The sequence below is a fragment of the Hwangdonia sp. genome, from assembly GCF_048381975.1.
GTDB lineage: Bacteria > Bacteroidota > Bacteroidia > Flavobacteriales > Flavobacteriaceae > Hwangdonia > Hwangdonia seohaensis.
In genome coordinates this window covers 57,672-288,357 of sequence record NZ_JBLWYT010000002.1, presented here as the reverse complement: position 1 = coordinate 288,357, position 230,686 = coordinate 57,672, and the positions used below count along the sequence as shown (strand labels likewise).

General features: G+C 36.1%; 233 protein-coding genes, 2 tRNA genes and 1 riboswitch (2 of these 236 only partly in view). Of the genes, 112 read left to right on the top strand and 123 right to left on the bottom strand.

Annotated elements, in window-relative coordinates:
* The 4 genes from ACN5J7_RS05160 to ACN5J7_RS05145 form a co-directional block, all read right to left on the bottom strand.
* Positions 1–581: the beginning of an alanine/glycine:cation symporter family protein gene (locus tag ACN5J7_RS05160; RefSeq protein ID WP_418603090.1), read on the bottom strand. It extends 1,066 nt beyond the left edge of the window; 581 of the gene's 1,647 nt are visible here — the first part of the coding sequence; it begins with the start codon at positions 579–581; the stop codon falls past the left edge of the window.
* Positions 582–688: 107 nt separating this feature from the next.
* A complete protein-coding gene (locus ACN5J7_RS05155) occupies positions 689–1,702 on the bottom strand; it encodes a potassium channel protein (RefSeq protein WP_311941538.1) in 1,014 nt (337 codons plus the stop codon).
* Entirely contained in the window at positions 1,699–1,926 is a 228-nt protein-coding gene (locus ACN5J7_RS05150) for a PspC domain-containing protein (protein WP_311941535.1), read from the bottom strand. Before ACN5J7_RS05150 ends, ACN5J7_RS05155 begins: the two co-directional genes overlap by 4 nt.
* Positions 1,927–1,970: 44 nt before the next feature.
* Positions 1,971–3,242: a DUF2851 family protein gene (locus ACN5J7_RS05145; RefSeq protein WP_418603089.1), complete on the bottom strand. Its 1,272-nt coding sequence runs from the start codon at positions 3,240–3,242 to the stop codon at positions 1,971–1,973.
* Between the two features lie 303 nt (positions 3,243–3,545).
* On the opposite strand from ACN5J7_RS05145, the gene ACN5J7_RS05140 reads away from it, so the two are divergent.
* Positions 3,546–4,130: a Crp/Fnr family transcriptional regulator gene (locus ACN5J7_RS05140; protein ID WP_418603088.1), complete on the top strand. Its 585-nt coding sequence runs from the start codon at positions 3,546–3,548 to the stop codon at positions 4,128–4,130.
* 199 nt (positions 4,131–4,329) lie between these two features.
* On the opposite strand, the gene guaB is transcribed toward ACN5J7_RS05140, so the two are convergent.
* From guaB to ACN5J7_RS05110, 6 genes are all read right to left on the bottom strand, one after another.
* Entirely contained in the window at positions 4,330–5,802 is a 1,473-nt protein-coding gene (gene guaB, locus ACN5J7_RS05135) for an IMP dehydrogenase (RefSeq protein WP_418603087.1), read from the bottom strand.
* 59 nt (positions 5,803–5,861) lie between these two features.
* Positions 5,862–6,632, bottom strand: a complete 771-nt coding sequence (locus tag ACN5J7_RS05130; RefSeq protein ID WP_418603086.1) for an Insecticidal toxin complex protein — start codon at positions 6,630–6,632, stop codon at positions 5,862–5,864.
* A gap of 249 nt (positions 6,633–6,881) precedes the next feature.
* The gene (locus ACN5J7_RS05125) at positions 6,882–7,370 is read right to left on the bottom strand and encodes a hypothetical protein (RefSeq protein ID WP_418603085.1); all 489 of its coding nucleotides are present in this window, start codon (positions 7,368–7,370) and stop codon (positions 6,882–6,884) included.
* The gene (locus tag ACN5J7_RS05120) at positions 7,371–7,898 is read right to left on the bottom strand and encodes an FMN-binding protein (RefSeq protein WP_418603084.1); all 528 of its coding nucleotides are present in this window, start codon (positions 7,896–7,898) and stop codon (positions 7,371–7,373) included.
* Between the two features lie 255 nt (positions 7,899–8,153).
* Complete coding sequence (locus tag ACN5J7_RS05115; RefSeq protein ID WP_418603083.1) at positions 8,154–9,317, bottom strand: hypothetical protein; 1,164 nt, start codon at positions 9,315–9,317, stop codon at positions 8,154–8,156.
* 168 nt (positions 9,318–9,485) lie between these two features.
* A complete protein-coding gene (locus ACN5J7_RS05110) occupies positions 9,486–10,349 on the bottom strand; it encodes a hydroxymethylglutaryl-CoA lyase (protein ID WP_418603082.1) in 864 nt (287 codons plus the stop codon).
* Between the two features lie 100 nt (positions 10,350–10,449).
* Between ACN5J7_RS05110 and ACN5J7_RS05105 the strand changes: the two genes are divergently transcribed.
* On the top strand, positions 10,450–11,409 hold the full coding sequence (locus tag ACN5J7_RS05105; RefSeq protein WP_418603081.1) for a spondin domain-containing protein: 960 nt from the start codon (positions 10,450–10,452) through the stop codon (positions 11,407–11,409).
* 104 nt (positions 11,410–11,513) lie between these two features.
* Positions 11,514–13,439, top strand: coding sequence for a T9SS type A sorting domain-containing protein (locus ACN5J7_RS05100; protein ID WP_418603080.1), 1,926 nt, complete (start codon positions 11,514–11,516; stop codon positions 13,437–13,439).
* Between the two features lie 82 nt (positions 13,440–13,521).
* Here the strand turns inward: ACN5J7_RS05100 and ACN5J7_RS05095 are convergent, their stop codons facing one another.
* On the bottom strand, positions 13,522–14,556 hold the full coding sequence (locus tag ACN5J7_RS05095) for a quinone-dependent dihydroorotate dehydrogenase (protein ID WP_418603079.1): 1,035 nt from the start codon (positions 14,554–14,556) through the stop codon (positions 13,522–13,524).
* Positions 14,557–14,679: 123 nt separating this feature from the next.
* Here ACN5J7_RS05095 and pepT point away from each other — a divergent pair, with 123 nt between their 5' ends.
* Positions 14,680–15,918 carry a peptidase T gene (gene pepT, locus ACN5J7_RS05090; protein WP_418603078.1) on the top strand — a complete coding sequence of 413 codons (1,239 nt, stop codon included), beginning with the start codon at positions 14,680–14,682 and terminating at the stop codon, positions 15,916–15,918.
* Between the two features lie 61 nt (positions 15,919–15,979).
* On the opposite strand, the gene ACN5J7_RS05085 is transcribed toward pepT, so the two are convergent.
* The 5 genes from ACN5J7_RS05085 to ACN5J7_RS05065 all read right to left on the bottom strand — a co-directional run bounded on the left by ACN5J7_RS05085 (position 15,980) and on the right by ACN5J7_RS05065 (position 19,675).
* On the bottom strand, positions 15,980–16,735 hold the full coding sequence (locus ACN5J7_RS05085; RefSeq protein ID WP_418603077.1) for a LytR/AlgR family response regulator transcription factor: 756 nt from the start codon (positions 16,733–16,735) through the stop codon (positions 15,980–15,982).
* A gap of 295 nt (positions 16,736–17,030) precedes the next feature.
* On the bottom strand, positions 17,031–17,360 hold the full coding sequence (locus tag ACN5J7_RS05080; protein WP_311941490.1) for a 2TM domain-containing protein: 330 nt from the start codon (positions 17,358–17,360) through the stop codon (positions 17,031–17,033).
* Positions 17,361–17,372: 12 nt separating this feature from the next.
* Positions 17,373–17,675 carry a 2TM domain-containing protein gene (locus ACN5J7_RS05075; RefSeq protein WP_311941487.1) on the bottom strand — a complete coding sequence of 101 codons (303 nt, stop codon included), beginning with the start codon at positions 17,673–17,675 and terminating at the stop codon, positions 17,373–17,375.
* Between the two features lie 14 nt (positions 17,676–17,689).
* Complete coding sequence (locus ACN5J7_RS05070) at positions 17,690–19,030, bottom strand: histidine kinase (protein WP_418603076.1); 1,341 nt, start codon at positions 19,028–19,030, stop codon at positions 17,690–17,692.
* A gap of 21 nt (positions 19,031–19,051) precedes the next feature.
* Positions 19,052–19,675, bottom strand: a complete 624-nt coding sequence (locus ACN5J7_RS05065) for a tetratricopeptide repeat protein (RefSeq protein WP_418603075.1) — start codon at positions 19,673–19,675, stop codon at positions 19,052–19,054.
* Positions 19,676–19,841: 166 nt separating this feature from the next.
* Here ACN5J7_RS05065 and ACN5J7_RS05060 point away from each other — a divergent pair, with 166 nt between their 5' ends.
* The gene (locus ACN5J7_RS05060) at positions 19,842–20,243 is read left to right on the top strand and encodes a hypothetical protein (RefSeq protein ID WP_418603074.1); all 402 of its coding nucleotides are present in this window, start codon (positions 19,842–19,844) and stop codon (positions 20,241–20,243) included.
* Between the two features lie 74 nt (positions 20,244–20,317).
* On the opposite strand, the gene ACN5J7_RS05055 is transcribed toward ACN5J7_RS05060, so the two are convergent.
* A complete protein-coding gene (locus ACN5J7_RS05055) occupies positions 20,318–21,049 on the bottom strand; it encodes an energy transducer TonB (RefSeq protein WP_418603073.1) in 732 nt (243 codons plus the stop codon).
* Positions 21,050–21,255: 206 nt separating this feature from the next.
* Here ACN5J7_RS05055 and ACN5J7_RS05050 point away from each other — a divergent pair, with 206 nt between their 5' ends.
* Positions 21,256–21,912: a DUF2441 domain-containing protein gene (locus ACN5J7_RS05050; protein ID WP_311941472.1), complete on the top strand. Its 657-nt coding sequence runs from the start codon at positions 21,256–21,258 to the stop codon at positions 21,910–21,912.
* Between the two features lie 153 nt (positions 21,913–22,065).
* Here ACN5J7_RS05050 and ACN5J7_RS05045 read toward each other — a convergent pair whose 3' ends face one another.
* The gene (locus ACN5J7_RS05045) at positions 22,066–24,219 is read right to left on the bottom strand and encodes a TonB-dependent receptor (RefSeq protein WP_418603072.1); all 2,154 of its coding nucleotides are present in this window, start codon (positions 24,217–24,219) and stop codon (positions 22,066–22,068) included.
* 132 nt (positions 24,220–24,351) lie between these two features.
* Between ACN5J7_RS05045 and ACN5J7_RS05040 the strand changes: the two genes are divergently transcribed.
* The 3 genes from ACN5J7_RS05040 to ACN5J7_RS05030 all read left to right on the top strand — a co-directional run bounded on the left by ACN5J7_RS05040 (position 24,352) and on the right by ACN5J7_RS05030 (position 26,555).
* Positions 24,352–25,050: a lysoplasmalogenase gene (locus ACN5J7_RS05040; RefSeq protein ID WP_418603071.1), complete on the top strand. Its 699-nt coding sequence runs from the start codon at positions 24,352–24,354 to the stop codon at positions 25,048–25,050.
* A gap of 364 nt (positions 25,051–25,414) precedes the next feature.
* Positions 25,415–25,909 (top strand): RNA polymerase sigma factor, encoded by a 495-nt coding sequence (locus ACN5J7_RS05035; protein WP_418603070.1) that lies wholly within the window; start codon positions 25,415–25,417, stop codon positions 25,907–25,909.
* A gap of 4 nt (positions 25,910–25,913) precedes the next feature.
* Positions 25,914–26,555: a hypothetical protein gene (locus ACN5J7_RS05030; protein ID WP_311941458.1), complete on the top strand. Its 642-nt coding sequence runs from the start codon at positions 25,914–25,916 to the stop codon at positions 26,553–26,555.
* A 142-nt stretch (positions 26,556–26,697) separates the two neighbouring features.
* Here the strand turns inward: ACN5J7_RS05030 and ACN5J7_RS05025 are convergent, their stop codons facing one another.
* The 7 genes from ACN5J7_RS05025 to ACN5J7_RS04995 form a co-directional block, all read right to left on the bottom strand.
* Positions 26,698–27,288 (bottom strand): pseudouridine synthase, encoded by a 591-nt coding sequence (locus ACN5J7_RS05025; RefSeq protein ID WP_418603069.1) that lies wholly within the window; start codon positions 27,286–27,288, stop codon positions 26,698–26,700.
* A gap of 186 nt (positions 27,289–27,474) precedes the next feature.
* Positions 27,475–29,766: a DNA topoisomerase 3 gene (locus tag ACN5J7_RS05020; protein ID WP_418603068.1), complete on the bottom strand. Its 2,292-nt coding sequence runs from the start codon at positions 29,764–29,766 to the stop codon at positions 27,475–27,477.
* 203 nt (positions 29,767–29,969) lie between these two features.
* The gene (locus ACN5J7_RS05015; RefSeq protein WP_418603067.1) at positions 29,970–31,484 is read right to left on the bottom strand and encodes a TlpA family protein disulfide reductase; all 1,515 of its coding nucleotides are present in this window, start codon (positions 31,482–31,484) and stop codon (positions 29,970–29,972) included.
* A 393-nt stretch (positions 31,485–31,877) separates the two neighbouring features.
* Complete coding sequence (locus ACN5J7_RS05010) at positions 31,878–32,516, bottom strand: hypothetical protein (protein ID WP_418603066.1); 639 nt, start codon at positions 32,514–32,516, stop codon at positions 31,878–31,880.
* Positions 32,517–32,525: 9 nt separating this feature from the next.
* On the bottom strand, positions 32,526–33,395 hold the full coding sequence (locus ACN5J7_RS05005; protein WP_418603065.1) for a 3-keto-5-aminohexanoate cleavage protein: 870 nt from the start codon (positions 33,393–33,395) through the stop codon (positions 32,526–32,528).
* Between the two features lie 112 nt (positions 33,396–33,507).
* A complete protein-coding gene (locus tag ACN5J7_RS05000) occupies positions 33,508–34,311 on the bottom strand; it encodes a lysophospholipid acyltransferase family protein (RefSeq protein WP_311941442.1) in 804 nt (267 codons plus the stop codon).
* Positions 34,312–34,371: 60 nt separating this feature from the next.
* Complete coding sequence (locus ACN5J7_RS04995) at positions 34,372–35,013, bottom strand: NUDIX hydrolase (protein WP_311941438.1); 642 nt, start codon at positions 35,011–35,013, stop codon at positions 34,372–34,374.
* A gap of 5 nt (positions 35,014–35,018) precedes the next feature.
* Between ACN5J7_RS04995 and ACN5J7_RS04990 the strand changes: the two genes are divergently transcribed.
* Positions 35,019–35,726, top strand: coding sequence for a peptidylprolyl isomerase (locus tag ACN5J7_RS04990; protein WP_311941432.1), 708 nt, complete (start codon positions 35,019–35,021; stop codon positions 35,724–35,726).
* Between the two features lie 184 nt (positions 35,727–35,910).
* Positions 35,911–38,064, top strand: a complete 2,154-nt coding sequence (locus ACN5J7_RS04985) for a M3 family metallopeptidase (RefSeq protein ID WP_418603064.1) — start codon at positions 35,911–35,913, stop codon at positions 38,062–38,064.
* Positions 38,065–38,359: 295 nt separating this feature from the next.
* Here the strand turns inward: ACN5J7_RS04985 and ACN5J7_RS04980 are convergent, their stop codons facing one another.
* Both ACN5J7_RS04980 and ACN5J7_RS04975 read right to left on the bottom strand, forming a co-directional pair.
* Complete coding sequence (locus tag ACN5J7_RS04980; RefSeq protein WP_311941425.1) at positions 38,360–38,962, bottom strand: trimeric intracellular cation channel family protein; 603 nt, start codon at positions 38,960–38,962, stop codon at positions 38,360–38,362.
* Positions 38,963–39,271: 309 nt separating this feature from the next.
* Positions 39,272–39,991, bottom strand: coding sequence for an RDD family protein (locus tag ACN5J7_RS04975; RefSeq protein WP_311941421.1), 720 nt, complete (start codon positions 39,989–39,991; stop codon positions 39,272–39,274).
* A 24-nt stretch (positions 39,992–40,015) separates the two neighbouring features.
* Here ACN5J7_RS04975 and ACN5J7_RS04970 point away from each other — a divergent pair, with 24 nt between their 5' ends.
* From ACN5J7_RS04970 to ACN5J7_RS04940, 7 genes are all read left to right on the top strand, one after another.
* Positions 40,016–41,005: a stage II sporulation protein M gene (locus tag ACN5J7_RS04970; protein WP_311941418.1), complete on the top strand. Its 990-nt coding sequence runs from the start codon at positions 40,016–40,018 to the stop codon at positions 41,003–41,005.
* Positions 41,002–41,727, top strand: coding sequence for a hypothetical protein (locus ACN5J7_RS04965; RefSeq protein WP_418603063.1), 726 nt, complete (start codon positions 41,002–41,004; stop codon positions 41,725–41,727). Before ACN5J7_RS04970 ends, ACN5J7_RS04965 begins: the two co-directional genes overlap by 4 nt.
* 91 nt (positions 41,728–41,818) lie before the next feature.
* On the top strand, positions 41,819–43,024 hold the full coding sequence (locus ACN5J7_RS04960) for a DUF4350 domain-containing protein (RefSeq protein ID WP_418603062.1): 1,206 nt from the start codon (positions 41,819–41,821) through the stop codon (positions 43,022–43,024).
* 41 nt (positions 43,025–43,065) lie between these two features.
* A complete protein-coding gene (locus ACN5J7_RS04955; protein WP_418603235.1) occupies positions 43,066–44,097 on the top strand; it encodes an AAA family ATPase in 1,032 nt (343 codons plus the stop codon).
* Positions 44,098–44,164: 67 nt separating this feature from the next.
* Entirely contained in the window at positions 44,165–45,496 is a 1,332-nt protein-coding gene (locus ACN5J7_RS04950) for a DUF58 domain-containing protein (RefSeq protein WP_418603061.1), read from the top strand.
* A 301-nt stretch (positions 45,497–45,797) separates the two neighbouring features.
* Positions 45,798–46,220 carry a DUF2141 domain-containing protein gene (locus tag ACN5J7_RS04945; protein ID WP_418603060.1) on the top strand — a complete coding sequence of 141 codons (423 nt, stop codon included), beginning with the start codon at positions 45,798–45,800 and terminating at the stop codon, positions 46,218–46,220.
* A gap of 297 nt (positions 46,221–46,517) precedes the next feature.
* Positions 46,518–47,462 (top strand): LysR substrate-binding domain-containing protein, encoded by a 945-nt coding sequence (locus ACN5J7_RS04940; protein WP_418603058.1) that lies wholly within the window; start codon positions 46,518–46,520, stop codon positions 47,460–47,462.
* A 32-nt stretch (positions 47,463–47,494) separates the two neighbouring features.
* On the opposite strand, the gene ACN5J7_RS04935 is transcribed toward ACN5J7_RS04940, so the two are convergent.
* The 3 genes from ACN5J7_RS04935 to ACN5J7_RS04925 form a co-directional block, all read right to left on the bottom strand.
* Entirely contained in the window at positions 47,495–47,692 is a 198-nt protein-coding gene (locus ACN5J7_RS04935; protein ID WP_311941398.1) for a hypothetical protein, read from the bottom strand.
* Positions 47,693–47,817: 125 nt separating this feature from the next.
* A complete protein-coding gene (locus tag ACN5J7_RS04930; RefSeq protein ID WP_418603056.1) occupies positions 47,818–48,618 on the bottom strand; it encodes a TIGR00266 family protein in 801 nt (266 codons plus the stop codon).
* 201 nt (positions 48,619–48,819) lie between these two features.
* Positions 48,820–49,275 (bottom strand): DUF4442 domain-containing protein, encoded by a 456-nt coding sequence (locus ACN5J7_RS04925; RefSeq protein ID WP_418603234.1) that lies wholly within the window; start codon positions 49,273–49,275, stop codon positions 48,820–48,822.
* Positions 49,276–49,418: 143 nt separating this feature from the next.
* Between ACN5J7_RS04925 and ACN5J7_RS04920 the strand changes: the two genes are divergently transcribed.
* From ACN5J7_RS04920 to ACN5J7_RS04905, 4 genes are all read left to right on the top strand, one after another.
* The gene (locus ACN5J7_RS04920; protein ID WP_418603055.1) at positions 49,419–49,865 is read left to right on the top strand and encodes a DUF4870 domain-containing protein; all 447 of its coding nucleotides are present in this window, start codon (positions 49,419–49,421) and stop codon (positions 49,863–49,865) included.
* A gap of 280 nt (positions 49,866–50,145) precedes the next feature.
* Complete coding sequence (locus tag ACN5J7_RS04915) at positions 50,146–50,487, top strand: PadR family transcriptional regulator (RefSeq protein WP_311941389.1); 342 nt, start codon at positions 50,146–50,148, stop codon at positions 50,485–50,487.
* Entirely contained in the window at positions 50,484–52,325 is a 1,842-nt protein-coding gene (locus ACN5J7_RS04910) for a PspC domain-containing protein (protein ID WP_418603054.1), read from the top strand. Before ACN5J7_RS04915 ends, ACN5J7_RS04910 begins: the two co-directional genes overlap by 4 nt.
* Positions 52,326–52,434: 109 nt before the next feature.
* Positions 52,435–53,163 carry a head GIN domain-containing protein gene (locus ACN5J7_RS04905; RefSeq protein ID WP_418603053.1) on the top strand — a complete coding sequence of 243 codons (729 nt, stop codon included), beginning with the start codon at positions 52,435–52,437 and terminating at the stop codon, positions 53,161–53,163.
* Positions 53,164–53,239: 76 nt separating this feature from the next.
* Here the strand turns inward: ACN5J7_RS04905 and ACN5J7_RS04900 are convergent, their stop codons facing one another.
* The 3 genes from ACN5J7_RS04900 to ACN5J7_RS04890 all read right to left on the bottom strand — a co-directional run bounded on the left by ACN5J7_RS04900 (position 53,240) and on the right by ACN5J7_RS04890 (position 55,804).
* A complete protein-coding gene (locus tag ACN5J7_RS04900) occupies positions 53,240–53,821 on the bottom strand; it encodes a YceI family protein (RefSeq protein ID WP_418603052.1) in 582 nt (193 codons plus the stop codon).
* A 103-nt stretch (positions 53,822–53,924) separates the two neighbouring features.
* On the bottom strand, positions 53,925–55,190 hold the full coding sequence (locus ACN5J7_RS04895; protein WP_311941377.1) for a hypothetical protein: 1,266 nt from the start codon (positions 55,188–55,190) through the stop codon (positions 53,925–53,927).
* Between the two features lie 32 nt (positions 55,191–55,222).
* Complete coding sequence (locus ACN5J7_RS04890; RefSeq protein ID WP_418603050.1) at positions 55,223–55,804, bottom strand: YceI family protein; 582 nt, start codon at positions 55,802–55,804, stop codon at positions 55,223–55,225.
* Positions 55,805–56,105: 301 nt separating this feature from the next.
* Between ACN5J7_RS04890 and ACN5J7_RS04885 the strand changes: the two genes are divergently transcribed.
* On the top strand, positions 56,106–56,942 hold the full coding sequence (locus ACN5J7_RS04885; RefSeq protein WP_418603049.1) for a GIN domain-containing protein: 837 nt from the start codon (positions 56,106–56,108) through the stop codon (positions 56,940–56,942).
* Between the two features lie 86 nt (positions 56,943–57,028).
* Here the strand turns inward: ACN5J7_RS04885 and ACN5J7_RS04880 are convergent, their stop codons facing one another.
* The 6 genes from ACN5J7_RS04880 to ACN5J7_RS04855 all read right to left on the bottom strand — a co-directional run bounded on the left by ACN5J7_RS04880 (position 57,029) and on the right by ACN5J7_RS04855 (position 60,654).
* Complete coding sequence (locus tag ACN5J7_RS04880) at positions 57,029–57,340, bottom strand: hypothetical protein (RefSeq protein WP_311941368.1); 312 nt, start codon at positions 57,338–57,340, stop codon at positions 57,029–57,031.
* 209 nt (positions 57,341–57,549) lie between these two features.
* Complete coding sequence (locus tag ACN5J7_RS04875) at positions 57,550–58,320, bottom strand: hypothetical protein (protein WP_311941365.1); 771 nt, start codon at positions 58,318–58,320, stop codon at positions 57,550–57,552.
* A 318-nt stretch (positions 58,321–58,638) separates the two neighbouring features.
* The gene (locus tag ACN5J7_RS04870; protein WP_418603047.1) at positions 58,639–59,025 is read right to left on the bottom strand and encodes a rhodanese-like domain-containing protein; all 387 of its coding nucleotides are present in this window, start codon (positions 59,023–59,025) and stop codon (positions 58,639–58,641) included.
* 10 nt (positions 59,026–59,035) lie between these two features.
* A complete protein-coding gene (locus tag ACN5J7_RS04865) occupies positions 59,036–59,353 on the bottom strand; it encodes a rhodanese-like domain-containing protein (protein WP_418603046.1) in 318 nt (105 codons plus the stop codon).
* 128 nt (positions 59,354–59,481) lie between these two features.
* Positions 59,482–60,102 (bottom strand): thioredoxin family protein, encoded by a 621-nt coding sequence (locus tag ACN5J7_RS04860; RefSeq protein ID WP_418603045.1) that lies wholly within the window; start codon positions 60,100–60,102, stop codon positions 59,482–59,484.
* 6 nt (positions 60,103–60,108) lie between these two features.
* Positions 60,109–60,654 carry a TlpA family protein disulfide reductase gene (locus tag ACN5J7_RS04855; RefSeq protein ID WP_418603044.1) on the bottom strand — a complete coding sequence of 182 codons (546 nt, stop codon included), beginning with the start codon at positions 60,652–60,654 and terminating at the stop codon, positions 60,109–60,111.
* A 280-nt stretch (positions 60,655–60,934) separates the two neighbouring features.
* Here ACN5J7_RS04855 and ACN5J7_RS04850 point away from each other — a divergent pair, with 280 nt between their 5' ends.
* The 9 genes from ACN5J7_RS04850 (at position 60,935) to ACN5J7_RS04810 (ending at position 68,809) form a co-directional block, all read left to right on the top strand.
* A complete protein-coding gene (locus ACN5J7_RS04850; protein ID WP_418603043.1) occupies positions 60,935–62,332 on the top strand; it encodes an anthranilate synthase component I family protein in 1,398 nt (465 codons plus the stop codon).
* Between the two features lie 185 nt (positions 62,333–62,517).
* Positions 62,518–63,081: an anthranilate synthase component II gene (locus ACN5J7_RS04845; protein ID WP_418603042.1), complete on the top strand. Its 564-nt coding sequence runs from the start codon at positions 62,518–62,520 to the stop codon at positions 63,079–63,081.
* A gap of 3 nt (positions 63,082–63,084) precedes the next feature.
* Positions 63,085–64,077, top strand: coding sequence for an anthranilate phosphoribosyltransferase (trpD, locus tag ACN5J7_RS04840; RefSeq protein WP_418603040.1), 993 nt, complete (start codon positions 63,085–63,087; stop codon positions 64,075–64,077).
* A 65-nt stretch (positions 64,078–64,142) separates the two neighbouring features.
* A complete protein-coding gene (gene trpC, locus ACN5J7_RS04835; protein WP_418603039.1) occupies positions 64,143–64,925 on the top strand; it encodes an indole-3-glycerol phosphate synthase TrpC in 783 nt (260 codons plus the stop codon).
* 111 nt (positions 64,926–65,036) lie between these two features.
* On the top strand, positions 65,037–65,726 hold the full coding sequence (locus tag ACN5J7_RS04830) for a phosphoribosylanthranilate isomerase (protein WP_418603038.1): 690 nt from the start codon (positions 65,037–65,039) through the stop codon (positions 65,724–65,726).
* Between the two features lie 68 nt (positions 65,727–65,794).
* Entirely contained in the window at positions 65,795–66,979 is a 1,185-nt protein-coding gene (gene trpB / locus ACN5J7_RS04825; protein ID WP_418603036.1) for a tryptophan synthase subunit beta, read from the top strand.
* A gap of 45 nt (positions 66,980–67,024) precedes the next feature.
* Entirely contained in the window at positions 67,025–67,228 is a 204-nt protein-coding gene (locus ACN5J7_RS04820) for a GIY-YIG nuclease family protein (RefSeq protein WP_418603034.1), read from the top strand.
* Between the two features lie 142 nt (positions 67,229–67,370).
* Positions 67,371–68,135 carry a tryptophan synthase subunit alpha gene (trpA, locus tag ACN5J7_RS04815; protein WP_418603033.1) on the top strand — a complete coding sequence of 255 codons (765 nt, stop codon included), beginning with the start codon at positions 67,371–67,373 and terminating at the stop codon, positions 68,133–68,135.
* Positions 68,136–68,356: 221 nt separating this feature from the next.
* Positions 68,357–68,809 (top strand): tRNA (cytidine(34)-2'-O)-methyltransferase, encoded by a 453-nt coding sequence (locus ACN5J7_RS04810; RefSeq protein ID WP_311941325.1) that lies wholly within the window; start codon positions 68,357–68,359, stop codon positions 68,807–68,809.
* Positions 68,810–68,876: 67 nt separating this feature from the next.
* Here the strand turns inward: ACN5J7_RS04810 and ACN5J7_RS04805 are convergent, their stop codons facing one another.
* Positions 68,877–69,782: a TIGR01777 family oxidoreductase gene (locus tag ACN5J7_RS04805; protein ID WP_418603031.1), complete on the bottom strand. Its 906-nt coding sequence runs from the start codon at positions 69,780–69,782 to the stop codon at positions 68,877–68,879.
* 344 nt (positions 69,783–70,126) lie between these two features.
* Between ACN5J7_RS04805 and ACN5J7_RS04800 the strand changes: the two genes are divergently transcribed.
* From ACN5J7_RS04800 to ACN5J7_RS04780, 5 genes are all read left to right on the top strand, one after another.
* A complete protein-coding gene (locus ACN5J7_RS04800; protein WP_418603030.1) occupies positions 70,127–70,681 on the top strand; it encodes a YeeE/YedE family protein in 555 nt (184 codons plus the stop codon).
* Between the two features lie 2 nt (positions 70,682–70,683).
* Positions 70,684–71,097: a DUF6691 family protein gene (locus ACN5J7_RS04795; protein WP_311941315.1), complete on the top strand. Its 414-nt coding sequence runs from the start codon at positions 70,684–70,686 to the stop codon at positions 71,095–71,097.
* A complete protein-coding gene (locus ACN5J7_RS04790) occupies positions 71,098–71,892 on the top strand; it encodes a sulfite exporter TauE/SafE family protein (RefSeq protein WP_311941311.1) in 795 nt (264 codons plus the stop codon).
* A 126-nt stretch (positions 71,893–72,018) separates the two neighbouring features.
* On the top strand, positions 72,019–73,431 hold the full coding sequence (locus tag ACN5J7_RS04785) for an MBL fold metallo-hydrolase (protein ID WP_311941307.1): 1,413 nt from the start codon (positions 72,019–72,021) through the stop codon (positions 73,429–73,431).
* Between the two features lie 3 nt (positions 73,432–73,434).
* The gene (locus tag ACN5J7_RS04780; RefSeq protein ID WP_311941304.1) at positions 73,435–73,704 is read left to right on the top strand and encodes a heavy metal-associated domain-containing protein; all 270 of its coding nucleotides are present in this window, start codon (positions 73,435–73,437) and stop codon (positions 73,702–73,704) included.
* A gap of 141 nt (positions 73,705–73,845) precedes the next feature.
* Here ACN5J7_RS04780 and ACN5J7_RS04775 read toward each other — a convergent pair whose 3' ends face one another.
* From ACN5J7_RS04775 to ACN5J7_RS04750, 6 genes are all read right to left on the bottom strand, one after another.
* Positions 73,846–74,121, bottom strand: coding sequence for an ATP-dependent Clp protease adaptor ClpS (locus ACN5J7_RS04775; protein WP_311941300.1), 276 nt, complete (start codon positions 74,119–74,121; stop codon positions 73,846–73,848).
* A 68-nt stretch (positions 74,122–74,189) separates the two neighbouring features.
* Positions 74,190–75,026: a 50S ribosomal protein L11 methyltransferase gene (gene prmA, locus ACN5J7_RS04770; RefSeq protein ID WP_418603029.1), complete on the bottom strand. Its 837-nt coding sequence runs from the start codon at positions 75,024–75,026 to the stop codon at positions 74,190–74,192.
* A 133-nt stretch (positions 75,027–75,159) separates the two neighbouring features.
* Positions 75,160–75,909 carry a triose-phosphate isomerase gene (gene tpiA, locus ACN5J7_RS04765; RefSeq protein WP_418603028.1) on the bottom strand — a complete coding sequence of 250 codons (750 nt, stop codon included), beginning with the start codon at positions 75,907–75,909 and terminating at the stop codon, positions 75,160–75,162.
* An 82-nt stretch (positions 75,910–75,991) separates the two neighbouring features.
* Positions 75,992–76,483 carry a TlpA family protein disulfide reductase gene (locus ACN5J7_RS04760; protein WP_418603027.1) on the bottom strand — a complete coding sequence of 164 codons (492 nt, stop codon included), beginning with the start codon at positions 76,481–76,483 and terminating at the stop codon, positions 75,992–75,994.
* A 93-nt stretch (positions 76,484–76,576) separates the two neighbouring features.
* Positions 76,577–77,899 carry a BT_3928 family protein gene (locus tag ACN5J7_RS04755; RefSeq protein WP_418603026.1) on the bottom strand — a complete coding sequence of 441 codons (1,323 nt, stop codon included), beginning with the start codon at positions 77,897–77,899 and terminating at the stop codon, positions 76,577–76,579.
* An 88-nt stretch (positions 77,900–77,987) separates the two neighbouring features.
* On the bottom strand, positions 77,988–78,527 hold the full coding sequence (locus ACN5J7_RS04750; RefSeq protein ID WP_311941277.1) for a DUF1599 domain-containing protein: 540 nt from the start codon (positions 78,525–78,527) through the stop codon (positions 77,988–77,990).
* A 206-nt stretch (positions 78,528–78,733) separates the two neighbouring features.
* Here ACN5J7_RS04750 and folP point away from each other — a divergent pair, with 206 nt between their 5' ends.
* The 4 genes from folP (at position 78,734) to ACN5J7_RS04730 (ending at position 81,892) form a co-directional block, all read left to right on the top strand.
* Positions 78,734–79,564, top strand: coding sequence for a dihydropteroate synthase (gene folP / locus ACN5J7_RS04745; RefSeq protein ID WP_311941274.1), 831 nt, complete (start codon positions 78,734–78,736; stop codon positions 79,562–79,564).
* 33 nt (positions 79,565–79,597) lie between these two features.
* Positions 79,598–80,278, top strand: coding sequence for a hypothetical protein (locus tag ACN5J7_RS04740; protein ID WP_418603024.1), 681 nt, complete (start codon positions 79,598–79,600; stop codon positions 80,276–80,278).
* 36 nt (positions 80,279–80,314) lie between these two features.
* Positions 80,315–81,100, top strand: a complete 786-nt coding sequence (locus tag ACN5J7_RS04735) for a diadenylate cyclase (protein WP_311941268.1) — start codon at positions 80,315–80,317, stop codon at positions 81,098–81,100.
* Between the two features lie 147 nt (positions 81,101–81,247).
* On the top strand, positions 81,248–81,892 hold the full coding sequence (locus ACN5J7_RS04730) for a DUF3667 domain-containing protein (protein ID WP_418603022.1): 645 nt from the start codon (positions 81,248–81,250) through the stop codon (positions 81,890–81,892).
* Here the strand turns inward: ACN5J7_RS04730 and ACN5J7_RS04725 are convergent.
* From ACN5J7_RS04725 to ACN5J7_RS04710, 4 genes are all read right to left on the bottom strand, one after another.
* A complete protein-coding gene (locus ACN5J7_RS04725) occupies positions 81,889–83,655 on the bottom strand; it encodes an ABC transporter ATP-binding protein (protein WP_418603021.1) in 1,767 nt (588 codons plus the stop codon). The genes ACN5J7_RS04730 and ACN5J7_RS04725 overlap by 4 nt on opposite strands.
* Positions 83,656–84,399, bottom strand: a complete 744-nt coding sequence (gene truA, locus ACN5J7_RS04720) for a tRNA pseudouridine(38-40) synthase TruA (RefSeq protein WP_418603020.1) — start codon at positions 84,397–84,399, stop codon at positions 83,656–83,658.
* A gap of 318 nt (positions 84,400–84,717) precedes the next feature.
* Positions 84,718–85,242, bottom strand: coding sequence for a sigma-70 family RNA polymerase sigma factor (locus ACN5J7_RS04715; protein WP_418603019.1), 525 nt, complete (start codon positions 85,240–85,242; stop codon positions 84,718–84,720).
* A gap of 363 nt (positions 85,243–85,605) precedes the next feature.
* Complete coding sequence (locus ACN5J7_RS04710; protein ID WP_418603018.1) at positions 85,606–86,367, bottom strand: YoaK family protein; 762 nt, start codon at positions 86,365–86,367, stop codon at positions 85,606–85,608.
* A gap of 185 nt (positions 86,368–86,552) precedes the next feature.
* On the opposite strand from ACN5J7_RS04710, the gene ACN5J7_RS04705 reads away from it, so the two are divergent.
* Together ACN5J7_RS04705 and ACN5J7_RS04700 are read left to right on the top strand one after the other, a co-directional pair.
* Positions 86,553–87,044, top strand: coding sequence for a metallophosphoesterase family protein (locus ACN5J7_RS04705; RefSeq protein WP_311941247.1), 492 nt, complete (start codon positions 86,553–86,555; stop codon positions 87,042–87,044).
* Between the two features lie 152 nt (positions 87,045–87,196).
* Positions 87,197–87,625: an FKBP-type peptidyl-prolyl cis-trans isomerase gene (locus ACN5J7_RS04700; protein WP_418603016.1), complete on the top strand. Its 429-nt coding sequence runs from the start codon at positions 87,197–87,199 to the stop codon at positions 87,623–87,625.
* Between the two features lie 256 nt (positions 87,626–87,881).
* Here ACN5J7_RS04700 and ACN5J7_RS04695 read toward each other — a convergent pair whose 3' ends face one another.
* Positions 87,882–88,292, bottom strand: a complete 411-nt coding sequence (locus tag ACN5J7_RS04695; protein WP_418603015.1) for a DUF4293 domain-containing protein — start codon at positions 88,290–88,292, stop codon at positions 87,882–87,884.
* A gap of 196 nt (positions 88,293–88,488) precedes the next feature.
* Between ACN5J7_RS04695 and rho the strand changes: the two genes are divergently transcribed.
* Both rho and ACN5J7_RS04685 read left to right on the top strand, forming a co-directional pair.
* Positions 88,489–90,129 (top strand): transcription termination factor Rho, encoded by a 1,641-nt coding sequence (gene rho, locus ACN5J7_RS04690; protein WP_418603014.1) that lies wholly within the window; start codon positions 88,489–88,491, stop codon positions 90,127–90,129.
* Positions 90,130–90,433: 304 nt separating this feature from the next.
* On the top strand, positions 90,434–90,862 hold the full coding sequence (locus ACN5J7_RS04685) for a hypothetical protein (protein WP_311941234.1): 429 nt from the start codon (positions 90,434–90,436) through the stop codon (positions 90,860–90,862).
* Between the two features lie 20 nt (positions 90,863–90,882).
* On the opposite strand, the gene ACN5J7_RS04680 is transcribed toward ACN5J7_RS04685, so the two are convergent.
* The 4 genes from ACN5J7_RS04680 to proS form a co-directional block, all read right to left on the bottom strand.
* Positions 90,883–91,242 (bottom strand): hypothetical protein, encoded by a 360-nt coding sequence (locus tag ACN5J7_RS04680; protein WP_311941231.1) that lies wholly within the window; start codon positions 91,240–91,242, stop codon positions 90,883–90,885.
* A gap of 141 nt (positions 91,243–91,383) precedes the next feature.
* Positions 91,384–91,635: a 30S ribosomal protein S20 gene (rpsT, locus tag ACN5J7_RS04675; RefSeq protein WP_311941227.1), complete on the bottom strand. Its 252-nt coding sequence runs from the start codon at positions 91,633–91,635 to the stop codon at positions 91,384–91,386.
* 28 nt (positions 91,636–91,663) lie between these two features.
* Positions 91,664–91,735: transfer RNA gene (locus ACN5J7_RS04670), tRNA-Glu, on the bottom strand.
* A gap of 149 nt (positions 91,736–91,884) precedes the next feature.
* A complete protein-coding gene (gene proS, locus ACN5J7_RS04665) occupies positions 91,885–93,363 on the bottom strand; it encodes a proline--tRNA ligase (RefSeq protein WP_418603013.1) in 1,479 nt (492 codons plus the stop codon).
* 100 nt (positions 93,364–93,463) lie between these two features.
* Here proS and ACN5J7_RS04660 point away from each other — a divergent pair, with 100 nt between their 5' ends.
* From ACN5J7_RS04660 to ACN5J7_RS04630, 7 genes are all read left to right on the top strand, one after another.
* On the top strand, positions 93,464–94,480 hold the full coding sequence (locus ACN5J7_RS04660; protein ID WP_418603012.1) for a hypothetical protein: 1,017 nt from the start codon (positions 93,464–93,466) through the stop codon (positions 94,478–94,480).
* Between the two features lie 28 nt (positions 94,481–94,508).
* Positions 94,509–96,026, top strand: coding sequence for an OmpP1/FadL family transporter (locus ACN5J7_RS04655; protein WP_418603011.1), 1,518 nt, complete (start codon positions 94,509–94,511; stop codon positions 96,024–96,026).
* Positions 96,027–96,273: 247 nt separating this feature from the next.
* The gene (gene folE, locus ACN5J7_RS04650; RefSeq protein WP_418603009.1) at positions 96,274–96,951 is read left to right on the top strand and encodes a GTP cyclohydrolase I FolE; all 678 of its coding nucleotides are present in this window, start codon (positions 96,274–96,276) and stop codon (positions 96,949–96,951) included.
* Positions 96,952–96,981: 30 nt separating this feature from the next.
* Complete coding sequence (gene cysS, locus ACN5J7_RS04645; RefSeq protein ID WP_418603008.1) at positions 96,982–98,463, top strand: cysteine--tRNA ligase; 1,482 nt, start codon at positions 96,982–96,984, stop codon at positions 98,461–98,463.
* 207 nt (positions 98,464–98,670) lie between these two features.
* Complete coding sequence (gene yidD, locus ACN5J7_RS04640) at positions 98,671–98,895, top strand: membrane protein insertion efficiency factor YidD (protein ID WP_418603006.1); 225 nt, start codon at positions 98,671–98,673, stop codon at positions 98,893–98,895.
* A 177-nt stretch (positions 98,896–99,072) separates the two neighbouring features.
* Entirely contained in the window at positions 99,073–99,513 is a 441-nt protein-coding gene (locus tag ACN5J7_RS04635; RefSeq protein WP_418603005.1) for a hypothetical protein, read from the top strand.
* Positions 99,514–99,671: 158 nt separating this feature from the next.
* Positions 99,672–100,181 carry a hypothetical protein gene (locus tag ACN5J7_RS04630; protein ID WP_418603004.1) on the top strand — a complete coding sequence of 170 codons (510 nt, stop codon included), beginning with the start codon at positions 99,672–99,674 and terminating at the stop codon, positions 100,179–100,181.
* A 135-nt stretch (positions 100,182–100,316) separates the two neighbouring features.
* Here ACN5J7_RS04630 and ACN5J7_RS04625 read toward each other — a convergent pair whose 3' ends face one another.
* Positions 100,317–101,777 (bottom strand): aminoacyl-histidine dipeptidase, encoded by a 1,461-nt coding sequence (locus ACN5J7_RS04625; RefSeq protein WP_418603003.1) that lies wholly within the window; start codon positions 101,775–101,777, stop codon positions 100,317–100,319.
* 408 nt (positions 101,778–102,185) lie between these two features.
* On the opposite strand from ACN5J7_RS04625, the gene ACN5J7_RS04620 reads away from it, so the two are divergent.
* The 3 genes from ACN5J7_RS04620 to ACN5J7_RS04610 all read left to right on the top strand — a co-directional run bounded on the left by ACN5J7_RS04620 (position 102,186) and on the right by ACN5J7_RS04610 (position 107,647).
* Complete coding sequence (locus tag ACN5J7_RS04620; protein ID WP_418603001.1) at positions 102,186–103,253, top strand: DUF3810 domain-containing protein; 1,068 nt, start codon at positions 102,186–102,188, stop codon at positions 103,251–103,253.
* 83 nt (positions 103,254–103,336) lie between these two features.
* Positions 103,337–106,321 carry an amidohydrolase family protein gene (locus tag ACN5J7_RS04615; RefSeq protein WP_418603000.1) on the top strand — a complete coding sequence of 995 codons (2,985 nt, stop codon included), beginning with the start codon at positions 103,337–103,339 and terminating at the stop codon, positions 106,319–106,321.
* Between the two features lie 12 nt (positions 106,322–106,333).
* Complete coding sequence (locus tag ACN5J7_RS04610; protein ID WP_418602999.1) at positions 106,334–107,647, top strand: amidohydrolase family protein; 1,314 nt, start codon at positions 106,334–106,336, stop codon at positions 107,645–107,647.
* 50 nt (positions 107,648–107,697) lie between these two features.
* On the opposite strand, the gene ACN5J7_RS04605 is transcribed toward ACN5J7_RS04610, so the two are convergent.
* The gene (locus tag ACN5J7_RS04605) at positions 107,698–108,462 is read right to left on the bottom strand and encodes a DUF6503 family protein (RefSeq protein WP_418602998.1); all 765 of its coding nucleotides are present in this window, start codon (positions 108,460–108,462) and stop codon (positions 107,698–107,700) included.
* Between the two features lie 110 nt (positions 108,463–108,572).
* Between ACN5J7_RS04605 and ACN5J7_RS04600 the strand changes: the two genes are divergently transcribed.
* From ACN5J7_RS04600 to ACN5J7_RS04575, 6 genes are all read left to right on the top strand, one after another.
* The gene (locus ACN5J7_RS04600) at positions 108,573–109,394 is read left to right on the top strand and encodes a TrmH family RNA methyltransferase (RefSeq protein WP_418602997.1); all 822 of its coding nucleotides are present in this window, start codon (positions 108,573–108,575) and stop codon (positions 109,392–109,394) included.
* Between the two features lie 114 nt (positions 109,395–109,508).
* Positions 109,509–110,741 carry a M48 family metallopeptidase gene (locus ACN5J7_RS04595; RefSeq protein WP_311941179.1) on the top strand — a complete coding sequence of 411 codons (1,233 nt, stop codon included), beginning with the start codon at positions 109,509–109,511 and terminating at the stop codon, positions 110,739–110,741.
* A gap of 96 nt (positions 110,742–110,837) precedes the next feature.
* A complete protein-coding gene (locus ACN5J7_RS04590; RefSeq protein ID WP_418602996.1) occupies positions 110,838–111,785 on the top strand; it encodes an amidohydrolase family protein in 948 nt (315 codons plus the stop codon).
* A gap of 755 nt (positions 111,786–112,540) precedes the next feature.
* Entirely contained in the window at positions 112,541–113,143 is a 603-nt protein-coding gene (locus ACN5J7_RS04585) for a helix-turn-helix domain-containing protein (protein ID WP_418602995.1), read from the top strand.
* A gap of 535 nt (positions 113,144–113,678) precedes the next feature.
* The gene (locus ACN5J7_RS04580) at positions 113,679–115,508 is read left to right on the top strand and encodes a DEAD/DEAH box helicase (RefSeq protein WP_418602994.1); all 1,830 of its coding nucleotides are present in this window, start codon (positions 113,679–113,681) and stop codon (positions 115,506–115,508) included.
* 211 nt (positions 115,509–115,719) lie between these two features.
* A complete protein-coding gene (locus tag ACN5J7_RS04575; protein ID WP_418602993.1) occupies positions 115,720–116,496 on the top strand; it encodes a carboxypeptidase-like regulatory domain-containing protein in 777 nt (258 codons plus the stop codon).
* Between the two features lie 53 nt (positions 116,497–116,549).
* Here ACN5J7_RS04575 and ACN5J7_RS04570 read toward each other — a convergent pair whose 3' ends face one another.
* The 3 genes from ACN5J7_RS04570 to ACN5J7_RS04560 form a co-directional block, all read right to left on the bottom strand.
* Positions 116,550–116,924 (bottom strand): VOC family protein, encoded by a 375-nt coding sequence (locus tag ACN5J7_RS04570; RefSeq protein WP_311941165.1) that lies wholly within the window; start codon positions 116,922–116,924, stop codon positions 116,550–116,552.
* A gap of 69 nt (positions 116,925–116,993) precedes the next feature.
* A complete protein-coding gene (locus ACN5J7_RS04565; protein ID WP_311941162.1) occupies positions 116,994–117,521 on the bottom strand; it encodes an SRPBCC family protein in 528 nt (175 codons plus the stop codon).
* Between the two features lie 42 nt (positions 117,522–117,563).
* A complete protein-coding gene (locus tag ACN5J7_RS04560; RefSeq protein ID WP_311941159.1) occupies positions 117,564–118,220 on the bottom strand; it encodes an RNA methyltransferase in 657 nt (218 codons plus the stop codon).
* A gap of 220 nt (positions 118,221–118,440) precedes the next feature.
* On the opposite strand from ACN5J7_RS04560, the gene ACN5J7_RS04555 reads away from it, so the two are divergent.
* The gene (locus ACN5J7_RS04555; RefSeq protein ID WP_418602992.1) at positions 118,441–119,124 is read left to right on the top strand and encodes an SIR2 family NAD-dependent protein deacylase; all 684 of its coding nucleotides are present in this window, start codon (positions 118,441–118,443) and stop codon (positions 119,122–119,124) included.
* Positions 119,125–119,126: 2 nt separating this feature from the next.
* Here ACN5J7_RS04555 and ACN5J7_RS04550 read toward each other — a convergent pair whose 3' ends face one another.
* The 5 genes from ACN5J7_RS04550 to ACN5J7_RS04530 form a co-directional block, all read right to left on the bottom strand.
* On the bottom strand, positions 119,127–121,628 hold the full coding sequence (locus ACN5J7_RS04550; protein WP_418602990.1) for a T9SS type B sorting domain-containing protein: 2,502 nt from the start codon (positions 121,626–121,628) through the stop codon (positions 119,127–119,129).
* 146 nt (positions 121,629–121,774) lie between these two features.
* A complete protein-coding gene (locus tag ACN5J7_RS04545; RefSeq protein WP_418602988.1) occupies positions 121,775–121,975 on the bottom strand; it encodes a helix-turn-helix transcriptional regulator in 201 nt (66 codons plus the stop codon).
* The gene (locus ACN5J7_RS04540) at positions 121,975–122,346 is read right to left on the bottom strand and encodes a hypothetical protein (protein ID WP_418602987.1); all 372 of its coding nucleotides are present in this window, start codon (positions 122,344–122,346) and stop codon (positions 121,975–121,977) included. Before ACN5J7_RS04540 ends, ACN5J7_RS04545 begins: the two co-directional genes overlap by 1 nt.
* Positions 122,347–122,521: 175 nt before the next feature.
* The gene (locus ACN5J7_RS04535; RefSeq protein ID WP_418602985.1) at positions 122,522–123,760 is read right to left on the bottom strand and encodes a glycosyltransferase family 4 protein; all 1,239 of its coding nucleotides are present in this window, start codon (positions 123,758–123,760) and stop codon (positions 122,522–122,524) included.
* An 80-nt stretch (positions 123,761–123,840) separates the two neighbouring features.
* Positions 123,841–124,314: a heme-binding domain-containing protein gene (locus ACN5J7_RS04530; RefSeq protein WP_418602984.1), complete on the bottom strand. Its 474-nt coding sequence runs from the start codon at positions 124,312–124,314 to the stop codon at positions 123,841–123,843.
* Between the two features lie 39 nt (positions 124,315–124,353).
* Between ACN5J7_RS04530 and ACN5J7_RS04525 the strand changes: the two genes are divergently transcribed.
* Entirely contained in the window at positions 124,354–124,917 is a 564-nt protein-coding gene (locus ACN5J7_RS04525) for an adenylosuccinate lyase (protein ID WP_311941136.1), read from the top strand.
* Positions 124,918–124,999: 82 nt separating this feature from the next.
* The gene (purB, locus tag ACN5J7_RS04520; protein ID WP_418602983.1) at positions 125,000–126,343 is read left to right on the top strand and encodes an adenylosuccinate lyase; all 1,344 of its coding nucleotides are present in this window, start codon (positions 125,000–125,002) and stop codon (positions 126,341–126,343) included.
* Positions 126,344–126,619: 276 nt separating this feature from the next.
* On the opposite strand, the gene ACN5J7_RS04515 is transcribed toward purB, so the two are convergent.
* The 4 genes from ACN5J7_RS04515 to ACN5J7_RS04500 are packed head-to-tail and all read right to left on the bottom strand — an operon-like array spanning position 126,620 to position 128,750.
* Positions 126,620–127,162 (bottom strand): DUF4252 domain-containing protein, encoded by a 543-nt coding sequence (locus ACN5J7_RS04515; RefSeq protein WP_418602982.1) that lies wholly within the window; start codon positions 127,160–127,162, stop codon positions 126,620–126,622.
* 19 nt (positions 127,163–127,181) lie between these two features.
* Positions 127,182–127,742, bottom strand: coding sequence for a DUF4252 domain-containing protein (locus tag ACN5J7_RS04510; RefSeq protein ID WP_418602981.1), 561 nt, complete (start codon positions 127,740–127,742; stop codon positions 127,182–127,184).
* A gap of 35 nt (positions 127,743–127,777) precedes the next feature.
* Complete coding sequence (locus ACN5J7_RS04505) at positions 127,778–128,254, bottom strand: hypothetical protein (RefSeq protein WP_418602979.1); 477 nt, start codon at positions 128,252–128,254, stop codon at positions 127,778–127,780.
* Positions 128,241–128,750 (bottom strand): RNA polymerase sigma factor, encoded by a 510-nt coding sequence (locus ACN5J7_RS04500; protein ID WP_311941117.1) that lies wholly within the window; start codon positions 128,748–128,750, stop codon positions 128,241–128,243. The genes ACN5J7_RS04505 and ACN5J7_RS04500 overlap by 14 nt, the downstream gene beginning before the upstream one ends.
* A 367-nt stretch (positions 128,751–129,117) precedes the next feature.
* Here ACN5J7_RS04500 and ACN5J7_RS04495 point away from each other — a divergent pair, with 367 nt between their 5' ends.
* Positions 129,118–130,617, top strand: coding sequence for a S41 family peptidase (locus ACN5J7_RS04495; RefSeq protein ID WP_418602978.1), 1,500 nt, complete (start codon positions 129,118–129,120; stop codon positions 130,615–130,617).
* On the top strand, positions 130,610–131,323 hold the full coding sequence (locus tag ACN5J7_RS04490; protein ID WP_418602977.1) for a diphthine--ammonia ligase: 714 nt from the start codon (positions 130,610–130,612) through the stop codon (positions 131,321–131,323). The genes ACN5J7_RS04495 and ACN5J7_RS04490 overlap by 8 nt, the downstream gene beginning before the upstream one ends.
* A gap of 125 nt (positions 131,324–131,448) precedes the next feature.
* On the opposite strand, the gene ACN5J7_RS04485 is transcribed toward ACN5J7_RS04490, so the two are convergent.
* The gene (locus tag ACN5J7_RS04485) at positions 131,449–133,320 is read right to left on the bottom strand and encodes a TonB-dependent receptor plug domain-containing protein (protein WP_418602976.1); all 1,872 of its coding nucleotides are present in this window, start codon (positions 133,318–133,320) and stop codon (positions 131,449–131,451) included.
* Between the two features lie 67 nt (positions 133,321–133,387).
* Positions 133,388–133,640: riboswitch (cobalamin riboswitch) on the bottom strand.
* A gap of 70 nt (positions 133,641–133,710) precedes the next feature.
* On the opposite strand from ACN5J7_RS04485, the gene ACN5J7_RS04480 reads away from it, so the two are divergent.
* The 6 genes from ACN5J7_RS04480 (at position 133,711) to ACN5J7_RS04455 (ending at position 140,599) form a co-directional block, all read left to right on the top strand.
* Positions 133,711–134,853 (top strand): ABC transporter substrate-binding protein, encoded by a 1,143-nt coding sequence (locus ACN5J7_RS04480; RefSeq protein WP_418603233.1) that lies wholly within the window; start codon positions 133,711–133,713, stop codon positions 134,851–134,853.
* Positions 134,854–135,885, top strand: a complete 1,032-nt coding sequence (locus ACN5J7_RS04475) for a FecCD family ABC transporter permease (RefSeq protein ID WP_418602974.1) — start codon at positions 134,854–134,856, stop codon at positions 135,883–135,885. It abuts the gene before it with no gap.
* Between the two features lie 114 nt (positions 135,886–135,999).
* Positions 136,000–136,794 (top strand): ABC transporter ATP-binding protein, encoded by a 795-nt coding sequence (locus ACN5J7_RS04470; protein WP_418602973.1) that lies wholly within the window; start codon positions 136,000–136,002, stop codon positions 136,792–136,794.
* A 124-nt stretch (positions 136,795–136,918) separates the two neighbouring features.
* On the top strand, positions 136,919–138,646 hold the full coding sequence (locus tag ACN5J7_RS04465) for a hypothetical protein (RefSeq protein WP_418602972.1): 1,728 nt from the start codon (positions 136,919–136,921) through the stop codon (positions 138,644–138,646).
* A 79-nt stretch (positions 138,647–138,725) separates the two neighbouring features.
* Positions 138,726–140,048, top strand: a complete 1,323-nt coding sequence (gene rmuC / locus ACN5J7_RS04460) for a DNA recombination protein RmuC (protein ID WP_311941091.1) — start codon at positions 138,726–138,728, stop codon at positions 140,046–140,048.
* An 11-nt stretch (positions 140,049–140,059) separates the two neighbouring features.
* Positions 140,060–140,599, top strand: coding sequence for an acyl-CoA thioesterase (locus ACN5J7_RS04455; protein ID WP_311941088.1), 540 nt, complete (start codon positions 140,060–140,062; stop codon positions 140,597–140,599).
* Positions 140,600–140,662: 63 nt separating this feature from the next.
* On the opposite strand, the gene ACN5J7_RS04450 is transcribed toward ACN5J7_RS04455, so the two are convergent.
* On the bottom strand, positions 140,663–141,007 hold the full coding sequence (locus ACN5J7_RS04450) for a hypothetical protein (RefSeq protein WP_311941085.1): 345 nt from the start codon (positions 141,005–141,007) through the stop codon (positions 140,663–140,665).
* Between the two features lie 107 nt (positions 141,008–141,114).
* Between ACN5J7_RS04450 and ACN5J7_RS04445 the strand changes: the two genes are divergently transcribed.
* The 6 genes from ACN5J7_RS04445 to ACN5J7_RS04420 are packed head-to-tail and all read left to right on the top strand — an operon-like array spanning position 141,115 to position 144,623.
* Positions 141,115–141,774, top strand: a complete 660-nt coding sequence (locus ACN5J7_RS04445; RefSeq protein WP_311941082.1) for an RNA polymerase sigma factor — start codon at positions 141,115–141,117, stop codon at positions 141,772–141,774.
* Between the two features lie 34 nt (positions 141,775–141,808).
* Positions 141,809–142,207 (top strand): OB-fold protein, encoded by a 399-nt coding sequence (locus tag ACN5J7_RS04440; RefSeq protein WP_376717826.1) that lies wholly within the window; start codon positions 141,809–141,811, stop codon positions 142,205–142,207.
* Between the two features lie 14 nt (positions 142,208–142,221).
* Entirely contained in the window at positions 142,222–142,794 is a 573-nt protein-coding gene (locus ACN5J7_RS04435; protein ID WP_418602970.1) for a T9SS type A sorting domain-containing protein, read from the top strand.
* Positions 142,795–142,800: 6 nt separating this feature from the next.
* A complete protein-coding gene (locus ACN5J7_RS04430) occupies positions 142,801–143,673 on the top strand; it encodes a DUF5777 family beta-barrel protein (protein WP_418602969.1) in 873 nt (290 codons plus the stop codon).
* A gap of 9 nt (positions 143,674–143,682) precedes the next feature.
* On the top strand, positions 143,683–144,042 hold the full coding sequence (locus ACN5J7_RS04425) for a hypothetical protein (protein ID WP_418602968.1): 360 nt from the start codon (positions 143,683–143,685) through the stop codon (positions 144,040–144,042).
* 35 nt (positions 144,043–144,077) lie between these two features.
* Complete coding sequence (locus ACN5J7_RS04420; RefSeq protein ID WP_418602966.1) at positions 144,078–144,623, top strand: YceI family protein; 546 nt, start codon at positions 144,078–144,080, stop codon at positions 144,621–144,623.
* Between the two features lie 148 nt (positions 144,624–144,771).
* Here ACN5J7_RS04420 and carB read toward each other — a convergent pair whose 3' ends face one another.
* Positions 144,772–147,624, bottom strand: coding sequence for a carbamoyl-phosphate synthase large subunit (carB, locus tag ACN5J7_RS04415; protein WP_418602965.1), 2,853 nt, complete (start codon positions 147,622–147,624; stop codon positions 144,772–144,774).
* 111 nt (positions 147,625–147,735) lie between these two features.
* Positions 147,736–147,897 carry a 50S ribosomal protein L34 gene (rpmH, locus tag ACN5J7_RS04410; protein WP_311941059.1) on the bottom strand — a complete coding sequence of 54 codons (162 nt, stop codon included), beginning with the start codon at positions 147,895–147,897 and terminating at the stop codon, positions 147,736–147,738.
* 298 nt (positions 147,898–148,195) lie between these two features.
* On the opposite strand from rpmH, the gene ACN5J7_RS04405 reads away from it, so the two are divergent.
* Positions 148,196–148,771 carry a DUF2892 domain-containing protein gene (locus ACN5J7_RS04405; protein ID WP_311941056.1) on the top strand — a complete coding sequence of 192 codons (576 nt, stop codon included), beginning with the start codon at positions 148,196–148,198 and terminating at the stop codon, positions 148,769–148,771.
* Here ACN5J7_RS04405 and cls read toward each other — a convergent pair.
* Genes cls through ACN5J7_RS04390 form a run of 3 tightly spaced genes read right to left on the bottom strand, consistent with a single transcriptional unit; the run spans position 148,768 to position 151,855 of the window.
* Positions 148,768–150,225 carry a cardiolipin synthase gene (gene cls / locus ACN5J7_RS04400; protein ID WP_418602963.1) on the bottom strand — a complete coding sequence of 486 codons (1,458 nt, stop codon included), beginning with the start codon at positions 150,223–150,225 and terminating at the stop codon, positions 148,768–148,770. The genes ACN5J7_RS04405 and cls overlap by 4 nt on opposite strands.
* The gene (locus ACN5J7_RS04395; protein WP_311941050.1) at positions 150,226–151,155 is read right to left on the bottom strand and encodes a lytic transglycosylase domain-containing protein; all 930 of its coding nucleotides are present in this window, start codon (positions 151,153–151,155) and stop codon (positions 150,226–150,228) included.
* Between the two features lie 34 nt (positions 151,156–151,189).
* A complete protein-coding gene (locus tag ACN5J7_RS04390; protein WP_418602962.1) occupies positions 151,190–151,855 on the bottom strand; it encodes an alpha/beta hydrolase in 666 nt (221 codons plus the stop codon).
* Positions 151,856–151,969: 114 nt separating this feature from the next.
* On the opposite strand from ACN5J7_RS04390, the gene ACN5J7_RS04385 reads away from it, so the two are divergent.
* Positions 151,970–152,266 carry an N-acetyltransferase gene (locus ACN5J7_RS04385; protein ID WP_311941044.1) on the top strand — a complete coding sequence of 99 codons (297 nt, stop codon included), beginning with the start codon at positions 151,970–151,972 and terminating at the stop codon, positions 152,264–152,266.
* Positions 152,267–152,382: 116 nt separating this feature from the next.
* Here ACN5J7_RS04385 and mtaB read toward each other — a convergent pair whose 3' ends face one another.
* The 5 genes from mtaB to ACN5J7_RS04360 form a co-directional block, all read right to left on the bottom strand.
* Positions 152,383–153,708, bottom strand: a complete 1,326-nt coding sequence (gene mtaB / locus ACN5J7_RS04380; protein WP_418602960.1) for a tRNA (N(6)-L-threonylcarbamoyladenosine(37)-C(2))-methylthiotransferase MtaB — start codon at positions 153,706–153,708, stop codon at positions 152,383–152,385.
* A gap of 144 nt (positions 153,709–153,852) precedes the next feature.
* The gene (locus ACN5J7_RS04375; protein ID WP_418602958.1) at positions 153,853–154,581 is read right to left on the bottom strand and encodes a lysoplasmalogenase family protein; all 729 of its coding nucleotides are present in this window, start codon (positions 154,579–154,581) and stop codon (positions 153,853–153,855) included.
* 53 nt (positions 154,582–154,634) lie between these two features.
* Positions 154,635–155,546: a TolB family protein gene (locus ACN5J7_RS04370; RefSeq protein WP_418602957.1), complete on the bottom strand. Its 912-nt coding sequence runs from the start codon at positions 155,544–155,546 to the stop codon at positions 154,635–154,637.
* 82 nt (positions 155,547–155,628) lie between these two features.
* Positions 155,629–156,804: a GlmU family protein gene (locus ACN5J7_RS04365; protein ID WP_418602956.1), complete on the bottom strand. Its 1,176-nt coding sequence runs from the start codon at positions 156,802–156,804 to the stop codon at positions 155,629–155,631.
* A gap of 165 nt (positions 156,805–156,969) precedes the next feature.
* Complete coding sequence (locus ACN5J7_RS04360) at positions 156,970–157,221, bottom strand: type B 50S ribosomal protein L31 (protein WP_311941027.1); 252 nt, start codon at positions 157,219–157,221, stop codon at positions 156,970–156,972.
* Positions 157,222–157,379: 158 nt separating this feature from the next.
* Here ACN5J7_RS04360 and ACN5J7_RS04355 point away from each other — a divergent pair, with 158 nt between their 5' ends.
* The 7 genes from ACN5J7_RS04355 to ACN5J7_RS04325 all read left to right on the top strand — a co-directional run bounded on the left by ACN5J7_RS04355 (position 157,380) and on the right by ACN5J7_RS04325 (position 164,456).
* Positions 157,380–157,910, top strand: a complete 531-nt coding sequence (locus ACN5J7_RS04355) for a DUF4199 domain-containing protein (RefSeq protein WP_311941024.1) — start codon at positions 157,380–157,382, stop codon at positions 157,908–157,910.
* A 41-nt stretch (positions 157,911–157,951) separates the two neighbouring features.
* Positions 157,952–158,902, top strand: coding sequence for a glycosyltransferase family 2 protein (locus ACN5J7_RS04350; protein ID WP_311941020.1), 951 nt, complete (start codon positions 157,952–157,954; stop codon positions 158,900–158,902).
* Between the two features lie 113 nt (positions 158,903–159,015).
* Complete coding sequence (locus tag ACN5J7_RS04345) at positions 159,016–160,746, top strand: phospho-sugar mutase (RefSeq protein ID WP_311941017.1); 1,731 nt, start codon at positions 159,016–159,018, stop codon at positions 160,744–160,746.
* Positions 160,746–162,602: an ABC transporter ATP-binding protein gene (locus ACN5J7_RS04340; RefSeq protein ID WP_311941014.1), complete on the top strand. Its 1,857-nt coding sequence runs from the start codon at positions 160,746–160,748 to the stop codon at positions 162,600–162,602. The genes ACN5J7_RS04345 and ACN5J7_RS04340 overlap by 1 nt, the downstream gene beginning before the upstream one ends.
* Before the next feature lie 297 nt (positions 162,603–162,899).
* A complete protein-coding gene (locus ACN5J7_RS04335; RefSeq protein WP_311941011.1) occupies positions 162,900–163,442 on the top strand; it encodes an RNA polymerase sigma factor in 543 nt (180 codons plus the stop codon).
* 33 nt (positions 163,443–163,475) lie between these two features.
* Positions 163,476–163,985 carry a hypothetical protein gene (locus tag ACN5J7_RS04330; protein WP_311941007.1) on the top strand — a complete coding sequence of 170 codons (510 nt, stop codon included), beginning with the start codon at positions 163,476–163,478 and terminating at the stop codon, positions 163,983–163,985.
* A gap of 15 nt (positions 163,986–164,000) precedes the next feature.
* A complete protein-coding gene (locus ACN5J7_RS04325) occupies positions 164,001–164,456 on the top strand; it encodes a sensor of ECF-type sigma factor (protein ID WP_418602955.1) in 456 nt (151 codons plus the stop codon).
* A gap of 134 nt (positions 164,457–164,590) precedes the next feature.
* Here the strand turns inward: ACN5J7_RS04325 and ACN5J7_RS04320 are convergent, their stop codons facing one another.
* The 12 genes from ACN5J7_RS04320 to xrtF form a co-directional block, all read right to left on the bottom strand.
* Complete coding sequence (locus tag ACN5J7_RS04320) at positions 164,591–165,715, bottom strand: WD40/YVTN/BNR-like repeat-containing protein (RefSeq protein ID WP_418602954.1); 1,125 nt, start codon at positions 165,713–165,715, stop codon at positions 164,591–164,593.
* A 109-nt stretch (positions 165,716–165,824) separates the two neighbouring features.
* Positions 165,825–167,027: an ATP-grasp domain-containing protein gene (locus ACN5J7_RS04315; protein ID WP_418602953.1), complete on the bottom strand. Its 1,203-nt coding sequence runs from the start codon at positions 167,025–167,027 to the stop codon at positions 165,825–165,827.
* A gap of 5 nt (positions 167,028–167,032) precedes the next feature.
* The gene (locus ACN5J7_RS04310; protein ID WP_418602952.1) at positions 167,033–168,439 is read right to left on the bottom strand and encodes a leucyl aminopeptidase family protein; all 1,407 of its coding nucleotides are present in this window, start codon (positions 168,437–168,439) and stop codon (positions 167,033–167,035) included.
* The gene (locus ACN5J7_RS04305; RefSeq protein WP_418602950.1) at positions 168,436–169,221 is read right to left on the bottom strand and encodes an alpha/beta hydrolase; all 786 of its coding nucleotides are present in this window, start codon (positions 169,219–169,221) and stop codon (positions 168,436–168,438) included. The genes ACN5J7_RS04310 and ACN5J7_RS04305 overlap by 4 nt, the downstream gene beginning before the upstream one ends.
* A gap of 95 nt (positions 169,222–169,316) precedes the next feature.
* Positions 169,317–170,327 carry a transglutaminase domain-containing protein gene (locus ACN5J7_RS04300; RefSeq protein WP_418602948.1) on the bottom strand — a complete coding sequence of 337 codons (1,011 nt, stop codon included), beginning with the start codon at positions 170,325–170,327 and terminating at the stop codon, positions 169,317–169,319.
* Positions 170,328–170,360: 33 nt separating this feature from the next.
* Positions 170,361–170,795 (bottom strand): carboxypeptidase-like regulatory domain-containing protein, encoded by a 435-nt coding sequence (locus ACN5J7_RS04295; RefSeq protein WP_418602947.1) that lies wholly within the window; start codon positions 170,793–170,795, stop codon positions 170,361–170,363.
* Between the two features lie 289 nt (positions 170,796–171,084).
* Positions 171,085–171,513: a hypothetical protein gene (locus tag ACN5J7_RS04290; protein WP_418602946.1), complete on the bottom strand. Its 429-nt coding sequence runs from the start codon at positions 171,511–171,513 to the stop codon at positions 171,085–171,087.
* A 581-nt stretch (positions 171,514–172,094) separates the two neighbouring features.
* Positions 172,095–172,472 carry a heavy-metal-associated domain-containing protein gene (locus ACN5J7_RS04285; protein ID WP_418602945.1) on the bottom strand — a complete coding sequence of 126 codons (378 nt, stop codon included), beginning with the start codon at positions 172,470–172,472 and terminating at the stop codon, positions 172,095–172,097.
* A gap of 147 nt (positions 172,473–172,619) precedes the next feature.
* Positions 172,620–174,857, bottom strand: a complete 2,238-nt coding sequence (locus tag ACN5J7_RS04280) for a TonB-dependent receptor (RefSeq protein WP_418602944.1) — start codon at positions 174,855–174,857, stop codon at positions 172,620–172,622.
* Between the two features lie 114 nt (positions 174,858–174,971).
* A complete protein-coding gene (locus ACN5J7_RS04275) occupies positions 174,972–175,373 on the bottom strand; it encodes an HYC_CC_PP family protein (protein ID WP_418602942.1) in 402 nt (133 codons plus the stop codon).
* A 57-nt stretch (positions 175,374–175,430) separates the two neighbouring features.
* On the bottom strand, positions 175,431–175,859 hold the full coding sequence (locus tag ACN5J7_RS04270) for an exosortase F system-associated membrane protein (RefSeq protein WP_418602940.1): 429 nt from the start codon (positions 175,857–175,859) through the stop codon (positions 175,431–175,433).
* The gene (gene xrtF / locus ACN5J7_RS04265; RefSeq protein WP_418602939.1) at positions 175,852–176,403 is read right to left on the bottom strand and encodes an exosortase family protein XrtF; all 552 of its coding nucleotides are present in this window, start codon (positions 176,401–176,403) and stop codon (positions 175,852–175,854) included. The genes ACN5J7_RS04270 and xrtF overlap by 8 nt, the downstream gene beginning before the upstream one ends.
* Positions 176,404–176,498: 95 nt before the next feature.
* Between xrtF and ACN5J7_RS04260 the strand changes: the two genes are divergently transcribed.
* The 9 genes from ACN5J7_RS04260 (at position 176,499) to rodA (ending at position 185,669) form a co-directional block, all read left to right on the top strand.
* On the top strand, positions 176,499–176,954 hold the full coding sequence (locus tag ACN5J7_RS04260) for a GAF domain-containing protein (RefSeq protein WP_418602937.1): 456 nt from the start codon (positions 176,499–176,501) through the stop codon (positions 176,952–176,954).
* Between the two features lie 258 nt (positions 176,955–177,212).
* Complete coding sequence (gene purH / locus ACN5J7_RS04255; protein WP_418602935.1) at positions 177,213–178,745, top strand: bifunctional phosphoribosylaminoimidazolecarboxamide formyltransferase/IMP cyclohydrolase; 1,533 nt, start codon at positions 177,213–177,215, stop codon at positions 178,743–178,745.
* A gap of 276 nt (positions 178,746–179,021) precedes the next feature.
* Positions 179,022–179,627, top strand: a complete 606-nt coding sequence (locus ACN5J7_RS04250; protein WP_418602933.1) for a hypothetical protein — start codon at positions 179,022–179,024, stop codon at positions 179,625–179,627.
* A gap of 116 nt (positions 179,628–179,743) precedes the next feature.
* Positions 179,744–179,947, top strand: a complete 204-nt coding sequence (locus ACN5J7_RS04245) for a hypothetical protein (RefSeq protein WP_418602932.1) — start codon at positions 179,744–179,746, stop codon at positions 179,945–179,947.
* 136 nt (positions 179,948–180,083) lie between these two features.
* The gene (locus ACN5J7_RS04240; RefSeq protein WP_311940951.1) at positions 180,084–181,112 is read left to right on the top strand and encodes a rod shape-determining protein; all 1,029 of its coding nucleotides are present in this window, start codon (positions 180,084–180,086) and stop codon (positions 181,110–181,112) included.
* A gap of 23 nt (positions 181,113–181,135) precedes the next feature.
* Positions 181,136–181,951 (top strand): rod shape-determining protein MreC, encoded by an 816-nt coding sequence (gene mreC, locus ACN5J7_RS04235; RefSeq protein WP_418602930.1) that lies wholly within the window; start codon positions 181,136–181,138, stop codon positions 181,949–181,951.
* On the top strand, positions 181,952–182,458 hold the full coding sequence (locus ACN5J7_RS04230; RefSeq protein WP_311940944.1) for a rod shape-determining protein MreD: 507 nt from the start codon (positions 181,952–181,954) through the stop codon (positions 182,456–182,458).
* Positions 182,455–184,392, top strand: coding sequence for a penicillin-binding protein 2 (gene mrdA, locus ACN5J7_RS04225; protein WP_311940941.1), 1,938 nt, complete (start codon positions 182,455–182,457; stop codon positions 184,390–184,392). The genes ACN5J7_RS04230 and mrdA overlap by 4 nt, the downstream gene beginning before the upstream one ends.
* Entirely contained in the window at positions 184,392–185,669 is a 1,278-nt protein-coding gene (gene rodA / locus ACN5J7_RS04220) for a rod shape-determining protein RodA (protein WP_311940939.1), read from the top strand. Before mrdA ends, rodA begins: the two co-directional genes overlap by 1 nt.
* Positions 185,670–185,888: 219 nt before the next feature.
* Here rodA and gldC read toward each other — a convergent pair whose 3' ends face one another.
* Together gldC and gldB are read right to left on the bottom strand one after the other, a co-directional pair.
* Positions 185,889–186,224, bottom strand: coding sequence for a gliding motility protein GldC (gene gldC, locus ACN5J7_RS04215; protein WP_311940935.1), 336 nt, complete (start codon positions 186,222–186,224; stop codon positions 185,889–185,891).
* Complete coding sequence (gene gldB / locus ACN5J7_RS04210) at positions 186,224–187,186, bottom strand: gliding motility lipoprotein GldB (RefSeq protein ID WP_418602929.1); 963 nt, start codon at positions 187,184–187,186, stop codon at positions 186,224–186,226. The genes gldC and gldB overlap by 1 nt, the downstream gene beginning before the upstream one ends.
* Before the next feature lie 186 nt (positions 187,187–187,372).
* Between gldB and nadE the strand changes: the two genes are divergently transcribed.
* The gene (gene nadE, locus ACN5J7_RS04205; protein WP_418602928.1) at positions 187,373–188,161 is read left to right on the top strand and encodes an NAD(+) synthase; all 789 of its coding nucleotides are present in this window, start codon (positions 187,373–187,375) and stop codon (positions 188,159–188,161) included.
* Between the two features lie 101 nt (positions 188,162–188,262).
* Complete coding sequence (locus ACN5J7_RS04200; RefSeq protein WP_311940925.1) at positions 188,263–188,892, top strand: response regulator transcription factor; 630 nt, start codon at positions 188,263–188,265, stop codon at positions 188,890–188,892.
* Here ACN5J7_RS04200 and dnaG read toward each other — a convergent pair.
* The 5 genes from dnaG to ACN5J7_RS04175 form a co-directional block, all read right to left on the bottom strand.
* Positions 188,887–190,845 (bottom strand): DNA primase, encoded by a 1,959-nt coding sequence (dnaG, locus tag ACN5J7_RS04195; RefSeq protein WP_418602926.1) that lies wholly within the window; start codon positions 190,843–190,845, stop codon positions 188,887–188,889. The two genes, ACN5J7_RS04200 and dnaG, sit on opposite strands and share 6 nt — an antisense overlap.
* 101 nt (positions 190,846–190,946) lie before the next feature.
* Entirely contained in the window at positions 190,947–192,041 is a 1,095-nt protein-coding gene (locus ACN5J7_RS04190; protein ID WP_418602924.1) for a hypothetical protein, read from the bottom strand.
* A 60-nt stretch (positions 192,042–192,101) separates the two neighbouring features.
* Positions 192,102–192,887 carry a hypothetical protein gene (locus tag ACN5J7_RS04185; RefSeq protein ID WP_418602922.1) on the bottom strand — a complete coding sequence of 262 codons (786 nt, stop codon included), beginning with the start codon at positions 192,885–192,887 and terminating at the stop codon, positions 192,102–192,104.
* Complete coding sequence (locus tag ACN5J7_RS04180) at positions 192,874–193,440, bottom strand: RNA polymerase sigma factor (RefSeq protein WP_418602921.1); 567 nt, start codon at positions 193,438–193,440, stop codon at positions 192,874–192,876. Before ACN5J7_RS04180 ends, ACN5J7_RS04185 begins: the two co-directional genes overlap by 14 nt.
* A gap of 435 nt (positions 193,441–193,875) precedes the next feature.
* On the bottom strand, positions 193,876–196,062 hold the full coding sequence (locus ACN5J7_RS04175; protein ID WP_418602920.1) for a glutamine synthetase III: 2,187 nt from the start codon (positions 196,060–196,062) through the stop codon (positions 193,876–193,878).
* Positions 196,063–196,333: 271 nt separating this feature from the next.
* Here ACN5J7_RS04175 and ACN5J7_RS04170 point away from each other — a divergent pair, with 271 nt between their 5' ends.
* Positions 196,334–197,344 (top strand): glutamine synthetase beta-grasp domain-containing protein, encoded by a 1,011-nt coding sequence (locus tag ACN5J7_RS04170; protein WP_418602918.1) that lies wholly within the window; start codon positions 196,334–196,336, stop codon positions 197,342–197,344.
* 527 nt (positions 197,345–197,871) lie between these two features.
* On the opposite strand, the gene ACN5J7_RS04165 is transcribed toward ACN5J7_RS04170, so the two are convergent.
* Together ACN5J7_RS04165 and ACN5J7_RS04160 are read right to left on the bottom strand one after the other, a co-directional pair.
* The gene (locus tag ACN5J7_RS04165; RefSeq protein WP_418602916.1) at positions 197,872–198,612 is read right to left on the bottom strand and encodes a hypothetical protein; all 741 of its coding nucleotides are present in this window, start codon (positions 198,610–198,612) and stop codon (positions 197,872–197,874) included.
* Positions 198,613–198,785: 173 nt separating this feature from the next.
* Positions 198,786–199,736, bottom strand: coding sequence for a calcium/sodium antiporter (locus ACN5J7_RS04160; protein WP_418602914.1), 951 nt, complete (start codon positions 199,734–199,736; stop codon positions 198,786–198,788).
* A 346-nt stretch (positions 199,737–200,082) separates the two neighbouring features.
* Here ACN5J7_RS04160 and ACN5J7_RS04155 point away from each other — a divergent pair, with 346 nt between their 5' ends.
* The 3 genes from ACN5J7_RS04155 to ACN5J7_RS04145 all read left to right on the top strand — a co-directional run bounded on the left by ACN5J7_RS04155 (position 200,083) and on the right by ACN5J7_RS04145 (position 203,226).
* Positions 200,083–200,442, top strand: a complete 360-nt coding sequence (locus ACN5J7_RS04155) for a BlaI/MecI/CopY family transcriptional regulator (protein ID WP_311940898.1) — start codon at positions 200,083–200,085, stop codon at positions 200,440–200,442.
* 2 nt (positions 200,443–200,444) lie between these two features.
* On the top strand, positions 200,445–202,568 hold the full coding sequence (locus ACN5J7_RS04150) for a M56 family metallopeptidase (protein WP_418602913.1): 2,124 nt from the start codon (positions 200,445–200,447) through the stop codon (positions 202,566–202,568).
* A 505-nt stretch (positions 202,569–203,073) separates the two neighbouring features.
* Complete coding sequence (locus ACN5J7_RS04145; protein ID WP_418602912.1) at positions 203,074–203,226, top strand: SsrA-binding protein; 153 nt, start codon at positions 203,074–203,076, stop codon at positions 203,224–203,226.
* Between the two features lie 18 nt (positions 203,227–203,244).
* On the opposite strand, the gene manA is transcribed toward ACN5J7_RS04145, so the two are convergent.
* Both manA and ACN5J7_RS04135 read right to left on the bottom strand, forming a co-directional pair.
* On the bottom strand, positions 203,245–204,447 hold the full coding sequence (gene manA, locus ACN5J7_RS04140) for a mannose-6-phosphate isomerase, class I (protein ID WP_418602910.1): 1,203 nt from the start codon (positions 204,445–204,447) through the stop codon (positions 203,245–203,247).
* A 239-nt stretch (positions 204,448–204,686) separates the two neighbouring features.
* Positions 204,687–204,760 (bottom strand) — tRNA-Arg (locus ACN5J7_RS04135).
* Positions 204,761–204,842: 82 nt separating this feature from the next.
* Between ACN5J7_RS04135 and ACN5J7_RS04130 the strand changes: the two genes are divergently transcribed.
* Complete coding sequence (locus ACN5J7_RS04130) at positions 204,843–205,472, top strand: Crp/Fnr family transcriptional regulator (protein ID WP_418602909.1); 630 nt, start codon at positions 204,843–204,845, stop codon at positions 205,470–205,472.
* A gap of 135 nt (positions 205,473–205,607) precedes the next feature.
* Here ACN5J7_RS04130 and mnmD read toward each other — a convergent pair whose 3' ends face one another.
* Both mnmD and ACN5J7_RS04120 read right to left on the bottom strand, forming a co-directional pair.
* On the bottom strand, positions 205,608–206,336 hold the full coding sequence (mnmD, locus tag ACN5J7_RS04125; protein ID WP_311940879.1) for a tRNA (5-methylaminomethyl-2-thiouridine)(34)-methyltransferase MnmD: 729 nt from the start codon (positions 206,334–206,336) through the stop codon (positions 205,608–205,610).
* Between the two features lies 1 nt (position 206,337).
* Positions 206,338–206,841 (bottom strand): DUF4920 domain-containing protein, encoded by a 504-nt coding sequence (locus tag ACN5J7_RS04120; protein WP_418602908.1) that lies wholly within the window; start codon positions 206,839–206,841, stop codon positions 206,338–206,340.
* A 93-nt stretch (positions 206,842–206,934) separates the two neighbouring features.
* Here ACN5J7_RS04120 and ACN5J7_RS04115 point away from each other — a divergent pair, with 93 nt between their 5' ends.
* On the top strand, positions 206,935–208,002 hold the full coding sequence (locus tag ACN5J7_RS04115) for a branched-chain amino acid aminotransferase (protein WP_418602907.1): 1,068 nt from the start codon (positions 206,935–206,937) through the stop codon (positions 208,000–208,002).
* An 81-nt stretch (positions 208,003–208,083) separates the two neighbouring features.
* Here ACN5J7_RS04115 and ACN5J7_RS04110 read toward each other — a convergent pair whose 3' ends face one another.
* Together ACN5J7_RS04110 and ACN5J7_RS04105 are read right to left on the bottom strand one after the other, a co-directional pair.
* Positions 208,084–208,470: a hypothetical protein gene (locus tag ACN5J7_RS04110; RefSeq protein WP_418602905.1), complete on the bottom strand. Its 387-nt coding sequence runs from the start codon at positions 208,468–208,470 to the stop codon at positions 208,084–208,086.
* 419 nt (positions 208,471–208,889) lie between these two features.
* A complete protein-coding gene (locus ACN5J7_RS04105) occupies positions 208,890–209,285 on the bottom strand; it encodes a hypothetical protein (RefSeq protein WP_418602904.1) in 396 nt (131 codons plus the stop codon).
* A 123-nt stretch (positions 209,286–209,408) separates the two neighbouring features.
* Between ACN5J7_RS04105 and ACN5J7_RS04100 the strand changes: the two genes are divergently transcribed.
* On the top strand, positions 209,409–209,852 hold the full coding sequence (locus ACN5J7_RS04100; RefSeq protein ID WP_418602903.1) for an Lrp/AsnC family transcriptional regulator: 444 nt from the start codon (positions 209,409–209,411) through the stop codon (positions 209,850–209,852).
* 4 nt (positions 209,853–209,856) lie between these two features.
* Here ACN5J7_RS04100 and ACN5J7_RS04095 read toward each other — a convergent pair whose 3' ends face one another.
* Both ACN5J7_RS04095 and ACN5J7_RS04090 read right to left on the bottom strand, forming a co-directional pair.
* Positions 209,857–210,363 (bottom strand): hypothetical protein, encoded by a 507-nt coding sequence (locus ACN5J7_RS04095; RefSeq protein ID WP_418602902.1) that lies wholly within the window; start codon positions 210,361–210,363, stop codon positions 209,857–209,859.
* A gap of 44 nt (positions 210,364–210,407) precedes the next feature.
* Positions 210,408–211,619 (bottom strand): MDR family MFS transporter, encoded by a 1,212-nt coding sequence (locus ACN5J7_RS04090; RefSeq protein ID WP_418602901.1) that lies wholly within the window; start codon positions 211,617–211,619, stop codon positions 210,408–210,410.
* A gap of 277 nt (positions 211,620–211,896) precedes the next feature.
* On the opposite strand from ACN5J7_RS04090, the gene ACN5J7_RS04085 reads away from it, so the two are divergent.
* A complete protein-coding gene (locus ACN5J7_RS04085; RefSeq protein WP_418602899.1) occupies positions 211,897–212,499 on the top strand; it encodes a DUF1684 domain-containing protein in 603 nt (200 codons plus the stop codon).
* 67 nt (positions 212,500–212,566) lie between these two features.
* On the opposite strand, the gene ACN5J7_RS04080 is transcribed toward ACN5J7_RS04085, so the two are convergent.
* The 3 genes from ACN5J7_RS04080 to ACN5J7_RS04070 all read right to left on the bottom strand — a co-directional run bounded on the left by ACN5J7_RS04080 (position 212,567) and on the right by ACN5J7_RS04070 (position 214,570).
* Positions 212,567–213,088: a hypothetical protein gene (locus ACN5J7_RS04080; protein WP_418602897.1), complete on the bottom strand. Its 522-nt coding sequence runs from the start codon at positions 213,086–213,088 to the stop codon at positions 212,567–212,569.
* Between the two features lie 85 nt (positions 213,089–213,173).
* Positions 213,174–213,539 (bottom strand): fluoride efflux transporter CrcB, encoded by a 366-nt coding sequence (gene crcB / locus ACN5J7_RS04075; protein WP_418602896.1) that lies wholly within the window; start codon positions 213,537–213,539, stop codon positions 213,174–213,176.
* A gap of 8 nt (positions 213,540–213,547) precedes the next feature.
* Positions 213,548–214,570, bottom strand: coding sequence for an SRPBCC family protein (locus ACN5J7_RS04070; RefSeq protein ID WP_418602894.1), 1,023 nt, complete (start codon positions 214,568–214,570; stop codon positions 213,548–213,550).
* A gap of 185 nt (positions 214,571–214,755) precedes the next feature.
* Between ACN5J7_RS04070 and ACN5J7_RS04065 the strand changes: the two genes are divergently transcribed.
* Complete coding sequence (locus ACN5J7_RS04065; protein WP_418602893.1) at positions 214,756–216,795, top strand: dipeptidyl-peptidase 3 family protein; 2,040 nt, start codon at positions 214,756–214,758, stop codon at positions 216,793–216,795.
* A gap of 371 nt (positions 216,796–217,166) precedes the next feature.
* On the opposite strand, the gene ACN5J7_RS04060 is transcribed toward ACN5J7_RS04065, so the two are convergent.
* Together ACN5J7_RS04060 and rpsO are read right to left on the bottom strand one after the other, a co-directional pair.
* Positions 217,167–219,419: a polyribonucleotide nucleotidyltransferase gene (locus ACN5J7_RS04060; protein WP_418602891.1), complete on the bottom strand. Its 2,253-nt coding sequence runs from the start codon at positions 219,417–219,419 to the stop codon at positions 217,167–217,169.
* A gap of 278 nt (positions 219,420–219,697) precedes the next feature.
* Positions 219,698–219,967, bottom strand: a complete 270-nt coding sequence (rpsO, locus tag ACN5J7_RS04055; RefSeq protein ID WP_311940826.1) for a 30S ribosomal protein S15 — start codon at positions 219,965–219,967, stop codon at positions 219,698–219,700.
* A gap of 188 nt (positions 219,968–220,155) precedes the next feature.
* On the opposite strand from rpsO, the gene ACN5J7_RS04050 reads away from it, so the two are divergent.
* On the top strand, positions 220,156–221,271 hold the full coding sequence (locus ACN5J7_RS04050) for a PAS domain S-box protein (protein ID WP_311940823.1): 1,116 nt from the start codon (positions 220,156–220,158) through the stop codon (positions 221,269–221,271).
* 55 nt (positions 221,272–221,326) lie between these two features.
* Here ACN5J7_RS04050 and ACN5J7_RS04045 read toward each other — a convergent pair whose 3' ends face one another.
* From ACN5J7_RS04045 to ACN5J7_RS04020, 6 genes are all read right to left on the bottom strand, one after another.
* The gene (locus tag ACN5J7_RS04045) at positions 221,327–222,097 is read right to left on the bottom strand and encodes an SDR family NAD(P)-dependent oxidoreductase (protein ID WP_418602889.1); all 771 of its coding nucleotides are present in this window, start codon (positions 222,095–222,097) and stop codon (positions 221,327–221,329) included.
* Complete coding sequence (locus ACN5J7_RS04040; protein ID WP_418602888.1) at positions 222,097–223,080, bottom strand: NAD-dependent epimerase/dehydratase family protein; 984 nt, start codon at positions 223,078–223,080, stop codon at positions 222,097–222,099. Before ACN5J7_RS04040 ends, ACN5J7_RS04045 begins: the two co-directional genes overlap by 1 nt.
* On the bottom strand, positions 223,077–223,685 hold the full coding sequence (locus ACN5J7_RS04035; protein ID WP_311940814.1) for a CPBP family intramembrane glutamic endopeptidase: 609 nt from the start codon (positions 223,683–223,685) through the stop codon (positions 223,077–223,079). Before ACN5J7_RS04035 ends, ACN5J7_RS04040 begins: the two co-directional genes overlap by 4 nt.
* A gap of 61 nt (positions 223,686–223,746) precedes the next feature.
* Positions 223,747–224,442: a DUF6134 family protein gene (locus ACN5J7_RS04030; protein ID WP_418602887.1), complete on the bottom strand. Its 696-nt coding sequence runs from the start codon at positions 224,440–224,442 to the stop codon at positions 223,747–223,749.
* 120 nt (positions 224,443–224,562) lie between these two features.
* On the bottom strand, positions 224,563–225,702 hold the full coding sequence (locus ACN5J7_RS04025; RefSeq protein WP_418602885.1) for a helix-turn-helix domain-containing protein: 1,140 nt from the start codon (positions 225,700–225,702) through the stop codon (positions 224,563–224,565).
* A gap of 374 nt (positions 225,703–226,076) precedes the next feature.
* Complete coding sequence (locus ACN5J7_RS04020; protein WP_418602884.1) at positions 226,077–226,343, bottom strand: hypothetical protein; 267 nt, start codon at positions 226,341–226,343, stop codon at positions 226,077–226,079.
* A 139-nt stretch (positions 226,344–226,482) separates the two neighbouring features.
* On the opposite strand from ACN5J7_RS04020, the gene ACN5J7_RS04015 reads away from it, so the two are divergent.
* The 4 genes from ACN5J7_RS04015 (at position 226,483) to rpe (ending at position 229,814) form a co-directional block, all read left to right on the top strand.
* The gene (locus tag ACN5J7_RS04015) at positions 226,483–227,484 is read left to right on the top strand and encodes a hypothetical protein (RefSeq protein ID WP_418602883.1); all 1,002 of its coding nucleotides are present in this window, start codon (positions 226,483–226,485) and stop codon (positions 227,482–227,484) included.
* Between the two features lie 71 nt (positions 227,485–227,555).
* Complete coding sequence (locus tag ACN5J7_RS04010) at positions 227,556–227,930, top strand: hypothetical protein (protein ID WP_311940800.1); 375 nt, start codon at positions 227,556–227,558, stop codon at positions 227,928–227,930.
* A 219-nt stretch (positions 227,931–228,149) separates the two neighbouring features.
* Positions 228,150–229,013, top strand: coding sequence for a sigma-70 family RNA polymerase sigma factor (locus ACN5J7_RS04005; protein WP_242085608.1), 864 nt, complete (start codon positions 228,150–228,152; stop codon positions 229,011–229,013).
* Between the two features lie 138 nt (positions 229,014–229,151).
* The gene (rpe, locus tag ACN5J7_RS04000) at positions 229,152–229,814 is read left to right on the top strand and encodes a ribulose-phosphate 3-epimerase (protein ID WP_418602881.1); all 663 of its coding nucleotides are present in this window, start codon (positions 229,152–229,154) and stop codon (positions 229,812–229,814) included.
* On the opposite strand, the gene ACN5J7_RS03995 is transcribed toward rpe, so the two are convergent.
* Both ACN5J7_RS03995 and ACN5J7_RS03990 read right to left on the bottom strand, forming a co-directional pair.
* Positions 229,811–230,227: an HPP family protein gene (locus ACN5J7_RS03995; protein WP_311940787.1), complete on the bottom strand. Its 417-nt coding sequence runs from the start codon at positions 230,225–230,227 to the stop codon at positions 229,811–229,813. The two genes, rpe and ACN5J7_RS03995, sit on opposite strands and share 4 nt — an antisense overlap.
* Positions 230,228–230,317: 90 nt before the next feature.
* Positions 230,318–230,686, bottom strand: the 3' portion of a protein-coding gene (locus ACN5J7_RS03990) for a zinc-dependent peptidase (protein ID WP_311940785.1). Its footprint extends 483 nt past the window's final position; only the last 369 of its 852 coding nucleotides appear in the window; the start codon falls outside the window, past its right edge; it ends in the stop codon at positions 230,318–230,320.

The following is a 230,686-nucleotide window of genomic DNA, read 5'->3' as shown; positions in this document are numbered from 1 at the left end:
CCGTCTTCTCCTACATCTCTATATTTTACACCCAGTGTACATTCAACAAATTTCGTGGACATCCCAATTAAACCACAAACGATCATCCAAAAAGTGGCACCCGGTCCACCAATGGCAATAGCTACGGCAACCCCAGCGATATTACCTAAACCTACAGTACCCGAAACGGCCGTTGCCAAAGCTTGAAAATGGCTTACTTCCCCTTCTTTACTTTCATCTCTAATCGTGTCCGGCAAGTCGCCATCAACAATATTAACGGCAACTTTATTTTCGGCGTGGTGACCACCTTCAACATCATCATATTTTCCTCGAACCGTATTTATGGCCAAAGGGAATCTTCGGATATTGGGAAATCCAAAATAAACGGTAAAAAAAGTAGCGCCCAAAACCAATAAAATAACCACAAAAGGCACGTTGTATTCGCCCAAACTTACAGACGTTAAAACGAAGCCTTCCCACCAATCGGCAATAGGCTGGAAAGCCCTATCGATGCGTTGGCCAAAGCTTAGTTCTTCTATTTCTTGTGCGTATGTTAAAATGGGTAATAATAAGGTGAAAATTGAAAGAAGACACTTCTTCATAATTGTCTATTGTTAGTTAGTTTTATTAAGGAATAAATATTTAAAGCTAGCAAGATGCTAAAAATAATTGATTTTTTAAAACAATTGGTTGTTAAATAGCGAATACGTTAATTAATATTATACACAGAATTAAGCAGTTCAATTTGTTCGGGTCGGCCTAAAACAATAATTTTTGAATGAGGGGCAAGATCTAAATCCGCCTCTGGGTTTACGATGTATTCTCCGTTTTCATTTTTATAGCCAATCACCGAGCAACCTGTTTTTTTTCTGAGGTCTAAATCCTTAATGGTTTTAATTTCCTTGGTTAATTTTTCAACGGCAATCTCTTCAATATTTATATTTGATTTCCCAACGATTGAAAGGTTATCTACAAACTCCATTAACCCCGGAACCACAACCAAGGACGCCATGTGATCGCCACCAATTTTATCTGGCAAAATAACATTATTGGCACCTGCAAGTTTTAATTTTTTATATGAGGTTTCTTGAGAGGCGCGACTTATAATATTTATATCCTTGTTTATTTGTCTGGCAGAAAGGACGATAAACAAATTATCGGCATCGTTTGGCAAAGCCGTTATTAAGCACGATGCCCTATCAATGCCTGCCTGTATTAAAGTTTCGTCTTCACTAGCATTACCCAAAACAAACGGGGTTTCTTCGTTTCCAACTTTATCGACCAATTCTTTGTCTTTTTCAACAATAACAAATGGTTTATTGTAGGCTAATAATTTTCTTGCAGCTTGTCTCCCATTTCTTCCGTAACCACAAATTATAATGTGATTTTTTAAGTTATCAATCTTTTTCTGCATCTTTTTTTGTTTTAATTCTTCAAAATTATTCTTGCTTAAAATATATTCGGTGATTACGGATAAGGCATACCCCAAAATAAAAACACTGGTTAAAATTAAAAATATGGTGAATATTTTTGTGGCGTCGTCTAGTGGGTGCACTTCTTTAAAACCAACGGTTGTAATGGTTATAACGGTCATGTAAAGTGCATCGATCCAGGTGTAATAGGACATCGATTTAAAGCCAACAACACCAATGCCCACCAATAGAATCAACAGAAAAATTGCCGTATAGATTTTTGTTCTAAAAATTTTTATTAGTGGATTCATAAATCAAAAACCGATGAGCGTTTTGTATAAACCAAATCTTTAACATGCATCCAAAAGGCCAAAAATAAGTACAGCGCAAAACCAAAACCAACCGTTACAAAAGTAAGATACATAAACGTGGTGCGCACCACTTTAGCCCTAATACCAAACCTGTCGGCTATACGCTGACAAACATAATATCCGTGCTTCTGAAAAAACAATAATGGTTTGTAAAAAATGTTCATGTTGCAATTTAACACTAACTTTTTTAGTTTAAAAGTTTATACGTTTATTTGTTTAAAAGTGTATTTCCTATAGCACATTGCAAGCACTTATTTTTAGTGCAATATTCGTTTTTTAGCTGAAGCAGAGCTTGTGATTGCAAAGCTGAAGTCGATACTTTTTTAAGCGCATTGAATTTTTCTATAACACTGTTTTTTTCTGAAGAAATGTGCCGCATTAGTTTTACGATATCCGCTTCAACCTGTTTGCCTCGATACTTGGCGTATGCGAATTTTATGGGAATAATGGTATTGATCATCAATAAATCGATAAACGCTTTTGTGAGTTGTTTTTTTGATGTTTTTGAAACTTTGTCGAAGGTATAGTGCGATTCCCAAAACGCAGATGTTTGTACCGAAAATAGCATATAAAAATCTTCAATATTGTTTATGTTATTGAGTTTTGAAAACAGGTTTTGCTCTTTGTGGTACAGACTTGCCAATTGCGATAAACGAACGGTTGGGAAGTTTGGTGGCCGTAACCTGAAAAACTGAACGGGCGTTATATTTTGATTGTTTAACGTAAATTTCTGTTTTAAAAATTGATACTCTTTGGCTAAATTTTGAAAATAGGCATCTTCAACATCGCCAATTAATAAATCGGCCTGCCCAAAAAACAAAGCTTCCAAACTGGTTTGGTTGTTTTGCAGTTTTCTAATCATGGAAAAATCCACGGTATTTGCCATACTTAAAAAAGCATCGGCGTTAACTTTAAGTCCGAAATTTTTAGCAAGCATTTTAAACAAAATCGCTTCCCAATCGTTTTTTGATGTTTTTAAAAGCTGGTTTATATCTTCAGATTTCCGCTCTAAACGCTCAAAATATAAGCGCTCCAACCAGTTTTGGATTATAAAATCATCAACACTTTTAAAATCGTTTTCGCAATTAATCCACTTATTGGTTTTCGAAAATAATTGTCGGTAGTTTTTTAATGCCGATTTAAAGGTATACGCTTTCAGCTCCAAAGTGGGAATTGCCGTGTTATTCTTTCTGTAAATATTGGTATCGTGTTCCCAAACCACGTGTAGAATTACATTATCATAAGCCTTGTCTTGCTCGTGATTGTGCAAAAACCAATCGGAAGATTTAATATGAATTTCTACATTTCCCGCCCAAAGCTGGTCGTCAATTTTTAGTTGGGCGTTAAAAAAATCAGGTCCTGAATTCCTATTGTGTTGTCCAACTGAAACAATGGAAACCGGTTCTGCATCGGTGGTTTTTAAATTAGATGCATCAAATTTTTTGTGTTGCCAGACGTAATGTAGAAAATCCTCTTGCATACAACTAAAATAGAAAAAGAATTGAAAACTTATTATTTATGAAGCATAATTAAGACGGCTCCTGTTATAGTTTTAACGTACTTAAGCAGGTAATTAAAACCTTTAATTGTTAATTTACAAAATCTCAACAGACTTATTTTCAACACAGTAAAGTATTAGATGATATTAAAAGGAAGGAATCTCATCATAAAAGCAATGTGTTTTTTTGCATTAAAGTAGATTGACTAGTTTATCATATAATACAACGACTTTAATATGTGTATAAAGCGATTTTTCGTACTTTAAAGGTTTAATTTACTCAGGGTGGATACTCAAAATTCCATAGCAAAAAAAATATTTAAAAATCTTACTTTCTCAAATCAAGAAATAAAGATTATTGATGCTTTGTTCCATAAAGAAACTCACAAAAAAGGCGCAATACTTTTAAAGGCCGGCGACGTGGTTGACGCCCAATATTATATTGAAGATGGCTGTTTGCGTTCGTTTCATATAAATTCCAAAGGAAAGGAATACACGGTACAGTTTGGTTTTACTGATTGGTGGATTAGCGATTTCACGGCATTTTTTTCAAAATCAAAAGCCATATTAACTATAGAGGTCTTGCAAGACGCTACGTTGTACCGCATATCGAAAGAAGACAAAGAGTTTTTATATGCGAAAATACCCAAAGTAGAAACCTTTTTTAGAATAAAATTGGAACGCGCTTTTGCATCTTTCCAAAAACGAATTCTGGCAGGTTTATCGCAATCTGCAACCGAGCGCTACATTAATTTTGTTAAGACGTTTCACAATATCCAACAATGTTTAAAAAACTACCACATTGCGTCTTATTTGGGTATTACCACAGAAAGTTTAAGCCGAATTAGAAAAGAATTATCGAGTAACTGAATTTATTATCATACATCAATTTTTTTAACGATTTATCATCATACATTTGCTACATCGTTGAGATTGACAACATACTTATTGTAAATCCCTATGATTAATAGCAAAAGTAAAAGCGCATTTATTCTATGCGCTTTTTTTATATCTTCTTATAAAATAAATGAAAACCCGTTAATAAATAAGCTCAAAAAGCCTATTAAAACTACCTTGAATAATTAGGAGATTCTTTGGTAATGGTAACGTCGTGCGGATGGCTTTCGTTAATGCCACTTGCCGTGATTTTTACAAACCGCCCGGTTTCTTTTAGCGTCGCGATGTCTTTGGCACCACAATATCCCATTCCTGCGCGTAAACCGCCAATAAACTGGTGAATGCTTTCATATAAATCGCCTTTATAAGGTACACGCCCCACAATACCTTCGGGTACTAATTTTTTAATATCGTCTTCAACATCTTGAAAGTAACGGTCTTTGCTACCTTGTTTCATCGCTTCCACAGAACCCATACCTCGATACGATTTAAACTTTCGGCCTTCGTAAATAATGGTTTCACCGGGAGATTCTTTGGTACCCGCTAATAGAGAACCAAGCATCACTGTATCTGCTCCCGCAGCAATCGCTTTGGGTATATCGCCAGTATAACGGATGCCGCCATCTGCAATTACCGGAACACCACTTCCTTTTATAGCTTCAGCGACTTCAATAACTGCCGAAAATTGCGGAAAACCAACCCCTGCAATTACTCGCGTGGTACAAATTGAACCTGGGCCTATGCCCACTTTTACAGCATCGGCACCGGCATCAACCAAATATCTTGCTGCTTCGGCCGTTGCAATATTGCCCACAATAACATCAAGCTCTGGGAATTTGGATTTTATTTCTTTTAACACCAACACTACGCCTTTTGTGTGCCCATGCGCCGTATCGATAACTACGGCATCAACACCGGCGTTTACTAAAGCTTCTGCCCTTTCAACCGCATCACCGGTAACGCCAATGGCCGCAGCCACACGTAAACGACCGTATTGGTCTTTATTGGCATTTGGTTTTTGGGTAACTTTTGTAATATCCCTAAAGGTAATTAAACCAGATAGTTTAAAGTTATCATCAACAATAAGTAACTTTTCAATTTTATGTTTTTGGAGAATCTTTTCAGCATCTTGCAACGAGGTGCCTATAGCCGATGTTACTAGATTTTCACTCGTCATAACCTCGCTAATTAGCCGCGTGTTATCGTGTTCGAAACGCAAATCGCGATTGGTAACAATACCTTTTAATGTACGGTCTTCGCTAACAATAGGAATACCTCCAATACCATATTCGGCCATATATTGTTTAGCATCGCCAACCTTTGCATTGAGTGGTAAAGTAACCGGATCAATAATCATACCGCTTTCCGCACGCTTTACCCTTCTAACTTTTAAGGCCTGCTCTTCAATTGTCATGTTTTTGTGCAGTACACCAATGCCGCCTTCTTGCGCCATAGCAATGGCCATTTTACTTTCGGTAACGGTATCCATGGCCGCCGAAATAATGGGCACGTTAATGGTAATGTTGCGTGTGAATTTGGTTTGAATATTAACCTCGCGAGGAAGTACTTCTGAGAATGCTGGGACCAAAAGAACGTCGTCGTATGTTAAACCTTCTCCTAATATTTTATTTTGTTGTGAAGTCATTTTGCAATTAACGTTAAATTGCGTGCAAATATACAATATAAATATCAAGTAATTGTTAATTATTTGTATCTGTTTTTGCAATACGTTCTCAATGTATTGAAGGCGTATTTATATCGCGCCTCGGCATTTGAAAGGTTGCCTTTAAACCGAATGGCCTTTGGCACCACCCACGCATATAAAAATGTTCCTTTAGCAATACGCTGAAACTTTTTCAGGCTTCGTTCGTCCATGGTTTTGTAAATAGGTGCAATCCAAAAATACTGCTCTTGGTACAGCATATCCTTATCCCATTGTACAGCGTTAGGGCCCGTATAGATTTTATGAGATTGGTATATTGAATTCAAAGGCACAAAAGCATCGTTAAAAACCAATTTGCTACCCCTGTTGGCGTACCCTAAAATTCTTTTGCTGGTAAATATGTCAAAGGGAAAAGATTCCATTTTATGCAATTTGGTGGAAATGAAATGCGCCATTTTAACCCAAACCACCTCGTGTCCTTTTTTATCGAGTTCGTTATACAACCACATGTAAAAAGCTTTGCGCTCTTTAATATTGACGTATTCTTTTGGTAAATTATGGGTTAAGTTATAGTGGTTGGCGCGTTGCCAAACCAGGGTGTTTTTTAGTCGGTCTGATTTTAACCAATCGGATGGTGAAAGATTTTGCTTTTCAGTGGTTTTCTGGTAGGTTTTTAGGTTTCTCCATTCTTTAGCTGAAACTGAGTTGCTGAAAATTATTATTATAAAAAAGGTAATCCATCGCATAATTGAATAAAAATACGGAAAAAACATTGCGTGTTCTGTAGTTAATACTTTTTTTGATACGTTCATTTTGTCTGGATACAAAACGAACCAAAAAATCAAAACGATTTATCAGGAAATTGCTGTGCACCATTCGCTTTAGTGCATTACTATTTAGGATATTTATTTGGCTTTTATTTTATAATCCTTATTTGGAATTCCAACATTATTTTTACAGCTCATTATTTCTGAAAATCGCTGCTTACGACGCTATCGGAATTTCAAGTAAGTATAATGTTTTTGAGTTGGTGTTCAGCATTCAGGAAAACAGCATGCTAATTATCTTTTTTGAAATAATTGTTTAAATACAATTAATACGGATAACGAATAAGTAAGGGTCATTAAAATACCGGAAAACATAACAATATACTTCATCCAGAGCATGCCTTTCCACAAGAGGTAAAGTCCGCCAAAAGTGAGCACGACCGAAACAAATGGCTCCACAATTAAGAATATTTTAAGCTTGTTATTTAATTTGGTTATGGCAACCAAAAGCCCAACCAAAAAGAAAATAATAGCCATGGATAAAATGTGGTTGTGCACCAAGGTTAGCATTTCTTGATCGCTTTTTTTAAAGCGCATCACGGTGGCGTTTTCATCGTCTTCGTTTCCTAAATATTGCTCTTCAATGCCATTTGGATTTGTTGAAGATGTTTCGCCAACAAACAATAATCCCGTAAAAAACCCAATACTTAATACAATAATAAAAGCACCGATTAATAATTTAATCTCTTTGGGAAGCGTAAATATTAATCCGTTTAGTTGCATTTACAATATGTTTTTTGAATGAAGGATTTTTAAAGATTTTAATAAGTTGTTCATGGCATTTGTCATGGAGCGTACCGAAATGGTTGCGCCCGAAATAGCGACTATATTATCGCCATAATTTAAGCTATCGGTTTGGGTTTTACCTGTAAATTGTTTTAACCAGCGTTTGCTGCCAATTTCGGCGCCATAATCTTCGCGATATATGAGTACTTTGGCTTTTAAAACCACCAAGTTTTTATCGAGTAATACCAAATAATCAAACTCATCGGTTTTACTTGGTGCTTTTGCAACGTAAGCGTATCCTAAAAGTTCGCTGTCCGTTTCTATTTTAAATAAATTATTTTCTTCGAATTTTGAAGGTAGGTTTTTTGCGATTTCGGGCGGGATTATTTTGGCATTAAACGAAAAGGTTTCGATATTAAAAGTACTTTTAATTTCTTTATCTACTTTTTTTTGAATGTTTTTTGGAAGTCCGAAAGCCATTAAAAAAAGCACCGTTATCGATATTGAAAGGTATTTAATATTCATGCTACAAAAGTATTCTTTTTTATTTTATTACAAACCAAATACAATGACGGCGCTCAATTTTAATAATTCCCATTTTGAAGGGAAAACAATTTTAGCAGAAACCTCGGAGGGTGACTCCGAGGAAACTTTATTTAATTTGCCATTGTGCTGGCCCGCGTTAGGGATTGAGGCGTTTGTTGAAGCTCCCCGACGTAGGAGGGAGCGACTGCCGAAAGCCCGACCCTTTTGGGTAACGCCCAAATTATTATTACATTTTTAGAACCAAACTCCAATTCCGAAGTTTAACTGCCCCATTGATTTGTTGCCAATGGCAGCGTTATCTAAAATTTGGTAATCTGCTTTTACCACCGCGCCGTTTGCTACGTGGTAGCTTAAACCTGTGGTCCACTCGTTTCTGTTGTAACCTAGGTTTCTGGCAATGCCTGCATCTTGTGTTGCGGCATGGGTATCGTACTGCTCGTAACGTACAAACGCATCCAGTTTTTGTTGGTTTGTAAGTGGCAATAAGTTGTATGCAGCTTCGGCATACCATCCTTTAAGCTCGCTACCCAAATTGGCACTGTTTAAATTGTTGTAAGCTGTTGCATCGCTAATTAATGCGTGGATGTATTGCCCTCTTGCCGAGAAACGCTTGTTGATGTAACGGGCATCTAAACCAAACATAGAGATACCTACGTCTGCGCCGTCAATCATGTCTACATCGTCCTCAGCTTGTGTGCGACCAAAGTATCCTGAAAGGCCCAAACGCAATCCTTGGATGCCGTAGTAATCTACTTTTGCCGAAAGGTTTGGCGTGTTTATTGTAGATTCCGCTCCTTTTTGACGGCCGTTACGCAAACCGTTGCTTCCGCCCAAAGTTTTGGTACCGTTTAAGGATGTGAATCCGTTAAAAATATAGGCTTGGTAACGTAAATTGGCGTTGTTAAATCTGCCGGTTACACCTACTCCAATTTCTCTCCATGTTGATGGCACAATGCTTTTATCAACATTTGGTCGTTCTACACCATTATAAGTTGTTGGCTCGTGATATTCGTTTACAATACCCATTGGCACCAACATTAAACCACCACGAATATTAAGGTTATCGTTTAAGCTGTAGTTTAAAAATGCTTGCTCGATGTACACTTCCTTAACGTGTTCGTATTCAATTTCGGTAACAAATTGCACCTTGTCGTTAAACTTGTAACCTAAAAGCATAACCATACGGTGCACGTCCATTTTACCGTTTGCACCTTCTGGCTGGTTGTAGTCAATTTGTGCGTATCCGCCAACGGTTATCCCATTAGAAGCGGTACCGTTTATTATGTTTTGTGCAGCGTTTTGCTGTTGGTTTTTTGTTGAAGTCGTATCTTGACTTACCGTTTGTGCAAAAGCAAATGCACTGATAAAAATTGCTGAAATTGTAATGACTCTTTTCATTGGTTAAATTTATTGTCTTTATTTAGACTAATTATAAATAGATTATGATTTTCGATTGCAAAAGTAAAAATGAAAATGACTTTAGCAAAGTTTATTTAGAATTATTTTAAATAAAATTTAACTTAAAAAGTTAATGAAGTGAAAATGAAACAAGTCATTTAAAAAAAATCAATGATAGTTATTAAATATTTTTGAAGCCTCGTTGTATGCGCTCTCAAAACTAAGGGCGTTTAAACTATTGTTTTTTTGCGACGTGAAGTAGGATAATAGTTTTTCGGTTGGCATATTGCCCGTTAACTCATCTTTTGCCATGGGGCATCCACCAAAACCTTGTATGGCGCCATCAAAACGCATGCAACCTGCTTTATAAGCGGCATCTACCTTTTCGAACCAAGTAGATGGGGTGGTGTGTAAATGCGCACCAAACTCAATATGCGGGTATTGTGGTATTAAATGTGAAAATAAATAGCTGATGCTTTCGGGGTTTGAAGTGCCCACGGTATCGCTTAACGATAAAATTTTAACACCCATTTTATTTAAGCGTTCGGTCCACTCGCCTACTATATTCACGTCCCACGGATCGCCGTAAGGATTCCCAAACCCCATGGAAATATAAACCACGACTTCCTTATTGCTTTGGTCGGCGATATTTAAAATGCCTTCTAAAATCGAAACCGATTGCGCTATCGTTTTATGTGTATTACGCATTTGAAAGTTTTCTGATATTGAAAACGGATAGCCTAAATAATCGATTTCTTTGTGGATTGATGCATTTTCAGCACCTCTTTGGTTGGCTACAATGGCCAATAATTTACTGGTGGTTTTGCTTAAATCCAATTGCGCTAAAACTTCGGCCGTATCCACCATTTGCGGGATGGCTTTTGGCGATACGAAACTTCCAAAATCTATGGTGTCAAATCCAACACGTAATAACGATTGGATATATTGCACTTTGTTAGCTGTTGGAATAAATGCCTTAATACCTTGCATGGCATCGCGTGGGCATTCAATTATCTTTACTTTTTTAGGCATTTAACACTTAAATATTCGACCATAAAAATACTATTATTTTGTAAGGGATTGCAATTTAATCAGACTTAAATATTTATTAAACCACTAAGCTATTAAACTCATGAAAAACTATACTTCGTTTACAGTCTTACTATTTTGTGTGTTTATTTCCATTAATAGCTTTGCGCAAAGTGTTGCAAATTACAGCATTGTTTTTGAGAGTTTTTGGGAGACCCCAACTGAAGATCCCGTAAACGGCATTAGCACTATTCCTCTACCAAGTAATCCGCATTGGTCGCCTCTAGCTATTGCTACGCATCAAACTGCAAACTCCATTTTGGAAATGGGAGCCACTGCTTCCGCTGGAATAGAATCGATAGCGGAAACAGGCGACACAACTGCTTTTCAAAACGAAGTAACTGCCAATGCCGATGCCGATAAATTTGTAATCGGTTCCGGATTAAACGCGGCTCAAGGCACTATTACAAAAAACATTCAGATAAGTTCAGATTACCCTTTTGTAAGTCTCGCTTCAATGATTGCCCCTAGCCCCGATTGGTTTATTGCCATTAATAGTGAAAATTTAAGATCTGGAAACAATGCTGTAAATAACGGGTGGAAAGCTTCTTTTACGTTAGATGTGTTTCCATACGATGCCGGTACAGAAGACGGCAATGGCTATTCTGGAAGTAATCCCGCATCCAATCCTTTAGGTGTTATTACAAGTTTGTTAAACCAGCCGCCTTTTGATGGTGTAAACTCTAATATGAGCCATAGAATTGGCACGGTAACCTTTAATTATATCGATTCTACTTTAAGTAATGATGATATTGACGTTTTAGAACATGTTTCCATCTATCCAAACCCGTCAAAAGGCAAAATTACGCTTTCAAACCTTAAAAACAGTGATTTAAAGTCAGTTCAAGTTTATAATATATTAGGACGATTGGTTAAAAACATACCCATTGGAAAAGGTCTGTCTAAATTAGAAATTGATTTATCGCATTTAAACACGGGTGTTTACCTTTTAAATTTAAAGTCCACGAAAAAGAGCACGACCAAAAAACTAGTAATCCATTGATTTTAAGTTGATAATTATAGATAAGCGATAAAATATAACGCTTAAACGTTTTTATTATTCATAATTTGCGATAAAATATACATTTGAGCAAATGTTTGCCCCGAATGAATATTTTTACTTCAAGAATTACTATTCTTTTTTGTTTAGTTGGTTTTACCACCATGGGTTTGCTGTATGGTCAAAACACGGCAACTGATTGTGGCACAACAACTTCGGAAGCTTCCATAAAATACATTCAAAGTATAAAGCCTCAACTTCAAACTTTCGAGCAAGCGTTTTTAAATGCTAAGTACAGTAAGGGTGATACTCCTAAAAAAACTATTAACGCCATTCCGATAAAAGCACATATTATAAGACATTCCAATGGAACGGGTGGTCTTAGCGTTTCGGAGCTTGACGATGCGATTTCTAATTTAAATGCCATTTATAAAGATGCGTTCATGGAATTTTTCCTATGCGATGGCCTTAATTATATCGATGATGATAAATTGTGCTTTTTTGATAAAAAAGATGAAACCACACTAACCGAAAAATACAATGTTGCTGGTTTAATCAATATTTATTTTACCGATTACATCAAGAATGATTCTAATGAAATTATTTGTGGTTTCAGCAATAATGTGGCGAGAAAGGATGTTATTGTATTAAAAAACGATTGTGTTACCAACGATTCTACGCTAGAGCACGAAATGGGCCATTTTTTTTCATTGATACATACCCACGGGCCAAAAAACGATACTTTAACCAAAGAGTTGGTTGATGGTAGTAATTGCGATACTACGGGCGATGGCATCTGTGATACACCAGCCGACCCTAAACTTACAGACAAAAACGTAAACAATTTTTGCGAATATATTGGTACGGAAACCGATGCAAACGGAGCTGCCTTCAAACCCGATACTCAAAATATAATGTCGTATTCCAAAAAAGGGTGCAGAACGCATTTTACAGAGCAACAATTGGCACGTATGTACGCTTTTTTTATGACGACTAAAAACTATTTGTCCTGCCCGTCATTTAATGCCGATTTTGTTACGGATGTTAGCCAAACCTGCGAAGAAGATTTAACGGTTCAGTTTAAAAGTAGCTGTGAAAATATAACGCAATGGGAATGGGACATTGATTCTGACGGTGTTATAGATTACACCACTAAAAACCCAATACATATTTACTCTGCTGGGATTTACGATGTGACGCTAAAGGTTTCAAACAAATCAAAGTCCATTAGTAAAACCTATTCAAAATATATTAAAGTCGGGACACAACCCGATATGCTAAATGAAGATTTTGACGATTTTGAAGTGGCGGGAGATAAGGGTTGGACAGTCAACGATGTGTCTGAAAACGGTTATAACTGGTATGTTAATTTTGGCGAAACCTCAACAGAAAACACAGGCCCAAATAGTGATAATTCGAACACAGAAATTTTAGGAAAATATATTTACGCCGAAGCCTCTGGTTCCAACCCAGGTGATATTGCCGAATTTATTTCACCTTGTTTCACTGTTGACAAAGAAAACTCTGAACTTGAATTTTCATACCACATGTTTGGAAAAGGCATTGGTGAATTGCATGTGGATGTAAAAACCAAAGATGGTTACATTAACGATGTTATCCCCGCCATTAGTGGGAATCAACAAAAGAGTCAAAACGATGCGTTTTTAACCATGTCTGTAAATTTGTCGTCATTTACCAATCAAACCATAAAAGTTAGATTTAGAGCGGTTAGAGGTTCAAGTTGGGAAGGCGATATTGCCATCGATGATGTGTTTATCAAAACGATTTATGTACCTATATCGGACGAGAGTTTTATAGTATACCCAAATCCTGTTAAAGAAGACTTGCTATACATAAAAACCAACGATTCTGAATTGGTTTCAAATTTCGAAATTTCTAGTTTGGTGGGACAAACATTTTTATCTGGCGCCGTTTCAAACCAACCCATAGATGTGAGCAACTTATCTTCAGGGACTTATTTGCTTATTTTAAACGATGGTAAATCAAGGGTTCTGAAAAAATTCATTAAATAAAGATTGAAATTCCAAAAAAAGGAAATTCCAAATCCCATAAAAAGGAAACAAGCCTCAGCATAATAAACCAGAAATCAACGAATTAACTTTCTTTTAAAATCGCTTGGTTTATCGCTTTAATTAAACGCGGCCCTTCGTATATAAAACCTGTGTAAACTTGTATTAAATCGGCGCCAGCATTAATTTTTTCCAGAGCATCTTGGGCTGAATGCACACCGCCAACACCAATAATGGGAAAGGCCTTATTACTGTTTTCGGAAAGATATTTAATAACTTTTGTGCTTTTTTCTTTAATCGGTTGGCCACTTAAACCACCGTTACCAATAGCTTTTAATTGTTGCTCTGTGGCTTTTAGTTCGCTTCTGTCCATCGAGGTATTGCTGGCAATTACACCATCCAATTTGGTGTCGGCCACCAATTGAATAATTTCATCCAACTGTATCGTATTTAAATCCGGTGCAATTTTTAAAAGAATCGGTTTCTGTTTCCCAAAAGTTTTATTGGCATTTTGTACCGCGCCAATTAATTCTTCCAAATAATCTTTGTCATTTAATTTGGCATGGCTACCCACATTCGGGCAACTTACATTAAGCACAAAATAGTCAACATAGGGATGCAAGGCGTTGAAGCACTCCAAATAATCTTTGGTATAATCTTCAGGTTTTGTTTGGGTGTTTTTGCCAATATTTCCACCAATAATCAGTTGGCCTTTATTCTTTTTTAATTGGTTAATTGCGGCATCCAATCCTTCATTGTTAAAACCCATGCGGTTAATAATACCTTGGTCATTTTTTAACCGAAACAATCTTTTTTTGGGGTTTCCGGCTTGTGCCTTTGGGGTTACCGTACCAATTTCGATAAAACCAAATCCGAAGTTTGCCAACTCATTATACAATACCGCGTTTTTATCGAAACCTGCCGCTAAACCTACCGGGTTTTTAAAGGTTAACCCGAATACTTTTCGTTCTAAGCGTTTGTCATTCACAATATGCAAACCCTTAAATATAGACGTAAATCCAGGGATTTTAGACGTGAATTTTATTAATGAAAACGTAAAATGATGAATCTTTTCGGGGTCGAATAAAAAGAATAGCGGACGAAGTAATAATTTATACATCAGTATTATTTATGCAAAAATACTTCTAATTAAAAAAATGAGCAATTCAAAAGCTAAAAAACTTATAAGTCGTAACTTTAACCCCTAAATGAGCAATTAATTTTCTCACCAAAATATTATAGAATGATTTCAAAAGAAGGCCTTATAAAACGATTTATAAGTTACGTGACTATTGACACTGAATCGGACCCCAATTCCAACACCACACCAAGTACCCAAAAACAATGGGACTTGGCCAATAAGCTGGCCGAAGAACTTAAATCCATTGGCATGCACGAGGTTACCATTGACGATAACGCCTACATCATGGCAACGCTACCAAGTAATGTAGAACACGATGTGCCAACTATTGGGTTTATTTCTCATTTTGATACCTCGCCAGATTTTACGGGTGCCAATGTAAAACCTCAAATTTTTGAGAATTACCACGGTGGCGATATCTTATTGAATAAGGAAGAAAACATAGTTCTATCTCCAGATTATTTTGAGGATTTGCGTCAATACATCGGGCAAACCCTAATTACTACCGATGGCACAACGCTTTTGGGCGCCGATGATAAAGCGGGTGTTTGCGAAATTGTTTCGGCCATGGAATACTTAATTAACAACCCAGACATTAAACACGGTAAAATACGTGTCGGGTTTACGCCGGATGAAGAAATTGGCCGTGGTGCGCACAAGTTTGACGTAGAAAAATTTGGCGCAGATTGGGCTTACACTATGGACGGTAGCCAAATTGGGGAATTGGAATACGAGAATTTTAATGCGGCCAGTGCCAAAGTTAAAGTGAAAGGGAAAATTGTACACCCAGGATATGCGAAAGGGAAATTGATAAACTCCATGTACATCGCAACCGAATTCATCAACTCGTTGCCGCGAATGGAAACCCCGGAACACACTGAGGGTTACCAAGGGTTTTTCCATTTGAGCAATATGACCGGAAAAGTGGAGGAAACCGTTTTAGAATATATTATTCGCGACCACGATATGAAAAAGTTTGAAGCCAGAAAAGCGTTGTTTGAAAAGCTGGCGAATGAGCTAAACTCGCAATACGAAACAGAAGCCATTGTTGTTGAAATAAAAGACCAGTATTACAACATGAAAGAAAAAATTGAACCTGTTATGCATATTGTTGATATTGCTGAAGAAGCCATGAAACAATTAAACATAGAGCCCTTAATAAAAGCCATTCGTGGTGGTACCGATGGCTCGCAGTTAAGTTATATGGGATTACCTTGTCCTAATATTTTTGCTGGCGGACATAACTTTCATGGGCGTTATGAGTATGTGCCTGTTGAAAGCATGATAAAAGCCACCGAGGTCATTTGCAAAATTGCGGAATTAACGGCATTGAAAAAATAAGCTGTTTTAATTTTTTTAAATTTAAGATTATCTGAAAAGAGGAATGGTTATTTGTGAAAAATCACTCCAACCAAGCCTTAAAATCCTTAACGCGCTCACGGGCTACAATAACGTCCTGTTCTTTATAGGAATGGAGTTTAATTTGCAAGCGCGAGTTGGAATAGCTCACCATATCTTTTATGGCATTGATATTTACAAAAAACTTACGATTGATACGGTAAAAGGTTTGTGGCTCCAACTCGTTTTCCAACAACTCCAAAGTGGTATCCAAAAGATAGTTTCGCCCTTCGTTGGTGTACAAATACGTGCCTTTGTTTTCACTATAAAAACACTCGATATCATCGATATTGATGAGTTTTAAGTGCTGCCCTACTTTTACCGAAAACCGTTTTTTGTATTCTCTATCAATCGGGTTTATAAGGAGTTTTTTTATATCGTTAAAATCTAGGGTAACGGCTTGTTTTTGGGGTGCGCGATCTTGGTATTTTTTTACGGCCGTTGCCAAATCGTCTTCGTCAATGGGTTTTAACAAGTAGTCGATGCTGTTTAATTTAAAGGCCTGAAGCGCATACTCATCGTAAGCTGTGGTGAAAACAACGGCACTTTTAATGTTGACAGCTTCAAAAATTTCGAAGGATAGGCCATCGCTTAATTGGATGTCTAAAAATATTAAATCCGGATGTGGGTTGTTTTGAAACCAGTTGATGGATTCCTCAACGGAATGCAACATGGTTTTGGCTTCTAAATTTAATTTTTGCAGCATGCGCTGTAAACGTCGTGCTGATGGTTTTTCGTCTTCTATAATTATTACGTTCATTTTATAATTGTTCTTTTTTATCATTTCCTTGAAGAAGGAAATCTATTTGTTTTGCCACGAATTCACGAATGTTTTATCAACTTGTTTCTTTAAATATGCTGTACCGACTGCGACTGCTTACTGCCGATTGCGGACTAACCCCGCGTTAGGGATTGAAACGGCATCCTTTTTAAAACTTGATAAAACGAAAATAGCATTAAACTAAAATTAAGCAGATTGCCAAAGTTGTTCCTTCTTCGCAATGGCGTTTTAAAAAGATAAAGTGGAAAGCCCGACCCGCAGGGTAACGCCCAAATTACTTCCATTGTTTTTTATCTTTATCCATATACTCCCTGATTTTCCGCTCTTCCCAAGATTTACTGAAAACGAGGTTTTTTCCGAACACCCCAAGCGCGTGAAAGCCCAGGCCAATGCCCCAAAAAATAGCGGTTGAAAAGGTGCCGAAATGCCATAGATTGCCATTATTGGACACGACCATGGCTATAATGAAAATGTTAACCACAACGTACCAAAAGGCGTGCCAATAGAAGCCTTTAAGCTCTTTTACACGTTTTTTTGCACGGACGTATGCTTGTTCTTTTTCAAAATTTTTATTTTGGTAAGGTTCTAATTTATAATCTTCCATAATCTTAATGTTTTAATCCCACCGGTTTTCTTCTTTACGCATTATTTCTTTTATTTTGCGCTCTTCCCACTGGCTTCCAAAAAATCCTTTTTGAACAAAAACCACAAAGGCGTGAATGGCCAAACCAATACCCCAGCCTATAACCGAAAACCAAAACCATTTATAGTCCCAGTAGGTTTTGTAGTTAATAAAAATGGTGAACGGCGTAAATAAACAATATGCTAAAAGGTGTTGGTAAAAGCCTTTTATGGCTTCAACACGCTTGCGGGCTCTTATCGCTTTTTTGTTGGTTTCTATATCTGGTAATCTTTCCATGATTGTTATATTATTTAGTCCCAATTGTTTTTTTCGTTTTTCATAAACTCTTCCATTTTACGTTTTTCCCAATTTCTGCCCAATGCGCCATCGTTTACAAAAACCTTAAAGGCTTGAATGACCAAACCAATGCCCCAACCAAACATGGGGAACCAAAACCACTGGAATCCCCATGAGGTTTTGTAATTGATAAATATTAAAAATGGTATAACCAAAAAGTACGATATTAGGCTATAGTAAAAGGCTTTAAGCTCGTCAACATGGTTTAGTGCACGCATGTAGCTGTCGTCTAATGTTGATGATGTTTGTTCTGTTCTCATAATTGATATTTGTTTTGTAAGCATAGGTATGGCTACCGCAAACCTATTGGCTTGTTTGTTTACATTTATTTTTCGGTTGGTCAATAAATCATAGCGTTGCATAATATTGCTTAAGCCCACTCCACTGCTCTTTTTTACTATTTGTTTGGGCTGCAAATTGTTTTCGACTACCAGATTGTCTCGGTCTTCGTAAATTTTAATGTGCAAGGGTTTGGTTGATGTTACCATATTGTGCTTTACGGCGTTTTCCAAAAGCAATTGCAACGATAGCGGTACCACTTTGCTTTCTGGGTTTGATGCTTTTTCGGGCATACTGAAAACGATACTGTCCTCGAACCGCATTTTTAGCAACGACATGTAGGTTTTTGCAAATTGCAACTCCTCGTCAACCGTTACCAATTCCTTGTTTTTTTGCTCCAAAACATAGCGGTATACTTTGGATAGCGATGTGGTAAATTTTTGGGCGTTATCCGGATTTTCTTCAATTAAGCTGGTTAATACATTTAAGCTGTTGAACAGAAAATGCGGATCCAACTGATTTTTTAAAGCATCGAACTTAGCGCTTGCCGTACCTGCAATAACCTTTTGCTCTTTTATTTTGTTTTGCTGGTATCTGTTATAAAAATAAATAACATGAAAAATGGCAACAATGGTTAAGGTTACCCACAACCCAAACTGGTAATATTTAAGTTTTTCGTTGGCCAAAAAAGCTTCAAATGTATTGCCCACATAAAATACCGATGTGGAAGCTCGAAGAAAAAACAAGCCTATTAAAGTGATTACCGTGGATCCAAAAACACCAAAAACAATCCGCTTTACGGTCTCGTTTTTTTTCCATTGGCGGCCATCCATATAACCAAAAAAATACATATTGGAATACCCAAGCACAAAAGAATACAGCTGATAAAATGAAAAATCTATTAGAAAATCACTTACGCTATCAAACTCAAAGCCATCAGAAATAAAGTTGGCTACTACAAATACAGCGCACCCAATAACAAATGTTATAATGATATTTTTAACAGAATTTTTCATGTGTTTTTTTTAGTGTATAATTTACTTTTCACAAGATTTTAGTACTTGCTCCGCGCGCTCTTTTCCCCAATTAGGATGAAACGGTGTTTCTGGCTTAAAGTTAGCAAAAAGTTCTATAGAGCGTTCTATATCTTTACAAAATGGCGTGGTATCTTGCCCAAAATAACGTGCACCTCCCATGTCCCACTCTGCTTTGCTAAACACCACACGCGGGTTTTTGGGTGCTATTTGTGCTGCTTTTGTGTATAATTCCACTACTTTTCCCGAAAGCGTCATGCCGTAAGTGGCGCCATCGTAAGCTACCCAAGCGGTGTGCAATAAGGCTTGCAGCACCAAAATTTCCGGGTTGTCTTTTGAAATGGCCGTGGCATCGTTAATTAAATTTTGCGCCTTTTTAAGTTGTGCCGACAGTTTTTCTTCATCCTTTTCGCCAAAACTCTTTACAATATTAATTTGTGCGGCGTAATACAATGGCAACCAGTTGTCCGGTTCAGCTTTTGCGATACGCTCAAATAAATTGGCTGCTTCGGTGGGTTGGTTGCTTCCCCAGAGCTGAAAGGCCTTTTGCATACCTTTTTCGTAATTGGTTTGAGCATGCATTAGTCCTGATACTAAAAGTGCTGCGATAATAATTAAATGTTTCATAAGTTTGGTTTTTATACTGTTAATGATGAAACAAATATCAAGCAGAAAACCAATCTTTAAAAAAGCAACTTACCGAATTGTTATTTTTTGTAGACGAAATGTTAAACTTTAAATATTGGCTCGCAAAAATTATTACATTGAAGAAAATTCGAAACACAAACTAACTATGAAAAAAACAATTCTCATTGCGGTTTTGCTCACATTTTATATGGGAATAAGCCAATCATCCGCTCATGTTTCCATGATAGATTATGTACAGGTTTTAAATAAAAACAAAGCCGAAGCTCTTTTTTACTATCAAAACAATTGGCAACAGCTACGCATTAAAGCTATTGAAAAAGGCTTTATTACCTCTTACCAATTGTTGGAAACCCAACCAACGGCCAAAACGCCCTATACTTTTATGCTTATTACAACCTATAAAAACAAAGCGCAATACGAGGCCAGCGAGAAAAATTTTCAGGAATTGATTGATGCCGGCGATGGCTTAAAACTATTAAACGAGAAAGCGCCAAATGCCTTCAGAAAGGTAATTTTACACCATGATGCCGTAAAACACTGGCATTAAAAGAGGTTGCCTAAAAAGTCTACTTTAAACAACCTCTTTCTCACATTGATAAAACCATTTAAAAAAACCCTATTTTAACCTTCATGAAGTTTAAAAAATATAGGTACAGCATAACTTACTTTAACAGATTTACCACGCTGTTTTCCTGGAATCATTTTTGGTAACAAGCCAATAATACGTTCGGCTTCTTTTTCTAAAATTCTATCTGGACCTCTGGATCTTACATTGGTTGTATGTCCTTTAGAATCGATAACAAAGATTACCGACACACGTCCTTGAATATTCATTTCCAGAGCCGTTTGCGGATATCTAAAATTCTTTCTAACATGCTCTTGTACTTTTTGCTGGAAACAATCCTTCGTTTCATTTTTCGACAATCCTTCGCAGCCTGGAAAAACAGGCACGTCCTCAATGACTGCAAACGATACTTCTACGTCTTCTTCAACCTCTTCAACATCAACTTCACTAACATCTATAATACGCTCTTCAACAGCCTCGTTTTGATTGGCTTCAGAACTTTCAATTATAGTTTCTTCCACATCTTCAACATCTTCAACAATAGTAATGGTTTCAACAACTACTGGCGGCGGTGGCGGTGGCGGCGGTGGCGTATTGAGGTTTACAATAGGGATATCTTCCTCTAACTCTTCATCAACATCCAATATATCGATGGTTGCAAGATCTTTATCGTAAGTTTTGTACTCTAAAGCTTGCCAGGACATAAGCAGCATCACATTTAAACCTATGGCAAAGTACAGGCTACTGTTTCGTCCTATCTCTAATTCTGGGTTTTTTTTGGGTTTCATGACTAATCCGTTTTATACCATTAAAATTATTATAAAACCCAACTAAATACTATGATATTTATCATGTGTGGGTGGTTTTTGAATGTGAATTTTAAGTTTGATTTTGTGCGAAAAAATTGATATGTTTGTTTAGTGGTTGATATAAAACATTAAAACGACGTATATCCACGAGCCATTAGGTGCAAGTTGACTTACGAACAGAATTTATGAGATATTTTCATATTCAGATTTTAAATGGTATTCGAAAAGAATGGAGAAAAGGAGATTCTGAAAAAACAGGCTTTAATAATTTTTACAGAGATATTCTCAATGGCATCGAAAATATTTCAAAATTTAATTTCCAAGGCAAAAGATTAATTAAAAGAGCTGGAGAAACTATAGAAATTGAATGGATGGATAATCTAGACTACGAATCTAAAAACTATGAAGACCTTTTCTATAAAGTTCAAGATTTACTAATTGACTACGAAGGTTTATCAAACGAACTGTATAAATCACATTTTCAACATTTAAAATTAATAAGAGAAGATACGTTTGAGCAAGTTAGACTTGAAGTAAACCCTTTACTTCCATCAAGAAAAAAGTGCATTTGGTTATGCACAACTGACACACTTGAAAGTTGGTGGGATACTTTTAAAAAACACCCAAAAAAGAGAATAATAGAACTTGAATTATCTCCTAAAGGTAAAAGACACATTGCAGACGCGGAATACATAAAGACGGAATTACACAGTATTAAGGAATGGAAAACTTTAGCAACTGATTATTGGAAAGGAACAAAAACTTCTAATCCAGATTTGGAAGTACTTTATGAGGGACAGTTCAAGATAATTAATGAATACAAAAAAATAGAATTAATATAAAAACCAGTACCTAAAATTGTACAAAAATAATACATAAGTTTATTCCTAAATCTAAAGATTAGTGATTATTTGCTTGCATCCGATTTTCCTTCAGAAAATCCTTTAACTCAAACTACGCAGTATTCTAATATGAGACTGGTAAACAAATCTCCTCTACAAATTATCCAACTGGTTACTCTTTTTATCCTCGCTAATGGTCCAAAAGAAACCAACAAAAAAGAATTGGTCGGCCGCAGGTTGCAACGCACGTCTTTCAAAATGGCCATTCGCATTTGGTGTATTTGCATATTGGTAGCCATTAATATTTTTAAATCCCAACACATTATTTACCGAGGCGTACAAGATTTTTTGCGGACTTATTAAATAGGCCCAATTAATGCTTAAACTGTTATAAGCTTTGGTTTTGTTGTTTAAAAACCCAGGCTGGTTTAGGTTGGTGTAGGTTCTGCCCGAAGCAAACCCGTAACTAAAACCAACTTGACTGCGCCAATCGTTAATCCAATATTTACCAACTACCGAAAGATTATGTGTATTTGCAAAATTTGGCTGTGCTTTTTCGGCATAATTCCTGTAATCACGCTTGGTATCCAAAAACGAATAGCTTAACCAATAATCAAAATTTTTAATGCTTTTACTGTCTCTCCAAAAGAAATCGATGCCTTTTGCAAAACCGCTGCCATTGCTATTATAATTGCTGTTGAAATCTGGAAACTCGTCATTAAACTTCACCAAATCATCATATCTTTTATAATACGCTTCGGCCCGAAACAATTGCCTATCGGCATTGTACTGATAGTTAAAAATATAATGCGATGTCTTTTGGGGTTTTAAATTTTGATTGAACTTTAAAATATAACTCGACGGATTTTGGTAAAAATTACCATAAGCCAAAGACAACTGGCTTTTCCCTGAGGTTTTATAGGCCAACGACAGCCTAGGAGCCACAGTAAAATCTTTGAAAATTTCGGTGTATTCTGCACGTAAACCCGTTTTAAACGCTAATTTTTTCGATATAAAAATATCGGCTTCGGCAAAGGCTGCCGCAATGTTATCGTTATAACCGTAGCTTACCCGACTAACCGTATCATCGGCATAGGTTTCATCAAAATCCGTTGCAAAATACTCTGCGCCAAAATACAGTTTGAAACGGTTGCTTATTCGGTTTTTAAATTTCAGTTTGATGTGTATCGCGTTTTCAAAATCCTCAATATCACGATCCATAATATCGATTTTGTTGTTCCCGTGGGTATAACTTACCCCTCCGAATAACGACCAATTAGCGTTTAATGCCCCTTGATACGAGCCATTAACATATAGGTTTTTGTTTTTCAATTTAAAATCCAATCCTTCACTGTAATTGATATCTTCTTGGGTGAGTTCAAAATTTGTGGTATCAAAAGCCCCGTACAATTTAATTAAACCCGCATCTGTTTTTTTACGGAATACCGCTTCGCCCGAAAGGGTTTCAAAAGGTTTTTTCCAATCGTTTCTATCTGGAAACAAAGCGATATAAGGCGCTAAATTGATGTAGGACGCATTAACGCTAATTGAACTTTTATTCCATTTTTGGGTGTTGCCCAATGTTGCGCCAACACTCATTATGCCAATATCCGTTTTTTCTTGGTCGGGTTCGTCAATGGTATTTAATAGCAATACACTGGATAAGGATTGCCCAAATTCCGCTGAATAGCCACCCGTTGAAAAGGTGATGCCATCAAACAAAAAAGGCGAATACCGCCCGCGCGTTGGTGTGTTATTGGTAGTTGGCGAATACGGCGTAAACACACGGATACCGTCAATAAAAATCTGGGTTTCCTCGGCTTCACCACCACGCACAAACAACCGGCCGTCTTCGGCAACCGTTGTGGTTCCAGGTAAGGTTTGCAAGGCGCCAACAAAATCACCAATCGCACTGGCAGTGGTTACTACATCCAAAGGTTTTAGCACGTTAACCTTACTGTTATCGCCCGCCGCAAAGGTCCCGGCAGATAGCACAACGGCATCTAAAGTGTTTACATCTTCGCGAAGTTTAATGCTTAAATCTTTCATGTATGATACGTCGCCAACCATAGTAAAGGTTTCAAAAGACAAAAAAGATACGATTAGGGTTTGCGTACCGGTTTCTTCGGTTTTAAAGGAAAACAGACCGTTTTCATCGGTGGTACTGCCATCGTAAGTAGCATCCAAATAAACGTTTGCCCCAACAATGGGCAGCCCCTTGGTATCGGTAACTTTTCCGTTGATAATGGTTTGTGCCGTAATTTGAGTTGTAATAAATACACTTAAAATCAATAATAGCTTTTTCATTTTTTAGGTTGATTAGTGGTTTGTTCGTTTTTGTTGATGTGGTACTGAAATAAATTCAACACGAGCAAATTTGAAACATAACCACGCTTGAAAAAACTAATACTAACCGAACTGTAAAATTTTAATGATGAATTGAATATATTTGAAAAAATAGATATGGACATGCTAACCAAAACCGAAAAATCATTTTCATTAGTTTTCTCAATTGTTGTTATTGCAGAATTGATTGCCGGCTCCGTTGAAAGTTTAAACACGTACCATTACTTTACCAAGCCTTTAATTTTAATTTCGCTCATTTTTTTCTTTTGGAAACACGCGCAACATCTTGATGCCAAAACAAAATGGCTTACGCTTTTAGCCTTGGTATTTTCGCTAACGGGCGATGTGCTTTTAATGTTTGTAAATGCATCTGCCAATTATTTTATAAACGGTTTGCTTGCTTTTTTATTGGCGCATGTTATGTATGTTTTGGTTTTTTTAAGGAAAAGAAAGCATTCAAAAAAAGTATATCCGTTTACTATAATATTACTGCTTTATGCGGCTACCGTATTTTACTTTTTAAAGGATGGGTTGCGCGATTTACTGTTGCCCGTAATGGTTTATATGGGTGTTATTTTATTAATGGTCGTTACCGCTTTTTTACGACAGGGATCTGTTCCAAAAAACAGTTACATTTTAGTTTTTTTAGGTGCACTTTTTTTTATAACTTCGGATAGTTTATTGGCTTTAAATAAGTTTTACGAACCATTGCCTTTTTCAAATATCGGCATCATGCTTACCTATTCAATCGCTCAACTTTTTATTGTTTTTGGACTCATAAAGCAATCATAGACAAAATCTATATCATATATTCAAAATACTGAATATCAGATAAATAAAACAAAAAATACAAAGCATTCATTTAACCATCATAAACAAACTTCCAAAAAAGTTAAAAATCGCAAAATAAACGGTGGTTATCTTTCAATTTTTTAACCATCACATTTATTTCACTTTTCATTTCAGACTAAATCCGTAGCAAACATCTGCTTTTGATGTTTCAAATTTCAGTTTATTTTCTATCAAAAGAAATTGCTAAAATCAGCAATTATCAAACAACCCATTTCATCTTTTTTTTCTTAATTAAAAATATTGTTATAAGTTGCTGTAACATTTTAAATAATTAAGCTACTTACCTTATAACTAAACCAACGAATTGAATAAAGAACTTGAACATAGTTTTGTTGAATTGCTAGAAAAGCACCAGAATATTATTCATAAAGTATGCCGGTTGTATACGAATAATTATGATGCCCATAACGATTTATTTCAGGAGATAACCATACAACTTTGGAAAGCCTACCCAAAATTTCGAGGCGATGCAAAATTTAGTACTTGGATGTATCGCGTGGGCTTAAACACGGCTATTACGCTTTACCGAAAATCTAAACGAAGGATAATCACGCAGGATTTTGGAGGTGTTGAATTCAAGATAAAAGCTGAAGATTATGACGACACCGAAGAACAGCAATTAAAAACACTTTACAAAGCCGTACACCAATTAAACGATATTGAAAAAGCACTTGTTTTCTTGTATTTAGAAGACAAAGATTACAGAGAAATTAGTGAAACCTTAGGTATAAGCGAAGTGAATGCGCGCGTGAAAATGAACAGGATTAAAACAAAACTTAAAACCATATTAAATCCGTAACATTATGGATGAATTAGAATTATTAAAAAAAGATTGGAAAAAAAGCGACGACGCGTTTCCAAAATTAACCTATAACGAAATTTACAAGATGATATTAAAAAAATCGTCTTCCATCGTTAAGTGGATATTTATCATCAGCTTACTGGAGTTTGGGTTCTGGACCTTTATATCCTTTTTCTTAAAAGACTCCGAAAGCATGAAGCGCTTTAACCAATACGATGCCGATGCCATTTTCATCCCATTAATGGTAATTGGCTACATTATTTTAGCCTATTTTTTCTACCTCTTCTACAAAAACTACAAAACCATTTCGGCCACCGATAATGCCAAGGTTTTAATGGAAAACATCCTTAAAACCCGAAAAACGGTAAAACAATATGTTGCCTTTAATTTAATCTATCTCGTAGTATCCACCATCGTGGTTCTGTTTCTTGAGTTCGACAGAGACCAGCAAGTTATCGATCAGGTCAATAAGGCCGCAGCAAATGGCGAAGCTTTTAAATTTTATGCCGGCATAATAATAGCAACCATCTTAATATTGGTGGTCGCTATCGGGATTCTACTTCTGTTTTACTGGTTGGTTTACGGCATTCTTTTAAAACGATTAAACCGAAATTACAAAGAGCTTAAAAAGTTGGAAGTGTAATTCGTCATTACGAAAGAGGTACGACTGTGGTAATCTTTTTAATTGAATGCTAAAGTTAATGTTTGCTTTATAAAAGAAAGGTTAACTAATAAGAAACAGATTGCCACGTCACGAAAAGCTCCTCGCAATGACCAATCGGTTTTTATAATTCAAATCCATCAACGGCAACCACATCGCCAACTTGCATGCTACCAAGCGCAATACCGCCAACCCGAATACGCACCAATCGCAACGTAGGAAAACCAACGGCCGAAGTCATTTTTCTTACCTGCCTAAATTTGCCCTCGTTTAAGGTAATCGATACCCACGATGTTGGCCCGTGTCTATCGTCCCTTATTTTTTTTGAGCGTTTTGGCAAGTTTGGAGTTTCATTCAACTTAAATGCTTTACAAGGTTTGGTTTTATACTTTTTACCGTTAAAACCTATTTCTACGCCCAACCCTAAACTCTTAACAGCTTCCGCTGAAATATCGCCATCAACCTGCGCGTAATATTCCTTTTCTACTTTTTGGCTATTTACAAAATCACTCATTTTACCATTGGTAGTAACCAATAACAAGCCTTCCGATTTTTCATCCAATCTGCCAATGGCCATGGCGTTTTCCGGGAAATCGAAAAGGCTTCCCAAAAACTTTTTAGATTGCTGTTTGGAGTCGTGGCTTTTAAACTGACTTAAATACCCATAAGGTTTATAGATTATAAAATGACGGTGTTTTGTTTTATTTATGGCCATATTTTTTATCAGCAAAATTTCCACTTTTAGTCGCAAGCAAAACGAGGCGGTCTAAAAAGTCTCATGCCATGTCGTATTGAGTACTTCGACTGCGCACAGCACAGGCTTTGTCGAAATGTTTTAACTTATAGATAATCGAGATCGGTTTCGACAAGCTCAACCTGACCAATTAAATCAAAAAACGTTTTAAACGCTTCCATTTAAAATACTATAAACCAATTCCTTGGTTGGTGTTTGCCCGTTAATTTTCGCTCGTACTTCATCAAAAGTCATTTTAAAATCACATCCCAATTTATAGTCGCTGCACCCGTAAGCCGTTTTTCCTTTTATAACCGTTCCTTTTTTACACTTCGGGCAAGCCAATTCGTTTGGTTTCGCTTTCGCGGAAGTTTTTTTAGGTTCTAATTTTAATTTGAAATTTTCATCAAATCGCAACAAACCTCCAACAGTTCCGGCTTCGGTTTTAAAACCTTTCAAATTAACCGTACTTCCTTTTTGAAGCAGTCTTATAATCTGCTTTTCAGATATTTTTTTCTCCGCAAAACTAAAGGGCAATACAAAATTGCATCCCGCTTTATAAGCGCTGCAACCATAAGCAGTTTTCCCTTTTAAAAGCTGGCCTTTTTTACATTTGGGACAACCCTCGGCCGTAATTCCCGCCTGCTTTTTAACCGTTGCTTTTGCGGCTCTGTTTTTAATAACGGTAGCCTGCGAAATGTTGGCGCGTTTGGTTTCACTGCGCACTTCGTACACCAAAGCATCGACCATCCGTTTCATGTTTTTTATAAAAGCGCCAGCGCTAAACTCGCCTTTTTCGATATCCTTTAATTGTTTTTCCCACGAGCCCGTTAACTCAGCCGATTTTAATAGTTCATTTTGAATCGTATCGATCAACTGAATACCCGTAACCGTTGGCAATACCTGTTTTTTATTGCGTTTTATGTATTTTCTTTTAAAAAGGGTTTCAATAATATTGGCTCGCGTTGAGGGGCGGCCGATGCCATTTTCTTTCATTAAATCGCGCAATTCCTCATCGTCCACCTGTTTACCGGCAGTTTCCATGGCACGCAATAACGAGGCTTCGGTAAACTGCTTTGGCGGTTTGGTTTCCTTTTCTAAAAACGAGGGTTCGTGCGGGCCTTTTTCGCCTTTTTCGAAAGTGGGTAAAATTCCCGATTCTTTTTCTTTTGCATTTGGGTTTTCGAATACGATGCGCCAGCCTTTTTCCAAAATTTCCTTTCCGGTGGTTTTAAAAACAACTTTTGCCGCACTACCCAAAACGGTGGTGTTCGATACGGTACAATCATCATAAAATACCGCTATAAAGCGCTTTACAATAATATCGTAAACCTGTTGCTGATTGTATTGTAAATTGATTTGAATCCCCGTTGGAATGATCGCGTGGTGATCGGTGACTTTTTTATCGTTAAAAACGCGACTTGTTTTTTTTATTTTCTTTCCTAAAAGCGGCTGCGTTAGTTTTGAATAATTGGTTAGCTTTTGAAGAATTCCCGCAACTTTTGGATACACGTCGTTTGGTAAAAAGGTGGTATCCACTCTCGGATAAGTCACTACTTTTTGTTCGTACAGTTTTTGGACAATCTTTAAGGTTTCATCTGCCGAAAAACCAAACTTGGTATTGCAATACACTTGCAATCCCGTTAAATCGAACAGTTTTGGGGCGTATTCCTTTCCTTTCTTTTTAGTAATGGATTTAATTTCAAAATCGCTTTCCTTTACTTTATGGGCTAGAGTTTCGCCATCTTCTTTTTTAAGGAAGCGCCCGTCTTCGTAACTAAAAAGTGTATCGCGATACAGGGTTTGCAACTCCCAATACGGTTGTGGTTTAAAATTTTCAATCTCCTTAAACCGATTTACAACCATGGCCAAGGTTGGTGTTTGCACACGACCAACGGACAATACCTGTTTGTAACCACCGTGTTTTACGGTGTACAATCGGGTGGCGTTCATGCCCAACAACCAATCGCCAATGGCCCTGGAAAATCCGGCGTAGTATAAATTATCGTAATCGGAAGCCGGTTTTAAGTTTTCAAAACCTTCTTTTATGGCTTCGGTGGTTAACGACGAAATCCAAAGGCGCAACACGTTGCCTTTGTAATTGGCTTCATTCATTACCCAACGTTGGATAAGTTCTCCTTCTTGCCCTGCATCGCCGCAGTTTATAACCACTTCGGCTTTATCAAAAAGGCTTTTTACTATGTTGAATTGCTTTTGGATGCCCGAATTTGCAACTACTTTGGTTTCAAATTTTTCGGGCAACATGGGCAGATTGTTTAAATCCCAGCTTTTCCAATAGGGTTTATAATCGTTGGGTTCTTTAAGCGTACATAAATGCCCAAAGGTGTACGTTACCGCATAGCCATTGCCTTCGTAATAGCCATCACGTTTGGAGTTGGCTCCTAAAACAGAGGCAATTTCTCTAGCAACACTTGGTTTTTCGGCGATACAAACCTTCACTTATTTAGCTTTAAATTAAAGACGCAAAATAGGAATTTTGATGTGGTTTTTAAAAGGGATTTGTTAGGAGTTATTAACTAAAGAATTGTGTTGAGAAATGAAGTAATAGAAAATAAAAAGCCATAAAAAGAGCTTAAAGAAGTTCTTTACGAACTTTTATGGAGGTTGCGCAACGGTTACCGATGTTAGCCACCGTTATTTTTTTAAATTTGATGTTTTTTAATTAATTCATTTATTACATCAAAATTATTCGGATAAGTTCCAAAAGTCACTTTTTCTCCAATAGTTCCGTCTGATTTTATTATTTGATGATGAGGAAAACTGCTCACTCCAAAATATTTTTCAAAAAAGGCTAATTGATTTTTAGTTAGTAAATAGTGTTTTCCATTGAGGTCTAAATTATTAATTGTCTTTTTCCACTCGTCTTTTTTCATATGCACTCCATAAAAAACAAAGTCAACATTTTTCCCTTTGGTTGTTGCAATTAATTTATTGTAGTTTGGTAATTCTTTCATACAAGGTGCGCACCAAGTAGCCCAGAAATCGTGATAAATCACTTTACCTTTGGTGTCTTTATATAAATCTAATAGTTCGTTTTTCTCCTTTTCGTTTAAGTCATATTCTTTTATTAAATCCTCAATTGGTTTGCTTTCTACTTCTTGTTTTTTTAATAGTTGGGAGATGTAATCAGGTTTAGTATAAAGGTTTAAAGAGTCAAAATAGGTTTTAGGTATTTCTTTTCCTGTGTATTTTGAAAGCCCAATTTCGTTTTTAAATAGATGCGCCATCATTATTTCCCTATCTTTTCCTTGAGGAAGTTTTTTAAGTATTTCAAGCTTTAAAAAATATGGTGTAGGCCAAAGCTTTTTTAAATTTTCCCTTTTTAGTTTATATTTATTACACCAATTACCTATTAGATTATAGCTTCCTGTTAACGATTCTAAATAATCTAAATATACTTTGAATATTATTTCATTGCTGGAATTAAACCCTACATCATTTATAAAACTGAAATATTCATTTTCATCATCTAAATCTCGGTTACTTTTATTCATAAAAAGGTATAAGCTTAAGTCATAACCTGTTTTATATTTGATTTGTGATTTGCCCCAATCGATGAAAATTTTATCTTTAATTTTTTTGTCAGACACATATTTATTGAAAACCTTTAACTGATTTGTCATTTCAGATAGTCGTTTGTTTTTATAGCGAATATTGTTTAATGTACTATCTTTAACAAAAGCATTTGTTGATTGTTTAATTAAGCTATCAATAAACGATGCATTAGCTAAAATTAAATTGTTAGTGGTTTTATTTGTTCCGCTTATTTTAGGATTTTTGAATTTAGACCAATTCAATAATTCCTTAATATTTAGGTCCACTAATACTTCTTCATTTGGGCTCACAATCAATGAAAATGTCCTACTGTCATAATCAAAAATTATTTCTTTTTTATTTTGGTTTAAAAACACATAATTTACAGTTCCGTCATCAGAAATTTTTAATTGCTCTCTTATCGGTTTTAAAGAAGTAATAATTTGTATATCAATATATTTTTTATGTTCACTTGGGTTATAGCCTTTTATACTTAAAATAATCTTTGTTGGACTAGAAGTAACTTGTGTAGATTTTGCGCTTTTTGTATAATCGTTTGTCTTCTTTTCATTACAAGAAGTTAGAAATGTTAATGTAAGTAAAAAGTAAAATATTTTTCTCATTATTTGTTTTTAATGGTGTCTAATGGCTTTTAAGTAATCAATCCGTTTTAATACCGAAATAAATTCAGGGCAAATGATTTATATTCAACGCCAAACGAATGTATCATTTTTTTCGTACAAATTCAAATAATAATTTGAAGACACTATACATTTATTTAATAAACCAAAAACATGATGTATCCGCGTTAGGGATTGTAATGGAAATCCTTTTTGCGAGGCATTGATTTGTTCTTACCTTTATATATAAAATATACAGAGTTAAAGTGATGAGATCCTGAAACAAGTTCAGGACTGCTTCGCAGAAAGATTGTATTGGAAAGCCCGACCCCGCTTCGGGAGCCTCAGCGTCCAAGCGGGGTAACGCCCAAATTATAATCGGTTTTACAGTTATGTTCAATACTTTTTTAAAGTAAAATTCCACTTATATTTTTTAAACAAGACAACACTTAAATAAAGAAAGTGATGTTTAGAATTTAGTTTGTTTTTAAATTTTATAGAAGACTTATTGAAATACTGCGTTATGCTATATTTTGTAGTTACGCCACGCTCTTCCAATAGCCTATAGGTTTGGTAACGCAGATATGGTGCTAGGTTTTTTCCGCGATATTCACTGAACGTCCACATGTTTAAAAGATAGGCTTCGTGAGGTTTTAATTTAAAAACCCGCCCTTTAAATTCAAAATCCTTTAAATCTACAAAGGTGTAGCATGCAATTTCGCCATGGTGTTCGAGCCCGACACAGAGTTGCCCTTTTTCCAATCCTTTTAGTATGTCATTGTAATAGGTGCCGTAATGCCGTGTAATGGATTTAATTTGGTCGTGGGTGAGGTATTTTAAAGTGTATTGTGAAGCATCGTCTTTTATTTTTGGAACTTCACACTTTTTGTATTCTTCTTCAACCCAATAATACGGATTGATATCGATGCCAATGTTGGCCAATCTGTTTCTCAATCCGAAAAGAAACAGGCCATTTTTAACGACGTTGTAATATTTTTTTAAAGTGGGTGTGTTTTGACTTTCCTTTGTTTTCATAAAGACTCTTTATTTAAAACTCCGCCCATATTTACCGAAACCGGACTCCAAATGCATTTTAACCCGAAAATCTTTAGAAGACATCACACTACGCCCATTTGCATTGGCTATTAAATGGACGCGCTTTAACAAATCGGCATTGGTTGCTAATTTGGTTCTGGCGGCATCATACCAAATATTATCCTCGATGCCCACGCGAACGCCACCGCCAACGGCAATGGAGAGCGAATTCATTTTAAGTTGGGCATTCCCTATTCCCGCCAAACTCCAAAGTGAATCTTTAGGAAGATCGTTAACCATAACTCCAGAGTGTAACAGGTTTGCCTGGGAACAGGCAATGTTGCCAAACAGTAAATTAAAGTAATAGGGCGCTTGAATGATTTGTTTGCGCTCTAAATATTTGGCGTAGTTAATCATGCCAATATCAAACGCCTCAAGCTCAGGAACTATGCCTTTTTCTTTCATTATAGTGGCTAAACTTACAACGGTGTCTGGGGCATTTACACTGGCCGTTTTATTGAAATTTAAAGAACTTAAAGTTAAGCTGCCCATATCTGGTTTTAAATGCCCTTCAAGCATTAATGGTTCGCAGCGTTTATCTATCTCGCTAAAATCCCTACCGCTTAATGATAAACAAATAACCAATTCCGGTGCATACTTGCGAATGCCCTCGACTATTTTGGCATACACCTCTTTTTTATACGTGGGCGCTCCGGTATAGGCATCGCGTGCGTGTAAATGCGCCATGGTAATGCCAATTTCTGAGGCTTGATGTACATCTTCAACAATTTCTGCAACACTTAATGGTACGTGCGGTGTCATGTCCTTGGTAGGAATCATGCCCGTTGGAGTAAAATTTATAATTAAATCATGGGTCATAAACTATTGTTTTCCTAAAAATCCTGTAGAAGATATTTACAAGTCTGCTTTAAAAAAATAAAACTAGATTAAAAACAATATGTTTAGACTATTGGAAGAATTTAAAATTATATTAGGTTTTCCACTTGCGCTTTTTGTTCAACTCTTCTTGAACTTCTAATTCCTTTTGTGGAATGACTTTTAAAAACGATGGATGCTGCTCTATGGCATATTCAATCTTCTTTACAATATCCTCGGTCGTTTCGTTATCGTAATCAATATCCAACGGTTCTTTTATCTCAAAGGTTTGAAGGATGTTTTTCTTTTTTATGCGCAGTCCTTTTTTGTCAAAAGAGCGTCTAAACCCGTCAATAACAATAGGAACAACAACCGGTTTGTAGCGTTTAATGATGTGCGCCGTACCTTTACGAATGGGTTTAAACGGCGTGGTTGTGCCCTGCGGAAATGTAATAACCCAACCATCGTCGAGCGCTTTACCAATATTGGAAATATCACTCATTTTCACCTGTCTATTCACTTCTTTTCCTTCCGCTCTCCAAGTGCGCTCAATACTAATGGAACCAACGTAGGCCAATATTTTGGGCAACAAACCCGCTTTCATGGTTTCCTTGGCTGCCACATAATAGATGTTTAGCTTAGGGTTCCAAAGATAGCCTACATTTTTTATGGAGTCTACCCTACCGCTTAAACTGGCATTAAACACATGGAACATGGCCACCACATCGGCAAAATAGGTTTGGTGGTTTGAAATGAACAGGACGTTGGTATCGGGTAAGGTTTTGATAATTTCGGAGCCATCTATTTGCAATTCGTTAAACCCACGAAAGCGTCTGTGGGTAAGAGCTCCAAGAATTCTGATGAGCCATTTTTTTACAAAAAGTATATGTCCGAACGGATTTCGTTTAAATAATCCCATAAATCGCGCGTCAAAAAAAATTGGTTAGTTAAAGTACGCAAATGTACTAAATCTTGCAAACTAGAGCATTTGTTTTAACAGGTCTTTAATTTCACTAAGCATCATGGCCGTTGCGCCCCATACCACATAATTGTTTAATTTAAAGGCAGGCACCTCAACTTCAGCACTATACGATGCTGAAACAGTTTTGGTTACAACTTGCTTGTCATCTAAAAAATGTTGCAACTCAACTTCTATAATCGCTTCAACCTCATCATCTTGTTTAATAAAATTTGGTGTGTTTCTAGAAATCCCTATAAACGGGTACACATAAAAATTACTGGGCGGAATATAAACCTGCGTTAAACTTTTTACAACCTTAATATCCCTCATGGGCACGCCAATTTCCTCAAAGGTTTCCCTAACGGCCGCATCTTTTAACGATTTATCCTCGTCTTCCAATTTGCCTCCCGGAAAGCCCACTTGTGCCGAATGTACGCCGCTATACGTCTTTCTTAAAATTAAAACCAATGTCGTTTCTTTATTTTCGTTTGGAAAAAACAAAGCCATTACACCTGCTTTTTTGGCGCTTTTAATGGCTTTTTCCTGTTGCCTTAATAATTCCTGCCGAAACCCCGGCACCATTTTAAGTTGAGAAGCTTCGGCTGGAAGCGGTATATTTTCTATTTTTGATATTGATTTTAAAAAATCATCAAAATTCATTTTAAATGCGCTTTAAATTACTCTTTTTACTTTTTTTATTTTTTTTGAATTGTGAAGATAAACAATCTAAACAGAAAACCATTTCAAAACAACCCACAACAATTACGCCTAAAAAGGAAAGCAAACCTACGGTTACCACTTTAGAAGACAAACGAAAGTACCCTAAACTCGATGATAAAAACGCCATGTTTTTTTTCCAGGAATACGACAAAAACCACAAAGAAAACAAAGTGCGCATTACCACCGATTTTGGAACTATTGATATTTTATTGTTTGAAGAGACAAAATACCACCGCTCGAACTTTATTTTTTTAACAAAGCAAAAGTATTTTAACGGCACGCAATTTTATCGGGTTATCGATAATTTTATAGTGCAAGCCGGAAATAGTGATGATAAAAAAACAGCAAGAAAACGTTTTAAAATTGGCAAATACCTATTGCCAACCGATACCAAACGCGGATTTAAACACGACCGTGGTGTTATTTCGATGCCCAGTAGCGAAATTGATAACCCGCATAAATTAGCATCGCCCTTTGAGTTTTTTATTGTGAGCCAAAAAGGAGGCGCCCACTTTTTAAATGGCGATTACACGGTTTTTGGAAGGGTGACAAAAGGAATGGATGTGGTTGATAAAATTGCCGCTGTTGAGACCGATGAAGCCGATTGGCCTTTAAAAAACATCTATATCCGGAAGGTTGAAATTATTGACTAATTGGAAACAAAATCCTCATAGCGACTATCACATATTTTAAAAGCGCTTTATAACAGATTTTGATTCCTTCTTTTGAAAAACGAAGCCTTCAAACCTGTTTTTTACCCCATTTCTTTTAACTTAATATTATAAAAAAGCTCCGGCTAATTTGATATCTTTCAGAACCTAAAAAACTAGAACTAAAATGAATACAAAAACACTTATTAAACCATTAATTTTTTGTGCGTTACTTGCAGCAGTTGGCTGTAAAGACGACACCCAAAAAGACACAAAAAGAGACATTGCCACCATGAGTGATAACACATTACTTCAAGAATGGACAGGACCTTACCAAGGTGTTCCTGCCTTTGACAAAATGAAGGTTGAAGACATTAAGGAAGCTGTTGAAATTGGCATGGATTTGAGCTTAAAGGATATCGATGCTATTGCAAACCATACCGAAGCACCAACTTTTGAAAACACGATTGTTGCCATGGAACGCTCTGGCGAGGAACTGGACCGCGTTTTTACATATTACGGCATTTTGAGCAGCAATATGAGTTCTCCCGAATTTAGAGAGGTACAAGGCGAATTGGCACCAAAACTATCTGAATACCGATCAAAAATTTCCCAAAACGAAAAATTATTTAATCGTATAAAAACGGTTTACGAAGCGTCGCAAAACACACCTTTGGAGGCAGACCAGCAACGTGTGGTAGATTTGGTTTACAAACGGTTTGAAATGAATGGCGCCAATCTTGATGCCGAAAAAAAGAAACGCTACGCCGAAATAAACAAAGAGCTATCAAGCCTTTACAACGATTTTTCCAACAACGTGCTTCACGATGAGGAAAATTACGTTACTTATTTAAACAAAGACCAATTGGGTGGTTTGAGTGACGGGTATATAAAATCTGCCGCCAAAATCGCAACCGATAAAGGACAAGATGGCAAATATGCCATTACCAATACACGCTCTTCGATGGATCCGTTTTTAACGTATTCCACCGAGCGTGAGTTACGTAAAAAGATATGGACCAACTACTATTCGCGTGGTGACAATAACGACGAATACGATAATAAAAACATTATTGCCGAAATTTTAAAGCTACGCAAAGAACGTGTTGGATTATTGGGTTACGATAATTATGCCGATTGGAGGTTACAAGATCGTATGGCCAAAAACCCGGAAAACGCCATGGCGTTAATGGATGCCGTTTGGCCCGCTGCTATTGGACGCGTTAAAGAAGAAGTTGCCGATATGCAAGCCGTTGCCAATAGCGACAACATTACAATTGAGCCTTGGGATTACCGATATTATGCTGAAAAAGTACGTAAAAAGAAATACGATTTAGATAGTGATGAAGTTAAGCAGTACCTGCAATTGGACAAATTAACCGAAGCCTTATTTTACACTGCCGGACGTTTGTTTAATTATAAATTTACACCGGTAAAGGAAGGTAGCGTACCCGTATTCCATCCCGATGTTAATGTTTGGGAAGTTACCGATAAAGACTCTGGGGAACACATTGGTCTGTGGTATTTAGATCCGTTTGCCCGCCAAGGAAAACGTTCTGGTGCATGGGCAACAACCTATAGAAGCCACACTACCTTTGATGGCAAAAAAAATGTACTGGCTTCAAACAATTCCAATTTTGTAAAGGCGGCTCCGGGTGAAGCGGTTTTAATATCTTGGGATGATGCCACGACATTCTTCCATGAATTCGGACATGCATTGCACTTCTTTTCATCCAACGTAAAATACCCCACTTTAAATGGCGGCGTTAGGGATTATACCGAGTTTCAAAGTCAGTTATTGGAGCGTTGGTTATCTACCGACGAAGTAATTAACCAATTTTTGGTACATTATAAAACTGGTGAGCCGATTCCGGAAGATTTAGTTGAAAAAATTAAAAAGGCATCTACCTTTAATCAAGGATTTGCAACTACCGAGTATTTAGCATCTGCCATTATGGATATGAAATTGCACTTGGCAGACCCCACAAATATTGATATTGCAAAATTTGAGCGTGAGACTTTAGCCGAATTGAACATGCCTAAAGAATTACCAATGCGCCACAGAACACCGCATTTTGGACACGTATTTTCCGGCGAAGGCTATGCCACTGCCTATTACGGTTACATGTGGGCCGATGTTTTAACCAGTGATGCATCGGAAGCTTTTAAAGAAGCTCCGGGTGGTTTTTACGATAAAGAGGTTGCGGACAAATTGGTAAAGTATCTGTTTGCGCCAAGAAACTCGATGGATCCTGCTGAAGCTTTTAGAAAATTCAGGGGACGTGATGCCAAAATTGAAGCGCTATTGAGAGATAGAGGTTTTCCTGTACCTAATAATTAGAAATAGAAAACCTTAATATTTTGAGCAAAAGCCATACATCATAGTATGGCTTTTGCTTTGCAGTACGTTTGCGTTAGGGATTGTAATGGAAATCCTTTTTAAAACAGTATAAGCCATACATTATGTTTTAAACTAAACGTGTACAGGTTGCCACGACGCCTGTGTTTTTGAATGTTGTTTTTAAAAAGATTGTATTGGAAAGCCCGACCGAAGCGATCCTGCAAGGTTTTGTCCGCACTGAGCTTGCCGAAGTGGAAACCTTGTAGGTATGAGCGTAGGGAACGCCCAAAATTAATTAATCTTTATAAATTGTTGGTAAAGCGATTTTGAACTTAACGGCCAATAATCTGGTAATAATCACAACGGAACCGGCAATGATAAAAACAACATTATTATCAATGGGCAATTTTCGGATTAAAAAATAAGACAACCCGCCCAATATACAGGCTGTGGCATAAATTTCCTTTCTGAAAATGACCGGTATTTCGTTACACAGAATATCGCGTATTACGCCTCCAAAGCAGGCCGAAATGGTACCCAACGCAATACAAATAATGGGGTTTAAACCTGCTGAAATCCCTTTTTCTACACCAACTACGGTGTATAAACCAATACCAATGGTATCGAATAAAAGCAGCGAGGTGCGCAGGTAGTCGATTTTGCTTTTAATAAGAATGGTAACAACGGTTGTAATTAATATAACGTAAGTATAGGTCATGTCTCGCATCCAACTTACGGGTGTGTTTCCTATAAGTAAATCGCGTAATGTACCGCCGCCAATTGCCGTTACGAAGGCAATAATTAATATACCGAATAAGTCCATTTTTTTACTAATGGCAACGAGAACGCCGGAAATGGCAAAGGCAATGGTTCCTATAATATCTAAAGTATGAAACATGGTTTTACTAAATTAATTAGGTTTATCGATTGGTTAAAATTAGATTAGTTTCTTTTAAAAAACCCCTTCGACTCGCTCAGGGCAGGCGATTCGCGCACTTTTTCAGAAAAGGAAAAAGTGGCTCTCTGAACCATACTCTTCCTTTTAAAAAGACCCTTCGACTCGCTCAGGGTAAGCGATTCGCACACTTTTTCCGAAAAGGAAAAAGTGGCTCTCTGAACCATACTCTTCCTTTTAAAAAGACCCTTCGACTCGCTCAGGGTAAGCGATTCGCACACTTTTTCCGAAAAGGAAAAAGTGGCTCTCTGCTTACATATCTTGTGTGTAATAATTATAATCTTTTAAAATAACATCAATAAACTCGATATCTGTTTTTTGCTTTACGGTTTTAATCCCAACCACTTCAACTAATTTATTCCTCAACTTTATTAAGGTTTGATAATCTTTTGAGGTCCTCGCCACGGTAAAGGTATCCTTTATAATACGGGCATCGTTGTCGGATAGTTTAATAACATTGGGATAGGTTGGTTTGTAATCTGCTTTTAAGTTTTCTAGAATGGTATGGCTGATGTTTACTTTATCCTTTAAAGCGATAACGGCCGTTCCTGCTGCCATATCGCCCAATCGCTGTTGTTTTTTGCTAAACATGATTACGAAAAAACCGAGGCCGAAAATATAGACATCTACAATTCTGAAAAACCATCGTACCACATAATCGGCTAAGGACGCTTGGTATCCATCAATTTTTACAACCTTTATTTTTAAGGCGCGTTTGCCAATAGTTTGCCCTTCTAAAAGCGATTCTAAAGCCAAGGTGTAAAACATAACCGGAAAACTCAACACCGTATTAATGGCAATTTGAGACCATTCATCCATGTTTTCAAAAGCACCGAAGGTCCAATTTAAAACCAACAAATACCCAACTTTTATGGCGGTATCTATGATAAATGCTAATAAACGTTCGCCTGCACCTGCGGCAGTGAATTTTATTTTTACATTTTGGGTCGTGTTAATTTGTAACTCTGACATTTTATATTTTAATTTATCAAATATATGAGGGAAGTTTCATTCATCAAACAAAATAAGGAAAAATGGTTGAGTTTCGAGCAGGCTATTTTTAATAATGACTTTAAAGACCCCGACGAACTCGCCTCGCAATACATCCATTTAATTAACGATTTGGCTTATGCACAAACCTATTACCCTAAAAGTAAGGTGATTGTGTATTTAAACCAGTTGGCAGCCAAGGCATTCCAAAAAATTTACAAAACCAAACGCGAAAACACCAACAGATTTGTCGAGTTTTGGAAAACCGAAGTGCCATTAATTTGTTATCAATATCGAAAATTTATTTATATCGCTTTTATCATTTTTTTCACCTTTACGTTTATTGGTGTGATTTCGGCCGCCAACGATGGCGAATTTGTCCGTTCCATATTAGGCGATAATTATGTAAACATGTCGTTGGAAAATATTGAAGCTGGCGACCCTGTTGCGGTTTATAAAAGCGGCAGCAATTGGGGTAGTTTTATTGGCATTACCATTAACAATCTGCGGGTGGGCATTATTGCTTTTATCTTAGGGGTTTTTGGTGGCGTTGGCACACTTTATATTATGTTTAAAAACTGTATTATGCTGGGTTCTTTCCAGTATTTCTTTTATGAAAAGGGCGTGTTTTGGGAAAGCGTTCGTGGGATTTGGATTCATGGTTCTATGGAAATTTTTGCCATTGTTATCGAGTGTGCCGCAGGATTGATTCTCGGTGCCAGTATTTTATTTCCGGGTACGCATTCCAGATATACCTCGTTTAAACACGGTGCAAAAATTGGCGTGAAAATTTTAATAAGCACCTTTCCGTTTACCTTTTTTGCCGGTTTTTTAGAAGGATTTGTAACGCGCTATTCCAATATTATGCCGCATTGGTTATCGGTTGGCATTATTATAATTACCCTCGGCATCATCAGTTTTTACTACTTAATTTACCCGTTTAAGGTGCAAAGGGAAATCACGCGTGTACCACTTTTAAAACCTTCGTTTGCTTGAAAATAAATCGATTATATATTATCATTTTCTTGCTTTTGAGTGTTACAAGTTCTCAAAGTGTTTTTGGGGTTTCCACGGTTCAAGAACCGGAGTACATTCGAAAATTCGACGACGATTTCAAAGCACGCTATTCCAGCAGAAAATACAATTACGAAGGCAGGGAAATTGTAAACCAAACACCAAGTGGTTCGGGTAAATATGAAGATTATAAAAACGGCAAACCAACACAAAAAGATGAGAATAACGCCGATGGTTTCAGCATCAACCTTGGCCCTTTTGCTTGGTTGTTTTATTTGGCATTAGCTGTTGCCGTAATCTATTTGGTTTATGTTTTGCTTAACGAAGGTGGCACCGGTTTGTTTTCTACAAAACAAAACAGAAAACTTACCCATTACGAAGATATTACTGCCGAAAATATTGAAAACGCAGATATTGACACCCTCATCTTAAATGCTGAAAAAGACCATGATTTTAGGCTGGCCATCAGGTATTATTATTTGCTCGTTTTAAAAACATTGAGCATAAAAAACCATATAAAATTTGAAGACGACAAAACCAATGCTGAGTATTTGAATGAAATAAGCGAAAAACCATTCAGTAAAAAATTTGCTTACGCCTCGTATTTGTACAATTATATTTGGTATGGCGAATTCCCTTTGAAAACCGATGAATACAACAAAGCAAAGCATAATTTTACAACGCTTTTAAATCAGGTTAAATAATGAAGTATCAATATCTTAAAGTTAATTCTTAAAAATAAATGACCCCATTAATATTACATCAGTCCAATAAAAAAACAGCAGAAACTATCTGATGAAAAAAACCTTTCCCATACTTTTCATTATCGCCGCTTTAATAATTACGGCTGCTATTGCTTTTGGTATCAAATCGACCAAAACGGTGGATTGGGAAGAATCATTTAACGAAAAAAGCAACAAACCCTACGGTGTTAGCATATTTTACAAAGAATTACCTAAACTTTTTAAAAACCATAAAGTTAGAACGGTTTACCACCAACCGGCGAGTTATTTGCAAGCACATTCCGAAGATAGCTTTGGCGATCATATCGCCGAAGGCAGCTTTATTATCATCGGGAATTCGGATTATATAGAAGACGATTCTATTGATGAATTATTGCATTTTGTCGATTCGGGCAACACCCTTTTTATATCGGATTATTACTTTGCCCAAAAAATTCACGACACCTTAAATATTGATATCGATTATATTGAAAATACGAAAGACAGCATATCGTATCAATCTTTAAAGTATTTTAATTTGAACGATATTGCTATCGACAGAAATGAAGGCGACAATTATTTTTCAAAAATCGACACTGGAAATCACACCGTTTTAGGGCATTCTAAAATTGATTACAAACACGTAAACTTTATCCGTGCGCCTTTTGGAAAAGGCAACATATACCTGCATTTAGAACCCAAAGCGTTCACCAATTACAATCTTTTAAAAGAAGACCGATACAAATATGCCGAAGGCGTTATTTCCTATTTACCGGAAAACGATGTGTATTTTGACTCGTACACCAAAATACAAACGGGATATGATGGCAATGTGGAAAAAGAATCAAATCTCAGTTGGTTTTTAGAGCAATTATCCTTTAAATGGGCGTGGTACACCGCTTTAATCTTTGGGCTTTTGTTTATGGTTTTTAACGCCAAACGCAGACAGCGCATCATAAAAATTATAAAACCCTTGCAGAATACCACCGTGGCTTTTGTTAAAACGATTTCTAATTTATACTTTGAAACCCAAGATCATAAAAACCTAATTGACAAAAAAATAACGTATTTTTTGGAGCGCATCCGTACCGATTTTAATATGGACACTGCTGTTTTAAACGAAGATTTTATAGTAAAATTAGCTTCGAAAACAGGAAAGAAAAAAGAAGACGTTAAAAAACTAATCGATTATATCAATTGGTTGCGCACAAAAAACGAGTTTTTTGAAGACAACTTAATACAACTCAACAAGCTTATTGAAGCTTTTTATTTAAAATAATTATGGACGAAAACAAAGACCAAAAAGACCATCAGAACCTAATGCCCAAACCTGAAAGCACAGTATCATCAATAGACGATAGTGTTTTGGAAGACAGTAACGATTTACAATTTAAAAACCGATTGGATTTAACCGCGCTTCAAAGCAGTGTTGAAAAAATAAGGCAAGAAGTTGGTAAAGTCATCGTTGGGCAAAAAGATATGGTAGATATGTTAATCGCCTCGCTTTTGGCCAAAGGGCATTCGCTTATCGAAGGTGTTCCCGGTGTTGCCAAAACCATTACTGCAAAACTGTTGGCTAAATCGTTTAGTGTCGGTTTTAGTCGCATTCAATTCACACCCGATTTAATGCCAAGTGATATTTTAGGTACCTCGGTTTTCAATTTAAAAGATTCCGAATTCGAATTTAAAAAAGGACCTATTTTTTCAAATATGATTTTAATTGACGAAATTAACAGAGCACCGGCCAAAACCCAAGCGGCCTTGTTTGAAGTGATGGAAGAACAGCAAATAACCATTGACGGTAACAAGTATAAATTAGATGCGCCATTTATGGTTCTGGCAACACAAAACCCCATAGAACAAGAAGGCACATACCGATTGCCCGAAGCGCAATTAGACCGTTTTTTGTTTAAAATTGATGTGGATTACCCAAATTTAGATGAAGAAATTGAAATCCTTTCGAGAGAACACCAATTAAGAGACACCGAGAAAACCGATACCATTTCCTCCTTTTTAACAACCAAACAAATTACTGAGTATCAACATGTAGTTACCCAAATTTTGGTTGAAGAACATTTGCTAAAATACATCGCGGAACTTATTGTCGCCACACGTAACAATCGGTTTTTATATTTGGGCGCATCGCCACGGGCATCCATTGCCATACTAAAATCCAGTAAAGCATTTGCCGCCATGAGCGGTCGCGATTTTGTGACACCGGAAGATATTAAACGTGCCGCAATTCCTGTGTTGCACCACCGGGTTATTGTAACACCCGAACGCGAAATGGAAGGCGTGTCGAGCAAACAAATCATCAAACAAATTATTGAAACTGTTGAGATACCGCGGTAATTAGTTGGCAGTACACAGTCAACAGTTTTCAGCCATAGTTCGCACCAACTTCTAACTTCTAACAAAATTGAAACTCTTTAAACCATTCTATATACAACCCCGATTCTTTTACGCAGGCATTGGCATTGTGGTATTGTTTGGTTTAAGTTATTTTGTGCCGTTGTTATTTAACATTGCACAGCTCTCCATTTTAGTGCTTGCTTTACTTTTTGTTTTAGATTTTATCATTGTTTTTATTGGAAAAAATAAAATCGAAGCCCGCAGGATTTTACCCGATAAATTTTCAAACGGCGATAAAAACATTATCGATTTAAGCATCAACAACAACTATCCGTTTTCCATTTATTTGGAAATTATTGACGAAATCCCCGAGCAATTTCAAGTGCGGGATTTTAAAATAAAAGACACGATTGCCCCGAGAAAAACAAAATCAATTCAATATCATTTAAAACCAACGGAGCGAGGCGAATATCATTTTGGTGATTTAAACGTTTATGCCTCTTCTGCTTTAAAATTGGTAGCAAAACGCTTTACTTTTAACCACGGTGCCATGGTGCCAACATATCCGAGTTTTAAACAATTAAAAAAGTTTGAACTTTTAAATATCAATCAAAATGCACTCGAATACGGCCTTAAAAAAGTCCGCCGACTGGGACACACCATGGAATTCGAACAAATAAAGGATTACGTTTTGGGCGACGATCTGCGCACTATAAATTGGAAAGCCACGGCAAAACGCAACCAATTGATGGTCAATCAATTTCAAGACGAAAAATCGCAACCCATCTATTCCATCATCGATAAAGGCCGTGTTATGAAAATGCCTTTTAACGGCTTAAACCTTTTAGATTACGCCATTAACGCCACCTTGGTTATCAGCAATGTGGTTCTAAAAAAACACGATAAAGCCGGCATGCTGTCGTTCTCCAAAAAGATTGAAAACATCGTAGTTGCCCAAAGAAGAAGCTCTCAAATGCAGCTTATTTTAGAATCGCTTTACAACGTAAAAACAGATTTTCACGAAAGCGATTTTAGCAGACTTTACGGCAATATCAAAAGGCACATTACCCAACGAAGCCTCATTTTAATGTACACCAATTTTGAAACCCTCGACGGATTAAACCGCCAACTGCCCTACTTAAAAGCCATTGCCAAAAGCCATTTATTGGTGGTTATTTTCTTTAAAAACACCGAGTTAAACAGTTTAATTACCCAAAAAGCCGAAACCGTACAGCAAATTTACGATAAGGTGATTGCCGAGAAATTCGATTTCGAAAAACGTTTAATCGTCAACGAACTCAAAAAATACGGCATCTATTCCATACTAACCACACCCGAAAACCTCACCATCGACACCATTAACAAATATCTGGAAATTAAGGCAAGAGGACTGCTGTAAATTCGGGCGTTACCCCGTCGGTCGCTGAGGCTTCCGAAGCGGGGTCGGGCTTTCCATTACAATCTTTTTTTCGTGTCTCAAAAAAGGATTACCATTTCAATCCCTAACGCACCTGTTTGCCAAAGCTGTTGCAAACTCACAACTTCAACCCCTTACCGTTCGCCAGACTCCTGTCTTCTGTCTTCTGTCTTCAAGCAAAAAACAATTCATCATAAAAAATCTACAGTTGGGTAACAACAATTGTTAAAACCTGCTTTACAATTGGATATTTGAAGTGTTAAACCATTAAAACCATGAAATCATGAAGGCATTATCACTCATCATTACTTTACTGTTAACCGTTACATTAACACAAGCCCAAGACAATCAAGAAGGAAAAGACATTACCGTAACCATTGAAAATATTAAAAACAACAAAGGCAATGTGCTGCTATCGCTTCACACAGAAAACACGTTTATGAAAGGAAAAGGCATTAAAAGCGAACAAAGCAAAATTGTAGACGGAAAAATAACCGTGACTTTTAAAAATGTAGAACCTGGCCCTTATGCTGTTATGGCATTGCACGACGAGAACGAAAACAATCAAATGGATTTTGAAGATAACGGTATGCCTAAAGAATCGTACGGCATGTCAAACAACCCAGCAAGTTATGGTCCGCCACAGTTTGCATCGGCAAAGTTTGAATTAAAAACGGAAGATTTAGGTATAAATATTATGTTTTAATAGCCACAAAAACAAAGCGACTTACCTAGGCTACAACCCCTAAGTAAGTCGATTAAAAACTAACTAAACTAAACTATATCGTTAAACCGAGCTTATATAATTCTAACTGCTTTTCTCGCTCGGTTAAAAAATCAAATCAATAATTCAATAACTTGTATGTTAACCAATTAAACCAAATCCACTGTTTGGTATTTGCATATTGATCTTTTATTTACCACAAAAATAACTCATAATTATCAGGCTATTTAATAAATATTATTGATAGTTTTTATATTTTTATAGTCTAAATTGATACTTATGACGATTACTCAATTATACTACGTTTTGGCAGTAGCCGAAAATCAAAATTTTACAAAAGCCGCCGAAAAATGTTTTGTTACCCAACCCACTTTGAGCATGCAAATTCAAAAGCTCGAAGAACAGCTTGATGTGCAAATATTCGACCGCAGCAAAAAGCCAATTGAGCTTACCGAAATCGGCAAAAAAATTGTGAAACAAGCTAGAAATATCGTGAACGAATCGTATAGAATACAAGATATCGTAGATCAGCAAAAAGGCTTTATTGGCGGCGAGTTTAAGCTGGGAATCATTCCAACCATAATGCCAACGTTGTTACCCATGTTTTTAAAAGCTTTTATAAAAAAACATCCCAAAGTAAAGCTTAAAATAGAAGAATTAACGACCGAAGAAATTATAGAGCGCATCACCGATGGGCATTTGGATGCCGCCATTGCCGCTACACCCCTTGAAAACGAAACCATTAAAGAACGCGTACTTTATTTTGAACCTTTTGTAAGCTACATTCCCAAAAGCCATCGTTTGCATTCCAATAAAAAAATCAAGGTATCCGATTTGGATATAAGCGATATGCTGCTCCTTGAAGATGGACATTGTTTTAGAGATGGCGTAATTAACCTTTGTAAGGCATTTAAAAACCAAACCAACGACCAGTTTCAATTGGAAAGCGGTAGTATTGAAACGCTAATAAAACTATCGAACGAAGGTTTGGGCATGACGCTTCTACCCTATTTACACACGCTGGATATAAGGGAAAACGAAAAAGAAAACCTGCACCATTTTACCGAGCCTACACCTGCGCGGGAAGTGAGTTTAATATACCATAAAAACGAATTGAAAATACAGATTGTTGAAGCCTTACAAGATACCATTTCGGGAATTATTCGTGGGGCAATTGCTTTTCAGGATGTAGAGATAATTAGTCCGCTCGCTTCAAATCAATAAAACTAAAAAAGCGACCAAAAGGCCGCTTTTTTTTATGCTTTTAAATAGATTAAACATTGATTTAATTCTGGGTTCTGCTGCACAAGGGATTGAATAAAAATTTTAAGCTCTTCAATCTCATAGGGTAACAATCTGTTAACTGCCTTTTGTACTTCTCTGCAAAACAACGTTGTATCAAAACTAACTTTATTAAGTACAGTTTTAGTATACTCTAGCATTGCTCTTGCCATAATTACTATTAGGATTATTGGTTTAAATTATAAGTAGATTTGTGTATAGGCTTTCTATATTTTATTAAACACCTAAAGTTAATAAAAAATTGCATTGTTTCTTTAAATTAAACAAAGTTTAACACTTAAAATCTATTATCACCATCCAATAAATCGCCTAACCCACCAAGTATACTGCCTTCGCCTTTATCTTTGCCGCCACCTTTTGCAGCGGATGCCAAAACACGACCTGCCAATCGGCTAAATGGTAAAGATTGCACATAAACGGTTCCGGGACCTTGAAGCCTTGCAAAAAACAAACCTTCGCCGCCAAATATGGTGTTTTTAATGCCACCTACAAACTCAACATCGTAATCCACAGTTTGGTCGAAACCTATAATACAGCCGGTATCAACACGTAATGTTTCGCCAGCTGCCAACTCTTTCATGGCCATGGTGCCGCCAGCGTGCACAAACGCCATACCATCACCTTCTAATTTTTGCATAATAAAACCTTCGCCACCAAACAAACCGCGACCCAGTTTTTTTGAAAACTCAATACCTACACTTACCCCTTTTGCTGCACATAAAAAGGCGTCTTTTTGGCATATAAACTTGCCATTGAATCGGGTTAAATCTATTGGGATTATTTTTCCCGGATAGGGCGATGCAAAAGAGACATTTCGTTTGCCTACCAAATCGTTATAAAAAACCGTCATAAATAAGCTTTCGCCAGTTAATATACGTTTTCCCGCGCCTAGAATTTTACCTAAAAAACCAGAATCTTTTTCTGAGCCATCACCAAAAATGGTTTCCATTTTAATGCCATCGTCCATCATCATAAAGCTTCCTGCTTCGGCCACAACGCCTTCTTGTGGGTCGAGTTCTATTTCTACGTATTGCATTTCTTCGCCGTAGATGCGGTAGTCAATTTCATGTGCTGTCATAATATTGTATGTTGTTAAGTTGTTTGCTATTTAGTATTTTATATGTTGATTTGTTTTGCGTTTTGTTACAATGTTTCAAAAAAATTACAATTTCCAACGGGTGTTAAATTTATTTCACAGAGTTTCACGGAGTTTACACAGAGACAAAGCTCAACGTGGCTCACTGCCAACTGCGACTGCGACTAAAATTGCGACTAAAAACTAACTTTTCACTTTTACACTCCACTCGAAATTAAAGGTTGACACCACGACGCCATCTGCATTGGTGCCCACAGATTTCATCCAAATGGTTTGCCCTTCACCGGTTTCAATGGTTCTTTGCAAGGCTTTATCTATTAACTCGCCATCGTTACAAACAAAGGTTATCCGGCCTGTTGCCTTTTTGGTGAATGTGGCGTTATTGGTGGTTACCAACATGGAAATCTTTTTACCGCTTTCTGCAATTTTTGCCATAACAATTGCGCCGGTTGTAAGTTCGGCAGCCATACCTTGCACCGCCCAAAACAGTGATTTGAATGGGTTTTGATTAATCCATTTATGTTTAACTGTTACCGTACAGGCTTCGTTGTTTATAGATTTTACGCGAACACCCATTAAGAAAACCGCAGGCAGTTTAAATATATTGAATGTGTTTATTTTACTAGGTGTTAACTTCATTTTAAATTGAATTTCATCAAAATTATTGAAAATAATTGACATTTCAATTCGTTAAATTTTTGTTAAATTCTAGTACTATGCGTAACAAAGTACCTTCTTTTAGACATATATTTGCATAAGAAACTATTATACGTTTTAGAATCATGATAGACAATCATCAAAAAAACATCGCCACTTTTATTCACTTATCGACCTTTAGCCGGTTTATTATTCCGTTTGGAAACTTTATTGGCCCCATTGTATTATGGAGCGTAAACAAAGATAAATCGGAGTTTATAGATGCCCATGGCAAGCAAGCTATAAATTTTCAGATGAGTATTTTACTGTACGCCATTATTTTAGGAACCTTGACCATTCCGTTTTTTATTTTCAAGATTTTTAGCGGTTTGGATTTTATAGATTTTAACGGGTTCCATAATTTTCATATAAACATTGGCAAGCCATCGCCCCTGCTTTATATAGGCGGCGCATTGGGCGCTTTGGCCGTAGTGGGTTTTATTTTAGAGCTGGTTTTTATTGTAATTGCCAGTTTAAAGGCACGCGATGGCGAACTGTATCAATATCCGTTAACCATTAACTTTTTAAAATAGCATTATGGCTGCGGACGGCGTACTGAAAATGGCGGAGTGTCCCGCGTTAGGGATTGCAGAGGAAAGCCCACAGCGAGGCACGAGCGAGGACTTGTAACGGAAAGCGCGACCCCGCTTCGGGAGCCTCAGCGACCAACGGGGTAACGCCCAAATTCTCGGTACAATTCCGATAAAAAAAAAATAGGAATCACTCGAAGTGACAAAATAAAAATTTCATCAATAACAATCATCGAATCAATCAAAAAATGAACAGTTTCACCATATTAAATCGCTTAAGAACATGAAGATAGAAAACACAAAAGCACAGATGCGTAAAGGCGTATTGGAATTCTGCATACTATCGGTCTTAAAGGACGACGATGCTTATGTAGCAGAAATTTTAAGCACCCTAAAAGATGCTAAGTTGCTAGTGGTTGAGGGCACCATTTACCCTTTGCTAACACGACTTAAAAACGCAGGTCTTTTAAATTACAGATGGGAGGAATCGACCTCTGGACCACCACGTAAATATTACGGATTAACCGAAACAGGGAAATTGTTTTTAAAGGAATTAAACACCACCTGGAGCGAATTGCACAATGCAGTAACAATAGTAACAAGCCAAAAAACAACAAAAAAATGAATAAAACAGTCAACATAAATTTAGCAGGTATATTTTTTCATATAGATGAGGATGCATACTTAAAATTGCAGCGCTATCTTGAGGCTATAAAACGTTCATTTACAGACTCTCAAGGACGCTCTGAAATTATAGCGGATATTGAGGCGCGTATTGCAGAACTTTTTAACGAGCGTGTACAAAACGACAAACAAGTTATACGTATTAAAGAGGTAGACGAAGTGATTACCATAATGGGGCAACCTGAAGATTATTTGGTAGACGACGAGATTTTTGAGGATGAGCCGCAAGCGACGTACAGAAGAAAAACGGCGCCATCTAAAAAATTATTTAGAGATACCGACAACTCGTATATTGGAGGGGTATCGTCCGGATTGGGGCACTACTTTGGCATTGATACGTTATGGGTGCGTTTGGCTTGGATAATTTTAATTTTTGGAGCCGGAACCGGTATTCTGTTATACATTTTGCTTTGGATTTTGGTTCCGGAGGCTAAAACGACTTCGGAAAAAATAATGATGACCGGTGAGCCGGTTAACATTAGCAACATTGAAAAAAAAATAAAGGACGGCTTTGAAAACGTATCTGGCACAGTTACCGATGTGGCAAAAAACGTAACCGAATCTGTTTCCGGTGCGGCTAAAAACGTGAGCGATTCGGTAACCGATGCTGCAAAAAAAGTGGATTTCAGCAAACAGGGGAATAAAATAAAATCGTCTTCCCGAACTTTTTTTGATACCATTGGAGAAGTGATTATGTTTTTCTTAAAGGTTTTTGCAAAATTTATTGGTATTCTTTTAATTTTTATAAGTGCCGTAACCCTTATTGCCCTAATTGTAACATTGCTTTCTTTAGGTGTTGTAGATGTTATTCATTTACCAGGTCTTGACCTTGTAGAGATTGTAAACGCCGGAAATACACCCATATGGCTCGTATCGTTATTAACCTTTTTTACGGTTGGTATTCCGTTCTTTTTTCTGTTTTATTTAGGATTGAAAATTCTAATTAACAACTTAAAATCGATTGGAAGCATTGCAAAATTCACGTTGTTGGGGGTGTGGCTCATGTCTATTATCGGATTGGTGGTTATTGGTGTGCGACAAGCCAGCGAACATGCTTTTGATGAGCGTGTGGTTGAGAAAAAGGAGTTGCCCATTATGGCTACCGACACTTTAAATGTTAAAATGGTAAGCAACGATAATTACAACAATCGTTTTTACAGGAACCATAATAATTTTAAACTGGCGCATAACGAAAAAGGTGAAAAAGTTATTTATTCATCGGACATCAGGATTATAGTAAAATCTACCAACGATTCGTTAGCCACCATAAGTATTGACAAGAGTGCCGACGGGAGAAATTATGAAACCGCCATTGAACGTGCTAAAAACATCAATTACAATTATGCCTTAAAAAACAACAGCTTGCATTTAGACTCTTATTTAACAACGGATACTAAAAACAAATTCAGCGATCAGGAAGTGGTAATTATTCTTTATTTACCTGAAGGCACAATTGCCAACTTTAACACGAACACGAAATCGTTTTTAGACTATCACCGATATAACACCACCATTGTTACCTCAAAGGACACCAATCAGTATTTAAAAATTTTAGAAGATGATATTGAGTGTTTGGACTGCCCTGTTGAGGAAGATTACAAAATAGATGTGGACATCGAAGATGAAAACTCCAGCCTAAAAATAAACGAAAAAGGCCTAAAGGTAACCATGGATAGCTCTAGCGTAAAAATTGATAAAACCGGAATAAAAGCCAAAGACGACGATGTTAAGGTAAACATTGATGGCGATGGTATTTCGATAAAATCTAAAAACAACTAAAACAATTCATCATTAAAAAACTACAATTCAGAAATGTATATTTAAAAAAGCATAATGCTTTTTAGATATTTGAATCATCAAAAAGTAATTAATCAAAAAACGAACAACTATGACAACACTAACAAAAATTATCGTAGCTACTTTATTGAGTTTAACCCTGGTATCATGTAATTTTGATATTAACATGAACTCTGGCGTTCGTGGCAATGGTAATGTACAAATTGAAGAACGGGCTATTAGCGAATCATTTTCAGCTATTAAAGCCACCGAAGGTTTAGATGTGTATTTAACACAAGCCGACCATGTGAGCCTAACGGTTGAAGCCGACGAAAATTTACACGAACTTATTTTAACCGAAGTGGTTGACGGTGTATTAAAAATTCACACCAAAGAAAATATTGGTAAAGCTACAGCCAAAAAAGTAATGGTTAGTTTTAAGGATATTTCGGCCATCACCTCAACAAGTGGTAGCGACGTATACGCAACAAACACCATTAGTGCCCACCATTTGAAATTGAAATCGACTAGTGGTAGCGATATGAAATTAGATGTAAATACCTCGATTTTGGAATGTAAATCGACCAGTGGCAGCGATTTAAAACTATCCGGTAAAACCGAAAAACTCATTGCCGAAGCAACCAGTGGCAGCGATATTAAAGCATCGAATTTAATTGCCGAATCCAGTCAGGTTAAAGCAACAAGCGGCGCAGACATTTCGGTAAACACCGTAAAAGAGCTTACTGCAAAAGCCACCAGTGGCGGCGATATTAAATATTATGGCAATCCGGAAAAAGTGAATAAAAACAAGAGCTCGTCCGGCAGTGTTAGAAAACAGTAGGCCCAATAATCCAACCAAAAAATGACCAACCAAAAAAACCCCGGAATTAATCATTCCGGGGTTTTAAATTAATTTCTTAATGTTCTTGGATTTTCAGTTGAAAATGAATTTGTATCCAGTCATCAACAACTATAAGTCCCAATGCTTTTTTAGGAGGCTCTAGGTTAAAATCGCAGATATTTACATCTAAAACCCCGGAAACGTTCATCGTTTTATCGCCTTCAAATTTTAAGGGCAAATCATACGAATTTACTATCCCCGCAATAGCTATATCTATATTGGCATGTACTATGTTGTTTTTTGAAAGATGACCTTCTATTTTTTTTAATTTGAGAGTTATGTTGGGGTGTTCATCGGAATTTAACAAGTTATAAAAGTCCTTATTCATACCTCTATTACCACAATCGAAACAAGAATTATTCAAAACAAGCTGGGTTTCCTTAAAAACCATTATACCATCTAAAAGCTCAAATAAAACCGGAATTCGGCTTTCTAAATTCTGTACATCAAATTCGCAATCAAATTTATTTATATTAGTTTTTCCTTTTATAATCAGACTACTTTCGGGAGTTATATGTACAGCTGTTTCTTTTACGGTTTCAATATATGTAAACCCCAAAACAATTAGCATCAGAAAAAATAATAAAATCTTTTTCATCATATAGGCCTTTAACAAACAAGTCTCAATGTTAGTTATAAATTTAAAAAATTAAATTCAAACGTAAACACCGAGACTTGATATAATCTTTTAAAAAAACTATTTAGAAACTAATTACAGCCTCTGCCATAAATCCGTTAAACTTTCCTTCATCAAAAATACTGCTGGTATTGTATCCGTCGTGTTTTTGAGAAACATATTCAAGTTTCAATAAAATATTATTGGTCATAAACCAACCTGCGCCTAATTGGAATCTTGATATTTCAACATCATCTCCATTGGCTTCCTCGGCGTCAACTTTATTGTAACGTGTACCTAAATAAAAGTTTTCGGTAGCACCAAATCTATAAATAAGCTCACCTGCAAACTGTTTAGCTGTTCTTTCTTCTGCTTCAGAATCTGCTTTTCCTTTGGCAGTTTCAATAGTTCCGAAAAACTCTAAACCTTGGTACTTCAAGAATGGGTTAAACATAATAGCCGTAATTTTATTTCTTAAATTCGGGTTATAACGTCCAGATCTGAAATTACCTTTTGTTGAAGCATCTTCATCTTCCAACACTAAATAGTATCTAGAACCTGCTCTATCTGCACTGTATAAGTACGATGTTCTTACAGCTCCTGTGTTGTATAACGATCCTGTTAATCTGAATCTGAAATCATCATTAAACTGCTTATCGTAACCTAATTTAGCTAAGAAAGAAGCTCCGCCAGTACCAGGATTGTCAACAGCTTGGTTTAGTTTACCATTGGTAAAACCAACCATTCCTAAAAATCCACTATCGCATTGGTAGTACAATTCGGCACCAACCTCAGTTGTAAATGCATCCATAATTAAGTTGCCCACAAACGGGTTGTAAATGGCTTGTGCGTTATCAGATCTTCTAAAATGAGCATCACCGTAGTTGTTTTCCATGTGTCCAACTTTAATGGTTGCATGCTTCATAAAATTACTTAAAAACCCTTCGCTGATAAAATCCAGTTTATCTATTTGAAAATAACCGCCTTTTACATATGGTTCTGGGTGATGACGTGATGATAGGTATGTACGTAAATGCATTCTAACACCATCATATAATACAACGTCTAAATCTAAATTGGCGGTGGCTAAGTTAAAGTTGCCTCCTATTTCCTTTAAAGGAACAGCTCCTGAGTTTTCATGGCTCAAATCCTGATATTGAAGCGTTGATGAACCGCCTATTCTTACTTTTACACCATCAAAGGTTGTTATTGAGTCTTTTGGCGCCTCAAATACATTTAATCCGCTTTTATCGGGTTGCCTAAAATTATCAAGCTTTCTACTCTGAGCACTTATGCTAAACCCTGTTAGCACTAATGCTATAATTAATGTGTTTTTAAAAATTGTTTTCATACTTCTAAATTTTTGTTTTATTTATTGCTTTACTATTTTTTAAAAATTGATTTAAATTTTATGGTTATGTCGTCTCCTGTTGTTATGGTTCCGAGTAATGCTTTTGGAGGGTCTATATTAAAGTCTGTCATTTTTATACTTTTTTCTCCGTTCAGTTCTATTTTATTGCTATCGATTTCAATATCAAATTTTAAAGTAACCTTGTTGGTTTTTCCAGAGATTGTTAAGTTCCCCACAACCTCCACTTTATATTTAGATTCTGAAATTTGGCTTAAAACCTTGGCAGTAGTTGCACTAAAAGTTATTTTTTTAAATTCGCTTGTGTTTAAGGCTTTATAGGTGTTTTTATCCATGGCCCTTTTTCCACTCTTTAAAGATTCTGCCATAATCTCAACATTCAGTTTATCAATTTCGCCAGTGTTTATATCTTTAAATGTGATGTGTCCTGTGTGTGATTCGGCTTTTATATCCCAATCATGTAAACTTGAAGTTCCGTGTACAATTACAGTAGATTGGCTGTTATCAAGTTTAAATTCCTGCCCAAAACATCTTTCGGTAGAAAAAGCCGTAAGTATAAATAATGTTATAATACTCGTTAAATTTAAAATTCTCATAATTTCTGTTTTTTTATTGCTTCATTTATTTATGCAAAGTTCTATTTAATAAGTCTGCTAAAACATGATTTTTATCATACATTAGATTAACCACATGCAATTATGACATTTATTATATTATCTTTAATAGCTACAGCGATATGCAGCCGTTTTTTCAATACAAACCCGAAGATTTTAGGTTTTAGCAAAACAGCTTTTAAGTTTTTAGGGCCGTTTTACAATATCTTTGTTAGTGACCGAGTGTATTAAGCTGTGTCCAATTGATAATTACAAGCCATTTAATAATTAATCCGTAAATAAAATGAACAAAACACTGCTCTCATTACTTTTTACATTTAGTATTTGTTTCGCAACCCAAGCCCAAAATACAGAGAAAGTGAAAGGCAACAGAAATGTAACCGTTTTACGAACACCTATAAATTCATTTCACAGCATTATTGTTGATGAGGATTTTGAAATTGAAATAATATTTAACAAAGAACCATCGGTTTTAGTTGAAACGGATGAAAACCTCCATGAGTTTATCACTTTTAATGTGCGCGATAGTGTCCTTACTTTTAATAAAACAAAAAGAATTACTTCGAAAAAACGATTGAATATAAAGGTGAATTACGATGGTGCTTTAAGACATATTGAAACTCGTGAAAATGGCGAAATACTCTCGTTAGCCACAATGGATTTAAATAATGCCAGCCTTAAAACCATTGGAAGCTCTAAAGCTGGATTAACCATACAGTCCAACAATTTTAATATGGAAAGTCTGGACAAATCTAAGGTTAAACTTAATTTAACTGCCGATAGCACCCAAATTGTTTTAAATGGTTACAGTAAGTTGGAGGCTTTAATACAATCGCCTGTTTTAAAAGCCGATTTGTACCAACGCACCAATGCCACCATTGAAGGGGATTGTGATAATTTGTTGTTGAGAACGGATAACAACTCGCAGTTTAACGGCAAAAACTTTACGGTTACAAACTGTAGCCTTTCCTCTGAAACGTCGAGTGATGTTACGCTTGAGGTTACCGATAACATATCGGTTTCACTATCGGGTTCGAGTGCGCTTTATTTATATAACAACCCTAAAATAATTATAGAAAAGTTTGCCAATACCTCAAAAATTCAAAAAAGGGAAAAATAACGGTTGTTAAACTTTAAAAATAGAATCAAAAAAAACGCGATGTTTAAATTTTAAACATCGCGTTTTTCAATTTTATAATTTAATTTTTAGCTTACTTTTTTCTCCTTCATTGTTTCAACACGCATGGTATTAAGCCTTTCGTTATTGCGTTTCATTTCTTCAAGCAATTTAAGCTCGTGTTTAATTTCTTCGCGTCTTTTATTTTGCTTTCTTAGTTTTTCATCTCTCATGGCTTGTTTTCTTTTTCTTTCTTCAAGTCTCATTTCTTCATTCATCAATTCTTTTTTTTCAGCTTTCTTTTGTTTGATCTTTGCCAATGCCACAGAACCATAAGTATACCCATATATACTTAAAAACAATAATGCTACTATTGATAATATTACGAAACCATTTTCCATAACGTTTTCTCTTAGGAAGTTTATAAATGCTATATTCAGTTTATTTCAAGTAAAAATATAAAAAAGCAACGGTGCCAAAAAATAAAAAAGGTAAAGTACCCAAAAAGAAGTTGAACGAATTATTAAATATAAAAAACCTTTGAAATGCATAAATGACACCAAAGGTTTTTTTATTTTAAGTAAGTTGAGAGCCTTATTAAAAATGGTTGTTAATGACCGCTCATTTTAGGATTATACATCCATATTTCGTCCCAGGAATCGGCAAAAGTTCTGTTGGCCATATCTAAAAACATTTGCCAATTTCCTTCGCCGTGTACTTTTTCAAAAGTCTTTTTGAAATTGTTCTCATCTTCGTCAAATTCGGTCCAGTTTTTATAAAAACTTACCGAAGCCACATGGCGCCCTAAATTACCCTGTCTGAACTCGTTATAATACAAGCCCCAAGGGTTATCGCCTTCCATAGCTTTAACGGTTTCACTTACATATTTGTAAAACTGATTGACCGATGACACGTGATCCTTTTCAATCTCGCCAACTCTTACAAATAAAAGCGGATGAGTAATACTTTCTCCTGCTAACATGCTGGTATTAGATAATTTATCGTTTTGGGTCCAATACTCAATGGTATGCATTTTTTTTATGTACGGCATCACGTTATCCCTCCAATCTTCATCGTGTCCGCCTTCGCCTGGGCGTGTATCGTTATGCTTAAAATTCATTGGTCCCATTTGCCAGATAATCTTTCCCGAATTGGGTCCGGAAACTATATTGTAAACGGTGGCATTATACGGTGCTTTTTTATGGTATTGCGCATTGTGTTTTCTCATGTTTTCCGATAATACTTTTAATTTAGTATTATCAGGTGTTAACAAAATGTTTTCCCACATAGTATACGATTTGTCTTCTTGGGCATTTGCTGTTACCGCGGCACTAAATACCATGGCAATAACAGCCAGTACTGAAATTGTTTTTTTAATCATAATTAAAATTATTTGGTTGGTTAATAACTATATATCTATTATATAGTGTGCTATTAAAAATGATTTAGGAGAGTTTGATTTTTATAATAAATGAAATAAATCATTTAAGATGAAGGCTCACTATTTGGAGTGAAGTAAATATACTAAATATTTGTGTATGAATAGATTTTATAAAAAAGAGGCTGTCTAAAAAGTCTATTGAATTTAATTTGTCAGGTTGAGCTTGTCGAAACCGATCTTGATTATCAATAAGTTAAAATATTTCGACAAGCTCAATATGACATGGAAAGAGACTTTTTAGACAGCCTCTTTAAAAGCTTACTGTGTTTTAAAACCTTCTTGTTTCCATTTTAGTATGCCGCCCTCTAAATCGTATATTTCGGTAAAACCGGCTTCCTGTAGCTTTTTAGTGCTGTTGGCACTTCTTTTTCCCGAACGGCAGTAAACAATGATTGGTTTTTCTTTGTCTAACGTTTTTATGTCTTCTGTAAAAGTAGATGACAAAAAATCTATGTTTTGAGCATTCTCAATATGACCTTCTTTAAATTCCTTTGGGGTTCTAACATCAATTAACTGCACGTTATTTAACTCTAAAAGGGTTTGCACCTCTTTTGCCGAAACCACTTTGGCTTCAGTTTTTTTATTACACCCAATAAGCGTTACTCCCAGAAATAGAAATACGATGCCGACTATTGCTTTTTTCATTTTAAAATTTTTAATCTAAATCTACCAGATCGCCTTCCCATTCCAAAATACCACCTTCAAGATTATAGGCGTTCTCAAAACCCAATTGCCCCATAATACTACAGGCTTGCCCGCTTCTGTTCCCAGACCTGCAATACACGTAGTAGTTTTTGTCTTTGTCGAGTGCTTCAATCTCATTAACAAACTCCTGTCCTTTATAAATATCGATATGAATGGCGTTTTTAATAACTCCATCGGCTACCTCATCATCTGTTCGCACATCAATAATAACTGCATTATCATCGTTCTCTAATTGCGATACCCACTCGTCTTGACTTAAATGTTCCATTTCTTTTAATTTAATTTCTGCAAATTTAATACATCCGATTAAATAATGATTGAAAAAAAAATCCGAAGTACAAAACCCCGGATTATTATATTTTTATTTTCGCTTTCGCGGAAATCTTAATTATTCATTTAAGCTTTAATTGAACAACCAATCGCTTTGGTTTCGGTGTGCAATATCTCTTCACCGTTTAACAACGCATCAACAGCATCCTCAACATATTTGGTTTTTACTGCCGAAGCATCTTTGTAATTGTCATCAATGGCTCCTATGTATTCAACAATGTTTAAACCATCTCCCTTTTGCAAAATAAACACATGGGGCGTTTTTGTGGCTCCAAACTTTGGGTAAACCGTTTGCTGCGCGTCAATTAAGTACGGAAACGTAAAGCCTTTTTCTTTGGCACGTTGTTTCATGGCCTCAAAACTATCACCGGGTTGCACGCTGGTATTGTTGGGCATAATGGCAATTACGGGGTAACCTTTGCTGGCGTATTTATTGTTTAAGGCATTAATTCTATCTTCGTACATCACGGCGTATGGGCAGGTGTTGCAGGTAAATATAACAATGAATCCTTTGGCGTCTTCGTAATCTGCCAAGGATACCATATTGCCATCAATGTTTTTAAGTGAAAAATCTTCGGCAACATCACCTATTTTATAGCCCGTATCATTATTTGATTTTGCCAGTGTAAAAGCACTCACAATAAGCACAACGACCAATGCCGAAATTAATTTAATAGTCTTTTTCATCTTATTCTATTTTAAGAATTTATTTACTTCTGCCTCTAGTTCTTCATAATTAAAAGGTTTCTCAAAAAATTTACGCTCCTCATTTTTATACATAACCGTTGCCGGAATTGATCCGGACCAACTCTCATCTACCTTTGGAATCCATGAATTCATATCGGCATCATCCAAAGCAATCACTTTAGATTGTAGTTGTTTTTTCTTAATGAATGGCTTTAATTTTTTTTCGTACAAATGCGGAAAATCCAAACTCACCAAAATAACTTCAACATTTTTATTGCTGTATTCCGTATTTAGTTTTTCAAAATATGGCAACTCTTTAATACAGGGCGCACACCAAGTTGCCCAAAAATTTATCACGTAAATTTTATTATCTTTTTTATGTAAAAACTTCTCGAAACCCGCAAAGTCATAAACTTCTAAATTTATGTCTTTTTCATCCGAGTTACTTACCACTTCATTTTTAGCGGTATTAATAGCAACTTGGGATTTCTTGTTTTTATTGGCACAACTAACCGTTATTAGTATCGCAAAAATTAGCACTTTAAATTTCATAAGCATAAAAATAAATAATTGTTTGTTGTAAATATTACAGTTTAACAAACATTTAAATAAAAAATCGACCAAAGTTTTGTGTAATATTATTTTCATTTCTATATTTGACCTCCCGATAGCCATTGGGATAAAACAAAAATAATGAATACAATTTTAAATCATACTTGGTGGTGGTGCTTTTCAAACTTACGTTCGTGAAGTAAATCCTTAGTGTATTTAAAATTTAAAAATATCAAAAAAAGGCTTGTCGTTCACGACAAGCCTTTTTCAATTTAAAACTATGTACCAGCTAACAACACATTACAAAAAAATTCTTGCAGACACCATTACACCTGTGAGTATTTATCTTAAAATTAGAGATAAACACCCAAACAGTATTCTGTTGGAAAGTAGCGATTACCATGCCAACGACAACAGTTTTTCGTATATCTGTTTTAACCCCATAGCGTCGATTAAAGTTGAAAACGAGGTTATTTCTCAAACCTTTCCCGATGGTAGTTCGGTATCAAAAAACATAGACAACACAACAAATGTATCAGAGGAAATCCATCAATTTACAAAACGATTTAAGGCAGATTCTTCTGAAAAATTCAAATTCATTAACAACGGGATTTTTGGCTATATCGCTTATGATGCCGTTAGGTATTTTGAAGATGTAGATATTTCAAAAAAAGAAAATTCAATCGCAATCCCCGATGTTTATTATGCGGTATATCAAAACATAATCGCTATAAATCACTTTAAAAACGAAGCTTATATTTTTGCACATTGTTTTAATAACGAAAGCAATATCGATGCTATTCTTCATCTGATAAAAGCTAAAAACTTTGCGTCTTACAACTTTAAATCAAACGGGGAAATCACATCAAATTTAACCGACAACGAGTATAAAACCCATGTGGAATTAGCCAAAAAGCACTGTGCTAGGGGCGATGTGTTTCAATTGGTATTATCAAAAAACTTTCAGCAGGAATTTAAAGGCGACGAGTTTAATGTGTATCGCGCATTACGCAGTATAAATCCATCACCATATTTGTTTTATTTCGACTACGGAAACTTTAAGATATTTGGCAGTTCGCCCGAAGCACAACTCATTGTAAGCGACGGAAAAGCCGAAATCCACCCCATAGCCGGAACTTTTAAACGCACCGGAAACGATTTAAAAGATGCCGAATTAGCAAAACAATTGGCGGTTGACGATAAAGAAAATGCTGAACACGTGATGCTTGTAGATTTGGCACGAAACGATTTAAGCCGCAACGGCAGCCACGTAACTGTCGATACGTATCGCGAAGTGCAGTTCTTCTCGCACGTTATCCACTTGGTAAGTAAAGTTACGGGGCAAAAGCATAAAGAAACCTCAACCATGCAAGTGGTGGCGGACACGTTTCCTGCCGGTACTTTAAGCGGTGCTCCAAAGCACCGTGCGATGCAACTTATCGAGCAGTACGAAAAAACAAGTCGTACCTTTTACGGTGGCGCCATTGGGTTTATGGATTTTGAGGGCAACTTTAATCACGCCATCATGATTCGTACATTCTTAAGTAAAAACCATAAATTACATTGGCAAGCAGGTGCCGGATTAGTATCAAAATCCAACCCGGAAAACGAACTGCAGGAAGTGTACAATAAATTGGGCGCGTTAACAAAAGCTATCGAATTGGCTGAAAATATCTAAAATTAGAAGTTAGAAGTTAGAAGTTAGAAGTTAGAAGTTAGAAGTTAGAAGTTAGAAGTTAGAAGTTAGAAGTTAGAAGTTAGAAGTTAGAAGTTAGAAGTTAGAAGTTAGAAAGTTGGAGCAATTTTTGAAATAAAAAAATAATTTAAAAAGATTTCCGCCTTTGTGGAAATAAAAAGAGGCTTATGAAAGTATTAGTTATAGACAATTACGACAGTTTTACTTACAATTTGGTTCATTATTTAGAAGATTTAAACTGCGATGTAACCGTAGTTAGAAACGATAAATTAACCTTACAAGATGTTGAACCTTTCAGCAAAATCGTATTATCGCCAGGTCCAGGGATTCCGGACGAAGCAGGTTTGCTAAAAGCCATAATAAAAAAATATGCACCTACAAAAAGCATCTTGGGCGTGTGTTTAGGACAACAAGCTATTGGCGAAGTTTTTGGTGGTTCAATTATTAATTTGGACGAAGTTTATCATGGTGTTGCAACCAAAGTGAAAATAACTGTTGACGATGAACCTTTATTCGCTGGTTTAGAAAAAAACATGGAAGTTGGTCGTTATCACTCATGGGTAGTTAATCCAAATTTACCTGACAGCTTAGAGGCCACTTCTTTTGATGAAAACGGACAAGTCATGTCGTTACGCCACAAAGTATACGATGTAAAAGGTGTACAATATCACCCAGAATCGGTGTTGACTCCAAACGGAAAACAAATTCTTAAAAACTGGATTAAATCTTAGGCTATGAAACAACTATTAAACCGGTTAATAAATCACGAAAACATATCCAGCGAAGAAGCCAAACAAGTCTTGGTAAACATATCAAACGGTATGTATAACCAAAGCCAAATCGCTTCATTTTTAACCGTTTTTATGATGCGCAGCATTACCCTCGAGGAGCTTCAAGGTTTTAGAGATGCCCTTTTAGAATTATGTATTGCCATTGATTTAAAAGATTTTAATGCTGTGGATTTATGCGGAACGGGTGGCGACGGAAAAGACACCTTCAACATATCCACGCTATCTTCATTTGTATCAGCCGGTGCAGGTATTAAAGTTGCAAAACATGGTAATTACGGTGTGTCTTCCGCTTGCGGTTCTTCAAACGTTATGGAACATTTAGGGATTAAATTTTCAAATGACGAAGATTTTTTAAAACATTCCATCGACAAGGCAGGAATTTGTGTTTTACACGCACCATTATTTCATCCAGCTATGAAAAACGTAGCGCCCATCCGCAGAGAATTGGGCGTAAAAACATTTTTCAATATGTTAGGTCCCATGGTAAATCCATCGTTTCCAAAAAATCAAATGGTTGGTGTTTTTAATTTGGAATTGCAACGTTTGTATGGCTACTTATATCAGCAAACCGATAAAAATTACAGTATCGTGCATGCTTTGGATGGTTATGATGAAATATCTTTAACAGGAAAAACCAAGGTGATTTCAAATCATTCCGAAACCCTATTTGCACCTGAGGATTTAGGCGTTTCCCAAATAAAACAAGAATCTATTTTTGGAGGTAACACCGTTGATGATGCCGCTAAAATATTTGTGAATGTAATTAGCGGAAAAGGCACCGAAGCCCAAAACAATGTTGTTTGTGCCAACGCCGGTTTAGCCATTGCCACCACAATCCAAATAAGCCATAAAGAAGGGTTTGAATTGGCCAAAGAATCGCTGCTTTCCGGTAAAGCAAAAAATAGTTTAGACACATTAATTGAATTAAGTAGGTAAAAGTAAGCAGTTTTCAGTACGCAGTATGCAGTTATTTATATTGCTGAAAATTTAAGATTAAAACAATGAATATATTAGATAAAATAGTAATCGATAAACGCAAAGAAGTTGATTTAAAAAAAGAATTAATTCCTATTGACATATTTGAAAGAACACCTTATTTTGAAAGAAAAACTATTTCACTATCAAAAAAATTAAGAACAAGTCAAACGGGGATTATTGCAGAATTTAAAAGAAAATCGCCTTCAAAATCTGTAATTAACAATACGGTCAAAATTGAAGATGTAGCTATGGGTTACGAGCATGCAGGCGCTTGCGGAATGTCGGTTTTAACCGATGAAATCTATTTTGGCGGTTTCCTTGACGATTTGATTATTGCCCGCGAAAACTGTAGCTTACCATTGCTGCGCAAAGAATTTATTATAGACGAATACCAAATTCTCGAAGCCAAGGGTTTTGGTGCAGATGTTATCCTTTTAATAGCTGCTATTTTAACGAAGGCCGAAATCAAGCAGTTTTCAGAATTGGCAAAAAGTCTAAATCTAGATGTACTTTTGGAGGTGCACAACGAAGAAGAATTGCATAAATCCATCATGCCCAGTTTAGACATGTTGGGTGTTAACAACAGAAATTTAAAAACCTTCGATGTCAGTTTAGAAACAAGCAAAACATTAAGTACACTCATTCCCAACGATTTTGTAAAAATATCAGAAAGTGGCATTAGTAGCATTGAAGCTATCAAAGAATTAAAACCTTATGGTTATCAAGGTTTTTTAATAGGCGAAAACTTTATGAAAACCAATAATCCCGGAGCGAGCGCAACAGAATTTATTAAAAGCCTCCTCTAACTCCTCCAAAGGAAGAGAACTATTACTTTTATGAATAAAAAGAAAAAACATATCGCGCAATCAATTCCCTCTCCTTTGGAGAGGGCTAGGGTGAGGCTTAAGGTCTGCGGTATGAAATATCAAGATAATATCACACAAGTTGCGGCATTGCAACCTGACTATCTTGGGTTTATTTTTTATGAAAAATCTGCAAGGAATTTCGATAAAGACCAAATTCCGGAATTACCTCAATCAATAAAAAAAACAGGTGTATTTGTTGATGCCGAATTAGATTTTGTATTAGAAAAAATAAAAGCACATAACTTACAGGCCATTCAATTACATGGTAACGAATCGCCGGAATATTGTAACGCTTTAAAACGTCATTACGAAGAGAGAAACGACGAAGTAATCTCATCAAAAGAAACAGATGGCTTCCACTTAGAAAAAAAGTCTCGCAATGACGAAAGTTTCGAAATCATCAAAGTATTCTCAATCAAGGATGAGTTTAATTTCGATATATTAAAACCTTATGAGGCTGTTTGCGATTACTTTTTATTCGACACCAAAGGCAAGTTACCAGGAGGCAATGGTTACACTTTTGATTGGAATGTTTTACGTGATTACCCTTCAACCAAACCCTTCTTTTTAAGTGGTGGCATAGGACTGAATCAAATTGCAGACCTTAAAAAGTTTCAACAAAGCGAAGCCTCAAAATATTGTTACGCAGTAGACCTAAACAGTAAATTTGAAATAGAACCCGGATTAAAAGATATTGAAAATTTAAAAGCATTTAAAAAGAACTTGTCATTCCGTACTTGATACGGAATCCATTATAAATTGAAGTAAAATTAAACAGATTCCCGCCTTCGCGGGAATGACAAAAAAATATGAAAAATTACAACGTAAACGAAAAAGGCTATTACGGCGAATTTGGAGGCGCATTTATCCCAGAAATGCTATACCCAAACGTAGAGGAATTGCGCCAAAATTACCTTAAGGTCATGGCCGAACCAGAATTTCAAAAGGAATTCAACCAATTGCTTAAAGACTATGTTGGTCGCCCATCACCGCTGTATTTTGCAAAGCGTCTTTCAGAAAAATACAATACCAAAATCTATTTAAAACGTGAGGATTTAAACCACACAGGCGCACATAAAATAAACAATACCATAGGCCAAATCCTTATGGCCAAACGATTGGGCAAAACCAGGATTATTGCCGAAACCGGTGCAGGACAACACGGGGTGGCAACCGCTACCGTTTGTGCCTTAATGGGTCTTGAGTGCATTGTATATATGGGCGAAATCGATATTGCGCGACAAGCGCCAAACGTTGCCAGAATGAAAATGTTGGGCGCCAAAGTGGTTCCTGCTCTGTCTGGTAGCCGCACCTTAAAAGATGCCACCAACGAAGCCATACGCGATTGGATAAACAACCCCGTAAACACGCATTACATTATTGGTTCGGCTATTGGCCCACACCCTTATCCGGATATGGTTACGCGATTTCAAGCCGTAATTTCGGAAGAAATAAAATGGCAACTCAAAGCGCACGAAGGCAGAGAAAACCCCGATTATGTCGTGGCCTGTATTGGCGGTGGCAGTAATGCGGCTGGCACGTATTACCATTATTTACATGAAAAAGATGTTAAGATAATTGCTGTTGAAGCTGCTGGTTTGGGCGTTGATTCTGGCGAAAGTGCCGCTACTTCGGTATTGGGTAAAGAAGGCATCATCCACGGGTGCAAAACGTTATTGATGCAAACCAGCGACGGCCAAATCACCGAACCCTATTCCATTTCGGCAGGGTTGGATTATCCGGGTGTTGGCCCCATGCACGCGCATTTATGTAAAACGGGACGTGCCGAATTTATGGCCATTACCGATGATGATGCGATGAAAGCAGGTTTGGAACTATGCAAACTGGAAGGCATTATTCCGGCTATTGAAAGCTCGCACGCTTTAGCTATTTTCGAGCAGAAAACCTTTAAGCCAAACGATGTTGTTGTGGTGAGTTTGTCCGGTCGCGGTGATAAGGATTTAGAGAATTATATTGATTATTTCAAAATATAAATTGTTTGTCATTATCCGCGAAGGCGGAAATCTTTTTAATCGAAAGTGGATTTACATTACGTTTACATATTAACAAATAAAAATCATACTGTTCTTTATGTAGGTCGTTCAAAACAATTAAAAGAACGATTGAAACAACATAAAAACAATAGTTTAAAAACTTTTTCGGGGAGATATAATGTAAACAAACTCGTTTATTTTGAAACTACTAAATATGTAAACAATTCAATAAATGAGAACGCCAAATAAAAAAATGGAATCGTAAATGGAAAGAGAGTTTAATAAATGATATGAACCCAGATTGGAACGACTTATCATATTTATTATAAATAAAATTACAGTTAGCATTTAAAGATTTCCGCCTTCGCGGAAATGAAAGAAACATATTATTATGAACCGTATTCAAACCAAGTTACAAGAAAACAAAAAGTTACTATCTATATACTTTACGGCAGGTTACCCCAACCTTGACGATACCGCTCCCATTATTCAGGATTTAGAAAAAAATGGTGTGGATATGATAGAAATCGGGTTGCCCTTTAGCGACCCATTGGCCGATGGCCCCACCATTCAAGCCAGTTCTACACAGGCTTTAAAAAACGGCATGACCACCAAAGTGCTTTTTGAGCAATTAAAAGACATTAGAAAAACGGTTAATATCCCTTTGATTATTATGGGGTATTTTAATCCCATATTTCAATATGGTGTTGAAGCGTTTTGTGAAAAGTGCAAGGAAATTGGAATTGACGGTTTAATTATTCCGGATTTGCCGGTTGATGTGTATCACGAAAAATATCAGGCGATTTTTGAAAAATACGGATTGATAAATGTGTTTTTAATAACGCCACAAACCAGCGAAGAGCGTATAAAATATATCGATTCCATTTCAAACGGATTTATATATATGGTAAGTAGCGCCAGTACCACGGGTGCGCAATCGGGGTTTGGCAACGTGCAAACACAATACTTTAAGCGCATAGCGGATATGCGTTTAAAAAATCCACAAATTATAGGTTTCGGGATAAGCAATAACGACACATTTACTCAAGCTACGCAATACGCCAAAGGTGCCATTATTGGGAGTGCTTTTGTAAAGCATGTTACCCATGAGGGCATAAAAACCATTAACAAATTTGTGAATTCTATTCTAAATTAAAAACATTGAAGATTTTTAAGGATTTTAAAATCGTGCTATTACTCTGTTTAACATTGGGGCTTGCACCTTTTTTTTCCTGAGCCACATATTTGGGGAAAATTAAAATGGTTGATTGGAGGTGCACAAGGTATGCAGCTCATGGATTGGTTTGACGTATTATTACATGGCTTCCCGTTTGTATTATTAATTAGGTTAATTGTATTAAAAATCATCAAAAAATAATGCCACTTAACATTGTTTTAATAGAACCCGAAATACCCAATAACACAGGTAATATTGGCAGGTTAGCATTAGCTTCATGTTCAAATTTACATTTAGTAAAACCTTTTGGTTTTGAGATTGACGATGCGCGGTTAAAACGGGCTGGTTTGGACTATTGGCAACATTTATCGGTTACTTATTACGACAATATTGAACAATTCTTCGAAATAAATAAAGATGAAGACATGGTGTTTTTATCGAGCCATGGCACCCGAAACCATTGGGATATGCCTTTTAAAGATAATCTGTTTTTAATCTTTGGGAAAGAGTCGGTTGGTTTGCCACAATCTATTATTGAAAAGCATAAAAATCAACTTTTTAAAATACCTTTATATAGTGAACATGTTAGAAGCTTAAATTTAGCAAATGCCGTAAGTATTGTGGTTTATGAAGGCCTTAAGCATCTACAATAATTTAGGTTTGAGCTTGTTACAAAAAAACGTTGTCTTCGGTAAACGTTGAATATAAACCACTTGATTTTCAACCCAACAAATCCTCCAAAGCAGGTTGTAAATGGTATGCTTCAAATTGGAATCCTTTATCCTCAATTTTTTTTGAGCTTACACGCTGGCTATGAAACAATAAAGTATGCATGTCGCCTAAAACGAGTTTCATAAAAAACTTAGGGATATTTGGTAAAAACAAAGGCTTGGCCAATACGTTAGCCATAGTTTTTGTTAACTCTAAATTGGGAACCGGGTTTGGCGCCACACCATTATAAACGCCACTCAATTGGTGCTCGATAACATATAAAAATATGCGGGCCAAATCGTTAATATGTATCCACGATTGCCATTGCTTTCCACTGCCAAAAGCGGCACCCAAACCAAATTTTATAGGTTTTACCATTTCTTGTAAAGCACCACCTCTGTTTGATAATACCAAACCAATTCTAACTTTTGAAACATTAATGTTCACTTTCGAAAATCCATCAACGGCAAATTCCCATTGTTGCACAACATCGCTTAAAAACGAATCATCAAAATCTTTAAAAGATTCATCGTAATAATTAATCAAAGAATCGGGATAAATACCAACAGCGCTTGCCGAAACTACTTGTTTTATACTATGTGTTTCGCCTTTTAAAGCGTTTATTAGTAGTTGTGTGCCATCAATTCTACTGGAAAGAATTTCTTTTTTATATGCTGGTGTCCATCGTTTTGACACGGTTGCACCGGCTAAATGGATAATGGCGTCAACCGCATCAAAACAATTTGTGTCTATATCTTGTGTTTTAGGGTTCCAATAAAACCCTCGATAATTTTCGTTGTTTTCTATTTTGGATTTACTGGTGGTCAAGTAGTTTACGGCAATATTTTTATCATGACAAAGCTTAACAATCTGCTGCCCTATTAATCCTGTTGCTCCTGTTATTAAAATGCGCATATATACTTTTTATATAAATTTACAAAATGTTAATCCTATTGACTATACATTTATATTTGGTTTAACAGATTTAACGGGGCTTTAACTTTTAAACCTTGCTAAGTGGGGTTCCGTCAAAATAGCTGAATCGTTTTTTAACATCGTAATTGCGAATATACAACGAAGCTTTCTGTCTGAAATGGCATTAAAGCTTAAGTTTGGTTCAGGCGGGTTTTAATAAAGGTACTGCCGCATGGCATAACGCAACACCTGCATAGTTAGCAAAAAATTATAATAGATTAACTATGGTATATTACAAGGTAAAGCTATAAATAAAATTATCTTTGCCTTTTTAACTCATATTTATGGAATACATTTTAAACCCATGGCCTTGGTATGTATCGGGCCCGTTAATTGCCATGGTTATGGCATTATTGCTTTATTTTGGAAAGACATTTGGTATGTCGTCAAACCTAAAAACCTTGTGTACCATTGGTGGCGCAGGTAAGTTTTCAGATTTTTTTAGGTTCAATTGGAAAGATCAAATTTGGAATTTAGTTGTTGTATTAGGCGCTATTATTGGCGGGTTTATTGCTACACATTACCTATCAAACGATGCGGTTACCAATTTAAATCCGCAAACCATTTCCGAACTCCAAAGTATGGGATTTCAAAATGCCGGAGCCACATTGGTTCCAAACGAAGTGTTTAGTTTAGACACATTAAACACAAAAAGTTTACTGCTTTTAATTGGGGGCGGCTTACTTGTTGGTTTCGGTACGCGTTATGCCGGTGGCTGTACTTCTGGGCATGCTATAACCGGATTGAGTAGTTTACAAAAACCTTCTTTAATTGCTGTAATTGGCTTTTTTATTGGCGGATTAATTATGGCTAACCTGCTTTTACCTTTAATTTTTTAGTTATGAAATTTTTAAAATTTTTATTGATCGGTGTTTTCTTCGGAATTGTGTTAGTTAAATCCGAAGCCGTATCGTGGTACCGTATTTACGAGATGTTTCGCTTTCAGTCCTTTCACATGTATGGCATAATAGGAACCGCCATTGCATCCGGTATTCTGTTTTTGCAAATCTCAAAAAAAGGATATATCAAAAGCATTAAAGGCTCAGCTATTTTTGTAGCTAAAAAAGACAGCGGATTTATCAGATATATTATTGGCGGAACCATTTTTGGCTTAGGTTGGGCGCTTATTGGCGTATGCCCAGGGCCCATGTACATATTATTGGGCACTGGTGTTTACAGCATGCTTATTGTAATTGCTGCAGCTCTATTAGGCACATTTATTTACGGTGTTTTAAAAGACAAACTACCGCACTAAATGGATACGACACAAATCCTAGGATACATTGGCGCTTTAATAGTTGGTTTGGTTTTGGGACTAATTGGTGGAGGCGGCTCTATACTTACCGTACCTTTATTGGTATACCTTTTGGGCTACAACCCTATTATTGCCACGGCGTATTCTTTATTTGTTGTGGGCACGACTTCTATGGTTGGCACCTATCAAAAATTCAAGGAAGGACTGGTCGATTTCAAAACCGGATTAGCCTTTTCGTTCCCATCGTTTATTGCGGTGTATCTATCGCGTAGATATTTGGTTCCTGGAATTCCAGATACCCTTTTTAGTTTTGGCAATTACACTTTAACCAAGGAAATGGGCATTATGGTTTTTTTCGCCATCATTATGCTATTGGCTTCCTATTCAATGATTACAAACAAAAAGGAAGCGGACCTGATTGCCGAAAAACAAGCGTATTACAAAACCTTTATTCAAGGGTTGGTCATCGGAACCATAACAGGAATAATCGGTGCAGGTGGAGGTTTTCTGTACGTGCCTGCGTTGGTGCTTTGGGCAAATATTCCAATGAAAAAAGCTGTGGGAACCTCCTTGATCATAGTTACCATTAATTCCTTAATCGGGTTTACCGGCGATATTCAAACCATCGAAATCGAGTGGCTGTTTTTACTCACTTTCACTTTTATTTCGGTTATCGGGATTGTTATTGGCGTGTTTCTTTCAAAATTCATAAGTAGCAAAAAGCTTAAAAAAAGTTTTGGTTTTTTTACGTTAATTATGGCTTTTTATATCATCTATAAAGAGACCAATTTATAAAAGTGACATAAGTCACAATTCAAATCATTTAGGTTTTATATTTTTGAATGATTTTTTATATTGAAATAATATTCGCAGAGTTTATCTCAAGCGATGGCCGAAGGGCAGAAATGAAAAGTTAATAAAATGAAGATAGAACAAATTTACACGGGCTGTTTAGCTCAAGGTGCCTATTATATTGAATCTGATGGCGAAGTAGCCATTATTGACCCCTTGCGCGAAACACAGCAATATGTTGATAAAGCCAATAAAGAAAACGCCAAAATCAAGTATGTTTTTGAAACGCATTTTCACGCGGATTTCGTTTCAGGGCATATCGATTTGGCAAAAAAAACAGGAGCCACAATTGTTTTTGGTCCTAGTGCAAAAACCGATTACGATGCCTATATCGCAAAAGATAACGAAACGTTTAAACTAGGTAAGGTAACTATAAAAGTATTGCACACTCCGGGGCACACTTTAGAGTCTGCCACCTATCTTTTAATTGATGAAGACGGAAAAAACCATGCTATTTTTTCGGGAGACACTTTGTTTTTAGGCGATGTTGGACGACCGGATTTAGCCATAAAATCAGACCTTACAAAAGAAGATTTGGCAGCCATGTTATACGATTCGCTTCGCCATAAAATCATGCCTTTAGAAGATGATGTTATTGTTTATCCAGCGCACGGTGCAGGTTCGGCTTGTGGTAAAAATTTAAGCAAGGAAACCGTTGGCGTTCTTGGCGAACAGAAAAAAACCAATTACGCTTTGCGTGCAGACATGACCAAAGAGGAATTTGTAGAAGAAGTACTTGATGGCATTCCGCCGCCACCGCAATATTTTGCAAAAAACGCAATGATGAACAAATCGGGATACGATGCTTTTGAAACCGTTTTACAGCAGGGCGATGTGGCTTTAAATGCCAAAGATTTTGAAACGATTGCCAATCAAGAAGGCGCATTGGTACTTGATGTTAGGCATGAGAAAGATTTTGTAAAAGGCCATATTCCAAACTCTATTTTTATTGGTATTCATGGTGGATTTGCACCATGGGTTGGGGCGTTGATTACCGATTTAAAACAACCCATTTTACTGGTTACCCCAAAAGGCAAGGAAAAAGAAACCGTAACGCGACTCTCTCGTGTGGGCTACGACAACACTTTGGGCTATTTAGATGGCGGTATTGAAGCTTGGCAAGCAGCCGGAAAAGAGGTGGAAACCATTGCATCTATTTCAGCGGAAACATTTTCAAAACATTTTAAAAATGAAAACACAAACACGCTGGATGTTAGGAAAGATGGTGAATACAAATCCGAACATTTAAAAGGCGATAATGTACAGCACTTCGCATTGGATTTTATCAATGATAACATGAATGCCATTGACAGCAAAAAAACCTATTACATCCATTGTGCCGGGGGTTATCGTTCGGTAATTGCGGCATCTATTTTAAAAGCCCGCGGATTTAATAATTTAGTTGATATTGCCGGTGGTTTCGGAGCGATTAAAAACACCGATTTACCAACAACAGATTTTGTTTGTCCCACTACCTTATAAAAAATGAAATCAACTTTAAAAATACAAAACCTTAAATGTGGCGGTTGCGCCAGCACTATTGTCAATCGATTGGGTGACTTAAATGATATATCAGAAATCAAGGTTGATAATACCAACGATTCTGTTTCTTTTAATTACGAAAACGAAGATAATCTTGAAAAAGCAAAAGCTCTATTAACTAAACTTGGCTATCCAGTAGTTGGCGATAAAAACGCCTTAACTACCAAAGCGAAATCTTTTGTGAGTTGTGCAGTAGGGAGGATGGGTAAATAACAAAATAAGGCTGTGTAAAAGTCAAATTTAATGTCATATTGAGCTTGTTGAAATATTTTTAACTTATTGATAATCGAGATCGGTTTCGACAAGCTCAACCTGACAAATTAAATGGAAAGGACTTTTTAGACAGCCTCTTTTTTATACAATTTCGGCGCTTAAACCCGCTTCCAAAAGTAGGGAACAGCGTGGTTTTAAGTCATTATACTCCCCTGTTTTAACAGTGCATTTGCCTTTGTAATGTACAAGTATTGCACATTGTTCGGCCTGTTCTGGTGTATGCTCACAGGCATAGATAAGCGTCTCGATAACATGATCGAAGGTATTAACATCGTCATTGAACAATACAATTTCATTTTGAGTAACTACTTCTTCCTTTAAAAGTAATTCTTCTAATGTTTTTTCTTTTGTACTCATAAGTCTGTTATCTCGCAGGCATTTCCCTTAAGGGAAAGCATTGCTTATTTATTGATTAATTTATACTACTAATTTAAAAATTTTAATGAAACCCAATTGTTTCTTTCCAATTTTTCTGCAAATTTTAACATATACTTTTCGCACTCTGCCTGTATAATAGAAATGTCATCGGCATAAAATCCGCTTAAAAACAGCATCCCGTTTTTGTTTAAACATGCCGTGTAAGTTTTCATGTCTTGCAACAAAATATTCCGGTTGATGTTGGCAATAATTATATCGTACTTTTTGTTTTTTAACAAATTCGCATCGCCTTCTAAAACGGTAATGTTTTTACAATTATTACGCTCGACATTCTCAAGACTGTTTAGGTAACACCAATTATCGTAGTCTATCGCGTCAATGGGTTTTGCGCCTTTTATTTCGGCTAAAATGGCCAAAACGCCCGTACCACAACCCATATCCAAAACCGATTTATCTTTAAAATCGTTGTTTAAAATATGTTGAATCATCATGTGCGTGGTTTCGTGATGCCCAGTGCCGAAACTCATTTTGGGTTCTATAATGATATCGTATTTGGTATTGGGTTTTTGGTGAAATGGTGCACGAACCGAACACAAATTATCAACAACAATAGGGTTGAAATTCTTTTCCCACTCTTCGTTCCAGTTGGTTTGCTCGATGTCTTCGAACGTATAAGAAATCTCGAATTCATCGGAATTCAATATTTGAATATCATCAAGAATATCTTTTTGCCATTCGTTTTTTTGGATGTAGGCCGTAACGCCGTCTTCGTTTTCCACAAAACTTTCAAATCCGGCGTAACCCAATTCTGCAATTAGGATTTCGGTTGCTGGCTGCAATGGTTGTACTTTAAAGTAATAGCCTATATATATTGAATTTGACATTGACATTGGTGTTTATTTTGGCGGACAAGCGCGTTAGCGATTGCAGTGGCATCCTTTTTTGAGGCACGAGAAAAAGATATAACGGAAAGCGCGACCCCGATTTTTGATCGGGGTAACGCCTTAAAAAAATATTTTAAAACGCATTCACAATAGCAAAAAAATCGTCGGCATTAAGTGCCGCACCGCCAATTAAACCGCCATCGACATCTGGTTTTGAGAAAATTTCTTTGGCATTGTTGGGTTTACAGCTTCCGCCGTAAAGGATAGATACACTGTTGGCTAAATCGTTTCCGTATTTATTTGCTAATGTTTTTCTTATATAGGCGTGCATGTCCTGTGCTTGCTCTGGGCTTGCCGTTTCGCCGGTGCCAATGGCCCAAACGGGCTCGTAGGCCAGCACGACGTTTTTAAACGCATCGGCATCTAAATGAAATAGGGCGTTTTTAATTTGGTTTTCGACCACGTGCTCTTGGTTGTTGGATTTTCTATCGGCCAACTCTTCACCAAAACAGAAAATAACACGCATGTTGTTTGCCAAGGCCGTATCGACTTTTTTGGCCAATGTTTCGTCGGTTTCGTTAAAGTAGGCACGACGCTCGCTATGACCCAAAATAACCGTTTTAACACCCACACTTTTTAACATAGAGGCACTGATTTCGCCCGTGTATGCACCACTTTCGGCAAAGTGCATGTTTTGCCCTATAACCTCGATATTGAAATCTCTTAAGCTGTTATAAGCTTGCCATAGGTTGGTTGCCGCTGGAGCAATCATAACTTCGGCGTTGGTTGTTTTGTTTTGTGCTTTTAAGGCTGTGATTAGAGTTTCGGTTTGAGATAAATCGTTGTTCATCTTCCAGTTTCCTGCTACAATTTGTTTTCTCATCAGAATGTGTGTTAAATGTTATATTTTGAAGTGATTGTATTTATTGTCTGAATAAAATCATATCGTTATTTAGGCAAAAATACTATTTTTTTATGGCTACAATTAATTTATCGTCGTCTGCTTTTACGGCTTTAAATAATTCTATGTTTCCTGTTTTATTTATTACCATATATCTAGGAATCCAATCTAAATTTACAAAATCGCCAAAAGGGCCTTTCCAACCGGACTGCATAAAGTAGTGTTCGCCGTTAACATTGTATTTTTCAATACCTTTTTTCCATGCATTCTGGCTTTTATCCAATGATAAAAACACATAAACCGCCTCTTTGTATTCGGATTGCAATGCCTTTACTTTTGGCATGCCTTCTAAACAGTCTTTACACCACGATGCCCAAACATCGATAACGATTGTTTTGCCTTTATGGGTTTCCAGAATGTCGTTGAATGTTGTATTGTTGCCCTCTAAGGTTACGAAGGTATCGTTTAACGCTTCTTCTGAAAATTGTGTTGGCACCTCTGTATTGCAACTAAACACACAACATAATAGGATTAGGGTATAGATTGTTTTTTTCATTTTATTTGGAGAATAACTTATGGTTTTAAAGGTGTTTTAGATTTGGTTTTGTTGTCACTAACTCACGAATGTTCTTTAATGACTTTGAATTACTTAATCTTTTTCTAACTCTACATTCATAAAACCATCGTAATTGCTGTTATTGGCTTTATTTATCGAATCCAGAAGTTCTTCATCTATGGAATATAAATAGTTTTTATAAGTTTTACTAGCCAAAACAGAGTCTAACTTTTCTTTAGTGGAAACCTCACCACCTACCACGTAAAGAATGTTTTTTATTTCAGCCCTTTCTTGTTTGGGTTCAATTTTCCGTTCTACTTCGGGCAACTGCAAATCGTCTATATCGTTCCAGTGGAGTTTTTGTTTTACCGTTCCAGCATCCAATTCTAAAATACCAGGGTTCGAGCGCACTACGGTTTTTAGCGCTTTTTCGTCGCATAAATACCACTCGAAATCTAAATTATAGGCTTCGTTAATACGCTGTTTTGCATCGTTACCAGAGGCTGTTATACCGATAACCTTATAGCCTTTTCTAACAGCTTCATCGGTGGTTGCCTTTAATTTTAAAGCGCCTTCTCGTTCAATTTTTTCCAAACTGTAGGATACAATAACGATTAGATTTTCCTGACTTAAAAAGTGTTCGGTTAAATCTTCATCATCCGTTTCAATTGAAAAATCTAAAATCGGTGGCTGATAGCCCTCCCTGATAACTTTGGTTTCTACGCCAACGTATTCGCCATCAACGGTTGGATAACTGCCATCGGTTACAATTTCTGTTTCTTCGCCGTTGACGTTAAATGTCCACGTAAATTCTTGTATGGCTTTTGGCGCATCGTCTGGAATACGCATACCTTCGGCTATATTGTTTCCAATTTTATAAGCTCTAAAATCGATTGCTGGTAAATGCATAAGCACATGGTACCCAAACCACAAACTGAAAATAAAGCTCAACAGAGCCAAAATTGTTGTTGGGAGTTTACTGAATATGGGTTTTATATGTTTTAATCCGAAGAATAAAATGAGAATAAAAAACAGCAAAATAAGGTCTTTTGTAAAGCTTTCCCATGGTGTGAGTTTTAAGGCATCGCCAAAGCAACCGCAGTCTTTTACCTTATCGAAATAGGCCGAGTAAAAGGTGAGGAATGTAAAAAAGACAATCATTGCCAACAGGCTCCAAACGGTAAATTTTGGTTTGTAACCAATAAGCAAAAACACGCCTAAAACCACCTCGAACACCACAACGATTACCGAAATACCCAAAGCATACGGAATTAAAAACTCCATATTTAAAACGTCTGCGCTAAAGTATTCCTCTAGTTTATACGAAAACCCTAACGGATCGTTTAACTTAATTAACCCCGAAATAATAAATAAAACACCAACGAATATTCTACTTAATGCTACTAATATTTTCATAAATTTTGTCATTCCTGCGAAAGCAGGAATCTTTTTAATTGAACCTTAATTTTTATAAAGTGAATTCTTGCATTCGCAGGAATAACAGTTATTTTTCTTTCAAATGAATTAAAGCAAAAACCGCATAATTAATCATATCTTGATAATTGGCATCAACGCCTTCGCTTACCAAGGTTTCGCCTTTATTGTTTTCAATGGTTTTAACGCGTAACAATTTTTGCAAAATCAAATCGGTTAAACTACTCACGCGCATATCGCGCCATGCTTCGCCGTAATCATGGTTTTTATCCTCCATGAGTTTTTTGGTAATTGCCGCTTGTTCGGTGTATAATTTTGTGGCTTCTTCGGTAGTCATATCAGGCTGTTCAACCACGCCTTTTTCCAACTGAATAAGTGCTATAATACAGTAATTTACAATACCGATAAATTCGCTTACTTCGCCTTCATCAACCTTTCTTACGGCATTTTGCTGCAAGCTTCTTATACGCTGTGCTTTAATAAAAATCTGGTCGGTTAATGACGGTAAACGCAGTATTCTCCATGCACTGCCGTAGTCGCCCATTTTTTTAACAAATAAACTTTTACAGGTATCCATCACGGCATCGTATTGTTTTGAGGTATCTTGCATCTATAATATCAATTTTGCGTAAATTTCGCTTAAATTGTTCAAAGTTCAAAGTTGAATGGTCAAAGTTTTAAAAGTTGCCACGAATACACGAATAATTTTTTTTGTATTGATGCTATACTCTGGGATTTGCTTTTTATTTTTGATATAAATTTGATATAATTATTTAACCAAAGAAAAAGCATTCGTGTATTCGTGGCAAAAAAACTATGACTATAAATTGCAAACGCCAACTCATTGATTTATCATCGCCAAAAGTGATGGGTATTTTAAATATCACGCCCGATTCGTTTTACGATGGCGGTAGTTATAAAAATGAAAAAGATATTTTAAATCAGGTTGGAAAAATGTTAACCGAGGGCACTACATTTATTGATATTGGCGCATACAGTTCGCGACCAAATGCCGCCCATGTAAGTGAAACCGATGAGTTAAAACGCATATTGCCCATTGTTAATTTGATTTTAAAGGAATTCCCAAAAACATTACTTTCTATTGACACCTTTAGAAGTGCGGTGGCAAAACCCTGCATTGAAGCTGGTGCTTGTGTGATTAACGATATTTCGGCAGGGAAATTAGATACTAACATGCTGCCAACCATTGCCCATTTAAAAGTGCCGTACATTATGATGCACATGCGCGGAACACCACAAAACATGCAGCAGCACACCCAATACGATAATTTGATAAAAGAGATGTTGTTTTATTTTTCTGAACGCATTGCAGCGGCCAAACAATTGGGGATTATCGATTTAATTGTTGACCCTGGTTTTGGTTTTGCGAAAACCACCAAACAAAATTTTGAAGTTTTAAGCCAATTGGAATTATTTCAAATATTGGACAAACCCATACTTGCCGGAATATCCAGAAAATCGATGATTTACAAAACTTTAGAAACCTCGGCTAAAGATGCTTTAAACGGTACCACGGTTTTAAATACGGTGGCGTTGCAAAAAGGGGCATCTATTTTACGGGTGCACGATGTGAAAGAAGCTGTTGAAAGTATTAAATTAATTCAAAATTTAGAAGTTAGAAGTTAGAAGTTAGAAGTTAGAAGTTAGAAGTTAGAAGTTATGAAACATACTTTTTTATTGATTGCGATTCTTTTTTTCTTTTCCTGCGGAAAAGATAAAGTGGTTTTGCTCCCCGAAATAAGTCATTCTGAAATCACTGAGATCCTCGATGTTTCCCCGGCCTATTTATTTTATGATGAAACTCAAAAAGACAGTGTAGAGCTGAATAGAAAAAATTTAATCGTCACCACAAATTGGTTGGTAAATGTCGATAAGCGACTAACGCTAAAACAAGCCATTCCGCATATTACATTCCTTCAAGAAAAAAAACGAAATTCCAGCCATAAAAACGAAAACGCTAAAAACTATTTTACATGTAATGATATTAGTAGAAAGAACTTAGGGTTTATTGAGTTTACGGATGTATTTTATCATGTGGAATCTTCAAGTGATTATTTTAATAAGAATTCAAATTTAAAACCTTCGGAATCCTCAATCGGAATCAATGTCGATTTTAATAATAGCATTACAATCATAACCCCGGATTCTGATCCCTTTATAATTCAAACAAATAAAGAAAATGTAATCAATGATTTAAAAAAGGTGATTCCCAATACAAAAACGGTGTATCTGAACTTCAATAGCGCATTGACTTTTCAAGATTATATTTCATTGAAATCATTAATTTTATCACTGGAAAATAAATCCATCCACATTTCAAACAACGAATTTATTTATTAACCCTTTTTTACTAAATTTACCAAAACCCACTTGCCTTTGGAAATTTTTAAAGACCTTTTAAAATTTACGGTTGTCGATGTTATCGATGTTATTTTGGTCGCACTACTACTCTACTACATTTACAAACTTGTAAAAGGCACTGTTGCCATCAATATTTTTATTGGTATCATTATTATTTACTTGGTTTGGCGATTAACGGATTTTCTGGAAATGGAACTTTTAACCAGCATTTTTGGTGGTTTTATTAAAGTGGGTATTATTGCTTTAATAGTGGTGTTTCAACCGGAAATCAGGAAGTTTTTGCTCATGGTGGGCTCCACAAATTTTAGCAGGCGGCGTAAATTTTTACAGCAATTCAGCTTTATAAAAACCGAAACGGGTGACGAAACAAATGTCGATGCCATTGTTTCGGCCTGTGTTAAAATGGGCGCTTCAAAAACGGGTGCTTTAATTGTTTTTGAGCGAAATAACAATCTGGATTTTTTATCGGCTTCCGGCGACGAAATGAACATTAAAGTCACGCAACCCATTATTGAAAGCATATTTTTTAAAAACAGTCCGTTACACGATGGTGCGATTATAGTGAGTAATAATATTGTAAAAGCAACGCGAGTTATACTTCCTGTAAACAACGAAAAAAGCATTCCCAAACGTTTTGGTTTACGCCATAGGGCCGCTATTGGCATTACCGAAAAAACCGATGCCCTGGCATTGGCTGTTAGTGAAGAAACCGGACATATCTCCTATTTTAAAGATGGTGAATTTGTGGTTTTTAACAATACCAACGAGCTTAACGGTATGATTAAAAAAGATTTAGCATAAGTGAATTGTAAAAACTGCAATACAATATTATCCTCAGAAAGTGACTATTGCTACGTTTGCGGTGGCAAAGTGATTAGAAGCAGACTTACAATTAAAAATTTATTTGAACACATTAGCGAAACATTTTTTAATTACGACAATAAACTTTTGAGAACGTTTTTATCGCTTTTTTCAAAACCCGATGATGTTATTGGTGGTTACATTAATGGTACGCGTAAAAAATACGTTAATGTTATTAGCTACTTTGCATTGGCTATAACAATTACTGGATTCTATCTTTTTGTTTTAAAGAAATATTTTCCTGAAACCATTGATTATTCCATATTATCGCCACCTGGACAGGAAGAATTTCAGAAAAAGAATGTGAGCTTCGTACAAGAGAATATGTCGCTTTTTATGATGCTATATGTACCGCTTTATGCATTAATGACACGCATTTCGTTTGTTGGCTTAAACAAATTTAATTACACCGAACTTCTTGTGGTTTTTTTGTATCTGCAAGCTCAAATGTCTATTGTTACAGCCATAGCTAGCATCTTGTTTTCTTTGTTTGGGATTCACCAAGGCATTTTAAGTTTGGTTTTTACACCATTAATGGTTTTATATACCGCCATATGTTTAAAACAATTGTATGGCATAAATACTAAAACCATAATTTTAAGAACACTTTTGTTTTTTGCTGTTCTCATTGTGGTTTTTATAATAATTTCGGTAGTTATGGGAATATACATGTTTTTTAATGGCGATTTTCAACAAATGATCGATGCCCAAAAAGCCGCTAAAGGTAGTTAAGCCACTTCCTCTTTTAAAAACTGTACTTCGTAAAGGTTTCTGTAATACCCGTTTTCTTTTTTGAGTAGTTCGTCGTGCGTCCCTTGTTCAACAATTTCACCAGCATCCATAACTAAAATTTTATCGGCTTTTTTAATGGTTGCCAATCGGTGTGCAATAACAATTGACGTACGCCCTTTGGTAATTTTATCGGTGGCATTTTGAATGAGTTGCTCTGAATATGAATCGACCGACGATGTCGCTTCATCCAACACCAAAATACTCGGATTGGTTACGTAGGCGCGCAAAAACGAAATGAGTTGGCGCTGACCCGAAGACAGCATCACACCTCGTTCCTTTACATTATAATGATAACCTTTTGGCAAGCTCATTATAAAATCGTGGATGCCAATATCCTTTGCAGCTTGTTCCACATCGGCTTCGGTAATTTCGGGATGGTTAAGTGTAATGTTATTCAAAATTGTATCGGCAAATAAAAACACATCTTGTAAAACAACCGCAATTTGGGTTCGCAAAGATTCTAAAGTCACTTCCTTTATGTCAATCCCATCAACCGAAATGACACCATCCATAATCTCATAAAACCGATTTAATAAATTTATAATGGTTGATTTTCCTGCGCCAGTGGCACCCACTATGGCCACCGTTTCTCCAGCTTTTACATTAAAGGAAACCCCTTTTAAAACGGTTTCGTCTTCAACATAATTGAAATACACATTTTTAAATGCAATATCACCGTTAAAATTTTTAGCTATATGCGTTCCGGTATCGTCAATTTGCGAGGTGGTATCAAGCACTTTAAACACGCGGTTTGCGGCTACCATACCCATTTGCAACGTATTAAACTTATCGGCGATTTGCCTAAGCGGTCTAAACAACATGGGGATAAACATGATAAAAGCGATTAAGGTTCCTTTGGTTACGCTGCCTTCCAAAACCACATTCAATCCGCCGTACCAGGCTACCAAACCAATGGTGATAGAACTTGATAAATCTGCTAAAGGAAAAAAAATGGAGTTGTACCAAACGGTTTTTAACCAGCCTTTTTTATGGCGTTCGTTTATGGCTTTAAATCTTTTATACTCTGTGGTTTCGCGGGTAAATAATTGCAAGATTTTCATGCCCGTTAAGCGCTCTTGTACAAAGGAATTTAAATTAGAGACTTCGTTCCTCACTTCCTCGAAGGCTTTTTTCATGTATTTCTGAAAAATACGAGTGGCGTATAACAGCAAAGGCAGCATGATAAACACGATTAAACTTAATTTTACATTCGTGTAAACCATAAATCCGAAAACAACAAACATGGTAAGTAAATCCCTGAAAATCATAAACAAACCCTGCCCGAAAATATCGGCAATACGCTCCATATCTGTAACGGCTCTTGTGATTAAAACACCTACCGAAGAATTATCGAAATACTTCATTTTAAAACGAAGTAAATGGTTAAAGAGTTTTACACGAACGTCCATCACCAAATTTTGCCCCAACCACGCCGCATAATAAATAAAAGACAGTTGAAATACCGTTTGCAAAATTAAAACCCCAAGCATAATAGCTATGTAAAACAGAAATTTATCCGGGTTTGCACCTGCAATACTATCGTCAATGGCGAACTGTGTTAATTTTGGCGTTGCAGCTCCTAAAATAGCCAGCAATATCACCATCAATAACAACCCAAAAAACACCACTTTATAAGGTTTTATATATTGAAAAAGACGCTTGAATAATTTTACGTCGAAAATATGTTCTTTCTTTTTAGTCATTTACAATTTTATATCGTCCGGATATTCAATTTTTGTTAAATATAAGGCATGTGCAGGTACCGAAAAACCAGCTTCACTCCTATTTTTAGATTTTATAATTGCATGCAAATCATCAATAGTCGTTTTGCCCAAACCAATGTTAACCATCGTGCCAACAATGGCGCGCACCATGTTACGCAGAAACCTATCGGCTTGTATCGTAAAACGAAGCTCGTTATTTTCCGTAACCCAAGCCGCTTTCATAATATTACAATAATACGTTTTTACATCGGTATTACTTTTCGAAAAGCATTGAAAATCTTTATAATCCAATAAAATTTTCGAAGCTTCATTCATTTTTTCAATATCCAAATCCTGCTTCACATAAAACGTATCGTTAAAAGTAAAAACGTTTTTTTCCAAAGTTATTCTGTATAAATAAGTTCTGCTTAGGGCATTAAAACGCGCGTGGGCATCGTCTTTCACCCTAAAAATGTTATGGACGGCAATGTCTTTTGGCAAAAACGAATTGAGTTTAAAAATGAAGTTACCATCAAGCAGCACTTCATTAAAATCAAAATGCGCAAACAATTGTGAGGCATGTACGCCTGTATCGGTTCGTCCCGCGCCCATAACAGAAACGGGGGTTTTCAACAAGGTGGATAAAGCGCGCTCCAAAACTTCTTGTACCGATATGGCTTTAGGCTGGTATTGCCAACCATGATAAGCACTGCCGTTATAAGAAAGTTCAATAAAATACCGCAATTTATCTATCGTTTTTTTGAAATAACAAAGATAGACAGATTTGTTATTCCACCGAAAACAGTTGTCTTAATTAAATATTAAAAGATGTTTAGTTGTTACTTCGAGTGATTTCGATTTTTATCGAAATTGTATCGAGAAGTTGGGCGTTACCCACTTTTGCTTTTAATGGCAAAAGTGCGTCGGGCTTTCACTACTCGCTTCCTCCTAACGTCGGCGAGCTCAAACAGTTAGCCTGCGGTGAGCGCAGTCGAACCGTTCTATCCCTAACGCGCTTGTTTGCACACTTTGTGCTTTTAGAGAAGACTTCGTGTTTACCAATTACACTTTGCAAATAGCGCAATTAGATTCTCCAATTAACTTACCGTTTTTATCGAGTTCGAATTTGCAACATTGGTTAAATTTATTCTTTAAAATACCTTTCGCTCTTTTAACGCGGGCTTTTACGTTTTCAAGGCTTATATCCAATGCTTGGGCAACGTCTTTTTGTTTTTTGCCCCGTATATAAATCAGTTCAATCACTTGTTTGTAAATTTCGGGCAAATCATTTATAAACTTGTCAAAGCAGCAAATGTGCTCGTATTGTTGCAAATCAATATCCTTAACAGCGCCCAATTTGGTCGCGTCACTGGATTCTTTATTAAAGTGATTGTTTATTTCGTTTCGAGCAATCTGAAAAACCCAAGCCTTCACTTTTTCCTCCTTTTTCAACTTGGGTAAATTAGTGTGAATTTTCAAGAATGCATTTTGGAAAACATCGTTTGTAACCTCTTTATTTTTCACTTTTTTAAGAATGAAAAAATAGAGCTCATCACTGAAATTATTCCATATATTTTGAGTTTCCATATTCAAAAATAAGTAAAGGCTGGTTTAAAAACCAACCTTTATTAAATTTAGCAACAGGTGCATTTATCACATTCGCATTTCGTACACGGGCAGTTGTTTTCCAAGCAATTTCCGCAATTGCATTTTGTACAATCGCAGTTTGTGCATTTACAATTATTCATAATTTTTACATTTTATGGTTCATTATGTAGACTAATAAACATCGTAAAAGATACATTTTTTTATAAATTATTTTTGGGCGGCCAATGGGTTTAACGCTATCTTTTTTTATACCAAAACAAGGTGAGTTAAAATGCTTTGTTTCAATCGTTAACCGGAATAAACTGTTTTCTCTGACAAAATCAACAAAAATTCCCCCGCTCATTAAACCAACTTATTCTTGGCTTTATACCGTTGTTTTTGGTTAAGCCTTCTTTTAGCTTTTATTAATCGATACCTTATATTGTTATAAAATAAACTCATCAGCAAAATCAACGCGCCAAAGAGCAATGTGTTTAATTTCCAATCAAGTTCGGAATAAAAAAACCCACCAACCAACCCACCGGCAAAAAAGAATGAAATAATATAAATCCTTAGTTTAATATTGGCTTTTAGTTTTTCTCTGTGCGGATATAAATTCGGAAAGAACATTTGCGAAATTTCAATCCCTAAATCGGTAAAAAGACCTGTAAGATGCGTGGTCCTTACTACGGCATTTGAAATTTTAGTAACAAATGAGTTTTGAAGCCCCATGGCAAACAGCAGCAGGCACACGACTAAATCTGAAGATACCATTTCAATAACATTACTTAAAAGCCCGATGGATGTTAAAATTAAACATTCAATTAATGTTGGAAGAAGAAAAACGTTTAGCTTTTTATTTTTTCTGAATTTTATAATGAGAAAACTGGATGAAAATGACCCAAAGAGAAACGAAAAAATGTATAGAAAATATACGGTGCCTCTCCAAAATTCAAAATCTGCAACATCATTTATAAACTGTGAAAAATGCCCCGTAACATGTGTTGTTAACTGTTTGAAAAACAAAAATCCTGTAACATTTACAATGCCCGCAACAAAGGCCAGAAAAGTGGCAATTCTCAGATTGTGTATTAAAGTCCTGCTTCTCCCTTGATGTCTAAACATTCTGTCTTCATTTAGTTTGGTGCTTTCAAATGGCACACGATGTCTCTTACGGAATAAATTGCAATAAAATTATTTATAGCCGACGGTAAACGAATTTAGAGTTTTTTTCTGATAAAGTCAATAAAGAACCTTCATCAAATAAAACAAATAGTTATAACTTTACAGCTGTAACACGATTTTTATCAATGACCAAAATATTGCTTCTTTCCGATACCCACAGTTATATGGACGACACCATTTTAAAATACGTAAAACAAGCTGACGAGGTTTGGCATGCCGGCGATATTGGCGATTTAAAAGTTACCGATGCCATAAAAAAACTAAAACCTTTACGGGCGGTTTACGGCAATATTGATAATACAAAAATTAGAACGGAATTCCCCGAGCACAACCGGTTTATGTGCGAAGGTGTTGATGTTTGGATAACCCATATTGGCGGTTACCCAAAAGCGTATAACGTTAGGGTTCGCGATGAAATAAGATTGAATCCGCCACAACTGTTCATCTGCGGACATTCGCACATATTAAAAGTAATGCCCGATAAAAAACTGAATTTACTGCACATGAATCCGGGGGCGGTTGGCAAGCATGGGTTTCATAAAAAACGTACCATGTTGCGTTTTACCATCGATGGAAAAAAAATAGATAACTTGGAGGTTGTAGAATTTCCGTCGTAAATACAGTATCATAAAAAGCTTCTCGTTTTACCTCCTATGTACAAGTGTGTTTATGTTAATTTTTTCACAAACCCCAGCATTTATTGATTAATAAATTGGCAGACGATTCATAAATTGTAGTTTTGCAGCAATTGAAAAAAAGTAAACAAATTATGAGTCAAGTAAAAGAAAATGATACTGTAAAAGTACATTACACAGGAAAATTAAATAATGGTCAAATTTTTGACAGTTCGCTGGAAAGAGAGCCTTTAGAAATTACTTTAGGGCAAGGGATGCTAATTCCTGGTTTTGAAAAAGGTATTGTTTCTATGGAATTAAACGAGAAAAAAACCATCAATATTCCTGCAGCAGAAGCCTATGGCGATGTGAGGGAAGACATGTTCCATAAAGTACAGAAAGACCAATTACCACAGGAAATTACGCCGGAAGTTGGTATGGGGCTAGCTTCAAAAAATCCCGATGGATCTGAAGTACAGTTTCGTGTTGCCGAAGTTAATGACGATTATATTATTGTTGATGCCAATCATCCATTTGCAGGGCAAGATTTAACATTCGATTTGGAACTTATCGAAATAAAATAATCATCTGTTTTTAGTAAAAAAACCAAAAAGCTTAGATATTAATCTAGGCTTTTTTTATGCTGAAACCGGATAAAAAATCTCCTTTCCAAAATCCTTACCAAAGGGGAAGTCGCCACTTTCTGTCATGGCAAAAATTTACACAATTTAATATAAAGTTGAGTATTTCCTTCCTTTGGAGGGATTAAGGGAGGCTATAAAAAAAGCCCAAGGTCTTCACCTTGGGCTTACGCACTAATACTACTAAGATATTAGGTTTTTATCGCAATCGATCTACAGATTTTACAAGATCTTCATCCTTCTTAATGGCCTTATTGGCTAATGCCAAAAACACGATAGAAACGATAGGAAGAAGCATCCCAATACCTTTCTCAGAAACCGCCGTTTCTCCAGATACGCTTAGAGATTGATACACAAAAAATCCTATTAAAAAAAAGTTTAATATGATGTTCAGTCGCCCCAACACAAATTGAGACTTCCTGTTTTTATATCTAAATATTGCTACAACTGATAAAAACGCCGATGTTAAAAAGGCTGCAAACACATAATTAATATCGGTTGCAAACACTTTAACACCATCGGATGTCATCCATAATTCAAACACAAAAATCAGTCCCGCAGATACGCCTGCGGCAATTAAAAGATATATGGTTTGTATGCGTTGTAACATAAGTAATTGAAAAACTAGACCGCAAAAATAATAGTTTCTTTTTTAAAATAAGTCCAAAAAAATAAAATAAAGTTGTATAATTGCAGTAATGATTCCCAACAACCACTATTGCAGGTTGTTAATTCTTCAAATTAAAGAAATCATTTTCAGAATATTATCAAAATTATACTCAACATACTTATTCAATTAAACATCAATGTTTGAAATTTCACAATTAAAAGAAAAGAAACTCACTGATTTACAGGAGATTGCAAAAAAATTGAACGTCCCAAAATACCGTTCTCTAAAAAAATTAGATTTAGTTTACCAAATACTCGACCAACAAGCTGCCGACCCAAAAGCAGTAACCGCCGTGATAGAACCCAAACAAACTTCTGAGGCCGACACCAACAAAAAGCCCGAACCAAGAAAACCCAGACAGCGCGTGCAAAAGCCCGCTAAAAACGAGCCTGCGAAACGCGAAGAAAAACCACAAGAAAAAAGCAAAACACCGGAAGTAAAATCAACGGAAGCTTCACCGGAGAAAAAAGAAGAAAGAAAACCAGCCCACAAGCCTAATCCCAGGCCTTCTTCCGATAGCAAAAAGGACAACCCACAAAAAACACATCAAAAAAAAGACAGCAACCAACCGCATAAAAATCAGCATAAAAACCAGAAAAACGGCAATATTGACAAAGGCAATAAGGATAGCAGAAACCGCTATCGGGAGCCAGATTTCGAATTTGATGCCATTATTGAAAGCGAAGGTGTTTTAGATATTATGCAAGATGGCTATGGGTTTTTACGCTCATCAGATTACAACTATTTATCATCACCAGACGATATATATGTATCGCAATCGCAAATCCGTTTATTCGGTTTAAAAACCGGAGATACCGTTTTAGGGCATGTGCGCCCGCCAAAAGAAGGTGAAAAATATTTCCCTTTAATTAAGGTAAGTAAAATTAATGGGCAGAATCCAAATGTGGTTAGAGACCGTGTGTCTTTCGAGCATTTAACACCGTTATTCCCACAGGAAAAATTTAATATAGCCGAAAAACAAAGCACCATTTCAACACGTATCATGGATTTGTTTGCACCAATTGGTAAAGGGCAACGTGGTATGATTGTGTCGCAACCAAAAACAGGAAAAACCATGTTGTTAAAAGACGTGGCCAATGCTATTGCGGCAAACCATCCGGAAGTGTACCAAATGATTTTATTGATTGACGAACGCCCCGAAGAAGTTACCGATATGCAACGCAACGTACGTGGCGAAGTGATTGCTTCAACCTTTGATAAAGAAGCGCACGAACACGTAAAAATTGCAAACATCGTTTTAGAAAAAGCAAAACGACTGGTAGAATGCGGGCACGATGTGGTAATCCTGTTAGATTCCATTACACGTTTGGCGAGAGCCTACAATACCGTGCAACCTGCCTCCGGAAAAATACTAAGTGGTGGTGTAGATGCCAATGCACTGCACAAACCAAAACGCTTTTTTGGTGCGGCCCGTAATATTGAAAACGGCGGCTCGTTAACCATTATCGCAACGGCACTAACCGAAACAGGCTCTAAAATGGACGAGGTGATCTTTGAAGAATTTAAAGGTACCGGTAATATGGAACTGCAATTGGACAGAAAAATATCCAACCGTAGAATTTTCCCGGCAATCGATTTAACATCGTCAAGCACGCGACGTGATGATATCCTATTGGACGACAACACCATTCAACGCATGTGGGTAATGCGCAAATACCTTGCAGACATGAACCCTGTTGAAGCCATGGAATTTATTAACGAGCGTTTCAAACAAACCAGAAACAATGAGGAGTTTTTAATTTCCATGAACGGATAACACAATTAAACAACAGACTAACTCAAATTCAAAAAACCTTAGCACATTAGTGTTAAGGTTTTTTTTGCTATTACCTCGAGTGATTCCGTTTTTTACCGATATTATATCGAGAGGTTGGGCGTTACCCCGAAAAAAATCGGGGTCGCGCTTTCACTACTCGCTCCCTCCTTCGTCGGGGAGCTCAAACAAACCGTTCAATCGCTAACGCGGATTAGCAACTCGTTTTAATATTTTAATAACATTTCAAGTTTAACATTAAAATATTAAATGTATTATCTTGTCGCAATCAACTAACCAAAACAACATGAAAAAAACCATATGCATTCTCACCATCCTTTTTGGTTTAAATGCCGTTAGTCAAAATTTGGAATGTCGAGATTTTAAGAATGGAACATTTATAATGACTATTGAGAAGCCATTACCGTCTGTAACTAAAATCACCCGACGAGGCAACAATCAGACCGAAGTTTTATTGGAAAAGCCAAAAGAGTTAGAAGACATGGACATGCCCAGTAAAGTACATATTACACTTAATTGGATAGACGACTGCACCTATACAGGCAAATTCAACCCAGCCAAAAACAAACTTCTGGATTACCAAAAGTTTATAAATGATAACGGTGGAATTTTGGTCGAAAAAATTAAAATTGAAGGCCGATGTTTCTTCTATCGTTCCACTTTAAAACTTAAAGACGAATCCATAATCATCGATGGTAAAATATGTAAAGAATAAATAATGGTTTTAAAACAAAATCAATAACGATTCAAAAGATCTCTGTATTCTTTCAAGTCCGCAACATTCGATTTATTGTTTAGATTTCCAATAAGCGAAATTAAATATTTAAAACTTTCTACAGGAGTGGTATCGGTTGTTTCAACAGTGCCATCTTCTTCAATTGGCTCATCATTCGGAATGGGTATAAAAAACGAGTTGTTGGCTTCAATATGCTCGTAAGATAACCTAAGCACCTTAACCACTAAAGGGATTTGCTGCTCTAAAGCATACGTTCGCAATGTTTTAATATCATCTATTAAGGTATCCGAATCAAAACCTGTTTTGTCAAGGTCTTTAAGAATTTTATCTATTAATTTAATGGCGTTTTTATTTTCCAAAGGGCTATAATTGATTAACTTTTAATACCTGCAAATTTATATCTTTAAAATGCTTTTCACACTATAACCGCATAAAAAAATCACAAAAAAAAGCTTCTCATTTCTGAGAAGCTTTCAAATATTATAAACCTTTAAAACTAATTAAAGCGCAGCAACGTGTTTTGCCAAACCAGACTTTAAGTTAGCCGCTTTGTTAGCGTGAATTACGTTTTTCTTAGCTAATTTATCTAACATAGAAACTACAGTAGGAAACAATTTCTCAGCTTCCTTCTTATCTGTTGACTCACGTAACTTTTTAATAGCACTACGAGTTGTTTTATGCTGATACCTATTAACCAAGCGTTTCGCTTCGTTACTTCTAATTCTTTTTAATGCTGACTTATGATTTGCCATTTTGTTTTTTTCTATTATTAAAATATTGTAGCCCGTAGGGGAATCGAACCCCTCTTACCAGGATGAAAACCTGGCGTCCTAGCCGATAGACGAACGGGCCATTTGTTTTTAAGTGCGCAAAGATAAGTACTAATACTTAAACTTGCAATACCTTTCAAATAACTCACAATGTTTTCCATTGCGGATGCAAAAATACAACTATTTTCCACTCTTGCAATACCTAAATAAACTTTTTTTAAAAAATTTTATTTAATACGCTTTTGCGAACAATACTCTACGTTTTGAAGGCTTTCCGCTATACACGCAAACCCCGTCTTCGTTTACCGAATCCAACGGAACACATCTTATGGTCGCTTTTGTAAGTTCTTTTATTTTATCTTCTGTTTCCGTGGTGCCATCCCAATGTGCCGAAATAAAGCCTGTTTTGGTTTCCAAAACGGTTTTAAAGTCTTCAAAGGTATCCACTTCCGTAATGTGGTTATTTCTAAAATCTAAAGCTTTATTAAACAAGGATTCTTGAATTTCGACCATTAAACCTTCAACCGTTTCGGTTAAATCACTTATTGCAATGGTTTCCTTTGTTAATGTATCGCGTCTTGCCAATTCAACCGTTCCGTTTTCCAAGTCTCTCGCACCAATGGCTATTCTTAGCGGTACACCTTGTAATTCGTGCTGTGCAAATTTAGCTCCGGGTCTGTGTGTTGTTCTGTTGTCGTACTTTACAGTAATTCCTTTTGCACGCAAATCACCCATAATACCATTTACAACATTGCTAATCGCTTCCAGTTGTTCCTCACTTTTATAAATAGGTACAATTACAACTTGATTTGGCGCTAAACTAGGAGGCAACACCAACCCGTTATCGTCACTATGTGTCATAATTAAAGCGCCCATTAATCGTGTGGAAACGCCCCATGAGGTCGCCCAAACATAGTCTTGTTTACCTTCTCTATTTGCAAACTTAACATCAAAAGCTTTGGCGAAATTCTGACCTAAAAAATGTGACGTTCCTGCTTGTAACGCCTTCCCGTCTTGCATTAAGGCCTCAATACAAAAGGTTTCCTCGGCGCCCGCAAAACGTTCGCTTTCCGTTTTTAAACCTTGTATTACTGGTATGGCCATAAAATTCTCGGCAAAAGTGGCGTACACATTATTCATTAATTTAGCTTCAGCCATGGCTTCAGCTTTGGTTTCGTGAGCCGTATGGCCTTCTTGCCATAAAAATTCGGCTGTGCGCAAAAATAAACGGGTACGCATTTCCCAACGCACCACATTTGCCCATTGGTTGATTAACAACGGTAAATCCCTGTAAGACTGAATCCAGCCCCTATAGGTGTTCCAAATAATGGCTTCGCTTGTTGGCCTTACAATCAACTCTTCTTCTAATTTGGCTTCTGGATCAACTCTTAGTTTCCCCGGTTTATCAGGGTCATTTTGAAGTCTATAATGAGTAACAATAGCACATTCTTTTGCAAAACCTTCAGCATTTTTTTCTTCAGCTTCAAACAAACTTTTGGGCACAAATAATGGGAAATAAGCATTTTGATGTCCTGTCTCCTTAAACATTTTATCCAATTCTGCCTGCATTTTCTCCCAAATTGCATAACCATAAGGCTTAATAACCATACAACCTCTCACGGCAGAATTCTCTGCTAAATCAGCCTTAACAACAAGTTCGTTATACCATTTTGAATAATCTGCTGCTCTACTCGTCAATTTTTTGCTCATATTAATGTTTTGGCACAAATATTGTGATTATGTTAAATAAAAGAAATAGTTCGGCAAAACTAACTATTTTTGTTATGTTCAACAATAAAATTCTGGAGATATGCAATTTAATAACTACCTAAACAGAAAAATACCAATCTTAGCAAGCTTTGTTTTGCTACTTGGTTTATCATCGTGTGGTTCTTATCAATACGTAGGCGTTGACAATGATGGTATTTACGGCACTGTGGAACAACCTGTACAGCAAGAGCAACCTGTTGTAGCGGTTAATGATAATTCGCAAAACAATTATTACCAAAACTACTTTAAGACCAAGGCTTTAGAGTATGAAAATATGGCAAACGATGAGGTGTTTACAGATATCGATTCTTATGTAGGCAATAATTATGTTGAAAACGACTCCATTAATAACAACTATCAAGGCTATGCGGGTTGGGGACAGGATATCAGCGAAATATCGATAAATATTTATCCGAGCTATGGGTATAATTATTGGTGGCACAGACCGTATTATAACCATTGGGGCTATAATGGATGGCGTAATTATGGTTATTATGACTCTTACTGGCACCCTTCTTTTTATATTGGCGGTTTGTATGGTGGCTTTTACAATCCTTATAGATACGGCTACGGCTATTATGGTTACCCCTATAGAAACTACAGATATTACGGAAACAATCGCTACTACAACCGAGGTTTAGCTTATAACGCAAGCAGACGCGGTAGTTTTTCAAACCGTTCAAGTGGCATCAATTCGACCAATTCAAGATATTATAACTCAAGAAGAAGCAGTTCAACCTCAACAATAAATAGAAACAATTCAACAAATTCGCGCGTAGGCACTAATGTGGTTAGACGACGCTCTACAGCAGCTCCGGCCAGAAATTCAACAACAAGGTCGTCTACACCGGCTGTAAGAAGAAACAGAACCTCAACCAGACCTTCAAGCACTTATAATTCTGGAACGAGTAGAAGAAGCTCCAATTCCTCTGCCTCAAGATCATCGTCTAGTAGCAGAAGTTCGGGAACAACTACAAGGTCATCTTCATCAAGTAGCAGAAGTTCTAGTGGCACTAGTAGAAGTTCAAGTAGTTCATCAAGAGGAAGACGCGGATAAAATCTAAAAAAAGAAAAATTCAATAGATATGAAAAAGTTACATTTACTATTCATAGGTATCCTATCTATGTCTACAATATACGCTCAAGACATAACAGATGCTATACGTTATTCGCAAGATAACATACAGGGAACGGCTCGTTTCAGGGCTTTAAGCGGTGCATTTGGTGCGCTTGGTGGCGATATGAGTGCGGTGAGCCTAAACCCTGCAGGATCAGCGATTTTTAGTAGCAGTCACGCCTCGTTTACACTATCTACTTTGGAGACCACCAACGATACGCAATATTTTAATGGCTCCGGAAGCACCAATGATTCTAATTTCGACATCAATCAAGGTGGTGCCGTATTTGTTTTTGCGAGTAGAAATAATTCGCCTTGGAGAAAATTCACAATGGGCGTGGCTTACGAAAAAACCAACGATTTTGATAACAATTGGTTTGCCTTCGGAACAAACACCAACAACCAATCCATAGACCTCTATTTTTTAAATTATGCCGACGGTTTAAGATTAGATGAAATTTCGGCATTAGATGGCGAATCGCTTACCGATGCCTATGCAGATATTGGCAATGTTTATGGTTTTGCTCACCAGCAAGCTTTTTTAGGGTTTGAATCCTATATTTTAGAACCAGACGATATTAATAACGATGCCAATACAACTTATTTTTCGAATTTAGCAAACGGCGATTTCAATCACGATTACACCTATACCTCTACGGGTTACAATGGCAAACTAACCTTTAATATGGCTGCCCAATACGAGGAAAATCTATATTTAGGTTTAAACCTTAATTCGCACTTTATAGATTTCCAACGTTCAACCTTATTGTTTGAAGACAATGCCAATTCAGGCTCACTAATAAATGATATTGAATTTGAAAACACGTTATCAACAAGAGGAAATGGGTTCTCTTTTCAATTGGGTGGTATTTTAAAACTTAGTCCGGAATTTAGGGTAGGCTTCACCTATGATTCACCAACATGGTACACCATGGAGGAAGAAACCACACAATATTTAGCAACCGTAAGGGATGATGCCGGTACCATGGAAACGCAGGTGATAAATCCGCAAATAATCAATATCTATCCACAATACAAGTTACAAACACCTTCAAAAATCACGGGTAGTTTAGCATACGTTTTTGGGCAACAAGGCTTAATAAGTTTCGATTATTCGCGTAAAGATTACAGCAGTACAAAGTTTAAACCGGAAAACGATTACACCAACGTAAACAACAACAGTAGCAACATGCTTGCCGATGCTGCAACATATCGATTGGGCGGCGAGTACAAGCACAAGCAATTCAGTTTTAGAGGCGGTTATCGTTTTGAAGAAAGCCCATACAAAAATGGCGTTACGGTTGGCGATTTAACAGGCTATTCTTTCGGAATTGGGTATAACTTCGGAAACACAAAATTAGATGTTACTTACGATCAATCAAACAGAACAAACGAAACCCAACTATACAATGTTGGCTTAACCGACGCTGCTTTGGTTGATAGAACAAATTCCAACCTAACCTTATCGTTAAGTTTCAATATCTAAAAAATAATAAATCTATTTTTAAAAAAGCTTGAATACAGTCTATTCAAGCTTTTTGCTTTATTTGTAATTTAACCCGTAAAAAGCAGACAAATACACAGATTCCCGCGTTTACGGGAATGACAGTTTATATTTGAAACCACGATTTAAAACCCTAGCGTTCCATTGTAATTAATTGTTTGTTAATACAAAACATAACAAAAGTGTTTTGTTTATCTTTGCAGACTTATAAATAAGATTTTTTTAACTGATGAAAATTGAAAATAAAATAGAAGAATTCGAATCTTTAGGAGACGACCATATTGGAACTTCATCAAATACGCCAATGCGCAATGATGCCTTTAAACTTTCAAACGAAGAAAAAATAGACATCATAAAAGACGACGTGCGCCATATTATGGAAACTTTAGGCTTAGATTTAAGCGACGATAGTTTAAACGGCACGCCAAATCGAGTAGCAAAAATGTTTGTTAAAGAAATTTTTGGAGGCTTAGATCCGAAGAAAAAACCAAATGCTTCAACCTTCAAAAACAAATATAAATACGGCGAAATGCTGGTTGAAAAAAACATTACGGTGTATTCAACCTGCGAGCATCATTTATTGCCCATCGTTGGGAAAGCACACATTGCTTATATTTCAAACGGCACGGTGGTTGGACTATCCAAAATGAACCGGATTGTCGATTATTTTGCAAAGCGCCCGCAAGTACAAGAGCGCTTAACCATACAAGTTGTAAAAGAATTGCAAGAGGTTTTAAACACCAAAGATGTGGCTTGTGTTATTGATGCCAAACATTTATGCGTAAACTCAAGAGGCATTAGAGATATTGAAAGCAGTACCGTTACTTCAGAATTTGGAGGTAAATTTAAAGAAGAAGCTACACGTAGGGAATTTTTAGATTACATTAAATTAGACACGAAATTTTAAATTAAGTTCGTTTAAAATAAACCAACCAAAATGCAGTTATATCAAACCCAACAGATAAAACTATACAACTCACTTTCTGGTAAAAAAGAAACCTTCAAACCCATTAACGACGGTTACGTGGGCATGTATGTTTGCGGTCCTACCGTTTACAGCAATGTGCATTTGGGCAATGTAAGAACCTTTATGTCTTTCGATATGGTTTTTCGATACTTAAAGCATTTGGGATATAAAGTGCGTTATGTTCGCAATATTACCGATGCGGGGCATTTGGAAAATGATGCCGATGAAGGCGAAGATAAAATCACTAAAAAAGCACGTTTAGAACAAATTGAACCGATGGAAGTGGTACAGCGGTACACCGTTGATTTTCATAACGTACTAAGAATATTCAATTTTTTACCACCAAGTATTGAGCCTACGGCAACGGGCCATATCATTGAGCAAATCGAGCTGATTGAAACCATTATAGAAAATGGTTTTGCCTACGAAGTTAACGGATCGGTATATTTTGACGTTCACAAATACAACGAAACCAACCATTACGGTATTTTAAGCAAACGAAAGCTTGAAGATTTAATACACAACACTCGTGAATTGGACGGCCAAAGCGATAAAAAAAATCCACAAGATTTTGCCCTTTGGAAAAAAGCCGAACCGCAGCATATTATGCGTTGGCCTTCGCCTTGGAGCGATGGTTTCCCAGGTTGGCATTTAGAGTGTACAGCGATGAGCACGAAGTATTTGGGCGAACAATTTGATATTCATGGTGGTGGCATGGATTTAAAATTTCCGCACCACGAATGTGAAATTGCACAAAACGAAGCAGCAAAAGGAAAACCGCCGGTAAACTATTGGATGCACGCCAATATGCTGGAAATGAACGGACAACGCATGTCCAAATCTACCGGAAACACTATAAATCCCGACGAATTACTATCTGGAAATAACAGTATTTTCAGTAAAGCCTATGCGCCAAGTGTCATTCGTTTTTTTAATGCACAATCGTCGTATCGCAGTGTTTTAGATTTAACCGATGCCGGTTTATTGGCAAGCGAAAAAGGTTTTTTCCGATTAATGGATGCGGTGAATTTATTAGACGATTTAAAACCCTCCGAAACCTCATCGGTTGATATTAACGGTTGGAAACAAAAATGTTACGATGCGATGAACGACGATTTTAATTCGCCCATTTTAATCGCGCATTTGTTTGAAGCCGTTAAATACATCAACCAAATAAAAGAAGGATCGGAAACTATAAACGCTGAAGACTTAACCACATTAAAAGACACCATAAATGCCTTTGTTTTTGATATTTTAGGCTTAGAAAACATCACAAAAAACGACTCCGGAACCGATAAACTTTCTGCTGCCGTTGATGTGTTGATTAAATTACGACAAGACGCCAGAGCGAATAAAGATTTTGCTTTATCGGATAAAATCAGGGATGAATTAGCCGCTGTTGGCATTCAGCTAAAAGACGGTAAAGACGGCACCACGTTTACTGTAAATTAATTTATGTTGTGCCGTCTCATTCTGAACTTGTTTCAGAATCACATAAAGTGTGTACAAACCTAATGGGAACCTAATACAAGTTCAGGTAGACGCCACACGATTTGATTCCATAAACATGGAGACAAATCGAAATGTGATGCGGCATCCATTTTACAATAATTGAGGCTCAAATAAAAGACTCCCTCCTCCGAGGGAATGACAAAACTAATGTTAAAAAAACTACTCATTGCACCGTTTTTGTTTTTAATAAAAGTGTATCAAACCCTGATATCGCCATTAACGCCTGCCACCTGTAGATTTCAACCAACCTGTTCGCATTACTCCAAAGAAGCCTTGCAAAAACACGGGCTTTTAAAAGGCGGTTGGTTAGCCATAAAACGCATATTTAGTTGCCATCCTTGGGGCGGCTCTGGGTACGACCCTGTGCCTTAATATTTTTGCTAAAAAGTTCCGATAACTTCCGTTACCATACAAAAATCTGTTTATTTCGTTTTACTAATTTTGACTTTGTCAGAAAAAAAGTATAATTTCGTTTACTGCATTTACTATTACACGCATAATTAGTGTATAGTTAATATTAACTTTATATAATTGTTAGCCACAAGTTGAATGAACAAACTAATTGAAAAACCACATCTAATTTTCTTACTTGCGATTCCAATAATAATGCTGATTGGAATTTTGAGCGGAGACACAATGTTGGACATAAATATTCACGACACTTATTATGTTATTGCCTATTTCCATTTGGCAATTCTGATTTCAATACTTTTTGGAGTAATCGGAATCGGATATTGGATTATGCTAAAATCTGACCGAAAATTATCAAAGTGGCTGAATTGGACTCATATTGGACTGACTTTTGGCGGAACTTTTATTGTCTGGATTTTGACCAAATTTTATCGGACTGAAATTATGGAATATGAATTCAATAATAATCTGACTTTAATTATCACTCTGATTCTTTTGCTAATGATTATTGGACAATTAATTTTTCCGATTAATATAATTTACGGACTGATAAAAAAGAAAAATAAAACCAGTGGCTAACACCGGCTATAGTTCATTGCTTCTGACTTTCCTCTCGGAAAGTCCTCGCACTTATACTATCTGCGGTTTACGGCGGAAAATCCTCGCGGATTTTCACGCAACGAAACTATAGCCAAACACGTTGGCATACATTTAGAAATAACTCAAATACACAATTATTGGAAATAAACAAAAATAAATTATTGGGCTTTATTGCTATAGGAATATTTGTATATAAAATTACATCTAATATTTCTTATTTTCTTGGTGATTTCACTAAAGATCTTTTCATTTATATTGGAATCCCAAATTTATGGAATTTCTGGCTTTCTCAAATATTTGAACTTTCTCTATTCCTCATATTAGTTTATTTCCTTGTTAACTATGTATTAAAAAAGTATAACTCTATTAATGAAAATGTTCTAAAATATTTTGTCTGGAGTTTTTTGATTTATTTCATACTTCAAATTTTTCAAATTGCATTTCCTTCGATTAAAACTTTATTTGAACCTGATTCTTTCAATGAAGGATTCTTATCATATCACGAATTTTTAAAGAATAGTATCGATTTGTATTTTGTACAATCATTTTTTTATTATTTGGGAGAAGTTTTAGCTATAATTTTTATTTATAATAAGATAAAAAACGTAAGCCAACAAAGAACTGAGTTAAAAAACAAATATTATTAAGCTAATTTTGAAACATAGTTCTCATCATAAGGCAATCCGCTTTTTGCAATGGCAAGTACCTGTTTGCAATTGTCCGTGAAGAACCACGCAACAATCCTTACACAAACAAGTTAAACAAACCCCAAAAAAAACATTTTATTTCTTAGGTATCGCCTTTAAAATCTCCAAAACAAATGTCCAATATTTTTGCGCCGATGATATTTGGGCACGTTCATCGGGTGAGTGTGCGCCTTTTATGTTGGGTCCGAAACTAATCATATCCATGTCTGGGTAATTTTGCCCTAGAATACCACATTCCAATCCGGCATGACATGCCGCTACATGCGGTTTTTCGCCGTTTAAATCTTCGTATAACTTCGTCATTACCTTTAAAATCGCAGAATCCATATTGGGTGTCCAACCCGGGTAATCGCCAGAAAACTCCACCTCGCAACCTGTTAACTCAAAGGTGGCGCGCAGGGTATTTGCCAAATCCAGTTTAGAACTCTCCACCGAGCTTCGTGTTAAGCACCCTATTTTAATGTTACCGTCTTTTACAATAACGCGTGCGATATTATTTGAGGTTTCCACCAAATCGGGTATATCGGCACTCATGCGGTACACGCCATTTAAGGCTGCATACAAAGCCCGTGTTAAACCTTCTTGAACGCCCAAATCCATAATTTTTGGTGGTGTATCGGTTTTAGAAACGGTAATTTCCAAATCGGGTTCCATGGTTTTAAGCTCTTTTTTTATGGTATCGGCCTGTTGTTTCATTTCCAACACAAACGCATCTTCATGAATGGCGTCAATAGCAACAATGGTTTTGCTTTCTCGTGGAATGGCATTACGTAAACTGCCGCCATCGATTTCTGAAATGCGCAATCCGAAATTCTCGAAACCATCAAACAACACCCTATTCATTAGTTTGTTGGCATTACCCAATCCTTCATGGATTTGCATTCCCGAATGGCCGCCTTGTAAACCTTTTACATTAATTTCGTAACCTATTTTAAACTCCGGTGTTTCTTCTTCGTTGTAAGTTCGGGTAGCCGTAACATCTACACCGCCGGCGCAACCCACGCCTATTTCGTCATCTTCTTCGGTGTCCAGATTTAAAAGTATTTCGCCAGTAAGCAATCCGCCTTTTAGTCCCATGGCGCCCGTCATTCCTGTTTCTTCATCAATGGTAAACAATGCTTCAATGGCCGGATGCGGAATATCGGTACTTTCTAAAATGGCCATTATGGTGGCAACGCCCAAGCCGTTATCGGCGCCCAAAGTTGTGCCTTTGGCTTTTACCCAATCGCCCTCAACAAACATCTCGATACCTTGGGTATCAAAATCGAAAACCGTGTCGTTGTTTTTTTGGTGCACCATATCTAAATGCGACTGCATCACAATGGTAACGCGATCTTCCATTCCTGCTGTTGCCGGTTTTTTTATGATCACGTTTCCCACTTCGTCCTCGATGGTTTCCAAGCCGAGGTTTTTTCCAAAATCTTTCATGAATGCGATAACGCGTTCTTCTTTTTTCGAGGGTCGCGGTACGGCATTTAAGTCGGCGAATTTATTCCAGAGTTGTTGTGGTTCGAGTTGTCTTATTTCTGAGCTCATTGGTTTTTGTTTTTTAAAGCCTCAAAGATACGAATAGTGAACCGGAATACCTTGCGGGTTTTAAAAACCTAAAAGGAAATTTACATAATAAATAAAGACAGACTTTGGCAGCTACTCCTGATTGCAGCGGCATCCTTTTTAAAAAAGAAAGTAGACTTAATTTTATGCAGAATAAAATATTGACAGATTGCCACGTCTCGTGCTCCTCGCAATGACTTTTTAAAAAGATACAGCGGAAAGCAGGAAGAAACCTTAACACATAAACAACTGCCGTTGGGTACAAATTTTTATTACTTTTCTTCTGTACAAAATTTAGTTTCACCATAGTAACCACTTTGTTAGTCCATATAATTTTTTTCATTTGTCATTGTAAAATTTCAAATAAAAAAATTCATGTACTTTTGAAAGATGCCAAAGAATAAGAAAACGATTATTGCACTTTTATTGATTCCGCAGTATTTTTTAATCAAATTATTATCAAACAATCCGGAGTTTGTTGAAACCTATTACAGCAATGGTTTGTACCCTTTTATTTCGAAAATTTTTAGGTATGTTTTGGGTTGGTTGCCGTTTTCGTTTGGCGATTTTATTTACGCATTTGCCATTATTTACGCGGTGCGATGGCTGTATAAAAACAGGAAGCGTTTGCGAAAGGATACCAAGCAATGGTTGGTGGATGTGGTTGCGGTTTTGTCGATTTTTTACTTTGCGTTCCATGCGCTTTGGGGCTTGAATTATTACCGGCTACCACTACATAAAAACCTGAATTTAAACCACGATTACACCACCGAACAGTTGGTTTTGGTGACTAAAAACCTGATTGAAAAATCGAACGCATACCATTTAAAAATTACCGATAACGATACGGTAAGGGTGGCGGTGCCGTATAGCAAATCTGAAATTTTTAAGCGTACCCAAAATGGTTACGACCATTTAAAGGAGACGTTTCCGCATTTGGAATATCACCCGAAAAGTGTTAAAAAATCGTTGTTTAGCTACCCTTTAACCTATATGGGTTTTAGCGGTTATTTGAATCCGTTAACCAACGAAGCGCAGGTGGATGGCTTGATTCCGGTTTATAAATTCCCCACAACTACGGCACACGAAATTGCACATCAGTTGGGTTATGCCGCCGAAAACGAAGCTAATTTTATTGGGTTTTTGGCCACTATAAATAACGATGACATTTACTTTAAATACTCTGGCTACACCTTTGGACTGCGGTTTTGTTTGAATGAAATTTACCGACGCGATGAAGCCTTATACGAAACCATTGTTGCCGATGTAAATATTGGTATCTTAAAAAATTATGAGGAAGTGCGTTTGTTTTGGGAAGCGCACCAAAACCCAACCGAGCCTTTGTTTAAGCTTTTTTACGGTAATTTTTTAAAAGTTAACAACCAAAGTAAAGGCATGGAAAGTTACAACTACGTTGTGGCCTTGTTGGTTAATTATTTTGAAGACGCTACCTTGTAACAATGTTAAAAAATTCTTAATACGCCACAACTATCTTCTTAATTTATATCTTTAGAAATTAAACTTTTTAACTAACCATTATAATGATAAAAAAGCAGTTTTTAATCCTGACTCTGTTGTGTAGTTTGTCTGTATTGTCGCAAGATTATTTTCCAAAAAATGATGGCGTAACGGCAAAAAACACCAACTTCACCGCATTTACCAATGCCAAAATTTATGTAACGCCCACACAGGTTATTAATAAAGGTACCTTGCTTATTCGCGATGGTAAAGTAGTTGCCACGGGAACCTCTGTAAGCATTCCTAAAAACGCTGTAATTATAGACGTTTCGGGCAAAAGTATCTATCCGTCGTTTATTGATATGTATTCCAGCTTTGGAGTTGAAAAACCGCAACGTTCGTCAAGCAGTAGCCGAAGCGCCCAATACGATGCCAGCAGAACGGGCTATTATTGGAACGACCACGTTATGCCTGAAAACAAGGCCACTACTGCCTTTAAATACGACTCTAAATCGGCTACCGAATTACTTAAAGCTGGTTTTGGTGTTGTAAACACACACATTCAAGATGGTATTGTAAGAGGTAGTGGAACGCTTGTAGCGCTCAACGAAAAAGATGGTAACGAAACTCGGGTTTTGGATGCGAACTCGGGGCAATATTTTTCTTTTAGAAAAAGTGTAACCTCAAGACAGGTCTATCCCAACTCTTTAATGGGTGCGATGGCGTTGTTGCGCCAAATGTATTTAGATGCCGATTGGTACGCTAAAGGATTGAGCAAAACCAAGGATTTATCGCTTGAAGCATTAAACCGCAACCAAAATTTAGTTCAAATTTTCGAGGCTGGAAGTCGGGCCAATATTTTAAGGGCCGATAAGGTTGGCGATGCTCACAACGTGCAATATGTAATTGTTGGCGGCGGCGATGAATACGAGCGTATTAACGAAGTTAAAGCCACAAATGCAGCGCTAATTATTCCCATTAATTTCCCCAATGCCTACGATGTTGAAGATCCTTTTTTAGCATCAACTTTATCGTTGGGTGATATGCGCGCATGGAACCAAAAACCTGCCAACCCAAAAGTTTTGGCCGAAAACAACATCAATTTTGCTTTAACAACCCACGATTTAAAATCGCCTAAAGATTTTAAATCCAATCTTTTAAAAGCTATTGAATATGGCCTTTCCAAAGAAAAGGCGTTGGAAGCTTTAACTACGATTCCGGCACAACTTTTAGGAAAACCCAATGTCATTGGTTCTTTAACAAACGGAAGTTTTGCTAATTTCTTAATTACTTCCGGAGATATTTTTGATAAAAAAACGACGCTTTACGAAAATTGGGTTCAAGGTAACCCACATGTTTTAGAGCCTTTAAACACCAAGGATATTAGAGGTACTTACGAATTTACAGTTGCCGGAAACGACTACAACATGAAGATTAAAGGCGAATTAAGCAAACCTAAATCTGAGATTACCAGCAATGATAAAACGCTTGGTTCTAAAATAACATACACCAACGATTGGGTTAATATTGCCTTTACAACTGCCGATTCTACAAAACAGGAATTTATAAGGATTGCCGCAACTATTGACGCCAACAAAAACCTAAGCGGTAAAACCATTATGCCAAACGGCAATGAGTTTTCGTTTTTTGCAAAATCATCTGATGCAGAAAAAGACCCTTCAAAAGATGACACGAAAAAAGAAAAAACAGAAACCGAAAAAGTGTTGCCTATAACCTTCCCTAACAATTCGTATGGATTTGAAGCATTGCCAAAAGCCGAAACACTATTATTTAAAAATGCTACCGTTTGGACCAGCGAAAAAGAAGGTGTTTTACAGAATACCGATGTGTTAATTAAAAACGGAAAGATTGCCAAGATTGGCCAAAACTTATCCGATAGAAGTGCTAAAATTATCGATGCCACGGGCAAGCATTTAACCGCTGGAATTATTGATGAGCATTCGCATATTGCCACATCATCAGTGAATGAAGCCGGACAAAATTCTTCAGCCGAAGTAAGCATTGAAGATGTTATTGACGAAACCCATATTGGCATATACCGAAACCTAGCTGGCGGCGTTACTTCCATTCAAATATTACATGGTTCTGCGAATCCCATTGGCGGTCGGTCGGCCATCATCAAATTAAAATGGGGCGAATCGGCAGATAATCTCATCTACGAAAACAGTCCGAAATTCATCAAATTCGCATTGGGTGAAAATGTAAAACAAACCCGTGCCCAGACCAATGTTCGTTTTCCGCAAACACGTATGGGCGTTGAGCAGGTTTTTATTGACTATTTTAATAGAGCTAAAGCCTACGACGCCTTAAAGAAAAGCGGCAAACCGTACAGAAAAGATATTGAATTAGACGTGCTGGCAGAAATTTTAAATAAAGAGCGTTTTATCTCATGCCACTCGTATGTACAAAGCGAAATAAATATGCTTATGAAAGTAGCTGAAAAATTCGACTTTAACATCAATACGTTTACCCATATTCTGGAAGGCTACAAAGTGGCCGATAAAATGAAAGCACACGGGGTTGGCGGCTCGACGTTTAGCGATTGGTGGGCCTACAAATACGAGGTTAACGATGCGATACCGTATAACGCGGCCATTATGCACAACGCCGGTGTAACGGTGGCTATTAATAGCGACGACGCCGAAATGTCCCGCCGACTAAACCAAGAAGCCGCAAAATCTGTAAAATACGGCGGTATCAGCGAAGAAGAGGCTTGGAAATTTGTAACGCTCAACCCTGCAAAACTGCTACATATTGATGATCGAGTTGGCAGTATTAAAGTGGGTAAAGATGCCGATGTGGTGCTATGGTCAGACCATCCGCTTTCCGTTTACGCCAAGGCTGAAAAAACCATTATCGAGGGTGTCACCTATTTCGATTTAAAGCAAGATGAAGCAAAACGTACTAAAATAAAAGACGAAAAAAGCACACTTATTAATATGATGATGCAAGCCAAAAACAAAGGTTTAAAAACGCAGCCTATTAAAAAGAAAGTGAAAGAACATTTACACTGCGATTCAATCGATAACGAAGAACACCAACACTAAAAATTTATCACGATGAAAAATTTAAAACTATCATTCTTACTCATTATTATGTTGTGTGTTTCAATGGTAATGGCACAACAAACACCAGCTGCAAAACAAACTAAAGATTTTGCCATTGTTGGTGCAACGGCTCATATTGGCAACGGCAACGTTATTGAAAAGAGTATTATTATTGTTAAAGACGGAAAGCTTCATACAGTTGCAGATATGACTGTTGCTAATATAGATTTAGCGGGTATGCACGTAATTAATGCCAATGGGAAACATGTTTATCCCGGATTTATTATTCCTAATTCCACTTTGGGTCTCGTTGAAGTTAGTGCTGTGAAAGCTTCAAAAGACGATGAAGAAATGGGTTTAATGAATCCTCATATTAGAAGTTTAATTGCCTACAATGCTGAATCCAAGATTGTTGAGTCTATGCGTCCCAATGGGGTGCTTTTAGGGCAAATTACACCACGTGGCAGTCGTATTTCGGGCACCTCGTCAGTAGTTCAATTTGATGCTTGGAATTGGGAAGATGCGGCTGTAAAAACCGATGATGGCATTCATATGAATTGGCCGAGTAGCTTTACCAGCGGACGTTGGTGGCTTGGTGAAGACCCAGGGCTTAAGCCAAACAAAAAATATGGGGAACAGGTAACCGAAATCGCCAATTATTTTAAAGAAAGTAAGGCCTATAACCAAGGAAATAAACCAGAGATAAATCTACCTTTCGAAGCCATACAAGGCATTTTTGATGGTTCTAAAACGCTTTACATCAACGTAAACGACGAAAAAGGCATTACCGATGCCATTCATTTTTCAAAAGAAAACGGGGTTAAAAAGATGGTGATTGTTGGCGGTAGCGATGCTTATAAAATTCCGGGGTTATTAAAACAACACAACATTGCCGTACTATTACGACGTGTACACGCTACACCAAATAGTGATGACGACGATTACGATCTGCCCTTTAAAACCGCCAAACTATTGGTAGACAATGGGGTTTTAGTGGCGTTACAAGTGGCTTCTGGCGGAAGAATGGAGCGTATGAACTCAAGAAACCTGCCATTTTATGCCGGCACAACTGTGGCACACGGTTTAACCAAAGCGCAAGCTTTACAGCTTATCACCCTAAACTCTGCTAAAATATTGGGTATCGATGCGAAATACGGAAGTTTAGAACCTGGTAAAAGTGCCACCCTATTTATTAGCGAAGGTGACGCTTTGGATATGCGAACCAATATTATAGAGCATGCCTTTATTGATGGCAGGGAAATTAGCCTAGAAACGCATCAAACCAAACTTTGGAAACGCTATTCGGAGAAGTATAAAAATCAATAATAAAAAAAGCTTCGTATAAATTTATACGAAGCTTTTTTTTAAGCTAAATGTTATTCCACAATCGTAGCACCTTCAACCATTTCAAATAAAGCATCTGATGGTTTTTCTTTTGATAAAACCACATCCGTAAATTTTAAATCGTTGCGCTTTGTTGTGGGTTTATTGTTTTCATAATTATACCAAGTTAAGGTTTCTGGCAACAACAAACCTTCAACCGTTTGCCAATTGCTATATTTTATAAAATGAAACTCCTTGCTTTTTTCATCTGTAAAAAAGGTTACCGTATAGCCCAACCAAACCATGTTGTGTATTTCAGCATCGTAATACAAAATGTATTCGTCTTCAGGTGATTCGCCTATTCCAGTGTTATAAGAGATTTTAATTCCAGGATAGGTTTTACCCTCAAAAACCAAAGGATCTGTATCTTCATAAACAATACCATCATCCGCTAAAACAAAAGGCATGGCATAAAAATAAAACATCAAATTGTAATAAAATTTAGCATTGCCTTTATATGTTGTCGTGTCTTTGTTTTTTAACCAAACATTTTTTCCATCAAACCCAACGATGTGATGTGGCATTTCAATTAAGGATTTTCTGTTTTTTAAATGGGTTGTGGTCACCTCGTTCCCATCTTCTTTTGGCATCGTGAATTTTAAGGTGTTCATTGTATTCCAAATTTCCAATCCGCCGTGTGCCTTGAAAATTTTTGAAATATTTTCAGGATAAGCTTTTGAAATAGTTGGAGTGTCTTCAACGTTAACATTTTCCTTTTTTGTTTCTGAGGATTGTTTGCAAGAAACAATCAAAATCATTGACATTAATAAATATAGAGCTCTCACAATGGCTTGGTTAAGAAATTAGATTCTTAAGTCGGTAAAAACTCCATTCAATTACATTAAAATAAATTACTTTTGTTATTATTATGAATAAAGAAATTACCAGCATTCAAAATACATTCATTAAACAACTTGCACAGCTAAAAGACAAGTCGCGCGAACGCAAAAAAACAGGCACGTTTTTAATTGAAGGCGAACGCGAAATTTCGCTGGCTATTAAAGGTAATTACGGTTTGGAAACCGTTTTGTTTTATCCAGAGTTATTTACCAAAGAACAACTTAACAACTTAACAACTAATGTCAGGCTGAGCGCAATCGAAGCCCTACCCAATTTCATTGAAATTTCAAAAGAAGTCTATCAAAAATTAGCCTATCGTGATACTACCGAAGGTGTTTTAGCCGTTGCAAAAAGCAAAAACCATACGGTTTCAAATTTAGAATTCAAAACCAAAAACCCATTGATTTTAGTGGCGGAGGCCCCCGAAAAACCCGGTAATATCGGTGCCATTTTACGAACCGCCGACGCTGCCAATGCAGATGCGGTAATCATTGCAAACCCGAAGACCGATTTATACAATCCAAACATCATCCGTTCTAGTGTGGGCTGCGTGTTTACCAATCAAATTGCAACGGGCAGCACCACAGAAATCATTTCCTTTTTAAAAACTAAAAAAATCAATATTTACTGTGCGGCGTTGCAAGCTTCGGTTAATTACCATACCCAAGATTTTACAAAACCCACAGCCATTGTTATGGGAACGGAAGCCACAGGTTTAAGTGAGGAATGGCTAGAAATTTCAACCCAAAATATCATTATTCCCATGCAAGGCGAAATAGACTCCATGAATGTGTCGGTTGCAGCCGGAATTCTTATTTTTGAGGCTAAACGTCAACGGGAGTTTAAATGATTTTTTCTCGCAAAGACGCTAAGTCGCAAGGCAGAATACTATAAATTAGAACTAAAAACAAACAGATTGCCACGTCGCTGAAAAAGCTTCTCGCAATGACAGTAAAGAATTAATATGACATCAACAACACTATTTTACATCATCATTGCCATTATCATCATCAATTTTTTGGTTGATAAAATTCTCGATGCTTTAAACGCCAAACATTTTAACGATGCCCTTCCAACAGAGTTGCAAGATGTTTATGATGAAGCCGAATACAAAAAATCGCAAAATTATAAAGCCACTAATTACAAATTCGGACTGGTTACCTCAACCTTTTCAATCCTTTTAACCTTGGGCTTTTTGCTTTTTGATGGGTTTGAATTTGTTGATAACATCGCCCGAACATACAGCGAAAACCCCATTATTATCGCTCTTATTTTCTTCGGAATTATTATGATTGGCAGCGATATTATCACGACACCATTTTCATATTACAGCACCTTTGTAATTGAAGAAAAATTTGGGTTTAATAAAACCAGCGTTAAAACGTTCTTTTTAGATAAAATAAAAGGTTGGTTGATGATGGCCATTATTGGCGGCGGTATTTTAGCACTGATTATTTGGTTTTACAATATTACCGGAAAACACTTTTGGCTGTATGCTTGGGCTTTAGTCGCTGTTTTTACCTTGTTTATGAATATGTTTTACTCCAAATTAATCGTGCCGCTTTTCAATAAACAAACGCCTTTGGAAGCAGGCAGTTTGCGCGACAAAATTTCGGCGTATGCAAAAACCGTCGGTTTTAAATTGGATAAAATTTTTGTAATTGATGGCTCCAAACGAAGCACCAAAGCCAACGCCTATTTTTCGGGGTTTGGTAGCGAAAAACGTGTTACACTTTACGACACGCTGATTAACGATTTAGATGACGAAGAAATCGTTGCCGTTTTAGCGCACGAAGTTGGGCATTACAAAAAGAAGCACATCATTTTCAATTTGTTTGCCTCTATTCTATTAACGGGATTAACGCTTTATATTTTATCGTTGTTCATTTCGAACCCTTTGCTATCACAAGCTTTGGGTGTGGAGATACCGAGTTTCCATATTGGGTTGATTGCTTTTGGGTTACTCTACTCGCCTATTTCTGAAATAACGGGATTGATTATGAATATGTTTTCAAGAAAATTTGAATACCAAGCCGATGACTATGCCAAAAACACCTATAAAGCCGAACCATTAATCACGTCGCTTAAAAAACTTTCAAAAAATAATTTAAGCAATTTAACACCGCATAAAGCGTATGTGTTTATGCATTATTCGCACCCTACCTTATTACAAAGAATTACCAACTTAAAAAAGTAACCCTATTATTTTGTAAATTTACTGGAAACCAATCTCTTGCCCTCGATATTTAGCTTATTTATGATTTAGTTATGTTTAAAATAACACTATAAAATCATGAATTCATTAAAATTATACTTGGGTGCCATATTAATACTGGCTTGCACATACACAGAATCCCAAACAAATGAAATAGGCAATGCGAATACGGCATACCATGGACCAAAAATCGATATGCACGCGCATGCCTTTGAGAAAATGTTTTTTGGTGGCGTAGATTACGAAAACCCACTAACCGGTAAAAAACACATAGCGTCTTCCTCTATTGAAAAACAAAGGGAAGAAACTTTTCAACAATACAAAAAACATCAAGTTGTTAAAGCCATGGTGTCTCAAGGTGAATTATGGAAAAGTTATGCACCAGATTTAGTATTAATTGGGAATAATCATAAAAACTCCATTGAAGAACTAAGAAAAAGACATGCTGAAGGAAATCTGGATGTACTAGCCGAAATTGCACCGAGTTATGATGGCCTCCTTCCATCTGACGAAAGCTTAGAGCCGTATTACGATTTAGCTGAAGAATTAAATATTCCGATGGGTTATCACATGTATCCCGGCGGGCCCCCAGGTGGCGCGTATTTTGCATATCCAAAAACCAGAGCGCACCAAGGCAAACCGCTTCAGTTTGAAGATATTTTGTTGGCACATCCAAAAATGAAGTTCTTTATCATGCATGCCGGCTGGCCCTATTTAGAAGACATGAAGGCTTTAATGTATGCTCATCCGCAGGTTTATGTAGAGGTAGGTGTTATCGCTTGGGCATTGCCTCGCAAAGAATTTCATAATTTTTTAAAAGGCTTGATTGACGCAGGGCAGGGCAAAAAAATAATGTTTGGAACAGATCAAATGATTTGGCCAGAAACTATTACCGATTGTGTAGAGGCTATAAATTCTGCCGAATTTTTAACCTTGGAACAAAAGGCCGATATATTTTACAACAATGCTGCTGAATTTTTAGGATTATCCGAAGAAGAAATTAAAAAACATAAAACAGATTATTAAGGCAAACCCTTAGTGGTTTGCATCTATTTTGATTTCATAAGAAAAAATGCTAACTTCGTTTACCAGCCGAAAAAGCTCAACTTTACTTAACTTGCTTCTGCTTTAAAATGGCATTGTTTCTCTGCGCTGGCAACAAATGAATAAACTAAAAATCTGACTAATGGAAAAATTTTGGGGAATATTAATAGCGATATCGATTTTTTTAATAGTCACTTTTCTCGTTCGGCAGTTTTTTGATGGTTTTTACAAAAAAGAAAACAGTAAAAAGATGCGGAAAACATGGGTAGCCAGAACTTATTATTGGCACTTTATAATTATGATAAGTGGCTTATTCACCACTTTAATAATACTCTATTTGGCAGCGGTAAAAATTTTAAATTTTTAGGTTTCAAAAAATCAAATTTTTTGTTTAAATCATAGATAAAAATACGCTGAAACACCTTGGTAATAATCACATGTGTAAAAAAGCAAAATACCTTTTGTTACGGATTGGGAATTTGAGTAAATAAATTTTGTCGCGCAAAGGCGCTAAGGCAATGTGATTTTTTATGAGGTAAAATTTGACTTTGTAAGAAAAAATGTTGAAATTCGTTTAGCGTCGGATATAAGTCATTAAAATGACGCATATCCGCGAACGATTATATGGCATTTGAGCCGAACGTTGGCGAAAATGTCATAAGATTGACATAGAAATGACGCAACCAATAGAACAACTTGAAAATACCTTTGCTGAGTAACCATTAAAACATATCAAAATGAATAATCAAAACTTAGCAATCAAAATTAAAGATTTAAGAAACCGAAAAGGATTTTCTCAAGAACAACTAGCGGAAGAATCAAAATTAAGTCTAAGAACAATTCAACGAATTGAAAAAGGAGAGTCAATTCCTAGAGGAGATACTCTGATAAAGTTAACTCAAGCTCTTGGAGTGACACCAGATGACCTTTTGGAATGGACAGATATTGAAGATAAAGGATATTTAACTCTTTTAAATCTAAGTGCTATCAGCATTCTAATTCAGCCTCTACTGGGAATAATAATTCCTCTTGTAATGTGGATTTTAAAAAGGGAAAAGATAAAACTTGTTGATGATACTGGTAGAAAACTAATCAGCTTTCAAATTACTTGGACTTTAATTTTATTTATTGTTTTAATTATAGCATCTAAAGGTTCATTTATACCAATTAATTTTAATTTATTAAATTCATTTCCTTTATTGATTACTGATTTCTCAACTATCGGATTGATGATATTATTTATGTACTTATATAATATAATTTCTATTATCCTGAACATCAGAAAAAGTCAAAAAGGACTGAAAAACATATATATACCTGCAATTCCATTTTTGAAATAAAAAAACGCCATATAACAATGTGTACAAGCAATGGCTTGTCCTTGCCTACTTGGAAATTCCTGCGGATTTCCCAGTGGTAAGTACTTGTTTGCAATTGTCCGTGACGAACCACGCCACTGCCCATACACGAAACGTTAAACGAACCTTTCCAAAAACGAAAAAGCATCAAATTACAACATAAGTTAGCAGATAAGCGCGTTAACGATTGAACGGCCTGTTTGAAATCCTTTTTGCTTTTTCGGCAAAAAGATTGAGTAGTGAAAGCGTGTTAAAACGCCCAAATACAATAAATTTCAAATTCCAAAAGACTAATTCCAAATTGCAGCTCGTTCATTATAATTCCAAAAGCCAATTATTATTCGCTAAATAAAAAAATCGTCAATCAAAAATAATAATGTACCTTTGCCGCTTCAAACTCAGAAAAATGGGTTTAAACTCCTCAGAGTGAGGATGTGTTACTAGAGGTTTAAGGTTAAGTATGTCGATACGCTTCTTTATGTAACACTACATAACATAATCGCATACATAAACAAGAATGAGCACATTCCAAGATTTAGGTCTTAATGACGACCTATTACAAGCTATTACCGATTTAGGGTTTACAAAACCCAGTGAAGTACAAGAAAAAGCAATCCCTATTTTATTAGAATCGGAAACCGATTTAGTGGCATTGGCCCAAACAGGAACCGGTAAAACGGCAGCGTTTGGTTTCCCGATGTTGGAAAAAATTGATATTGATAGCCGAACAACCCAAGGTTTAATTTTAAGCCCAACACGCGAACTTTGTTTGCAAATTACCAACGAAATGAAGCAATACGGCAAGTATTGCAAAGGACTAAATGTGGTGGCCATTTATGGCGGATCGAGCATTACCGACCAAGCACGCGAGGTAAAACGTGGCGCGCAAATTATTGTGGCTACGCCCGGGCGTATGAAGGATATGATTAAAAGACGTTTGGTTGATATTAGTAAAATTCAATATGCGGTTTTAGATGAAGCCGATGAGATGCTGAACATGGGCTTTTATGAAGATATTACCGATATTTTATCGCACACACCAGTAGATAAAAGTACTTGGTTGTTTTCGGCAACAATGCCAAAAGAAGTGGCAACTATTGCTAAAAAATTCATGGACAGCCCGCAGGAAATCACTGTTGGGAATAAAAACGAAAGTACAAACCAGGTTTCGCACGAATACTATTTGGTAAATGCCAGAGATAGATACCAAGCGCTAAAACGTTTATCGGATGCGAACCCCGATATATTCTCTGTGGTATTTTGCCGTACAAAACGCGATACTCAAAAAGTTGCAGAAAACCTTATTGAAGATGGTTACAGTGCTGGGGCATTGCATGGCGATTTAAGCCAAAACCAACGCGATTTGGTAATGAAATCGTTTAGAAACAAACAAATACAAACCCTTGTGGCAACTGATGTTGCTGCCCGTGGAATTGATGTTGACGATATTACGCACGTTATAAATTACCAATTACCTGACGAACCTGAAATTTACACACACCGTTCTGGTAGAACTGGTCGTGCTGGAAAAACGGGCGTTTCCATGGTTATTGTTTCCAAAAGCGAGGTGCGTAAAATAAAAGGCATCGAGCGTATTATTAAAAAGCAGTTTGAGAAAAAGGAAATTCCAGATGGCGCAGAGATTTGCGAAGTGCAACTTATGTCGCTCGCCAATAAAATCCATAATACCGAAATCAACCACGAAATCGATAAGCATTTAAGCAGTATTAACGAATTGTTTGTTGATACCGATAAGGATGAATTGATTAAAAAATTCTTCTCGGTTGAGTTTACGCGTTTTTATAACTACTACAATAAATCTAAAAACCTCAATATTGCTGAAGGCTCATTCGATAGAGATGGCGGACGCGAAGGTGGACGCGATTTTGGTGGAAGCAAAAACTCTACCCGTTATTTTATTAATGTTGGCGGAAAAGATGGTTATGATTGGATGAAACTAAAAGATTTCTTAAAAGAAGTTTTAGAACTTGGTAGAGATGATGTTTTTAAAGTTGAAGTAAAAGATAGCTTTTCATTTTTTAATACCGAGAATGAACAGAAAGAAAAGGTACTTGCTTTCTTTACAGATTACAAACATGATGGTCGTTTTGTAAATGTTGAAGTTTCTGAAAACCGCGGTGGCGGCGGAAGGCGCAACGACAAACGCGGTGGCGGAAGAAACCGTAACGACAAACGTGGCGGCGGGAGGCGCGAAGGCAGAAGGAGTGATTCTGGCAACCGAAGTGAAAGACGCCGTAGTGAAAGCAACTCAAAACCAAGACGATCAGATTCCGGTTCGAAATCCAATGATTTTGCAGCCTCAAGACCAAGACGTTCTAGGCGTTAGTTAATGCGATTAAGTTAAACTTTTTTGTTAATTTTAAGTCAAAATGAAACGTACTAGCTAATGGTTAACGTTTTGTTTAGTACTTTTACAATTAAATCAGTGTTGCCCAATTAATACCGTGAAAATGAGCCTTATTAGTTCTTTGCAACGAATCAACAGTTTTAATTGCGCATTACATCTGACCGTTAGAAAACAATAAAAATTTATGCAGATGAAAAACTACATATTCCTTTTTACTTTTTTATTAGTCGCAGCGTTTTGTACAGCTCAAGATGCCGATAAAGTAATTGGTGTAGTTATTAATTCTGCGGACGACACACCGTTGGAAAGCGTAAACATTGTAAACCTCAATCAGGTTATTGGTACCAGTACAAATAGCAAGGGTGAGTTTAAAATTTCCGCGAAAGCGAACGATACATTACACTTTTCTTATTTAGGTTTTAAATCTATAAAAGTTAGGGTAACCAATGACTGGTTAAAATTCGGGAGTTCTAAAATAGAGCTTACAGAATTGGCATTGGCCCTTGAGGAAGTGGTTGTAAGCCAATTAAAATTAACGGGGTATTTAGAGGTTGATGTTAAACAAGTACCGGCCATTAACAACAATTACCGATACAGTATTTCTGGGCTGCCAAGTACAGGTTACGAAGCCGGAAGACCAACCGCGGTAACCAAAATATTGGGATCTATTTTTAATCCTGCCGATTTTTTATACCGCATGTTTGGGAAAAAACCCAACGAATTGCGCAAGCTAAAAAAGATGAAACAGGATGATGAAATTAGAAACCTTTTGGCTTCTCGTTTTGACAGGGAAATGCTTACCGTTTTATTGCAAGTAGATCGTGTGGATTTAGATGAAATTGTGAGTCAATGTAACTACTCCAAAGGTTTTATACAAACCGCAAACGATTTGCAAATATTGGATGCCATTAGCGAGTGCTATGAAGAATACAAACTATTAAGCCGAGGGCGCAGTAAGCGTTTGTAGACTTAATTTGAATACTAAAATTTAAGAGAGGACGCTAATAGTGTCCTCTTTTTTTATACCTTGGAGTGTAATGCCACACGGTTACCTTCGGTATCTATAAAAGCACCCATAAAACCATGTTCTGGAGAAATTTCGGTTTTAGGTTGGTAAATTTTGCCACCGGCTCCTTCAACCCTATCGAGTTCGTTCTTAACATCATCGCACATAAAGTAAACCAGTGTTCCTTCTTGACTTGGAATATAGGTTTCTTGCTTAATTAACGTACCGGCCGCCCCTTCTTTACCTTCTACAAAAGGAAACCAGCCCATTAACATTCCGCCAAAATTATGAACTTCTATGTCCACTTTAAAAACCGCTTCGTAAAAGGCTTTCGCTCTATCCATGTCCGAAACCGGAATCTCAAACCAACCTACCATATTTTTTTTCATTTGTAAAAAGTGCTTTAATTGTTAAAATGTTTCGACCGCGTTACAGTTACCTACTGTAAACATGGAAAACTAAGACTCTAAAATACCTTTTAAGCTTTCTAAACCTTCTTCAAAATCTTTTCCAACGGATTTTTCAAAATTAAAGAACAGCATAAAAATATTCATCGGTATCGGGTTATTACCCGTAAAACCCCAAGTTACATTGGTTTGATTGGTTTCAATCTCGGTAACTTTAATATATGCTTTTGAAACCGATTTCCAAGGTTTAAAAAATCGCAATTCCGAGGTTAGTTGTTGGTTGTGTTCAACACCTATAATTTCCTGTTCGCCTGTTCCCACCTCTTTATTGCCTTCCCATTTTGAGATAAAACCAACCTCGCCGTCAGTTCCAACAAATTCTTGTTTCATATTGGGGTCTTTCTTTTTCCAAGGCGACCAATGGTTTTGATTTTTGATGTGTTTTATATACTGAAACACCTCCGAAACAGGTTTGTTTATAATGATGCTCCTGTTAACTTCGTACGTTTTTGGCGCAATTAAAGCGAGTAAAAAAATAACGGCAATAAGACCGACGACAATGTAAAGTGCTATATACATGCTATTTGGTTTTTTAGTTAAGGGATTTTAAATTTACGAAAATTATCGTGGATTATAAAAACGCGCCACAATGTCGTCGTAACTTTTTATGGATTTTTTAATCCAATCCAAACGTTTGGCAAGCATTTCTTCTTCGGTTAATTGCCAATTCACTTGGGTTTGTTTTAACTTTTGGGTAACATCTTGTAAAATAATGGCAGCAGAAACCGAAATATTTAAACTTTCGGTAAAACCAACCATGGGGATTTTTAAAAAGCAATCGGCTTCATCAATGACCTCTTGCGATAAGCCCTCGGTTTCCCTTCCAAAGAAAAAACACGATTTTTTTGTAACATCGAATTCATTGAGCAAAGCATCGTTTTTGTGCGGTGTTGTCGCCACGATTTGATAACCTTTTTGCTTTAAATCTTTCAAACAATCTTTTACGGTATGAAACCGATTGACATCCACCCATTTTTGGGCGCCCATGGCAATTTCCCTATCAATGCGTTTGCTGTTTCGTTCTTCAATAATATTTACTTCTTGTATGCCAAACACATCGCAACTGCGTATCACGGCGCTTGTGTTGTGCAACTGGTACACATCCTCGGTAGCAACGGTAAAATGTTTGGTGCGCTGCGATAAAACGGCATCAAAACGGGCTATACGCGATTCGGTTAAGTAGGTTTCCAAATGCTCTAAAAGTTTTAAATCGGTCATATTCAAAAATACAAATGTCATTACGAGGAACAAAGTGACGTGGTAATCTTTTTATTTGAAGTTATATTTAAAAGATGGCCACACTTCTACTACGCTCAGTGCTGGTAAAACACAAAAGTGTGATTTGCAATAACGCTAAAGTTAGTATATTTGAATGGATTCCCGCCTTCACTTCGATAAACTCAGTATGGCACGCGGGAATCACAAAAAAGAATAATTTATGAAACACATCGTTGTACTTACAGGAGCAGGCATGAGTGCCGAAAGTGGTATAAAAACCTTTAGAGATGCCGATGGATTATGGGAAGGGCACGATGTTATGGAAGTTGCCACGCCCGAAGGTTTTGCCGCAAACCCAGAATTGGTATTGGATTTTTATAACCAACGCCGGCGCCAATTACGTGAAGTTTCGCCCAATGCAGCGCATTATAATTTAGCGGAACTGGAAACCGATTTTAAAGTTTCAATAATCACCCAAAATGTAGATGATTTGCACGAACGCGCCGGTAGCACCAATGTGATTCATTTACATGGTGAATTATTAAAAGTGCGAAGTTCTATTGATGAATGGGACATACAAGATTGGAAAACCGATTTGATTTTAGGCGATTGTTGTAAAAAAGGGCACCAATTACGCCCGCATATAGTTTGGTTTGGTGAAGATGTCCCCATGATTCCAAAGGCTATTGATATTTGCGAAACGGCCGATGTTTTAATCATTATTGGCACAAGCATGCAAGTATATCCTGCGGCAAGTTTAATGCATTATGTGCCTCTACATACGCCTACCTATTTTATTGACCCAAAACCGAATATTGATAGTAAACACAACTTAACAGTTATTGCAGAAACGGCTACGATTGGGATGAAGAAGGTTGTTGGGTTGTTGAAAGCCAATAAATAACATCATCTAATTAAACTAAAATGCCCTCGAACGATTTTTGTAGTGCCGCTATTTTCTATTAATTGAGCAACAAACCAATAATCAGTTGCCATGAGTTCCCTCCCCTTTCGCAATCCATCCCAACCTGCTCCCCAAGGGTTTAATTGCTTGATTAAATTCCCGTATCGATCATAAATAGATACCGACGAATTACCACTAAACTCAGTACTTAAACCAATAATATTCCACGTGTCGTTATATCCATCGCCGTTGGGTGTAAAAAACCTTGGGAATCCCATAATAAAAACTTCAAATTCAGAAACGCCACAACCATTAATATCTTTCGTGTACACAATATGATTTCCTGCCGATACATTGGTAAAAACCGGAGTACTTTGGTACGGTCCGGAACTGTTATCTAACGAAAACTCATAATCACCAATTCCCAAATTATCGGGGTTAATTGTAATGGTATTATTGTTTGATAAGCTTTCAACAGTAACATCATCATTTGTAATTATAGCACTGGCAGATTCGTTTACCGTAATTGTTATGGGGAACGATTCGCAACCATTGTTTGAGGTGCCAATAACGGTATATTGGCCGCCCATAGAGACGGTTGCCGTAGGTAAATTGCTAATTATATTTTTACTACTATCCAACCATTGGTAGGTATAATTACCTTTGGCATTAAACGTAAATAAGGTAACGGGCTGTTGATTATTTAAACAGAAAATTTCAGATTGCTCTACTTCAAATTCCGGTCTCGGATGAACGGTTAACCTTAAATATGGCCCGTATCCAAAACAGGCGCCATTATCATCACTTTGAATACGAACGTATAACACTTGCGAAAAAGGTGTTTCGTTCATATACCTAGATTGCGGCAATATTTCGTTTTGCCCAAATTGAGCATCGTATGCATTTCTGAAATAACGCACACTTAAATTTTGTCCTGCAGGAAACTCATTAATAAAGGCAGCAGAGGCTTGAGATAAATCAAAAACCTTAATCCCATCGATTATCCGGTCTTCATCGCACAACTCCAATTCTTGCATATACCCCGCTGGCAATGAGGAAGTGGAAACCTGTAAATTAACCGTTGAAACACGGTAACAGCCATGAATACTTTCAACACGAGCGTACACGGTACTTGCCGTATTGTTATTAAAAGGCGCCGCATTTATCGCATTAACTTTATTATCGGCATCATTGTACGACAGATAATATGTAAAGCTAAAATCGCTCGTATTACCGTTAACAATAAAGGAATTAGCCTCATTTAAATTAAAGTCCGTAAACCCGTCAGAAGCACCATCTTCATCACAATTTGTTAGTACTACCAAAGGTTGAACGGATGGAACCTCGTTAACGGTAGCCACAACAGGAATTCGTATACCTTCAAAACACCCAGCCGGAGCTGCTAAGGCATAAAAGGTTGTGGTAGTCGATATTACTGGTGTATTTAGCACCGTGCCACTTCCTAAAAATCGTCCCCCCGTTAAAGAAGTGAACCAATGTATATCACCTGCCGATGGAATGGCTTCTAATTGTACACTACCTGAACCGCATCTTGCGCCTTCCACTATACTGTCTATTTTTGGGACTGCTATTTTTGTTTCGCCTAAAATTTTAACCAGTGGATCATTAGGCATGCCCCCGTATTCTATAACATACCCCTTAACTTCAAATGGGCCTCCTGTTTGGCTTCCGCTCCTGGGTATGTTATCCCATTCACCTAAATTTCCCAGTTTTGTTATGGCCGCAAAATGTTCTGAAAAAGGACTTGTTCTTGGTTCGCCCGCCATCCAATTGGCAAAATTTGGTGTCGACCCATTATGATTACCTTCCCAAAAAACCGTTCCAGCCTCTGGCCCAGTTTCCCATTGCCAAGTTCCAATGTTGGAGGCTTCACTACCGCCTATCCATGCTAAACCCGAGGCCAATTCCCCTGTTAATTGAGCTTCTTCGGGCGAAAGTATAGTTGCTAAATAACCTTGTAATCCGTAGTAGTTTTTTGCTTCGGTTGCAAACTTTGCATTCGTCCAAATACTTGCTTTATCTGGTACAAACTCATAATAATGTCCGGTTAACGGCAAATACTCCGCAGGTCCAATGGTAATAGTAAACACTTTTTCTCCAGACACGGCAACCGACAAACTATTAAAAACCACACTTTTTACAGCGTTAATTACATCGGTATAAAGCATGGGCGCATTTGCAACACCTTCTAATGTTAGTTTGCCTTTTACAGCATCCCAAGTAGCAACAATATTTGGATGCGACCCAACCAAGGTTAGCACATCTTCGCCTTCAAGATAACCTTCAGAAATTAAAATCTTTAGAATGTCTAATTCTACATCATCGGGGTCGATGATGTCAAAGTCGGTTACAATATTTATTTGACTTAATGGACAGTAAATTTGATCCCCAATAGCAACAAGCTCTGGAGGGATGTTTGTTTGCGTCCAACCTTGATTGAAAAGAAAAACAAAAAAAAATAAAAGCTTATAAACTCTACTCAATTTCACTATGGCAATTGGTTATTTTGAGGTAAAAATAGCGAATATTAAAACCACAGAAAAACTATTAACATTTATGATTATTGCAGCAGTTAAAAAAAAATCATAAAATCGTATTTACAATTAACATTATAAGTAACAATGTAAAGCTAATCATCTTCTGAAAGTTTAAAAAAATCATTTACCGGTTTACCAAATACCTCTGACAATTTTAAGGCCAATACCGTTGAAGGCACATATCTATTAGCTTCAATCGAGTTAATGGTTTGCCGAGAAACGGCTATTTTTTGCGCTAATTCATCTTGCGTTAAATTCAATATGGCTCGTTCTACTTTTATAGTATTTTGCATTATCTAAAGCGCTTTAAATTGTGATAAAACATTAACTGTATCATTAGCATAAATAGTAAGACTTGAAAATCGCCTAAACTTTTAAACTCCTCGCCTCCAGCATGCACAGCATTTGAAACACCAAATTCTATATAGGGCATTACCAAAGCGTATATAACACCTACAACGAAAGCAACCATATAAGATTGAGACCTAAGCTGGATAGTCATCTCGTCCTCAATTTTATCTTTTGAAATAGACATAAGCAATAACCCAACTAAAACTGTTTTTTGTAACATTGTTTTCAATAGCTCGGTATCGCCTTCCATCGCAAAAGCACGAATAAACATACCAATTATTGATAATGCCGTTATAGCTATTCCTACATACATAAATTTATGAGGCAACCTAAAATTAATTAGTTTATCAAATCGTTTTCTTTCACAATCTATAAAACTTTTCGCATTCATATTTTTAAATTTAATTGACAAACATACTTTGTATAAAGGAAAATTAATTTTCCATAATGACAAATATACTTTACATTTTTGAATTCGACAAATTTTTTTAGTATTTATTTTTCTCCTCAATCCATTTACCCATGAATTTGGTACTTTGATATGCGTGATGCTGTAGCATCTGCCCTGTGAAATTATTTAGTCGTTTTTCTTTTAGTTGATGAGTTATTTCCTCTATTTCATTTATAAACCTTTTTTGGTGTTCAATTTTACTGAAACGCTTATTAATAATCTCAAACCCGTTTTGCTGTTTTGCTTTCCACAGCGCTGCATCATTATATAATTGAACCGCTTTACGTGCAAATTCCTCTGGAATATCTTTAATAAACCCGTTTGGTTCTAAATTACCAAACATGCCTTCTGCCGCTATACCACTCATAATACATGGTGTACCGTTTTGCATGGCATCAACCAATTTCCCTTTTAAGCCTGCACCAAAACGTATGGGCGCTAAACATATTTTTGATTGCTGCATAGCCAAGTTTACATCTTCGGCGAAACCTTTGATTAAAAAACCATCTTTTTCATTGTGCAATTGGTTTACTTTTTGGGTGGCATAAGCACCGTAAATATGCAATTCCGATTTGGGCAATTGCTTTCTTATAAGCGGCCAAATGGCTTTTCTTAAATACAAAATGGCATTATAATTGGGTTCGTGCAAAAAATTTCCAATGGTTATAAAATGTTGTCGCTCTTCAAAATCTGGGAGTTTGCCACGGCTTTCTTTTGAAATTTCATCCAGCATAAACGGTAAATAAATCAATAAAGACACATCGACTTTAAATTGACTTTCAAGGAATTCCATTTCGGCTTCCGAAATAATCAAGCTCAAATCGCTTCGGTAAATACTGGCTATTTCTCGCTTTGCGGTATCGTTAAATAAATAAGAATTATCAAACGCAGTTTCATCTTTAAAAGCTTGCTGTCGCCCTTTTCGCAATCCATGTAAATCTTCGGTATCCAGAATTCTTACAGCCTTCGGGCATTGTTCGGCGACGCGCCAACCGAATTGCTCTTCGGTTATAAAACGGTCAAACAGCACAACAGCCGGATTCAAATCCTTTATAAAATCATCAAAACTGGAATGATTCAATTCAATCTTAACCTGCTCGATGCCCATCGTTTTTAAATCAAAAGCATTATCTGTTTTAGCACACGAACTGGCAAAAGTGATGTGATAGTTTTGCGATTGAAACACGGCAATTAACTGCATCATTCTGCTACCGGCCGCAGAACTTTTGGGCTCTGGCCAAACGAAACCGATGATTAATAATTTTTTGTTTGCCACGAAAGCACGAATGTTAAATTAAAATTATGTGATTGTTCTCTTGTGTTCAAATTGACTGTTTACTGCAAACCGATGGCTGCCTACTGTGGCAAAGGTTCCAAACCGTATTTTAATCTAACTCGTTTTGCCCAATCTACTACTGCTTTTATTTGTTCATCGCTAAGTTTAGCTTCGGTATGCGTCCACGTATAAGAATTTAATGGCATGTCTTTGGCTTCTACCACTTCAATAAGTTCTTCAAATTTATGGTCTTTTCGTTTCGTAGAATTCCCTTCCCAATTCGACATATTGAATTTTTTCTTCCCGTGTTCAATATGATCTGCAAGCCAATAATTTACCGGCGTTATATTATTGTACCACGGATATCGTGTTACATTACTATGGCAATCGCTGCAACTTTCTTTTAAAATAAGCCTTACTTCTTCAGGTGGATTGGTCTCCGCCAAAAACGCATCCATCGAGGCCATATCGCCTTCATTTTTATCAGGCCCAAAAAATTGGGCAATTACAAATACAATAAGCAGCAACCAAAGAATCTTTTTTATTTTTCGCATTTTACTTAATTTTAGATTTTTAAAAATACTAAAATTCATTTGACCACACAGGAACTTTATAACGAATTAAGCAATGTTAACCATTCGCGCGAAAAACGTTTGTATTATGCCAATATGGTTATTAACAACAAAGATTTAATCCCTAAGTTATTGGAGATTATGTTTTGGGTTAACGATAAAGCATCGCCCCGTGCCGCTTGGGTATTCGAGTTTATGTGCAAAAAAAACATAGACGCCATAATACCGTATTTAGATACCTTTACCGAAAACATGCACAAAGTCCATTTGGATTCTGCAGTACGACCCGTGGCTAAAATATGTGAGTTTTTGGCAACAGCTTATCATTCGAAAACCCAGAACAACATACAAACCGCTTTAACCAAAACACATAAAGAACGTATTATTGAAGTCTGTTTTGATTATATGATTAACGACGAAAAAATTGCCCCAAAAGCCTATTCAATGAATACCCTTTTTTTATTTGGAAAGGATTATGATTGGGTGCACCCCGAATTGGCGCTTATTTTAGAGCGCGATTTTCAGATGCAGAGTTCTGGTTTCAAGGCACGAGCCAAACATATTTTAAAAAAAATTAAAAAATAACTTCTGAAAAACTTCTAACTTCACACTTCGTACTTCTAACTTTGTTGACTATCTTTGCGTCTTCTTAAAAACCACACAAAACATGTTATTATCACCACTAAACGCCATTTCTCCAATTGATGGAAGATATCGAAATAAAGTAAACGAATTAGCACCTTATTTTTCTGAAGAAGCCCTTATAAAATACCGTGTTTTAGTTGAAATTGAATACTTTATCGCACTTTGCGAAATTCCGTTACCGCAACTCGAAAGCGTTGATAATGCCATTTTTGAAGATTTAAGAGCGATTTACAAAGATTTTTCCGCTGATGATGCTCAAGCCATTAAAAACATTGAAAGTGTAACCAACCACGATGTTAAAGCGGTTGAATACTTTATAAAGGAAAAATTTGACGCCTTAGGATTATCCCAACATAAAGAATTTATCCATTTTGGATTGACTTCTCAAGACATCAATAACACCGCAGTGCCGTTAAGCATCAAGGAAGCGATGAACGATGTTTACGTTCCCGAATACAATAACGTTTTAGATAAACTCAAAAGTTTGTCTAAAGATTGGTCTGCCATTCCCATGCTTGCCAGAACCCACGGGCAACCCGCTTCGCCAACACGTTTAGGCAAAGAAATTGAGGTTTTTGTGGTGCGATTAAACGAGCAATTTAATTTGTTGAACGATATACCAAGTGCCGCTAAATTTGGCGGTGCAACCGGTAATTTTAATGCGCATCATGTAGCCTATCCAAACATCGATTGGAAAGCTTTTGGAAGCCAATTTGTACAAGAAAAACTAGGTTTGCAACACTCGTTCCCGACTACGCAAATCGAGCATTACGACCACATGGCTGCCTTGTTTGACACTTTAAAACGCATCAATACCATTTTAATTGATTTGGACCGCGATATTTGGACCTACGTTTCGATGGATTATTTCAAACAGAAAATCAAAAAAGGTGAAGTTGGTAGTAGCGCCATGCCGCACAAAGTTAACCCTATCGATTTTGAAAACTCCGAAGGTAATTTGGGTATTGCCAATGCTGTTTTTGAGCATCTTTCGGCTAAATTACCGATTTCAAGATTGCAGCGCGATTTAACCGATAGCACCGTTTTGCGTAATGTTGGTGTTCCTTTTGGACATACCTTAATTGGTTTTAAATCGACTTTAAAAGGATTGGACAAATTACTGTTGAATGAATCTAAATTTGCAGAAGATTTAGAAAACAATTGGGCTGTGGTTGCCGAGGCTATTCAAACCATTTTGCGTCGCGAGGGTTATCCAAATCCTTATGAAGCTTTAAAAGGTTTAACCAGAACCAATGAAGCCATAAACCAAAACTCTATTTCAAGTTTTATTGACACTTTAGAAGTCCCAAACACAATAAAAGAAGAATTAAAACGTATTACTCCTAGTAATTACACAGGAATTTAATACTTAAAAAACAATGCTAAACGATAAACAAACATTAATACTAAGTGGCTTGATGGCCGGTGGTATTTTTGTTACCGGAATTTTGGAAATCCTTGACAATTTTATTGTTTTAACCGTACTTACTATCATTTTTTTAGCGATTGTTATTAATATTATTTACCTAAACCGAATTTCAAAAAAGAGAAAGTAGCATTTGCATTTGTAAAATAAAAAAAGGCTGTTGAAAATTTTCAACAGCCCTTTTTTTTGTTTTCCACTTTAACAGGAATCCTAAGTTTACTTAAAGAAGTTCACAATATCTTGAACCTGGTTTTCATCAACGTTTGCGTTTTGCATCGCGCTAACCAAGGTTACCATTTTATCGGGATTCATATTATTGCCCAATACACGAACAATACCAAAGCCCAATTCATCTGCGCTTCCAAAGATAATAACCTCATCGGCTTCATCCTCCGTTCCAATGTACTTCACAACGATTTTATTTCCTTTATCGCTAAATTCCATAAGATCGTGGTACTTTTTATCGCTTAAAATAGTCTTCACTTTTGCCAATTCCGCTTTAAAAGTTTCGGCTTCTGTACCTTCAACCTTATAGCCTAAAAAGTTTAAGCGTTTTACGGAGTTGTAGGCTTCTTTTTGTTCTTCGGTAAATTTAGAATCGTCTATTTTAACCATCGATATGGGTATATCTTGTGTAATAAAATTTGACGATTCCTGATTGTCTACAAAATACGTTTGCAGACTTTTACCATCGTTACAGCTTACAAAAGCTATTGCTAAACCGAATACTAATACGATATGTTTGATTGTTCGTTGCATGATTGATGTGTTGTATTTATTAGTTCTTTTTCTCTAAATGCTTACCTCCGGGAATATTCATTTTATTGGTAAGCTTCGAGATTTCATTCAAATCGATATCACCGGTCATCGATACCACAACGGTTTCAATTTTACGCTCTTTACCGTTAATTTCAATTTTATCGTCCATCACCTTATCAATCCCGTTTACAAAGATCAAAAGCTCTTTTACGTGGTCGGCATCTTTTCCTTCCTTTACATAAAACTTCACTTCGGTGCCATCGTCTTTCACTTCCATTAATTCTTCCAAACCACCAGAGCGCGATTTAACCCATTTGGCAATATCAGCAGATATGGCTTTGTTATCGGTTACAATGGTTCTAAAACTGGTGATGCTTTTTACCATATCCATATAGGCTTTTGCCTCTTCATCTTCAACATTAATGCCCATTTTAGCAATCATCTGAAACATTTTTGGTTTAATGTTTACATACGTTACGTCGTTGTTGTCGCTATATTTATCAAAAATATTGCTTTGTGCCATTCCGGTTATTGGCAATAACATAATGGCCAATACGAATACTATTAATTTATTTTTCATTGTTCTTGTTTTTAAGTTATTACTTTTCATTAATTCTAATTATTCTTAAAGATTATACTTGTTGCGTTATCAATTTCGTTGAGATATCCGAGTGTTGAAGTACCTTTGTTTACTTCGTTTAAATACCCAACGGTCGATGTGCCTTTATTAAAACTTTGGGAAATCATTTCCATAGATTTCGAAAATTCGTTAAAAGCCAATTGCGGGTCGTCATAAGTGCCTAATTCATTCGCATTGAACGATTTGCCAAAATAAAACCCCAACATAAGAACAGCTACGGCAGCAACAGAAATCCACTTGTAGTTAAATACTTTTTTAGTTTTTAGCGGAACGTCCTTAGTAAATTGTTCTTGTTGATTTACCAAAAAATAGTCGAACATAGGTTTGTACATTTCCAAATGTGGCGCTACCGTGTCGCTGGTAAAATAGTTTTTCAACACTTGCTCTTCCTTTAGCGATGTCCCACCGTTCTCGTACTTCTCAAGTAATTTTTCTATATTATTTAATACCATAATTATGTGTATTAGTTAATTTTTCTCGTATTGTTTTTCTTGCTCTCGATAAGTTTACACGTACCGCTGTATTATTCATATCCAGCATTTTTGCAATCTCATCGTAATCGTACTCTTCTATATCTCGCAGCTGAATAATCATCCGTTGCTGTTCGGGCAAATCCTCAATAATCTTCGCCACCCAATTCACGCTGTCGTTTAATTCAACCTGTTTTTGTAACGCCGTCTCTTTCGATTCGTAATTACTGTGCACAATTTTTAAATTCTGTGCCTGTTTGGATTTCAACTTGTCAAAACAAAAATTCTTTGTCATCGTCATCGAAAAAGCCTCCACGTTTTTATACTCGGCAATCTTCTTTTTATTGTTCCACAACTTCATCAAAACCTCTTGCGTGGCATCCTCGGCCTCTTCGGTCGATATAAGCAACCGTTTCGCCAATCGAAATACTTTATCCTTAAAAGGCATTACAATATTTAAAAACTCTGTTTGAGTCATCTGTGGTTTGGTTTAGTTAAAACTGCTTAGTTAGGGCTGTTTAATGTTACGACGAGCATCTATTTGTTTTGTTACATCGCAAATAAAATAAAATAAATTTTTTGGGCGTAACCCTGCGCTTCGACTCCGCTCAGCGACCGTCGGGTCGGGCTTTCCGCTACAAGTCCTCGCTCGTACCTCGCTGTGGGCTTTCCACTGCAATCCCTTACGCGGGGCCATCTGCTAAGTTCCCGTAAAACGCTATGTTCCATCCCAATTTACAAAAGCCACACCATAGCAGCCAACGAAATTTTTAGCGATTATTTTTTATTAAACAATAATGTAAGTAAATTTAGGGTTTTATAGACTACTTATATAAAATAATGCTATGCGACATTTTAAAGCCCTAATTGTACTATTTATAGTTTCATCTTTCACGGTAAGCTGTTTTGAAGATAACGACGACAACCAAATTTCAGCCAGCCAGATAAACGACTTTGTTTGGAAAGGCATGAATGCTTTTTATCTTTATAAAGACGATGTACCAGACCTCGCCAACGACAGGTTTACCTCAGATGGCGATTATGCCAACTATCTCAACACATTTTCGGCACCCGAAGATTTGTTTGAAAGCCTCATACACCAACGCCAAACCGTTGACCGCTTTAGTTGGATTGTTAACGATTACATAGCTTTAGAACAGCTTTTTAGCGGTATCATCACCAGCAATGGTATGGAGTTTGGTATATTCCGTTTTTCTTCAACCGATACAGATGTTTACGGTTACGTGCGCTACGTTTTACCCAACACAAGTGCTTCAAGCCAAGGTGTTAAACGGGGCGATATTTTTTATGGCATTAATGACACGCAACTTACCACGGAAAACTGGAGAACACTTACCGGTGCAGAAAACTACACGATTAATTTAGGAACCTATAGCGATAAGGGCACGCCAGAGACTACCGACGATTCGGTAACCACCACCTCAGAAACCATAGCACTATCCAAAGCGCAATACACCGAAAATCCCGTGTTGCTCAGTAGGGTTTTCGATGTGGTAGGCACCAAAGTGGCTTACTTAATGTACAATGGCTTTACGGGAACCGAGCAATTTAATGCCGAATTAAACGATATTTTTAGCACATATAAAAGTGCAAATGCAACCGAATTGGTTCTCGATTTACGATACAATCCTGGGGGCTCGGTAAATACCGCTATTTTGCTATCCAGCTTGATTACCGGTCAATTTACGGGCGAAATTTTTAGCACCGAACAATGGAATGCCGAAATCCAGCAGGCTTTTGAGAACGAAGACCCAGAATTATTAATAAACAGATTTGTAGATAATAATGAAGGTGCAGCCTTAAACAGCTTAAATCTATCAAGAGTTTTCGTGCTCACAACAAACTCAAGCGCCTCGGCAAGCGAATTGGTAATTAACAGCTTAGCACCATATATTAATGTGGTTCAAATTGGCACGACCACAAGAGGAAAATATCAAGCATCCCGTACTTTATACGATTCCCCAAACTTTAGTCGCTCGGGCGCAAACCCAAGCCATACTTACGCCATGCAACCGCTTATTTTTAAATCGTTAAATGTTAACGGTGTAACCGATTATTTTAACGGACTATCTCCAAATCCTAATAATGTTTTGGGCGAAAGCATTCATAATTTAGGCGTTTTAGGTGATGAAAACGAACCTTTACTGGCAAGAGCCATTAGTATTATTGATGGCTCAGGAAGATTCCCAATTAGCACAGCTTCTAAAAGTGAAAACCTTATAGATATTACGGGCAGTAGTAAAGATTTACTTCCGCTTTCAAGCGACATGTATACCGATAAAGAGATTCCGGACGAATTGATTAAAAGAATACTGTTTGAATAAGCACAAAACCTATTTTAACTGGAGCACGGGCAAAGACTCCGCTTTAGCGTTATATCATTTATTAGAAGACAAACGCTATGCTGTCGATGAATTGATTACCACAATAAACAGCCATTACAATCGGGTATCGATGCACGGGTTACGAAAAGAGTTGCTCGTAGCGCAAACCGATGCCCTAAACATTCCGGCCAGTATAATCGAGCTCCCCGAAATGCCAAGTATGGAAATTTATGAGCAAAAAATGTTGGAAACCGTAACACGATTAAAAAAAGCCGGATTTACACACAGTGCCTTTGGCGATATTTTTCTTGAAGACTTAAAAAGCTATCGCGAAAAGCAACTCGCCAAACAGAAGATAAAAACCATATTTCCACTTTGGAAACGAGACACCAAAAAACTCTTAAATGAGTTTATAGATTTAGGTTTTAAAACCATTGTTGTTTGTGCACATTCCAAATATTTTGATGAAGATTTTGTGGGCACTATTATAGACAAAGATTTTATCGACAATTTACCAAAAGGGGTCGATCCCTGTGGTGAAAACGGCGAATTCCACACCTTTTGTTTTGATGGCCCCATTTTCAACAACCCGATTCCTTTTAAAATTGGAGAAAAAGTGTATCGCGAATATGATGCGCCAAAAACTGACGACTCGAAAAGTGAAGATGCCAAATATGGCGTTTGGTATTGCGATTTGATTCCATAAAAAAGACCTAACAGGTTTTAAAAACCTGTTAGGTCTGAAAATATTATTTTCCGCCAACCTGAATTTATTTCAGGCTCTCATTAGAGTGGGATTCTGAAACAAGTTCAGAATGACTCAGATAAATTTTACAAATTAATATGCAATCCTAAATTTACATTTCTACCTTTTGTAGTGTATCCTAAAATTTCAAAATAATCTTCGTTAAATAAATTGGTTACACTTGCAAAAAGCTTCACTTTATTTTTGATGATTTTCTGACTAAAATATAAATCAATCAAAGAAAAAGCTTCTAATTCTTCATTTGCAAACGTAGAAAAATTTGTATCCGTTCTGTTTCCAACAAATTGATAATTTACGGATGCAAACGTGTTTTTACAAAAATTATAACCCAAACCCACATTGGCTTTATGCTTTGGGATACGCAAACGCACGCCATCTTTTAACTCGGTAAATGTGTAATTCGCGCTAAACATTAGATTTTTAATCGTTTTCAATTCAGCCTCAACTTCAAAACCATGAACCGTCGCATCTTCCGTGGCATTTTCATAGCCTGTTGAATAAATTATGGTGTTTTCTTCTTTTCTGTTAAAGTAAACCCCATTTATCCTAAATCCGTTTTTGTTTGATAATTCCAAACCACCTTCAATCGTTATGTTTTCCTCGGGTTTTAAATCAGGATTGGCTCCAAAAAAACCGAATAATTGCGATAAATTAGGTGCAATAAACGAAGTAGCGTAGGAACCAAAAACCTTGGCATATCCACCGTTAACAGGAGTACTATACGACGGGTTCAAACTATAAACCAGCTGTGAACCGTATTCGCTGTGGTTATTAAAACGTGTTCCCGCATTTATGTTCAATCCAAAGTCTGATACATAAACCACATTCAAATACGGGTCGGTATTGGTGTAACTTTCCTCGGATGCAAACACACTTTTATAATCGGAATAATTCACACCAACTATGGTATAAAAAGTTTCATTAAACACATATTTGTTAAAGGCATCAACCACAAAACTTTCGGCTTCGTTGGTCGACCCAAATTCAGAAATGGTTTCTCTGTTTATTTTAGAAAAAGCGGCATTAATTTGAACGCTTCCGTTTTCATAGTTAAACTTTGGAGAAATTCCAAAGCGCGCTTGTTCCGAAATATATTTATCGTTGGTATCTGCAAAACTGTACGTTGGCGCAGGAAACCCATCGATATCGGTTTTAAACTTATCGTAACTGGCAAAGGCGTTAACCTCGACAGCATCGTTAATTTCGTAACCCAACTTCACATTAGTATTAAATCTTGAAAACGGATCTTTTTCGGGATTGTCAGATTTTGCAGCCGATAAACCATCAACATATCTATTCCCAAAACTAGCTAAATATGTAAACTTATTTAAGCTACCGTTTACCGACACATTATTGGTAAAACTAGACCCATTATAGTTCAAATCGTCTTGTGTTTGATTGGTGCCGACAACGGTTAAAAAACTTCCTGAAATTTGTTTTGCAGATGCTTTTTTAGTGGTAATATTAATTACAGCAGTCGCAGCGGCATTGCCGTAAAGCGTACTTGCCGCGCCCTTGATAATTTCGATAGATTCAACGGTGTTTAAATCCATCAATCGCAAATCAAAATCGTTTGCCACAATCGAAGGGTCATTCACTTGAATACCGTCAATAAGCACCAAAACCTGCCTGTTGTTACCGCCTCTAATAAAATTACCCAAATTCTGTCCTGCGACACTTCGGCTCCCGTTAATTTCAATACCACTTTTAGTATTTATTAACTCGGAAATGGTGCGCCCTTGATGGTTTTCAAGTTCTTTTTTTGATATTTTAATAACCGTTTTTCCCGAGTTTTCACGTTTTAGTTTAAAACGCGAATCGGTAACCACAACTTCGTTCAGCTGTTCTACTTTTGTTGAATCGGTTTGTTGCTGTTGTGCAAAACCAACCATAGATACGCCAAAACACAGCACACCCAAAACATTTGTTTTTTTCATTTTAATGAATAATTACTCGGAATAGCATGACTCTTCATACCAAAACTTTTATCCCGAAAGTTTGACTTATTAATTTTTTGAAAATGGCAGGTCTCCTGACTTGTTTTATGTTATTTAACCTTCCCATTCTTTATGAAGAACAGTGGTTTAAAAGAAGAAATAACACCCTTTTTAAAAGGAGCTCGGTAATCCCGATATATCGGGAGTGCATAAACTTACAGTTGCGGGAACAGTTCTGGAATTGATAAAAATATCGCACCAGATTCCCTTTTAATTCTTTTCAGTTAAAACTGAATGAAACCAAATTTCGCTGCAAAAATAAACATTCTCTTGATTGTTTATATTAAAACTTTAAATAATATTACTTTTGAAATCAATAAAGCTAAAACCTTGAAAAAAGCCATCTTTTTATTATTTATAGTTTTCGTTTTTTCTTGTAAAAATGAAACAGCCAAACATGTCGTTAAACCTGTTGATGGAATTCAACTTGAATTAAAATATGCCAAAGGATTTTCGGTAACAGACTATTCAACCTATAAAGTCTTAAATATTGAAAACCCATGGCCAAACGCCGAAAAAAGCTATCGTTACGTGTTAATCAATAAGGAAAATGCAGCAAAAACAACGTTTATGAAAGATGCGTTTGATGGCATTATAATAAACCCCATAAAAAAAATAGTAGTTACCTCAACCACACATATACCTGCTTTAGAATTATTGAATGCCGAAAAAACCTTAGTTGGATTTCCCGGAACGGATTTTATTTCATCTGAAAAAATAAGAACCCAAATCGGCCAAGGCAAAATCAGGGAACTTGGTAAAAACGAAAGCATAAACACCGAGGTTTTATTGACCTTAAACCCCAATGTTGTTATTGGCTTTGGTATTGACGGCAATAACAAAACCTTTGAAACCATAAAAAAATCGGGGATCCCTGTTATTTATAATGGTGATTGGGTTGAGAATTCACCATTGGCAAAAGCCGAATGGATTAAATTTTTTGGAGAGCTTTACAATAAAGAAAAAGAAGCCGATTCTATTTTTAATACCATTGAAAAAAATTATTTGGAAGCTAAAAAACTAGCGCAAACCGTTAAAAACAAACCCACTGTTTTAAGCGGTGCCATGCATAGCGATATTTGGTATTTACCAAACGGAACGAGTACCGAAGCACAACTTTTTAAAGACGCCAACCTAAACTATCTTTGGAGCGACACTAAAGGTTCCGGGAGTTTAAAACTTAATTTTGAATCTGTTTTTACAACCGCCAAAGATGCCGATATTTGGATAAACCCATCAAATTACACAAGTTTAAAAGCACTTGAAAACTCAAGTTCGCACAATGCCATGTTTAGTGCCTTTAAAAACAAAAAAGTATTTACTATTGCAAATACGACTGGCAAAACGGGTGGTGTTTTGTACTACGAATTGGGTTTTGCCAGACCCGATTTGGTACTAAAGGACATTATTAAAATTTGTCACCCAGAACTATTAAAAGACTACAAACCATTCTTTTTTAAACCATTAAAATAATTGTCGATTTCAAAAACATACAAGCTTCCGTTTATAACATTAGCGCTCATACTTTTGGTTTCCTTTATAACCAACATAAGTTTGGGCTCGGTTTATATTCCATTAAAAGCTGTTTTTAATAGCCTTATCGGAACCGCAACGGAACAGGATACTTGGCAACATATTATTACCAATTACAGATTACCAAAGGCCTTAACGGCCATTTTAGTGGGTTCGGGTTTGGGTATTTCGGGGCTATTGATGCAAACGCTATTTAGAAATCCGTTAGCCGGCCCATTTGTATTGGGCATAAGCTCGGGTGCCAGTTTGGGTGTCGCTTTGATCATTTTAGGTTCAGGTTTGTTTGGCGGTGTTTTTGCATCGTTTTTTATATCGAAATGGAGCGTTGTAATCGCAGCAAGTTTGGGTAGTTTTCTGGTGCTTTTAGCCGTTTTAGTGGTTTCCATTAAAGTGCGCGATACCATGGCAATTCTTATTATCGGGCTCATGTTTGCCAGTATCACGGCTGCCATTGTAAGTGTGCTTTCCTATTTTGGGTCTGCCGAACAATTGCAGCAATACATTTTTTGGGGCTTTGGAAGTCTAGGTAATTTATCGTGGCATGAATTGTTTATTTTTTCAGTTATATTTTGTTTGGGTATTTTGTTAAGCATCATTTCCATCAAATCGTTAAACACCTTGCTTTTAGGCGAAAATTACGCTGTAAGTTTAGGGTTGAATATTAAAAGAAGTCGGTTAATCATTATTGCCGCCACCAGTTTATTGGCAGGAACCATAACTGCTTTTGCGGGTCCCATTGCATTTATCGGATTGGCTATTCCGCACATAACACGGCAAGTATTTAACACCTCAAACCATAAAATATTATTACCCGCTGTATTTTTGTTCGGTGCTATTATCATGCTAATTTGCGATAGTATTGCGCAATTACCAAACAGCGATTATACCTTGCCCATTAATGCCATAACCTCTTTAATTGGCGCACCGGTTGTGATTTGGTTATTGGTTAGAAAACGGAAAATGGTGTTTTAATATGAATATAAATTCCAAAATAGCAAAAACAAAATTCCAAAACCTATGCTACAAAAATGAGAGCGATTTTTTGGAATTTAGTAGTTGGAATTTGAAAGTTGTATATTGAAATTTATGAGTGTAAACGAATCACATATTATCTTAAAAACCGAAGATTTATCGATAGGCTACGCTTCTAAAAAAGAAAAAACCATTGTTTCTTCAAATATAAATATCGAGTTGAACAAAGGCGAATTGGTTGGTTTGATTGGTGCCAATGGTATTGGAAAATCGACTTTAATCAGAACCATTACGAATGTTCAAAAACATTTAAAAGGTGATATTCTCATTAATGAAAAACATATTTCAGCTTATCAAGCGGTCGATTTGGCGAAAGTAATGAGTTTGGTTTTAACCGAACAAATAGCCTCGAAAAACCTCACTGTTTTTGAGGTGATCGCATTGGGCAGACAACCTTACACAAGTTGGATTGGTAATTTATCTGAAAACGACACAATAATTATTAATAAAGCGATAACGCAAACCAACATTGAAAATTTAAAACATAAAAAATGTTTTGAGTTAAGCGACGGCCAGTTACAAAAAGTAATGATTGCACGTGCTTTGGCACAAGACACCGATTTGATTATTTTAGACGAACCCACAACACATCTGGATATGTATCATAAAGCATACATATTAAAACTGCTTCAAAAATTGGCCAAAGAAACAGGCAAAACCATTTTATTTTCTTCACACGAAATCGATTTGGCCATTCAGTTATGCGACAAACTTATTGTAATGACTAAAGGAGAAGTGGTCTCCGACAAACCTTGCAACCTCATTTTAAAAGGCACTTTCGATACTTTATTCCCTAAGGATTTAATAAATTTTGATGCAAACACGGGAAGTTTTAGGGTGAAAAAATAAAAATTAGCTTCTGTTTTACTGTTTTTATTCATTAACTTTAGCACATTCATTCTCAAGTCCTTAAGCTACTTTTAGTTTCAACCTTATAGCATTTAATGCATTATTAACCATTAATTTAGAAGTCATGAAATTCAAAGCAGGTTTAATTCTTTTAACAATTACATTATTTATAGGTTTCTTGTTTTTTCAATTTAACAAAGAAAATGAATTTGATTATTCAAAAAAAATAGGCGCGAACGCTATTAAATGCATGCCTGCAAAATTCATCCTTACCGATGTCGATTCAACAAAACAAATATCACCCTTATTTGAAAACCTTGGAAATCACAGCTATAAAGTAAGCACCAAAAACGATTTGGCGCAACGGTTTTTTAATCAAGGATTACGATTAACCTATGCCTTTAACCATGCCGAAGCACATCGTTCTTTTATGGAAGCGGCACGACTAGACCCTAATTTGGCCATAGCTTTTTGGGGGCAAGCCTATACTTTGGGTCCAAACATTAACGATCCGTTTCCCGACGAAAACCGGAAAAACAAATACAATGAGGCCATATCCAGAGCGGTAAAATTAGCACCCAATGCCTCGCAAAAAGAGCAAGCTTTAATAGAAGCATTAACCCATAGATATTCGGTAGATTTAGACAAAGATGTAACGGAATTAAACCATAAATACATGGAATCTATGGCTGAAGTGGCAAAAGAATATCCGAAAGACCCAGATATTTTAACCCTGTATGCGGCTTCGGTTATGAATACGGTTCCTTGGAATTATTGGGATAACAACGGTAATCCATCGCCCAATATTCCCGAAGCAAAAGCAGCCTTGGAAAAAGCTATGCTTATGAGTCCCGATAACCCCGGAGCGCACCATTATTATATTCACATGGTAGAACTGCCTAAGCCGGATTTGGCTGTTCCAAGTGCAGAAAAACTAGGAGGTTTAATGCCAGCCGCTGGACACATTGTTCACATGCCATCGCATATTTTTATTCGGGTTGGGCGTTACAAAGATGCTGTTTTAGCCAATCAGCAAGCTATTTTGGCAGATGAGGATTATATTTCGCAATGCCTTTCACAAGGTATGTATCCGCTTGGGTATTATCCGCATAACATTCATTTTTTATGGTCTGCTTCAAGCCTTTTAGGCAATAGCGACCTCGCCATTGATGCTGCAAAAAAAACGGCTGAAAAAGTTCCTGTGGGCGAAATGAAAGAACTACATTTTTTACAAAACTTTGCAGCAACCCCACTTTTGGCATACACAAGATTTGGTAAATGGAATGATATTTTAACCTATCCAAAACCTAATGATGGCATCAAGCACCTTAAACTTATATGGCATTATGCTAGAGGCGTAGCTTTTGTTAGAAAGAACAATATCAAGGAAGCCAAAGAAGAACTTGAGGCTATACAAACATTGGTTGATGACCCCGAAATGGAAACCCTTGTAGCGACCGGTTTTGACAACGGTACTACGATTGCAAAATTAGCTTACCAAGTGGTTGCCGGCGAAATAGCTTTATTGGAAAAAAATTACAACTTAGCTATTGGTCATTTTGAAAACGCCGTAAAAATGGAAGACAATCTGGTTTACAACGAGCCATCCGCATGGTACATTCCACCGAGACAAAATTTGGGAGCCGCATTATTAAAAGCCGGAAAATACAGTGAAGCCGAACACGTTTACCACAAAGATTTAGAAGATTTAAGGCAAAATGGTTGGTCGCTAATGGGCTTATATGAAAGTTTAAGGGCTCAAGGAAAATTAAATGAAGCTGCCAGCGTAATGCAAGAATTTAACCTGGCATGGCAAGATGCGGATATAGAAATAAATACCTCTGTTCTTTAATATAAGATTAAATTTATCTCTTATTTATTCTTTTTATCCTCAAGGTAAAAATTTATCTTTGGGTAAACTTCTATTTTAAATGAACGACAACCTAATTCTTATCATAGCTATTCTTATTTCCGGTGGCATTGGTGCCTATTTGGGCATGCTATTTACCAAACTTAAAAGCAAAAGCGAACAAAGCACTTTGGAGGAACGCCAAAACCAAGCGCATCAAACTATTGATGAATTAAAGCAAAATTTAAGCAAAATTGAAAACGAACGTGAAACTATTCGGAAGGAAAAAGACTTTTTAAATGCTGAATTGACCAGAAGAAATACCGAATACGAAAATCTGCAACAATTGAGCTTAAAACGTGATGCGGAAATTGAAGAACGTCAAGAACAATTACGAAAAGATTTCGAATTATTAGCTACAAAAATACTCGATGAAAAATCTGAAAAATTCACACTTCAGAATAAGGAGAACATCAAAAACATTTTAAATCCGCTTCAAGAAAAAATTAAAGTCTTTGAAGAAAAAGTAGATTTAACCCAAAAAGAAAGCATCAGCATGCACTCTGCTTTAAAAGAGCAATTGCTGGGATTAAAAGACCTCAACCAACAAATGACCAAGGAAGCCACCAATTTAACCAGAGCTTTAAAAGGCGATAGTAAAATGCAGGGAAATTGGGGCGAATTGGTTTTAGAACGCGTTTTGGAAAAATCCGGACTGGAAAAAGACAGAGAGTATTTTGTGCAACAAAGCTTTACTTTGGCAGACGGCTCTCGCGTATTGCCCGATGTGGTTTTACACCTTCCCGATGGTAAAAAAATGGTTATTGACAGTAAAGTATCATTAACCGATTATGAGCGTTTGGTAAATGCTGAAGATGATGACAAACCATCCTTTTTAAAAGCACATGTTAACTCCATAAAAAAACATGTGGATCAACTTTCCGAAAAAAATTATCAGGATTTATACGATATTGAATCACCCGATTTTGTATTGATGTTCATCCCCATTGAACCTGCTTTTGCGGTTGTTGTAAATGAAGACAATTCTATTTATAACAAAGCTTTCGAAAAGAACATTGTTATTGTAACGCCATCCACTTTATTGGCAACTTTACGTACCATTGATAGCATGTGGAACAACGAAAAACAACAGCGAAATGCTATTGAAATTGCGCGTCAAGCTGGGGCATTATACGATAAATTTGAAGGTTTGGTTAGTGATTTAACAGGTGTGGGCAAAAAAATTGATGCCGCTAAAAGTGATTATTCGGCAGCCATGAATAAACTAGTCGATGGCCGAGGCAATTTAATTACCAGTGTTGAAAAACTTAAAAAAATGGGAGCAAAAGCTAAAAAAGCATTACCTGAAGCTATAATAAAACGCGCAGAAGAAGACGACTTATAAAATTTAAAGCTATGTTTAAACACATTAAAGATTCCCAAATTACAATTTCCGAACTCATGTTGCCATCGCACTCTAATTTTAGCGGTAAAATCCATGGGGGCTATATTTTGAATTTAATGGATCAAATTGCTTTTGCTTGTGCTTCAAGACATTCCCGACATTATTGCGTAACGGCATCTGTTAACAAGGTCGATTTTTTAAACCCTATTGAAGTTGGCGAATTGGTAACCCTTAAAGCCTCTGTAAATTACACCGGGCGAACCTCAATGGTTATTGGTGTTCGGGTAGAATCTGAAAACATTCATTCAGGCGAAACAAAACATTGCAACTCATCATATTTTACCATGGTGGCTAAGGATGACGATGGGAACAATGTACCCGTGCCCGGAATTATTCTAAACTCCAAAACCGCCATCCGCAGGTTTTCAAGAAGTATTACCAGGCAGGAACATGCAAAAAAAAGATCTGAATATTTTAAAGCTTCTGGGTTTAAAATTGAAGAGCATTTAGACTTGCTTAAAACACATAACGTTAAATTAGAGTTTAGTTAAATTAAAAAACCGCATAACAATCTTACCAATTTGCTATGCGATTAAAACTAACAACACTATTAATTAGTTACTGAGTTTATACAATACATAAGCAGCAATTGCCATTACCAAGTCGCGTACGGCCACATCTAAATATTGGCCGCTAAATATTAAAGTAAGGGCAATTAAAGCCAGCCATAGGGCGACTATTATGGCTCCTATTTTGGTTTTAACCAATACAATAATTCCTGCTGCAATTTCAATAATTCCAACAATAATCATAAAAGTTGAGGCATCAAAAGGCAACAATTCTTGAAACCCTGAACTTAAATACTGGCTCCAATCTGTCAAAATATTTGTAAATTTATCTAATCCGGCCACAATGGGCACTAAACCAAAGGTATACTTCAGTAATGTTTGTTCATTCATAATATCATTATTTTAGTTATTCTATGCTTTTGATACCCAAACTTTAAAAAAGTTACAAAACTTTGTAACTATTTGCAGATTAACCCATCTAAAGGAAAAACAAACACATGAAAGCCATTAAAATAAGTGATTATAACAATCATACCATTCATGATTTTGATGTTATTACGCAAATACTGAGTGGAGAAAAAGGCCTGTACGAAATTTTAATGCGGAGAAACAACCAAAAACTATATCGCGTTGTACGGAGCTATATTAAGGATGAAGATGTTATAAAAGACATTATGCAAAACACGTATATAAAGGCTTACGAGAAACTATATCAATTTAGTAAAAAATCGGAGTTTTCAACTTGGTTGATCAGAATTGGCATTAATGAAGCGTTGCACGAATTAAAATCTAAACAGCGTAACCTTGTTATCCATCCAAACACCAACCGTATTAAATCATTTACAGAAGCATCAAAAAACATGAATCCGGAGCATAATATTATTCAAAGGGAAGCCAAATGGATTTTAGAAAAAGTAATTGACCAGCTTCCAGAAAAGTATAAAGTGGTTTATATACTAAGTGAAGTTGAAAACATGAAAATTAAAGACATTAGTGACTGCCTTGGCATTTCAATAAACAACGTAAAAGTTAGAACCCATCGGGCCAAACAAATGCTGAAAGACAATCTTTACGAGTTATCGCAAAAACCCAATGTGTTTGAATTCGGATTTGAAAAATGCGATAATTTAGTGAAACATGTAATTAAAAATATTTAACCACGACTAAAACTAACATTAACACTCCACGAAAATGGTTGGTAGCAAAAATAAACGCAATTGGTTTTTTTTGATAGTGCTATTAATCCTGTGCGCGTTTATGGGCTATCAATACATCTATCAAGACCATAGAGATATTGAAACGGAAAAAGCCGAATACACTACAACACCGCAATCCATTAGTGATGAATTTAAGCAAGACGCCCTTAAATCTGAAAAAAAATTCCTTAATAAAACCATTGAAATCTTAGGTATAGTTACCGAAGTTAACCAAAATAACATAACCTTAAACGACTTGGTTTTTTGTCAATTCAATGACATGTTAAACCAATCGATAAAAATTAATACAACTCTTAAAGTAAAAGGACGTTGCATTGGCTACGATGATTTGTTAGAGCAAGTTAAGTTAGACCAATGCACAATTATTAATTAACTAAAACTACAATTATGAAAACAAAACTACTCGCCTTAATGTTTTTAGGAATGTTAAGTGCACATGCTCAAACCACCCATAATCTTAATTGGGAAATTGGTATTGGAACCCTAGATTTAACTATTGATGAAGGCGATACTGTTATTTGGACGTGGACGGACAGTGCCCCTCACACCGTATCTAGCTTACCGGGAAGTACAGAGCCTTTTGATAGTGGTTCAAAAACGGGAGTCAATTCGACATATTCTAAAACCTTTAATGCAGCTGGTTCAAATCCGTACCAATGTAATTTCCATCCGTCAACCATGAAGGGCACCATAACCGTAGAAGCTGCGCTTAGTGTAGATGATTTTCGTTTAAAAGGATTTGCAATCATTCCAAACCCAGCAAATACGGTAATTTCGTTTAAACTTCCTAAAGGATTAAATACGGGAAGTATTAGCGTTTTCGATTTATTGGGCAAACAACTTTATTCAAATACCATTACAAAAACCACTGTTGATATTTCAGGTTTGACCAACGGATTGTACTTTGTTAAAATCTCGTCAGAAGGCATCAATCACACGAAACGCTTTATAAAGCAATAACAGTTTATGAAACTCGTATTTTTAATTTTTTGCTTTCCTGTATTTTGTTTTTCCCAAGATGATTTATTGGATGAAATCAATACCGATTCAACGGGAATACAATATGCAACAGCAGTATTTAAAGGATTGAAAATTGTAAATTTTGAATCGACCAAATTGGTTGCAAAAAAACAGTTAACCTTTATTGTGGCGCACCGGTTTGGCAGTATTGAAAATGGTTTTGATAGCTTTTTTGGTCTTGATGATGCGGTAACACGTTTAAATTTTGTTTACGGAATTTCAGATGGTTTTAATATTGGAGCCTCCAGAAGTTCTTTTCAGAAAATTTATGAGTTTTCAGCAAAGTACAGATTGCTGAGGCAAACTGAAAGCGGTTTTCCATTTACCGTTGTTGGCTATAATTCGTTTTTAATCAACACGGGTTTAGATAAAAGCAATTTGCCTCTTTTAAAGTTTAAACACCGATTAGGCCACACGGTTCAAGTGTTAATATCAAGAAAGTTAAATACCAACTTTTCGGTTGAATTGGCTCCAACCTTTTTTCACGATAACCTAACATCTTCGTTTTATGATGAAAACCAAGTAAAATTAAGTGATCAGGACAACTCACAATTCGCTCTGGGTTTTGGTGGCAGGTACAAACTGGGTAAACGCTGGTCTTTAAACATGGATTATGGCTGGCACTTAAACCGCGATAGTAATTCGCCGTTTAAAAACCCTTTATCCATAGGTTTGGATTTGGAAACTGGCGGACATGTATTTCAAATGCATTTTACCAATGCGCAAGGCATGAATACCAATAGTTTTTTAGGCCAAGGCACTGGAGATTGGAGCGATGGCAATATCTATTTCGGATTTAACCTAAGCAGAGTATTTTAACCCACAGTTATGAAAAAAGTATTTATAACATTAGTTTTTACGGCGTTCATCCTCTTGGGGTGCTCACACACAAGTACCGACGACTTGACTGATACACAGCCATTGCCTACTTTGGTTACTTATAACAATATAAAATCTACCATTAACAACAACTGTATTTTTTGCCATAGCAATCCGCCAGTAAACGGTGCGCCAATTTCCTTAACCACGTACAACGAAGTTAAAAACGCCGTTCAAATAAATGGTTTAGTTGGTCGGATTTCAAAACAAGTAGGAGAAGCTGGAGCGATGCCATTGGGCGGGCCAAGGTTGCCACAAAACCTAATTGACGAAATCATACAATGGCAAGCCGATGGCTTACTGGAGTAGTGATTTCTCATTAATAACAATGTAATTTTATAGTTATGAAAAATGCCATTTACGTATTGTTTTTAATCTGTTTTAGCTTGTCTGCGCAGACCAAATACATAACTAAAACGGGAGTGGTGAATTTTGAAGCCTCAGTGCCATCTTTTGAAGAAGTTAAAGCATCCCACAACTTGGTTACAGCCATAATAAACATTGAAAATGGCGAGTTTGCAGCATTAGCCTTAGTGAAAGGATTTCGTTTTAAAAATGCTTTAATGGAAGAACATTTTAATGAAAACTATGCCGAATCGGATAAGTTTCCAAAAGCTACCTTTAAAGGGAAAATAAAGTATTTTAATATAGTTGATTTGAAAACTGAAACAGCATTTTATACCATAAAAGGCGAACTGAATTTTCACGGAAAAACAAAAGCATTTGATGCTTTAAACATCTCCATTTCAAAAGATAATGATATGATTATTTTATCGGGAAACTTTAAAGCAAAAGCATCTGATTTTGATATTGAAATCCCTAAAATAGTCAGTAATAAAATTTCTGAAACCATTGAGGTTTCATTTGAATTTAATATGAAAAAGAAATAAAAAGAGGCTGTCTGAAAAGTGATTACCCTCTGTCAAACTGAGCGCAGTCGAAGTTTTAATATTCTGAAAACCAAAACATTTCGACTGCGCTCAATGTGACATTTAGGGTAGAAATTGGCTTTTTAGACAACCTCTTTTATTCAAATTATTATTTACTCAAATACATTTTTCGTCTCGAATACAAATCGTAAAACTGGTCGTCTTTTAAACTATCGATAAACAAGATGCTTTCGCCTGTACTCTTCATTTCCGGACCAAGTTTTTTGTTCACGTTAGGGAACTTATTAAAAGAGAACACCGGCTGCTTAATGGCAAAACCTTCTAATTTTGGATTAAAAACAAAATCCTTAATCTTCTTCTCCCCTAACATTACTTTAGTTGCATAATTTACATAAGGTTCGCCGTAGGCCTTTGCAATAAACGGTACGGTACGAGAAGCTCTTGGGTTGGCTTCAATAATATAGACGATATCGTCTTTAATGGCAAACTGAATGTTTATCAGGCCAACCGTATTTAATGCCAAAGCAATCTTTTTAGTGTGGTCTTTTATTTGTTGCATCACAAATTCACCAATGTTAAATGGCGGTAAAGTTGAATTACTATCACCCGAGTGGATTCCACAAGGTTCGATATGTTCCATAATCCCAATAATGTAAACATCCTCGCCATCGCAAATCGCATCCGCTTCGGCTTCAATGGCACCATCCAAATAATGATCTAAAAGCAATTGGTTCCCAGGCATGCGTCGTAACAAATCAACCACATGTTTTTCTAATTCTTCTTTATTAATCACAATTTTCATGCCTTGCCCTCCCAAAACATAAGACGGACGCACTAAAATCGGGAAATCCAAAACATCGGCAATGGCCGCAGCTTCATCGGCCGTGGTTGCAATATCAAATTGTGGATAAGGAATATCATTTGCTTTTAACAACTTTGAAAAATTACCCCTATCTTCAGCTAAATCCAACGATTCAAAGCTGGTTCCTATAATTTTAATACCGTATTTGGTGAGTTTTTCTGCAAGCTTTAAAGCCGTTTGCCCACCTAATTGCACAATAACACCTTCTGGTTTTTCATGCTTGATAATGTCGTAAATATGTTCCCAAAAAACAGGTTCGAAATACAGCTTATCCGCCGTATCAAAATCGGTTGAAACGGTTTCTGGGTTACAGTTAATCATAATGGTTTCGTAACCACATTCGGCAGCAGCTAAAACCCCGTGAACACAGCAATAATCGAACTCAATCCCTTGCCCTATTCTATTGGGACCAGAGCCTAAAACAATGATTTTTTTCTTATCGGTTACAATACTTTCATTGTGCGCAAAACGGTTTCCATCGGCGGTTTCCATATCGCTTTCAAAAGTAGAATAGTAATAAGGTGTTTTGGCTTCAAACTCTGCGGCACAGGTGTCGACCAATTTGTAAACGCGATTGATACCCAGTTCTTCCCTTTTATTATAAACCTGACTTTCTAAACAATTCAACATGTGTGCTATTTGGCGGTCGCCATAGCCTTTTTGTTTCGCTTCAAGCAATAAATCCTTTTGAATCGTATCAATGGTAAAGGTTGAAATTTCGTTGTTAAGGAAATGTAGCTCTTCATATTGTTTTAAAAACCACATATCAATTTTTGTGATTTCGTGGATTCTACTTAACGGAATGCCCATACGAATGGCATCGTAAATTATAAAAACACGATCCCAAGATGCATAGGTTAGTTTCTCGATGATTTGGTCGTAATTCTTATTTTCCTTTCCGTCTGCACCTAAACCATTTCGTTTAATCTCTAGTGACTGTGTGGCTTTATGGAGTGCTTCTTGAAACGAACGTCCAATCCCCATAACCTCACCAACGGATTTCATTTGAAGCCCTAAGGTTCTGTCGCTGCCTTCAAATTTATCAAAATTCCAACGCGGTATTTTTACGATAACATAATCTAAAGTTGGCTCGAACAACGCAGAAGTTGATTTTGTAATTTGATTGTTCAATTCATCTAAGTTGTAACCTAAAGCCAATTTAGCAGCAATTTTTGCAATGGGATATCCTGTGGCTTTACTCGCTAAAGCGGAAGAACGCGACACACGCGGATTGATTTCAATAGCAATAATATCTTCGTTTTCATCCGGAGATACGGCAAATTGCACATTACAACCGCCAGCAAAATCGCCAATACTTCGCATCATATGAATGGCCATATCACGCATTTTCTGGTAAGTCCTATCGCTTAACGTCATGGCTGGCGCTACCGTAATGGAATCGCCGGTATGAATGCCCATAGGGTCCATATTTTCAATAGAACATATAATAACCACGTTGTCATTGGCATCTCTAAGCAACTCTAATTCGTACTCTTTCCAACCAATTAGTGCTTTATCAATCATCACTTCGTGGATTGGGGAAATTTCTAAACCACGAGTTAACAATTCATCAAAATCTTCTTCTTTGTGCACAAAAGATGCGCCCGCTCCACCTAATGTGTAAGACGCTCTAATTACCAACGGAAATCCAAACTCTTGTGCAATTTCTTTTCCTTTTAAATACGATGTTGCTGTCGCTTGAGGTGCCATGGGCACGCCTATTTTTAGCATCAGTTCTCTAAACTGTTCTCTATCTTCGGTAATATTAATGGCATCAATATCTACACCAATAATTTCAACATCAAAATCTTCCCAAATTCCTTTTTCATCGGCTTCAATACATAAATTTAACGCCGTTTGTCCGCCCATAGTTGGTAAAACAGCATCGATTTGCGGATGCTCTTTAAGTATTTTTATAAGTGACTTTGTGGTAAGTGGCAACAAATAAATATGGTCGGCCATTGAAGGATCTGTCATAATTGTCGCTGGGTTGGAATTAATCAATACCGTTTCAATCCCATCTTCCCTCAACGATCGTAGTGCTTGAGATCCTGAGTAATCAAATTCGCATGCTTGTCCTATTATAATTGGACCAGAACCAATAATTAAAATAGATTTTAGTGTTTCGTTTTTCGGCATTTTGTTTGTATTGTGTTTTATTTAAAAGTGTTACAAAAATACTGTTTAGCAGATATAAAAAAAGGCGTTACCGTTAAGTAACACCTTTTTATTATCAACAATTGTTAATCATTATTTCTTATGTCTAATTTCAGATGACACAGATAATTTTTTTCTTCCTTTAGCTCTTCTACGTGCTAATACCTTTCTACCGTTAGCAGAAGCCATTCTTTCTCTAAAACCATGCTTGTTTTTTCTCTTTCTTTTAGATGGCTGAAATGTTCTTTTACTCATTATCTTATATCTTTAAATCTGAATTGTAATTTTTATAATGTATTAGGCTCCCCTAAAAACCGAGGGCAAATATACAAAGCCTTTATTACTTTGACAAACCTTATTTTAAAATATTTTTAATTTATTTTTTTAAAGCTAAAACGCTTGCCACACCTTTATTTATTTGGGCTAACCCTTAGTTTTTGTTACCGCCCTATGTTCTTTTATTAATAAAAATTTAGTTTCTTTGCAGTTACAAAACAACAAATAAAGATTTTTTTTAATAAAAAGCTTCTAAATCTATTATAAATTACGCATCATGTACAATAAAATTATAAAACTAATTATTGCAGCGGGTATTATTGCTTATGCCGTTTACCAGTTTACCGAAGGTTATATTGGTAATGGAATTATGTTTATTTTGTTATCATTAATTTTTGTGTTCTTATATTTTAAAAATGAATTTATTTTATTGGCTTTTTTAAGATTGCGTAAACAGGATTTTGACGGTGCCAAAAAATGGTTGAGCAAAATTAAAAATCCGGAGACTGCTTTAGTAAGAAAACAACAAGGGTATTACAATTATCTACACGGTTTGATGGTATCTCAAAGCAATATGAATGAAGCCGAAAAGTATTTTAAAAAGGCGATTTCGTTAGGCTTATCCATGGATCATGATTTAGCCATGGCCAAATTGAATTTATCTGGTATTGCATTTTCTAAACGCAGAAAACAAGAAGCCCAAAAATTATTATCTGAAGCTCAAAAACTAGATAAACAAGGCATGCTTACCGATCAGATTAAAATGATGAAACAAAATATGAAGCGCGCTGCAGGACCAAATCAACATTATGGTGCTGGTGGCTCTTTAAGGGCCCAAAAACGTAGAGGTTAAATGAGCGGAGACCACAGTCTGCAATATGATTCTTTTAATTTTTCGAATTTAGAGCGATTTAAATACGTATTGTAATTTACCTCATCACTATTTTCCATATCTTCTAAAAAGTGCTTTTTAATGATTTTGCTTTGTGCTTCATCATAAATTAAAGAGTTTATTTCGAAGTTTATATTAAAGCTACGGTAATCCATATTTGATGTGCCAACGGTAGAAAATATATCGTCAACCACCATGGTTTTCGCATGAATAAAACCTTTGTTGTATTTATACACTTTAATACCGGCTTTTAATAAGGCGTCCAAGTACGAGTTTGAGGCGTGTTTAACAATCCAGGAATCTGATTTTTTGGGAATGATTAACTTAACATCAATACCGCTTTTGGCAGCTATTTGTAAAGCGGTTATTATTTGCTCATTGGGCACAAAATAAGGCGTTGTAATATAAATATAGTCGTTGGCCGTAACTATGGCTGTAAAAATAACTTCCATAATATTTGCCCAATCGGTATCCGGTCCACTGGCAGCAATTTGTAAAGCTACGTTGCCATTTTCCATTTCAACCTCTGGAAAAAACGTTTTATAAACTGCCAATTTCTCATCCGAAACAAAATCCCAAGTGGACAAAAAATGGATTTGCAACGATTTTACAGCTTCACCTTCGATACGCAAATGGGTGTCGCGCCAAAAACGGTCACTATCGTTTTCGTTAAGATATTCGTCCGAAATATTAATACCGCCAACATAACCTATTTTACCATCTATAACAGCTATTTTCCGGTGGTTTCTGTAATTCATTTTCCCGGTGAATTTGGAAAAAAGAACGGGCATAAACGGATGGTGTTTTACTCCAGAACTGGATAGTTTACGCTTCATTTGGGTTGATATTTTGCTACCAACATCATCGTAAATCAATCTCACCTTTAAGCCAGCTTCGGCTTTTTCGCAAAGTACATTTAACACCTGCGTTCCAATATCATCATCTTTAACAATATAATATTCTAAATGAATGTGATGTTCAGCATTTTTTAAATCGTCTAAAAGATGTTTGAATTTAGCATCGCCGTTTTTGAGGATTGCAATCTTATTTTTTAAAGTTAAAGGCTCATCATCGCTTTCATAAAGCAACTTTACCAGTTTTACTTTATCGTCTAAATAGTTGTCTACCTTTTTAATTTCCGCTTTGCTAAACTCTAATTCCTTATTGATGGATTTTATAACACTTTTATTGAGAATATGCTTTCTGCTAAAAATTTTATTTTTCCGATATTCTTGCCCAAAAAGATAATAAACCAACAATCCCAAAAACGGGAAGAACACCAAAACGATAATGTAAGATAGTGTTTTGGTTGGATTTATACGTTTAAAAAAAATGGTAATTACTGCAGATATAGCTAATATATAATTGACTATAATGAGTAAATACCAAATGTTTTCTTTTATAAAATCGAGCATTTAAGGACCGGTCTGGTAGACGCCGGCTTTAGGAATTTCAATCTTATACAGTTTTCTGGAACTGTTGTTAAGATGCGGCTCACGCAACCATGGGTTATGCAGTTTTAATATTTTGTAATTGATACCAAAATCTTGCGCAAATTTTGAAAAATCGGCAACCGCCGTATCCACTTCTACCTGGTAAGTTGGTATGTTTTTGTACAAATCCTTTTCTCTAAAATTAAAGCCGTATTTATCCGGATTTGATAAAATTTCTTTTAAAGCAACAATTCTAAAGAGGTAACGACCTGTTTCTTCGCCCAATAATAAATCGTAGTAATTATTGACATTTTGTGCTTTTAAACGTCGAGACATGCCCGCGTTTCCTCCGTTATAGGCAGCAGCAGCTAGTGTCCAAGACCCTAATCTCTCTTTAGAGTTTTTTAAATATTTACAAGCTACTTCGGTGGCCTTTTCCAGGTTATAGCGCTCGTCAACATTTGCATTAATTTCTAACCCGTTTTCTCTTCCGGTAGCTTTCATGATTTGCCAAACACCTCGCGCTCCAGCAGGCGACACAGCGTTTGTTAATCCGCTTTCAATAACTGCCAAATACTTAAAATCGTCTGGAATACCGTGTTTTGCCAAAATAGGCTCAATAATCGGGAAGTATTTTTTGGAGCGTTTAAACATTAACAACCCGTTAGATTGCCAATAGGTGTTAACCAACAACTCTCTGTCCATACGCTCTAAAATATCTGGATTTTGTAAGGGCATTGGTTCGCCAGCAAAATTCAAATCGTCTGGAACTTGAAGTGCATAAACATTATAATCGTTTATTAATTTGGTTTCAAAATTTTCATCGGTGGGAGCATCTTGTAGGGCATAAATAAATAATCCGCATAAACTTAATAATCCTACAAACGCAAGTGCTTTCTGTATTATCTTCATTTTTAAAAAGTTTTTCTAAAGGTAAAAAAAAGGATTAGGTTTCTAAAATTATACGAGGTAAATTTTCATTAAACCACTTATATTTATTAATAATCATAATATGTGTACCGCCTTTTATGATAATACATTGCTTAATATTTTTTAATGGAAATACCGGGTCGTTATCGCCATGAATATGTATTATTTTGGGGTCGGAATCTTTTTGGTCCCAACGCACCATATTTTCTATGGCCCAACTTAAATATGTACTGTCATTTACCGATAAATATTTTTTATAAAGCTCCAAGCGTTTATTTATATTGCCGCCAAAAGCGAGTTTAGCACAGGCATCAATATTGCTGGCAAGCTGGGTTGGTATTAACTTATAGGCTTTTGTGGCTTTGGTGATAAGCATGCGTTTTGGCAACTCGCGCATGGATTTTACACTCGATACAATAATGAGTTTTCTAACACTGATATGCTTTGCAATTTCTTGCACCAAAACGCCTCCAAACGACACGCCTAGCAATACAACATTGTCATGATTAATACACTTTGAAAGCCGCAATGCATACGCGCTCAATAATTCGTTTTTTAAAGGAATCATCCACTCTAAATAATGTATTTCAAACTGGTTTTCCGGTAATTTGATATGCTCGAAAATTTTAGGACTTGCAGCCATTCCCGGCATAAAATACACTGGTATTATCTCTTGACCCATAAGGTTTTAACCTTTAATACTGTTGATGGTAACGAAATTTTTCGTACTTTTGCACAAAGTTATGAAATAGTGCTCGCTATTTTAGAAATTCCTAAGAAATTAAATTAATACATTATGGTTGATACTGCAGAATTAATTGACAATGATTTTTTACGTCAATATGAAATTAAAATTGATGACCATTTGGCAAAAATTGAATATTCCTTACAAGAACGAAAGATTTTTTTAACCAAACTTATTATTCCTGAAGGTATAAAAGACGAAAATTTTAAAAAAGAATTTTTGACCCTTGTTTTTGATCAAATTCAAGAACGCAATTTAAGCGTAGTTCCAACAAGCCCTGAAATTGCTAAGTTTGTAAGAAGCAATAGAAAATACAAACGCATGCTTCCGGTTGGCGTGAGGATATAGAAAGTTAGAAGTTAGAAGTTAGAAGTTAGAAGTTAGAAGTTAGAAGTTAGAAGTTAGAAGTTAGAAGTTAGAAAAATATGAAATCCGAAGTTTAGGCTTCGGATTTTTTTTGTTTATCAAACTATAAGTTCTTTTTCAAATTCAAACCTTACCAAACCATCCTCATCAATTTTGGTGAGTTCAATCTGGTGCAGCGTATTTACCAATTCTGGGTTCCAAGGCGTTTTTACTTTAATGTAATTTTCTGTAAACCCATGAATATAACCATCTTTATTTTCGCTTTCAAACAAAACGGTTCTACGGCTTCCTATCTGATTTTCATAAAAGGCACGACGCTTTTTTACCGATAAACCACGTAACATTTTACTGCGCTTACTCCTTACATTCATAGGCACTACGCCTTCCATTTCCGCAGCTTCGGTATTATCGCGTTCAGAATACGTAAATACATGTAAATACGAAATATCCAACTCGGTCAAGAAATTATAGGTTTCTAAAAAATGGTTGTCGGTTTCACCCGGAAATCCAACAATAACATCAACACCAATACAGGCATGCGGCATTACTTCCTTTATTTTCGAAACCCGATCAATATACAATTCGCGCATATACCGACGTTTCATTTTTTTTAGAATCGCATTGCTTCCCGATTGCAAAGGAATATGAAAATGAGGCACAAAAGCCCTGGATTTTGAAACCAAATCGATGGTTTCGTTCTTTAGAAGGTTAGGCTCAATTGATGAGATGCGCAAACGCTCGATGCCTTCAACTTTATCCAACTCGGTAACCAAATCCAAAAAAGTGTGCTCGTGTTTTTTATTGCCAAATTCACCTTTACCGTAGTCGCCAATATTAACGCCCGTTAAAACAATCTCTTTAATGTTTTGCTTTGCAATGTCTTTTGCATTTTTCAACACGTTTTCCAAAGCATCGCTACGTGAAATACCACGAGCCAACGGAATGGTGCAATAGGTACATTTATAATCGCAACCATCTTGTACTTTTAAAAAAGCACGGGTCCTGTCGCCTTTTGAATAACTACCCACATAAAAATCGGCATCTTCAATTTCGCAGGAATGCACTTCGCCAAAATCGTTTTTCGACAAATCGTTTAAGTAATCGGTAATCTTGAATTTTTCGGTAGCACCAAGCACCAAATCCACACCGTTAACATCGGCCAATTCTTGTGGTTTAAGTTGGGCATAACAGCCCACCGCAGCAACAAAAGCCTCGGGGTTTGCTTTTTGGGCTTGCTTTACAATGGTTTTAAAACGCTTATCGGCATTTTCGGTAACCGAACAGGTATTGATAACATATATATCGGCTTTTTCAGAAAAATCGACACGGTTAAAACCTTCATCGGTAAAATTTCTGGCAATGGTTGAAGTTTCCGAAAAATTAAGTTTACAACCTAAAGTATAAAACGCGACTTTCTTTTTCATGTATCTATTTTGATTTTCACAAATGGAAAACCTTGTTATATAACCTGTTTCTATTAAAAGACTGCAAATTTACAACTAAAATATTATATTGAAAAATGGAAGGGTTTAAAGAAAACGTTCTGGCTTTATTGAGCTATGCGCCAACTATAAAACATTAATTTTATCATCAAATTTTTCTACCTGTTCTTGCTCGATTTCTTTTTCGTTAATAACCCCCAAAACAATCAAATAAACCGCAATTCCATAAAAAACCATAATCAGAAAATCTTGTAATGGCAATGAAAATTTAAAAATCCTGATGGCCAACATACCCTCTGCCATAGAATACAGTACAACACCAACAAACACATAAAGATAACTTTTATAGTTAAACACGTCTTGCCTTAAATACGCAAATTGCATCATCACTAAGGTTATAAAAAAGCTGAATAATGCAGGTACCAGAAATGCGCCGAGGTCTTTATAAAGAAACCATATTAAAAACATGGTGTACACAAACATAATGGTTGTAAACGGAACTAACTTTGAAACATTAAAATCCCTTTTATGTGAAAATTTTATACTCAAGAATATTTTTGCAACAGAAAAAAAGAATAAACTCAAGCCCAAAAGAACAATATTGCTATGAATTATATTAAGCAAATCCCCAAAAAGGAAAAACACCAATGCCACAAACACACATAAATTTTTCTTGTAATTGACTCCAACCTTATTAAAATAAAAGTATCCAAGTAACAGAAGCAATATTAATGGTTTGGATATAAATCGATATGGTAATGGCGGATAATTAAGCTTTACGTTAATATCAATAAAAAGTATTAAAAAATAGAGTAATGCAAATCGTTTATGATTTGTAAAAATATGCTTTATCATTATTTGGGGCAATGATGAATATCGACGAAAATAATAAAAATACCGATTATAATCTATTTTATAATAAAATAATATATATCATCATCGCCATTTCCTTCATTTCTTTTAGATGAAAAGTAACCCGTTTTGTTTTGGGCGTTAATTATAAAAGAAAAATCGTCCTTATTGCTATTTATGGGTTTTGGCATTTTTATGGCTTTTAAAAACGTACCATCGGCATTCATTGTGCTTTTGTAAATATCGAATCCGCCATAACCGTTTGGTCTGTTTGACGCAAAATACAAGGTATTATCGGCACTTAAAAACGGAAACATTTCCTTGCTATACGAGTTTACTTTACTGCCCAAATTTTTAGGTTCGGTATAATTTCCGTTTTCTAAAACATCAACCTTAAAAATATCCGATCCGCCTTTTGTGGTTTCCTTGCCTCCTCTAATATTGGCAATAAAATAAAGGGTTTTGCCATCGGCACTTAAACTGGGATGCGCATACGAAAATTTTGGGTTGCAAAAGGGCAGCACTTTAAAGTTTGTCCAACCTAAAGCCTCATTATATTCGCCTACTTTTATATGAAAATTGGTGTCTTTAAAACTGCCTGACGGCCTGTCTTTATCACTATAATTTGTAGTTAAAAAGAGTTGCTTTCCGTTAGGTGATATGGCAGCACTTGTAATGCGCGAAATTCCGTATTTAGCATCAACACCAATGGGGTAAATATTAATTATTTGTCCGTTTTTAGATAATTCACCTTGAAAAATGGTGAGTACGGGGTTTCTTGAAACCTTTTTTACTTTTCCTTTTTTCGTTAAAAGATAGGTTGTGAAAATAATTGTGTTGGCACTGGCGTACATCAATCCATAATGCGGGTGCTCGTTATTTATTTCTAAATTGGTTATCTCATATCTTTCAGTTTGAGAAAACCCAAAGCAGCCAACAAATAAGACGAGGTAGCAGAATAACTTCATTAAAAAAAAGGTTTAAAAACAAATATAATATTTTGAATTTAAACCTATTGAGAGCTAGTCACCACTTCAGTATATTACTATACTAATCTCTTCTGAACTTTTTGGTTTCTTCGAAAATGTTTTCGAATATGGCTTCGTCTTTTTCCGTGAATTCTAAATTTTTTCTACTTATAACCACTTTGGCAACTTCAATAGCTTTAGGAAGCTTATAAGTTATAAAACCGGCATTTCCGCCCCAACTGAAACTCGGAATAAAATTTCTTGGGAAACCACTACCGTAAATATTGGCGTTAACGCCAACAACGGTTCCTGTGTTAAACATGGTGTTTATGCCACATTTACTATGGTCGCCCATCATGAGTCCGCAAAACTGTAATCCGGTTTTCGCAAAGCCTTCCGTTTCGTAATCCCACAGGCGTACTTCGGCATAATTATTTTTAAGATTGGAGTTATTGGTGTCGGCGCCTAAATTACACCACTCACCTATTACCGAGTTTCCCAAATAACCTTCGTGCCCTTTATTGGAGTTTTGAAAAATCACGGAATTTTTAATTTCCCCGCCTACTCTACTACAAGGTCCAATGGTTGTTGGTCCATAAATTTTGGTGCCCATTTTTATTCCGGCCCTATCGCACAATGCCAACGGACCGCGAATAAGTGCCCCTTCCATAATTACAGCATCTTTACCTATATATATGGGTCCAAGGCTTGCGTTAAGGGTTGCAAATTCTACGGTGGCACCTTCTTCTATAAAAATATGTTCAGGTGCCACAATGTTGTTTGTAGACGAAATGGGTTGGGATTTCCTGTTTTTTGTAACTATGTTAAAATCCTCTTGAATAGCTTCTCCGTTTTTAGAAAAAATATCCCAAGTGTGCTCTATTTTTATAACATCGCTATTAAGCTCAACAGATTCGTATGTATCAAAATCTATATCTTCTTGGGTATCTTTGGCATAAAAGGCAACCACGGATTCACCATCAAAAATAGCTTGGTTTTCCTTTAAATTTTCAACCAGATACACTAAGGTCTCGTTTGGCAGATAGGAGGCGTTTATCATAACATTCTCGTCCATTTCCACCATCGGGTATTTATCCGACAAATAATCTTCGGTTACCGTTGTTATTGTTGAGCCCAAATAGGTTTCCCATTTTTCGCGAATGGTTAAAATACCTACTCTAATATCTGCAACAGGCCTTGTAAAGGTAAACGGTAATAAATTAATACGCGAAGGACCATCAAATAGAATGTAGTTCATCTTTAATTTATTTTTTAGACGCCAAATATAAACATTACATCAAAAAGTTGTATCTCATTTTACCTAGTAAAACAGTAGCTTATCGTTGTGTTCGAGAACACCTATGCGCACAAAAAAAGCCTTTCAACAATTTTGAAAGGCTTTTAAATATGTATTCGGCTAAATTTATTTTTTAAACTTAGCGTATTTGTTTTTAAATTTATCAATACGACCAGCAGTATCTATCAATTTAGATTTACCGGTATAGTATGGGTGAGATGTTCTTGAAATCTCCATTTTTACAAGCGGATATTCTACGCCATCAACCTCTAAAGTTTCATTAGTAACTGCAGTAGATTTAGTTAAAAACACATCATCGTTAGACATGTCTTTAAATGCTACTAATCTATAATTTTCTGGATGTATACCTTTTCTCATCGCTAAACGCTTTTTATTCTTTATAATTTTCGAGCTGCAAATTTACGCATTTTTTACAAATGCACAATACTTTTTAATATTTTTTATTCGTATTAAAAATGTAACGTTTTGTTATCTTTGAATACTAACTAATCAACTAACAAATTAAACAAAATATTATGGAAAAATCTATTAAATCTGTTGCTACAAATTACGGTTTGTATTTAGGTATTGTCTTATCGCTATTAACCTTATTGGGTTATGTAAACCTCGATTTATTTACTAAATGGTGGTTTGGTATTGGCATGCTCATTATAATTATCATTTTCGGGATTATATCTTCAATGAAATCCAGAGGTGCTTTAAACGGGTTTATAAGTTATAAAGAAGCTTTTACTTCATATTTTATTACAGTAGCATTAGGTTTAGCTATAAGTACCGTGGTGAGTATTTTAATTTTTAATTTTATTGACCCGGATGCAGCAGTCGCTTTAAAAGAAAAAATATTGGATTCAACTGTTGAAATGATGCGTAATTTTGGCGCACCGGAAGAAGCTATTGCCGAAACCGTAGAAAAAATGGAAGCCGATGAAAGCATGTTTGCCATGGGCAAGGTTTTGCAATCTTTGGCATTTCAGCTTATTGGCTATAGTCTTGTTGGATTAATTGTGGCTTTGGTTGTTAAAAAAAATAATCCAGACGAAGCATAATTTCAGTATTTTTGAAGTGAAAATAATTTTGAAATTTATAAATGAATATATCTGTAGTTATACCACTACTTAACGAACAAGAATCTCTAACAGAATTAAATGATTGGATTGCTAAAGTTATGCAGTCCAATCATTTTTCGTATGAAATCATTTTTATCGACGATGGCAGTACCGATGATTCTTGGCAAATTATCAGCCAGCTATCTAACCAAAATAACCAAGTAAAAGGCATTCGGTTTTTAAAAAACTTCGGAAAATCTCAAGCATTGCACGCAGGTTTTGAAAAAGCCCAAGGCGATGTGGTTATTACCATGGATGCCGATTTACAAGATAATCCAGATGAAATTCCCGAGCTGTACAATATGATTGTAAACGATGGTTTCGATTTGGTTTCGGGCTGGAAAAAGAAACGCTACGATTCGGTGTTAGCAAAAAATTTACCGTCAAAATTATTCAATTGGGCCGCCAGAAAAACCTCGGGTGTAAAATTGAACGATTTTAATTGCGGTCTTAAGGCCTACAAACTGGATGTTGTAAAAAACATTGATGTTAATGGCGAAATGCACCGCTATATCCCCGTGCTTTCCAAAAACGCAGGATTTTCAAAAATTGGCGAAAAAATAGTTCAGCATCAAGCCAGAAAGTATGGCGAAACCAAATTTGGAATGAACCGGTTTGTACACGGTTTTTTAGATTTAATAACCATTTGGTTTTTGTCGCGCTTTGGTAAACGCCCCATGCATTTATTTGGTGCCTTAGGGTTTATTATGTTTGCCATTGGCTTTGGCTTTGCCATTTATTTAGGCATAGACAAATTGTTTTTAAACCCCATGGGCCGACTCATTACCCAACGCCCCCAATTTTACCTAGCACTTTCTACAATGATAATTGGCACCCAGTTTTTTGTTGCTGGTTTTTTAGGCGAAATTATTTTACGTACCAAGCAAAATAAAAAACGCTATTTAATTAAAGACGAATTGAATTTTAATTAAAATATTAGAGCTGAATTATTATAATTATAAAAATTATATTTCTTAAATTTAAAACAATAAACTAACTAACGAAATGCTTATTTTAGCGTTTGTCAACTAATCAATGCTTAAAGATGATTCACATTAAACCAGAAATTTTAGACAGAATAAACTCGTGGTTAACTCCAACTTTCGATGAAGAAACGCAGCAAACCATCAAAGATAGCATCGCCAATAATCCAAAGGATATTCAAGAAAGTTTTTATAAAAATTTAGAATTCGGTACTGGAGGAATGCGTGGTATTATGGGTGTTGGCACCAACAGAATCAACAAATATACCCTCGGAAAAAACACGCAAGGCTTAAGTGATTATTTACATAAATCTTTCCCTAACGAAACGCCAAAAGCCGTAATTGCTTACGATTGCAGACATAATAGCAAATCGTTGGCAAAAGTAGTGGCCGATGTGTTTTCGGCCAACGGCATAAAAGTCTATTTATTTGAGGACTTAAGAGCAACTCCAGAATTATCATTCGCTTTAAGATACTTAAACTGCCACTGTGGTATCGTGCTAACAGCATCGCACAATCCACCGGAATACAACGGCTACAAAGTATATTGGCAAGATGGCGGACAATTAGTACCACCGCACGACAATGCCATTATTAATGAGATAGAAAGTTTAGATTATGCCGACATTAAATTTAAAGCCAATAACGATTTAATCGAATATATAGGAAAAGAGGTTGATGATGCATTTATTAATGCTTCGGTAAGCAACGGAAGTTTTAACACATCGCAAGCCGCGAAAGACGATTTAACCATTGTGTTTACCTCACTTCATGGCACGTCAATTACGGCAGTGCCAGAAACCTTAAAACGTGCGGGTTATAAAAACGTGCATATTGTAAAGGAGCAGGAAGTACCAAATGGCGATTTCCCAACCGTAGCATCACCAAACCCAGAAGAACCTGCGGCATTAAAAATGGCCTTGGAATTAGCCGAAAAAGTTAACGCCGATATTGTTATTGGTACCGATCCAGATTGCGACAGATTGGGCATTGCCGTGCGCAACACAAAAAACGAATTGCAATTGCTTAACGGAAATCAAACCATGTTAATGATGACGCAGTTCCTTTTGAAACAATGGAAAAAACAAGGCAAAATTACAGGAAAGGAATTTATTGCCTCTACCATAGTTTCAACGCCTTTGTTAAGCACCCTTGCGGCATCGTATAATGTAGAGAGTAAAATTGTACTTACCGGTTTTAAATGGATTGCTCAGTTAATCCACGAAAACAAAGACCTCAATTTTATTGGTGGTGGCGAAGAAAGTTTTGGCTACATGGTGGGCGATTTTGTACGCGACAAAGATGCGGTAACCTCAACGCTTTTAGCTTGCGAAATTGCTGCTCAGGCCAATGCAAGTGGCAGTTCGGTTTATAAAGAGTTAATAGACTTGTACGTTGAACACGGCTTCTATAAAGAACACCTAATCGCATTGACCAAAAAAGGAATTGAAGGTGCCGAGGAAATAAAGCAAATGATGATTGATGCGCGCGAAAACCCGCTAACCGAAGTTAACGGCTCGAAAGTAACTAAAATTGAAGACTACCAATTATCGGTTTCAAAAAATATGGTTACTGGAGAAGAAAGCCCTATTGATATCCCAAAATCAAATGTGCTTATTTATTATACCGAAGATGGTACCCAAGTGGCACTAAGACCAAGTGGTACGGAGCCAAAAATAAAATTTTATATGAGTGTTAACACCACTTTAAATTCAGCTTCGGAGTATAAAACCGTAGAAGCGCAACTCGACAAAAAAATAGCAGCGATTGTAAAAGACATGAAATTGAGTTAATGAATCACTTTATAAATATTCTAAAATACGCAAAACCTTATAAGCGTTATGCCATAGGACACATTATTTCTAATGTGTTTTTTGCTTTATTTGGCACCCTGTCATTTGTAGCATTAAAGCCCATGCTCGATGTTATTTTCAAGAAAGACCCTCTTGATGATTTAGGGCAACCCATCGCGCAAATGGCTCCTACCGAGCCCGTTTATACCGGTTTAATGCAAATTGACGATTATGTTGAAAATTTGTTAGCCTACAACATGCACCAGTTTACCGGCGGAGACGATTCGAAAGCATTGATTTTTGTGGTGGGATTGATAGTTGTTATGTTTTTATTAAAAAATATTTTTGGCTATTTAGCCAATTATTTTTTAGTATTCCTAAGAAATGGCGTTATAAGGGACATTAGAAATAAAGTTTATAAAAAAACGGTAGAATTACCGCTATCATATTTCTCCGAGCAACGAAAAGGCGATATATTATCGCGTGTAACCAGTGATGTTTTAGATTTGCAATATTCGTTTTTATCGGTTTTAGAGCTTATTGTTAGAGAGCCTTTAACCATTATTTTCACCATCACGATTATGCTGTATATTAGTCCGCAGCTCACCTTGTTTATTTTTATTTTCATCCCAGTAATGGGCTTTATCATTTCAAAAATCGGTAAAAGTTTAAAACGAAAATCAGATCGTGTTCAAAAAGAACAGGGTATATTTCTGTCTGCTTTGGAAGAAACACTTACGGGACTACGCATCATTAAAGGTTTTAATGCTGAAGAAAAATTCAACCAACAATTTCAGGAATCCACTACGCGATTCTACCATTTTTCAAACAAGTTGCTCAACCGTCAAAATTTAGCATCACCAAGTAGCGAATTCTTGGGCATTCTTATGATTGCCGTTATTTTATGGTACGGTGGTAATTTGGTGCTTACTGGCGATTCTGAATTAGACGGCAGTACATTTCTCGTTTACATGGGGCTGTCTTACAATATATTAACACCGGCAAAAGCCATTTCAAGAGCGCTTTACAACATTAAAAAAGGTGGCGCTGCCGCGGAACGTATTCAAGAAATCATCGACACGCCAAATCCTTTAAAGGATAAAGAAAATGCTATTGAAAAAACCAGTTTCGATTCGGAAATTAAATTTGACAATATTTCTTTTAAATATCAAGACGACTATGTTTTAAAGGATTTTTCCTTAACCATTCCCAAAGGAAAAACCGTCGCGCTTGTTGGGCAGTCTGGTAGCGGAAAATCGACCATAGCCAACCTAATTACCCGTTTTTACGATGTAAATAAAGGACAAATTTTAATTGATGGCATAGATATTCGCGACTTAACAACGGGCTCTTTACGTGCGCAATTGGGCATTGTAACCCAAGACGCCATTTTGTTTAACGAAAGCATAAAAAATAATATGAAATTGGGCAACGACGATGCCACGGACGAAGACATCATTGAAGCGCTAAAAGTGGCAAACGCTTGGGAGTTTGTTAAAGATTTACCCGAAGGTATCAATACCAATATTGGCGATTCCGGAAACAAGCTTTCCGGCGGACAAAAACAACGTTTAAGTATTGCCCGTGCGGTATTAAAAAGTCCACCAATTATGGTTTTAGACGAAGCCACATCGGCACTGGACACCGAAAGCGAACGCTTGGTGCAAGTCGCTTTGGAAAACATGATGAAAAACAGAACATCCATCGTTATCGCTCACCGATTATCAACCATTCAAAATGCCGATGAAATTGTGGTTTTAAAGAAAGGTCAAATTGATGAAAAAGGACAGCATAACGAACTCATTGCTAAAAATGGGACTTATAAAAAATTAGTGGAAATGCAGAGCTTTGAATAAAAGCACAGACATATAAAAAACAAAAAAGGATAGAGATTTGGGGCTTCTATCCTTTTTTTATTCATTGCTAGACTTGGGGACAAACTAGCAACATAAGTAGGTTTCTGGTACAAACATAAAGTAAAAAAACAGACTACACAAGAAAAAACTGCATTTAATCGTATTAACAATACACTTTATCGATATTTTTCAAGACAAACAATTGACTATCAGTACTTTAAAATCTTAAGAAAATATTAAAAAAATTCACATTAAACTTTTATTATATTTAATAGTCTAAAAACCAAACTATTTTCTTTGATTGACGACGCACAGTTATTAGAACAATTGAAATCTGACACCTATAAAGAGCAGGCTTTTAAAACCTTGCTGACACTTTATAAGGAACGCTTATATTGGCATATTCGAAACATTGTTAAATCGCACGATGATGCCGATGATGTGCTGCAAAACACGTTCATAAAAATTTATAAAAATATTAATAACTTTAAGGGGGAAAGCAAACTGTTTTCTTGGATGTACAGAATAGCCACAAACGAGTCCATTACGTTCATCAATAAAAATGCAAAACGATTACAGGTAACAAGTGAAGAGGTGCAGCAAATAGCTATAAACAATTTAACCACCGATGTTTATTTTGAGGGCGATGCCATTCAGTTAAAATTGCAACAAGCCATTGCGACGCTACCGCACAAACAACAATTGGTTTTTAATATGAAGTATTTTGAGGATATTAAATATAAAGACATGGCACATATATTGGAAACCAGCGAAGGAGCACTAAAAGCATCCTATCATATTGCCGTTAAAAAAATAGAAGACTATTTAACTAAAAATTAAACCTTTTAAGTATAAATTAGTCCAATTAATACCATGAAAAACAAGAATTTACATAATATAAAATCTTCAGGCTTTAAAACGCCAGATAACTACTTTGAGTCTTTTGATGACGAGCTTTTAGCTAAGTTAAAAACTTCCAATAAATTGGATGGTATTAAAACAACGGGCTTTAAAGTGCCAAACGATTATTTTGAAACGATTGATGACACCATTTTAAATGCGGTTAAAAATCAAAGAGACACCAAAGTCATCTCGTTATTTACATGGAAAAAAGTGGCGTATGCCTCAGCGGTAGCGGCAAGTATCATACTTATGTTTAACCTTGTTTTTAATACTTCTGAAGAACTGACCTTCGATTCGTTAGAAACCGCATCCATCGAAAATTATTTAGCTGAAGAAGATTTTACAAGTTACGAGCTAGCCACCTTATTAACTGAAGAAGAATTAAATTCGGAGGCTTTTACAAACACCAATATCACAGAAGATTCATTAGAAGATTATTTGTTGGATAACGCAGACATTGAAGATTTATTAATAGAATAAAGATATAAAACAAGCATGAAAAAAATTATAATAACAATGCTTTTCGCAAGTTTAACATTAACTGCCTTTTCTCAAGGAAACGAAAGAAGAGAGCATATTAAAGCACTTAAAGTAGCGCATATTACTGAAAAATTATACTTAACCGAAAAGGAAGCGCAACAGTTTTGGCCCATATATAATGCTTACGACGATAATGTTTATAAGTTAAAACATCAAGACATTAGAAGTATTCGCAAAGAAATTAAAGACAATCATGAAACGCTCACGGATGAAAAATCCCAGGAATTATTAGATAGGTTATATAAAGCTGAAAACAGTTTGCACAACGAACGTGTTAAATTAGCCAGCAAACTAAAAACCATAATTTCCCCTAAAAAAATACTGTTATTGCAAATTGCTGAAGAAAGCTTTAAAAGAAAACTATTTGAGCAATTTAAAAAAAGAAGACAAGAAGGTAAAAGCAGAAATTAGAATGCCGCTATCTGAAAAGTCTAATTCTATGTCATATTGAGCTTGTCGAAATATTTTGACTTACTGATAATCAAGATTGGTTTCGACAAGCTCAACCTGGCAGATACAATCCAAAAAGACTTTTTTAGACAGATTCATTCCTCCCTAAACGTGAGCTTAGAAATCCTGCCTGCGCCAGCGGCATAAGCCACACTATCGTTTAAAAACCTGATGGTGTAAAAGCCTTCATCGCTTAAACGCTTCCACGTACTTCCATAATCGTTACTGTAATCAATTCCTTTAAAACCAATGGCAACGAGCTCTTTCCCTCTACCGTTTGGGATGTATTGCACACAGCTTCGGTATCCGGGATTTTGGTTTTGCGCCACCAGCTCCCAAGTTTTTCCGCCATCGGCTGTTCTTATTTTATTGGCAGCGTTATCGTCTGGTTTGGTGTAATCACCACCAATAGCAAACCCAGTGAGTTCATCATAAAAGTCGATAGAATACATACCCGTAGTTTCCAATCCTTGAACAATAGGTGTTTCAAAAACGGTCCAGGTTTTACCTTTATCTGGCGAATATAAAACCCTGCTTGCCTTTCCTCCTGTGGCCACCCAAGTGTTATCGTCAACTATGGCAATATTGGTATCGCTTGCAGCAAAAGCCGCTTCGCCATCTTTAGATTTTGGCAAATCGTCACAAGATAGTTTTGTCCATGTTTCGCCGCCATCGCGTGTGATGATAATACTCATGCAACCCTCGGTTGGATCGCCAATGGCAATGCCTTCTTTGTCGTTCCAAAAATCCATGGAGTCGTAAAAGGCTTTGGGGCTATCATCAACCATGATCACTTTTTGTAATCTTAAATTTGCATGTAAAACTGTATCAAGTTTTATTTTATTAATAAACGCAGGAGATTCTATATTAAGAAGAAACAATGAATTATAGTTTGATGCGATTGATCTAATCTGTTTTGATTCAATTTTACCAATTCCATTTAATGTATCTACCTCTTCATTCATAATGGGATAAGTACTATGAACTGTATCAACCCAAAACCCTTCATCGTAACCTATATCATTACTATAAACAGTATATCTATCAAAAGGAAATATTAAAACAGTATCATTCATAATTTCCAAAGCCCTAACATTCAATAAAGAATCTTCCAAAAGATGATTAATTTCAACTTTAGAAATATTTCTAGGAACAAACTTATCTTCCTGCTTACAAGAAAAAAACACAATAACGACTAATACAAATGCGATACGTTTCATTTTAAATAGATTTCCATAAAAATAGAAAAGCTCCGTAAACAAACACGAAGCTTTTAATAATTTTTTATTTGATTAATGGCGATTACATCCAAAAACGGCTAAAAACCGACTATTCCCTTAAACTGTCCGGTGCTGGCAAACTCGCATGAAACTCATTGGCAATACGGGTAGTGTACAGATCCAACAATTCTAAAACACGCTCGCTTGATTCCGACACCACAATAAGTCCAATATGCCATGGTTTATTCATACGCCACACAATTTCCTTATCGGAAAAACTAGAGGTATCGGGATGCTCATATCGACTTAAAGACACCACAATGCCAGCATATTTATCATGGATTTTTGGCAATCTATAGGTTTGTTTTTTTAAAGTATCCGATTCTATTTTGGCCCATTCGCTCCATAAATTAACACCCGAGGCAAAGGCCACCATTTCTGCTAAATTAGCACCACCAACTCTTGACGATGTCTCCAAAAAAAACAACTCGCCCGTGGCTTTTGATGCAATAAACTCGGTATGCGATGCGCCAAACTGCATCCCAAAAGCTTTCATAACTTCTGCATTCATTTTGCTTAATGCTTTTTCCGTTTTCGACCCCATTTCACAAGTGGCCGACCTAAAAATACCGCCCCCGTGGGCAACCTCAAAAGGCGTATCTAAATATTTGCTTACCCGAGAAAAAAGGACTTTCCCGTCAACATTTAATCCATCGACATGATACACATCGCCCGGAGCAAATTTTTCAATTAAAAAATCGTCGCGTTCATCGCCCAAACTATGCACTACTTCCCAAAGCTCGTCTTTAGAATGTATTTTTTTTATACCTGCTGCCGATGCTTCCGAGCGTGGTTTTAACAACCAAGGCGGACTAACATTATCGGCGTAATTATTTATGGCGCCATCATTAAACAAGGCTGTAAACTCAGGCACATTTATCCCTTCTTCTTTTGCTTTGATACGCATGGCCAATTTATCTCTAAAATAGCGCGCCGTGGTACTGCCCATTCCCGGCATTCTGAAATGCTCGCGTATGGCGGCTACATTTTCAACATCAAAATCGTCTAATGCCACAAAGCGGTCAAACTTGATGCTTCTGTATTTGTACGCCAACCCTTTAATAACATCGTTATCATTCCAATTTTCAACATAAAACACATCATCTATCGCTTCCCATGGCCAATTTTCATGTTCCAGCTTTTTCATGGTTAACAAATACACATGGTTGCCCTCGGCTTTGCATCGTTTTAAAAAATCTTCACCCTTAAAGTAAGTGGAAATACAAATGAAATTAAGTGGCTGTGTAGACATGTTTTTTAGTTTAAAGTTTTTACATAACTGGTAATTAATTGAACACCAAAGCCCGAAGCACTTTTCATTTTTGAATAGGGCGAATCTCCAAACGATACACCTGCAATATCCAAATGCATCCAATTTTTATGAGACTCGGTAAATGCCTCTAGAAATTTTGCGGCATTTATGGCCCCCGCGATGGGTTTACCACTAAAGTTACGCAAATCTGCAATATCTGAGTGTAAATCGGCTTCAAAATCTTCAAACAATGGCAATTGCCACACGCGCTCGTTGGTTTTAAATCCGATATCCGACATGGTTTTTGCCATTTCGGTATTATTGGTAAACATTCCCGCTGCAGAAAACGCCAAAGTTCGCACCACACTGCCTGTTAAAGTGGCGATATCGATGATTTTTTCAGGTTGGAATTCCTTTATTAAATAACTCAATCCATCGGCTAATACCAAACGCCCTTCGGCATCGGTATCAATAATTTCGATTGTCTTGCCCGAATACGAGTTTATCACATCGCCCGGTCTGTAACTGTTTTTATCAACCGCATTTTCCGCGGAAGCGACAATACCGACAATATTAACATCCAATTTTAATTTTGCCACCAACTCAACAACACCTAAAACCACGGCTGCCCCACCCATATCGCTTTTCATATAGTGCAAATTGGTGGATGGTTTTATGGATAACCCGCCCGTATCAAAGGTGATGCCCTTGCCCACCAAACCAATATCTATTTTGGCATTTGGCTTTGTAATGTATTCCGTAACGATGACCACCGGGGGATTAACACTGCCCTGGCCCACAGCAATTACCGCGTCGAAGCCTTGTTTTTTAAGCTCGTTTTGGTGTAAAACGGTGCATTTATAACCGTATGTTTTAGCGGATTTAGTAGCCCATTCCCCTAAAAATTCTGGTGTTTTATAATTTGCCGGCGCATCAACCAAAGCTTTTATTTGATTGGTGGTTTCGCCCGTATATTTGCCCTCTTTAAGTTGATTTTCGATATCATTTTTTGAAATGAAATTGACTACTAATTCGGCTTGCTTTTTCTTTTCTGATTTAAACTGACCGATTTCATAATTGGATAATTCCAAACCGATAACAGCTTGTTTTATGGCATCTTCAGATAATGATTGCGCATCAACCTGAATGTTTTTTTTCCAATGCTTTTTGGTTTCGAAAGCCAACTTTCTAAAGGCGTCCTCAATCTTTATGGCATCTTTCTCTTCGCCCAATCCCAAAAGATAAATTCTATTTCCGGCATCGCCATAAATGAGTTGATAGGTAGATAAATCGCCTTCAAAATCAAGGTTTTTTATGGACGTGAATTCTGCCAGACGTTTTAGGTTTCCTTTTTTACAAGGAATTATGATATCCTTTTTTGTATCTAAACTCTGTGTGTGTTTATATATCATGTTTTTTTATTAAAGAAAAGCCATTTTACAGCTTTGGGGAATTCTTCGCGCCAGTGCACTTCGGAATGGTTACCCAATTCGTTCAACGAAAAATGAAAATCTATAGCATGCCCTTTTACCATTTTGTTTTTAATAATGGTTTCCAGCATTCTAGCATTTGGTAAATGCTCTTTGCTTTCTTGTCCGCCAGCATACAAATAAATTTTAGATTCGTTTAACGGCGTAAAGGTTTTGGTGTTGTTAAAAATCATTCTCGAAATCCATAAACTGGGTGAAAAAATCATCATTTTACCAAAAACCCCGGGATTTGATAAACCGGCGTGCAAACTTATCAAGCCACCCATAGAGCTCCCGCCAATACCCGTATGCTCAAAATCGGTTAACGTACGGTAATGCTTGTTAATGTAAGGAATTAATTTATCAATCATAAATTGTATGTAAAAATTCCCTTTGCCTTTACCAAAACGTGGATGATAATACGGTAAGTATTCAACAATACGCTCCTCTTCGCCGTGGTCTATGGCTATAATTATAATATCGCTCAGCCCTTCTTCGGCTAATTTTGCCATCGATTTATCTATTGCCCAATCGCCATATTTGGCCGATGGATTAAATAGGTTTTGCCCATCTTGAAGATATAAAACCGGATACTTTTTATCGGTTTGGTAATAATCGTGTGGCAATAATGCCGAAATTTTTCTAGTGGCATTTAAGTGTGGTACTTCGTAAGCCTCTTCTATAACTTCTATAATAGGCTCAAACTCAGTCATTGTCATTTTCATAATTTTAAAAAGCGAAAATACATTTTTACGCTATTATATGCTATAAAAATTTACATCGAAATATTTCAACTAAATAAAGCAGTATTTATGCCGTTTTAGCTTTTTACTTTAAATGTATAAGTGGAAATTAAATCTTCACCAATTAAAAAATGTACATCGTAAAAGCCTGTGTGCTTGAATTTATATTCGAATATTAAGGATTCGTTTTTTATAAAAGTAGATTCCGGATGGATTTTCTTGCTGTTATGGCCGCTATCAATTAAAAGTGTAACATCTTTAACATTTGCTGGTTTAAGAAGTTGAAACTCAAAGGTGATTTTTTCGTTTTTCTGAATGGTGTTATGCATCTTTTTAGGATGAATATGGCTGTTGAGATTCGCATAAGCCTGACCGTAAATTATAGGCGATTCTAAAAATGTTTCAAATGAAGCTGTGTCGGTATCATCTAAAAGCAGCCATTTTTTGTCGACCGGAAAATGATCGATAACAAACAGTTTGGGATTGGCCAAAAAGAAACCATCGTTATAATGAAATGTAAACTGAAAAGTTGACGGGTTGGGAATACCGCTTGCCCAAGTGGGATCGCAAAGGTACCATTTGCCGTTTAATTTAACCGCATTCCAAGTGTGGTTTGGCATGTCGAGCGATGCAATGTTTATCGTACTTGTTTTTGCAAAACCATGCACCATTTCGCATTCTATATTGGCTAAATCTGCAAGCTCTTTTAAAAGATAAGCGTACCCCGTACAAATAGTCCTATTGTTTTTTAGGAGTTTTTTAAGGGTCGCTTTTCTAAATTCGGTGTTCCAGTTTTCAAGCTTAACACTATCGTTTTTAAAACGTTGGCGCTTTCGCATGTTTTTGGAATACATGCCGTAATCGTTGGCAATGTTATTGCAAACCCAAGTAAAAATTGCCCTGAAACGTTCAACATCGGTATTTAAATTCGAGGTGAGTTTATGTACCAATTCGGGTAAATTATCAAGCCTTTCATTTTTGTACTCCAACGCTATTCTATCTGCTTTTTTAAAATCAATAGGATCAAAATCAGAAATTTGAGCATGGGATTGGAATACAAAAATGAACAAAAATAAACAGCGTATCATTTTCATTTAAACAAGGCTATCAAGTGGCAATTACTAATTTGAGCGTTTGGATTTATAAGGTTTATTAGTGTTTAAAGCCCCTACGAATTCAATTAAATCTTCGCTTAATACCGGTCTGATAAACGAGGTATCGTCTTTAATTTTTATGGCAATGGTTTCGTAACCCAAATAGTTGATAAGCAAAACATCGCCTGTTTTAAGTACTTGCGGAAATGTAAATTCGCCTTTGCTGTTAGACACCGTTCCTACTTTAGTACCTTTTAAGGTTATACTTGCGCTCTCTACAGGCCCTTCATCATTGGTGATTATGCCTTTAACGATGCGCTCGTTTTGCGGGGTTTCGGTTGAAGTCGCATTTTTTGTTTGTCCGTAAATTGGATTAAATGCCAATGTGGCCATCATAAAAATGGCGACAAAACCTAAGGTGCGATACGCTTTTTTCTGTGTGAATTTCAACTGTGTTTTCATAATTATAAATATTTTGTTTTCATCAAATCTATCCTAAGAAAGATTGCCATGAAAGTTATATTGAGTGAATAAACGATTTGACTGAGTAAAGATACTAAATTTTGAAATGAAGGACAATTACTTGTTTAAAATTCAGTGGTTTGTGTTTGAATTTTGAAGTGCTTTTTTAAGGTAGCTGTGTGGTTTAGCAACCAAATTACTTGAAACGGAACGTATTCAGAAGAAAACCATAAAACTTTCTGAATAGCAAAACCAAACAATTATTATCCTACGGTATTGAAATACATTTTTATTCTTTTAAAATTTTCAACCTTTCAATCCAAAAGATTTTCGATTCAAAAAACTGTAAATTAGTTTCGACTATTCTGTCGGTTTTGTCCCTGGGCGATTTGGATATAAACCTTGCTTTAGAGCCATTAAAGTCTAAAGTGTGTTTTTCATCAATATCATTTTCTTTGTCCGTGAAAAAGGAAACAACATTTTTCTCCACTTTCCATTTTCCCTTTCCGTATTTATTTACCTCAGACGGAATGCCCTGTTTGTTATTTGAATAAGAATGAAATAAGAAAATTCCATTTTGGTTTAAAACCAGTTTATATTCAATTATGTGGGTCTCTGCACTACCGAGCGTTCGGTAATAATCACCAACCATTTTATTCGACTGTGAGAATGCTGTTAAATTAGAAATTAAGAAAGAAATAGCTATAATCAGTTTCATAGTTTTTTTTTAACTGCATTTCAATGATTCTAAAACGGCTGTAAATTGAATTGAAATTACACATATCCGAGGTTAAACGAAGGTAACTGAGGTTTCCTGAAAAACCAAGCATCAAGTCAGATAGACCAACAAATAGCTTTTTAAGAATTGTCCAATTAGTTATTCTTTTTAAGCATAGCTTAGATTAAAGTCAATTGCAAAATGCAGCATATAAACTATTCCAATTAAGCTTATTATCCAATTATACTTTTTTGTTATCAATCTACTAATCAAATAACCTGTAAAAGCTAATATTCCGATGAAGGGTGGGTAAATTAGCGGAATAAATCCGCCGTGATTAGAGCTCGCTGGTAAGTCAGTCCGCATTGCAATTATCCACGCAATTATGGTTCCGATACAAATACCGATTAAATTATATTTTCGGCTATCGAGAATTTTTTTCATATTGTAGGCAATGTTCCTTACGGTTATAATATTGATTATTTATATCAGGGAGCTAAACGAAAACATCCTTTTTTATCATAAAGCCAAAACACACACAAAACCCAAACAAATTGTTTGGGTTTTGATAATAAAATTTTCTAATTTTTAGGTTTTTCTTCACCGTCTTCTTTATGGTCATCAATCACATCATCGTCGCGGTATTTACAACATGCGTGCACTTTGGCATAGGCCTCGTCGGATGCTTTTATTTCTTTGGTATCGTGCCCCACATCGGCAATGGTTTGCTGTATGGTTTTTAAATCGGTTTTACGGGCATCGTAAATCAATTTTAACTCGTGGGTCTTCACGTTCCAATCGGCAGACTTTACACCCTTTGAGGTTAAGCAGGCTTTTTCAATGCGGTTTTTACACATCATACAAACGCCATCGACTTCTATGGAGGCTTTTTGGTTTTTGTTTTGTGCAAAGGTTGTTGTTCCAATTAGCATAAGTGCTAAAATCATTATTTTTTTCATAATTAAGTTTTTTTCATTCCCGTGAAGACGGGAATCTCATTTATTATTTATCTGTTTTTTTTAATAAGATGCTTCGACTGCGCTCAGCATGACAGGTTTATATATTAGTTCCATTTATAAGATTCCCTCCTTCGAGGAAATGACTGATTATTCTATTTTAAACCGCAATCCGGCATAATAACTTGCTCCAAATATGGGGCCATACACAAAAGTTGTATCAAAATTTGAACCAAAAGGATCGTTCGCTCCTAAAATGGGATTATCTTGTTTTACGTTTGTTATGTTTTCACCGCCTAAATATACTTCAAATTTAGGAGAAAATACTTTGGTTATTTGCGCATTTAACGTACCAAGGGTTGGTGTGTTTTCAGGTAATCGATATGGTGCAGGATTACCCACGGTTGATGAAAAGCGCTGTTCGCCCAACCAATTAAATGTAGCATCAAATTTCCATTGCGAACCATTTTCGAGCATGTGCGTTTCATAAGAGGCATTGGCAAAAAAACGATTGGTTGGCACTAACGGTTTTGATAATTTACCGGAATTATAGTCGGTTTTAACATCGTAATATTTGTACGCCAATCGTAAATCGAAATGCTCAAACACATTATAATTCCATTCAACTTGAAAGCTATTGGCATAACTATCGCCATCTAAATTATAGAAATTGACTTCCTGCGGGTTTTCAAAATCTACCACCACTTGGTTTTGAAAATCGGTGCGGTAATAATCTAAAGTAATATCGGCTTTTCTGTTAAAAAGATTAAATCCTTGTAAAAAAGACAGGCCATAATTCCATGCAATTTCCGGGTCCAATCCATAAATATCACCGTCGGTATTTAAAATATTAATGGATCGCGAGGTTGAAAATATACTCTGGTTTTCGGCAAAAATATTGGCGCTGCGAATACCGCGACCGAACGACGCCCGTAACGCCGATTTTTCCCAAGGCGTGTATCGTGCATGAAATCTAGGCGTAATAAAAGTGCCCATTAAATTATGGTTGTCCACACGAATTCCGGCCGTTAGGTTCAGCTTGTCGAGATTGTCAAAATTATACTCGAAAAATGAACCCACCGAACGCTCGGTTCTTTCGTAATCATTTGTATTTACAAACTCGTCGTAATGATCGTAGGTATAGCTGATGCCGGTTTTAATTTTATGTCTGGAATCGCTAATAATGGAACTATAAATGGCATTGGCGTACAAGCTATTATGCGTAATATCGTATTGATTTAAACCAAAATACGATTCTTGTCTGTGGTTGCTATAAGCCGTTTGCACCCCAATATTTTGCCACGGCAATTCTGGGTTTACATATCCAAATTTTGTGGATATTTCGTAACGTCGCGTATCAATTTGGCTGCCCCAAGCGTTGGTTGTGCCCTTATCGGTTTTAGGATTGAAATTGACTTGTCCCGTTTGTTTTTCATCATTTAAAAACTTTAGATTTACAAAGGTTACAAAGCCCTTTTCGGTATCGGTATATTGCCATCGGTTCATGATGTTAATCTGCTCCTGCAAAGGCATATCCAAAAAGGTATCGTTATTATTATCGTGCTTTGCGTCTCTAAGATTTCCGTGTAAATAGAGGCCTGTACTCCATTTCTCGTTTATGGCCGTGTTTAAATGAGTGTTTAATTCCAAGCGTCCGTTGGCATTGGCGTATGCGTTTACAAATAACTTAGCATCGGTTGTTGGTTTCACCAATTCTGCATTTATTTGACCTGCAATACTCTCGAAACCATTAACGGCACTTCCGGCACCTTTGGTAATTTGAATGCTCTCCACCCAAGTTCCGGGTATAAAACTCATCCCAAAGGCTTGCGATGCACCGCGAATAGATGGTATGTTTTCGGTCGCTATTAAAATATACGGACTCGTTAAACCCAGCATTTTTATTTGTCGGGTACCCGAAACGGCATCGGCAAAATTAACGTCGATGGACGGGCTGGTTTCAAAACTCTCAGACAAATTACAGCACGCCGCTTTAAGCAGTTCGTCGCTACTCACCGTAAAAACGTTAGTGGCTTGCATGTACGATTTTGATGTGGCCTGCTTTCTGGAGGTTACCGTTACGGCATCTAAATTATCTGTAGACTGCAGCCAATGACGCACCATTTTAGGTTTGCTAATGGTAATGGTGTCGGTTTTAAAACCCACATAACTTATTACTAATTTGGTGTATTCTTTTTTATAAGGTATAGTGAATCTTCCATCTATATCGGTTACCGCACCAACCGAGGTATCGAGCCAATATACGTTAGCGCCGGCTAATCCTATAGGCTCGTTTTTATCGTTTGCTTCCATAATAAATCCGCTTATTTTGTCTTGCGAAAAGCTGAGTATAGGAAGCATAAACAGTATATATATTATTTGTTTCATTAATTAGAAATATTGTAAAATTTTGATGTTTTATTAATTGTAATGTGCGATTAGGTTCCTGCCGTCACTTCAACAAATTCAGTATGGCACGCAGGAATTACAAAAAATAATAAATCAAATCAGGAAAGTATCATTAAGCACCTGTATGTCTGAGACCAGAATGGGTGGCGCATAATCTTTATGGGGCACAATCTCTTTTTCAAGTGTTTTGAAAAGATTGGTGAATGAATAAACAAAGGATGCTAAAAATTGTTGGTGTTCGAACTCCAAATCATCAAACGTAGACACATTTAATTGGTCTTGCCCTTTAATCACCTTTATTTCGTCTTTACAGCAAGTCATTTTTTGCTGAATCTCGAAAGCTTCCATTTCGCATTTTTCAGCTTCAACAAAAATGGCAACATCAACTAAAACATCGCCACAAAAGTGCTTCTCAATAGTAAAGGATACCGTTGAAAACAACACTAAAAATGCTAGTAGCATGGAAAAGCTTTTATGCAAAATCTGTTTTATCACAGTGCCAAAATACAAAAACTTAAAATTATTCGCCCTGTTTTATAAAATGATTAACAGTTAATTTTTTAGTTTGTGATAATAAAACGCTGGCAATAAAAGAATTAAAATTATGGGCTGAATTAAAAACCGACGCACATTAAAAAAGATGTAATAGGTTTCCTGTTTTGGGTTTAAAACAAAGTACAGATAGCCTATCATTAGTAAAACAAAAGCAACAACATATATAAACCCAGAAAACTTGATGACGCCTTTATCTTTAAAAACAACAAACAAAATAGCTAAGGAAATAAGGGTGTTTAGGGCATACCTTAGCACCGTGAATGCAGATGCTTTTAACACATTAACATTTGGGCTGTCGGTATATAAATAATCGTTTTTAAAAAAGGCCAAATAGGGGTCGTAAAACAAGTCGTTTTCAAACCATCGGATTAAAATCAGTAATCCGAAACCCACAAAAAGCCATGTGTATTTTACCAACTCACCCATGTTTCTTTTTTAAGTTTGAAAACCGATTTACCCAAAAAATCCACAATAAAAAAACCATGCCGTAAATAATTGCCGGAAACAGCACACCGTGTAAAAATTCTTGATGTTCAGGGTAATGGTAAAGGGCAACACATATAAGGGCAATCCTAAATAAATTAACAACATATATTAAAACACTGCCCGAAAGTATAAAAAACAAGGTGGTTTTTAGTTTGCCCGAAAACGCAATTACAAACGACATAAACAAGATAATTACGCTTGCCGCATTACACCCTTCAATAACCCGGGCCACATAACTGCCGTTTAGAATCACCTTCATCGAAGGCTCGTCGGGATGCGGTAAAACCTGAGTATTGTAACCAAAACCATTTAGCAAATCCTCGGTTTGTTTGGCTACCAAATGTGTTATATAATCTGGGTAGAATTTGGAACCTTCAGAGAACTCTAAATAAAAATGATATATCACGGAAAACAATATATATACCATTAAAAATGTAAGTATAAATTTTATAACCAATTTATATTTTGTGAAGAGTTCCTGCAAAAAAGTGATTTTAATTAATTTGGTGATTAATTTTTTTCTAAACTAAATATCGAATTTACACCTTTTTAAATACTTTTACCAAAAGTTTTTTATTTATGAATTTTGAAACTCTAAAACCGCAGGTTGAAACCATAATTTCCGATACCAAAAAAACTACCGACGAACGTTTATTATCGATTTGTCAGTTATTGGAACACCACATCGATTATTACAATTGGGTAGGTTTTTATTTTGCAGATATCTATAAAAAAGAATTGCATTTGGGACCTTATGTTGGCGAACCAACCGACCATACCGTGATTCCGTTCGGGAAAGGGATTTGCGGTCAAGTTGCCCTAAGCAACCAAAATTTTGTGGTGCCCGATGTGGCGGCCCAAGACAATTATATTGCGTGCAGTATTACCGTAAAGGCTGAAATTGTGGTGCCCATTTTTGTAAACGGCAAAAACATCGGACAGATAGACATCGACTCCAACACAGCAGATCCGTTTACGGAAGCAGACGAACGCTTTTTGGAGTTTGTTTGTACTCAAGTAGCACAGCTACTCTAGGTTTTAAGTTCAAAATTCTGGGTTTAATATTTCTATCTATAGCAACTTTGAATTTTAAACTTTGAACTTTGAACTCTTAATGTTAACAACTTCTTTATTTCGTTGAAAAAAGCTGCTCTTTTTTAATTTCAACTAGCCCATTTTTTTAGTTGAAATAACTACTTTTGCATTTTTAAAACAGCACTTTCAATGCATCGCATTGAAAAACCATAAAACTGTCATTCCCATGAAAATGGGAATCAAACACAACACACTAACATGAGCAACGAGAAAACCATTAAGTCCGCATTAATATCTGTTTTTAGCAAAGACGGATTAGCCCCAATTGTAAAAAAGTTAAACGAACAAGGCGTTACCATTTACTCGACGGGTGGAACCGAAAAATTTATTAATGATTTAGGCATCGATGTGGTTCCGGTTGAAGAGGTTACATCCTACCCTTCCATTCTTGGTGGTCGCGTAAAAACATTGCATCCCAAGGTTTTTGGTGGTATTTTGAATCGTCAAAACCATGAAGGTGATGTGGCAGAATTGGCAGAATACAACATTCCTCAAATCGATGTGGTGATTGTAGATTTATACCCCTTTGAAAAAACGGTTGCTTCAGGCGCCAGCGAGCAGGATATTATTGAAAAGATTGATATTGGCGGTATTTCGTTAATTCGAGCGGCCGCTAAAAATTATGCCGATGTAATTTGTGTATCTTCAGTTGACGATTATGCGGAATTTTTAGAATTGATTTCTGAAAATAACGGCAGTATCTCAAAAAAAAACAGAAAGCGTTTTGCCGGAAAAGCGTTTAATGTATCATCGCATTACGATACGGCTATTTTTAATTACTTCAACAAAAACCACGATGAAGCGGTTTTAAAAATCAGCGAACCAAAAGGCAAGGTTTTACGCTACGGGGAAAACCCACACCAAAGAGGCTTTTTCTTTGGGGATTTTGACGAACTGTTTACTAAACTGCACGGAAAAGAACTAAGCTATAACAATCTTTTAGATGTTGATGCCGCGGTTAATTTAATGCTGGAATTTAAAAACGACGCGCCTACTTTTGCTATTTTAAAGCACAACAATGCCTGTGGATTGGCGCAACGCGACACCTTACACCAAGCTTATCTTGATGCTTTGGCTGGCGATCCTGTTTCGGCTTTTGGCGGTGTTTTAATTAGCAATAAAGAAATTGATTTGGCTACGGCTCAGGAGATTCACAAGTTATTCTGTGAGGTGGTTATTGCCCCATCTTTTGCTGCCGATGCCTTAGAGATTTTAAAAGGAAAAAAGAACAGGATTTTATTGAAAATTCATGATGTGGACATGCCAAAAACCAATGTAAGAAGTTGTTTAAACGGTGTTTTGGTACAAGACAGAAACAACATTACAGATACTATTGAAGGTTTAAAAAATGTTACAGACACGAATCCAACGGACAACGAATTAGAGGATTTAATATTTGCATCGAAAATTTGTAAGCATACAAAATCGAATACCATTGTTTTAGCCAAAAACAAACAATTGTGCGCTAGCGGTACGGGGCAAACCAGTCGTGTTGATGCTTTAGAGCAAGCTATCCATAAAGCTGGAACTTTTAAATTTGATTTAAACGGTGCGGTAATGGCAAGTGATGCTTTTTTCCCGTTTCCGGACTGTGTGGAAATTGCTAAAAATGCGGGTATTACTGCGGTAATCCAACCGGGTGGCTCGATAAAAGACCAGTTGAGCATTGATTATTGCAACGCCAATAACGTAGCGATGGTAATGACCGGAACACGTCATTTTAAGCATTAAAATTCCTGCGTACCTCACTGCGCTTGTCGAAGTGGAAACATAAATCTCATTAGTGTGAAACTGTTATGGATGTTGAATTTTAGCAGAAACACCTGAGGGGTTTCTACAGCTTAACGGATTGTTTGATTTTGTAAATATTTTCGACTATATTCGTTTAATTGCTGATATTTAACACCTGTGTTGTCCCAAAAGCTTTCGGGATTGTTTCAGTACTAAAACTGATTTTATATCCGTAATACATTAGCTGTAATATCAGAACTAAAACTAATAGAATAAATGATAGATATTTTTTTAAAAGCAAAACATTGGCAATTATTTATAGTAATGCTTGGAATACCAGTACTTTTTCAATTTTACACTATGTATAATATGTTTTCGGGATTTGAAATGGAATCGAATCCTAACCCCGAAAACGTTATGGATATGTTTCAAGTTTTTCCGATAATAATGATTCTTTTTACTGGAGTATTTTTTGGATGGTTTTGGTCAATCGCAATTGGACTTCAAAAGGAAATTCCACAAGAAGTAAAAATGAAAGTGAAAAAATTTAAAGCTTTCTTTTTTATTCCTTTAGTCTATATCATTTTTTTAATGATTTATATAGGTGCGCTTTTTTCCGAAATCGGGATAAATGATTCAAATAGCGGTTGGATTGTTGCTTTAATTTTACCTCTTCATCTGTTCTCAATGTTTTGTATTTTCTACTCAATGTACTTTGTCGCGAAAACAATAAAAACTGCTGAATTACAAAGAAAAGTTGGATTTGGAGATTTCGCTGGGGAATTTTTCTTGTTATGGTTTTACTTCATTGGAATTTGGATTATCCAACCGAAAGTGAATAAACTTTATGGAAAAGAAAAGACTACAGCTAACAATATATAAAAATAATTGCGGTTTAGTGCTTAATCTAAACACCTTTCAAAAAAGCAAACAACTTTAAGTTTTAAAAAATAAGACAGCACATAGGCGCGTTAGGGATTGCAGCGGCATCCTTTTTTTTGAAAGAAGGAAAATACATTTTATTTAGAGCTAAAATTTATAAGATAGCCACATCGCTCGCTCCTCGCTATGACGCAAAAAAAGATATAGCGGAAAGCCCGACCGAAGTGATCCTGCAAGGTTTTTGTGCTGAACTTGTTTCAGCATCCAACCTTGCAGGTATGAGCGTAGGGAACGCCACAAACTTTAAAAAAACCATCTAAAAATCGATAAACTACGTATAAATAGTTAATACTTTATTTTGATGCCATTTGTATGCCATTTAAACTCGGTATATTTATTTACTTTTATTACATTTACACGATTTGTTAACAACCCTTTAAAAACCACTAATAGCACATGGGCTTTTTTGACTTCTTAACCGAAGAGATTGCAATAGATTTAGGTACTGCAAATACCCTTATTATACATAACGACAAAGTTGTTGTTGATGCGCCATCGATAGTTGCGCGCGATAGAATTACTGGTAAAATAATTGCCGTTGGCCAACAAGCGAGTTTAATGCAGGGCAAAACGCATGAAAACATTAAAACGATTCGCCCCTTAAAAGACGGGGTAATTGCCGATTTTGATGCTTCGGAACAAATGATAAGTATGTTTATTAAAAACATACCGGCTTTAAAAAAGAAGTTTTTTACGCCGGCGTTGCGCATGGTTATTTGTATTCCGTCGGGGATTACCGAGGTTGAAATGCGTGCGGTAAAAGAAAGTGCCGAACGTGTTAACGGAAAGGAAGTGTATTTAATTCACGAACCCATGGCGGCCGCTATTGGTATTGGGGTAGATATTATGCAACCCAAGGGCAATATGGTGGTTGATATAGGTGGCGGAACCACCGAAATTGCAGTAATCGCCTTAGGTGGCATTGTTTGCGATAAATCGGTTAAAATTGCCGGTGATGTATTTACAAACGATATTGTGTATTACATGCGTACCCAACACAATTTGTATGTGGGTGAGCGTACTGCCGAAAAGATAAAAATACAGATTGGTGCGGCTACAGAGGATTTGGAATTACCGCCAGAAGATATGAGTGTTCAAGGGCGTGATTTGTTAACGGGGAAACCGAAGCAAGTTCAAATTTCGTACCGTGAAATCGCAAAAGCTTTAGATAAATCTATTTTACGAATTGAAGATGCGGTTATGGAAACCCTATCGCAAACACCTCCCGAATTGGCTGCCGATATTTACAATACCGGTATTTATTTAGCTGGTGGCGGATCGATGTTACGTGGCTTGGATAAACGCTTGTCGCAAAAAACAGACCTTCCTGTTTATATTGCCGAAGACCCATTGCGAGCTGTGGTAAGAGGTACTGGAATTACACTTAAAAATTTACCTAAATACAAAAGTGTATTGATTAAATAAAAGCATAAAACAGTCCCTAAATCATGCAACAGATTATTAATTTTATAATAAGAAACAAAAGGTTTTTGTTGTTCTTGTTGCTGTTTTCGGTGTCTATTGTTTTTACTATTCAATCGCATTCCTATCACAAAAGCAAGTTTATAAATTCTGCCAATTTTTTAACCGGTGGCGTTTACAATTCTGTTAATAACATTAGTGAATATTTTAATTTAAAATCGCAAAACCAGATTTTAGCCGAAGAGAACAATCGATTAAAAGCGCTTTTGTTTAATGCTGAAAACCAACTGGACTCAAGCTATATAGACAGTGTTACGTACAACGGACTGTATAGAATCCAAACTGCAAAAATTATAAAGAACAGTTATTCTTTAACCGATAATTTTTTACTCATCAATAAAGGCACAAACGATAGTATTAGAGAAGATTTTGGCGTGATAACCAGTAAAGGTGTTTTAGGTATTATAGACAACTCAAGTAAAAATTATTCAACGGTTATTTCGGTGTTAAACACCACAAGCAATATTAGTGCAGGATTAAAAAAAACCAATCATATTGGCTCTTTAACTTGGGACGGCGAATCGCCAAACATCGTGCAGTTAATAGATGTTGAAAAAATAGCACCGGTTGCCATAGGCGATACGATTGTTACCTCGGGGCGCTCTTCAATCTTTCCAAAAAATATTGATATTGGTGTTGTAGAGGATTTTGAATTGGATGTTGCCGAAAATTATTATGAGATTAATGTGAAGCTTTTTAACGACATGACTAACCTTGAGCATGTGCATATTATAGAAAACAAGGATTTTAAGGAAATTACAAATTTGTTAAATTCCCATTAAATGAACGGTATCATTTCTTTAAATAGCATCCGCTTTATAGCACTTATTTTAATTCAGGTTTTAATATGCAGCCATATTAATTTTTTGGGCTACATCAATCCGTATATTTATATTCTTTTCATCATTTTATTTCCTGTAAAAAACAACCGGTCTTTATTTATTTTCTTAAGTTTTTTATTGGGTTTAACGGTCGATTTATTCTTAGATTCCGGTGGCATTAACGCTGCGGCATCTGTGTTTATAGCCTATGCCAGACCCGTTGCATTAAAGTTCTCTTTTGGCATGGTTTACGAACATCAGAACATGAAATTCAATACCGTAGATTTTGGCGCAAAACTAATCTACATCACCATTATGGTAATTGCGCATCACTTCATTTTGTTTTGTTTGGAAATTTTTAGCATTTCCAAAATAATTTTAATCCTTCAAAAAACGTTATTCTCAAGTATATTCACTATTATACTTTGTGTTTTAATAACTATTATTTTTAGTCGAAAATCTAAATGAGACAACTTTTACTATTCATATCGGTAATTCTTGTTGGTTTTGTGTTTATCGCAAGGCTTTTTTACTTGCAGGTATACACTTCAAATACGCATAATTTATTTGAAGACAATGCCATTAGAAAAGTTTACGATTACCCAAAACGCGGCTTTGTTTACGACAGAAACGGACAACTTTTAGTGGCGAACCAACCCTCTTACGACGTGATGGTTATTCCGCGTGAAGTGCAGCCATTGGACACGCTTGAGTTTTGTGATTTATTAAAAATTGACAAAGATCAGTTTATAAAAACGTACAACAAGGCCTATCATTATTCGCCCCGATTGCCATCGGTTTTCGTTTCGCATTTATCAAAAGAAGACTATGCCGTTTTACAAGAAAAAATGCGCAAATTTGATGGCTTCTATATTCAGAAACGGTCGCTCAGAAAGTACGAAACCTCAATTGGCGCCAATGTTTTAGGCGATATTGGCGAGGTTAACACCAGAGATATAAAAAACGACCCCTATTACAAAATGGGCGATTTAATTGGCAAACAAGGTGTTGAGGCCTCCTACGAAGACATATTGCGAGGCGTAAAAGGCATTAAGTTTATTCAAAAAGACCGATTTAACAGAAATATTGGACCGTATAAAGGTGGGGAATTCGATACTATCCCCGAACAGGGCAAAGACATCACCATTACCATCGATGCCAAACTACAGGAATACGGCGAGTTGTTGATGCAAAACAAACGTGGTGGTGTTATCGCTATCGAGCCGTCTACAGGCGAAATATTAGCTATGGTAGCCGCCCCAACTTATAATCCAAACGATTTGGTTGGCAGACAACGCTCTAAAAACTTTACCAAACTTTTTAACGATTCTATCGCCAAACCTCTATTTAATAGAAGTCTGCAAGGGGTTTACGAACCCGGGTCACCTTTTAAATTAATGAACGCCCTTATTGGCTTGCAAGAAGGCGTATTAACCCCAAACGAAACCGTTACTTGCTATGCGGGTTACAGATACGGAAATCGGTTTATGAAATGCCATTGCTACATAGGCAGGCGCAACAATATGATTAGTGGTATTCAAGAATCCTGCAACGCTTATTTCGCCACGGCTTACAGAAAAATTTTAGACAAAACGGGTAGTGCCTCAAAAGGTATTGATGTGTGGAGCGATCATGCTAAAAGCTTTGGATTGGGAAATTTTTTAGGCTACGATTTAAAAGTGGGGCAAAAAGGAAGAATTCCTGATAGAGACTATTACAAAAGGATTTACCCTAGAACCTTTTATTCAACTTATACCATTTCCAATTCAATTGGTCAAGGTGAAGTGGCCACAACGCCCATCCAGCTGGCCAATATGATTGCAGCTATTGCCAACAGAGGGCATTTTTACACGCCGCATATCATTAAATCCATTAAAGGTGAAACACTTCCCGAAAAATTCACGACTCCTAAATACACAACGATTGACAAACAGCATTTTGAGCCTGTAATTGAAGGCATGCACCAAGTATATAAAAACGGAACCGCTAAATGGTTACAAGTAAAGGATATTGATATTTGCGGAAAAACAGGAACGGTTGAAAATTTTGCTATTATCGACAGTGTGAAAACACAATTGACAGACCACTCTATTTTTGTGGCTTTTGCCCCTAAAGACAATCCAAAAATAGCAATCGCCGTTTTTGTTGAAAACGGTTATTGGGGAAGCCGCTTCGCCGGAAAAATTGCCAGTTTAATGATTGAAAAACATATTAAAGGCGAGATTACCAGAACCGATTTGGAAGATTGGTTGTTAAAACACAGTTTGGAAGATGAATACGCCAAACCTTATTCTGGAGAGCCTTTTAAAATTAATGGGCAAACTTTATTACAACTTGTTGATGATAAGGAATACTATCGTTTAAAAAAGCATTTAAACAACATTAGCAAAGCCACAAATTAATGGTTAGAGATACGAATAAATATTTTAGATTCGATTGGATTACCATTATTCTCTTCTTACTTTTAGTTGGTTTTGGTTATCTGAATATTTTGTCGGCTTCGCATACAGGAAGTACCATCGACTATTTCGATTTCTCACAACCTTACGGCAAACAACTCATTTTTATATTTCTAACCCTTGGTTTAATCGTGCTTTTATTGGCGGTTGATGCTAAGTTTTACGAACGATTTTCAAGTATTATTTACATTGTTTCGATGCTCTCCTTAATCGGACTTTTTATTTTCGGTAAAAACGTAAACGGGGCCACGTCGTGGTACGCCATTGGCGGGATGACCATTCAACCCAGTGAGTTCGCGAAAATGGCAACGGCTTTGGCCGTGGCAAAACATGTTAGCGATTTAAACACCAACATCAAAACGCTAAGAGATCAGTTAAAAGCCCTTATAATTATTGCCATTCCCGCAATTTTAGTACTCTTGCAAAACGACACGGGCAGCACCATTGTTTACGGCGCATTCTTTTTTGTTTTGTACCGCGAAGGATTGCCAAAATATTATTTAACCATTGGTGTTTCCTTGATTATAGTATCCATATTGTCTTTAAAATTCGGCGTTACAATCACCTCAATAATTGCCGTTTTAATACTTGTTGGTTTTCATTTTTTAAGAAAAAAGAAATTACGCCTATTTCAATCTTTATTTATTTTATTAGTAACCATTGTGGTGTCTTTTGGAATAAAATTCTTTTATCAGAATCTTCTAAAACCACACCAACAAGACCGTATTAGTCTGTGGCTTCGATTGGAAAAAGACCCCGTTAAATTAGAGCAAATGAAAAAAACGTTTGCCTATAACTTGAATGAATCCGAAAAAGCCATTAGCTCTGGCGGTTTAACCGGAAGAGGCTTTATGGAAGGCACACGAACCACCGGAAAATTTGTGCCCGAGCAACATACCGATTATATTTTTAGTACCGTGGGCGAAGAGTGGGGTTTTTTAGGAACCACATTTGTGGTTGTTCTTTTTGTGCTTCTTATTATACGTATTTTACATTTAGCCGAACGCCAAAAATCACAATTCAGTAGAGTGTACGGTTATGGGGTTGCATCCATTATTTTTATACATTTCCTAATAAATGTGGGCATGGTAATGGGTTTAATTCCAACCATTGGTATTCCACTGCCGATGTTTAGCTATGGTGGTTCCGGGCTTTGGGCATTCACTATTTTACTGTTTATTTTCATCAAACTGGACTCAAACAAAATCAATGAGTGGTGAGAAATTCCAAATACTAAAAAAGTTAAATTCCAAAAACCAAACAAGCCTTGGAAGTTTTCAGTCTCAGTTTTCAGTCTTCAGTAAGTTATGGTTTTAGTCAAAACTCCGTGCACCACTGTGTATCTCTTGGTAATAATTCAATCTCGGTTTTACGGCACACAACTCCGAACTTTGAACTTTGAACTTTGAACTTTGAACTTTGAACTTTGAACTTAAAACCTATTTTTTCAGTTCCAACTTTTCAGCAAAATAATCACAAAAATCTTTCATGGTTGCTGTCATTTTTTCATCTTGTGTAGCCCTATTAAACGTATCGCTCATCGTTACTAAGGTTTGATGAAAAAACACTTTCATTTCATCTACCGGCATATCTTTGGTCCATAAATCGATGCGCAGCGTTTCTTGGCTTTCGGCGTCCCAAACAGAAAGCATCATCGCTTTGGCTTCTTGGTTTGTAATACCACCGTCTTCAGCGGTCCATTGCAAACTTTCCGGAATTCTGTTTTCATCCAATTCAACTTTCAATTCTATTTTTGAGGTGTGATTTTTTGCCATTATTTACGTGGTTTAAACTTGGTGTTATTAAATATGTCTTCAGTAGATTTTATAAGCATGTCTTTTAAAGCTACATCGTTTTGCTGCATGTAAGCACGTACAATTTGCCAACCTATATATTGTCCTAATCGCCCTGGTGAATCGGCGTCAATTTCTTCTAAATAAAATTTAGTGAAAGGCGCAGGATTTATAAATCGGCTCGGTAATTTTGAGTCTGTGCTAAACAGTAATTCGCGCTCCACAAAATAGCGCCAAATATAACTCTCGTTTGCAATGGCCCAAGTTAACTGCTCGGGCGAATAGCCCATACGCTCCGCATCAGTTTTAAAAGGAATAACCTTATCTTTAAAATAGAGTAGTTTCCCCGAATAAATCATTTCGTCCAACAAAGTTCTTTTTTGCGATTGATAGATATATTTCTTTGCATATGCATCGGCCAAATCTACAACGAGCTGTTCTTTGTTAAAATGAGCTCTAATGTATTTGGGGATGGCACCGTAAAATTCGTGGTCGCTTCCCAAATAATTATCCAAAGCGATTACAGCAATGGTATCGGTAACAATTACCCGGTTTCTATAATCTACATCGTTGGTGACGGTAATGATTCTGGGTGGATTGAATTCTGGAAAATAATATTTTAAATGATTGAAAAGCGATTCAATTTCAGTTTCAACGTCGTTAAAATTGGTAAATGCTATATCAACCTCATTAAACAGTTGAATTTGTAAAGTATCGGCTTTTTTGGCAATCCAAAACGAATCTGAATATTTTTCAGAAAACATAAACGGGTAGGCTTGTTTTAGCTTTGGCAATTCTTTTGAATCTGCCTCGGCAAACAACCTGTCAAAACGTTCAATTTTAATATCTGTGTTTATTTTAGCAATATTCTTTTGTAACGTATTATCTTTTTTACAAGAAATGGTTAACAAAACAACACTAAATAACAAGATTGCATTTTTCATTTACTTAAAATTTTAAAAACAACTTTTCATTCGGTTTTCAATCAAATGGTTGGCATCCATTTAATATTTTAAATGCCCTTTTCGGCTTTTAAACATAACTTAAACGGTATAGATTTTTATTAATTGGGCGTTTCCTTTATTTTTGTCTGCAAAGGTACTATTCTTAGATTAAAAACTGTGTTAAATATGCAAACAGAAAAAGTGGTAAATCACATTGTTAATTGGCTAAAAGATTACGCGACAAATGCTGGCGTAAACGGATTTGTAATTGGTATTTCAGGAGGCATCGATTCTGCGGTAACTTCAATACTATGCGCCAAAACAGGATTAAATGTGTTGTGTGTTGAAATGCCAATACACCAAGCGGAGAGCCACGTTACCAGAGCCCAAGAACACATTGCGCAATTAAAACAACGGTTTAATAATGTTGACGATACACGTACCAATTTAACACCTGTTTTTGAGACCTTTAAGAGCGAGGTATTTTTTGATGGAGACCAAGCCACTATTGATATGGCCTTGGCAAATACCAGAGCGCGCCTGCGCATGACAACCCTTTACTATTACGCAGGACTTTATAAATTATTGGTGGCCGGAACAGGGAATAAAGTGGAGGATTTTGGGGTTGGCTTTTACACCAAATACGGCGATGGCGGCGTAGATTTAAGTCCTATTGCAGATTTATTAAAGTCTGAAGTTTATAAACTAGGTGAATTTTTAGACGTTCCGGAATCCATTATGAAAGCAGCTCCAAGTGATGGTTTATTTGGCGATGCACGGAGTGATGAAGATCAAATTGGAGCGTCATACCCTGAGCTTGAGTGGGCTATGAAAATGGACCAAGCCGGTAAAACGGCATCGGAATTTCTTGGTAGAGAGCAAGATGTTTTTAAAATTTACAAACGTTTTAACACGGCCAATAAACACAAAATGATTGCAATACCCATTTGTGAAATTCCCATAAATTTAAAATAATCATTGCATTGTTAGCAAAAAAAACTATCTTTACAGCCATATAAATCTCTCAATTATAGCTGTAACCTCTCACAGCTATAATAGTATAAAAACCCTTAATAATGATAAAATTACTAATAGCAGACAATCATCCAATTATCAGAAAGGGTCTAGAACATCTATTTTCGGCATCTTCAGACATAAAAATTGTGGGAAGTGTAAACGATGGCGATGATATTTTAGACTTTGTCAAAAACAATGACGTAGACATTATTTTAACAGAAGTAGATTTCCCAAAACTTAACGGTTTAACCGTTTTGCGTTATTTAAAGAAGGATTATCCTAACGTAAAAACCCTTATTTTTAGTGGCCAGCCCGAAGAGGTATATGGCATAAACGCCATTAAAGCGGGGGCTTCAGGATTCATTTCTAAATCAGTTAACATCATTACCATTAACGAGGCCATTTTAAAGGTTCACGAAGGTGGTATTTATTTAAGTGATGCCTTAACGCAACAATTAGCTTTTGGTGCTAAAAGCAACAAATCGGGATCTTTTTACAAAAAACTATCAACTCGCGAGTCAGAAGTTTTAAAACTTTTAACTATTGGTAGAAAAAACAAAGAGATTTCTAAAGAGCTAAACATTAACGAGAAAACGGTAAGTACTTACAAAGCACGTTTAATGAGAAAACTAAAAGTAACCAATTTAGTGGATCTTGTTAACCAAGCTAAACTTTCAGCTGAGCTATAATACGCGATTAAGCTTTCTGGACAATAACATTTTTAGACTCGAATAGTCTTTTACTTCTTCAAGTATATTTCTATTCGTGTCTATTTTGTTATGCAGTGTTTCTTGCTGAAATTCTTTTACTTTTTGGTCTATTAAAAAGCAGCGTAAACTTAAAATGGTTTCGCTTACCAGTTGCGCAATACTTGTTGTTTTTCCTTTTGGAAAAATATTCATCCTGTTCCAATCGTCCAAAGCATAGCGTTCATCATCCATTAAAATGGTGGTTATTTCGTTTGCCATATCTTGGTCTACCGAATTGATAAAGGTTTTCAATTCAAAATCCTCGGTCTGGTTGAGCCTATCAATAATGGTGTAATACAGGGTTTTAAATTGGGGGTTCGAGAATTGCATTTCATCGTCTTGCAAATCCAAAAACACTTTTTCGAACACTTTGGCCTGTTGAATTACGGGCTCTAAAATAAGTTCGTTTTTATCATTTTCCTTTAAAACCAAATCTTCAAAATCTTCGGTTTTGTTTCCGTAAAGTAATAATACCTCAATAATTTTTCGTTCTAAAACATACTGCACATCAACCTTTTTTACGGGTTGTTCATGCTTTATGACATCAAAAGCTTTTTGTTCGTTTTTTTGTTTTTTAGCCTCCTCTTGAAATTCCTTTTTGTTGATTTGAGCCAAGGTACTAAACAAAACAGCTTCGCTAATGTCCATAATTCTGGCACATTCTTGAATGTAGATTTCCTTTTTAATACGATCCGGTATTTTAGAAATGCTGTTGACAATATCCCTAACGGTTTCGGCTTTTTTTATGGGGTCGTTTTTGGATTCTTCAAATAAAACCGAAGCTTTGAACTGAATAAAGTCTTTGGAGTTTTCTTCTAAATACAGCGCGAGTTCTTCAAGTGAATTCTTTTTTGCAAAGCTATCGGGGTCTTCGCCATCGGGAAATGTGCACACTTTTACATTCATGCCCTGCTCCAGAATTAAATCGATTCCGCGAAGGGAAGCGCGCATACCCGCCGCATCGCTATCAAATAACACCGTGATGTTTTTGGTTAACCTGTTTATAAGCCTGATTTGATCGGAAGTTAAGGCAGTTCCAGAGGAAGACACCACGTTTTTTATACCCGTTTGATGAAACTGGATAACATCGGTATAGCCTTCAACTAAATAACAATTATCCTCTTTGGCAATGCTTTGTTTGGCATGGAAAATACCGTACAATACTTTACTTTTATGGTAAATATCGCTCTCTGGGGAGTTTAGGTATTTGGCCGCTTTTTTATCGTTGATCAAAATACGCCCGCCAAACCCCAATACACGGCCGCTCATACTTTTTATGGGGAATAAAACACGCCCCTTAAACCTGTCGAAACGTTTGGCATCCTTAACAATGGTGAGCCCTGTTTTTTCGAGATAATCAATGTTATATCCTTGTTTTAAGGCCTCGTCGGTAAAGGCTTGCCACTCGTCGAGTGCATACCCTAAATCGAATTTTTTAATGGTCTCTTCGGTAAATCCGCGCTCTTTAAAATAGCTTAATCCTATTGATTTTCCCTGATCGGTTTTATGTAATATGTTTTGAAAATACTTGCTCGCATATTCGCTTACCAAATACAAACTTTCCCGTTCGTTCGCGGCCTGTTTTTGCTCATCGGACTGAACGGTTTCTTCAATTTCAATATTGTATTTTTTGGCCAAATATCTAATAGCCTCTGGATAGGTAAAATGCTCGTGTTCCATTAAAAACGCCACCACATTACCGCCTTTTCCGCTGGAAAAATCCTTCCAGATTTGTTTTACTGGCGATACCATAAAACTTGGTGAACGTTCATCGGAAAACGGACTTAAACCTTTAAAGTTACTTCCCGCTTTTTTTAACTGAACAAAATCACCTATAACCTCCTCTACACGAGCGGTTTCAAATACTTGGTCTATGGACGATGGTGCAATCAATGGAGAAACTTATTTTATGTGTAAATGTAATATATTTTGAAGTAAAACAAAAAGAGCTTCAATATTGAAACTCTTTTATTTTATAAATAGACTTTCAAACATCAATCCATATCAAACCTAACACCAAGGGAGATGTTGTTCTGGTCTCCAACTTGGTCTTTAAAAATAGGTGACAAATCGTATTTTACATAAAATGCCGTACTGCCAACAGCAATATAACTACTAATTCCGTAAACTAAATTGGTGGTGTTTAAGCCGCCTTTTATTTTATCCTTTTGCCTGTTTCCGTCAACTGAATATATTAATTTTTGGCGCGTTCCTATATTAAATCCCGCATATCCGCCAAGGCCAATTTTAAACTTATTACGTGTTGAATATCTAAAATAATCATCCTTTTCGATTTTTTTGGATGGGCCAAATTCAAAATGCACAGGAAACACTAAATTGGTTATGGATAACTTCGATTTTTTAAGGTTTTCAGGAAATACCTCCAACATGGTTTGGTTGCCTTGGCTAACAAAATATCGATTGTCGGTTGGCTTCAATCCGTTTATTTGAAACGAATAGCCATATTTGAAACGTAAAACATTCGAGTTTTTAAACACCCGGGTTTTCCACGCCCAACCTATTTCGAAAAACCGAGAGCCTCCAAATTTATACGGCGAATTATCCAGGTTATCACCTTCAACAATGGCGTTGTTTAAACCAAAGGCCAGCACCAAATCGCTAGTGGTTCGCCTGTCGTATTTTCGATGTCTGTGCTTGTCGCTTCTCTTTGTACCAATAAATATAAATTCGTCATCGGTTTCATCTCCCTTTCCAATTCTAAAAACAAATTGATCATCGCCTTCCTCTTCTTCATTGTTGTAAACAGCATCATTTCGTTCTAAAAGTGAAATTTTATTATTGATAATCGCTATGCGGTTTTCAATATTCAAAGCATGTTTTTTAGCCGCTTCCTTTTTTAACTTTTCGGCTTCCCCAAAGGTAATCTCGTTTCCGTCCAATTGCTTGTTTATGGCTTCAACCTCGGCTTTTAAATACTCGCGTTCTTGGGTTTTAACCTTATCCTTTAAGGCTCTTAAAGTCTTTATTTGTTCATGATTACTGGTATTGGAAATGCTGTCTTGCGCAGTGATTAAGTGCACATTTAAACACAGCGCCGCCAGTGCTAAATACTTTGTAATGGTTTGCATAACTGTTCGTTTTTTGCCCAAAATGGGTATTGATTTATCGATTGAATTTTGATGATTTCTTTAGTCATTACGTTGTGCCACGGCCGTTTTTACCGTAATAAAATTTTCTTTTAAAGCTTTAAAAACCCGATCTCTAAAAGATTGGTCGAGCTCGTCTTCAACATCTTGAAGCAGTGCCAAGGCATCAACTTTTATTGTGCTTTCGTTATATAATCGTTTTAGTTTGATTTCGTTTTGAGCTTCAATTAACAAGGCTTCTATTTCGTTTTCCGTAACCTGGTTTTTACCGTCTTTTAAGGTTTTTACCTGGGCTATGACTTCCTTAATTTTCTGTTCTTCGAGCGTTAACTTTTCAGAAATTATTTTGACTGGCTCAACATGGGTTTCTTTTGTGGTTTGAACATCTTTTTCTTCAACAATACGCGTTGTTTCTTTAATTAAATTAGGTTTGATTACAGTTGGTTTTTTTTGAATTTGATTGGACTGATTAGCTTCTTTTGATTTGATATCTTCTGAAATTTCTTCAATAGGTTCAACCTTTTCATTAGCTATTTTATCGGCGGTTATTGAGCCTGTCGAAATATCATCTTGTTTAACAAGTTCTGGTGTTACCACAATTTGCGGTGCAACATGCTTACCGGAATCATTCTGGAAAACTTGGGTAACTACCAATAAAACACCTATAATACTTGCCGCAATGCCCAACCACCAAAACGCTTTGTTATTCCGTTTTTCTTCTTGATTTTCTAAGCGGTGAGATAATTTATTCCACGCATCGGCAGATGGTTTTATGGTTCTTTTTTCAAGCTTATCCTTTATCTTATTTTCAAATTTATTTGCTGCCATAGCTTGTTGTTTTATTTAATTTTTTAATGCTTTCCTGAAGCTGTTTGCGTGCTTTAAACAGCTGCGATTTTGATGCACCCTCGCTAATGTTTAGCATATTGGCAATTTCGTAATGCTTGTAACCTTCAATGGCATACATAACAAACACCACTTTATAGCCGTTGGGAAGGGCGTCTATAAGTTGCTGTATTTGGGCAACTTCAATGTCGGTTTTAATGTTGTTGGTATAATCGTTTTCATGTTCAATAGCTTCAACCGGAAACTCCATGTTTTTTTTCTGTCGTAAAAACGAAATCGATTCCCGAATCATAATCCGCCGTATCCAACCCTCAAAACTGCCTTCATTTTTAAACTTTTTTAAATTTGAAAACACTTTGAAAAACCCGTTAAGCATCGCTTCTTCGGCATGTTGTATATCTTTTATGTAATACCTGCAAACACTTAACATTTTTGGGGCATGCCACTCGAACAACACCTGTTGCGCTTCGCGATTGTTTTTAATCGCTCTTTTAATAAGCTCGGATTCGTTTTTATGGAGTTGAATGACTTTCAAAAAAGATGGATTTTATGTGGTCTTCTATTTATAAAGACGCAAATGTTGTGCTAAAGGTTGCCTGAAGCTAAAATTTATTTTAAAAGTAATTGAAAAGATTTGGTTTTTTATAGAAAATTGGGCTTATGTGAATTCGATTTTATTGAAAAAAAAAAAAAGAGCCTCTGCAAAAAGCAAAAGCCCATTTAATTTAAAAACATAAGCCGGCACATAAGCGCGTTAGGGATTGCAGTGGAAATCCTTTTTAAAATTGGTTTGCACAAACTTTGCTTTAATGCCCGTGTTAACAGGCAAACACATTGCTTGCTCCCTGAACAAACATTTTAAAAAGATTGTAGCGGAAAGCCCGACCCCTCTTGCCCTGAGCGGAATCGAAGGGCGGGGTAACGCCCAACTTCTAGAAAACCCCGAAGTTACGGGATTGCTAAAAACGGACTACCTTGTAAACAGCAGCTCCCGGTACTTGGTTAGTGGCCAAATCTCGTCGTCTACCAGTAATTCCAACTTATCGCAATGGTAACGGATGTCTTCGAACAGGGGTTTTACGTTAAAGCAATAGGCCTGCGCTTTCTTTTCGACCTCTTGAATGGCATTGGCTTTTTTTCTTTCGTTAATCATTTTCGTAACATTGGCATTGATGCTTTCTATATGATTTGAAATTTGCTCGATTAAATTGAGTTGCTCTTTGGAAACTTCCTTGAATTTTTCATCGAAAATTTCCTTGAGGCCTTTTACGTTTTCAATTAAGGTATTTTGATATCTCACCGCCGTTGGAACAATGTGGTTACGTGCTATATCGCCCAAAACCCGACCTTCAATTTGAATGTGCATAATATAGGCTTCAACCTCTATTTCGTAACGCGCTTTGGTTTCAATATTACTCATTACCTGCATTTCCTCAAACAGGGCCATACTATCTTTTGATATTTTAGCCTTTAGAGCATCGGGCGTGGTTTTATTATTGCTCAACCCTCTTTTTTCGGCTTCCTTTTCCCAAGCTTCGCTATAGCCATTGCCTTCGAACAAAATACGTTTTGAGGCTTTTATATATTCGCGCAACACATTAAAAATCGCTTCGTCTTTCTTTAAACCTTTTTCGTCGATTAGCTTATCGACTTCCACTTTAAAGTCTTTTAATTGCTTTGCAACTATGGTGTTTAAAACCGTCATGGGGTCGCCGCAATTAGCTGTTGAACCCACGGCTCTAAACTCGAATTTATTGCCCGTAAATGCAAATGGCGATGTGCGGTTTCTATCGGTATTGTCCAACAAAACATCCGGTATTTTACCAACTACATTTAATTTTAATTCGGTTTTTTCCTGTGGTGATAATTTGCCTTTGGTAACACCTTCCAATTCTTCTAAAACCTTGGTTAATTGCTCGCCAATAAACACGGAAATAATGGCTGGAGGTGCTTCATTGGCTCCCAATCTGTGGTCGTTGCTTGCCGATGCAATGGTGGCCCGCAATAGTGCTTCGTGCTTGTTAACCGCTTTTATGGTATTTATAAAAAAGGTTAAAAATTGTAAATTACTCATGGGCGTTTTTCCCGGAGCCAATAAATTAACCCCTGTATCTGTGGACAGCGACCAGTTGTTGTGCTTACCCGAGCCATTGATGCCCGCAAATGGTTTTTCGTGTAATAGCACCTTAAAATTATGGCGCGAAGCCACACGACCCATAATATCCATGAGCAACGAATTATGGTCGACTGCTAAATTGGCTTCCTCAAAAATTGGCGCCAATTCAAATTGGTTTGGGGCTACCTCGTTATGTCTTGTTTTTACCGGAATACCTAAAAGCATACATTCGGTTTCCAGCTCGCGCATATAGTTTAAAGCCCTGCTAGGAATAGAACCAAAATAATGGTCGTCCAGTTGCTGCCCTTTTGCTGCAGAATGCCCCAATAATGTTCTGCCGGTTAATGCAATATCCGGACGGGTGGCCGCCAAGGTTTTATCGATTAAAAAATATTCTTGCTCCCAGCCTAAAGACGAGGTTACTTTTTTTACGTTTTTATCAAAATATTTACATACTGCGGTAGCTGCACCATCAACCGCTTGTAGCGCCCTTAATAGTGGGGTTTTATAATCTAAGGCCTCTCCCGTGTACGCCACAAAAATGGTAGGGATACAAAGGGTTGTACCATAAATAAATGCCGGTGATGTAGGATCCCAAGCCGTATAGCCACGAGCTTCGAAGGTATTTCGAATACCGCCACTTGGAAAACTTGAGGCATCCGGTTCTTGTTGCACCAATTGGCTACCTCCAAATTTTTCGATGGCCATTCCATCTCCAATGGTCTCAAAAAAAGCATCGTGCTTTTCGGCAGTTGTACCGGTTAATGGCTGAAACCAATGGGTATAATGTGTAACGCCTTTTGATAACGCCCAATCCTTCATTGAAGAGGACACTTGGTCTGCTATAGCTCTATCAATTTTTTTACCATATTGAATGGCGTTCATCACTCCGGCAAAAGCATCTTTTGTCAAGTATTGGCGCATGGAATTTTCGTTAAACACATTCTTACCGAAAATATCCGAGCGACGTTCTTTCTCTTCAACGGGTACAGGTTTGGCTGAAAGCGATTTTTTTATAGCGTGAAATCTTAAAGTTGACATTTCGTATAATTTTTAGATGTTACAACAAATTTATAGGTGCAAAAATAAACAGCAAAAACAATAAAAGTATAAAACACAAAAGTTTGTTATTAACAATTTTTAGATTTTAGCATAAAATTATGTTCATATTATAAAATAAACCCATAAAAAATAGGGGGTAAATAAAAATAAAGCCACTGTTAATTAAAATACCCCTATAAAACATACCGTGTTTCATAAAATTTTATATTTGTGTCATTATTTTAAATATTGTATTTATAAACTATTCATTATGGCAAAATCAAAATTAGAGTATATATGGCTAGATGGTCATGAACCAACACAAAACATGAGAAGCAAAACTAAAGTTGAAGAAGACTTTGGCGGTAAATTAGAAGATTGTTCAATTTGGTCTTTTGACGGCAGCTCGACCGAGCAAGCCTCTGGAGGCGCATCAGACTGCTTATTAAAACCCGTAGCTATTTATCCAGACCCGACAAGAAAAAACGGTTACTTAGTGATGGCTGAAGTTTTAAGTGCCGACGGAACACCACACCCTTCAAATGCAAGAGCTCAGATTGATGATGACAATGGTGATTTCTGGTTTGGTTTTGAGCAAGAGTATTTTTTAATGGATACCAAAACCGATTTACCTTTAGGGTTCCCACGTGGTGGTTTCCCTGGCCCACAAGGTAAATATTACTGTTCTGTTGGCGGACGCTACACTTGGGGAAGGGATTTTGTTGAAGAGCATGCCGATTTATGTATTGAAGCCGGATTAAACTTTGAGGGAATCAACCAAGAAGTTGCTCCGGGACAATGGGAATTCCAATTATTTGCAAAAGGCGCCAAAAAAGCCGGAGACGAAATTTGGATTGCCCGTTACCTTTTAGACAGATTAACCGAAAAATATGGCTACTATATCGAATACCACCCAAAACCGGTAAAAGGAGATTGGAATGGTTCTGGTATGCACGCCAACTTTTCTAACACCACTTTAAGAACTTGTGGTTCTAAAGAAATTTACGAAAAAATATGTGAAGCCTTCAGGCCCGTTACAGATGAGCACATTGAAGTGTACGGCGAGTTTAACGATGAGCGTTTAACCGGATTGCACGAAACGGCACACGTTTCCGATTTCTCTTATGGAGTTTCAGATAGAGGCGCTTCCATCCGTATTCCTATCATCACGGTTGAAAAAGGCTGGAAAGGCTGGCTGGAAGACAGACGCCCTGCATCAAACGGAGACCCTTATAAAATTGCGGGAAGAATTATTAAAACCGTTAAATCCGCAAAAATTTAATTCCTATAGATTAACATTTTTGTTCATAAAAAACGCCAACATTAATTTGTTGGCGTTTTTTATATAATGCACGTCATTTCGAGTGATTCTGATGTGTTTAAAAGAATTGTATCGAGAAGTTGGGCGTTACCCCGCCCTTCGACTCCGCTCAGGGCAAAAGGTCGGGCTTTCGGCTATATATTTTTTTTTCGTCATAGCGCGGAGCGAGCTAGCCTGTGCTGAGCATAGTCGAAGTATGGCTATCTGTTAAATTTTAGTTCTAAACAAAGTTGTGTTTACCTTTTCAAAAAAAGGATGAGTTTATCCTGAGCTTGTCGAAGAGCCTCAATCCCTAATTCGCTTGTTTGCAGGGTTATGTTTTTAAATTGAAAGTTGCTATTTTTTTGGTAGAGGTTCGTTTTAGGTGTTTCTTTAGTTTGTAATAAATAACTTTAAATAGAAAAAGAACACGAACCAGAGGAAATTCCGAAGAAATTCCAAGTAGGCGATAATCAAACAATTGATTATACCCGTTGTTATCAAACGGTTTATTCAGTCAATTCGTAATATTTAAATCGACTTTCTTTTTTGTTTTCTCTTTTAAACCCTTTTGCATCTTTATGTTTAGGGATTTCAAAAACTTTATTTTCAATTTCTTTATTTCTTATTTCAACTAATCTGTATTCTTCGTACAAGTCAGCATTTTTAACGTCTAACTTGTAATAATAAAGTATTGAATTATTCAATTCAGTCGCTATTTCTTTTGGATGGATTTGTTCTCCGATATTTCTCAATATATTCCTGTTGTCAGTGAATTTGAAGCTGTCAGATTCTGAATAAATATAAGTTTCGTTTCCGTATTGTCTTTCCACGAAAAGTTTTTTTAATTGATGTTCTTTGTTTTTAAAGTTCAGAATTGTGTCAGACTTTGATAAAGAAACTATGTTTCCAAAATGAGAGTTTTCTCGATTATATAATTTTCCAAAATTCAAATTATCCTCATCCATTGAGAGACTTTTTGATTTACTTAAGTAATCCTTGTAAATAACATATACTTTTTTCAAAGAATCTATAAAAAGTATTTTTTCACAATCTTTTTTGTTAGTCAACTTTATGTAATTCTTGTCCTTATAAGTTACTTTGAGAGTATCATAATATTTTCTTGATTCGGAATAGTTTTTAGAATTCATTTTCATATTGTGATGATAAATCAATTCTCCTTCAAATACTTTTTCAGTTGAAGATTTAGAAATTAATAATGAGCAAAAAATAAATAGTAATATTCTCATTTTTCAAATGTATGTTGTTTCTCAAATGTGGGTTAACAACATAAGTATAAAATCATTCAATGCTTCAACTAAGCTCAGCACAAGTGCTTTATATCTAATGCTAAACGAAGTTAGTCAATTTTTCCGACAAAGCATTGTTCTACACAACATTGCCAAAGTGATCGTATTACAACCTAAAACTTGTCCTTGGTAAACACCAAAAACATAAATATTCCGTAGGCAACTACCAAAACAAATCCTTTTATTCGGCTTATTTGCATGCGTTTTTTTATAAAAATCATGGGCAATAAAACAGCTGAAAAAGCAAGCATCCAAAAAATATCGCTAGTTAGTATTTGCGGCTCGGTCACAGGAATTGGCTTTATCATGGCCGTCAACCCCAAAACAGAGCCTATATTAAATATATTCGAGCCTATTAAATTACCCAACGAAATGGCTTTTTCCTGCTTTGCCGCTGCAATAACCGATGCGGCCAATTCCGGAACACTGGTACCTACCGCTATTAACGACACGCCTATTACTGCTTCGCTCACTCCAACCGCCGTGGCGATGTCTTTTGCGCCAACAACCAACCATTCGCTACCAAAATATAACGCTGTGGCGCCTATTAGCAACCACAAACCGATTTTAAAATTGGAAACTACGGCTAGACTTTCGTCGACTTCTTCCACATTAATATCTTTTTTTGTGCTTCGTATTAATACAAATAGAAACAAAAACAGCCCCACAAACAAAATAGCGCCTTCAAATGCGGTTAATACACTATCGTTTTTAAGAAAATAATACAAGGCCACCGAAAACAGCATCATCGCAGGCCAGTTGAGTTTATAAAATGATTTATCGACCGAAATAGCACCAACCATGGCCGTTATGCCCAATACCAAACCAATGTTTGCAATATTGGAACCCACCACATTGTTAATGGCTATGGCTGGCGAACCTGAAAGTGCCGCCTGTAAACTCACCAATAATTCCGGTGCCGAGGTTGCAAATGAAACTACCGTCATACCAATTACCATTTTAGATATGCTAAACTTAAATGACAAAGCCACGGATGAGCGCACTAAAAACTCACCTCCTATTACCAATAAAATAAATCCAAGGACAACCCAAAGAATACTCATATTATATATTTTTTTGCGAAGATAAATGAAAGTTAAAAGTTAGAAGTTAAAAAGTTGAAAGTTTTTGTGAGACCAAATAATACAGCGGTATTTGCTTATGCCACAGCCTTGAAAACTTAAATTTTAGTTAAATAACTACAATTTTAGTTGTATAACTACAAAAATAGTTATACGTTTGTATTGCGTTAGGGATTGAACGGCATGTTTGAGCTCGCCGACGCAGGAAGAAGCGAGTAGTGAAAGCCCGACCACTTGCCCTGAGCGCAGTCGAAGGGTTGTGGTAACGCCCAAATATTTATAATTAAAAAAGATTTTCACCTTCGTGGAAATGAAAAAACCTTTAATAATGCAAAAGCTAACAAACAAAGAAGAAGAAATTATGCATATTTTATGGAGGCTTGAAAAGGCTTTTGTAAAAGATGTGCTTGCTGAAATTACAGACGACAAGCCGCATTACAACACGTTATCGACCATTATAAGAAATTTGGAAGACAAGGGTTTTGTGGCTTATAATGCCTACGGAAAAACCCACCAATACTACCCTATTGTTACTAAAGAGGATTACAAAAAACGGTTTATGACGGCGGCCATTGATAATTATTTTAACAACTCGTATAAAAATATGGTATCGTTTTTTGCCAAAGAAGAAAAGATAAGCGTGGACGAGCTTAAGGAGATTATCGCATTAATTGAAAAACAAAAATAACCATGGAATATTTACTTAAAGCCAGTGCGGTTATTGCCATTTTTTACCTGTGCTACAAACTGTTTTTACAGCGCGACACTTTTTTTCAGTCCAATCGTTGGTTTTTGCTTATCGGGCTAATTACCGCTTTTGCACTGCCTTATGTGGTGATTCCCATTTATATTGAGTACACGCCAATGCCCATCCAGAATTTTGAAGTTACCGATGCTTCAGCTTTAGCTGAAACGACCGAAGCCCCTTTTAATATTTGGCATTATGCACTTGTTGTTTATGCAATTGGTGTTGCTCTATTTTCCCTGCGATTTTTGGTGCAATTGGGTTCGTTGGCCTTACTTATTTTAAACAATAAAAAGCAGCGACAAAACGGATTTACATTTATTGAAACCCAAAACGAAACACAACCTTTTTCGTTTTTTAGATGGATTGTTTTTAACCCAAATCAGTTTGACAATACGGAGTTACAACATATTATCGCCCATGAAAAAGTGCACGTAAAACAATACCATTCTATCGACATTTTAATATCGCAACTCGCCGCTATTGTGTTTTGGTTTAACCCAATTACTTGGTTTTATAAAAAAGATTTACAGCAAAACCTGGAGTTTATTGCCGATTACAAAGCGCAAAAGCAATCGAGCTGCAAAAAAAGCTATCAGCATTTGTTGCTAAAAACAAGTGTGCCTCTTCAGCACATCGCCATCACCAATAATTTTTACAGTTCATTAATCAAAAAACGAATCGTTATGTTACACAAATCAAAATCGAAAAAAATCAATCTTTTAAAACACACTTTGGTTCTGCCTTTTCTCGCCCTGTTTTTAATGGGGTTTAATACGGAGGAGGTTTATGTTGAAAAGGTTTTGGATAATGATAGCTCAACTAAAATTACAAACAAAGTAGAACAGCAGGAAATCACAAAAGAGAATGATAAAATAAAAATAATTTTTAGAAAAAATCTGTCTGATAAAGATTTAAACAAGATTGAGAAAAAGCTACAGAGTATGGGTGTTGTTTTTACATATTCAGAATTAAAACGAAATGCAAAAGGAGAAATTACAAAAATTATAACGAAATTTGAAACTGAAGGTGGTAGTTGTATTTATAATAGCGATCAGTCACCAATCGAACCTTTTTATTATTTTAAACACGAAGAAACTTGTGGAGTTGGAGGTATTGAACACATAAAAACAGTTAATGATGAATTTGATTTTAATAACTCCAAAACCTTGGATTTTGGCAGTAGCAAAAACTCACATAATTCTAAAACGAAACTCAAGCGAACTACTGCAAAACAAAACCCTAACACTCAAAAAATCAAACCTTTTAACGTAACCATTACAAAAGATTTTACCGACAACGATTTTAAAAACACTATTAAAAAGGGAAAAACAAAGGGTGTTACTTTAAAATTCAGTAAAATAAAACGGAACTCTAAAAATGAAATCATCGGGGTTTTTGCTGAATTTAAAACCGAAAACGGATCTGGTAATTATAGCTTAAATGGCGACAAACCCATTAAATCTTTTACATACAAGCAAAATAGCGAAGGGTTTGGTTTTGGAACTGAAATAAAAACCAAATATATTATCTCTAAATCAGGTAAAATAATAGACACTTTGCATTCCAATAACAAAAAAAGTTATGCATTCATAACTTCTGATTCTGTACATGTTTTTAAAGACAAAAAAGCGATTATAGCTGATAGCATTCATTTTAATAAAAATGATGGCAAAAAAGGACAATATGCTATTGTTGAAAGCCATAGTAATGTTGAAGATATTTCTGATGATGACGATAAAAATGTCGAGGTTATTATTGAAAACGATGGGAGGAATGAAAATGAAGATGTTATTATTTTAAAAAGTGGAGAATCTAAAGGCAAATCATATAAAATTAAAACTTTTGGCAAAAGTAATGGCAATGGTAAAATCCAAATTTCCACTGACAGTGATAAAGAACCATTGTATATTTTGGACGGTAAGAAAATTAGAAAAAACAAATTTGACGCCATTGATCCAAACGATATTGAAAGCATAACGGTACTTAAAGGCGAATCGGCCATTGAAAAATACGGTAAAAAAGCTAAAGATGGTGTGGTAGAAATTACGTCCAAAAAGAAAAACTAAATCTACCTAAACAGATCAACTAAAAGGCACTCTAAAAAGAGTGTCTTTTTTTGTGCCAAAAAATCAAATAAAAGATGAAATGGCCAAATAATATCCTTTTTTTAACCAAAAGCGCCTTGGTTTTTATAAATCACTCAAAAACACCCCTACAATTATTACAAATTACAACAATTAACATCGTTTGAAATTACACTTTAAAACTACTTTAAAGAGCGTCACATAAATACTGAAACATAAATCGTCTTTTTACTTACAAACCTATATTTAATTTCACAGATTTACCCAAAAACATTTGGTGGATATATTCCAAAAAATATATCTTAAAAAAACATTGATAAAATAACACCATTTACTAACCTTTAAAACCCTATAATTATGATAACTCTTGCTAAAATTATGATTGATATTATCTTGGTTATAATTTCAATTATATAACACAAAAAAAAGGTAAAACTTAGTCTAGAATAAGTTTTACTATTTTTACCTTTTAATAAGGGTTTTACAAATGAAAAAGCAAGTATTCAAATTATTGGCAAAGGTTAACAAAATAGTCTTACCAAGCTACTCGAAACGACAACTGGATTTAGCAAAAGCCACGAAACTACAAATGGCCATAATAGGCTGGCGCGTTTACGTTACAAAACAAGCTTTGGATTGATTTGTTCTACAAAAAACCTTACGGTGCAGTAGCTTTATAAAGGGTTGCGTTTGTTTGTGCAGCTATACTATACGCACAATTGGCTTCTAAAAAAACCGAATCGCCCTTACCGATATGTAAAACTTTTTCGCCACTTGAAATTGTAGATTTGCCTTCAATAACGATTAAAATTTGTGATGTTTTTGATGTCGATTGATAGTTTTCCGATAGTTTTAAATCTATTTTACTCAATTCAAAATCTGGTGCCGGCGTTTTATAAATGCGCTCAATACCATCGGCTTGCAAGGTTCCCTGCATCACATTTGGTTTGGTTTCCTCAAAAGCCACATGTTTTAACAATTCGGGCACATCAACGTGTTTTGGCGTTAAGCCTCCGCGTAAAACATTATCGGAATTTGCCATAAGCTCCATATTTTGTCCTTCGAGATAGGCATGCGGAATTCCGGCATCCTGAAAAACAGCTTCACCTTTATTGGTTTTAACAATATTGAAAAAGTAGATGGAATAAATGCCTTTATCCAAAACATCTGTATCTGGTGCCGTATCCACAGCTTTGGCCGCCCAATAATCGGGACTTGATTTATCCAACTTTCCTTGCGAATACAATGGCATAATCCGATTTACCAAGGGTTTTAAAATGCGGTTGCTGTCTTCAGCAGATTGCTCCATCACTTTTTTATACAAACCAAAATAGCCTGAATCTGTAAAAACAGGTAACAAATCGACAAATTCCGGTGTAGTTTTCAATCTTTCAATTAATTCATATTTAGGCAAAAACCCGTGTAGCAGCCAAAACTCGCTAAGCGCCACCATAATTTCCGGCTTGTGGTTATCGTCTTTGTAATTTCTGTGAGGCGCAGTTAACGGAATGCCCAATTCATTTTCGCGTTTAAATCCTTTTTCGGCTTCTATTTTGGTGGGATGCACTTGAATGGACAACATATCCTTTACATCTAACACTTTAAAAAGAAAAGGTAACCGCCCAAAGCTTTCAGCAATTTCAGCCCCTAAACTTTCATTGGGGTTTGAGGCTATATGGCTATCTAAATTCTGGCTACCAGCAGCAGTTGTTATTACAGAAGGTGCATTGGCGTGAGCACCCAACCAATATTCGGCACATTTTCCGGTATTGCTTTTTATTCCTAATAATTGAGGAATATATGCAGTTCCGCCCCAAGCGTAATGTTGTATTTTTCCTTTAAGCGCAAATAATTTCGACATCCTTATTTAGTAAATGATTAATAACACACAAATTTAAACTAAACGGCGCAAAAGGGGAAATAAAATGTATTGTAAAGCACAAGAGGCTGCCTGAAAATCTAGTTCCATGCCATATTTAGCTTGTCGAAGTATTTTTTTATTCGTTGCGAGTATCCTTTATAAATACGTTTTGAAAACAAAAAGGGACAAATAAAATGATGAGCGCGCTCAGTTTTATTTATCCCTTTTGTATTTATTCGTGACCATGGCAGGATTCAAACCTGCAACCTCTTGAGCCGTAATCAAGTGCGCTATTCAGTTGCGCCACATGGCCTTTTTTGTGGATGCAAATATACATTTTTTATTAAAACCCCACCAAACTTTTATTTCAAATTTCAAAATGGTTATTTTTGAGCATGTCTAAAGAATTATTACAACAAAACTTCAACCACCTATTAGATGATAATCTTATTAAAGAAATCTATCAATTTGGTGTATTTAAAACGTTTAAAAAGCAAGATATTGTTATCGATATTGACCAAACCTTAAAACACATTCCGCTTTTGTTAAGTGGTAGTATAAAAATACTTAGGGAAGATAACGATGGAAACGATTTGCTTATTTACTTTTTGGAAACCGGAGAAACCTGCACCATGTCGCTAACATGCTGTATGGGCAGCTCAAAAAGTAAAGTGAGAGCGGTTGCCGAAAAAGATTCAAGCTTAGTCATGATACCGGTTGCGTTTATGCAAAAATGGTTTCATGACAACGAAAGTTGGAGGAATTTTATTTTGGAAAGCTACCAATCACGCTTTAGCGAAATGCTTGAAACCATTGACGATCTTGCTTTTATGAAAATGAACGAGCGTTTGTACAAGTATTTAATCCATAAAACAAAGATGGACAACTCAAAAACCATCATTGTAAAACATTTGGATATTGCTGAAGATTTACACACATCTCGTGTGGTTATTTCGCGTTTGCTAAAGCAACTTGAGAACGAAAACAAAATTAAATTGAGCCGGAATAAAATCGAAGTTTTATAAATCAAAATACCCCTTAATCGAGACTAAATTTTGATGCGGGCCATTTAGTTCAATACTTTAATGGTTTGAGGTTGCCGAAAGTTTCGTTGCCCTCAGCATTTAACTCAAGATTTTATTTTTTGGAGTCGCTGAATGTTACGCTTCTTTACAAGCGCGTAACATTTCACGTTTTCCCGGAGGCCCGGGCAATCGCTGGACTTTAAAACCTACGGCTTCCATAGCGCGCCTAACACTGCCTTTGGCAGAATAGGTTACTAAAACCCCGTTATCTTTAAGGGCATGAAACATGTTTTGGAATATACTTTCCGTCCATAATTCCGGTTGAACACGGGCTCCAAAAGCATCAAAATAAATAATGTTGTACCGCTCTTTTTCTTTAATTTTTGAAAAAAATCGATTTTGTTTTGTTAATGAAAAATGAGATGTGATTTTATGCGATGCTTCCCACGAAACTTCATGCAACTTGTTAAAAAGTGAAACTTTATCTTCAGCTTTTAATTCTTTTGGGTAATTTAATTGATTGATTTCATCCATTAAAACAGGATAGGCCTCAACACCATAATAAGCAATATTGGTTTTTAATTTTTCGGCTTCCAATAAAGTAATAAAAGCGTTTAAACCCGTTCCAAAACCAATTTCCAATATCGAAATTTCATTAGAATTACAAATTGCGCCCTCAACAACATGACTTGCTTTTTGAGATTCTTTGCTTCCACCTGAATCACAAAAATAGTGCAGACCATGTTTTATAAACACATGATAAGCCTCTTGTATAGCGCCGTGTTTGGAGTGGTATTGCTCGTCCCATTCCGGTAAATGAATGGTTGTAGAGCCATCGGCTGTTATTACAATTTCGCGTTGCACACTATTGTTTTAATAATACGCCATCGGCTTCAAAAGAATATGTTTTTTTAGGCTCTGTGATGCTTGCTATCTGTTCGGTAGATTGCCCTTCATCTTCGGCATAGTGGCGCTGCTCATCAACCGAAACCTCGGTTACATAAGCTTTGCCATTTATAATCACTTCTTTTCCTGCAATATCTTTAGGCATAAAAATGGCATAATCCTTAAATTTCACCATCACTTCTTCGTTATCGCCCAAATCCAAAGTCATCCAACAGCCTTTAGATTGACACACTTTGTTAACGGTTGCCGTCATTTTAGAGTTAATGCTGTCGCCCACGCTCATGGTTTTATAGTGTGTTGCCATAGATGCCACAGCAATTGCATCATCAGCAATTATAGTGTTTCCAAAAGAAGTATAGTCCGTTTTTTCAATTTCAATTTGTTTTTCTTGTGGGTTCTCTGCTTTGTTTTTACAAGAATTTAACACAAACAGACAGATAATTGTTAAAGTAATTGATTTCATTGTATATAATTTTCAATTTTAAACGATTTGTTGCAAATATATCATTTTTAATTGCGTTTTTCCTTAAATTTGCAGCCTAAAACAACGTAAATTATGAATGCTTTAATGAATGATATCGAGGTTATAAAAACCAAACATTCCAAAATTAATGAAGTAGATTTTGACCATTTAAGCTTTGGAAAAACATTTTCTGATCACATGCTTGAATGTGATTATAAAGACGGTAAATGGCAAGCGCCGAAAGTGGTGCCTTATGCCCCTATTACTTTAGACCCTTCGGCTAAGATTTTTCATTATGGGCAGTCCATTTTTGAAGGCATGAAAGCCTATAAAGATGATGATAACAACATATTACTTTTTCGTCCTTTAGATAACTTTAAACGATTGAACATTTCAGCTAAGCGTTTAGCGATTCCTGAATTGCCAGAAGCCTTTTTTATGGAAGGTTTAAAAGCGCTTTTAAAGGTTGACAGCGACTGGATTCCTAAAAACGAAGGCAGCTCATTATACATCAGACCTTTTATTTTTGCAACAGGAAAAGGGTTTCATGCCTCGCCTGCCGATGAATACAAATTTGTAATTGCCACGGCACCATCGGGCTCGTATTTCGCTGGAGAATTAAAAGTTTTAATTGAAGAAAAATATTCGCGGTCTGCCAATGGTGGCGTTGGTTTTGCTAAAGCAGGCGGTAATTATGCCGGACAGTTTTATCCCACACAATTAGCTATTGAAAAAGGTTACCAACAGGTTATTTGGACCGATGATAACACCCATGAATATATTGAAGAAGCGGGTGCGATGAATATATTTATTCGCATAAATGATACCCTTATTACGGGCCCTACCAGCGACAGAATCCTTGATGGCATTACACGTAAAAGCATTATTGAATTGGCTGAAAAAGAAGGTATTCCGGTAGAGGTTAGAAAAATTACCGTAAGCGAGGTTGTTGAAGCTGCCAAAAGTGGTTCGTTAAAAGAGATGTTTGGTGCAGGAACAGCTGCTGTAATTTCTCCAATATCTGGTTTTGGTTACAAAGATGAAGATTTTGATTTACCAAAATCAGAAAACACCTATGCAAGTTCTTTAAAGAAACGCATTACCGATATTCAAACCAACAAAGTTGAAGATCCTTTTGGATGGCGTTATAGAGTAATTTAACAAAAGGACACAAATTTCATGAATTTCCACTAATGGTTTGTACTGTTAAGATTAGTGTTAATTCGTGAAATTTGTATCAACTTATTTTTCTAGAATAGCTTCAATATTTGGTTTAAAATAATTGGGACCTTTAAGCACCTTACCGTCTTCACGATAAATAGGCTGTCCGTTTTCACCTAATTTGCTCATATTACTTCTTTGAATTTCGTTAAACACTTCTTCAATTTTATGTTGCATCCCATGTTCAATAATGGTTCCGCATATAATATAAAGCATATCGCCCAAGGCATCGGCAACTTCAACTAAATCGTTATTGGTTGCGGCTTCTAAATATTCTTCGTTTTCTTCTCGCATAAGTTTGTATCGCAGCATGTTTTTGGCTAATCCCAAATCGGCTTTTGGCGTTTCCCTGTGCCCTATTTTAAATGCGGTATGAAATGCTTTTACGGCCTCAATTTTATTTTTCATTTAAAGTTTTATTTCATTTCCGCAACAGCGAAAATATCGTTGTTATTATTTAAATTTGCATAAAAATAACTATATGTTTAGTAAAGGTCAAATCATTTTTGGAGTTTTATTTTTTATTGTTTTTGCTGTGGTAATCGCTTATTCTTACCGCAAAGATTTAAAGCTTCACAAACGCTTTTACAAAGGTAGTTTTTGGGTGCTGCTCGCCTTTATTTCCTTTATTTTGGGCATTGTTGCTATTAAATACTTTTTAAAGTAATTCCACAACCGGTTTCGTTTACACCTATTATCTCGTGTTTTTAGGCTGAATTAAATTCTTCATACAACGCCAAAAGCACATACCAATCGATACCCGAGAAACCTCAGAAATGGTAACTGTTTATTAGTATAAAAAAAGAAAGGAGCGGTGTAAAGATGTTTTACAAAGTCAGCAACCAAGTGCGTTGCAATTTTTTGAATTTCTTGAGCTCTTTACGTAAAATGGGCAAAAAATCTTTACCATTACTATTGGCACGTTCTAAGCGGTACGAGTTTTTATAAAGTAAGTTTGTAATACGCTTAAGCGTAGCAATGTGTTTATGCCTTCTTTCTGAATAACGCTCTAATTCCGCATTGGCAATTTCGGGAGCTAAGGATACTGATTGCTGAACGATATCGCCGGAAAAGTAAATGTTATTGTCTTCAGACCCATCTTCTTTTAAAACAGATAAATCTTGATTTAAATACGAAGATATGTTTTGTGATAAGACAAAAATATCTAATGCTTTTTTATAAATCGGTAATTCCGATAGGTATTGTGGGGTATTAGATGACATCTTTATTTTTTCTTAAGCAATTTTATCAAAATTACTCACAAGAATCCACATTGTTCTTTTGATTTTAAAGTAAATACGTATATTTGCTTTAAATATTAATGTTTTGCAGTTTGATTTCCTTAAATGAGTATAGATAGCCTGAATAAGAAGATTTTAAAGTGTTTGCAACAGAATGCCAGACAATCCAATGCGGAGATTGGAAGACAGGTTGGGGTTAGTTCGCCAGCGGTTTCCGAGCGCATAAAAAAAATGGAAGATTTGGGTATTATTGAAGATTATAAAACCATAGTTTCGCCGTTTGAATTAGGGTATCAGTTTAAAGCTATTATTACCTTACGTGCTTTTATGGGTAAACTAAAACCGTTTTTGGAAAAAGTAAAAACCTACGACGAGGTTATAAATTGCTACCGCATTACAGGCGACGAAAACATAGTGATGGAAGTGGTTTTAAAAAACCAAAAACATTTAGAGCAGTTTATTGATCAGCTAATAATTTACGGTGAAAGTAAAACACAAATTGTTTTATCACGGGTAGTAAAACACAAGGAGATTAGGCCTATTGAATAAGTGGCTATTCTTCAAAATCGTCGGGATTAAACGGCAAATCATCATCAGGGTCTTTATCGTCGTAATTAATTCCCGGTGGATTAAAAAGCCCCCATCTATCAATAATATAGTTCCAACAATCAAAGGTTTTTATCCATTCTGCAAACAAAACCCTAAACGTCTCTACCTCATTTCTCAACAGGTCTAAATATTCAATATCTTTAAATCCATGCATTTCTATGCCTCTAGCATCGGTAATAAGTTCTCTAGCGGATTTTCTAATAATGGCGGCGTTTTCCATTTTTATATCATAAAGCATATCCTCGTCTGCTGCCCCAGCAATTTTTGCAGGTATAATCATTGCGTTTTCTCTTAAAAAATGCAGGTTGTTCTTTATCATTTCTGATTCAATGTCATTCTCAAAGTCAATATCAGATTGTTCAACACATTCAACGATATGGTCAACCAATTTTTGTATTTCCATGGCTTTTTTAAAAACCGGTAGTTTCTCCCATTTTTCAATCATACTCATATTTGTTCCTTTTCATTTTTAAATTATTATTCAGATTTAATGCATTACAAATCCAGTTTTACCCTATTATGCAACCATATAGCCAGTACCGTGGCAAGGGCTGCAAACGAGCCCGTAACCAACCAATTGATTTGATAGCCAAAATTGGCCACGATACTCAATCCTATTTTAGAACTAAAAATATGCGCCAAGGAAAATGCCATGGCATACAACGCCATATAACTACCCTCGAAACCGTCTTTTGCACGCTTTAAAGCAAATACGTTTGTATACGGAAAGCCCAACATTTCGGCAAATGTTATAACAACCATGCTTACTATTAATATGCCTAGCCAGAAATTGTTGTACAGCACATAAAAACTCAACCCGAACAAAATACAAGATGTGATGATAAATTGCGTGGACTTTAAACTTTTTTTCTCCAGAAAATGTATGAATGGCATTTCGAAAATAACAATAATAGCCACATTTATAAACATGATTAGCCCGATATTGAATTCGTTTAAACCAAATTGCTCTTCGTAATAGATGGGCATGGTAACTATCAATTGAAAAAACGTCATGCCCATTAAAAAACATATCGCAATAAATATCCAATACGAGCTGTCTTTGTAAATTACATTTTTAGCTTTTACAACCTTTTTATCTTCTTCTGCGCTGGGCTTTTGTTTTATTTCTTTTACTAAAATGTTGAATATAACAATGGCCGTTATACAGGTTAAACCATCAATCCAAAACAGCATATTATAACCTTTCATCACAATGATTAAGCCTGCCAATGTTGGGCCAACACCCATTCCTAAATTAATGGCCAATCGAATTAAGGCTAACGACCTGGTTTGGTTTTCCGGTTTGCTGTACGTCTTTAACGATACAAACAGTGCAGGCCGAAACGTATCTGCAATGACCATTATAAGCAATATGGCAAAACACAAACCCCAAAACGATGTTACATATTGCAAGCCTATAAAACCTATTCCGGTAACAAATAGGCTTAAAACCATCACTTTGTAAAAGCCAATTTTGTCTGTTAACCAACCGCCCAACCACGACCCAATTAGCGAGCCTAAACCGAAGAAAACCAAAATCCAACCCGCATCATCTTTACTAAAACCCAGGTTTTTGGTTAGGTATAGCGATAAAAATGGAATAACCATGGTACCGGCTCTATTAATTAATGTTATTAAAGAGAGGTACCAAATTTCTTTCGATAGGCCTTTAAAAGATTCGAGGTAATTGTTGAATAGTATTTTCATTGGCTCCAGTTGTTCAAGTTGTTTCTATACGCTATAATTTTTAAAATGAAAGTTGTCTAAAAATAAAAAGTCCGACTGTGAAGTCGGACTTTTTAATATTGTAATATTTTATAATCATATCACCACAATATATAATAAGCCCAACAACTTGCCTTTAAACAAGAGGTCCACTGCTTTCTATAAATAGTGACGTTATTATTCATTTTTCTTAATTGTAAGCAACAAATCTATATAAAATATTTGTAAGTTGCATTTTTGAAACGTATAAATTTTAAAAATGAAAAAAATAGTTTTAGCCGTTTTACTAATTTCGGTAGTGGCTTGTGCACAAGAAAAAAGCCCTGTTTTGGGTGACACCGAATATCAGAAAGAACAAAATTCTTATTTTAAGGATGCCACGACATCGCCTTTAAAAGATAAGGACAGAAAGGCTTTTAAGGGTCTGGAATTTTTTAAGTTCGATTCAACTTACGTCGTTAACGCACGTTTTAAACGGACGCCAAACGAGCCTATTTTTAAAATGAAGACCACCACAGACAGAACCCCGGAATATGTTAAATATGGCGAATTGAATTTTGATTTAAAAGGAAAAAACTTCACGTTGAACATATATCAAAATCAAGGTTTGATAGATGAAGAAGGCTACGAAGACTATTTGTTCCTGCCTTTTTTAGACGAAACCAACGGGTTGGAAAGTTATGGTGGCGGACGCTATATTGATGCCAGAATTCCCGAAGGCAATACCATGACAATAGATTTTAATAAAGCATATAACCCCTATTGTGCTTACAACGAAAAATACTCTTGTCCCATTGTACCGCGAAAAAACTATTTAAAAACCAGGATTGAAGCTGGGGTTAAGGCTTTTGTGAAATCTTAGTAAAATTTCATCTCTAAATTAACTTACAACAGTATTTTTTCACTCAATTTATTATTAAAAGCAATTTTTATTTCAGTTTTGTTTTTACAAAATCAACAACTTTTTCATAACTTTCGTCTCCAATTTCGTTTTTTCCAATTGCCATTATTTCACCTTTTTCTTGCTCTAAAATCAAAAGCAAGTTAGATTCCACCTCTTTAAAACTTTTGAACTCATTCCATTTAATATCTCTTGTCTGCAATTTGTCAATATATTTAAGTGAGTTTTCAGTGAATTCAAATATTCCGTTTCCAAAATCTGATTGGTTTTCAGATAGTTTTTCTTTAGTTATTTTTAAATGAGTTCTTATTAGAGTGTTGTATAATTTGAATTTTAGTAATGATTTTATAATAAACCAGATTCCTAATCCGATAAATACAATTCCGAGATAGGATCTTCCCAAGATTATAAAAATCCCAAGTAGCGAAGATAAAACCCCAACAACCAAAGACTCTCTCGCATTTTTAAAATAATGTTTATAAATTATTGGTATAATCAACCGAACTTGATTCAGATAAATTTCGGATTTAAAAGGTATTTCAAATTTCAATTTAGGACGTGTGTTTAAATTACTTTTAACGCATAAAAAAAAGTCCGGTTTTAAAACTATTTGTAAATTTATATAATCCCAAATCTCATTTCACCAAAAACATGCCCAAAAACACGGCCAAAAACCCCACTACAAAACTACCAATGGTATATAATGCAAAGCTTGTAAAATCGCCTGCTTTTAAAAACACATGGTTTTCGTAGGCAAAAGTAGAAAAGGTTGTAAAGCCACCACAAAAACCAGTGGCCAAAAGCAAGGTTTGATTTTGGGTTAAAGCATCGTTTTTGGCTGCCAACCCCAAAATAACACCTATAAGCAAACTGCCTATAATGTTTGCCGCAAAGGTGCCGTAAGGTATGCCGGTTTCGGTAGAGTTTAAATATTTGCCAATTACAAAGCGCAACACACTACCAAAACCTCCGCCAACAAAAACCAATAAAAGTTGCTTCATTTATAAGGTTATTCTTTTATCGGGATATAAATTTCGGTAATCCAATTGGCTGGATTTGGCACTTCCCCAGGATCGGTTTGGTAAATTTCAAAAGGAAGAATATCAGATTGTTCGATATTTTTTATTTCTAAATGTTTCATGGCGGCTTCCCATGCCTTTGGCAAATTGGTATAATTGCCATTTAAGGTGGTTTTTAAAACCCTGGTTTTAGGAATGTAACCACAAAGCACATTACTATCTCCGGTTACCGTAACTTTATTTTGCACGGGTATGGCTTGACTCATAATAATACCGTTTTCTGCTATATCCATATTGTGATAAATAGTAAACGGCATGCCGGTTTGTTTAATGGAATGGCTTGCCATATACCCCATAATCTCACCATATTGCTCACCCATAATTTGGCTAATATTTGTCCCGGTTGCCGATGTTGTTTTGTACATATAAAATCCGCCACCATATTCGGTAATACCATCTATATTAATGATGTAAGCCTTCATACTATTAACCACGATACTGTCTAATTTCTCAAGGCTTCGCTCGTAATGTGGGCCAATTTGTTTTTCCATGCCGCCCATTAAAACGGAAAACATTTTAAAAACAAAGGGTAAATTCTTTCCGGAAATCGTCCATTTAACGTCTGTTGAACCATCCTCGTTTGGGTTAAAATTCCAACTCACATCCGATGGCGGGAATTCGGCAAATTGCATGCGTTGTTGGATAGAAACATAGGGTGTCGCATCAGTAATTTCCATGGTGCCCACACCATCTTTGTCTTCCCAAGAATACGAGCCCTTAACGCCTTTGGTTTGCTCGGGCAAAGTAATGGTCATGTCCGGATCGGCTTCCGCCCAGGACGACCACGCTTCCCAGTTTTTAAAATCGATTACATTATCATAAACTACCGCAGCAGGTGCTTCAATGGTACGTGTTCTGGTCACTTCAAACTCATTGGGCTGAACGGCTATATAAATAGCGGTTCCAATAATACCAATAAGCAGTAAAAACAGAATGTATTTTAGTGTTTTCATCTTAAAAAAATATAATAAATATTGAAAATCAAATATAATCATTTTAATCTTTGATTAATAAATTATTACATTTGCTACTCTAAAAATAAAAATATTACAATTGAACTTATTTATTTTGAAAATACCACAAATTATTTAGGTTTAATTCGTTCTTTTTTAAGGAATAACCAAATTAAAAAACACACATGAAATTAAAATCAGTATTAAGTCTTGCTTTAGTAGCAACCTTTTTGTTATCGTGCGGAAATGATAAATCTGAAAAGAAAACCGATAGCGTTAAAGAGAATCTATCAACCGCATTTGATTATAACGTTGAACAGTTTGCCGATATTAAAATATTGCGCTATCAAATTCCAGGTTGGGAGCAACTCTCTTTAAATGAGCAAAAACTGGTGTATTATTTAACCCAAGCAGGTTTGGCAGGTAGAGATATTATGTGGGATCAAAATTACCGACATAACCTTAAAATCAGAAAAGCCTTAGAGCAGGTTTATGCCCATTACAATGGCGATAAATCAACTGATGACTGGAAGGCTTTCGAAACCTATTTAAAGCGTGTTTGGTTTAGTAACGGCATTCATCATCACTACTCCAACGATAAGTTAAAACCTGAATTTTCTTCAGATTATTTAAAAGGATTATTAGCTGAAACCAGTACAACTTTAGAAGGTGAAGCTTTTGATGTTATTTTTAACGATGCCGATTCCAAAAAAGTAAATCAAGCCAAAGGCGTTGATAATGTTGCGCTTTCGGCAGTTAATTTTTATGGCCCAAATGTTACCAACAAAGATGTTGAGACATTTTACGGAAAGATAAAATCTCCAGACCCTTTGAAGCCTTTATCTTATGGATTGAATTCGCAGTTGGTAAAAGAAAATGGTGAGTTAAAAGAACGTGTTTATAAATCGGGCGGTTTGTACGGTTCTGCCATCGATGAAATTGTTAAGTGGTTGGAATTGGCAAAAGGTGTTGCTGAAAACGAAGCACAGGGCAATGCACTTGGATTATTAATCGATTATTACAAAACAGGCGATTTGCAAACATGGGACGACTACAATGTAGCGTGGACTGCTGCAACCGAAGGAAATATAGATTACATTAATAGTTTTATTGAAGTCTATAACGACCCACTTGGATATAGAGGTTCCTACGAAAACATCGTTCAAATCAATGATTTTGATATGTCTCAAAAAATGAAAGTGTTATCGGATAACGCCCAATGGTTTGAAGATAACTCACCGTTAATGGACGCACATAAAAAGAAAAATGTGGTTGGTGTAACCTATAAAGTGGTAAACGTGGCCGGAGAAGCTGGCGATGCCTCACCTAGCACACCCATTGGCGTAAACTTACCCAATGCAAATTGGATTCGTGCTGCGGTTGGCAGTAAGTCGGTATCTTTAGGGAATATTATCGAGGCGTACAATAATGCTGGAAGTACAGGGCGTTTAAAAGAGTTTGTGCATGACGACGACGAATTAAAACTGGAAGAAGAGCACGGGCAATTGGCCGATAAATTGCATACTGCGTTGCACGAAGTAATTGGGCATGCCTCGGGGCAATTAAACCCCGGCGTTGCCGAAACCAAGGAAACCCTAAAAAACTATGCCTCAACTCTTGAAGAAGGTCGTGCAGACTTGGTTGGACTTTATTATTTATATAATCCTAAATTACAAGAATTAGGATTGGTTAAAGATTGGAAAGCTGTTGGAAAAGCTGCATACGATGGCTATATTAGAAATGGATTGATGACCCAATTGATCCGTTTGAATTTAGGCGACGATGTTGAAGAAGCGCACATGCGTAACAGACAATGGGTTTCGGCCTGGGCATACGAAAAAGGAAAAGCCGATAATGTTATTGAAAAAGTAACGCGCGATGGAAAAACCTATTTTAATATTAACGATTACGACAAGCTTCACGATTTATTTAAACAGTTATTGCGCGAAACACAACGTATAAAATCTGAAGGTGATTATGCTGCAGTCGAAGCTCTAGTGGAAGGTTACGGCGTAAAAGTAGACCAAGCCATTCATGCTGAAGTTTTAGAGCGAAACAAACAGTTTACATCGGCACCGTACAGTGGCTTTGTAAATCCTGTTTTAGTTGCTGAAAAGAATGAAGCTGGAGAAATAATAGCTATTAAAGTAACACAGCCGGAAACATTTCCTGGCCAAATGCTAGAATACAGCAAAAACTATAGTTTTTTGCCAGAAGTGAATTAATTAAGTGTTATTAATAATTCCGTTTTAAAAAACAGAACCTTAATGTTTTCAAGGTTCTGTTTTTTTGTTTACACTAAAAGCCAATAGAATCAAATTAACAATAATAAGGATGGCTATAATTACAAGTATTTTCATGCTTTTAGAATGTTTATTACTTAATAGATACAAAACTTAACAAATGGTTGCGTCAAATCTTACATTTATTTATATAACAGCTCAAAATGGTTTTTTCCTAGTGTGATTTTGGTTTTTCATTAGATTGAATACGCATTAAAAAGTCAGTCTGTCTACAAGTTTTTAAGATGTAAAAGCAAAAAAACCCGTTTCAAGTTTTGAAACGGGCTTTAATACATTATAGATTTTGAAGAAGTTTAATCCTCTTTCTTATCCTCTCTAGGTTTTCTGTCGTCACGACGATTATCACGTCCGCGATTGTCTCTACCTCTATTGTCGCGTCCACCACGATTGTTGTTATCTCTTGGCGGTCTTGCCACATAACCTTCTGGTTTTGGCAAAATAGCTTTACGAGATACTTTTTCTTTACGGGTTCTCGGGTCAACACCAAAGTACTTCACATCAAAAACATCGCCCATATTCACAACATCCGATACGTTTTCAGTACGTTCCCAAGCTAATTCAGAAACATGTAACAATACTTCGTTTCCTGGAGCATCCATATATTCTACAACTGCGCCAAAATCGAGCATTTTAATTACTTTAACTTCATAAACGCTACCAACTTCAGGCTTAAATAATAAAGAATCTATTTTTGCCAAAACAGCATCAATACCTTTACTACCAACGCCTAAAATTTCAACAATACCTTCTTCGGTTACCGGGTCTTCGTTAATAACAATAGTCGTATCCGTTTCCTTTTGTAATTCCTGAATTACTTTTCCACCAGGACCAATTAAAGCACCAATGAACTCATTAGGAATACGTCTTGTAACCATTGTTGGTGCATGCTCTTTAACCTCAGCATTAGGTTTGGCAATAGTATCCGTTAATTTCTCAAGGATATGCAAACGACCATCACGAGCTTGTTTCAAAGCATTTACAAGAATTTCATAAGAAAGACCTTTTACTTTAATATCCATTTGGCAAGCCGTAATACCATCTGCCGTACCCGTTACTTTAAAGTCCATATCGCCTAAGTGATCTTCATCACCTAAAATATCAGAAAGAACCGCATACTTTCCAGAATCACCATCGGAAATTAATCCCATGGCTATACCAGAAACTGGTTTTATCAATTGAACACCGGCATCCATAAGCGCCATTGTACCTGCACAAACCGTTGCCATAGAAGACGATCCGTTGGATTCTAAAACTTCAGAAACAACACGAACGGTATAAGGGCTTTCATCTGGCACCATACCTTTTAAAGCACGTTGTGCTAAGTTACCATGTCCTATCTCACGACGCGATGTTCCACGAATTGGTCTTGCCTCACCTGTTGAGAAAGGTGGGAAGTTATAATGTAAATAGAAACGCTCTTCACCTTCAAAAGATGGCATATCTATTTGGTTTGCTTCTCTCGATGTACCTAAAGTAACCGTAGCCAATGCTTGCGTTTCTCCACGTGTAAAAAGTGCAGAACCATGTGTTGATGGTAAATAATCAACCTCACACCAAATTGGTCTGATTTCATCTGTTTTTCTACCATCTAAACGTAAACCTTCATTTAAGGTTAAATCACGAATAGCCGCTTTTTCAGCTTGATAGTAATATTTTGAAACCATGCCACCGAAGTCTTCTAATTCTTCTTCGCTGAACGTAGCCTTAATTTCTTCTTTGATGGCTTCAAATGCAGCGCTTCTTTCATGTTTAGCAGATCCAGCTTTTGCAATAGCATACACTTTATCATATGCCATATCATGAATTTTCTTCGCTAAATCTTCATCTGTTCTTTCAGGAGCATATTCACGAACTTCTTTCTTTCCGAATGCTTCTGCCAATCTTACTTGAGCAGCACATTGTTCTTTAATAGCTTCGTGTGCAAACTTAATAGCTTCAGCCATTTCTTCTTCAGAAATCTCATCCATTTCACCTTCAACCATCATTACTGAATCGGCAGAGGCTCCAATCATCATATCGATGTCAGAATCTGCTAATTGAGCACGTGTTGGGTTGATAACGAATTCGCCATTAATACGACCAACTCTTGCTTCGGAGATTGGACATTCAAACGGGAAATCTGATAATTGAATTGCAGCAGAGGCAGCTAATCCAGCCATGGCATCAGGCATAACGTCTTCGTCATGAGACATTAACTGAATCATCACCTGGGTTTCCGCGTGATAATCTTTTGGGAACAACGGACGTAGCACCCGATCTACCAAACGCATGGTCAATACTTCACCATCACTAGGCCTTGCTTCTCTTTTAAAGAAACCACCCGGGTAACGTCCCGAGGCAGCAAATTTTTCTCTGTAATCTACGGTCAACGGTAAAAAGTCGACATCAGATTGTTTGTAATTGGAAACAACTGTACATAATAACATACATTTTCCAGATTGCACAACAACGCTACCATGCGCTTGTTTTGCCAATTTTCCGGTTTCGATAGAAATTTCTCTACCGTCCCCTAGGTCAATAACCTCTTTAAAAACTTTTGGAATCATAAATTTTTTCTTGTAATTCAAGCACAATCATGCTCAAATCATGTTAAACAATGGTCGTTGTGTTGTGTGTAGTTGTTGTGTGTGTGATTGACCAATGAAAAACTATAATTAGCTTCTTCTATTGCGTGGTTTAAACTCCTACGCTCGAGTTAAGTTATTTGGGCGTTACCTAAAGGTCGGGCTTTCCGCTATATCTTTTTTGCTTTTAATGGCAAAAAAGGATGCCGCTGCAATCCCTAACGCAAAAACAAAAAAGAGGCTAAAAAAGCCTCTTTTTCTTATTTTCTTAAACCTAATTCTTTAACTATAGCACGATATCTTAAAACATCCTTCTTAGTTAAGTAATCTAGTAAAGCACGACGCTTTCCTACCAATTTCACTAACGAACGCTCGGTATTATAATCTTTACGATTGTTTTTCAAGTGTTCGGTTAAGTGATTAATCCGATAAGTAAATAATGCAATCTGTCCTTCTGCAGAACCAGTGTCTTTTGCATTGTTACCGTGTTTTTTAAAAATTTTCTCTTTTTCTTTTTGATCTAAATACATGCTAATATTGTTGTAAATGATTTTTATGTACACGAAAGCCTTTCTTTCGAGCCGCAAATGTAGTGTTTTTTTGTGTTTTTACGAATTTTTTTGTAACTTTTACAGATGCTTAAGAAGCGTTAAGTTTTTTATCGTTAACCAACCCTTTTAATTAATAGCAACTAAAAATTAATTTAAAAGATTAACAGATGAAAACAGAAAAACTCCAAGGTACCTTTTCAGATACCTCATATTTCCTTGAACGCATTTTTAATAACACTTATAATGGTATCGCCATTTTAAATTTAGAGGGCGATTGGTTAAAAGTGAACGATAGCGTTTGCGAAATTTTCGGGTACTCAAGAAGAGAACTTTTTAATATGAATATTGACAATATCATATTTAGGGAGGATCTTGGCGTTCACGAAAAAAAGTACGAAAGTTTAATTCAGGGAAAAATAGACAAATACCGCGTTAAACAACGCTATTTCCATAAAAACGGCTCCGTTATTTCTATTTTAATATATGTGTCGTTAGTAAGTTATAAAGAAGGGCGGCCACACATGATTTGGCAATTTACAGATGTTACAAACCATCAAAAAAGTCAAAATAAATTAAAAATGATGCTTAGCGTGGTAAAAGAGCAGAATGAACGCCTAACTGCCTTTGCCGATATCATTACGCATAATCTACGCTCGCACTCGGGCAATTTATCAATGCTTGCCGAATTTTTAGAAGAGGATTTTTCTTTATTAAATGAAAATGAAAATTTTGTGCTTTTAAAAAAGGCAATCGAAAATTTACAGGAAACCATGGCGCACTTAACCCAGGTTGCCAAAATTAAAGAAATAGACGAAAGCGAAACGGAAACTTTAAACTTATACGATTATGTTGAAAAGGCCATTTACAATATTAAAGCAATTGCCAAAAACACAAATACAACCATAATAAACGATGTTGATGAGAATTTTTGTGTAAAAGGAATCCCCGCATATTTAGATAGCATTATTTTAAATTTTTTAACCAATGCCATAAAATACAGATCGGATAAAAGACCGCCAAAAATTAAACTCACCACCGATTTACAAAATGATTATATAGTTCTAAATATTGCAGATAATGGCTTAGGAATAGATTTAGACAAATATGGCGACAAGCTGTTTCAAATGTACAAAACGTTTCATTGCAACGAAGATGCCATTGGCATAGGCTTATTTATTACTAAAACCCATATTGAATCCATGGGCGGAAAAGTTATTGTGACTAGCGAGGTTGATGTAGGAAGCGAGTTTTCCATATATTTAAAGGCGTGTAAGCCTAAATAATATAAGTTTTTAAGCTGAATTTAGATCACATAAATTCCATTGTTTAATTGATTGATTAAATAGCATTGCTAGTAAGTCTATTCTTAATCCCAGTAGGTAAAATGGAGTTTAAAAACATAAACACTTTATTCATTTTTCCCGGAATAATGACTTCTTTTCCTTTTGTAAATTGATCAACGGTAATTTTTGCGGCTTCTTCGGGGTTCAAAATAGAACTTCTGGAAATCCCGCTTAAAGTCCTGTTTTGCAAACACAGATTGGTAGTGGTGTTCATCCCACCCGGGCAAACAATAGATACCGATATGTTGTATGGTTTTAATTCTTTTCTAAGACTTTTTGAAAAGGAAAGCAGATATGCTTTTGTACCGCCATAAACTTGTTTTTTTGGTAAATGAAAAAAACTTGCCATACTGCTTACATTTAATATACCCGATGGGGCATTGGCCTTAAAATCGTCTATAAACAATTTTATTAAAAGCGTTGGTGTTGAAACATTTACATTTATTTGATTTAAAAAATAATCTTCATCCATATTTTCAAAAAGGCCATTGCTTAACATGCCTGCATTATTTATTAAATACTTTACAGACGCTCCTTCCCTTTTTATTTCACTGCATAGTTGTATACAATTTTCCTTTGAGCTTAAATCGATTTCAAAAGCCAAAACATCAATTTTAAAATTATCTTTCAAAAAATTACTTAACAAAAGTAATCCCGAATTTGGTAAAGCCACCAATACCAGATTCGTCTGTTTTTTAGCATATTCCAAAGCCAAAGCTTTTCCAAAACCTCTGCTTGCACCAGTAATTAAAGTATAAGTTTTCATTACGAAAGTTTTAAATATTCAATGGTTTGCGTCAACCCAGAATTTAACGGTGTAATGCGATACCCTAAATCTGTAATTGCTTTTTGAGAAGTGGACAATCGGTTAACGAATAATGAGTTTAAAACACGTATGGTAATTCCAGATGGTTTGCCCAAAAAACCTCTAAAAACATTGATACATTTTAAACTTGTTTTTACAATTCCGAAATCAATTTTTATAATTCTAATTTTACTTTTGGTTAAATTCTTAATGTTTTTAAAAAGGGTTTCATAGCTAATATTTTCTCCACCTATGGTATATTTTCCAACGGAAGCTCTATTAGTCATTGCCAAAACATGTGCGTTTACAACATCTTCTATAAAAACATAATTTGCCGAAACATGTAATTTAGCAGGTACAAATAAAAAGTCATTGTTAGCTATTTTTGAAATTAAAGTGTTAACGCCACTTGAAAATGTTTTTAAACCTGGACCATAAACCCTTGAAACATTCAAGATAGCACATGGCAATCCTGTTTTTATATAATTGAAAACCAATTCTTCTGAAATACTTTTAGTCAATTCATAATCATTGGAATAAGACACCAATCTGGGTTGGTTTTCTGTAATTGGAACATCTTTATATGAGGGCCCAAAAACAGCCAATGAACTCGTATAAATAACTTTTTTAATTTTATGTTTTAATGATGCTTTCAAGATATTTTCGGTACCAACAACATTGGTATTATAAAAGTTGTCTAATCTTTTATTCTTTAAATTGGTGTATGCTGCGGTATGAAAAACATAGGTGCAACCTTTAATGTTTTTTTCAACAGATTCATAATCGCACACATTGCCTTGAACCGGGAAAATATTTCTATGATTCGGAATCTTCTCAGAATTCAAATCCCTAACTAGCGCTATAATTTTTAGATTTTGATTTGCCAGTTTTATTGCCAATTGATGACCAACATATCCTGTTGATCCTGTTAAAAATACCTTCATGATATGGTTTTGTTTTTTAAGGTTAGGTAATAAAAAATTGAAATTTCGTAAACGGCAGATAGTGAAAGATGGACTAAAAAAGCATACCAAACACTATTTGTAAAATAGGCTAACAGGCATAAAATTATTCCGAAAGGTATGGTGCCTAAAATTTCCTTTTTCGAATCAAAAGCATGTATTAGCATGTATAAAACAACATTGCACACTATGGCTATTGTTATAGTTACGTGATCTAAAAACATAAATAATAACACACCTCTAAAAAAGAATTCGTAGAACAATAGAAACCAAAATCTGATAATAAAATAAGCCCATGCATCTGAAAAACTATAATGCTGTGCATATATTTTTTCAATATTAACATGCTTTTTTATACTTAAATTAGAAATAAAAGCTGAAAGAAAAAACACAATTACAAAAGGGATTAATACGTGTAGTTTTGGAACCTCTATAGTGTTTATTAAATGTCTTAATTCTGGCATCATTGCAAAAGGGAAAATCCCGAAAAGCACGATACCCATGATGTGTTTTAAATTTATAAACCTTAAGCCGTTTACAACCACCAAAGCATTTTCCAATTTACCAATGCCTAATTTTTTATACATCAAACTAATTATAAAATAAGTGGTGAAAATAACACCGATGATAAACCAAATAACATGTAAACTATTCATGATTAACAGGTATTAAATCAACATTAAAAAGTGTGCTTTTTGCTTCAATTTTGATGCATTTTCCATTCTTATAATGAAAAACATTGTACTTCCCATTAGTAAACTCAACCTTATACTGCCCTTTACCCATAGGTTTTACAGGTGCCATTTGTTTTAAATTATCACAGAAAACGGATGAAATTCCAATGGGTTCTTCGTAATAAAGTGTTATAAGGTTTTGCTTGATTAAGCTAACATTTAATGCTTGAGAGTTTTTATTGGATTCGAGGTTATAATGATTGCCGTGCAAAACTATTTTATGGTTCGTTTTAGTTTTGTTGTTTACCGTTCTAAAAACCGAAGAGAATACTAATATGCCTTTTTTATAAACAGATTTTTCTTTACCTATGATATTAAACTTAAATAGAAATTTTGCTTTAATATTACTTTCAATCGTATAGGTTTCAGAATCTTTAAAACCATTCTTATTTGTTTTAATAGTTCCAATGGTTTTATCGCCGTTTATCACGTTGTATGTAATTGATTCAGAGTTATTAAAACTTGTAAACGCAGATAAACAAATCATTAAAGCGAAGAACAGTAGCGCTCTTATCTTTTTTATTTTTGATATTAATTTGTTAGTTATTTTAGCTGAGCTCGATTTTCTTTTAAATCTTCTAATGAGATATAAAATAAGTGCTGGTATCATAACTAATAGTTTTAAGATTATTATTAATCGTAAAATTATTAGCAATCACCGGTTCAAATATCCTAAATACTCTAAGTTGTAAAAATTAGGATGTCCAAAGATAATCTCGGACTAAAACGTTTAAAATTGGTCTCTAAAACGGGTGGGTGTTTCTGAAGTAAACTTTTTGAAAGCGGAATAAAATGTGGATTTCGAATTAAATCCGCATTCCAAACCAATAGCAACAATGGTGTAGGCACTAAATTCATCGTTCGATAAGAATTTCTTGGCCTGCTCTACCCGCAAGGAATTTATAAAATCTGAAAAATTATATTTACTATACGTATTGATTAGTTTAGAAAAATGACTTTTACTTATCCCCAACTGCGAGGTTATGGTGTCCATACTCAACAAAGGATCGAGATAGAGTTTGTTGTTTATAATATGTTGCTTTATGTTATTAAATTCTTTTTGATGTTTTTCATTAACAATGCGATCTTTTTGGGTTTCTGTTTTATTCGGCGGATTATCCGTAATCAGTACCTTGTTTTCATTTATGGTGCTTCTTAAAAAGATACGGTCTTGTACTACATTGTATTTATAGAATCCTTGGTATCCAATCCAATACAGCAAAACCGATGTCCCCAAACGCAAAGGATAGTACGCCATATCATTGTCAAAAATGTTTTTTATAATAATAGCTGTAATCCAAAATAAAATAATGATGCTCCCTAATCTTATGAACCATTTTATCCATTTTAAATCATCGTAACTTAAAATATAGTCAAGCATTTCGTGTTTTCTAAAAATTAATAAGCTGGCGTTTACAAATAAGAACACGCAGTAAAACACATTGCATATTTCTTCAAGTGCTGTGTATTTTTCAATTAAAGAAATGTCTCTATTTGGCACTTCATAATACACATAAGAAATTAAGCAAAGCCTAATAACCATTTCTGTAAAAAACAGGATTAATGTAGGCTTGATAAAGCTATTTACCTTTTTTTCTACTCGCAGAAAATTTGCAGTAAATGCATAAAACATGGGAAATATTAACAAATACCAAGGCACCAATAGCTGGTTTATTAAGAAAAGTTTACTTGTAAACCCACTATCAATTAACCATGCTTGCAGATTGTTTAATGAAATAAATAATACCGTTAAATTTAGGAATATAATTACTTTATGGAACCTTTTCTTTACAAAAACAGTCACAAGATTAAATCCAAAACCTTGAAGAACTCCAGCTATTAAAAGAAAATTAATAATTTTAACTATCACAAGTAATTACAGTTGGTTAAATACAATTAAAAAAAGATTTAATTAATTTTAGGGAAAACCATAATCTCGATGTTGCAATTTTTAAAAAAGCCTGAAACTCCTTAAGGAATTTAAGCAAACAACTATTAGTCAATCGATTACAAAAATATTGTTTTATTATTTTAAATCGTTATTTATTAACGAGTAATTTTTTCAAATATAACCTAAGCAATATTTATGTTAATTGAAGTCGCTCGTTTTGGTGCTTTGCGAAAAAAAACTTTTTTATAACTTTTCCTAACAACTATTAAACGAATATAGCTATCCAATATCCTGAAAAACCATGAAGCAGATGGTGTTGTTTTAGTTCCCATGATGGCATTAGTTTTACTGTTTTACAATAGTATTATATTTTTTATATCGTTAATGTTTAAGCATATCTTTTTAATTCCACCTTTAATGCTTTCAAATCCATAAAATCTTCCAGACTCAATGCCTATTTCTTTCAGTTTTAAAATTTTATTTTGAAAGGTTGTAATTTCAATAGACTTCATGCTATACATGGCATTATTTAATAGTTTGCACTTTTTTTTATAGGCTTCAACCATAGAAATACTCGGTAACGTCCAAAACAGAAAAATATGTGAGTATGAAGATTTCATTTTATTAAATGTTAAAAGATTATGACTCAAATTTACTTTGCATTTATTGATAATCATTAGACTAATTTGCTAAGAATTCAATTTATTTTTCTTAATTTTCACAAAATCATCCTCTTTCCTACTTTTTATTTTTGAAATAATGCAAGATCAGTTTATTCAATATTTAAAAGAAAAGGCGGATGACAACACCTCGTTTGTTGATGAAATAGCAGGTGTTTTAGATATTGGTTACGATGCCGCTTACCGACGAATTAACTTAAAAACCAGTTTGTCGCTTGAAGAAACCGTAAAGCTTGCAAAACATTATAAAATATCCTTAAATAAGTTATTTGAAGTAGGTAGCCAAACCACAATACTTACAGATTTATCGCCACCCATACACAATAAAGAAGGTTTGGAGATGTGGCTAAAACAATCCTACAATAGCGTTTATCCGTTAACAAAATTAAAGAGCGCTTCCATTATTTATTCGGCGAAGGATATTCCGCTTTTTCACACACTTAAAGATTCTTTTTTATCGCGTTATAAAATATACGTTTGGTTAAAGGATGTAGATACAGAAATGACAAGAAACAAGGTTTCCTTTGACGATTTTATAAAAGATATTCCGGATTCGTTGCTGGAAAACACCTTTAAATTAGGTGAGGTTTATAAAGATATAAACATTACCGAAATTTGGAATAACACGACTATTAATGGCACATTACAACAAGTGCTGTATTATTTTGAAGCAGGATCTTTATCCAAAGAATTGGCATTACTTATTTGTACCGATATTGAAGATGTGATACGACATGTTGAAAAACAGGCTATCCAACAATCGTTGATAGACTCAAAAAATAAGGCTACTTATAATTTATATTTTAACGATATACATACCATGAGTAATACCATTATGGTAAAAACACCACATCAAAAAGTATTTTTTACGCCGTTTACCGTAATAAGCTATTTTAAAATTGAGCATCAACCAACCTGCGAGCTTATGTTCGATTTTTTTGAGAAACAAATGAGTATTTCAAAACTATTGGTAAATGCCGGCGAAAAAGACAGATCGCTGTTTTTTAAAAGAATGCATCAAAAAATAAACCGATTAAGAGAACGTATTATTATCGATAATGATCCTTTTGATTTTGAGTGAAGAACCTTTCACAAAACGTTAAATCGAGTTAAAAATTTGCTATTCTGCTAATAATCATTATATTACTAGCTATGATAAAAGCAGATAAAGACAAATATTCAGACGTTTTAGAAAATTCAATCGCCTATTTGGAAAGCCGTGGTTTTGAAAATATTAAAGCCGATATTGATGGTTACGAAACACCAAAATCATTCTCGAAAGTAGGAAGCGATATTAGTATAACCCCAGATATTGTAGCCACAAAAGAAGGCAGAAAGCATTACTTCGATATAAGCTTAAAATCTGAAAAACCCAATCAACTCAAATCCAAATGGCTGTTTTTAAACACATTAAGCAGCTTAAAATCTCACCGGTTTAAAATAATTACTGCCCGCGGTCATTATAAATTTACACAAGATATGCTTGAAGCGGTAAATTTAAGCAACAAAAAGCCTATAAAAATTTAAATGATTCCAATTGAAAACATTCACGCTACCTTAACGATAGCAAGAGTTTCCTTTTTTCAAAAAAAAATATATTAGACAATGTGACTTTTTTAAACTTTTGGGGTCTTAAAAAAGAATGCGCATAAAATAATTATATTTTTTTGTAACATTTTTTGAAGATTGTACGTATAACTATAGAAGCAGGATTAGCAATCCTTAAAAAACAAAGGAGAACATTACATGAGACAACTTAAAATCACGAAGCAGGTTACCAATAGAGAAACGGCATCGTTAGACAAATATCTTCAAGAAATAGGAAAAGTTGACTTAATTACCGCAGACGAAGAAGTAGAATTAGCACAACGTATTAAAGCTGGCGACCAACTAGCTTTAGAGAAATTAACAAAAGCTAATTTACGTTTCGTAGTGTCGGTAGCTAAGCAATACCAAAACCAAGGACTTACTTTGCCAGATTTAATTAACGAAGGCAATTTAGGCTTAATTAAAGCGGCACAACGTTTTGATGAAACACGTGGTTTTAAATTTATTTCTTACGCTGTTTGGTGGATTCGTCAATCGATTTTACAAGCCTTGGCTGAACAATCGCGTATTGTACGTTTACCATTAAATAAAATTGGTTCTATTAACAAAATCAATAAAACGTTTGCTTTTTTAGAGCAAAGTCATGAGCGTCCGCCATCGGCCGAAGAAATTGCAAAAGAGTTGGATATGACGATTAACGATGTTAAGGAGTCTATGAAAAACTCCGGGCGTCACGTAAGTATGGATGCGCCATTAGTTGAAGGTGAAGATTCTAACTTATACGATGTATTAAACAGTGGTGAATCGCCAAATCCAGATAAGGAGCTGTTGCATGAATCGTTACGTACGGAGATTGAAAGAGCCCTTGAAACCTTAACACCTCGTGAAGCAGATGTTATTCGTTTATATTTTGGACTTGGAAACCAACACCCAATGACTTTAGAGGAAATTGGGGAAACTTTCGACTTAACTCGAGAGCGTGTACGACAAATAAAAGAAAAAGCTATTCGTAGGTTAAAACATACGTCTAGAAGTAAAATATTAAAAACATATTTAGGTTAGTAATTAAATTACGACTAAATTACGACAACAAACAGTTTCACATAACTGTTCGTTTTTTGATTGATGAAAGAACCCGCGGCTGATTACCGCGGGTTTGTTTTTTTATACTATTTTTGCGCAAATAAATTATATCACACAATGAGTTCTAAATTAATTGCACCATCAATTTTAGCAGCAGACTTTGCAAACCTTCAACGCGATATAGAAATGGTTAACCAAAGTGAAGCAGATTGGTTTCATATTGATATTATGGACGGTGTTTTTGTGCCCAATATTTCTTTTGGCATGCCCGTTTTACAAGCTATTGCCAAACACGCTAAAAAAACAATTGATGTGCATTTAATGATTGTGGATCCAGACCGGTACATCAAAACATTTGCCGATTTAGGTAGCCATATATTAACGGTTCATTATGAGGCCTGTACCCATTTACACCGTACACTTCAGACTATAAAAGCCGAAGGCATGCAAGCCGGTGTTGCCTTAAACCCACACACCAACATCAATGTTTTAGAAGACACAATTAACGACATTGATTTAGTATGCCTAATGAGCGTAAACCCAGGTTTTGGCGGCCAAAGTTTTATTGAAAACACTTATAATAAAGTGCAGCAACTTAAAGCGCTCATTAACCGAAAAGGCGCCTCAACACGTATTGAAATTGACGGTGGCGTTACCGATAAAAATGCAAAGCAATTAATTGATTCTGGTGCCGACGTTTTAGTAGCCGGTAGTTATGTTTTTAAAAGCGACGACCAACTTGAAACCATTAAAGGCTTAAAAGCTATTGCAAATTCTTAAAGCTGCTTTAGCAGATATTTTATTAAATCGGTTGTTGTAACAATACCCACTAAAATACTATCGTCGACCACTGGTAGTGCATGAAATTCTTTTTCGGCTAAAATTTTGGCAACTTCTTTAATCGTGGTATCGCTTGTTACGCTTACAAGGTTTTTGGTCATCACCTGCTCAATGGTAAACATATTATAAACCACAGCATCTACATTGCGCTCATCGTTTGTAGCATCGGCAAAACTAATCCGAAGTAAATCAGAATAGCTTAACATCCCTATTATAGACTCTTGGGTTACAACAGGAATATGCCTAATGTTGTGTCTTTTAAAAAGCATTTCGGCTCTATCTAAATTGTCAGACCGCGTTAAAGCGATGACGTTTTTGGTCATTATTTCTGAAACTGGAGTTAATTTTCTCATGGCATTCCGTTTTAAATTCTACATTAAAAGTATAAATGAAAAACCGAATAAAGTATGATAAAAATCATGGATTCAAGTTATTTTTTCCGCTCAATATCCTGCCACATTAAAATTAAGCATCTGCCTAACTTTTGCATAAACTTTGGGAAATTGTGATTTGAATTCCTGTGGTGTTTCAATAAAATTTTCGATGATTACAGCAACAAATTCAAACTGATTTGTAAAGGCATATTTTCGAAAATAATCTGAAGCCATAAGCCTGTTCCTTAAAGCTTCGTTTATTGATAACAGCTTTGTGAGTTCTTTAAAAGAATCGCTAAAAATGGTGGAACTTACATCGCGTTCCTTAATGCTGTTTATATGAATGGCGTGTGTAAATTCATGAATGCCCAAATTCAAATTATCGTTTCCATCATTAAATCCCGCCATAAAATCTTCCCAAGACAACACCAAGGCCTT

Coding starts and splice junctions, on each gene's coding strand:
- ACN5J7_RS04310 (WP_418602952.1), bottom strand. CDS start 168,439: ATGATATATAAACACACACAGAGTTTAGATACAAAAAAGGATATCATA.
- ACN5J7_RS04200 (WP_311940925.1), top strand. CDS start 188,263: ATGATAAAATTACTAATAGCAGACAATCATCCAATTATCAGAAAGGGT.
- ACN5J7_RS04760 (WP_418603027.1), bottom strand. CDS start 76,483: ATGAAAAAAACAATCTATACCCTAATCCTATTATGTTGTGTGTTTAGT.
- ACN5J7_RS04545 (WP_418602988.1), bottom strand. CDS start 121,975: ATGCAAAATACTATAAAAGTAGAACGAGCCATATTGAATTTAACGCAA.
- mtaB (WP_418602960.1), bottom strand. CDS start 153,708: ATGAAAAAGAAAGTCGCGTTTTATACTTTAGGTTGTAAACTTAATTTT.
- ACN5J7_RS04030 (WP_418602887.1), bottom strand. CDS start 224,442: ATGATACCAGCACTTATTTTATATCTCATTAGAAGATTTAAAAGAAAA.
- ACN5J7_RS04305 (WP_418602950.1), bottom strand. CDS start 169,221: ATGAAAATGACAATGACTGAGTTTGAGCCTATTATAGAAGTTATAGAA.
- ACN5J7_RS04145 (WP_418602912.1), top strand. CDS start 203,074: ATGAAAAAGCAAGTATTCAAATTATTGGCAAAGGTTAACAAAATAGTC.
- ACN5J7_RS04985 (WP_418603064.1), top strand. CDS start 35,911: ATGAATACAAAAACACTTATTAAACCATTAATTTTTTGTGCGTTACTT.
- ACN5J7_RS05105 (WP_418603081.1), top strand. CDS start 10,450: ATGAAAAACTATACTTCGTTTACAGTCTTACTATTTTGTGTGTTTATT.
- ACN5J7_RS04325 (WP_418602955.1), top strand. CDS start 164,001: ATGAAAAAAATTATAATAACAATGCTTTTCGCAAGTTTAACATTAACT.
- ACN5J7_RS04365 (WP_418602956.1), bottom strand. CDS start 156,804: ATGAACTACATTCTATTTGATGGTCCTTCGCGTATTAATTTATTACCG.
- ACN5J7_RS04700 (WP_418603016.1), top strand. CDS start 87,197: ATGAGTCAAGTAAAAGAAAATGATACTGTAAAAGTACATTACACAGGA.
- ACN5J7_RS04935 (WP_311941398.1), bottom strand. CDS start 47,692: ATGGCAAGAGCAATGCTAGAGTATACTAAAACTGTACTTAATAAAGTT.
- cls (WP_418602963.1), bottom strand. CDS start 150,225: ATGCTCGATTTTATAAAAGAAAACATTTGGTATTTACTCATTATAGTC.
- ACN5J7_RS04995 (WP_311941438.1), bottom strand. CDS start 35,013: ATGAATTTTGATGATTTTTTAAAATCAATATCAAAAATAGAAAATATA.
- ACN5J7_RS04610 (WP_418602999.1), top strand. CDS start 106,334: ATGAAAAATTTAAAACTATCATTCTTACTCATTATTATGTTGTGTGTT.
- mreC (WP_418602930.1), top strand. CDS start 181,136: ATGCAACAGATTATTAATTTTATAATAAGAAACAAAAGGTTTTTGTTG.
- ACN5J7_RS04455 (WP_311941088.1), top strand. CDS start 140,060: ATGTTTAAACACATTAAAGATTCCCAAATTACAATTTCCGAACTCATG.
- ACN5J7_RS04895 (WP_311941377.1), bottom strand. CDS start 55,190: ATGAAAACAATTTTTAAAAACACATTAATTATAGCATTAGTGCTAACA.
- rpmH (WP_311941059.1), bottom strand. CDS start 147,897: ATGAGTAAAAGAACATTTCAGCCATCTAAAAGAAAGAGAAAAAACAAG.
- ACN5J7_RS04905 (WP_418603053.1), top strand. CDS start 52,435: ATGACAACACTAACAAAAATTATCGTAGCTACTTTATTGAGTTTAACC.
- ACN5J7_RS04430 (WP_418602969.1), top strand. CDS start 142,801: ATGAAACTCGTATTTTTAATTTTTTGCTTTCCTGTATTTTGTTTTTCC.
- ACN5J7_RS05005 (WP_418603065.1), bottom strand. CDS start 33,395: ATGACCCATGATTTAATTATAAATTTTACTCCAACGGGCATGATTCCT.
- ACN5J7_RS04570 (WP_311941165.1), bottom strand. CDS start 116,924: ATGAAAAAAAATATGGTAGGTTGGTTTGAGATTCCGGTTTCGGACATG.
- ACN5J7_RS05100 (WP_418603080.1), top strand. CDS start 11,514: ATGAATATTTTTACTTCAAGAATTACTATTCTTTTTTGTTTAGTTGGT.
- ACN5J7_RS04115 (WP_418602907.1), top strand. CDS start 206,935: ATGAATGCTTTAATGAATGATATCGAGGTTATAAAAACCAAACATTCC.
- ACN5J7_RS04105 (WP_418602904.1), bottom strand. CDS start 209,285: ATGTCATCTAATACCCCACAATACCTATCGGAATTACCGATTTATAAA.
- ACN5J7_RS04465 (WP_418602972.1), top strand. CDS start 136,919: ATGAAATTCAAAGCAGGTTTAATTCTTTTAACAATTACATTATTTATA.
- ACN5J7_RS05095 (WP_418603079.1), bottom strand. CDS start 14,556: ATGTATAAATTATTACTTCGTCCGCTATTCTTTTTATTCGACCCCGAA.
- ACN5J7_RS04355 (WP_311941024.1), top strand. CDS start 157,380: ATGGAAAAATCTATTAAATCTGTTGCTACAAATTACGGTTTGTATTTA.
- ACN5J7_RS04605 (WP_418602998.1), bottom strand. CDS start 108,462: ATGATTTTGATTGTTTCTTGCAAACAATCCTCAGAAACAAAAAAGGAA.
- ACN5J7_RS04155 (WP_311940898.1), top strand. CDS start 200,083: ATGCAAAAGCTAACAAACAAAGAAGAAGAAATTATGCATATTTTATGG.
- trpA (WP_418603033.1), top strand. CDS start 67,371: ATGAACCGTATTCAAACCAAGTTACAAGAAAACAAAAAGTTACTATCT.
- ACN5J7_RS04580 (WP_418602994.1), top strand. CDS start 113,679: ATGAGCACATTCCAAGATTTAGGTCTTAATGACGACCTATTACAAGCT.
- ACN5J7_RS04925 (WP_418603234.1), bottom strand. CDS start 49,275: ATGAAGTTAACACCTAGTAAAATAAACACATTCAATATATTTAAACTG.
- ACN5J7_RS04240 (WP_311940951.1), top strand. CDS start 180,084: ATGGGCTTTTTTGACTTCTTAACCGAAGAGATTGCAATAGATTTAGGT.
- ACN5J7_RS04050 (WP_311940823.1), top strand. CDS start 220,156: ATGAAAACAGAAAAACTCCAAGGTACCTTTTCAGATACCTCATATTTC.
- ACN5J7_RS04920 (WP_418603055.1), top strand. CDS start 49,419: ATGATAGACAATCATCAAAAAAACATCGCCACTTTTATTCACTTATCG.
- ACN5J7_RS04295 (WP_418602947.1), bottom strand. CDS start 170,795: ATGAAAACACAGTTGAAATTCACACAGAAAAAAGCGTATCGCACCTTA.
- ACN5J7_RS05070 (WP_418603076.1), bottom strand. CDS start 19,030: ATGAAAAATTCTGTTAAAAATATCATTATAACATTTGTTATTGGGTGC.
- ACN5J7_RS04575 (WP_418602993.1), top strand. CDS start 115,720: ATGAAAAACTACATATTCCTTTTTACTTTTTTATTAGTCGCAGCGTTT.
- ACN5J7_RS04340 (WP_311941014.1), top strand. CDS start 160,746: ATGAATCACTTTATAAATATTCTAAAATACGCAAAACCTTATAAGCGT.
- ACN5J7_RS04090 (WP_418602901.1), bottom strand. CDS start 211,619: ATGAAAATACTATTCAACAATTACCTCGAATCTTTTAAAGGCCTATCG.
- ACN5J7_RS04280 (WP_418602944.1), bottom strand. CDS start 174,857: ATGAAACAAATAATATATATACTGTTTATGCTTCCTATACTCAGCTTT.
- guaB (WP_418603087.1), bottom strand. CDS start 5,802: ATGACTTCACAACAAAATAAAATATTAGGAGAAGGTTTAACATACGAC.
- ACN5J7_RS04165 (WP_418602916.1), bottom strand. CDS start 198,612: ATGAGAATATTACTATTTATTTTTTGCTCATTATTAATTTCTAAATCT.
- ACN5J7_RS04485 (WP_418602976.1), bottom strand. CDS start 133,320: ATGAAAAAAACAAATGTTTTGGGTGTGCTGTGTTTTGGCGTATCTATG.
- ACN5J7_RS04260 (WP_418602937.1), top strand. CDS start 176,499: ATGAATTTTGAAACTCTAAAACCGCAGGTTGAAACCATAATTTCCGAT.
- cysS (WP_418603008.1), top strand. CDS start 96,982: ATGCAGTTATATCAAACCCAACAGATAAAACTATACAACTCACTTTCT.
- ACN5J7_RS04695 (WP_418603015.1), bottom strand. CDS start 88,292: ATGTTACAACGCATACAAACCATATATCTTTTAATTGCCGCAGGCGTA.
- ACN5J7_RS05055 (WP_418603073.1), bottom strand. CDS start 21,049: ATGAAACCCAAAAAAAACCCAGAATTAGAGATAGGACGAAACAGTAGC.
- ACN5J7_RS04790 (WP_311941311.1), top strand. CDS start 71,098: ATGGATACGACACAAATCCTAGGATACATTGGCGCTTTAATAGTTGGT.
- ACN5J7_RS05110 (WP_418603082.1), bottom strand. CDS start 10,349: ATGCCTAAAAAAGTAAAGATAATTGAATGCCCACGCGATGCCATGCAA.
- ACN5J7_RS05145 (WP_418603089.1), bottom strand. CDS start 3,242: ATGCAAGAGGATTTTCTACATTACGTCTGGCAACACAAAAAATTTGAT.
- ACN5J7_RS04150 (WP_418602913.1), top strand. CDS start 200,445: ATGGAATATTTACTTAAAGCCAGTGCGGTTATTGCCATTTTTTACCTG.
- ACN5J7_RS04445 (WP_311941082.1), top strand. CDS start 141,115: ATGAAAGCCATTAAAATAAGTGATTATAACAATCATACCATTCATGAT.
- ACN5J7_RS04175 (WP_418602920.1), bottom strand. CDS start 196,062: ATGTCAACTTTAAGATTTCACGCTATAAAAAAATCGCTTTCAGCCAAA.
- ACN5J7_RS05150 (WP_311941535.1), bottom strand. CDS start 1,926: ATGAACATTTTTTACAAACCATTATTGTTTTTTCAGAAGCACGGATAT.
- pepT (WP_418603078.1), top strand. CDS start 14,680: ATGATTTCAAAAGAAGGCCTTATAAAACGATTTATAAGTTACGTGACT.
- trpD (WP_418603040.1), top strand. CDS start 63,085: ATGAAACAACTATTAAACCGGTTAATAAATCACGAAAACATATCCAGC.
- ACN5J7_RS04870 (WP_418603047.1), bottom strand. CDS start 59,025: ATGAAAAAAGCAATAGTCGGCATCGTATTTCTATTTCTGGGAGTAACG.
- ACN5J7_RS04450 (WP_311941085.1), bottom strand. CDS start 141,007: ATGAATGAACAAACATTACTGAAGTATACCTTTGGTTTAGTGCCCATT.
- ACN5J7_RS05000 (WP_311941442.1), bottom strand. CDS start 34,311: ATGGGATTATTTAAACGAAATCCGTTCGGACATATACTTTTTGTAAAA.
- ACN5J7_RS04615 (WP_418603000.1), top strand. CDS start 103,337: ATGATAAAAAAGCAGTTTTTAATCCTGACTCTGTTGTGTAGTTTGTCT.
- ACN5J7_RS04860 (WP_418603045.1), bottom strand. CDS start 60,102: ATGAAAAAGACTATTAAATTAATTTCGGCATTGGTCGTTGTGCTTATT.
- gldB (WP_418602929.1), bottom strand. CDS start 187,186: ATGAAAAATGCAATCTTGTTATTTAGTGTTGTTTTGTTAACCATTTCT.
- ACN5J7_RS04290 (WP_418602946.1), bottom strand. CDS start 171,513: ATGAAACTGATTATAGCTATTTCTTTCTTAATTTCTAATTTAACAGCA.
- ACN5J7_RS04425 (WP_418602968.1), top strand. CDS start 143,683: ATGAAAAAAGTATTTATAACATTAGTTTTTACGGCGTTCATCCTCTTG.
- ACN5J7_RS04830 (WP_418603038.1), top strand. CDS start 65,037: ATGAAATATCAAGATAATATCACACAAGTTGCGGCATTGCAACCTGAC.
- ACN5J7_RS04360 (WP_311941027.1), bottom strand. CDS start 157,221: ATGAGAAAAGGTATACATCCAGAAAATTATAGATTAGTAGCATTTAAA.
- ACN5J7_RS04975 (WP_311941421.1), bottom strand. CDS start 39,991: ATGTCAGAGTTACAAATTAACACGACCCAAAATGTAAAAATAAAATTC.
- ACN5J7_RS05130 (WP_418603086.1), bottom strand. CDS start 6,632: ATGAACGTATCAAAAAAAGTATTAACTACAGAACACGCAATGTTTTTT.
- ACN5J7_RS05045 (WP_418603072.1), bottom strand. CDS start 24,219: ATGAAAAAGCTATTATTGATTTTAAGTGTATTTATTACAACTCAAATT.
- ACN5J7_RS04875 (WP_311941365.1), bottom strand. CDS start 58,320: ATGATTAAAAAAACAATTTCAGTACTGGCTGTTATTGCCATGGTATTT.
- ACN5J7_RS04160 (WP_418602914.1), bottom strand. CDS start 199,736: ATGAGTATTCTTTGGGTTGTCCTTGGATTTATTTTATTGGTAATAGGA.
- ACN5J7_RS04620 (WP_418603001.1), top strand. CDS start 102,186: ATGCCAAAGAATAAGAAAACGATTATTGCACTTTTATTGATTCCGCAG.
- ACN5J7_RS04585 (WP_418602995.1), top strand. CDS start 112,541: ATGAATAATCAAAACTTAGCAATCAAAATTAAAGATTTAAGAAACCGA.
- ACN5J7_RS04945 (WP_418603060.1), top strand. CDS start 45,798: ATGAAGGCATTATCACTCATCATTACTTTACTGTTAACCGTTACATTA.
- ACN5J7_RS04845 (WP_418603042.1), top strand. CDS start 62,518: ATGAAAGTATTAGTTATAGACAATTACGACAGTTTTACTTACAATTTG.
- ACN5J7_RS04740 (WP_418603024.1), top strand. CDS start 79,598: ATGAAACATACTTTTTTATTGATTGCGATTCTTTTTTTCTTTTCCTGC.
- prmA (WP_418603029.1), bottom strand. CDS start 75,026: ATGTCAAATTCAATATATATAGGCTATTACTTTAAAGTACAACCATTG.
- ACN5J7_RS04350 (WP_311941020.1), top strand. CDS start 157,952: ATGAATATATCTGTAGTTATACCACTACTTAACGAACAAGAATCTCTA.
- ACN5J7_RS04880 (WP_311941368.1), bottom strand. CDS start 57,340: ATGGAAAATGGTTTCGTAATATTATCAATAGTAGCATTATTGTTTTTA.
- ACN5J7_RS05085 (WP_418603077.1), bottom strand. CDS start 16,735: ATGAACGTAATAATTATAGAAGACGAAAAACCATCAGCACGACGTTTA.
- ACN5J7_RS04040 (WP_418602888.1), bottom strand. CDS start 223,080: ATGAAGGTATTTTTAACAGGATCAACAGGATATGTTGGTCATCAATTG.
- ACN5J7_RS04435 (WP_418602970.1), top strand. CDS start 142,222: ATGAAAACAAAACTACTCGCCTTAATGTTTTTAGGAATGTTAAGTGCA.
- ACN5J7_RS04375 (WP_418602958.1), bottom strand. CDS start 154,581: ATGATAAAGCATATTTTTACAAATCATAAACGATTTGCATTACTCTAT.
- purB (WP_418602983.1), top strand. CDS start 125,000: ATGTTATTATCACCACTAAACGCCATTTCTCCAATTGATGGAAGATAT.
- ACN5J7_RS04565 (WP_311941162.1), bottom strand. CDS start 117,521: ATGTATATAGCACTTTACATTGTCGTCGGTCTTATTGCCGTTATTTTT.
- folP (WP_311941274.1), top strand. CDS start 78,734: ATGACTATAAATTGCAAACGCCAACTCATTGATTTATCATCGCCAAAA.
- ACN5J7_RS04070 (WP_418602894.1), bottom strand. CDS start 214,570: ATGAAAACACTAAAATACATTCTGTTTTTACTGCTTATTGGTATTATT.
- ACN5J7_RS04510 (WP_418602981.1), bottom strand. CDS start 127,742: ATGAAAAATAAATTAATAGTATTCGTATTGGCCATTATGTTATTGCCA.
- crcB (WP_418602896.1), bottom strand. CDS start 213,539: ATGAAGCAACTTTTATTGGTTTTTGTTGGCGGAGGTTTTGGTAGTGTG.
- ACN5J7_RS04940 (WP_418603058.1), top strand. CDS start 46,518: ATGACGATTACTCAATTATACTACGTTTTGGCAGTAGCCGAAAATCAA.
- ACN5J7_RS04230 (WP_311940944.1), top strand. CDS start 181,952: ATGAACGGTATCATTTCTTTAAATAGCATCCGCTTTATAGCACTTATT.
- ACN5J7_RS04100 (WP_418602903.1), top strand. CDS start 209,409: ATGAGTATAGATAGCCTGAATAAGAAGATTTTAAAGTGTTTGCAACAG.
- ACN5J7_RS04960 (WP_418603062.1), top strand. CDS start 41,819: ATGAAAAAAACCTTTCCCATACTTTTCATTATCGCCGCTTTAATAATT.
- gldC (WP_311940935.1), bottom strand. CDS start 186,224: ATGGCAAAAAATCACACCTCAAAAATAGAATTGAAAGTTGAATTGGAT.
- ACN5J7_RS04915 (WP_311941389.1), top strand. CDS start 50,146: ATGAAGATAGAAAACACAAAAGCACAGATGCGTAAAGGCGTATTGGAA.
- ACN5J7_RS04005 (WP_242085608.1), top strand. CDS start 228,150: ATGAGACAACTTAAAATCACGAAGCAGGTTACCAATAGAGAAACGGCA.
- ACN5J7_RS04035 (WP_311940814.1), bottom strand. CDS start 223,685: ATGTATAAAAAATTAGGCATTGGTAAATTGGAAAATGCTTTGGTGGTT.
- ACN5J7_RS04315 (WP_418602953.1), bottom strand. CDS start 167,027: ATGTCTACACAGCCACTTAATTTCATTTGTATTTCCACTTACTTTAAG.
- ACN5J7_RS04060 (WP_418602891.1), bottom strand. CDS start 219,419: ATGATTCCAAAAGTTTTTAAAGAGGTTATTGACCTAGGGGACGGTAGA.
- ACN5J7_RS04635 (WP_418603005.1), top strand. CDS start 99,073: ATGAACAAACTAATTGAAAAACCACATCTAATTTTCTTACTTGCGATT.
- ACN5J7_RS04660 (WP_418603012.1), top strand. CDS start 93,464: ATGCAATTTAATAACTACCTAAACAGAAAAATACCAATCTTAGCAAGC.
- ACN5J7_RS04980 (WP_311941425.1), bottom strand. CDS start 38,962: ATGTTTCATACTTTAGATATTATAGGAACCATTGCCTTTGCCATTTCC.
- ACN5J7_RS05115 (WP_418603083.1), bottom strand. CDS start 9,317: ATGAAAAGAGTCATTACAATTTCAGCAATTTTTATCAGTGCATTTGCT.
- rodA (WP_311940939.1), top strand. CDS start 184,392: ATGGTTAGAGATACGAATAAATATTTTAGATTCGATTGGATTACCATT.
- ACN5J7_RS05065 (WP_418603075.1), bottom strand. CDS start 19,675: ATGAAACATTTAATTATTATCGCAGCACTTTTAGTATCAGGACTAATG.
- ACN5J7_RS04590 (WP_418602996.1), top strand. CDS start 110,838: ATGAATTCATTAAAATTATACTTGGGTGCCATATTAATACTGGCTTGC.
- ACN5J7_RS03995 (WP_311940787.1), bottom strand. CDS start 230,227: ATGAGAAAATTAACTCCAGTTTCAGAAATAATGACCAAAAACGTCATC.
- ACN5J7_RS04065 (WP_418602893.1), top strand. CDS start 214,756: ATGAAATTAAAATCAGTATTAAGTCTTGCTTTAGTAGCAACCTTTTTG.
- rpsT (WP_311941227.1), bottom strand. CDS start 91,635: ATGGCAAATCATAAGTCAGCATTAAAAAGAATTAGAAGTAACGAAGCG.
- ACN5J7_RS04470 (WP_418602973.1), top strand. CDS start 136,000: ATGAGTGTAAACGAATCACATATTATCTTAAAAACCGAAGATTTATCG.
- tpiA (WP_418603028.1), bottom strand. CDS start 75,909: ATGAGAAAACAAATTGTAGCAGGAAACTGGAAGATGAACAACGATTTA.
- ACN5J7_RS04250 (WP_418602933.1), top strand. CDS start 179,022: ATGATAGATATTTTTTTAAAAGCAAAACATTGGCAATTATTTATAGTA.
- ACN5J7_RS04095 (WP_418602902.1), bottom strand. CDS start 210,363: ATGAGTATGATTGAAAAATGGGAGAAACTACCGGTTTTTAAAAAAGCC.
- ACN5J7_RS04015 (WP_418602883.1), top strand. CDS start 226,483: ATGCAAGATCAGTTTATTCAATATTTAAAAGAAAAGGCGGATGACAAC.
- carB (WP_418602965.1), bottom strand. CDS start 147,624: ATGCCGAAAAACGAAACACTAAAATCTATTTTAATTATTGGTTCTGGT.
- ACN5J7_RS04725 (WP_418603021.1), bottom strand. CDS start 83,655: ATGACTAAAAAGAAAGAACATATTTTCGACGTAAAATTATTCAAGCGT.
- ACN5J7_RS04910 (WP_418603054.1), top strand. CDS start 50,484: ATGAATAAAACAGTCAACATAAATTTAGCAGGTATATTTTTTCATATA.
- ACN5J7_RS04785 (WP_311941307.1), top strand. CDS start 72,019: ATGAAGATAGAACAAATTTACACGGGCTGTTTAGCTCAAGGTGCCTAT.
- ACN5J7_RS05010 (WP_418603066.1), bottom strand. CDS start 32,516: ATGAAAACAAAGGAAAGTCAAAACACACCCACTTTAAAAAAATATTAC.
- nadE (WP_418602928.1), top strand. CDS start 187,373: ATGCAAACAGAAAAAGTGGTAAATCACATTGTTAATTGGCTAAAAGAT.
- ACN5J7_RS05080 (WP_311941490.1), bottom strand. CDS start 17,360: ATGGAAGATTATAAATTAGAACCTTACCAAAATAAAAATTTTGAAAAA.
- ACN5J7_RS05060 (WP_418603074.1), top strand. CDS start 19,842: ATGAAAAAAACAATTCTCATTGCGGTTTTGCTCACATTTTATATGGGA.
- ACN5J7_RS04890 (WP_418603050.1), bottom strand. CDS start 55,804: ATGAGAATTTTAAATTTAACGAGTATTATAACATTATTTATACTTACG.
- ACN5J7_RS04505 (WP_418602979.1), bottom strand. CDS start 128,254: ATGGTATTAAATAATATAGAAAAATTACTTGAGAAGTACGAGAACGGT.
- ACN5J7_RS04775 (WP_311941300.1), bottom strand. CDS start 74,121: ATGAGTACAAAAGAAAAAACATTAGAAGAATTACTTTTAAAGGAAGAA.
- ACN5J7_RS04755 (WP_418603026.1), bottom strand. CDS start 77,899: ATGAAAATATTAGTAGCATTAAGTAGAATATTCGTTGGTGTTTTATTT.
- ACN5J7_RS04085 (WP_418602899.1), top strand. CDS start 211,897: ATGAAAAAAATAGTTTTAGCCGTTTTACTAATTTCGGTAGTGGCTTGT.
- ACN5J7_RS04795 (WP_311941315.1), top strand. CDS start 70,684: ATGAAATTTTTAAAATTTTTATTGATCGGTGTTTTCTTCGGAATTGTG.
- ACN5J7_RS04345 (WP_311941017.1), top strand. CDS start 159,016: ATGATTCACATTAAACCAGAAATTTTAGACAGAATAAACTCGTGGTTA.
- ACN5J7_RS04385 (WP_311941044.1), top strand. CDS start 151,970: ATGGTTGATACTGCAGAATTAATTGACAATGATTTTTTACGTCAATAT.
- ACN5J7_RS04850 (WP_418603043.1), top strand. CDS start 60,935: ATGTACCAGCTAACAACACATTACAAAAAAATTCTTGCAGACACCATT.
- ACN5J7_RS04390 (WP_418602962.1), bottom strand. CDS start 151,855: ATGGGTCAAGAGATAATACCAGTGTATTTTATGCCGGGAATGGCTGCA.
- manA (WP_418602910.1), bottom strand. CDS start 204,447: ATGTCGAAATTATTTGCGCTTAAAGGAAAAATACAACATTACGCTTGG.
- yidD (WP_418603006.1), top strand. CDS start 98,671: ATGTTAAAAAAACTACTCATTGCACCGTTTTTGTTTTTAATAAAAGTG.
- ACN5J7_RS04185 (WP_418602922.1), bottom strand. CDS start 192,887: ATGGCAGCAAATAAATTTGAAAATAAGATAAAGGATAAGCTTGAAAAA.
- ACN5J7_RS05015 (WP_418603067.1), bottom strand. CDS start 31,484: ATGAGAAAAATATTTTACTTTTTACTTACATTAACATTTCTAACTTCT.
- ACN5J7_RS04560 (WP_311941159.1), bottom strand. CDS start 118,220: ATGACCGATTTAAAACTTTTAGAGCATTTGGAAACCTACTTAACCGAA.
- ACN5J7_RS04370 (WP_418602957.1), bottom strand. CDS start 155,546: ATGAAGTTATTCTGCTACCTCGTCTTATTTGTTGGCTGCTTTGGGTTT.
- ACN5J7_RS04285 (WP_418602945.1), bottom strand. CDS start 172,472: ATGAAAAAAATAATGATTTTAGCACTTATGCTAATTGGAACAACAACC.
- ACN5J7_RS04190 (WP_418602924.1), bottom strand. CDS start 192,041: ATGCAAACCATTACAAAGTATTTAGCACTGGCGGCGCTGTGTTTAAAT.
- trpC (WP_418603039.1), top strand. CDS start 64,143: ATGAATATATTAGATAAAATAGTAATCGATAAACGCAAAGAAGTTGAT.
- ACN5J7_RS04810 (WP_311941325.1), top strand. CDS start 68,357: ATGCCACTTAACATTGTTTTAATAGAACCCGAAATACCCAATAACACA.
- ACN5J7_RS04715 (WP_418603019.1), bottom strand. CDS start 85,242: ATGGAAACTCAAAATATATGGAATAATTTCAGTGATGAGCTCTATTTT.
- ACN5J7_RS04130 (WP_418602909.1), top strand. CDS start 204,843: ATGTCTAAAGAATTATTACAACAAAACTTCAACCACCTATTAGATGAT.
- ACN5J7_RS04800 (WP_418603030.1), top strand. CDS start 70,127: ATGGAATACATTTTAAACCCATGGCCTTGGTATGTATCGGGCCCGTTA.
- ACN5J7_RS04045 (WP_418602889.1), bottom strand. CDS start 222,097: ATGAAAACTTATACTTTAATTACTGGTGCAAGCAGAGGTTTTGGAAAA.
- ACN5J7_RS05120 (WP_418603084.1), bottom strand. CDS start 7,898: ATGAATATTAAATACCTTTCAATATCGATAACGGTGCTTTTTTTAATG.
- ACN5J7_RS04110 (WP_418602905.1), bottom strand. CDS start 208,470: ATGAAAAATAAAATTGAGGCCGTAAAAGCATTTCATACCGCATTTAAA.
- ACN5J7_RS04955 (WP_418603235.1), top strand. CDS start 43,066: ATGCCCAAACCTGAAAGCACAGTATCATCAATAGACGATAGTGTTTTG.
- rpsO (WP_311940826.1), bottom strand. CDS start 219,967: ATGTATTTAGATCAAAAAGAAAAAGAGAAAATTTTTAAAAAACACGGT.
- ACN5J7_RS04170 (WP_418602918.1), top strand. CDS start 196,334: ATGGCAAAATCAAAATTAGAGTATATATGGCTAGATGGTCATGAACCA.
- ACN5J7_RS04120 (WP_418602908.1), bottom strand. CDS start 206,841: ATGAAATCAATTACTTTAACAATTATCTGTCTGTTTGTGTTAAATTCT.
- ACN5J7_RS05050 (WP_311941472.1), top strand. CDS start 21,256: ATGAGATATTTTCATATTCAGATTTTAAATGGTATTCGAAAAGAATGG.
- ACN5J7_RS05155 (WP_311941538.1), bottom strand. CDS start 1,702: ATGAATCCACTAATAAAAATTTTTAGAACAAAAATCTATACGGCAATT.
- ACN5J7_RS04540 (WP_418602987.1), bottom strand. CDS start 122,346: ATGTATGTAGGAATAGCTATAACGGCATTATCAATAATTGGTATGTTT.
- ACN5J7_RS04320 (WP_418602954.1), bottom strand. CDS start 165,715: ATGAAACGTATCGCATTTGTATTAGTCGTTATTGTGTTTTTTTCTTGT.
- rmuC (WP_311941091.1), top strand. CDS start 138,726: ATGAACGACAACCTAATTCTTATCATAGCTATTCTTATTTCCGGTGGC.
- ACN5J7_RS04515 (WP_418602982.1), bottom strand. CDS start 127,162: ATGCAACGAACAATCAAACATATCGTATTAGTATTCGGTTTAGCAATA.
- folE (WP_418603009.1), top strand. CDS start 96,274: ATGAAAATTGAAAATAAAATAGAAGAATTCGAATCTTTAGGAGACGAC.
- ACN5J7_RS04500 (WP_311941117.1), bottom strand. CDS start 128,750: ATGACTCAAACAGAGTTTTTAAATATTGTAATGCCTTTTAAGGATAAA.
- ACN5J7_RS04655 (WP_418603011.1), top strand. CDS start 94,509: ATGAAAAAGTTACATTTACTATTCATAGGTATCCTATCTATGTCTACA.
- ACN5J7_RS04270 (WP_418602940.1), bottom strand. CDS start 175,859: ATGGGTGAGTTGGTAAAATACACATGGCTTTTTGTGGGTTTCGGATTA.
- ACN5J7_RS04555 (WP_418602992.1), top strand. CDS start 118,441: ATGAAACACATCGTTGTACTTACAGGAGCAGGCATGAGTGCCGAAAGT.
- ACN5J7_RS04855 (WP_418603044.1), bottom strand. CDS start 60,654: ATGAAATTTAAAGTGCTAATTTTTGCGATACTAATAACGGTTAGTTGT.
- ACN5J7_RS04595 (WP_311941179.1), top strand. CDS start 109,509: ATGACATCAACAACACTATTTTACATCATCATTGCCATTATCATCATC.
- ACN5J7_RS05075 (WP_311941487.1), bottom strand. CDS start 17,675: ATGGAAAGATTACCAGATATAGAAACCAACAAAAAAGCGATAAGAGCC.
- ACN5J7_RS04495 (WP_418602978.1), top strand. CDS start 129,118: ATGCGACATTTTAAAGCCCTAATTGTACTATTTATAGTTTCATCTTTC.
- trpB (WP_418603036.1), top strand. CDS start 65,795: ATGAAAAATTACAACGTAAACGAAAAAGGCTATTACGGCGAATTTGGA.
- ACN5J7_RS05025 (WP_418603069.1), bottom strand. CDS start 27,288: ATGGCCATAAATAAAACAAAACACCGTCATTTTATAATCTATAAACCT.
- ACN5J7_RS05125 (WP_418603085.1), bottom strand. CDS start 7,370: ATGCAACTAAACGGATTAATATTTACGCTTCCCAAAGAGATTAAATTA.
- ACN5J7_RS04530 (WP_418602984.1), bottom strand. CDS start 124,314: ATGCGAAAAATAAAAAAGATTCTTTGGTTGCTGCTTATTGTATTTGTA.
- ACN5J7_RS04805 (WP_418603031.1), bottom strand. CDS start 69,782: ATGCGCATTTTAATAACAGGAGCAACAGGATTAATAGGGCAGCAGATT.
- ACN5J7_RS04780 (WP_311941304.1), top strand. CDS start 73,435: ATGAAATCAACTTTAAAAATACAAAACCTTAAATGTGGCGGTTGCGCC.
- ACN5J7_RS04685 (WP_311941234.1), top strand. CDS start 90,434: ATGAAAAAAACCATATGCATTCTCACCATCCTTTTTGGTTTAAATGCC.
- ACN5J7_RS04990 (WP_311941432.1), top strand. CDS start 35,019: ATGCGCTTTAAATTACTCTTTTTACTTTTTTTATTTTTTTTGAATTGT.
- ACN5J7_RS04395 (WP_311941050.1), bottom strand. CDS start 151,155: ATGAAGATAATACAGAAAGCACTTGCGTTTGTAGGATTATTAAGTTTA.
- ACN5J7_RS04420 (WP_418602966.1), top strand. CDS start 144,078: ATGAAAAATGCCATTTACGTATTGTTTTTAATCTGTTTTAGCTTGTCT.
- purH (WP_418602935.1), top strand. CDS start 177,213: ATGAGCAACGAGAAAACCATTAAGTCCGCATTAATATCTGTTTTTAGC.
- ACN5J7_RS04900 (WP_418603052.1), bottom strand. CDS start 53,821: ATGAAAAAGATTTTATTATTTTTTCTGATGCTAATTGTTTTGGGGTTT.
- ACN5J7_RS04020 (WP_418602884.1), bottom strand. CDS start 226,343: ATGAAATCTTCATACTCACATATTTTTCTGTTTTGGACGTTACCGAGT.
- ACN5J7_RS04300 (WP_418602948.1), bottom strand. CDS start 170,327: ATGATACGCTGTTTATTTTTGTTCATTTTTGTATTCCAATCCCATGCT.
- ACN5J7_RS04750 (WP_311941277.1), bottom strand. CDS start 78,527: ATGCAAGATACCTCAAAACAATACGATGCCGTGATGGATACCTGTAAA.
- rpe (WP_418602881.1), top strand. CDS start 229,152: ATGAGTTCTAAATTAATTGCACCATCAATTTTAGCAGCAGACTTTGCA.
- ACN5J7_RS04865 (WP_418603046.1), bottom strand. CDS start 59,353: ATGGAACATTTAAGTCAAGACGAGTGGGTATCGCAATTAGAGAACGAT.
- ACN5J7_RS04440 (WP_376717826.1), top strand. CDS start 141,809: ATGGTTGGTAGCAAAAATAAACGCAATTGGTTTTTTTTGATAGTGCTA.
- ACN5J7_RS04970 (WP_311941418.1), top strand. CDS start 40,016: ATGAGGGAAGTTTCATTCATCAAACAAAATAAGGAAAAATGGTTGAGT.
- rho (WP_418603014.1), top strand. CDS start 88,489: ATGTTTGAAATTTCACAATTAAAAGAAAAGAAACTCACTGATTTACAG.
- mrdA (WP_311940941.1), top strand. CDS start 182,455: ATGAGACAACTTTTACTATTCATATCGGTAATTCTTGTTGGTTTTGTG.
- ACN5J7_RS04330 (WP_311941007.1), top strand. CDS start 163,476: ATGAAAAACAAGAATTTACATAATATAAAATCTTCAGGCTTTAAAACG.
- ACN5J7_RS04010 (WP_311940800.1), top strand. CDS start 227,556: ATGATAAAAGCAGATAAAGACAAATATTCAGACGTTTTAGAAAATTCA.
- ACN5J7_RS04705 (WP_311941247.1), top strand. CDS start 86,553: ATGACCAAAATATTGCTTCTTTCCGATACCCACAGTTATATGGACGAC.
- ACN5J7_RS04600 (WP_418602997.1), top strand. CDS start 108,573: ATGAATAAAGAAATTACCAGCATTCAAAATACATTCATTAAACAACTT.
- ACN5J7_RS04930 (WP_418603056.1), bottom strand. CDS start 48,618: ATGACAGCACATGAAATTGACTACCGCATCTACGGCGAAGAAATGCAA.
- ACN5J7_RS04710 (WP_418603018.1), bottom strand. CDS start 86,367: ATGTTTAGACATCAAGGGAGAAGCAGGACTTTAATACACAATCTGAGA.
- proS (WP_418603013.1), bottom strand. CDS start 93,363: ATGAGCAAAAAATTGACGAGTAGAGCAGCAGATTATTCAAAATGGTAT.
- ACN5J7_RS04885 (WP_418603049.1), top strand. CDS start 56,106: ATGAACAAAACACTGCTCTCATTACTTTTTACATTTAGTATTTGTTTC.
- ACN5J7_RS05030 (WP_311941458.1), top strand. CDS start 25,914: ATGGATGAATTAGAATTATTAAAAAAAGATTGGAAAAAAAGCGACGAC.
- ACN5J7_RS04405 (WP_311941056.1), top strand. CDS start 148,196: ATGTACAATAAAATTATAAAACTAATTATTGCAGCGGGTATTATTGCT.
- ACN5J7_RS04625 (WP_418603003.1), bottom strand. CDS start 101,777: ATGAGCTCAGAAATAAGACAACTCGAACCACAACAACTCTGGAATAAA.